This window comes from Rickettsia endosymbiont of Oedothorax gibbosus, from assembly GCF_936269705.1.
GTDB lineage: Bacteria > Pseudomonadota > Alphaproteobacteria > Rickettsiales > Rickettsiaceae > Tisiphia.
Genome location: NZ_OW370493.1, coordinates 1,036,070 through 1,266,755 on the forward strand (window position 1 = coordinate 1,036,070; position 230,686 = coordinate 1,266,755).

The following is a 230,686-nucleotide window of genomic DNA, read 5'->3' on the forward strand; positions in this document are numbered from 1 at the left end:
TTTCATTATGTCACCCACTAGCCCATTAACCATCTGAGGTAATAGACCATCAAGGTGAGGTGGTAGAGGATCTTTTTTTTCATTGGGTGATTTAAAGTTAAGGGCAACAAGCGTCATATCATCTAACAGTTCTCTTTGTTGATCACGATTTAACCCACTTTTAAGATATTTTATAGCTTCTGCCGCTGGACGATTATAACCTACCCCCCCATCAACAAGAACACGACTTACACCGTTCTCATCGTCAAGCTTCACACTTTTAAAATAGCTAGGAGCTGCTGTAGTAGCGAGGATTACATCTTTTGCTTTAACACCAGGAGCATTATGACTATCAAAAATCTTAATAGATTCTTTTGCATTTAAGTCAAAAGTCGTTATAAGAACACGACCTAGAAGATCCTCAAGCTTCATATCACCTAAATATTTGTCCAATAGTGCCTTAAGAGGTTTTTGGCTATATTTATGACTAAATATTTGCCCCATTTTTCCTACATGATACCAGTGTTGAGGGAAAATATCAGTGGTAGTATTTTCAAATAGTTCTAAAGCTTCTGCCGCTGAAAAACGCGGTTCTGTTGATCCAGGTTCTTTAGGGATTGCTAATAAGACTGCAATTAATCCACCAACACTAGTACCAGTAGAAGTTTGAAACATTTTAGATACAGGTATACCCATTTGGCTTTCCATTTCTGCAAGCATCTCCAACTGCATAATTCCCTTGACCCCACCACCTGAGAGAGCAAGCATCGTGCCTACAGAATTCGTAAAGGAAGGCAAATGATTCTCTGCCTCTTTGGTTATAAAACTTTTTTTAACCATAAAATAACTCCATATTTACATAGATTACTACATTTCGCTTAATTTATAGTAATGATTTTACAAAAAAAGATCAAGCAATAGATGCAATAAGTTGCTAATTATTAGATAAAAATTAATTATATAGTAACAATTATGTTACTATATAATTAAATAGTTATCGCAGGCAGCCTCCTAGTGTTTATTATAATAGTCTTAATAAAAAATCTATCTTTAAACGTAAAATTTGTCATATATGGACGAGTGAATTTGCCAACAAAGAAAATAAAAAAAATAGAGCCACAAAGGAAGCGGTCATATATTCGGCATCGAGTGCCATAATGGTTTCTGCATTCTTATAAATATCCTTGAGTGACCTCTCATTCCCACGGCTTCTAGAGCCTCGACATAATTACGGATTTTATTCAGAATACTTATTCATTAACTCTTTAACTCAATGATAGGTAAGCCACTAGTTTGACTAGTGAGACCATCAAGGCTTGGCCTTTAGATTTAGTATAAAATAAAAAGTTATCATATATAACTTCTTTGGCTTGACGGTCAAAGGAGAAAATATATGACAACATACGAAAGTTTAAATCATTCTAAATGGGATTGCAAATATCATATTGTGTTTATTCCAAAGTGTCGTAAAAAAGAATTGTACGGGAAGGTTAGAAAATATCTTGGGAACGTATTCCATGAGTTAGCTTTTCAACGTGGGAGCAAGATCATAGAGGGGCATATGGTACAAGATCATGTGCATATGCTCATCAAGATTCCTCCTAAATATTCTGTAGCTGAAGTAATAGGCTATATCAAGGGGAAAAGTGCTATAGCCGTTGCTAGGCAGTTTGGTGGACGAAAACGTAATTTTAATGGAGAAAAGTTGTGGGCTAGAGGTTATGCGGTCTCAACTGTAGGATTTGAAGAGAATCAGATCAAACACTACATTAAGAATCAAGAGCAACTTGATAGTTTAGGCTCTGACGAATCAGGAGAATTTTAATTAACAATGGCAGCCCTTTGGGCTGCTCATAACCGTCAAGCCCCTCGCTTTGCGAGGGCGTTCTGACTTTCGTTCTCTTTATTGTTACTATTCTTTACTCGCAATATTTATCAATTACCAATTTTTATTTAGTTGACATAGTTTCTTCTTTTTTCTCAACTAAACTAATTTGCAACATATTCGCTACCATTGGTGACTACTGCATAAGCAATCCTTGCTAACTTATTTGCTAAACCAACACATATAATATTATATGATTTATTTTCAGCAAATTTCTTCACTGCCCACTGCACGCACTAGTTTATCTTTCGATTCCTTACCACTTTTTGCTCTTATTGCTATTGTCCTTGCGGCTTGAATCAACATAGTTCTGGCATATCTATCTCCCTGTTTGGTAATCCCTCCTAAAACTATCTTACCTCCTGAGCTATGTTGCTTTGGTACCAAACCAAGCGAAGCAGCAAAATCCCTCGGGGTTGGATAACTTTCCATTGGGGCTACACTCAAACAACTAGCATTGATTGCTCCAATGCCAAAAATTGTCTGCAACCTAGTAGCTTTCTCACTTTGCTTATTATTGCTGATAATCAGCTTTTCTAAAGTTTTCTCTTTGTCACATAAATCCTCAATTTCTTTACATTCTAAAAGTAAAATTGACCGTATCCCAGAATTTATATAACCTTTACTATACGCTAACTCTACCTCCAGCCTACATGATTTGCAAAATTTATTGTCCCAAAATTTGGTTAAAACCTCCGGCTTCAGCCGGAAAAGACTTCAGTCCTTGTTCTAAAATATTTCAATTTACTAATGTTATCATATATATTATTCTCTGAATAGAGAATAATATATATGACTGATTATAGTAAGTCTAGCCACACCGTATTTTACCACCGCTTCCATATCGTTTGGATTACTAAGTATCGATACAAAGTACTCACAGGTAACCTCAGGATTAGAATTAGAGAAATTATTGCTCAGGTAGCAGAATATCTTGGTATCAAAATCATCAATGGAATATTATCTGCCGATCATGTCCATATTATGGCTGAAATTCCACCTCATATATCCATTAGTCAGTTTGTTAAAGCAGCTAAAGGACGTTCATCATATAAAATTCAGCAAGAATTTCCTGAAATTAGAAAAACTTACTGGGGACGCCACTTTTGGGCTAGGGGCTTCTTTAGCTCAACCAGTGGTAATGTCACTGATGATATAATCAATAACTACATTAACAATCATTCAGATGCACATCAGCCTAATAATGTAATGAATATCTCTTTAGAGTAAATCCGTGACTTCTAGTCGCAACTTCAACCTACCAGCTTCAGCTGGTTAGTTATTGAGTTTTACTTAATTTTGTATTATAGCCATATTCACATAAACTTGATATTGTAGAATTAGTTTTTTGCACACGATCTCTGATCGTATTACTTCTAATTTTATGCAAAAATTTTATATCTTGTTCCTCTTTACTTTTTGGCAGCACAGTTTTTAATTCTGGATCACGAGCCGCTTTGCATATTGCTAACGCATCGTTATAATCATTTTTCTGTTTCGATGTCGCATAAACTTTTACATCTTTTGTTTTCATTAGTTTGACTTGCAAACCAAGCTTAGCAATTTCCTGTGACCAATAATTAGCTCCTCCACATGCTTCCATAGCTACCAATGAACTTTTATCGAGATTGCTTAAATAGGCTATTAACTCATCTCTTGTAACTTTTTGATAACCTATTTTTTTGCCATTTTGATCGACTTGCACCAAGTGCATACTATTTTTTGCTAAATCTATTCCTATTATAGTATTTTTTATGCTATTATTTATCATGGTATGGACCTATTAATTAAATTATTATTTAATTTGGAGCAGCTGAAAACTATTTTTCAGCTGACTCCGTACCAGTAAAGCATATTTCGCTTCACTCGTCCATACCATCATTCCCGCTTCGGTGCGGAATCTATAATACCTCAGGGTATTTTTAGATCCCGCACTGAAGCAGGGATGACAACCATGATCCTATATTTTATTCAAATCTGCAAAAAAACTTGATTATCGAGTATATAGTCAATTGATGAGAAGTTGGGGACGTTGTCACTCATCGCTCGCCTATTACTTATAGGCATCGCTCCTAGCCCCAAATTCTCCTGAATTGACTATACTTGCTCCCGCCAAAATCTTTCAATACAAAATATTTTTTAAAAATTTTCATTTTTTTCTATTTTACTTCTTAGTGGTAGCCTATTTGTGTATTATAATATTCCTTAAATATAAAATATCTTACTAATTATGGTGCAATTTGTTACCTTATCAGGTCTTTCAGAATATGAAGATACGGTAAAATTAATGGAAGATAAGGTTGCCAGTTTAATCAATAAATCCTCGAAAGAGGTTGTTTATTTAGTTGAGTATAAGGATGTCTATACTGCAGGTACTAGTTTTAAGGCAAATGAATTGCTATATCCTGGAGATATACCAGTAATTTATACTAATAGGGGAGGAAAATTTACCTACCATGGTAGCGGACAAAGAGTTATATATCCTATTGTTGATTTAGCATCAGAATGGGGACAAAAAGATTTAAAGCTATATATTAAATTATTGGAGGAATGGATTATAAATAGCCTGTTATATTTTGGGATCAAAGCTTTTACTATTAATGGTATGGTAGGAATATGGGTAAAAGAAAACGGTGTACCGGCAAAGATTGCCTCAATAGGCGTTAGGGTTAGAAAATGGATTGCATATCATGGTATTGCTGTAAATATTTCAACAAATCTTGATATGTTCTCCGGAATTATTGCTTGTGGGTTAAGGGATGTGCCGGTAACCTCGTTAAAGAAACTTGGTGTTGATATAACGTTAGAGCAATTTGATGAAGTTATTAAGGATAAATTTTTTGAGATTCTAGATAGAAAATGAAAATATTAAGTGTACTATTATGAGTTCAATTTATCATATACTCGATAAGATTCCTACTATCTATCCTGAAGATATGCAGATAGAATATGAACAATTAGCTCAGCAATTAATCAAATCGGGTAAACTTAGAATAGATACAGATAATAGCTGCAATTTTGCAAGGTTCTCTGATCCAAAATTCAATATTAGTTTGATGGTAAGTAAAGAGGAAATAACAGAACCAAATTTAATTGAACAAACTAATCAGTTATTTAGGTCTTTATATAAATCTTCTATATCCGATAAAAAATTGGCATCGATTTATACAGATTTGAAAAAACAAATTCAAAAATTACAGCCAGTTAACCCATTAGTTACTGAAAGATTAACAAGGATTTTTGTTCAGTCAGCCCATCCTATAGTTATTAGGTGGTTACTGCATGATCAGGTTCAAGTATTTATTACTTACTCCCATAATATTGGCGATATGATGGATATAGTTGATTGGCAACGTTCTGGCTCCAATAGTGGTATGCAAAGTACTGACGGTAAGAATGTTGCAATCTTTGTGTCCTGTGGTGGTAATCCATTTGCTGAAAATGATAAAAATCATCCAACTTATGGTGATGGATGGGCAGCGGTTGCTAGATTACAAATTATAGCTGGACAAGAGCTTGGGCATTTTGCCGATATTAAAAGAGATGAGAGTGGTCGTCAAATAAGTCGTCATTCAGCAAATTTCTCTGGAACAAAAGCAACGCCTCATGTAAAACAGGCGAGGAAGGATGATATTACTAATTGTAATAAATTATTAGCTAATCTTCTCTCGATGGGGATGAGGCAAATGATTAATTATGAAGAGAAGGTAGAATTTTATAATAAGAACAAGGTTCATGGCATAAGGGTTTATTGGGCAAGATTACTTGCATTGATCTATAGACAGAAATTTTTATTTTCCGTTAATAGAAGAAAACTACTCTTTATTAATAGATTCGCAAAAGAACAATATATGGGGCTGATGATTAGAGCTATGATCGAAGATATGAAGTTTAATTTGGCACCAGTCGCAGATGTTTATAAGAGTAGCGACTCTGAAGTCGAAGAAACAATTGCATGTGTCGAAGCTCTAGCCAGAGTACCTCAACAGGTTATGAAATGGGGATATTTAACAACTATGGAAACAATGAAAGGATTATATAAAGTATATTACTATGAAGTTATACCCTCTTTAATTTCTAATTATGTATCAATGACTAAACAAAGCTACAAACGTGATATGTCAAAGCCGCGATCTCTAGCTAATTTTCTTCATAAAATAAACATATTTAGAGAAAAAAAGTTAATATTTAAACAAATCAGGGAGATATAATGGAATAGTTAGAGTCTGTCCTATAGTTTGTGTAAGTTGCAAAGAAAGCAGTAAGAGATTACTGTAAAAAAAGTAACTTAAGCAAGCAAGGAGGAATTATGGCTAAAAAATTAGATACAGATAAAGATACATTAAACATCAGTAATCAGCTAGTAGAAGAATTATTATCAAAAGCAGATCCATCGGAGTTATTTGGTCGAGATGGTTTATTTCAACAGCTAAAGAAGCAAATAGTTGAGAAAATATTAGCAAGTGAGTTGGATCATGAATTAGGATATTCAAAACATAGCAAGATGGCAAAAGTAGATAATAATCGTCGTAATGGTAGCTATGAGAAGACAGTAATTGATGGGGATGGTCGTAAGCTGACAGTAGAAGTACCAAGAGATCGGGAAGGAGAGTATAATCCTCAATTAATACCAAAAGGGCTGAGGAGATTTAATGGATTTGATGAGAAAGTGATATCCCTTTATGGTCGCGGTATGACAGTCAGCGAGATCCGAGGGCATTTAGAAGAAATATATCAAACTGATGTATCTGGTGACTTGATATCCACCATAACAGATGGGGTAATAGAAGAAGTAACTAGGTGGCAAAATCGTTGTTTAGATAGGGTGTATCCAATATTATACTTGGACTGTATCTATGTAAAATCTAGAGACAATCACATAGTAATAAATAAAGCAGTATATTTAGCACTTGCTGTAAATATAGAAGGGAAAAAGGAGTTACTTGGCATTTGGATAGGCAAAAATGAAGGTGCTAAATTTTGGATGCAAGTAGTTACTGAGTTAAAGAATCGAGGAATTGAACAAATTTATGTTGCTTGTGTGGGGTTTAAAGGGCTTTCCAGAAGCTATAAGCAGTGTATTCCCGAGTACTATAGTACAATTATGTATTGTACATATGGTTCGCAATTCAGTAAAGTATGTGTCATATAAAGATTTAAAAGAGGTCACATCAGATCTAAAACAAATTTATACAGCTAATAATGACGAAATGGCACGTTTAAAACTTCAGCAATTTGGTGTAAAATGGGATAAAAAATATCCGGTAATTTCTGATATTTGGCAACGTAATTGGTCTGGGATAATACCGTTTTTTGCCTTTCCTGAAGAGAACAGAAAGGTAATTTATACTACTAACACTATAGAATCTGTAAATCGTCAAATTAGAAAAATTATCAAAAATAAGGGGGTGTTTCCAGATGATAAGTCAATTCAAAAAATAATATTTTTATCCCTACAAAATGCAGCCAAAAAATGGACCATGCCTATTAAAGATTGGTCTTTAGCTTTAAATCAATTTGAAATACTTTGTGGAGATTTTAAATATGATTTATTGGAAAATAAAAAATGAACTTACACAAATTAAATGATTGACTCAGACAAAGGGGACCACCTTAATCTGTGTTGCATGAACACCATACTTACTGGTTATCTGGGCTATTGTTAGCTCTCCCTTAATTGCTTCTATGACAATTTTGGCTTTCTCCTCAGCACTATATTGCCTTACTTGTTTTTTCATCTCTAGCTCTCCTTGTTTGCTAAAGAATTCTATCTCATTTTTCTTATTTTTCTGTCCAAAATATTGGGACCATTATAGATCTCGCTGACTGTCATACCGCGACCATAAAGGGATATCACTTTCTCATCAAATCCATTAAATCTCCTCAGCCCTTTTGGTATTAATTGAGGATTATACTCTCCTTCCCGATCTCTTGGTACTTCTACTGTCAGCTTACGACCATCCCCATCAATTACTGTCTTCTCATAGCTACCATTACGACGATTATTATCTACTTTTGGCATCTTGCTATGTTTTGAATATCCTAATTCATGATCCAACTCACTTGCTAATATTTTCTCAACTATTTGCTTCTTTAGCTGTTGAAATAAACCATCTCGACCAAATAACTCCGATGGATCTGCTTTTGATAATAATTCTTCTACTAGCTGATTACTGATGTTTAATGTATCTTTATCTGTATCTAATTTTTTAGCCATAATTCCTCCTTGCTTGCTTAAGTTACTTTTTTTACAGTAATCTCTTACTGCTTTCTTTGCAACTTACACAAACTATAGGACAGACTCAGTAAATTAGTTATTGCAGGCAGATTCCTATTCCTCGTTGCGTCGGCCTGATTTTTTTCGATCATTAGGACTTAATATTGCCTTACGAAGTCTAATTGATTTAGGAGTAACTTCTACCCTTTCATCACTTTCGATATAGCTGATAGATTGCTCTAATGTCATAAGGATTGGTGGGATGAGCCGCATAGCTTCATCCTTACCAGAAGCCCTGACATTTGACAATTGCTTGGCTTTTAGAGGGTTGACCTCTAGATCATTATCCCGATTATGTTCTCCTATAATCATTCCCTGATATACTAGTTCATTAGGGTTTATAAACATTTTTCCACGATCTTCAAGATTCCATAGAGCATAGGCAACAGCTTCACCATCTCCATTAGAAATTAACACTCCATTACGCCTTCCTTCAATAGCTCCTTTATAGGGAGCGTAGCTATGGAAAACACGGTTCATAACACCGGTACCTCGGGTTTCAGTTAAGAATTGACCGTGATAGCCAATAAGACCACGTGATGGCCCTAAAAATGTTACTCTAGTTTTACCGCCGCCAGATGGACGCATATCAGTCATTTCTGCTTTACGTATGGCAAGTGACTTAACCACAACCCCAACAAAGTCATCATCAACATCAACTTGGATTTCTTCAATTGGTTCTAATCTCTTCCCCTGTTCGTCTTCTTTGAATAATACGCGTGGTCTGCTGATTGATAGCTCAAAACCTTCGCGTCTCATAGTCTCGATTAATATTCCTAATTGTAGCTCACCACGACCTGCGACTTGAAAAGCATCTTTTTCTTCAGTTTGGCTCACCTGTATTGCTACGTTACTTTCGATCTCTCGCATTAATCTATCGCCTAAAACTCTAGCGGTAAGTTTTGAACCTTCTCGTCCAGCAAGAGGAGAGTCATTTACTCCAAAGGTCATAGATAATGTTGGTGGGTCTATAGGTAAGGATGGCAGTGCTACCATTACCTCAGGAGCACATATCGTATCAGCTACAGTAGCGTCCTGAATTCCAGCAATAGCAATAATATCTCCAGCATATGCCACATCGATAGCTACCCGTTCCAATCCTCGGAATGATAGTATTTTGCTTATTCGGGCATTTTCAGTTGTCATATTATCACGATTTAGGGCTTTAACATTTTGGTTGGTCTTAATTGTCCCACTATGGATACGACCAGTAAGCACGCGACCAAAATATGGGTTATATTCTCTAGTGGTAACAAGCATAGAAAAAGGAGCTTCGCTATCAGCGATAGGAGTAGGCACATGAGATACTATCAAATCAAAAAGCGGAGCAAGGTCTTTTTGCTCATCGTCTAAGTGACGCGATGCCCAACCACTACGTCCTGAAGCATAGATAATAGGAAAATCTAATTGTTCATTATTTGCCTCTAATGCCAGAAATAATTCAAATACTTCGTCGACTACTTCACTTACCCTTCTATCAGGACGGTCAATTTTATTGATAACAACAATTGGTTTTAAACCAAGTTTCAGAGCTTTTGACAACACAAATTTTGTCTGAGGCATTGTGCCTTCAGAAGAATCAACTAGTAGTATAACCCCATCTACCATAGTAAGAATGCGTTCTACCTCGCCACCAAAATCAGCGTGACCAGGAGTATCAACTATATTGATACGGATATCTTTCCACATCAGGGAGGTGCATTTAGCTAAAATGGTTATACCACGTTCACGTTCCAGGTCATTTGAATCCATAGCACGCTCTGCTACTTCCTGATTTGCTCGGAAAGTTCCACTTTGCTTAAGCATATTATCAACTAGAGTGGTTTTACCATGATCAACGTGGGCGATAATAGCAATATTGCGAATAGCAGACATCAAAAACCTTTAATATATTTTTTTAATTGGTGATTATATAGTATAATGGATCAAAATGGAATAGAGTTCTTATAGTGTTTATATAGTAATTTTATTATATTATAGTCAATTCCGGAGAATTTGGGGCTAGGAGGCTGTCGGAAACAACTATAACACTTTTAAGTTAAATAATTTGTACTTGTAGAATTTGGAATTTTAGTTTATTAGATTACGAGCTTTTAGGTTTCCCGATAAGCTACCTATTGCAAAAATAATAAACTAAACATAAGAGAACAGATGTCAAAAAGATTATCATTATTACCAAAATCCCTCCATTTGGATTTTAGCAAACTAGAAGTTAAAAAAGAAGATGAGCCTTTGGAAAAAAAACCTAAACTAGAGGCGAAAATTAAATCTGGTAATACATTACTCTGTGTTGATTTTGATGGAACAATGGTAAAACATTCTCTAGAGCGGTTTCTTAGTGATGCCTTTGTACCTAATGCGAAGTATTTAAAGCAATTTTTAACAAATGAAACAGAAAATGAACAAAACAAAGAACTATTAAGAAAAACATCAGATTTTATACCTCATGTAGATCGATTCCTAGCAGATGAAACAAAAGGTTGGAAAAATAAGGATCAATTAGTAAAATTATTGAAAGAAGCATTAAAAGTAGAATGTCATATAGCCATTGTATCTTTTTGCTCATATCCTGATGCTATCAAATATGCTCTTGAGCAGCTCTTAGGAAAAGAGGTAATTGAAAAAATTCTGGTAGTGTCGTATCCCCTTGGAGAGGGGATGTCTCATATGGGTAAACAGAACCATATAGAAAAAGCTAAGGGCTCTTTTGGTGTTGATGATAATCAAAATGTTGTTTTAATAGACGATGATTCCAATAATGGATGGATAGCATCTAACAAGGGAATGCATGCAATATATGTTGGCAAAGATGATACCGAGTATTTAGATCAAGCTCTTAAAATAGTTGACAAGTGTAAAGTTAGTCAAGATAGTTTAGATAAATCATCAACAGATAGTGCATTAGAACTGTCGGGGGATTTAACCTCTGATTCTGACATTTTATAGCTCTATCTACTGCATGAAGATGAAAAATATTTTTTGCTAAATCTATACCTATTGTGTTATAGTCAATTGATGAGAAGTTGGGGACGTCGTCGCTCGCCTATTACTTATAGGCGTCGCTCCATCGCTCCTAGCCCCAAATTCTCCTGAATTGACTATAGTGGCGTCGTCCCTCGTCACTCCTGCTACCCAATTTTCTTGAATTGACTATAGGTTAAAATGGGAATTAGTAACAATTTTGCAAAATTTAGTATAAATCTCTAAAAAGGTCATATCGACAGTGGATACAAAGGATAATTCAGTTAATTTTGATAACGATGTGTTGGGAACAAGTCGTTTGCGTGTAGCCAAATCAATTAATTCTACTTCTATTACTAAAGAAAAAATTGCTTGTATGTTAAAAGATAAATTGGGGCTATCAAACCTTATATGCGAAGAAATAGTCAAACAAATATTTAGCAATATCCAACAAATGGCAAGCAAGCAAAGATTGACGTTAGCAGGTTTTGGCAGCTTTTGTACTAGCATAAAAAAACCTAGACCTGGTATAAATTTTCATACAAAAGAGGCGGTGATAATTCCAGAAAAACAAGTAATACGTTTTATACCTGCTAAAAAATTAAAATTATTAATTAATAAAAATGCAGGATAAAAAATATTACTCCATTAGCGAAGTAACAAAACTTCTAAATATTCACTCTCACCAGCTAAGATATCTAGAACGTATGTTGCCAAACCTAGCTATACATAAGATACGTAATAGACGATATTATACAAGCCAGGATATTGAATATTTGAAGATCCATATGGCAAACAAGAGTGTACCTCTAGAATTAGAGCAGCCTGCTGACCTATTAGATAATCAAATAAATAAGATTGATTATCTAATCAAAAATTTTTATGACTTATCATTAACTATCCAACAAATCCTCTCTAAAGTTGGTAATAACATTACTCTAAATTAACAGATGTGTAGTGAATTAACTTGAATTAGCAACGTTATAAATTCGATTAGTATTTAGCCTCAGCGTCATTGCGAGGAGCCACTTTAGTGGTAACAAAGCAATCCAAAAAAACTATTCAAATGGATTGCTTCGTCGGCTACGCCTCCTCGCAATGACAGCACGATGGGTGCTTATTCGGCACTAATTTAGGTTAATTGACTATATATTAGTGAGGAGGTTAGTTATCACTATAAATCTATATGCTGCTTTTCATAGCTTTCATGTCGCTCTTGCGATTCAATACACAAAGTTGCAACGGGTCTTGCTTCTAAACGTTTTAAACCAATTGGTTCTCCAGTTTCTTCGCAATAGCCATATTCATTTTTTTCTATCCTTACCAAAGCCTCTTCTATTTTATCAATAAGCTTACGATACCTATCTCTTGTTCGTAACTCTAGTGCCGTATCCGTTTCAATTGATGCCCGATCATTAAAATCTGGTTCATTCCAATTTTCTTCCTTGAGATGGTTTAAGGTCTCCCGCGATTCTTCCAACAAAGAACGTTTCCACTCAAGAAGTTTTTGTCTAAAATATTCTAACTGTTTAGGGTTCATATATTCTTCATCGTTAGAAGGCTTATATCCTTCCAGTAAGGTAATTCTAGACATATAGGTTTCTCAATATTAAAAGTATGGATAATATAACGTATAACTAAAAATTATGGCAAGAAGATTATAATATTTTGCTATCAGATTTTGATATTGGGTGGGCATTATTATAAATATTCTCCAAATGTTTTAGACTAACCTTAGTATAACGCTGGGTAGTTGATAAGCTTTTATGCCCAAGTAATTCCTGAATAGACCTTAATTCTGCTCCATTTTCAAGTAAGTGTGTTGCAAAACTATGCCTAAAGGAATGAGCTGATAAATGCTCCGGTAAACCATAGAAGCGACGTAATCGTATCAATTCACGATTAAACACTGGAGCTTGTAATTTTTTACCCAACTTACCTAGAAATATCGGATCTTTTTCACCGATACTATAAGGTAATTTATTTAAATATTGTTCTATAAAATCTTTAGCTATTGGCGTCCATGGTATTATCCTCTCCTTTTTACCCTTTCCTGTTATTTTTATAAACTCTAAGTCTTGTAGATGAGATTTAGTTATCGATAATGCCTCAGATATTCTAAGCCCAGCAGCATAAATAAGCACTAATAGGGCTTTATTTCTCCATTCTACCCATTCTAAATCAGTAAAATTATCAATATGTTCAATAGATAATTGAGCGTCATCCTGCGATAAAGATTTAGGTAATATTTTAGCTTTCTTAGGACTTTTGATGGAAAAAATGGCATGGCAAGTAATATTAGTGGTCTTTTCTAGATATTTATAAAAATTCTTGATCGCCGACAATCCTCTAGAATTAGAAGCTGCTAGGTAATTATCTTGCTGCCTCTTAGAAAGCCAGCTCCGTACTAGCCTTATATCAACTTGCCTTAGAGAATTAGTGGTTATGATTTCCGAGTTATAATGATTTAGGAAATTTAGGAAATTTTCTAAATCATTTTTATAAGAAATTATCGTATGTTCCGAACAGTTTCTTTGTAATTTCAGATATTTTTGCCATTTATCTATCAGCTCTAATATTTCTTGTTGTTTTTTTTGAATCATCGATTATTTACCTATACAAAAATTACTAAATATTTCCCCTAACACTTCTTCAACGCTAATCTTACCAGTAACATTACTCAAACTTCTAATAGCCATTCTAACATCTTCTGTAGCTAACACTAAGTCATTTTCACCATTAAAATTCTCATTATTGAATTTTTTTAAATATTCCAAGGCTTTTTCTATAAATGCTCGTTGACGTTGTCTAGTAATATGCGGGGTTTCAGTTAAACCAGCTATATTATGAGCAATATTTTCAATTTCCTTTAACAGACTATCCATCCCAATGTTATCTTTTATAGAAATCTTTAAATAATTTTTCTTTAATGTATTGTTACATATATCTATTTGACACTTATCATCTAGCAGATCAATTTTATTAATCAATATTATTGTATTGTCATCAATTAAATTATCCAATGAGGGTGAGTTGCTTAATTTTACCGCATCAAGCATAACTATTTTGATATCAGCCATTCTTGCTGATTCAATTGCCCGTTTGATGCCTTCTAATTCTATTAAATCATTACTATCCCTTATGCCAGCTGTATCTTGTAATATAATTGGATATCCTCCAATATCTAGATGTCCCTCAATTATGTCACGAGTTGTCCCCTCAATATTTGAAACAATGGCAACATCTCTTTGCATCAAAAAATTAAGTAAGCTAGATTTACCAACATTAGGAGCTCCTAAAATGGTTAATTTAATGCCTGTTCGAAGTAATTCCCCCCGTCTATTATCGTCAAGATGTTTTATTATAGCATATTTAAGTTCACCACTAAGAGTCATAACCCTATTTAATATTTCTTGCGGAATATCTTCATCGGGGAAATCAATATAAGCTTCTAGTAAACCAATAATAGTCAGTAAAGTTTGTCTCCACCCATTATAAAGTGTTTCAAGTTCTCCTCCAACTTGCTTAACCGCCTGCCTATGTTGCCAAACAGTTTCAGCTTCAATTAAATCGGCAATACCTTCTGCCGCAGTTAAATCAAATTTACCATTTAAAAACGCCCTACGGGTAAATTCCCCAGGCTCTGCCATTCTTAAACCTTCGATGGTTAACAATGTTTCAGTTAGCATGGCAGCAATTGCTATACTGCCATGAGTATATATTTCTACTACATCTTCTCCAGTAAAGCTAGCTGGAGCTTGGAAGTATGCTACAACTGCTTCATCAATTAATTCTTGATTCTTAGGGTTGATAAGTTTTTTACAGTACATGACTCTAGGAATAAACGTGGCATTATCATTTTTAATTAGGTGTTTTAATGCAACCAAGCTTTTAGAACCAGAAATACGAAATACTGCAACACCAGCTTTTCCTGGTTTAGAGCTTTGAGCAAAAATAGTTTCCATGATGATGCGAGCCTCTTGCTAAGTAATTTATTTTAATTATAATACACGTCAGTTCGGGATAAGATATAGATGAAATAGTAATAGATAAAAGGATTGTCAAAAAGGAGTGCCTGCAGTATTTATATTTTTAAACAAAAAAACAAACTACAGGCATGAAAAAAGATATCACAGAATTATATAGTTTTATAGATGATTTTTGTAAAATTTATTTGGAGTATGAACAGAGAAAGTTATTACCATCAAATAAGCAAAGAAATCGCTGTTGTAGCATGAGTCTAAGTGAAATGTTAACAATAATAATTATGTTTCATACATCCTATGCTAAGAATTTTAAATTTTTCTATAAAAGTTATATAGAGTGCATGCATAAGGATGATTTTCCCAAAGCCTTGAGTTATAATAGATTTGTTGAATTAATGGCACGATTATTCATACCGCTAAATATGTTGATTCATTTGTTGTTTGGTGAGGAAACAGGTATTTATTTTATTGACTCTACAACGATTAAAGCTTGTCACAATAAAAGGCGTTATAGCAATAAAGTTTTTAAAGGATTAGCCAAACATAGTAAATCCTCTATGGGGTATTTTTATGGTTTTAAATTACATGTAATAATCAATAATAAAGGGGAGTTTATGGCATTAAAAGTGACCAAAGGCAATGTAGATGATAGGGTTCCAGTACCGGAGTTAACAAAAAGATTAACTGGAATTATAGCAGCTGATAAAGGTTATATTAAGCAAAATTTGTTCTTAAATTTATATGAAAGAGGCTTAAAAATGATTCATGGAATTAAGAAGAATATGGAAAATAAATTAATGGATTTGAAAGAAAAAATCTTACTTCGAAAGCGTAACTTAATTGAAACAGTTTTTGATTATCTAAAAAATAAAATGAACCTTGAACATACTAGACATAGATCACCAATAAATGCCTTTGTCCATATATTATCTACTCTTGTTGCTTACTCATTAAAGAAAAATAAACCTTCAACAAAATTTGATTTTAATCTACATGTTCACAATATCCTTATCCCGAATTGACGTAATACATTAAATAGCTTAGTCTGGGATAAGAATTATGCTAATCTAAATAAGTTTTTGAGAGTACAGGCGTTATTGTGAAGAGAACGAGGATATCTATAAATTGTCATTCTCGTGTAGGGTCTCATCCCACAACTGTTGAAAGTTAGAAGAGGAAGCAATTTTAGACCGGGTAGTTTTAAAGTCGTATGTGGTCAACGTCATTGCACATATGCGTCAGTTTAAGAAGGTAATAATTGGAAAGCCGTCATTGCGAGAAAGCGTTAGCCGACGAAGCAATCCACTCTTTTATAGATTGCCACGCCACCTACGGTGGCTCGCAATGACGACTTTTCTACTTTATTTTCTTAAACTAACGCCTATGCGACCACTACGTGGTCTTGCAATGACGGAAAAGCTATCTAAACCCGTATCCTCTTCTAACTTTCGACAGTTGTGGAGGAATGGCAAAAAACAGAATTGCCACGCTCACATACGTTCGTTCGCTAATAGGCGGAGTAATACTAATGGGGTTAGCTATATAATGCTTAATCTTTGAAACAATAATAAAGTGTGGTAACAATATGACAATAGAAAAAGTTACAATAAATAGGGTTGCAGAGAGAGTGTCTTTATCTTTAAGTAGACTTACTTGTCAAGTGCCTAATTATAAATCAGAAATTTTATCGTTAAGTAAGGTAAAAAGTGGAGAACCACTTTTTAATAAATTTATACAAAAATTTTTAGTTTATATTCCTGTAGATTATAGGTTTAGAGATAGACAAGAATTATTTGGCGAGTTTGCTTATAGTGCTTTTCAGTTCTTTAAAGAAAAGCAACCTAGTAAAAGGAAATTGCAGATTGTCAGTACGATAATTGAAAATAATCCTGCTATTAATATTTTGTTATTGAACGAAAATAAATCATTCATAGTTGATTCGATTATTTGTTTGTTAACAACTCTCAACTTGAAAGCTAAATTTTTACTCCATCCTGTTATAGCTTGCGTAAGAAACAATGATGGTCATTTACAAGAAATATTGGATGTAAAGCAAGATAGTGACGAATCTTTAGTACATATAACTATTTTAGGAAATTTTGATCAGAGCGATATCAATTCTTTAGAAAATTCTTTAAATAAAACTTTAGATCAGGTCGATACTACTCATAATGTGTGGTCTAAATTATTGAACAGAGTAACAACGATTTCAAATGAGATTCAAAATAATCAACAATTACACAATAACTATTTAGATTATAATGAGTCTATAGATTTCTTAAATTGGCTAAAAGATGATAATTTTACTTTTTTAGGTATGATTAACTTTGATCTAATTTCCAAAGATTTTTCCTCAGAGGAGGGTGTCCAGAAAATATGGCAAGGACAAGATACTAAAAATGAAGTTATTGATATTATTGAACGCTCAGCAAGCCCATTACATAACAATAAATTAGTCATTTTAGGTAAAATTAATACCCTATCAAGGGTACATAGAAATAACTTAGTAGATTATATTTTAATCAAGAAGATCGATCGGGATAAAAAGTATCTTTCAGGTAGCATAATTTTTGGTTTATATAGTTCTGCAATATATTACCAGCTAATTACCGATATTCCTATATTGAGACAAAAGCTACAATTCGTTCTAGATAAATCTGCCTTTCCGACTGATGGATATAATACCAAAAAGCTTAAAAGTATAGTTCAATCTCTACCGAAAGAGGCTTTGATACAGATTGATGAAGGTGATCTATACTGTATGTGCTTACATGTACTTTCAGGTATGATGAGTAGAAAACTCAAATTATTTATTCAACAAGATTGGTCTGATTCTTTTATTAATATCATAATATTCTTATCAAGAGATCGTTTAACACCAGAAGTACATAGTGCCATAAATTGTTATTTATCCGATACACTTAATGGAGTAATACTATCAGATTATATGGCAGAAGTGGCAGAAAATTTTTCATATTTATTTGTTACGTTAGAGGTACAGAATAAAAATAGCCTTAATTTTGAAGTTGAAATAATAGAGCAAGAATTAGATAAACTTTCAACTCGTTGGAGTGAAGATTTTTATCATAAATTATGTAAAAATTTTGGTGAATATCAGGGAGGAGTAAATTTTAAACTTTTTGATCCAATTTTTCCTATTGATTATAAAGAGAAATTTAATGGGCAAACAACTTTAATAGATATTGAGTATCTAAAAGAGGCAAGTATTTATCACAAGCCTATATTTAATTTAATTACTATAAATAATAGTGAATTTCAGCTAAAAATTTACAGTCCTGCTCCCAAATTAGCTCTTTCCGACCTACTACCATCTATAGAAAATTTGGGATTCAAGGCTATAGATGAACAAAGCTTTGCTATAAAAGGAACAGAAGATATTAGACTTCCTGCAAAAGTCGCTTATGCTGAGGGATTTGAAGGAGACTTGGTACGCAGAACCGCAGCGTACTTAAAGGTACGTGAGGATTCGAGTACCGACTCGACGTACAAATCACCAGCAGAAGTAGAATTTTGCGGGAAGTCTATTAAAGAGAGTTGGATATATGAGTTTACTCTCGAACCATTAATAACTATTGAAGGCAATATTGATTTGCTTAAAGCCAATGTAGAAGAGGCTTTAGATAAAATATCTCTCGGACTTTTAGATAATGATTCTTTAAGCAAATTAATAGTGTTATCAGGATTTAATTGGTGGCAAGTTAAGTTAGTCAAAGCATTAACTAGATATTTACATCAAACAGGCTTTATCTATGGTAAGGGTTATGTTCAACTGACCTTAATAAAGCATTTTCTATATACTAAAATGCTAGTTGATTTGTTTGATGCTAAATTTAATCCGGCAAACTCTTCAGATGAACGTACAAAAACTATAAAAGACAGTATCCTTAGCTATCTTAATAAAATCACTAGTAGTAGTGAGGATAAGGTTTTAAGGCATATGTTTGGTACTATTGAAGCTATTGTTAGAACTAATTGCTATCAATCTAGTTCTAATTTGCAGAATGGAGACAACAAACATAATATAGTCTGTAAAAATTATTTTTCTTTTAAATTTGATTCAAAAAAAGTTCCTAATTTACCTTTGCCAGTGCCATTTGCTGAAATATTTGTTTATGCTAATGATTTTGAAGCTATTCATTTACGAGGTGGCAAAGTATCTCGTGGTGGTATTAGATGGTCTGATAGAGGAGAGGATTATAGAATAGAAGTATTAGGGCTAATGAAAGCACAAAGTACCAAAAATTCGGTCATTGTGCCTTTTGACGGCTCAAAAGGTGGGTTTTTCGTTAATTTCACTGATGATAATATGACTCGTCAAGAATATATGGCAAGAGTTATAGAATGTTATAAGAATTTTCTCCGTGGTTTACTTGATATCACTGATAATATAGTTAATGGCAAAATTATCCAACCGCAAAACACTATTATCTATGATCAGGAAGATCCATATTTAGTAGTTGCAGCAGATAAAGGTACAGCAACGTTCTCAGATCATGCGAATAGTATATCTGCTGAATATAATTTTTGGTTAGGCGATGCTTTTGCTTCCGGGGGATCAGCCGGTTATGACCATAAGAAAATGGCTATTACTTCAAAAGGAGCGTGGATTTCTGTAGCAAGTCATTTTTATGCTATGGGTATTGATGTGCAAAAAGACCCTATTACCGTTGTTGGTATTGGTGATATGTCTGGAGACGTTTTTGGTAATGGTATGCTTAGGTCTAATGCAGTAAAACTTGTTGCGGCATTTAATCATAAACATATATTTATTGATCCACAACCTGATCCGATTATTAGTTTTAATGAACGTATGAGATTGTTTGAGTTACCTACATCAAATTGGTCTGACTATAATCAACAGTTAATTTCAAAAGGTGGGGGGGTTTTTGAGCGAAGTAGTAAATCTATTTTGTTATCGGCAGAAGCTAAATTATTGCTAAAGATAGATGTTGACCAACTAACCCCAGAACAGCTGATTAGAACTATTTTACAAGCAGAAGTTGATTTAATATGGAATGGTGGTATAGGAACCTATATAAAAGCTTCGACAGAAAGTCACCTAGATATAGGCGATAAGGCAAATGATAATCTGAGAGTCAATGGTAAAGATATTAGAGCTAAAGTAATAGGGGAAGGTGGAAATATTGGCGTATCGCAACAAGGTAGAATAGAATATAGCAAGCTCGGTGGACAGATAAATACTGATTTTATTGATAATTCAGCTGGTGTTGATTGTTCAGATCATGAAGTAAATATAAAAATCGCTCTTAATCAAGCTATGGTTTCTAAAAAAATCAGTTTAGAAGAACGTAATAAACTACTGTTTACTATGACCAAACAAGTTGAAGAGTTGATATTAGTTGATAATTATAAGCAGAATCAAGCGATTAATATCATGCAATTATCTCGTATTTTGACTATCGAAATATTTAGCCAATTTATTGATACTTTAGAAGAAGAAAAATTAATTGATCGAACTGTTGAGTTCTTACCAACTAGGGAAGAGTTAAATAGAAGGGCTCTTAATAATGAAAGTATAACTCGTCCTGAGCTTTGTGTATTACTTTCTTATAGTAAACGCTCAGTCTATCATGATTTAATAACAGCAACATTCTCAAAAGATAAATATTTTGAGTCTTATCTGATTAATTACTTTCCAGCACTAATGCAAGAGAAATTTCGTGAAGAAATTTTATCTCATCCACTTAAGCATGAAATTATTCGAACCGTTGTAACAAATAAAATTATTAATCAGTTAGGTGGTCCATCACTTAATCTTATAAAACGTGACACTGGTGCTGCTCTTTGTGATATAGTTCGTTCATATACCATTATTTGTGAAATTTTTGATTTAGATAATTTATGGACTATAGTGGAATCTCTAAGTGCTATAGAGTATAAAGTTAAAATTGACATGTTTACTGAACTTGCTAAAATTATGCGTAGAGGTATCTCATGGTTTTTAAAGCATATAAAACATCCTATCAATATTAGTGATACCATTGATGAATTTTATGAACCATCTAGAATGCTTAGCAAAGTGGTGAGTAAATTTCTCTTAGGAGAAGCTAAAAATAAATTCGATGATAAAGTTAAGCAATATGCTTTGTTGGGAGTGAAAGATGAGATAGCTCAAAGGGTCGCGACTCTCGATAGCTTAGTGTCAGTTTTTGACATAATCTATATTGCAAAAAGAACCCAGGCTACAAATAATGATGTTGCTAGTTTATATTTTGCTACTGGTAGCAAATTTAGTATTGATTGGCTTCGTAAATCTTGTGATAAACAGCTAAATGATTCTTATTGGAATAGATTATCAACGCAATCATTGAAAGATGACTTGTATGATAAACAAAGACAATTATTAACTAAAATAATTAACAAATCCAAAGTAAATATTGATTTAGATTTATGGATTGATAATAATATAGATTCTGCGTCTATTTTCCTAGATTTTGTCAAAGCAATTAGATTGCAGGAAAATATTGACTTAAATATTTTAATTTTAGCAAATAAGAAGTTTGAAACCTTTTTGCGTAAACTTGAGTAGCGTGTTATGTCGTCATCCCTAAAACAAGCAAGAATAGAGTCTGGCAAAACTCTTGAAGAGATATCTGATTATTTGAAAATTAGAAAGCAATATTTAGAGGCTCTTGAAGAAGGAGACCTAAATTCAATGCCAGCGGAAGTTTATGTGAAAGGTTATCTTAAGTTATATTCAAATTATTTAGGGATAGTTTTGGATACAGGTGAGGAAGATGAGCAGGAACTCCCTAAAGATATTGACTTCAAAAATAGGGCTGGTTCAATGGCATCTGATTATAAATGGAAAAAACAGCTCATTATAATTTCTATTTTAACATTAATAATAATTCCAATAATTTTTCACTTAATATTACCATATGAATGACAATAAATACTGATTTGTTACTTAAATTAATGCAAGAAGTGGATCAAGGGATTGAAGGTCTTTTGTCGGATATTGCGGAGCAGCATCAAGAAATTAATAGACTGAAAGATGAAAATAAACATCTCAAGGATAATTATAGAAAAATACTTGAGCAAATAGCTGTATATATTGCTGAACTGGAAGAAATAAAACACAAAAATACATAACATAGATGTCTATAGTAACAATAATACTAGGTAGCAAAACTTTCCAACTAGCATGTAGTGATGGATCGGAAGAAGAATTGTGCAATCTTGCAGCCAAGTTAAATGAAAATATTACCCAGATAAAAAAGGCTAGCCCATCAGCATCATTTGAACTATTATTAGTTATGTCTGCCTTAAATTTACAGGAACAAGTACAAAATTTGACTAATAAAATTGCTAAAATCGATGGTGAAAAAATACCTTGTGAAGAAGAAAAATTTGCAGAAACGTTAAGTACTATAGCAGGATATTTAGAAGAACTTGCACGAAAGATTGGAAAGTGATATTATTATAAAATACTTGGAATATTTACTTAAAAAATACTCTTTAAAACAGAAGAGCTACTTGGTTCGTGAGCTTAACGTATTGCCCCGGGACTATAATTTTTACTATTAGGAAACATTCCTGTCTGAGTCTATTATTCAGATATATGGATTCCATTTATATATACTAGGTTCTTTGAGGATATTAGGCAACGACCAAAGTGGTTCATTTTTTTAGGCAATTTTTGTGTTATACTACATCAACAGGATTCTTACTAATAATAGAGTGCGGTCTGCTCTATTAATGTTGGTAGGCTGCTTTACTACTTTATTACTAGTAACTTATAATCCAGACGATCCTTCCTTTAATTCTGTGACAGCCAAATATCCAAGCAATTTATTAGGTTATTTTGGTTGTTATTTGGCGGATATTTTTTACCAATTTTTTGGTATAGCGTCGTTTATTTTACCCATTTGTTGTTTTTTTTGGTCTTTGAGTGTGTGGCGTTTAGAGAAAAAATGGGTTACCATCCGGATAATGGTGATGCTGCTTTCAATTATATCATTATCGATAGTCTGCACTAAGATAAAAATTGATTATTTACCGGCTGGTGCCGGCGGAACAGTCGGTACTATTATTTACCCACTAGTCAAACAATTAGATGCTAGAGCCGATTATGCTTTAATTATTGTCACGTTTATTTTATTATTTTTACTGGCAGAGATAAAATTTTCAGCTTCTTGGAATGCTATAATTAAATTACTCAAACTAGTACCTTATAAAAAAATTATATTCTTACCTACAATATCAACAAATAGCAACTCAACTAAACCATTTTTGATAAAAAGGGCTCCTTTTATTAATCAAGAAGAAGCTTCATATGCTGACAAAATGGATGTATCCTCAGGGAAAAATAATGATCCACAATCTCATTATTTAAAGAAACAATCTGCATCAAGAAAAGAAAATGACCAATTACCAGACTTACCACCTATCGAATTATTAAAACAAGCTGATAGCCAAAATATAAAAGTGGAAACTTTATCAGAATTACAACATAATGCCCAAATATTGCTGACTGTTCTTAATGATTTTGGTGTTAAAGGTCAGGTCATTAATATTAATCAAGGTCCGGTTGTCACCTTATATGAATTTGAACCAGCTGCCGGTACTAAATCTTCTAGGATTATAGGTTTATCAGACGATATTGCCAGATCATTATCTGCAATATCAACTAGAATAGCTGTAATACCGGGTAGAAACGTTTTAGGTATTGAATTACCAAATAAACAACGAGCTTTCTTTTGTCTAAGAGAATTAATTGAAACACCAGAATATCAAGATAATAGCATTATGCTACCATTGATTTTAGGTAAAGATTTAGCTGGCAAGCCTTTTGTTGCAGACTTAGCAAAAATGCCCCATTTATTAGTTGCAGGTACGACTGGTTCAGGTAAATCAGTGGCAATTAATGCGATGATAATTTCCCTACTTTACCGTTATACCCCAGAAGAATGTCGGTTAATAATGATCGATCCTAAAATGCTTGAATTATCAACCTATGATGGCATACCACATCTCCTAACCCCAGTGGTTACCGAAGCAAACAAAGCGGTAGTAGCCCTTAAATGGGCAGTAAAAGAGATGGAAAATCGTTATAGAGCAATGTCAAATATTGGGGTAAGAAATATAGCTGGTTATAATGCTAAAATTTTGGAAGCTGCGTCAAGCGGTAAAATATTAGAGCGTTCTATCCAAACAGGATTTGATTCAGAAACCGGCAAGCCTATTTATGAAACAATTGAAATGAATATGGAGAAATTACCGTTCATTGTAGTAATTGTTGATGAAATGGCTGATTTAATGCTGGTAGCTGGCAAGGATATCGAATTATCGATACAACGTCTTGCTCAAATGGCAAGAGCTGCAGGTATTCATATTATCATGGCAACTCAGAGACCTTCTGTTGATGTTATTACTGGGGTAATTAAAGCTAATTTTCCAAGTCGTATCAGTTTTAAAGTAACTTCTAAGATTGATAGTAGAACTATTCTTGGTGAACAAGGCTCTGAGCAGTTACTCGGTATGGGAGACATGCTTTATATGGGTAATTCGTCAAAGATTACCAGGGTTCATGGTCCATTTGTTGATGATAAAGAGGTAGAGAAAGTAACCGAATATTTAAGAGCAACAGGAACTCCTGAATATCTTTCAGCAGTGACTCAACAATTAGATGATGATGAAGTAAATGTCGAAAGTTCTGGAGATGATTCAACTAATGACGAAACTCTATATAAAAGAGCGGTACAAATAGTACAATTAGAACGAAAAGTATCAATTAGCTATATACAAAGATGTTTACGAATTGGTTATAATCGAGCTGCTACTCTTGTGGAGAAAATGGAACAAAATGGTGTAATATCCCCTCCTAACCACACTGGTAAAAGAGAAATATTATTGCCAGAGAATTAAAATTATTACTCCGTCATTGTGAACCGTAGGTCGACGAAGCAACTGCGAGTTATCATCTCCGCTTCCCGTTGTCATATATGGACGAGTGAATTTGTCATATATGGACGAGTGAATTTGTCAACAAAGAAAATAAAAAAATAGAGCCACAAAGGAAGCGGTCATATATTCGGCATCGGGTGCCATAATGGTTTCTGCATTCTTATAAATATCCTTGAGTGACCTCTCATTCCCACGGCTTCTAGAGCCTCGACATAATTACGGATTTATTCAGAATACTTATTCATTAACTCTTTAACTTTCGTTCTCTTTATTGTTACTATTCTTTACTCGCAATATTTATCAATTACCAATTTTTATTTAGTTGACATAGTTTCTTCTTTTTTCTCAACTAAACTAATTTGCAACATATTCGCTACCATTGGTGACTACTGCATAAGCAATCCTTGCTAACTTATTTGCTAAACCAACACATATAATATTATATGATTTATTTTCAGCAAATTTCTTCACTGCCCACTGCACGCACTAGTTTATCTTTCGATTCCTTACCACTTTTTGCTCTTATTGCTATTGTCCTTGCGGCTTGAATCAACATAGTTCTGGCATATCTATCTCCCTGTTTGGTAATCCCTCCTAAAACTATCTTATCTCCTGAGCTATGTTGCTTTGGTACCAAACCAAGCGAAGCAGCAAAATCCCTCGGGGTTGGATAACTTTCCATTGGGGCTACACTCAAACAACTAGCATTGATTGCTCCAATGCCAAAAATTGTCTGCAACCTAGTAGCTTTCTCACTTTGCTTATTATTGCTGATAATCAGCTTTTCTAAAGTTTTCTCTTTGTCACATAAATCCTCAATTTCTTTACATTCTAAAAGTAAAATTGACCGTATCCCAGAATTTATATAACCTTTACTATACGCTAACTCTACCTCCAGCCTACATGATTTGCAAAATTTATTTTTACTTAATTTTGTATTATAGCCATATTCACATAAACTTGATATTGTAGAATTAGTTTTTTGCACACGATCTCTGATCGTATTACTTCTAATTTTATGCAAAAATTTTATATCTTGTTCCTCTTTACTTTTTGGCAGCACAGTTTTTAATTCTGGATCACGAGCCGCTTTGCATATTGCTAACGCATCGTTATAATCATTTTTCTGTTTCGATGTCGCATAAACTTTTACATCTTTTGTTTTCATTAGTTTGACTTGCAAACCAAGCTTAGCAATTTCCTGTGACCAATAATTAGCTCCTCCACATGCTTCCATAGCTACCAATGAACTTTTATCGAGATTGCTTAAATAGGCTATTAACTCATCTCTTGTAACTTTTTGATAACCTATTTTTTTGCCATTTTGATCGACTTGCACCAAGTGCATACTATTTTTTGCTAAATCTATTCCTATTATAGTATTTTTTATGCTATTATTTATCATGGTATGGACCTATTAATTAAATTATTATTTAATTTGGAGCAGCTGAAAACTATTTTTCAGCTGACTCCGTACAAGTAAAGCATATTTCGCTTCACTCGTCCATACCATCATTCCCACGTAGGCGGGAATCTGGATACCTGCTTACGCAGGTATGACTCGATAATCAATTTTTTTGCAGATTTGAATAAAATATAGGACAATGGTTGTCATCCCTGCTTCAGTGCGGGATCTAAAAATGCCCTGAGGTATTATAGATTCCGCACCGAAGCGGGAATGATGGTATGGACGAGTGAAGCGAAATATGCTTTACTGGTACGGAGTCAGCTGAAAAATAGTTTTCAGCTGCTCCAAATTAAATAATAATTTAATTAATAGGTCCATACTATGATAAATAATAGCATAAAAAATACTATAATAGGAATAGATTTAGCAAAAAATAGTATGCACTTGGTGCAAGTCGATCAAAATGGCAAAAAAATAGGTTATCAAAAAGTTACAAGAGATGAGTTAATAGCCTATTTAAGCAATCTCGATAAAAGTTTAAGGTGGTCCCCTTTGTCTAGACAAAAATTTAGATAAATAGAGATATAATTCACAAAAATTAAATTGTTGTTTTTATACAATATTTTTTTCAAAATATACACATTCTGGATTTTTATAATCCAAAGCTTGATGTATCCTTTGTCTATTATAAAAGTCCATATATTCGTTAATTGCTGTCTTTGCCTCCTTTACTGTTGTTAGAATAATCCGATAAATTTTTTCCTGTTTTAATGATCGCTAAAAACGTTCAATAAAAATATTATCTAAGGCTCGTCCCTTACCATCCATACTAATCAAAATATTATGTAGCTTTAGCATACTAATAAAATTCTCCGAGGTAAATTGTACTCCTTGATCAGTATTAAATATTTTTGGCATACCATATTTTTCTATAGCGTCTTCAAGGGCTGTTACACAAAATTCACTTTCCAAACTAATGGAGATTCGCCAACTTAGAATATAACGACTATACCAGTCAATAATAGCTACTAAATATACGAATCCTTGGCTCAGTCTTATATACGTTATATCTGCACTCCAAACCTGGTTTGGCAATACTATTTCTAATCCTTTTAGTAAATAAGGATATATTTTATGCGCTTGATTCCTCTTGCTTAAATTTATTTTAGGATAAACAGCTTCAAGACCCATTATCTTGTAGTAACGTCTAACAGCTTTACGACCTACCGAAAAACCTTGGGCTTGTAAATATTTAGCCATCCGCCGCATACCATAATATGAATGCATAGTATAGGTCTCATCAATTATTGCCATAATCTTGATATCTTGTTCACTAATACCAGTAGGTTGATAGTAATAGGTTGACCTGCTAATATCCAATAACTTACACTGTTGTACAATTGTTAACTTATTATGATTAGGCTCTATCATATTACACCTAACCTTTAATTCCAAACAATGCAGATTTTTTTTTGAGCCAGTCACACTCAACGCTTAACTGACCAATTTGCTCATATAGATTCTTGATTAACCCCTGCTGATTTGGATCAGCACTCTGTGTTTTATTCTTAAAACCTTGTACTAACAACTCAAGACCTTGTTTTTTCCAGTTACTTATCTGTGTTGCATGAACACCATACTTACTGGTTATCTGGGCTATTGTTAGCTCTCCCTTAATTGCTTCTATGACAATTTTGGCTTTCTCCTCAGCACTATATTGCCTTACTTGTTTTTTCATCTCTAGCTCTCCTTGTTTGCTAAAGAATTCTATCTCATTTTTCTTATTTTTCTGTCCAAAATATTGGGACCATTATACAAAAAAAAGAGGGCTAAAAAGCCCCCTTTTTTTGTAGAATAAAAATAATGAATCAATAAACTATTTATTAGAGATCAAATCTTATACCAGCCATCAAGTTATGACTTCTAATGGTGGCTTTAGGCGTCTTGTCCTTATCCTTGCTCTTATCATCTTTGTCCTTTTTTATCTCGCCTGTTTCTCCATAATCTCTCCAGCTATAGCTAAGATCTAGGTTCATGTTATCAGCCAAATTAAAAGAAACACCAGCAGTTAGTTGATAAGCAAAGTTATTAGCCATATCATAGGATAAAGTATCTTTTTCTCCTTTTACAATCTTTCCATCATAAGTTGTAGTAGAAGTAATCTTTTGTTGCACTTGAGCCATACCAACACCAGCTCCTGCAAAGATTTTACCAATACCTGCAAACTCATACACATCAACATAACCACTAAGCAATAATGATCTTACATTTTCTTTAGATTGAGATTCTACGGATGTGTCCTTATTGTCGTTTGGATTTTTAAAAGTACGAGAACATTTAAATTCTGGATTGGTTAGGAAGTCAAGGGTCAGTTCTATTCTAACATTATCCATCGCATTATAACCAGCACCAACACCAACAATACCAGAAATAACGGGTTTAGACTTACCAATACTCTTGTCTTTATCATCCTTAAAATTTAGTTCATTCAACCTAACTACTCCACCTTCAGCTTTAAGATAAAACCCACCTGTTGCAGCAAATGATGTAGCAGAAGTCAAAAGAGCTGTACTGGTAGCAGCAATTAACAATAATTTTTTCATATATTTCTCCTTAAAATTAATAAACAAGAATCCCTTATAGGCTCTCAAATAAATACCTGTGAAACATAAATTCTTTTCAAATTTCACTTAGGTCACCTAGCTTTAGGTGTATAGCATAATATTTGTCTTCAGCCAACTTAAAAAACTATTATAACATTGGGCAATAATATTATGGTGATAGTTTGTGGTAATAAGAACACAATATAAAACCCATATAACTTTAGCCTTAATTTTCTGATATTTCTTCTTGCAGAGTATCAGCCTGATTATCCTCTAGTTTAAACTCAAGCAGATTAATTGAACCTATATGTATGCCATTATCAGAAAACTCAATATCAAATTTTACCTTTTCATAATTCGCTACTTCACTATCATCTGTCTTAACCACTTCAGATACAGAAGAATTAGCAACTTTCTCAATTATAGCCTTGATCATTTTTTTAGGTAATAGCAAATTATTAGGTATCAACTTATCGATGATATCATGATGATTAGTTAACTCAAAAGATAATTTACCTTTTGGTAAGTTACTCTCAAAAAATTGTAAGAACCCTATCAAAGCTATTTGGGAATTATCATCACAAGAGAAAACTAATCGGTCAATATTTAAATTTTTGATATAATTGATATCCTTACCTTGATCAGTAGCAATATTTATTAGAGTGGCTAAATCAAGCTGAGCTGTTTTGAAATTCAAAAAATCTTCCTTTGCAGCATATGACAAACGTAATTGTAAAGCTATATCTTCGCCATCCTGAGATTTTGCTTTATTGATTAAGAAAGTCAAGTCACTAATATTAAAAATTTCCTTATCTTCCTGAATAATTGATAATAATTTATTGTTAACTTGCAAAAGCTTCACAATAGATTTTAGATTATCTCCACTAGACAATCTATATATAGGTTTATTAAATTTAACTAGTGCGGCAATATCTTCCTTCGACTGTACACTATATTCAATTAACTTACCACCAAAATGTTCTTGTTGTTTTATTGTTTGTCCTAAAATCAAGTTAGCTTTTTTAAAACTAAAATCGAATAAAAATGTCATTTTTTCAGCAGATATTTCTTTAGAATTAATATGATCAATAAATTTTATTTTTGGCTCGACTAAACTAATCTGCAAGCGGGAAGGGAAACCAGAAACTTTGACTTGGCTATAAGATATCTTAATATTATCTGTCTCTGAATTATTTATAGTACTTACCACATTACTTTTGATAGTATAAGCAATGGCAAACCATATTATGGTGTAAGTTAAACAAATAAAAAGTAAAATTTTACGTATCACTTTATTATACTCAATTATAAATTAATATTACGGGTAGCAGATGGTAAGCGAACCCTTATACCGTCAAGATCTTCAGTAACAATAATCTGACAACCAAGTCTTGAAGTATGAGTAAGACCAAATGCTAAGTCAAGCATATCTTCTTCTGCCTCGGAAGGATTTTTTAATTTGTGATAAAATTCCTCATCTAAAATAACATGGCAAGTGGCACATGCTAGAGAGCCTTCGCATGCACCTTCAAGATCAATATCGTTTTGATGAGCAATTTCCAAAATAGACAATCCTATAGGGGCGTCCACTATTTTCTCTGTCCCATCTTTATCTACAACAAAAATTACTTTAGGCATTAGTTATCATCCATCTTCAATTTACTTTAGTTTATTTCATTAATATGCTTACCTTTAAGTAAGCCTTCCACCGTGCTATTTAATCTTTCGGCAAGAAAATGCTCTGTTATACTCTCAAAATTTTTGCTACATTCTATAATGTAATCACGATCATTTGAGTCTATTGCTTCTTTTAGAGTTTTAATTGCCATATCAATTTTTTCCATTTCATTTTTTGCAAGAAGATTTGGCATCTCCCTAATAGCATTTTCTATATTATAAAGCAAAGATTTTGTGTTAATAATTGTTTCTTGTAACAATTTCTTATTATGATCACTAGCCGCATTTTGATAAGCATTTTCTAAAATCTCGGTAATCTCACTTTCATTCAAACCATAACTTGGTTTTATTTCAATGTTATGCGATATATTACTATTTTTTTCTAGAGCTGACACTGACAAAATGCCATCTGCATCAATAGAAAATGTTACTTCTATCCTAACTCCCCCTGCTTTCATTAGTGGCAATTTTAGTTCAAATTTTGCAAGTGACCGACAATCCTCTACCATTTCTCTCTCCCCTTGTACCACATGTAGCTTCATAGAATTTTGGTTATCCACATAATTGGTAAACTCCTTAGTAACCGATATCGGTATAGGGCTATTACGCAGAATAATTTTTTCAGTAATTCCTCCATTTAGTTCAATACCAAGTGACAAAGGCACTACATCGATTAATAAGGAATTAATATTTGCAGAAGTTAGGTTCTCTGCTTGCAGAGCTGCACCCCATACTACCGCCTTATCTGGGTTAATATCTGAAAAAATAATAGTATTAAATGTTTGCCTTAAACTCTTACTAATTAACGGTATACGAGTTGAACCACCAACCAGGATAATACCTGAAATATCAGGGTTCTTTGCCTGTTCTAGCGTATCTTTAGTAATAGCTATGGTACATTCTACTAATGGTGCTATTAACCTCTCAAAATTTTCTATATCTAACTCCAACATCTTTTCTTCATATATATAGCTAACCCGATTAGCATTTATCCGTAACAAACTGGTGTCATTGCGAGGAGTAGTAGAGTGAAGCAATCCATTTTTTGTTACTTTTACGGATTGCTTCGTTGCTACTAAAGTAGCTCCTCGCAATGACGTTTGTAAATTGGGAGCAATACTAGTCGGATTATCTATAATACTACATTTATTTTGTACACTAAGTGTTTCTTTAACTTTTTTTGCTAATTTTATTAATTCGTTAGATGCTACTAATTTATATTTATCACAAAAATACTTCATCACTAAGTGATCAATATCATCACCGCCTAAAATATTATCTCCGCCAGTGGCAATAACCTGAAGTACGCCGGTTTGCATATTGAGAATTGATACATCAAAAGTTCCTCCCCCTAAATCATATACTAAATAACACCCTCTGCTTTCTTTATTTAAACCATAAGCATAGGCTGCTGCTGTTGGTTCTGCAATTAACCGTAATACCTCAAATCCAGCAATTTTTGCTGCCAGCATTACTTCTCCTCTAGCAGCACCGTTAAAATGTGCCGGTACAGTTATTACCGCTTTTTTGACTTCTGAGTTTAATCTTTCAGTAGCTTGTTGCCTTAAATAGAGAAAGATTTGGGCGGCAATTTCCGGAACAGTCATCAATTTTCCAGCAAATTGCAGCCGTAATATTTCACTATCTAGATCAATATAATCTTTCACTAAAGCAAAAAGTGCCGGGTTATTTTGTATATCGGATAGTTTCTTACCGAAGAGCCTTTTTATAGAGCGAAGATTATCGATTATATCATGATTACCCACAATAAAGCTTTCACCATGGAAGGCTATCACTGATGGGATAAGTTCTAAATCTTGATCATTTGTGATAATTTGTATCACTTGTTGATTTGACAAAGCAATTAATGAGTTTGTTGTACCGAAATCAATGCCAACGGCTATGTTCTTATCATTTTCTTTATGCTGGGAAGAGCCAGCCTCACTAATTTCTATTATTTGCATGACTTGATTTTTAGCTGAATATTATTAATTAAGTTTTTAAGATATTTAAATCTTATAGTACTATCAACGGCATCTTGCATATTTTGATTTTGGAATGCAGTAGTTAGAGATTTAGTAAGTTGTTGCTTTTCAAGAATCTTGTTATTTAGCATAGATTGTAACTTAGTTAATTCTTGAGTAGTTTCAACAAACTCTAATTCATTCCACACAACATTTAATTGTTCCTTTGAAATACCTTGCCTAACCGTTATGTCATCCAAAACTATATTGTTTAACAAGAGAAGATACTCAGCTCGTGCTAAATCGTCTTTAAGCATTGCATAAGCCTTATTTATGTCAATAGAGATAGCTAAATTTTTTTGCTTTTCACTGTTAGAATTAATTCTATCTGGGTGATATTTTAATTGCATAGAAAAATATTGACGATCCAGATTAGACAAGTCAATATCATATTTTTTTTCTATGCCTAATAACTCAAAATAATTGTTCATAATCATTATAGTCAATTGATGAGAAGTTGGTGACGTCGTCGCTCAATGCTCGCCTATTACTTATAGGGGTATAGTCAATTCAGGGGAAGTTGGTGACGTCGTCACTCGTCGCTCGCCTATTACTTATAGGCGTCGCTCCATCTTTCCTAGCACCAAATTCCCCTGAATTGACTATAGTTCCATCGCATAAGCGTTAGTTTAAGAAAACAATAATTGAGAAACCGTCATTGCGAGCTGATGTATCCCCACGAAATTAAGCACGACAAAGCTCCGTCTTTATAATAGATGCCAGGGGTTCTACCAATGGTTTTATGGCATGCAAATAATTAAATTCAATAATAAATTTCCCAAGGGTAAAATACGAATAAATCTTTTTATCTTTTACTGTGTTAGGTTGGAAAATTCTTTGCATACCTTGGCTATAGCCTACCACACCTATAACCCAATATGTTATATAACAATGGCAGATAGTAACATTAAAACTCCCCATCTATTCACATCTAAAGTTCGAATATATCTTCCAGCAAGACCAAATTTATGACTTTTTATCACTCGAAACGTCTCCTCTATTTGCATACGTTTGCTATATAACCTCACTATTTCCGCTCCCTTATATTCATCAGAACTTAAGTTAGTTACCAATATCCAAGGTTCTTTTGCAGCTTTGTTATATGAACCATTTGCTGTTTTACTGCTAGTACGATTCCTGCTAACCTTCTGCACTCGACCCTTAGGGACTTTGCAAGTTGTAACCATTCTGCAGGAATATTTATGAGCTTTGGTTAGCAGAATCGTACCACATTCCATCGTTTTTGAACCAATTGATGGCATGAAATTTTCAACTGATATCCAATCCTCATTCTTAGCTAATTTTAAATCTTTTCCTTGTCGTACCCGACACACCCAACTCCACCCTTGTTTTTCTATTTCCTTAAACCATTCAATATGAAAGCCAGCGTCCATAATCACAATAACCCTTTTTCCATCAGGTATTATACTCTTTAATTTATTTAAAAATTCTACCGTTCTGCCCTTTAATTCACCTTCTTCAAACACATCTTGATACAAAGGTAAACTCATCCCTCTTGTACAAAATTGAGCACTTAGCATTTGTACCATGCGATCATCTTTAAGATAACATAAATCAATCACAACACTGTCATCATTAGAATGCTTGATAAACTCAAATATGAAATATGATAAAGCACTATAGAGATTATCAACCTCGTTATATAAATGTTTGTTACCTATACATCTATCAACTTTTTTTATTTTATGTTTTACTTTACTATCACCACTCAAGTTCCTGCCAATTGCACTCAAAGACAAATTCTGACTATATCGCAAGCCTTCTGCAACATCAAGTAACGCATTTAAACGATTATTATGTATAAAAGGACAATGTTCTTTTATTACTTCATTTAATACTGTTTTTACATCCATAACCTACTATCTCCATCATCATTAAATAATGAAGATATTCTATCAATTCTTGCTATTTTGCAACAATTTCGTGGGGATACATCAGATTGCGAGGAGACCTTAGGTCGACGAAGCAATCCAGAAAAGTGATTAAAAATGGATTACCACGCCACCTACGGTGGCTCGCAATGACGACTTTTCTACTTTATTTTCTAAACTGACGCCTATGCACTCCATCGCTCCTAGCCCTAAATTCTCCTGAATTGACTATATTAGTGGGTTAATAATTGTCAAACCACGTATAGTTCAGGAGAAGTTGGTGACGTCATTATTTACAACGGCTTAGCAATTAAACTATAAAAAATTATATATTAGTTGTAAATGATTATTGGGTTTCTGATTAGGTATTGCAAAAAGTAGCAAATTGTGCCGATTGGCGGAGAGGAGGGGATTCGAACCCCTGACACGTTACCGTGAACACGCTTTCCAAGCGAGCGCCTTAAACCACTCGGCCACCTCTCCATAACTCTATACAAATTCAGCCACAGCTATAAAACTAATAATTTGTTACTTCAGAAAATTGTTAGCATAATATTCACAATATTCTTTAACTGGGCAAACAGGACAATTGGGTACTCGTGCTTTACAGATATACCTACCAAGTAATATCAGCCAGTGATGAGCATATTGTAACCATTTTGCATCAATAATTTCAACTAATTCAAATTCCACTTTTTGAGGGGTGTTACTACTTGCCAGCCCTAATCTTCTAGAAACTCTGAATACATGTGTATCAACTGCTATAGTTGATTTACCAAATAAGCAATTCAATACTACATTAGCAGTTTTTCTGCCAACTCCTGGTAATTTAATTAACTCGTCAAAATTATTTGGCACCTTGCTATCATACTTATCTATCAAAATACGAGAAAGTGCAACAATATTTTTTGCTTTGGTTATAAATAAACCTATTGATCGTATATAATTCTTTAATCCTTCTTCCCCGAGTTCTAATATTTTTTCCGGTGTATTATATTCTTTAAACAAAAATCTTGTTGCTTTATTAACCGAAATATCAGTTGCTTGTGCGGATAATACCACAGCTATTAATAGAGTGAAATTATTAACATATTCTAGTTCTGTTCGGGGATTAGAATTATTCTGGCTTAAAATTTCAAAGATTTTATCAACTATTTGAGCTTGCATAATATAACATTTAAGAGTAAAAAGAAGTCATAATTTTTATCAGGTTTGAGGATGTTAGAGAATAAAAATTTTGATTTTATAACAAATGAAATTGCTAATAACGATGTTGTGTTGTTTATGAAAGGCACTAGTAATTTTCCTCAATGTAATTTTTCTGCTACCGTTGTTTCTATCTTAAAAAAACTTGGCATAGAATTTCGTGATATTAATATTTTGACCAGTCTTAGCTTACGTGAGGATATCAAATCCTTCACTGACTGGCCTACCATACCACAGCTTTATATAAAAGGAGAATTTATAGGTGGCTGTGATATAGTACGTGAAATGTATGAAAATGGTGATCTTGTTACATTATTAAAAGATAAACATATAATATAATCAGCTTTTCATCAATTGACATATTTATTAGTAACAAAAAGCGTATCTGTACTCTGTTTTTATAAGCGAGTACAACGTAATGAACATTGTTCGCACACGAATGCCCCAAAGCAAATTAATTCATGATATTTTCAAAAAAACAATCCTTGAAAGACGTAGGCTGTGAAATTATTACACTTTTAAGCAAACTCATTAAAATATAGTTTGCATTGAAAACTAATTATACCAATTGCAATAATTAACGCAGTGGTGTAAAATGGGTTTTTAACTGATAAAGGTACTCAAATGGCTAGGTTAATATTACCACAAGGTTTTCATGGTCATGATTTTATAAAAATGATGAAACATGAGCCGCATGGTCGAAATCGTATACGTTTATTGGCGATGTATCACCTTCAATTAGGCAAATCTTTAAAAGCCATATCTGAAATAGTGAAGTCACACTGGAAAACTGTGCAATCATGGCTCAGAAGATTTAGGAATCATGGTTTTGAAGGATTATTTGAATCACAAAGAAGCGGCGCCCCTAGGAAGATTAACACTATACAAGAGTCTGCTCTTTTTGATAAAATCAATACGCTCAGTGAAAGTAAAACTGGTGGGTATATAACTGGAAAGGAGCTACATATCATGTTACTTGAGGAATATGGTGCTAAATGCGCTTTAAAAACAGTCTACAATACTATGCACCGCCTTGGTTTTAGCTGGATTACTTCTCGTTCAATGCATCCAAAGTCAAATCAAGAGACTCAAAATACATATAAAAAAACTTCCCAGACATGTTAACAAAATTATTACCAAAAAATATCGATAGATGTAAAGTTGATATATGGTCTCAGGATGAAACTCGAGTTGGGCAACAAGGTAGCTTAACTCGTATATGGGCTAAGCGTGGCACTAGACCCCGTAAAGTTCGGCAACAGCAATTCATTTCAACATATATTTATGGAGCTGCTTGCCATGATACAGGAGAAGCTTTTGCATTAATTTTACCATATGCAAACACACAGGCAATGAATAAATTCTTAGAAGAGCTTTCTCGCAGTATTCAAGGCAACCGACATAGGAAGTGTAATATAGTGAATTATTAAGCAGCATTTAGTACCGCAGTTTTCCATTTGCTAGACCAATCATTACTATGGATTATAGATCTTAATTGCAAAATAGGATTTAACCCCTCTCTAGACCATCTCATGTGTTGCTGCCCTTTACATCTTTGATTGATTAAACTCTCAACAGTTGATTCAGCAAGATTACTAGTAAAGATCAGCCCTTGATCCTTCCTTGTTGAGTAATCCACAATTTTATCTTTATTATTATCAACATATTGGGATAATTTTTTAATCCTATCATGATGCTGTTCTTCTTTTGTCAGTGCTAATATTTCTTTAAATCTTATCATCGCCTTCTCCACATCTCCTCTCCATAAATGCCACTTGATATGCATCAGATCTTCTTTTAGCCTTTTTGGTAACGATATATTCTCAAATTTCATACCCAAATGAAACCAATCTAAAATATAAGTTATTTTAGCACACAAAGGCTCTAGTGCCTTTGCTATATTCCAGCAATTTGCCGCCCCATCACATAGTGCGGTAATATGTGTTTTTGGGCTTAAGCCTTGTTTCAATGCTGCAATAATAGTAGAACTTATAATTTGTTTTTGACGATCATCCTTAATTGACGCTGCACAATTCTTACTTATAATATAATTCCTGGTATCTTGACTATTTGATTTTATAGATTCTGGTTTGTAAACTACAGCCACCATAGCCTCCATACTACGTTGATCCTCTGTTGTCTTTATATGTCCTCCATCTACATTTAATATTAGTTCAACAGCATCTTCAGTAATGAGCATTTCCTTCTCATCAGCATTGATATCTTCAATAGCATTGCCAACTGATTCTGTAACTTGTTTAATACGATTATGATTATTAATTTGCCGATCTTTACCAGAAAATAATTCAAATAATTTCTCTCCTTCTCTAAAACTATGTGTAGCACCTAGTGTAGCTTGTATTTTTTTTAAATCACCAGAAATTACTCCCTGCAATAACGTGCGGACGGTAGAGTGCGTTTCATATCCGCAATTATGGCATTTAAATCTCTGTATTACAATGTTATGATCAGTGAAAACATCGTGAAAAGTAGATTTATTTACACCAGTCTTATGCATTTTAATTTTACACTTAGGGCAAGTAACTTTTGTTAGTTTATGGATTAATTGAATCTTTTCCTGCAAAACTATATCCTGTACTCCTTGAATTAAAGCAATTTGATTATCCAAACCTATGGAAAAATCTAGACAATTACTTGGTTCGTTAAGCTCGCCATTAAGTACTTCTACTCTTGAAATTGTTGTAGTGGGTTGCTTATGATCATACGATTCATATATTATTCTATATCTTCTTGTTGTCATCCTATTACTCATAGTTGCTAATAATGACATTATTGTATCGCCTTTTTATAACAATGTCAACTCACTATATTACCATGCATATTCATTGCTCTAGAAACTAACTCATACCAACAATTTTGTGGCAGCTTATTACCACTTGACTGATAACCACATATCACTAAATGATCTTCTGCCCTGGTCATTGCCACATAAAGTAGTCTGATATATTCTTGTAAGTCTTTTTGTTGTTCCTGTTCCTTGAGAGCTTTAAAAAATTCTGGGCTATTAGATGATTGGAGGACAGAGAACATTTTGCCATCTTGATCCCAGATAAATTTATTGCTATTAGTTGGCACTGAACTAGTATCACACAGGATAACAATCGGTGCTTGTAGACCTTTAGAAGCATGGACGGTCATGACTTTTATCTTACTTGACGATTCTAAGTTCCTTTTAATATCAATTTTGTTATTTTCAAACCAATAAACAAAGCTTTGCAGAGAGCTATCGATATTATTAGTATAATTGCTACTTAAATATATCAATTCATTTATTACATCATTACTATCAAATCCATTAGATTCAACTAGGATTTTTCTAATATCCAAACAATCGACAATCAATGAGAAAAAATTCCCACAATTGGCAACTTTGTATATTTGTAAAAAATAACATAGTTTATTATATATATTTGTATATTCTGGTATATTTTGCAGATATTCCCATATAGAATTTTTGCCACGAGAAATTGCAAGCAACTGTAGTTCTTGTTCACCCATGCCGATTATTGGGGATTTTAATAGACCAATCAAATTCAAATCGTCTTGAGGTAGTAGCACAAATTTTGCTATGGCTATTAAGTCTAATACTGACAAACTTTTATCTAAAGTGATTCGGTCAACATCTTCTACTTGTAAACCATGTTGCTTAAGACAATTAATAACTTCAAAAACCAACTCATCTCTCTTACGTACCAAAATCATAAAATCTGATTCTTTAACTTCGGAATTAGTGGCATGTAAGATTCTTTGGCTTGCTATCTGGCTTTTTATAAAATTAGCGATTTGTTCCGCAAGTACTTGCTGAGCAGATTTGGATTTATTATGCTCTTCTGGTAAGGGCCAAAATAATTTAGTCTCTTTCCCTCTAACTAGTGGCCAGAGTTCTACTATACCTTTATCATTTTGACGAAATGGCAAAATTTTAGGATTCTCAGAGGTAAATAATTGAGGGGTAGTGTTTTTAATTTGTTGTAAAATTAGATAGACAATATCGATAATTTTTTCAGTAGACCTATATGACCATTCAAGAGTAATATTTTTGAAATTCTTATTTGCCTCAGAGAATTTTTTACATAAATTTGCATTAACAGAATTAAAAGAGCTAAGATTTGCTCCTTGGAAGCTAAAAATCGACTGCTTTTCATCACCCACAACAAAAATAGTACTCTTTTTATGCTTAGTGGTAGAATAAAACTCTGCTATAATTGCAGTGATAATGCTCCATTGTTCAGGGCTAGTATCTTGTGCTTCATCAACAAGCAAATGCTCAATCCCACCATCAAGTTTATATGACACCCAATTTTTGGTAGTATCATCTGTTAATAATAATTGTGTCAAATAAATTAAATTATCATAATCCAGTAAGCTGTTCTCAGTTTTATAGGACTCATATTTATCAAGAAAAATTTTTGCTAAATTACACAACAAATTTGAATAATTTTCCATATCTTGCATTTTAGTTTGCTGCTCTAACTGAAAAACTTTTTCTTGAATATATTCAAGTTCATTCAATAATTTTGGATAGTTTGTTGCTATAGATTTAGGCAACATATTCTTACGCTTAGTACCTTCTTTAGTAAGAAAAAATAGTTGAATTTCTTGATCCAGGTTAATAGCTATTGAGTATTTTGCAAGTAATTGCCAAGCATGGCTATAAAGTTCTGATAATTGCTCAGGAACATAAGAATTAATAGTTTGATGTTCTTTGTAATCCACTTGCTTAGCAAATAGTTTCTTAAACTTAATCTTTTGCTGGATTATTTCAGAAAAAATATCATTGATGGTTACTTCATGGAAGTTTGTCAAAAAGAAACTAATCAGCTCATTATAAGTTGGATCTAAATAGATTTGGTTTCTTATTTTGTTAACAACCCCTGAGGCTGTAATATCATCAAGAATCTGAAATTCTGGATTGATACTCGATTCTAAAGGAAATAATTTAAGCATCTTTTGACAAAAAGCATGAATAGTATAAATGTTAATCCCATCTTCAGAGTTTAATAACCTGTAATATAAAGTTTTGGTATATTGTACCTCACTTTCTGAAGGCTCCCTAGTAAGTAATAAACTTAACTCTTTCGTCAATTTAGCAGTTCCATCTACAGCAAATTTAGCAAGTTTATTTCTAATTCTATTCTGCATTTCAAGGGCAGCTGCATTAGTGAAAGTTAGGCATAAAATTTTGTTAAATTCCACCCCTTTAATCAGCAATCTGAGCACTCTATCTGTTAAAATTTTGGTTTTGCCTGTACCGGCTGAGGCAGAAACCCAAACAGAATATTGGGGATCTGATGCTTGTTGTTGTAATTCATTCATTTTATAAAAAGAGTCCTACTATTTAAAGCAAAAATATACAGCCCTTTTATTTTTCTTTTGCCCATAAATCCATATCATATTGTTTACAATACTCAAACATAGATACAGTATTAGGATAATTTATGCCAAACTCCTTTACTTGCGGTTTACCAAAAAATTTATAACTAGATAAGTCTTTTGCTTTACATGATGCTTTAGCTCCTTGACTATATAAGTAACTCACTTGAGCCACATTTTTACGATTATCCCTATATAAATAATGATATATGCTATAAGCCTTCTTGTAGGATTCTATAGCTGCTTTTATGTTATCTTGAGCAAATAAAATATTACCTTGGACTACATAACTTGCTGCTAAATCTGGATCTTCCGAATAATTTGCATTTTTAGGATTCCTACGGTCATCGGCTAAAAATATGGAGATAGCCTTATTAACATGATCTGAGGCTTGGTCTAATTTACCTAGTCCTAATTCACTACTTGCCATTTGGGTAAAAATGCGACCTAATATTTCAGGAGGTGCTTTTTGGGAAGATTTACACAAATTGTATAATTTCTCAACTTGAATATATGCTTTTGGGTATTCTTTAAGATAATTTAATAGTTCTACTTTAAGTAAATAAGGATTGACAAGAAATAGGTCATCAGGACTTAGTCCATTTTTAATGGATATTTCTATAATTTTATTAGTTTGCTCTAATGATTCAGTATATTTACCTTGTACAAATAATAATTTTGCTCTAGCACTATGTATATATCCTAAGTCACTTTTATCTGCTAAACCTTCATTAAACATTTGTTCTATAATTTTAATGTTTTTTTCTGCTTCTTGAATCTGTCCTAATGCAATATTACATATTGCTAAACTATAAAATAAAGTCCATTTAAAAGATTCATAACCTTTCACATTATCAAATATTTCTTTCGCTCTTATAAAATATTTTATTGCCATCTTATAATTAGAATAGCCCCTATGATACCCACCTATTGCTTGTACATAACTTGCATATGCACATTTTTTATCATTATTCATTAACCATAATTTAAACTTTCCTTCCTGATAAGCTTTATTAAACCAATTAACCTTTTTTTCTGCATTATAATAATCAAGAGAATTATGATATTGAAGCATTATTTGAAAATTAAGCTCCATAAGTTTATATATATTTGAATTATATTTCTCTGAATTTTTTAAAATTATTTCAAGATTTTCTTGGATAGTTTTAGCACTTCTAAAAATACGAGCTTGTATTACATTCTTTGGTACAGAATTTATTAATTTGGTAATGATATCCTCTAAATAAGCTTTATTACCCTCGCTACAATCAATCTCAGCTATTTTTTGAGCAATAACATCGTGCATTTCAAAGATCGGATTATTTTCATTAGAATCAATGTTAGATATTAAGGCAAATTTAGACAGTTGATAAATATCATCATTCAATGTACTTTGATCATCAGTAATAATTTTTAAAAGTTCTTTTGAAAAACCTTGATTATTTATTAAGGCTATTTTATTTAGTAATTTTTTAGCATTTGGCTTTAATTCCTTGATAGCTAACATAATATTTAATTTAATTTTGTCTGCTGATTGTTGAATTTTTTTTCTTATATTTTGTTATATCTAAACCTTGTATATTATTTAATAATTGTGTCCCTTGTACTATTAGAATAGGATAACCAGCAAATTCTTTGCTCAAGAATTCTGCTAATTTTGGATCATTATTTTCCAGAATATTATTAGCAAGAGTAATGGCATCACTTCTTTTAAAGGCAGTCATTTTGATTACGTTAGGTAATCTTTCACTATCTTGGGAACAAAATATAACATGTCCGTTATTTTCCCAATCAACAAATTCTTGAACTTTTTTATTTTCACTGACTTTCAGATTATCAAATATCAATAACCATTTATCTTGATTCGATAAATAGCTTATTACTTCTTGTTGTACTAACCTCATATCTTCTGATACTAGATTAGATTTAGCAGTACTATTAATAGCTTGAGCTAGCTTTAGAAACTCTTGATTAATATCTAAATTACAGTCAATAAACCATATGAGTTTATAATTATTTTGATTCTCATAACAATACATTCTAGCAAGTTGGGTTTTCCCCATACCACTAGTTCCTATAATACTTGCTTGTCGATGTTTATCTAAATTATGTTTGAGTAGTTTTATTTGTTTAGTATGATCGACAAAATAAGTAACTGGTGCAACAAAATTAGATATAGATATTTGTTGAGCTAATGAATTAAGAGGCATTATAAATATCAGTAGTAATATAAAATATTTACTCATTTCTTTTGCTAGTTATAAGTTGCTGAAAAATTAGTTGCCTCACAATGTTATTTAACTATACTCTTTGATTATTGTCAACTATTGATTCTACGGTTGCATATTATTTGGTATAGACATTCAATATTTTCTTTGGTACAGTAGGAGGCTGCTTACAATAGACCTCTTGCATAACCTAATCTAATTGGTAATTTTGTTGTCAAAACTCGTCTCCGTTCCTCACGTACATCTTAGTATGCTGCGGTACTCGACTTCGTTTTTCCTAAAAATTCCTCAATTATCTTTAGGTTATGCAAGAGGTCTAATAACTAAAAGTAATTCTATATTTGGTTAACGCCATTGCTTCGTTGGTTTACGCTTTTTTGCGATGACTTCTGTTGGTTATAGATAAATACTAAAGGTTAGCTATATTTTTATGCCAAACAGATTAACTGAGGAATATATGAACATACTAAGAACTCTTGTAAGATTAAACCATTTTTGTTTATTACTATTTATGACGAGTATATTTTATGCTGGCTTTTCATACGCTAGTTACACCATTTATATTACTTCAGACGATGGATCGCTTAGAGGAACAGAAAATGTCGTTGCGGTTATGACTAAAGAAAAGATACCCGTTACCATGTTTATGGTAGGATTACACTACGATTCTAGTAGTTGGTCAAAGGATATTGTGAGTTTAGCTAAGAAGAGTCCTTTTATTCAGATAGGGAATCACAGTTATTCTCATGCTCATAATCGCTATCAGCAATTTTATCGCGATATTCCATCGGTAATTAATGATCTTAAAAAGAATAATGATACGCTAGGTTTAAAAGGTTCCCATATTGATACTAGACTTCCTGGGAGAAATGTATTCCGTCTTCCTAACTTAACTAGAGATGATCCGTATATTTCAAAACAGGAAGATCAAGTTGAAAAGATAGATGATGATGCTATATACAAGAATGATTTTTACCTATATGGATGGGATTTAGAATGGACTCACTATAATAATGGTTGCCCTATACAATCTGTTGAGCATCTAGTAGAGGAGATAGATGCTAAATTTGCAAAAAAAGATACTGCATTACCTAATAAATTAATTTTATTAATGCATGATGAGATGTTCCAAGATTGCTTCAATGGTAAAGAAAATTTACAAAATCTAATTAATGCATTACGCAAGAAGAATTATAAATTTGATTTCATTAGAAATTATAATAACTCTCGCTAATAGCGAAAAAGCTATATAATATTATATAACTTGAATTGGCAACGTTATAAATCCGATTAATATTTAGCCTCAGAGCCACTTTATTGGCATTGAAGCAATCCAAAAAAAACTATTAAATGGATTGCTTCGTCGGCTTGTGCCTCCTTGCAATGACGTTTGGGGTGCATACTCGGCACTAATTCAGGTTAATTGACTATATCTGTGTAGGAGCGTAACAGATGTGATAAAACTCAAATTTATCCGCCATTTAACAATTCACCATATTTTAATTGATATACTCTATGCATTTTACTTGCCATTTCATGATTATGAGTTACCACAATAATAGAAGTATTCTTTTGATTGACAGTTTTGAGCAATAAGTTAAAAACCTCGTTAGCTGTATTAGGATCTAGATTACCGGTAGGTTCATCAGCTAAAATAATTTGAGGATTATTAATTAAACTACGGGCAATAGCTACTCTTTGTTGTTCGCCACCAGATAACTCACCCGGCATGTTATGTATTTTATTAGCCAGTCCTAACTCTACTAATAACTCTTCTGCTTCCCTAAAAGCTGATTTATGATTATTACCAGCAATCAATTTTGGCATTGCTACATTCTCTAAGGCAGTAAAATCTTTGAGTAAATGATGTCGTTGATAGATAAAACCTATATTATGCAATCTTATTATATGAGCATAATTCTGGGAATAATTTATTGAATTTATTTCTACCACACCACTATTCGGGGTATCAAGTAAACCAGCTATATGTAGTAAAGTTGACTTACCACTACCAGAAGAACCTATTATGGCAACTAATTCCCCTTGCATTACAGTTAAGTTAACATTACTTAATACTTCAACAATAGATTTTCCCTGCTGATATTTTTTAGAAATATTTTTTAATGTTAATACAGCTTTATTCATAACGAAGGGCATCCACAGGATTCAATTTAGCAGCTTTATATGCCGGATAAATTGTTGCACAAAAACATAAAACTATAGAAATACTTGCCACTAATGTTATATCTTCCATTTTTACCTTCGATGGTAGACTATATAAATAATAAATTGCTGCTTCAAAAATTTTAGTACCAGTTATTTTTTCCAAAATATTTTTAATAGACTGAATATTATAAGCAAAGCTTGTACCCAATATTATACCTAAAACAGTACCTGGCACACCGATAAACATGCCGTTACAAATAAAAATAAGCATAATTTGCCTAGTACTTGCACCAATAGTACGAAGTACTGCAATATCTGAGGTTTTGTCTTTAACCAACATAAACAAGCTAGAAACGATGTTAAAGGCTGCTACCATAATAATTAAGGAAAGAATAGTAAACATTGCTACTCTTTCAACAGCTAAAGCATTTAGAAACTGTAAATGCGATTTTTGCCAACTTATCACTCGTAATTTTGAGCCTAAAATATTTTGTATCTCCCAAGCAAAAACTCCCGCGTTACTCGGTTCTATTGTTATTACCTCGATTAGATTAATAACTTCACCAAAAGACAAGAAATTTTGTGCGGCAATAAGCGGCATTAAAATAGTTGCTGCATCATAATCATACGCTCCGCTAGTGAAAGTAGCCACAACCATGAACTCTTTAGATCTAGGCATACTACCAAAGGCAGTAGAAATTGAATTAGGAGAAATTAATTTTATTTTGTCTCCTGCTTGAATTCCTAGGTTATAAGCAAGTTCATTACCAATTGCCACCACATCTTTACCAGAAAAATCAGCAAAATCTCCGGTATTAACATTTTGTAAAATCTGATTTTTATATTTGAGTTCACTTAAATCTATACCTTTAATTACCGCACCACTATTTGCTCTGTTACCTAGTGCTAGAGCTTGACCCACAACGCTTGGAGAAATATGTTTTATATAATTCTTACTAAGTAACTTTTTGTTAATTTCATCATAATTTGCTATAGAACGTGATACTGGGGTTATGTTAATGTCACCATTAAGCCCAATAATGTTTTTAGTTAACTCATAATGAAAACCGTTCATAACGGACATAACTACGATCAATGCAGCAACGCCAATGGTTACACCGATCAAAGAAAAACCAGAGATAATAGAAATAAATCTCTCATTCTTCTTGGCTCTAAAATATCGAACTGCTACTTTTAGAATAAAATTATTTTTTATCATTATTATAATTCAGATTTATTAAAAATCTTATCTTCTTGCAATAGTTTATAACAGAAAATCAATGCTATAACTATAGTGATACACATAACAATTGCTAATGACGTAAAATTACCCTGATAAAAATAGCTAGCCAATTGCAAACATATTGCTGTAATAATCAATCTTCCTGAGGTAAATATAGCACTAAACCTGGCTTTAGCCTTTGGTATGCTATCTAAGGCAAGAGGTAATAATATATTACAAGGAAATATGCTACCAATTGCCACTAATTGTACTACTATTGTTATTGTTAATGGATCATTAGTTTTAAGTATAATCAAAATTATAGCAGCAATTATAAAAGATACCAGTGCTGCAATACTAAAGAAAAAACATTTTTTCTGTCCAAACTTGTTTAATAAATACCCATTGCTAAAACTAAAAGCTGAAAATATTGCTGCCAATGCTCCTTGATATAGACCAAATTGTTGAATAGGAACCCCTAAATCTCGCATATACAAGATAGGAGCAATACCAATAAACACCCAATAAGCTTGAAATAAAAAAATCAGGGTTATTAGATAATAGATAGCTTTTTTAGACTTAAAGACTACGCTATATTCTCTTAGGGATATTTTTACATTATCATTTGCCTGCCCTTTGGGAATAAATAATATGCCGATTATCAAACACAAGACTCCCAATATTAACAGTATAGCAAAATTACCTCGCCAACTAAGCAAAAAATTTACATAACTTCCTACTACCGGTGCAAAAGCCATAGCTAAGCTAATAGTACCATTGATAGTTCCCACCATTTGTTGTTGTTGTTCGACCGAATATATATCAGCGAGTACTGGATAGCAAAGCACCGCTACTCCAGATATACCAACCCCTTGCAGGAATCTACCAAATAATATCATGTAATAATCGATGGCAAACAAGCAAAGTACACTGCCAATCACAAATATTACAAGACCTATAAGAATAATTACTCTTCTACCAAACCTGTCTCCTAAATTTCCAACAATTAGGGCGGTAACACATTGGGATATAAGATTTATTCCTAGTAGGAATTCGACCTTAAAAGTAGAAATATTAAAGGCATCTTGTAAATCTGGAAAACTAGGGACAAATAAATCTACCTCAGCCCCAGCCAAAATTTCCATAATTATAATAGCAATAAACAAATTCATAAAACCACACTTTCGGATTAGAAAATGAATATATATTATATTTGAAACATGTCTAATAGTTTTCAACTTATTTTGCGGGTCTGTTTCCACAGAAATAACAAGAATTCAGCTATAACTAAGGAATGCAACGGGAGAATAACAAGAAGACGAAACGTCCAGGAATGATACCACTTTTCACAGCATCGAAAGAAAGAGCTGGTATAGAAAATATCCTATACCAGCCTGTAGAAGAAAAGAAATTATTTCTTTTCTTCTTTCTTGTCGTCTTTTTTCTTCGTGTTTGTTGTATCTTGGTCACCCGCATTTTCTTCTTGTTGCTGATCCGTAGCAGTTGAATCTTTTTTATCAGAAGGCGAACTCGCAGCAAAAGCAGAAATAGAGAAAGCCAAAGTTAGAATAATAGTTAGTAAATTTTTCATAGTAAACCTCATTTTTTGTACTGGTGATTCTAGCTTAAAATGTATAATATTCAAGTCAAATAATAGATAAAATTGTTTTCTTACATAAAAATAAATTATTAATATGATAACTATGTGTCATTTTAGTTAATCTATACTATAATTTATATGATTTTTACTGGTATAGTTAATTGATAAGAAATTGGGGGCGTTGTTGCTCAATGCTTGCCTATTACTTAACCTCAGTTTGATGTAAGAGGAAGGTTGAGATTGTTTAATTTTCCAAAAGCTACAGAAATTTTATTAGGCTTAAAAACATAGGCAAGCAGTCCAGCTAATACGTTAGTTTGAAAATTCATAACAGATCTATGGCTTGTATGGTCTATATGACAAAGGTTTTTTAGTTGATCGTTAATGGTTTCAATAATATACCTTTTATTTAAAAACCGCTTTTTAATAGGATCTATTATTCTTTCTTTCATATTACTTTTAATTTTTGTTATTAGTTCTAAAGCTTGATTAGCAAGGGATTGAGTGAGTTTTTTACTGATATACCCACGATCACCAAAAAGCCAGCCTTGTAATTTATCTACTAAATTTTCTACCACTGCTCTATCATCAACATTTCCTGGAGTTAAAGAAAAACTCATAATCTCTCCGCAACTGTTAATGACAATATGTAGCTTACAACCAAAGAACCACCCAGTGGAAGTCTTACCTCTTTTTGCTATGTCTTTGAATACTTTATGTCTATTAATTCTTAAATTAGGGCAAGCAGGAAGTTTAGTAGAGTCGATATAATATTGACCAGTTTGTTTTCCTGATAGGCTTTTTAGCAGTAATACCATGGGCATGAAGCTCATTGGCATTAACTGAACAAAACGACTATAGCTCACAAGTTTTGGAAATTCCTTTCTATAACTTTGACATAGGCAGCATAAATAAAAATCTTTAAAGGTACGGTAGTGACTCAAGTGAAACATTACTATAATAGTAATAATCTCTGAGAGTCCTATACTGCAAACTACTTTACGCTTACGGTTAGGATTTGGTAATATATATTTATTTTGCTCCGTATCAAAATGCTTGCAAAAATCATCAATTAAGCCGAAAATCTCCGTAAGAGGGATCATAATATATTCTCCAATTTTGTTGTTATTATTCGAGAACTTTATAATCCCTCCCTTCTTACTTTTCAAATATTCTTTCTCCTAACACACTAGTTTGAAAGAAGGTTTTATTTTTACCATAGCTCACCACCAACAGTTTGTTTATGTTATTACATAATGCTTAGCATTTTGTTTGGTGCTTACGTCAAACTCAGGTTAATTATATTATATATTAATTTTTCAAACTTTTGGGGTGTAAGCAAAGCAAACATAGGCTACCGCAAGAGCATCTGCTTCATCAAAATTACTGATAGCAACTGCCCCTGGTAGTAAAAGCTTAATCATTTGCAAAACCTGATTTTTTTCAGCGTGCCCATATCCCACTACTGATTTCTTAATAACATTAGGTTTAAATTCTCGAAAAGCAACATCATATCCTCCAATAAGTGACATAACCGCCCCTCTAGCATATCCCAATTTCAAAGATGATACACTATTCATATTAACAAAAGTCTCCTCCATCGCAACAATAACAGGTTGATATTGCGTTATTACCTTTTGCAAGGACGCCGTAATGAAAGCTAACCTTTTATGCATCAGCTCACTTGATTTAGTCTTTATCACCCCACTAGCTAAATATTTCAGAGGATCAGTATCAATTACTCCCCATCCCATACCAGCTAAAGATGGGTCAATTCCTAGTATAACCAAAATTACTCTCTCACTAATAGATTTTTATAAAAAATTATTTAATTCTTCAAATTATTTGAGTTGATATAGTCAATTCACGTTAATTCGGGATAAGGATTAGTAAAAATGCTTTAGCTATAACTAATACAAGATTTTGGATATGTATAAATTGCATTTCTGTGAATTCATACATTAATTGCTCTTCGTAGTGTATATATGTCTGCTATTTTTACTAATCCTTATCCCGAATTAACGTAATTCAGGAGAATTTGGGGCTAGCCTGAATATTGCATGAAAGAATAGAGACAAAACCCTTGTAATACTATATAATATCAGTGTTAAAAGAAGATTACATAGAGGGTTTTGCCATGACAAATTGTACAGGATTAATTTACCAATCGAAAGTAAAAAATCATCAAATAGAAATAAATTTCACAGGAGGTAATATTAACCTCAGTTTGATGTAAGAGGAAGGTTGAGATTGTTTAATTTTCCAAAAGCTACAGAAATTTTATTAGGCTTAAAAACATAGGCAAGCAGTCCAGCTAATACGTTAGTTTGAAAATTCATAACAGATCTGTGCCTTGTATGGTCTATATGACAAAGGTTTTTTAGTTGATCGTTAATGGTTTCAATAATATACCTTTTATTTAAAAACCGCTTTTTAATAGGATCTATTATTCTTTCTTTCATATTACTTTTAATTTTTGTTATTAGTTCTAAACCTTGATTAGCAAGGGATTGAGTGAGTTTTTTACTGATATACCCACGATCACCAAAAAGCCAGCCTTGTAATTTATCTACTAAATTTTCCACCACTGCTCTATCATCAACATTTCCTGGAGTTAAAGAAAAACTCATAATCTCTCCGCAACTGTTAATACGTCAATTCGGGATAAGGATATTGTGAACATGTAGATTAAAATCAAATTTTGTTGAAGGTTTATTTTTCTTTAATGAGTAAGCAACAAGAGTAGATAATATATGGACAAAGGCATTTATTGGTGATCTATGTCTAGTATGTTCAAGGTTCATTTTATTTTTTAGATAATCAAAAACTGTTTCAATTAAGTTACGCTTTCGAAGTAAGATTTTTTCTTTCAAATCCATTAATTTATTTTCCATATTCTTCTTAATTCCATGAATCATTTTTAAGCCTCTTTCATATAAATTTAAGAACAAATTTTGCTTAATATAACCTTTATCAGCTGCTATAATTCCAGTTAATCTTTTTGTTAACTCCGGTACTGGAACCCTATCATCTACATTGCCTTTGGTCACTTTTAATGCCATAAACTCCCCTTTATTATTGATTATTACATGTAATTTAAAACCATAAAAATACCCCATAGAGGATTTACTATGTTTGGCTAATCCTTTAAAAACTTTATTGCTATAACGCCTTTTATTGTGACAAGCTTTAATCGTTGTAGAGTCAATAAAATAAATACCTGTTTCCTCACCAAACAACAAATGAATCAACATATTTAGCGGTATGAATAATCGTGCCATTAATTCAACAAATCTATTATAACTCAAGGCTTTGGGAAAATCATCCTTATGCATGCACTCTATATAACTTTTATAGAAAAATTTAAAATTCTTAGCATAGGATGTATGAAACATAATTATTATTGTTAACATTTCACTTAGACTCATGCTACAACAGCGATTTCTTTGCTTATTTGATGGTAATAACTTTCTCTGTTCATACTCCAAATAAATTTTACAAAAATCATCTATAAAACTATATAATTCTGTGATATCTTTTTTCATGCCTGTAGTTTGTTTTTTTGTTTAAAAATATAAATACTGCAGGCACTCCTTTTTGACAATCCTTTTATCTATTACTATTTCATCTATATCTTATCCCGAACTGACGTGTTAATGACAATATGTAGCTTACAACCAAAGAACCACCCAGTGGAAGTCTTACCTCTTTTTGCTATGTCTTTGAATACTTTATGTCTATTAATTCTTAAATTATGGCAAGCAGGAAGTTTAGTAGAGTCGATATAATATTGACCAGTTTGTTTTCCTGATAGGCTTTTTAGCAGTAATACCATGGGCATGAAGCTCATTGGCATTAACTGAACAAAACGACTATAGCTCACAAGTTTTGGAAATTCCTTTCTATAACTTTGACATAAGCAGCATAAATAAAAATCTTTAAAGGTACGGTAGTGATTCAAGTGAAACATTACTATAATAGTAATAATCTCTGAGAGTCCTATACTGCAAACTACTTTACGCTTACGGTTAGGATTTGGTAATATATATTTATTTTGCTCCGTATCAAAATGCTTGCAAAAATCATCAATTAAGCAGAAAATCTCCGTAAGAGGGATCATAATATATTTTCCAATTTTGTTGTTATTATTCGAGAACTTTATAATCCCTCCCTTCTTACTTTTCAAATATTCTTTCTAACAAACTGGTTTGAAAGAAGGTTTTATTTTTACCATAGCTCACCACCAACAGTTTGTTTATGTTATTACATAATGCTTAGCATTTTGTTTGGTGCTTACGTCAAACTCAGGTTAATTAAGTATTAGAATATGTCACGAAATCAAAAACATCCAGGCTCAAAAGATTTGAGCATGCCAATTATTATTTTAGTAGAACCTCAAATGGGCGAGAATATCGGTGCCACTGCCAGAGCAATGAAAAATTTTAATGCTTCAGAGTTGAGAATTGTTATGCCTAGAGATGGTTGGCCAAACAAACAGGCACGTAGTGTAGCGGTATCGGCGATAGATATTATAGATGATGCTAAGATTTATGATGGTTTAGAAGCGAGTATCGAAGATATTGATTATTTATATGCAACAACTGTAGCATCACGTAATATCAATAAAGATTATGTTCTGTCAGAGAATTTAAGTCAAGATTGTCCGGCAGATCTTAAGGTAGGCATTATGTTTGGTCGTGAAAATTGTGGTTTGCAAAATAAAGAAATTACTTATGCTCACAAAATTATTAATATTAATACCGGAGATTTTAATTCTCTGAACATTGCCCAGTCGGTAATTATTATATGTTATGAGTTGTTTCGTAATAAACAGTCGAGAGTAAATGTTACTAATGAACAGGAGTTAGCGTCAAGAGGTGAATTAGGATATTTTTTTGAACATTTATTTACTGAATTAAATAATAAGAATTTTTTTAAAGTTCCTGAGAAGAAATTACACATGACGCAAAATATTATGAATATTTTTACTCGTATAGATAAATTATCTAGTGCAGAATTGCAAACTTTAAGGGGGTAATTGCAACTTTAAGTTCATAAAAATAGCTAATATAGTTAAGTTTATTAAAAACACTTTGCTTTTATGAAAAAATTAGCTATAATTCCACCTGTTGCCTCTTAATAGTGAAAGTGGTAAAGTATATAGTTTTTCCATAACTTTAAGGATTTAGTATATAATCTTATCATTTTAAAAGTTAATAAACTAAGAGTCAAAAGAAATAATTTTGGAGTATTGGATGCCAACAAATAATCAATTAGTCCGTTTTGGAAGAAAGTCGAAGGTTCGTAGAACAAAATCCCCGGCTTTGGATTCCAATCCATTTTTGAAAGGTGTTTGTGTAATAGTGAAAACTGTTACTCCTAAGAAGCCTAACTCTGCTCTTCGTAAGATGGCACGTGTTCGCTTAAGTAATGGGCAGTATGTCAATGCTTATATACCTGGTGAAGGGCATAATTTACAAGAACACTCAACAGTGTTGGTTAGAGGCGGAAGGGTTCCTGATCTTCCGGGTGTTAAGTACCATATAGTACGTGGTGCTTATGATACTCAGGGTGTAAAAAATCGTAAACAAGGACGCTCACGTTATGGTACGTCAGCGAAGCAGCAAGCTGTAAAAAAATAATTTGAAATAGAGAGATAAGATGTCACGTCGTCATGCCGCAGAGAGAAGGGTTGTCTTGCCTGATATGAAGTATAATAGCCCTTTGCTTGCTAGGTTCATTAATAACATTATGAGAGAAGGGAAAAAAGCTCTAGCTGAAAAGATAGTATATTCTGCTTTTAATAAGATAGAGAAAAAGCATAAAGTAGACCCTTATGAAACTTTCAATAATGCGATGAATAATGTTAAGCCATATCTTGAGGTTACGTCAGTAAGGGTAGGGGGGGCAAACTATCAAGTCCCGTCTCCTGTTGATGAGAAAAGGGGATATGCACTTGCATCACGTTGGATTATTAATGCAGCAAATAAACGTTCTGAGAAGATGATGATTGATAAGTTAGCTGAGGAACTATTTGAAGCATCAAATAGTAGAGGCGTTGCTATTAAAAAGAGAGAGGATACTCATAAAATGGCTGAAGCTAATAAAGCTTTTGCTCATTTTAGTCCTAAAAAATCGCAACCAAGGTAATAAGCTATATGTCAACTACTGAATTTTCTCTTGCTAACACCCGTAATATCGGGATTTGTGCTCATATTGATGCTGGTAAAACTACTACAACCGAGCGTATTCTTTTCTATACTGGCAAATCACATAAGATTGGTGAAGTCCATGAAGGTGGTGCTACCATGGATTGGATGGAGCAAGAGCAAGAGCGTGGTATTACCATTACTTCTGCTGCTACTACCTGTTATTGGCAAAATAAAAGAATTAACATTATTGATACACCAGGTCACGTAGATTTTACTATAGAAGTAGAAAGATCTCTGAGGGTTCTTGATGGGGCGGTAGCGGTATTTGATGGGGTGGCTGGTGTTGAGCCACAATCAGAAATAGTATGGAGACAGGCTGATAAATATGAAGTGCCTAGAATGTGTTTTGTCAATAAGATGGACAGAATGGGTGCTAATTTTTATCAGTGTGTGGAAATGATTAAAGATCGCCTTGGGGCAAAACCCTTGGTCATTCAGTTGCCAGTTGGTATTGAAGAAAATTTTAAAGGAGTTATTGACCTAATTAAGATGAAGGCAATAATCTGGAAAGATGAAGCTCTTGGTGCTGAATATGCATACGAAGATATTCCTAGTGATATGCTAGAAAAAGTCGAAGAATATCGTGCTTTGCTTGTTGAAATGGTTGCTGAAATTGATGATCATTTAATGGAAAAATATTTGTCAGCTGAAGAGTTTACGGAAGAAGAAATTAAATCAGCAATAAGGAAAGGAACAATCGATAGAGCTTTTTTCCCAGTATTATGTGGTAGTGCTTTTAAAAATAAAGGTGTACAACCCTTGTTAGATGCAGTGGTTGATTATTTACCTTCACCGGTTGATATTGGAACCGTTAGGGGAATAGAGGTTGATTCTGGAGAAGAAAAAGATTTTAAAATTTCAGCGTCTGAACCTCTTGCTGCTTTAGCATTTAAAGTAATGACTGATCCATTTGTTGGATCTCTTACGTTTGTTAGGATTTATTCTGGTAAGATTAGTTCTGGTGTTACTGTGATTAACACGGTAAAGAATCAAAAGGAACGAGTAGGTAGAATGTTGCTGATGCATGCTAATGAAAGGGAGGATGTTAAGGAAGCTTTGGCAGGAGATATTGTTGCCTTGGCTGGTCTGAAGAATACCACTACTGGTGATACTTTATGTGGCATGGATAAGCAGGTTGTTTTGGAGAGAATGGAATTTCCTGAACCGGTTATTGAACTAGCTGTAGAACCAAAATCAACTGCCGATCAAGAAAAAATGGGAATGGCATTATCTAGGTTAGCTGCTGAAGATCCATCTTTTAGAGTGTCAACTGATCAAGAAAGCGGTCAGACTGTTATTAAAGGTATGGGAGAGCTGCATTTAGAGATCATGGTTGATCGTATGAAGCGTGAGTTTAAGGTTGAGGTTAATGTTGGAGCTCCACAAGTAGCTTATCGTGAGACAATTACTAGCAAATGTGAGATTGACTATACACATAAAAAACAATCTGGTGGAGCTGGACAATTTGCCCGGGTTAAAATAATATTTGAGCCTCAAGAAGCTGGAGAAGGATTTCTTTTTGAAAGCAAAATCGTTGGTGGAGCTATACCAAAAGAATTTATTCCTGGTGTTGAAAAGGGTCTAAATAATATTAAGGATACGGGGGTAGTTGCTGGTTATCCAATGATTGATTTCAAAGCAACTTTGATAGATGGAGCATTCCACGATGTGGATTCAAGTGTATTAGCGTTTGAGATAGCTACTAAGGCTGCTTTTAGGGAAGGAATGCCAAAAGGTAATCCAAAGTTACTTGAGCCAATTATGAAAGTGGAAGTGATTACTCCAAATGAATATATGGGTGATATTATTGGCGACCTAAATAGCCGTAGAGGACAAATGCAAAGCATGGATCCAAGGGGTAATGCACAGGCGATAATTGCCAATGTACCTCTAGCTGAAATGTTTGGTTATGTTAGTACTTTGCGGTCTTTATCACAAGGTAGGTCTCAGTATAGTATGGTTTTTTCTCATTATGAGCAAGTGCCGTTACAGGTAGCTGAGACTATTAAAGGTAAAAAATAAAAATATTTTTCACATAAAGTATTAGTGGATCATATATGATGTGATATTATAATTTATAGCAATACATCGTCTATTAGCGAGGAACTACTCTAGTATGGATTGCCACGACCTACTTCCGTGGTTTCGCAATGACGCCTGGGGGATGTTGTAATCCTCAAACGTCATTGCGAGGAGACCGTAAGGTCGACGAAGCAATCCAGGAAAATAGTTAGAAATGGATTGCTTCGATCTACTTGCGTGGTTTGGCTAATAGACGTATATTTTAAAATTGCTGTGATTGTAATTTATTAAGAAATAGTTTGATTTTTTAATAAAAATGTGATAGGAGTGTAGCTCAATTGGTAGAGCATCGGTCTCCAAAACCGAAGGTTGCGGGTTCGATTCCTGTCGCTCCTGCCAATAAATGAGTTTGTATAATATGTTAAAGGAAAATAGAGTTTATAAATTTTATGAGCAAGTAAAGCAAGAAGTTCATAAAATTGTTTGGCTCGGTAAGAAGGAATTGATAACTTCAACTATTATAGTAGTGGTGGCTGTATTTATTTTTAGTATAATTTGTTTAGTATTAGACTACGGTATACATAGCATAATGCAGCTTTTACTTAATATTGGGAAGTAGAAAGAATAGGTTTAGGGAAAATTGTGGTGCAGTGGTACGTTATTCATACATTATCAGGCTCAGAAAAGCGTGTAAAGCAACTGATTCTTGATCAAATTGCCAAGCAAGGTATGTCGGAATTTTTTGAAGATATCGTGGTTCCGGTTATTGAAGTACCTGAAGTTAAGCGTGGTAAGAACGTTAAGACTGAAAAGAAATTTATGCCTGGTTATATTTTGATTAAAATGAAAATGACCGATGATACTTGGCATTTGGTAAAAAGTGTCACTAAAGTTACAGGATTTTTGGGTAGTAAAAGTATACCACAAGCTCTTAGTGAAAAAGAAGTACAAAATATTTTTAGCAAGCTTGAATCTGAAACTAAAGATGCTAGGGTTTCAAAATTATACGAAATTGGTGAAGCGATAATTGTTACTGACGGTCCATTTGAGACTTTTACAGGAGTTATAGAAGAAATTGATTATGACAAAAATAAATTGCGTGTGTCTATATCTATTTTTGGTAAAGCAACTCCTATAGAATTAAATTTTACGCAAGTTAGAAAAAATAGTTAGTTTGCTTTGTGGTGATTAATGGTCATTGCGAGCTGATGTATCCCCACGAAATTGTTGCAAAATAGCAAGAATTGATAGAATATCTTCATTATTTAATGATGATGGAGATAGTAGGTTATGGATGTAAAAACAGTATTAAATGAAGTAATAAAAGAACATTGTCCTTTTATACAAATAATCGTTTAAATGCGTTACTTGATGTTGCAGAAGGCTTGCGATATAGTCAGAATTTGTCTTTGAGTGCAATTGGCAGGAACTTGAGTGGTGATAGTAAAGTAAAACATAAAATAAAAAAAGTTGATAGATGTATAGGTAACAAACATTTATATAACGAGGTTGATAATCTCTATAGTGCTTTATCATATTTCATATTTGAGTTTATCAAGCATTCTAATGATGACAGTGTTGTGATTGATTTATGTTATCTTAAAGATGATCGCATGGTACAAATGCTAAGTGCTCAATTTTGTACAAGAGGGATGAGTTTACCTTTGTATCAAGATGTGTTTGAAGAAGGTGAATTAAAGGGCAGAACGGTAGAATTTTTAAATAAATTAAAGAGTATAATACCTGATGGAAAAAGGGTTATTGTGATTATGGACGCTGGCTTTCATATTGAATGGTTTAAGGAAATAGAAAAACAAGGGTGGAGTTGGGTGTGTCGGGTACGACAAGGAAAAGATTTAAAATTAGCTAAGAATGAGGATTGGATATCAGTTGAAAATTTCATGCCATCAATTGGTTCAAAAACGATGGAATGTGGTACGATTCTGCTAACCAAAGCTCATAAATATTCCTGCAGAATGGTTACAACTTGCAAAGTCCCTAAGGGTCGAGTGCAGAAGGTTAGCAGGAATCGTACTAGCAGTAAAACAGCAAATGGTTCATATAACAAAGCTGCAAAAGAACCTTGGATATTGGTAACTAACTTAAGTTCTGATGAATATAAGGGAGCGGAAATAGTGAGGTTATATAGCAAACGTATGCAAATAGAGGAGACGTTTCGAGTGATAAAAAGTCATAAATTTGGTCTTGCTGGAAGATATATTCGAACTTTAGATGTGAATAGATGGGGAGTTTTAATGTTACTATCTGCCATTGTTATTATAACATATTGGGTTATAGGTGTGGTAGGCTATAGCCAAGGTATGCAAAGAATTTTCCAACCTAACACAGTAAAAGATAAAAAGATTTATTCGTATTTTACCCTTGGGAAATTTATTATTGAATTTAATTATTTGCATGCCATAAAACCATTGGTAGAACCCCTGGCATCTATTATAAAGACGGAGCTTTGTCGTGCTTAATTTCGTGGGGATACATCAGATTGCGAGGAGGCGTGAAGCCGATGAAGCAATCTAGGGAAATGATTAGAAATGGATTGCTTCGACCATTACATGGTCTCGCAATGACGTATGATGTTATTGCAAGGAGCTACTAAAGTAGTTCTGAGCCATGACGTTAAGTTATTTTCTTTATGGCTTTTAAATGGCATGTGTAAGGAAAACAATATACCAATTGGTAAATAATTACCAATTAGCGTTAAATGAATAAAAATAGGATTATAATGGCAAAAAAAATAAAATCTTATATTAAGTTAACGGTGCCAGCAGGTAAAGCTAATCCAGCTCCGCCTATTGGTTCTACCCTTGGTCAAAGGAAGCTTAATATTATGGAATTTTGTAAGGCATTTAATGCTGCTACTCAAGGCTTTGAACCAGGTATGCCTATTCCAGTGCTAATTACTGCTTATGAAGATAATAGTTTTACTTTTGTAACTAAGACTTCCCCAGCATCGTATTATTTAAAACAATTTGCTAAAATTCCTAAAGGTTCTAGTGCTACTAAAAAAGAGGCATTTGTTGGTAAGGTTACCATGTCAGATTGTATGGAAATTGCCAAAATTAAGATGGTGGATCTTAATGCTGATAATTTAATAGCTGCCGCTAAAATTATTCGTGGTACTGCTGAATCTATGGGGCTTGAAGTAGTAGGAGATTAATATATGATAGTTGATAAAAAGGATGCTGTGAATAATAGAAAGTTAACTGGTGGTAAAAAAATACGGGCAGCGAGAAAGAATATAGAGCTGGCTAGCAACCGTACTTTAGCAGAAGGAATAGAAGCTTTGCAGTCGGCATCCTATACTAAATTTGACTCTACTTTGGAAGTGGTAATGAAACTAGGGGTAGATCCTAAACATTCGGATCAAATGGTGCGTGGTGTTGTGGCATTGCCAGCTGGTAGCGGTAAAGTTAGTAGAGTTGCAGTGATTTGTAAGGACGAACAGATAGAAGAAGCTAAAGCAGCTGGAGCAGATATGGCTGGTTCTACAGAGATTATCGATGATATTAAGACTGGGAAAATTAATTTTGACGTTTGTATTGCAACACCAAATATGATGTCAGCAATAGGTTCAGTGGCAAGAATTCTTGGTCCAAAGGGCTTAATGCCCAATCCAAAACTTGGCACGGTAACTACAGATATCGTAACGGCAATTAAAAATGCCAAAAGTGGTCAAGTAGAGTATAGGGTTGAAAAGGCTGGTATTATTCATGCTGGAGTTGGTAAATTATCATTTACTAAACAAGATTTAGTAAATAATGCATCAACCTTGATATCTGCTGTAGTTAAAGCAAAGCCTTCTGGTGCTAAAGGAAATTATTTAAAAGCAATATATCTATCTTCTACTATGGGTCCATCAGTAAAAATAGATTTAGCAACTATATCGTAACGACAAGGAGAGTTAAGGTGTTAAGATCAGAGAAACATGAGTTTGTCGAAGAACTTGAAGGAGTGTATCAGCGGTCAAATTCTGTGATAATTACTCATTATCATGGGCTTACTGTTAGTCAAGTGACTCTACTGCGTAGGGCTCTTAAAGCAAAAAATGTGGGGTTTAAGGTAGTTAAAAATACTTTATCAAAAATAGCAGCCAATAAGGCTGGTATTGATAATATTACACATTTGTTTGCTGGTCCTACAGCGTTAGCATATTCTGAAGACCTTGTTGAAGCTGCAAAAGTTATCGTAGAATTTGCAAAAACTAATGAATGTTTGAAAATAGTTGGTGGTTTAGTAAATAACCAAGTATTAGATGCAAGCTCTGTACGACAATTGGCAAAATTGCCTTCATTAGACGCACTCAGAGGCAAAATTATTGGGGTTATACAAGCTCCTGCAACTAAAATTGCTGGCGTTATACAAGCTCCTGCATCTGGACTTGCTAGAGTTTTGCAAGCTTATGCAAATAAAAGTTAATTTAATAAAAAAGTTTTAAAAGGAAGAAAATTATGACAGACCTAGTAAAAATCGTAGATCAATTATCAACTCTTACAGTAATTCAAGCAGCAGAGCTTTCAAAAATGCTAGAAGAAAAATGGGGTGTAACAGCCGCAGCTCCTGTAGCAGTAGCTGCAGCTCCTGCCGCATCAGAAGCAGTAGCTGAAAAGACAGCCTTTGAAGTTGTTTTGGTTAGTAGTGGTGATAAAAAAATAGAAGTAATTAAGGTCACTAGAGAGCTTACTGGTCTTGGCTTGAAAGAAGCTAAAGAATTAGTTGATGCTGCTCCAAAAACGATTAAATCTGGTGTAAATAAAGAAGAAGCTGAAAGCTTTAAAGAAAAATTAGAAGCAGCTGGAGCAAAAGTTGAATTAAAATAATTTTCATAATATCAGTTATTTTATGAGAATTGTAGGTTAATTCAATTGGATTAGGTTATACTCTTTTGATTTAAACAATTATTTCAGCAAGTTATTGGTGGGTAGTTTTTTAAACATAAGGGTATACGAACCACAGATTTTAGATATGTATACTCTAATTCTTTAAATCATTGGAGTATACATTGATAATTTAGCGTTTTTAGTACTGAATCTAGGTTTGTATTGTTGATAATGGGAATAAACTTGTTGTGTGATATTCTATTTTGCTTAAGAGTTGTGGTGCTAAATATACTTTCGTGCCTGCAAAAACTATTGCATTTTATACAAAAATATAAACAAAAAGCTATTAAACTCCCAAGGCGGATATTTTTTGCCATGGGAGAATTTGGCATTTGTTTATCCAAAATTCTAAATCAGGTGAAGATTTGCAACAGATTTATGCATTTTAGCTTCACAGAGCCTATTAATTTAAAAAATTTATTCATACTATTTAGCAAAAGTAAAAATAATTTGAGATTATGCTTGAATAATTTAAAGCTTGAATAATTAGAGAATCGGTTTCGTAAAACTATAAACTATGCATGGGCTTTTGTTCTGAATATGCATATGTCAGATTTCCTTTTTGTTTTATATGCCAATTCTCCAAATAATTCGAATGTACATTACTTCTAAATTGAGTTCTTTAAGTGGCTTTTTGTTTGGTTTCAAAACAAAAATTATTGAAAGTTACAATTTTTATCAAAAATATGACAAAAAGTTATGACAGAAACTTTGTTCACAGCAACAAGTCTATTTTTTTCAAGATTACAGCCGAGTTACCAATTACATATATTGGCAACTCGCGTTAAGATATAGAAATTAATCGGGAGATTATATGACAACGCCGTCCTTATCAATTGGTAAACGCATAAGAAAGAACTTTGGTCACATAAATTTGGTAGCATCTATACCAAATTTGATTGAGGTTCAGAAAAATTCTTATGAAAAAGGTTTTTTACAATTTGGAGTTAAAGACTTTGAGCGAGAAAACAAAGGATTACAATCAGTATTAAGTTCAATTTTCCCGATTCATGATCCCTCTAATATTGCCTATTTAGAATTTGCTAAATATGAATTTGATAACCCTAAATATGATGTTGAGGAGTGTACACAAAGAGGTCTTAGTTATGCTGCTCCCCTTAAAGTCACATTGAGATTAAGTATTTGGGATATTGACGAAGATACTGGAGCAAGAGAAATCAAAGGCATTAAAGAACAAGAAGTTTATATGGGGGATATTCCCCTGATGACCAAAAATGGTACCTTTATTATTAATGGTACAGAAAGGGTAGTAGTATCACAGATGCATAGGTCACCTGGTGTGTTCTTCTACCATGATGAGGGTAAAGTTCACTCTTCAGGCAAGTTTTTGTATTCTGCTAGGGTTATACCATATAGAGGATCATGGTTAGATTTTGAATTTGATGCTAAAGATGTTATGTACTTTAGAATAGATAGGAAAAGAAAGCTTTATGTTACTACTCTGCTTAGAGCTATTGGAATGTCTACTAATGAAATTATAAAATTCTACTATGATACGGTAACCTGTTTTACCAAGGATGGATACTGGGCAACCAAGTTTATACCAGAATCTGTAAATGCTCATAGGCTAGTTACTGATTTAGTAGATGCAGATATTGGTAATATCATACTGGCATCTGGGCAAAAGATTACTCCTCGTTTGGCTAAGAAGTTTGCTCAAGATGGAGTGAAAAATATTTTGGTAGAAGGGGAGTATTTGGTAGGTAAATATTTAGCACATGATCTTGTTAATCCAGATAATGGTGAGGTACTAGCTACCATTGGTGAAATGATCACAATAGATATGTTAAATTCTATTATGGCTCTTGGAATTTCATCTGTCGACGTACTTGCTATCAATACCCAATCAGGTCCTTACATAAGAAATACCTTATTTGCTGATAAAAACCAAAATTATGAATCAGCATTGATCGACATATTCAGGGTATTAAGACCAGGAGAACCGGCTAATATTGAAGCGGCTAAGATATTATTTAATAATTTATTTTTTGAGCCTGAAAGATATGATCTCTCGGAAGTTGGTCGTATTAAAATGAATTCAAGATTGGAACTTAACATACCAGAATCTACAGCTATTTTAACTATTGAAGATATTAAACATATTCTTAAAGTTTTAGTAGATCTAAAAGATGGCAAAGGTTCGATAGATGATATTGATCATCTTGGTAATAGAAGAGTTAGGTCAGTTGGTGAATTAATTGAGAATCAATTTCGGATTGGTCTGGTTCGTATGGAAAAATCAGTACTTGAAAGAATGTCTGTGGTTGATCTTGATGCGGTTATGCCTCATGATTTAGTAAATTCAAAAGTTTTAGTTTCTGTAGTAAAAGAATTTTTTAGTACATCACAACTTTCTCAGTTTATGGATCAAACTAATCCATTATCAGAAATAACTCATAAGAGAAGATTATCAGCTTTAGGACCTGGTGGAATTAGTAGGGAGAGAGCTGGATTTGAAGTAAGGGACGTTCACCCTACCCATTATGGACGTATTTGCCCAATAGAAACACCAGAAGGACAGAATATCGGTTTGATTAATTCCATGGCTACTTATGCTAGGGTTAATAAACATGGTTTCATTGAAACTCCTTATCGAAAAGTCGTAGATGGTTGTGTAACAGATGAAGTTGTTTACTTGTCGGCAATTGAAGAAGGAAAATATAAAATTGCTCAAGCTAATGCAGTTATCGATAAAAAAGGTTTATTACAGGAAGAGTTAATTAACTGTCGGATTGATGGTGGTAATTTTGTTATGGTTACCCCGGCAGAAATAGATTATATTGACGTTACTCCGATGCAGGTTGTTTCTGTTGCTGCATCACTTATTCCATTTTTGGAAAATGATGATGCTAATAGAGCCTTGATGGGATCAAACATGCAACGTCAGGCTGTACCACTTATTAGAAGTGATGCTCCTTTAGTTGGTACTGGTATTGAAGGAATTGTTGCCCAAGATTCTGGAGTTTCAGTTGTCGCCTTACATGATGGAATAGTAGAGCAAGTTGAATCGACTAGAATAGTAGTAAGGACTAAGGAGCAGAAAACAGATGGCTCACCTGGTGTAGACATTTATAATTTATTGAAATTTCAAAGATCTAACCATAATACTTGTATTAATCAGAAACCATTAATTAATGTTGGTGATTATGTAGCAAAAGGTGAAGTAATTGCTGATGGACCAAGCACCGATAATGGGGAGATAGCTCTTGGTAGAAATGTTCTGGTGGCTTTCTTACCGTGGAGTGGTTATAATTTTGAAGATTCAATTTTAATATCAGAACGTATTGTAAAAGATGATGTTTACACTTCAATTCATATTGAGGAATTTGAAATAATTGCTAGAGATACTAGACTTGGGCCTGAGGAAATCACTCGTGATATTCCAAATGTTAGTGATGAAAGTTTACGTCATCTTGACGAAGTAGGTATAGTATATGTTGGGGCAGAAGTAAAACCAGGCGATATTTTGGTGGGTAAGGTTACTCCTAAAAGTGAGTCACCTATGACTCCAGAAGAAAAATTACTTCGAGCTATTTTTGGAGAAAAGGCTTCGGATGTTCGGGACTCTTCTTTACGCGTTCCTTCTGGAATCACTGGGACAGTGGTAGAGGTACGAGTATTTTCTCGTAGAGGAGTAGAAAAAGATGAGCGTGCTATAGCTATTGAAAAACAACAAATTGAAAAATTATCAAAAGACAGAGATGATGAACTTCGAGTCATAGAGCATTTTGTTTTTATGCGTTTAGAGAAGATTCTAACAGGACAAATAGTTGTTAGTGGTCCTAAATCGGTAAAACCTGGTCAATTAATTAGCGAGCAAACCCTTGGATCATTATCAAAGGGACAATTTTGGCAGCTGATTGTTGAAGATGCTGATGTAATGAATGAAATTGAGCAAATTAAACGTCATTATGATGAAAAGAAAGACAGACTCAATAAGTGTTTTAGTAGCAAAGTAGAAAAACTACAAAGTGGCGATGATTTACCACAAGGGGCTCTTAAAGTTGTAAAAGTATTTATTGCGACTAAACATAAGCTGCAACCTGGAGATAAAATGGCGGGAAGACACGGAAATAAAGGTGTTATCTCTCGTATTATGCCAGAAGAAGATATGCCATTTTTAGAAGATGGCACAGTAGTTGATATAGTTCTTAACCCACTTGGTTTACCTTCACGGATGAATATAGGACAGATTTTAGAGACTCATATTGGTTGGGCGGCAGTAAATCTTGGTAAAAAAATATCTTCTATGTTGAAGCAAGTTCATAACAATAATCTTGATATAGAAGAGTTTAAATCTTTTGTATCGAAGGTATATGGCGAGAATTCAACGTCAAAAGATATAAAGAAAATGTCTAATGAAGAAATTATGGCATTTTGTCATAATATCGATAAGGGAGTATATTTTGCAACTCCAGTTTTTGATGGGGCAAAGGTTGAGAACGTAAAAGAAATGCTAGCTATGGCAGATCAAGATCCATCTGGTCAAATTAAGTTAATTGATGGTAGAACAGGAGAGTATTTTGATCGGGCAGTTACAGTTGGCTATAAATATTTCCTAAAACTGCACCATTTAGCTGATGATAAAATTCATGCTCGTTCTATAGGTCCTTATAGTTTGGTAACTCAACAACCATTAGGTGGTAAATCGCATTTTGGTGGTCAGAGATTTGGGGAGATGGAATGTTGGGGCTTGCAAGCTTATGGTGCTGCTTATACGTTACAAGAAATGTTAACTGTAAAATCGGACGATGTGGTTGGTAGAATTAAAATTTATGAATCGATTGTTCAAGGTGATAATAATTTTGAATCTGGTATCCCCGAGTCATTTAACGTAATGATCAAAGAGTTTAGATCCTTATGTTTGAATGTCAAGCTTGAAGATACTACAACAGATTAATAATATAGTGAATTAACTTGAATTTGCAACGTTATAAATCCGATGTATTTAGCTTTAGCGTCATTGCGAGGAGCCACTTTAGTGGCGACGAAGCAATCCAAAAAACGATTAAATGGATTGCTTCGGAGGCTTACGCCTCCTCGCAATGACGTTTGGCGAGCAGATTTTTTATTTATTATAAGAAAATAGCAAAAAAACCGTGAATGCTTACAAAAAATAAGCAATTCTGCAAAAATAATGAGAATGGCTATTAGTGTAGCATAAAAATCTGCTATATTTATAGATATAACCGAATTTGCAATAACTTGTTATATTGAATTAACTTGAATTGGTAACGTTATAAACCAGATTAGTATTTAGCCTTAGCGTCATTGCGAGGAACCACTTTAGTGGTGACGAAGCAATCCAAAAAAACGATTAAAATGGATTGCTTCATCGACCTAAGGTCTCCTCGCAATGACAGTGTGATGGGTGCTTATTCAGCACTGATTCAGGTTAATTGACTATATATCGAATTCAGGCTAAACTAGAGCTGATAAAATTTTTTAAGGAAAAATCTTTATGACAACAGGAATGACAAATTTTTATGGGCAATTAAGCAGTACTCAGCAATTTGATCAAATAAGAATCAATATTGCTAGTCCTGACCAAGTGCGTTCATGGTCTTTTGGTGAAGTGATGAAACCTGAGACGATAAATTATCGTACGTTCAAGCCAGAAAAAGAGGGATTATTCTGTGCTAGGATTTTTGGACCAGTAAAAGACTATGAATGTCTTTGTGGTAAATATAAGCGTATGAAATATCGTGGCATTACTTGTGAGAAATGCGGTGTTGAAGTTACTACATCTAGAGTTCGTCGAGAAAGAATGGGGCATATTGAACTAGCAGCACCAGTTGCTCATATATGGTTCTTGAAATCTTTACCATCAAGGATTAGTACCTTGCTAGATATGACAATGAAGGATTTGGAAAAAGTTCTGTATTTTGAAAGTTATGTAGTTGTTGATCCTGGGTTATCTGATCTACAGAAAGGAGAACTTTTATCAGAAGATAGTCTGCAAAAGGCACAAGATGAGTATGGAGGAGATAATTTTACGGCTTCTATTGGGGCGGAAGTAGTTCACCAAATGCTTTCAGAGCTTGATTTACCTGAATTAAAGAAGAAATTACAGGAGGATTTATCAAGTACCTCTTCAGAAATTAAAAAGAAGAAGATTGTCAAAAGACTTAAGTTAGTGGAAGATTTTTTGGAATCCGAAAATAAGCCAGAATGGATGATTATGACCGTTCTGCCAATTATTCCACCTGAGATTAGACCATTAGTTATGCTTGATGGAGGCAGATTTGCCACTTCTGATCTTAACGAACTTTATAGAAGAGTTATTAATAGAAATAATAGATTAAAAAGACTACTAGAACTAAAGGCACCGGATATTATCATTCGAAATGAAAAAAGGATGTTACAAGAATCAGTCGATGCATTATTCGATAATGGTCGTCGTGGTAAGGTAGTGAAGAATACTAATAAGCGTCCATTTAAGTCGCTTAGTGACATGTTAAAAGGTAAACAAGGTCGGCTTCGTCAGAATTTGCTGGGTAAAAGGGTGGATTATTCTGGTCGTTCCGTTATCGTTGTTGGACCAGAGCTTAAGCTGCATCAATGTGGTTTGCCAAAGACCATGGCGTTGGAATTATTCAAACCATTTATTTATTCAAAGCTTGAATTACATGGAATTGCTACCACTATAAAAGCTGCTAAAAAAATGGTTGAAGCTGAAAAACCAGAAGTATGGGATATTTTAGAAGAAGTTATACGGGAACACCCGGTATTGCTTAATAGAGCACCAACTTTGCATCGTTTAGGTATCCAGGCTTTTGAACCTTTACTGATAGAAGGGAAAGCTATTCAGCTACATCCTTTAGTTTGTGCTGCGTTCAATGCTGACTTTGATGGTGACCAGATGGCAGTGCATATCCCTCTTTCAATCGAGGCACAGCTTGAAGCCAGGGTGCTTATGATGTCAACAAACAACATATTGAGTCCGGCAAATGGTCGTCCGATTATCGTACCTGATAAGGATATAGTACTGGGTCTTTATTATTTAACTATGGCTTTTGACAATGAGCCTGGTGAAGGAATGGTATTTGCCCAAATGTCAGAGGTTGAGCATGCTTTGTATAATAAGGTAATAACTATTCACTCGAAGATAAAATTTCGTCGCGATATGCTTAATGCTGCAGGGGAAGTTGTAGCAACTATGGTCGATACTACCCTTGGTAGATTAATTATTGGAGATTTATTACCCCGTAATTATAATGTTGGGTTTAAGTTTGTCAATAAAGCCATGACTAAAAAGGATATATCGGGGGTAATTGATTTGGTGTATCGCCATTGTGGTCAAAAGTCTACGGTGATTTTTGCTGATCAGCTAATGAAACTTGGATTTAAATATGCTTGTTCCTCGGGTATTTCTTTTGGTATGGACGATATGGTTGTACCAAAATCAAAAGATACTCATATTAATGCAACATTGACTGAGGTCAAAGAGTTTGAACAACAATATTCTGATGGTCTGATTACCTATGGTGAGAAATACAATAAAGTAATTGATTCTTGGTCGAGATGTACTGATAAAGTAGCAAATGACATGATGAAAGAAATTGCTACGATGCCGGTTAATGATAAACCTAATCATCAAAAAGTAAATGCTATATATATGATGGCTACTTCAGGAGCAAGAGGATCAGCAGCACAGATTAAGCAGTTAGCCGGTATGCGTGGTTTGATGGCTAAACCATCAGGCGAGATTATTGAAACTCCTATTATTTCTAATTTCCGTGAAGGTCTTACGGTTCTTGAGTATTTTAATTCTACACATGGGGCACGTAAAGGTCTGGCGGATACAGCATTGAAAACAGCTAACTCTGGGTATTTAACTCGTAGATTAGTTGATGTTGCTCAAGATTGTATAATTACCGATGAAGATTGTCACACTACAAAAGGTATAGAAGTTAGAAGTATTATTGATGGTGGTGAAGTTATTGTATCACTGGCAGAGCAGATTTTAGGTAGAACAGTGGCAATTAACGTCTATCACCCAGTAACTAATATGCTATTACTATCAGCTGGGGAATTAATTAACGAAGCAAAATTAGAAGAAATCGAATCTTCTGGTCTAGATTCAGTGCTAGTACGATCTGTTTTAACATGTGAGATTCCTGACGGAATATGTGTAAAATGCTATGGTAGAGATCTAGCTACTGGTTCATTAGTTTCAGTAGGAGAAGCAATCGGAGTGATTGCAGCCCAGTCAATTGGTGAGCCAGGTACTCAGCTAACCATGAGAACTTTCCATATTGGAGGAGCTGCGACAAAAGGTGCTGAAGTATCATCAATAGAAGCTTCTCATGATGCAAAAGTGAAGATTCTAGGGCGTAATGTGGTTATTGATTCTGAAGGTCGTAAGATTGTAATGGGGCGTTCATGTGAGTTATTATTATTAGATAGTAACAATAATGAAAAAGCAAGGCATAAAGTACCGTATGGGGCAAGATTGATAGCTGATGATTCAGATAATGTAAAAAAGGCACAAAAATTAGTAGAGTGGGATCCATATACTATTCCGATTATTACCGAGAAATCTGGTAAAGTTGTATTCAAAGATATGGTAGAAGGGGTATCAATTCGTGATATTACTGATGAAGCAACTGGTATTTCTAGCAAAGTTATAGTTGAATCAAAACAATATTTACGTGGGGCAGAGTTACGTCCTCGTATCCAATTAGTTGATGATAATGGAGAAACCATTATGTTATCCAATGGTTTAGAGGCTAGATACTATATACCAGTAAATGCTATTTTAAGTGTTGAAGATGGGGCTAAAGTATCAGTAGGAGATATCTTATCACGTATTCCAAGGGAATCAACTAAAACCAAAGATATTACTGGTGGTCTTCCAAGGGTGGGTGAACTTGTTGAAGCTAGACGTCCAAAAGATCATGCCGTTATTGCAGAAATAGATGGTAGAGTTAAATTTGGTAAAGACTATAAGTCAAAAAGACGTATTATTATTCAGCCAAGTGAAGGTGGTATGCCAATTGAGTATATGGTACCAAAAGGCAAGCATGTTGTGGTTAATGAGGGTGATTTTGTTAAAAAAGGCGATATGTTAATTGATGGTAATCCAGTACTACAAGATATTTTAAAAGTAATGGGAGTGGAAGCTCTTACAAGTTACATGGTTGGAGAAATTCAAGCAGTATATCGTTTACAGGGTGTAAAAATTGACGATAAACATATCGAGGTAATAATCCGTCAGATGCTACAAAAAGTAGAGATAACCCATTCTGGCGATACGACATTGATGGTTGATGAGAAGATAGATCATCGCGAATTTGCTGAAATTAATGAAAAAGCTATCAAGAATGGTTTAAGACCGGCGGAAGCTCAGGTAATCCTGCAAGGTATTACTAAGGCATCGCTGCAAACTAGATCGTTTATTTCAGCGGCTTCTTTCCAAGAAACAACGAGAGTTTTAACGGAATCGGCTATAGCTGGAAGAGTTGATAAGTTACGTGGACTGAAAGAAAATGTTATAGTTGGTAGATTAGTGCCGGCAGGAACAGGTTTTTACATGAATAGGATGCGTAAACTTGCCGCTAGGTTAGATCAAGAAGAGATTAATTATCAAAAAACTTTAGAGAATTAATCTATCTTTGCTCCGTTTATAGTCAATTTGTCATATATGGACGAGTGAATTTGTCAACAAAGAAAATAAAAAAATAGAGCCACAAAGGAAGCGGTCATATATTCGGCGAGTCTGTCCTATAGTTTGTGTAAGTTGCAAAGAAAGCAGTAAGAGATTACTGTAAAAAAAGTAACTTAAGCAAGCAAGGAGGAATTATGGCTAAAAAATTAGATACAGATAAAGATACATTAAACATCAGTAATCAGCTAGTAGAAGAATTATTATCAAAAGCAGATCCATCGGAGTTATTTGGTCGAGATGGTTTATTTCAACAGCTAAAGAAGCAAATAGTTGAGAAAATATTAGCAAGTGAGTTGGATCATGAATTAGGATATTCAAAACATAGCAAGATGCCAAAAGTAGATAATAATAGTCGTAATGGTAGCTATGAGAAGACAGTAATTGATGGGGATGGTCGTAAGCTGACAGTAGAAGTACCAAGAGATCGGGAAGGAGAGTATAATCCTCAATTAATACCAAAAGGGCTGAGGAGATTTAATGGATTTGATGAGAAAGTGATAGGAAGTGTAATATAGTGAATTATTAAGCAGCATTTAGTACCGCAGTTTTCCATTTGCTAGACCAATCATTACTATGGATTATAGATCTTAATTGCAAAATAGGATTTAACCCCTCTCTAGACCATCTCATGTGTTGCTGCCCTTTACATCTTTGATTGATTAAACTCTCAACAGTTGATTCAGCAAGATTACTAGTAAAGATCAGCCCTTGATCCTTCCTTGTTGAGTAATCCACAATTTTATCTTTATTATTATCAACATATTGGGATAATTTTTTAATCCTATCATGATGCTGTTCTTCTTTTGTCAGTGCTAATATTTCTTTAAATCTTATCATCGCCTTCTCCACATCTCCTCTCCATAAATGCCACTTGATATGCATCAGATCTTCTTTTAGCCTTTTTGGTAACGATATATTCTCAAATTTCATACCCAAATGAAACCAATCTAAAATATAAGTTATTTTAGCACACAAAGGCTCTAGTGCCTTTGCTATATTCCAGCAATTTGCCGCCCCATCACATAGTGCGGTAATATGTGTTTTTGGGCTTAAGCCTTGTTTCAATGCTGCAATAATAGTAGAACTTATAATTTGTTTTTGACGATCATCCTTAATTGACGCTGCACAATTCTTACTTATAATATAATTCCTGGTATCTTGACTATTTGATTTTATAGATTCTGGTTTGTAAACTACAGCCACCATAGCCTCCATACTACGTTGATCCTCTGTTGTCTTTATATGTCCTCCATCTACATTTAATATTAGTTCAACAGCATCTTCAGTAATGAGCATTTCCTTCTCATCAGCATTGATATCTTCAATAGCATTGCCAACTGATTCTGTAACTTGTTTAATACGATTATGATTATTAATTTGCCGATCTTTACCAGAAAATAATTCAAATAATTTCTCTCCTTCTCTAAAACTATGTGTAGCACCTAGTGTAGCTTGTATTTTTTTTAAATCACCAGAAATTACTCCCTGCAATAACGTGCGGACGGTAGAGTGCGTTTCATATCCGCAATTATGGCATTTAAATCTCTGTATTACAATGTTATGATCAGTGAAAACATCGTGAAAAGTAGATTTATTTACACCAGTCTTATGCATTTTAATTTTACACTTAGGGCAAGTAACTTTTGTTAGTTTATGGATTAATTGAATCTTTTCCTGCAAAACTATATCCTGTACTCCTTGAATTAAAGCAATTTGATTATCCAAACCTATGGAAAAATCTAGACAATTACTTGGTTCGTTAAGCTCGCCATTAAGTACTTCTACTCTTGAAATTGTTGTAGTGGGTTGCTTATGATCATACGATTCATATATTATTCTATATCTTCTTGTTGTCATCCTATTACTCATAGTTGCTAATAATGACATTATTGTATCGCCATTTCATACCAATTGCAATAATTAACACGGTGTGTTTATCCAGTCTCTATACATAATTGATTTTACTAAATCTACATTATGAGCAAATTGATTCCAAGCGTAACAAGCCATAGTGACGATATCTTCATATACACCATAACATTGGTTAGACAAGAAATGATTTTTGATCCATTCCCAAACTTGTTCCATTGCATTAAGTTCCGGTGCATAGGGCGGAAGCGGTATCAAAGTGATATTGCTTGGCACAGTTAGTTTTTTGGCTGTGTGCCAACCTGCATTATCCGTTAGTAAAGCTATATGTCGGTTGCCTTGAATACTGCGAGAAAGCTCTTCTAAGAATTTATTCATTGCCTGTGTGTTTGCATATGGTAAAATTAATGCAAAAGCTTCTCCTGTATCATGGCAAGCAGCTCCATAAATATATGTTGAAATGAATTGCTGTTGCCGAACTTTACGGGGTCTAGTGCCACGCTTAGCCCATATACGAGTTAAGCTACCTTGTTGCCCAACTCGAGTTTCATCCTGAGACCATATATCAACTTTACATCTATCGATATTTTTTGGTAATAATTTTGTTAACATGTCTGGGAAGTTTTTTTATATGTATTTTGAGTCTCTTGATTTGACTTTGGATGCATTGAACGAGAAGTAATCCAGCTAAAACCAAGGCGGTGCATAGTATTGTAGACTGTTTTTAAAGCGCATTTAGCACCATATTCCTCAAGTAACATGATATGTAGCTCCTTTCCAGTTATATACCCACCAGTTTTACTTTCACTGAGCGTATTGATTTTATCAAAAAGAGCAGACTCTTGTATAGTGTTAATCTTCCTAGGGGCGCCGCTTCTTTGTGATTCAAATAATCCTTCAAAACCATGATTCCTAAATCTTCTGAGCCATGATTGCACAGTTTTCCAGTGTGACTTCACTATTTCAGATATGGCTTTTAAAGATTTGCCTAATTGAAGGTGATACATCGCCAATAAACGTATACGATTTCGACCATGCGGCTCATGTTTCATCATTTTTATAAAATCATGACCATGAAAACCTTGTGGTAATATTAACCTAGCCATTTGAGTACCTTTATCAGTTAAAAACCCATTTTACACCACTGCGTTAATTATTGCAATTGGTATTATAACAATGTCAACTCACTATATTACACTTCCAATACATAAGGTCAATACATATAGTTTTAATTCTTTTAGTAAATCGGTAAATTTGTGTAAAACTGATAGGAAGGATGCATTTAAATTAGCATATTATAGTGATAAGATGCAGCTTTCAGCGAATTATATATATCAAGTTGAATCAGAGAATTTGAAGAGATATAAGCAAAGACGAGAAGATTTAGTATTAATGCTTAGCAATGAAAAGAAAAGACTACATCATAGTATTGATGGTATTGATAAAGATAGTATAGAAAAACACATTAAATTCTTACAAAATGAAATAGCTGAGCTTGATAAGAAGTTAAACAAAACAATAGATGAGTCAGAAGAGTTAAAAGAGAAGGTAAAAATATTAGAGACTGTACCTGGTATTGGTAAATGTTTGGCTACAAAACTAATTAGTTTTGTACCTGAATTAGGGGATAAAAATTATAGTAGTAATGAATTGTCAGCAATTGTGGGGATAGCTCCGTACGCCCATGATAGTGGTAATAAGCAAGGACGAAGATTTATTAGGGGAGGCAGAAAAATACCACGGGATGCTTTATACATGGCGGTATTAACTGGCAAAAATGGTTTTCAATATTTAAAAACTTTATACAATAGGCTTGTTAATAATTTTAAACCTAAGAAAGTTGCGATAGTTGCTTGTATGCGTAAGCTACTTGAAGTTTGCCATAAACTTATTCAACAAAAACGTTGTTTTATTATTTAGATAAATATTTTTTTGAAAATTTAGATAAAAGATAATTGCTATGATTACTTATAGGCGTCGCTCCATCGCTCCTAGCACCAAATCCCCCTGAATTGACTATAGGAGGTTATCGGAGAATAAAAATTGACCGTATTTAGGGTAAATTCTCTATTCTTCAATAGGCTCCTAGTGTGTATCTAAATCATTAAGTATATGAAAGTATAATACCAATTGCAATAATTAACACGGTGTGTTTATCCAGTCTCTATACATAATTGATTTTACTAAATCTACATTATGAGCAAATTGATTCCAAGCGTAACAAGCCATAGTGACGATATCTTCATATACACCATAACATTGGTTAGACAAGAAATGATTTTTGATCCATTCCCAAACTTGTTCCATTGCATTAAGTTCCGGTGCATAGGGCGGAAGCGGTATCAAAGTGATATTGCTTGGCACAGTTAGTTTTTTGGCTGTGTGCCAACCTGCATTATCCGTTAGTAAAGCTATATGTCGGTTGCCTTGAATACTGCGAGAAAGCTCTTCTAAGAATTTATTCATTGCCTGTGTGTTTGCATATGGTAAAATTAATGCAAAAGCTTCTCCTGTATCATGGCAAGCAGCTCCATAAATATATGTTGAAATGAATTGCTGTTGCCGAACTTTACGGGGTCTAGTGCCACGCTTAGCCCATATACGAGTTAAGCTACCTTGTTGCCCAACTCGAGTTTCATCCTGAGACCATATATCAACTTTACATCTATCGATATTTTTTGGTAATAATTTTGTTAACATGTCTGGGAAGTTTTTTTATATGTATTTTGAGTCTCTTGATTTGACTTTGGATGCATTGAACGAGAAGTAATCCAGCTAAAACCAAGGCGGTGCATAGTATTGTAGACTGTTTTTAAAGCGCATTTAGCACCATATTCCTCAAGTAACATGATATGTAGCTCCTTTCCAGTTATATACCCACCAGTTTTACTTTCACTGAGCGTATTGATTTTATCAAAAAGAGCAGACTCTTGTATAGTGTTAATCTTCCTAGGGGCGCCGCTTCTTTGTGATTCAAATAATCCTTCAAAACCATGATTCCTAAATCTTCTGAGCCATGATTGCACAGTTTTCCAGTGTGACTTCACTATTTCAGATATGGCTTTTAAAGATTTGCCTAATTGAAGGTGATACATCGCCAATAAACGTATACGATTTCGACCATGCGGCTCATGTTTCATCATTTTTATAAAATCATGACCATGAAAACCTTGTGGTAATATTAACCTAGCCATTTGAGTACCTTTATCAGTTAAAAACCCATTTTACACCACTGCGTTAATTATTGCAATTGGTATAAGAAAGTTGCGATAGTTGCTTGTATGCGTAAGCTACTTGAAGTTTGCCATAAACTTATTCAACAAAAACGTTGTTTTATTATTTAGATAAATATTTTTTTGAAAATTTAGATAAAAGATAATTGGAGTCTGTCCTATAGTTTGTGTGTGCGTCAAGATAAGGTGCATTAATCTTACGGGTGAAAGTCCTGTTATGGAAGGAGTAGCTAGCTCCACCATATAGCGAGTCTTGTGCTGCTGAAGGTAACGACAGTAGTAAAGCGTAGACAGCGAAACATCCGAGCCGAAACCAAATGGTGAACGTGATAGCCCTGAAATGATATTGGTAGTGGAAGTCGATGTGCTACACAACGCAGTAGACAAGAGAAAACTAGAGGTCAAACTAGCGAAAATCCGAAAGTTTTCAACCATCGGGGTCTCAGGCGTCAGCGAGTTTGTAGAGATTAATGACACAACTTGAGAAGTCCTTATAACTCTTACTGAGTTAAGTAAGTATTCAAAGTACAAGTGCCGAAACATAAGGCTTTGGAGATGGTGTTAAGGATGGCTGAGTCAGTTGTAGTAGTGATGAAGCTTCGTAATGGGAGTGGAGCGAAGGGCTGACAGAAAGGTAAGAACGTAAGAGGGAAACAATGACCGTACACAGCATAGACGGAAATACATGGTCAACGAAACTTGAGCGTATAAAGTTGCTATCATCACAAAATCAAGACATAAAGTTTAATAATCTTGGACATATTATTGATTTAAAGATGTTAGAAGAACAATATAAGGAACTTGATAGCAAGAAAGCTGTAGGAATAGATGGTATAACCAAAGCGGTTTATGGTAAGAAGTTGGAAGCAAATTTGCTCTCGCTCCTTACTAAAATTCGCAAGGGGCAATATCAAGCTAAACCTGCACGAATTACATTGATTCCAAAAGAAGATGGAGGCAAAAGACCTTTGGTAATATCATGCTTTGAAGACAAGATAATCGAGTCGGCAGTAAGCAAGATATTAAACTCAGTGTTCGAGCCAATATTCTTAAAATGTTCTTACGGGTTTCGACCTAAATTAAACGCCCATGATGCACTTAAGGAGTTGAATAGACTTACGTATAACTTCAATAAAGGAGCTGTAGTTGAAATTGATATAACTAAGTGCTTCAATTCAATCAAACATTCTGAGTTGATGGGATTCCTAAGAAAGAGAATATCTGACAAAAGATTCCTAAGACTAGTTATGAAACTGATGGAAACACCAATTATAGAAAACGGCATTACAGTTACTAACAAGGAAGGATGCCGCCAAGGGTCTAAAACATCACCAATTTTGGCAAATGTCTTCCTACATTATGTTATTGACTGTTGGTTTGCTAAAATCAGCAAGGAAAACATAAGAGGGCAAACTGGAATGGTGAGGTATTGTGACGATATGGTGTTCGTCTTTGAGAATGAAGAAGACGCGAGGAAGTTTTATGAGGTTTTGCCCAAAAGATTAAACAAGTATGGCTTGAACATCAATGAAGCTAAATCGCAGATGATTCAGTCCGGTAGATACCATGCTGAGGACTTAGCTAAGCAAGGTAAGAAGATCAAGAGTTATAATTTTCTTGGCTTTACTTGCTATTGGGGTAAATCAAGGTTTGGTAACATATGGAGATTAAAATATACCACAAGGAAAGATCGATTTACCGAGAAGCTTAAAGGGCTAAGAGAATATCTACGAAGTCACCTTAATGAGAGGGGCAAAGAACAGATATTATTGCAAGTCATTAGAGCTACAAAGGGGTGGATCAATTATCATGGTATATCAGATAATCAAAGACGAGTAAGTTCATTTATTCACCAAACTAGGCGAGCAATATATGGGTGGTTTAATAGAATGGGTGGGAAGCGTAAGATGAATTGGCAAAGATTAGCTGAAATACTCAAAAGGGTCGACTTTCCAAATAAGTGGAAGACCATTTCAATGTTCTAAAACCAACAAAAAAAAATAGGGTACAAGCCTATCTTACCTTTCGGGAGCCGGATGCGGTAGCTCTGCATGTCCGGTTCTGAGGAGGGGCTTAACCAAGCAATTGGTTAGGTCTACTCACAAAGTTCATTTTTTATTTTCCAATAAATCATATTTAAAATCTCCACAAAGTATTTCAAATTGATTTAAAGCTAAAGACCAATCTTTAATAGGCATGGTCCATTTTTTGGCTGCATTTTGTAGGGATAAAAATATTATTTTTTGAATTGACTTATCATCTGGAAACACCCCCTTATTTTTGATGATTTTTCTAATTTGACGATTTACAGATTCTATAGTGTTAGTAGTATAAATTACCTTTCTGTTCTCTTCAGGAAAGGCAAAAAACGGTATTATCCCAGACCAATTACGTTGCCAAATATCAGAAATTACCGGATATTTTTTATCCCATTTTACACCAAATTGCTGAAGTTTTAAACGTGCCATTTCGTCATTATTAGCTGTATAAATTTGTTTTAGATCTGATGTGACCTCTTTTAAATCTTTATATGACACATACTTTACTGAATTGCGAACCATATGTACAATACATAATTGTACTATAGTACTCGGGAATACACTGCTTATAGCTTCTGGAAAGCCCTTTAAACCATCCACACAAGCAACATAAATTTGTTCAATTCCTCGATTCTTTAACTCAGTAACTACTTGCATCCAAAATTTAGCACCTTCATTTTTGCCTATCCAAATGCCAAGTAACTCCTTTTTCCCTTCTATATTTACAGCAAGTGCTAAATATACTGCTTTATTTATTACTATGTGATTGTCTCTAGATTTTACATAGATACAGTCCAAGTATAATATTGGATACACCCTATCTAAACAACGATTTTGCCACCTAGTTACTTCTTCTATTACCCCATCTGTTATGGTGGATATCAAGTCACCAGATACATCAGTTTGATATATTTCTTCTAAATGCCCTCGGATCTCGCTGACTGTCATACCGCGACCATAAAGGGATATCACTTTCTCATCAAATCCATTAAATCTCCTCAGCCCTTTTGGTATTAATTGAGGATTATACTCTCCTTCCCGATCTCTTGGTACTTCTACTGTCAGCTTACGACCATCCCCATCAATTACTGTCTTCTCATAGCTACCATTACGACGATTATTATCTACTTTTGGCATCTTGCTATGTTTTGAATATCCTAATTCATGATCCAACTCACTTGCTAATATTTTCTCAACTATTTGCTTCTTTAGCTGTTGAAATAAACCATCTCGACCAAATAACTCCGATGGATCTGCTTTTGATAATAATTCTTCTACTAGCTGATTACTGATGTTTAATGTATCTTTATCTGTATCTAATTTTTTAGCCATAATTCCTCCTTGCTTGCTTAAGTTACTTTTTTTACAGTAATCTCTTATACCAATTGCAATAATTAACGCAGTGGTGTAAAATGGGTTTTTAACTGATAAAGGTACTCAAATGGCTAGGTTAATATTACCACAAGGTTTTCATGGTCATGATTTTATAAAAATGATGAAACATGAGCCGCATGGTCGAAATCGTATACGTTTATTGGCGATGTATCACCTTCAATTAGGCAAATCTTTAAAAGCCATATCTGAAATAGTGAAGTCACACTGGAAAACTGTGCAATCATGGCTCAGAAGATTTAGGAATCATGGTTTTGAAGGATTATTTGAATCACAAAGAAGCGGCGCCCCTAGGAAGATTAACACTATACAAGAGTCTGCTCTTTTTGATAAAATCAATACGCTCAGTGAAAGTAAAACTGGTGGGTATATAACTGGAAAGGAGCTACATATCATGTTACTTGAGGAATATGGTGCTAAATGCGCTTTAAAAACAGTCTACAATACTATGCACCGCCTTGGTTTTAGCTGGATTACTTCTCGTTCAATGCATCCAAAGTCAAATCAAGAGACTCAAAATACATATAAAAAAACTTCCCAGACATGTTAACAAAATTATTACCAAAAAATATCGATAGATGTAAAGTTGATATATGGTCTCAGGATGAAACTCGAGTTGGGCAACAAGGTAGCTTAACTCGTATATGGGCTAAGCGTGGCACTAGACCCCGTAAAGTTCGGCAACAGCAATTCATTTCAACATATATTTATGGAGCTGCTTGCCATGATACAGGAGAAGCTTTTGCATTAATTTTACCATATGCAAACACACAGGCAATGAATAAATTCTTAGAAGAGCTTTCTCGCAGTATTCAAGGCAACCGACATATAGCTTTACTAACGGATAATGCAGGTTGGCACACAGCCAAAAAACTAACTGTGCCAAGCAATATCACTTTGATACCGCTTCCGCCCTATGCACCGGAACTTAATGCAATGGAACAAGTTTGGGAATGGATCAAAAATCATTTCTTGTCTAACCAATGTTATGGTGTATATGAAGATATCGTCACTATGGCTTGTTACGCTTGGAATCAATTTGCTCATAATGTAGATTTAGTAAAATCAATTATGTATAGAGACTGGATAAACACACCGTGTTAATTATTGCAATTGGTATTACTGCTTTCTTTGCAACTTACACAAACTATAGGACAGACTCGTAGAATCTAATGATGTGAACAAATTATCAGAATTATCACTAATCTCAACAAGAGAATCTGTGCTTTGATCACTTAAGTCTGTTCCGCGATTATCATAGGAGTCTCTTAATAAATTATTTGGAGATACATTTATGGTTGCTGATGCAGGTAACGTATTAACAAATGGCTGTGATATTTGCTCTATAGGTTCGGTATCTTGACTAATCGACTTGCTTTTATCGTGATCAATTAATAGCATAGAACCACCAGGAATGAGCATTCTAGGGTTTTCTTCAAAATTTTTAAGCACACTTTTAAAAGCATTTGATAAATATTCATGTGGAGGTTTAGCTAATACTACAGAAACATAGAGTATATTAACATAAAAACAACTCAATAATTTAATAAATGAGTACTCAAACGTTACTGTCAGGCAATAATTGAAATAGTATCATAGTATTATCCGTTGTCTAGACAAATTTTGTTCACAGAGCCTAATATACCTCCTGAGAATTATCTTTTTCAGGTGAGCTATTATGGAAATCATCATTATCTTGGGTCTCTTGTTGATAATCTAATATCTGTATATCATGAGTTTTGAATGCTTCCATAATACTACCAGAAGAGGTAATTTTACCGGTTTGTGGATTTACTGGTAATAATTTAATCGATTCTGGTATTTTAAACGCCAGTGAAGGGATATCAGAATATGCCTTTTCCATAAAGTCGATAAATATTGGCAAGGCAACACTTGACCCTGTGGCAGTTTTTCCAAGTGTTTTTGGTGTATCATAGCCAATATATGTTCCAACAATTATTTTGGGAGTAAAACCAATAAACCAAGTATCCATACTCTCATTGGTGGTACCGCTTTTACCAGCTATAACCTTACCAAGTTTCTTTGCAGCTATTGCGGTACCTCTTTCAACTGCTCCAGTAAGAAATGAGACAATCTGATAATCACTTGCCTCATCGGTAATCATTCGACAATCTGGTTGAGACAAGATAGGCGGTGATACGTTATCAGTAAGCTGGGAATCAGATACACTACAATTTTCACATTCTCTATTGTCTCTACGATAAATTATTTTACCGTTACGATCTTTAATGAGTTCGACAAAATGTGGGGTGACTTTTTTCCCTGAATTGGCAATTATTGCATAAGCAGTTATCATTTTTTTTAACGTGGTTTCGAGCGAACCAAGCACCATAGAATAAAATCTCTTTGGCTCATTATTAATGCCGAATCGCTTGATTATTTCAGCAACTTTGTTTAGTCCTATAGATTGTGCTACCCTGACAGTAATAAGGTTTCGCGATTTCTCAAGACCTGTACGCATAGTAATTAAACCCAAAAAATCTCCTTTATAATTTTTTGGTCGCCAAATTGGCATACCAGGACCTTGTGGAACCTCTACTTTACTATCTTCAAAAATTCTATTTGGCTGGATGGCGTTTTCTAAAGCAGCAAGATAAACGAAAGTTTTACTGAGTGACCCTGGTTGTCGTAAAGCCTGGGTAACACGATCAAATTTACTAACCGCAAAATCATACCCACCAACACTCGCAAGTACTTGCCCTGTTGTAGGATTCATCACCATAATAGCCCCATTAACAGTAGGAATTTGCCTTAAAGAGTAATTAGCATTTATTTTTTCGACTACTATAACATCCCCTTTCTGCAAAAGAGTTTTTGCAGATTTAAGGTTATTTTTCGCCCATTTCATTTCTGATAAAGCTATTTTGGACTTACTCAAGTCGCAAAGACCAATTTCCGCTTGATTATCTGAAACATTTAATACTACCGCCAATTGATATTCTAGAATGGCTGGTGGCTTTGTTAGTTTATTTAAATTATCTTGCCAGTTATTTATATCTATATTAGTGATAACTCCTCTAAAACCATGTTTTCTGTCATATTCTCTTATACCTTTTCTAAGAGCATTCTCTGCAGCTTGCTGCATATTAGCATCAAGTGAGGTAATGACTGTTAAGCCTCCGGTATAAAAATATTCTTTACTGCCAATTCTGCGAATAACTTCTTCCCGCACTTGCTCAGCATAATAACCGGCTGTAACGGTTTCGCTACGATCCCGCTTTTGTAAAGTAATTGCCGTATCTATTGCCTCTTTTGCTATTTCTTGCGTTATATAACCATCTTCCAACATTCTCATAATGACATAATCTCTACGCTCTTTTACCCTGGCATAATTTCTTTCCGGGTTAAAATTTGATGGAGCTTTTGGTAACCCAGCAATAAAAGCTGATTCAGCAAGAGTTAAATCGTCAATAGATTTATTAAAATAATTTTGAGCAGCCATGGCAACTCCGTAGGCCCCCCTACCAAAAAATGTTTGATTAAGATATAGCTCCAAAATTTGATCTTTAGTAAAGGTTTTTGAGACCATATAGGATAAAATCGCCTCTTTAATCTTACGTTCTATCGATACCTCGGAGGTTAACAAAAAATTCTTGACTACTTGCTGGGTAATAGTTGACCCTCCTTCCACCCTACGGTGGTTTACAATATTAGAAATATTTAGTATTGCTGCTCTGATTATGCTTATAATATCAACTCCTGAATGTTCAAAAAAATTCTTATCTTCAGCTGAAATAAAAGCCTCTATAAGAGAGCGTGGCACACTACTAATAGGTACAAAAACTCTACGTTCTAAAGCATATTCCTCCATTAATTTTCCATTTTGAGCATACACTCTTGTTACCGATGGTGGATGATAATCGGCAAGTTGTGAGTAGTCCGGTAAATCCTTAGAGTAATTATACAACAAATATATACAAGCACTAATAGCTATTAGCCCTAATATTAAAAATAATTTAAAAAATACGTAAAAAAGTTTGAACATCGTTATATTATCAATTTATTATAAAATTTATAGCTATAGTCAATTAACCTGAATTAGTGCCGAATAAGCACCCACCGTGCCAGCAATTCCAAATATGACATTATGGATACATAGGGAAATTTTAGCATTGCGATCCACTCAACTTTAAGACGAATAATCTATTTTTCTGTTAAAGATTTGTATGTATTTTCTTGAATTCTATAAATATTTTTATACAAACTTATCATAATTCACGTTATTGTAATCAATTTGGTAAAAACCAACGGTTAGCAATAAATAAGTCTATTGCTCTAGAAAAAGCTTTTGATAGGTCGAATCTATATTGGCGGGACTCTGTAATCTCGTTTGCCAGCTAATATCTCCCATAACATTTCCATTGATTCAAAGAAAAAAAGGTCTACTAAACTTCTTATTCGTTCCCATAACGATCCTAATCTACCAAATTGCTCCCTCATTTCTTGAAATAATTTATCAACTAATTGGTGTATTTGATGAATAGTAAATGCTAACAAAGTAAAATTGTAGAAATTATAACATAGATTCTCAGAACCATGACCGTAATTATGTTCTATATTATAACCATGATTCTTTAAGCTATTAAAGCATTCGTTCTCTATTTTCCAACGTGCTCTTGCTCCGTCTATTATTGTTTTAGCATTATCTGAGGTGATTTCTAGATCAGTAATCCATTTACCATAATACTGACTTTTGTTACTACCATCTTTCTGCGGCACTAGCTCCCATGCCGCTATATAATTTGTTCTTACCTTAGTGCTAGTAAATAATTCAACATCATTAACCCATTCAATTATCAATTTGTTCCTTCTAAGGCTCAATGTCTCTATCTTTGATTTATCTACAGATTGAACATTATCCATTAATGTCTTATGATTATTGGGTTTTACTTTAAAAATATAATTAGCTTTATGATCACGAATTGTTTCTATCACTGGAGTTGTTGCATATAACGCATCAGCATTGATTATTATCCCTAATTTATCATGATCTTTTCTAAATCTTGTCAAAAATCTCTTGAAAGCATTCGTCTCACAATCCTCTTTCTCATCACCATCTTGTACACGAATTTCCTCAGGTATTACTTGTCGTACACGTCAATTCGGGATAAGGATATTGTGAACATGTAGATTAAAATCAAATTTTGTTGAAGGTTTATTTTTCTTTAATGAGTAAGCAACAAGAGTAGATAATATATGGACAAAGGCATTTATTGGTGATCTATGTCTAGTATGTTCAAGGTTCATTTTATTTTTTAGATAATCAAAAACTGTTTCAATTAAGTTACGCTTTCGAAGTAAGATTTTTTCTTTCAAATCCATTAATTTATTTTCCATATTCTTCTTAATTCCATGAATCATTTTTAAGCCTCTTTCATATAAATTTAAGAACAAATTTTGCTTAATATAACCTTTATCAGCTGCTATAATTCCAGTTAATCTTTTTGTTAACTCCGGTACTGGAACCCTATCATCTACATTGCCTTTGGTCACTTTTAATGCCATAAACTCCCCTTTATTATTGATTATTACATGTAATTTAAAACCATAAAAATACCCCATAGAGGATTTACTATGTTTGGCTAATCCTTTAAAAACTTTATTGCTATAACGCCTTTTATTGTGACAAGCTTTAATCGTTGTAGAGTCAATAAAATAAATACCTGTTTCCTCACCAAACAACAAATGAATCAACATATTTAGCGGTATGAATAATCGTGCCATTAATTCAACAAATCTATTATAACTCAAGGCTTTGGGAAAATCATCCTTATGCATGCACTCTATATAACTTTTATAGAAAAATTTAAAATTCTTAGCATAGGATGTATGAAACATAATTATTATTGTTAACATTTCACTTAGACTCATGCTACAACAGCGATTTCTTTGCTTATTTGATGGTAATAACTTTCTCTGTTCATACTCCAAATAAATTTTACAAAAATCATCTATAAAACTATATAATACCAATTGCAATAATTAACACGGTGTGTTTATCCAGTCTCTATACATAATTGATTTTACTAAATCTACATTATGAGCAAATTGATTCCAAGCGTAACAAGCCATAGTGACGATATCTTCATATACACCATAACATTGGTTAGACAAGAAATGATTTTTGATCCATTCCCAAACTTGTTCCATTGCATTAAGTTCCGGTGCATAGGGCGGAAGCGGTATCAAAGTGATATTGCTTGGCACAGTTAGTTTTTTGGCTGTGTGCCAACCTGCATTATCCGTTAGTAAAGCTATATGTCGGTTGCCTTGAATACTGCGAGAAAGCTCTTCTAAGAATTTATTCATTGCCTGTGTGTTTGCATATGGTAAAATTAATGCAAAAGCTTCTCCTGTATCATGGCAAGCAGCTCCATAAATATATGTTGAAATGAATTGCTGTTGCCGAACTTTACGGGGTCTAGTGCCACGCTTAGCCCATATACGAGTTAAGCTACCTTGTTGCCCAACTCGAGTTTCATCCTGAGACCATATATCAACTTTACATCTATCGATATTTTTTGGTAATAATTTTGTTAACATGTCTGGGAAGTTTTTTTATATGTATTTTGAGTCTCTTGATTTGACTTTGGATGCATTGAACGAGAAGTAATCCAGCTAAAACCAAGGCGGTGCATAGTATTGTAGACTGTTTTTAAAGCGCATTTAGCACCATATTCCTCAAGTAACATGATATGTAGCTCCTTTCCAGTTATATACCCACCAGTTTTACTTTCACTGAGCGTATTGATTTTATCAAAAAGAGCAGACTCTTGTATAGTGTTAATCTTCCTAGGGGCGCCGCTTCTTTGTGATTCAAATAATCCTTCAAAACCATGATTCCTAAATCTTCTGAGCCATGATTGCACAGTTTTCCAGTGTGACTTCACTATTTCAGATATGGCTTTTAAAGATTTGCCTAATTGAAGGTGATACATCGCCAATAAACGTATACGATTTCGACCATGCGGCTCATGTTTCATCATTTTTATAAAATCATGACCATGAAAACCTTGTGGTAATATTAACCTAGCCATTTGAGTACCTTTATCAGTTAAAAACCCATTTTACACCACTGCGTTAATTATTGCAATTGGTATAATTCTGTGATATCTTTTTTCATGCCTGTAGTTTGTTTTTTTGTTTAAAAATATAAATACTGCAGGCACTCCTTTTTGACAATCCTTTTATCTATTACTATTTCATCTATATCTTATCCCGAACTGACGTGTATTGCTCTTGGTTATGAAGATTTAAATGATCACGATAATTTAAGAAAATGTCCAGCTTTGCAAACAAGTATAGACACACTGGACGATATGGCTAGTAGCTCTACTTTATGCCGTTTAGAAAATAAAGCAGATCGTGGATTTGCTCTTAAAGCTCATAAGGTGATGATTGACAAGTTTGTCGAATCTCATAAAACCGTGCCGAAACAATTAATACTTGATTTTGATGCCACTGATGATGAAATTTATGGCAATCAAGAGGGGAAGTTTTATCATGGATATTATCGTCATAATTGCTTTCTACCTTTATATGTTTTTTGTGGAAAAAAGCTGTTAGTAAGCAATCTTCGCAGCTCAAAGCTAGAACAAGCAAAGCATAGCTGGGCAATATTATCTCTATTAGTCAAGCGTTTTCGTCAATCGTGGCCTGAAGTAGAGATTATTTTTCGTGGTGATGGTGGATTTTGTCGTCATCAGATGCTGGATTGGTGTGATGAAAATAATGTAAAATATATAGTCGGAATAGCCCAAAATACTAGACTCAACAAGCTGCTTGAGCCATTGATGCAACAATCTAACGAAGCCTTCACAATTAGCAAAGAGAAGCAACGCTTTTTTAGTGAATTTAAATATAAAGCTGATAGCTGGAGTCGTCATCGTAAGATAGTTGGTAAATCAGAAGTAACTAGCCTTGGTGAGAATCCAAGATATATAGTAACTAATTTAGCAGGTAAGCCAGAAGATTTATATGATAAAAATTACTGTGCACGTGGAGATATGGAAAATCGTATAAAAGAGCAACAGTTAGAGCTATTTGCCGATCGCACTTCATGCCATAAATGGTGGGCTAATCAACTCAGACTAATTTTGTCAAGCCTTGCCTATACATTACGTCAGTTCGGGATAAGATATAGATGAAATAGTAATAGATAAAAGGATTGTCAAAAAGGAGTGCCTGCAGTATTTATATTTTTAAACAAAAAAACAAACTACAGGCATGAAAAAAGATATCACAGAATTATATAGTTTTATAGATGATTTTTGTAAAATTTATTTGGAGTATGAACAGAGAAAGTTATTACCATCAAATAAGCAAAGAAATCGCTGTTGTAGCATGAGTCTAAGTGAAATGTTAACAATAATAATTATGTTTCATACATCCTATGCTAAGAATTTTAAATTTTTCTATAAAAGTTATATAGAGTGCATGCATAAGGATGATTTTCCCAAAGCCTTGAGTTATAATAGATTTGTTGAATTAATGGCACGATTATTCATACCGCTAAATATGTTGATTCATTTGTTGTTTGGTGAGGAAACAGGTATTTATTTTATTGACTCTACAACGATTAAAGCTTGTCACAATAAAAGGCGTTATAGCAATAAAGTTTTTAAAGGATTAGCCAAACATAGTAAATCCTCTATGGGGTATTTTTATGGTTTTAAATTACATGTAATAATCAATAATAAAGGGGAGTTTATGGCATTAAAAGTGACCAAAGGCAATGTAGATGATAGGGTTCCAGTACCGGAGTTAACAAAAAGATTAACTGGAATTATAGCAGCTGATAAAGGTTATATTAAGCAAAATTTGTTCTTAAATTTATATGAAAGAGGCTTAAAAATGATTCATGGAATTAAGAAGAATATGGAAAATAAATTAATGGATTTGAAAGAAAAAATCTTACTTCGAAAGCGTAACTTAATTGAAACAGTTTTTGATTATCTAAAAAATAAAATGAACCTTGAACATACTAGACATAGATCACCAATAAATGCCTTTGTCCATATATTATCTACTCTTGTTGCTTACTCATTAAAGAAAAATAAACCTTCAACAAAATTTGATTTTAATCTACATGTTCACAATATCCTTATCCCGAATTGACGTACATTAGTAGAATATATACGTGATAAGTTTTTACAAGGTACTGAATTAGCTAAAGCCTTGGTAGGAACGGTGCGTTTAAAATTGTTCAAAATTGGAGCAGTAATTATTAGAAATACTAGGAGCATTAAATTCTTGTTGTCTTCATCTTATCCTTACCAACATATATGGGATAGTGTTATGAAAAAATTAGCTATAGAATAAGCTAATATGGTACTGTCCCCGGTACAATAAAAAATGGGGGTAAGGGGGGATTCTATCTTAAATCAGGAAGAATTGCATATCTAGACATAATTTAAGTGAAAATTAACATATCCATTACCACTTATAAGCGATATTGCCATTTTATTTTTATAAATACCACCTTCATGCAATATCCAGGCTAACCCTTTTGATGTAAACTGGGAGGAATACTTTAAACGCAGGATAAACTTAAAGTCCAGCAAACAAAAGATACACTCTAATGCATTTTCCTAACCACCATGTTTACTTATAAATTCAGGTTCAGTCGGCTCTACATAAAGGCTTACAAAGGCTTGAGCCGGATGCAGTGAAAGTTGCCAGTCCGGTTCTTAGAGGGGAGGTTTTCTGTAAAGAAAACCTCCTACTCGAGCATATCCATAAACGAGATATGATAAAGCTTTGGGAAGAATTTCTACAAAGGTTTAAGTTAGAAATATTAGTGGATAAAGAGAATGGTTATATTTACTTAAGATCGTTTTTATGGTATACTGATGCTAAGCTTCCTGAGGCAAAGCAATCAGAATTGGAGGAAGTACTAGCCAAATATTTATCAGAAGAAGAACAAGGTGTTATTATGAGAACTATTGCACAAAAATATATCGAAGAAGGTGAAGCTAGAGGTATCCATATAGGTAAAGCTGAATTGGTAAAGCTGTTGTTAAAGAATGGCAATTCTGTGGGGTCAATTGCTAAGATGTCAGGTATGTCTATTAATAAAATTAATGAATTGCTGAAAATGCAATAATTGGGCGTTCCAAATATTTTTAAAATTTAGATTGCTGTGGCTGTGGCTGTGGAATTGTGGAGAACTTCGTTAGAAGTTACCCCTAAATCTACAGCCCGCTAAGCTCTCTACCCTCAGAAACTAGCTCGTTTTAGCAACAGCACTAATGCTATAGTCAATTCAGGAGAAGTAGATAGCAGGAACGATGGAGTGACGCCTATAAGTAATAGGCGAGCATTGAGCAACAACGTCTCCAATTTCTCATCAATTGACTATAAAACTCAATAGGACAAGAAAATTAGTAACAAACAAACTTGGGGTACCGTGGCCAAAACAACAGATCAGTATATTACTTTCGCTAGAAAATATCGCCCTACTAATTTCTCTGAGCTATACGGGCAAGAAGTTTTAACAAAGATTCTAAATTATACTATTCAAAAAGATCGTATATCTCAAGGTTATCTTCTTACTGGTATTAGAGGAGTTGGTAAAACTACGGCAGCACGTATTGTTGCTAAAACTATTAATTGTACCAATCCAATAGTTAAAGGTGAGTATATTAAGCCTTGTGAGAATTGTCAGAATTGTAATAGTTTTAACAAAAATAATCATCCTGATATAATTGAAATGGATGCTGCCAGTAAGACAAGTGTTGATGATATTCGTAAAATAATAGAAAGCAGTGATTACAAGCCGCTAATTGGTAGGTATAGTATCTTTATAATTGATGAAGTTCATATGCTGTCTAAAGGGGCATTTAATGCGTTACTTAAAATTCTTGAAGAACCACCAGCCCATGTCATATTCATATTTGCTACTACCGAACCACAAAAAATTCCATTAACTGTAATTTCTAGATGTCAACGCTATGATTTAAGAAGATTAACATTTGATGATATTTTCCAATTAATTCAAGAAATTGCCAAAAAAGAACAGTTAAAAATTGAAATAGAGGCTCTTAAAATAATTGCATCTAGATCTGATGGGTCGGCTAGAGATGCAGTCTCAGTACTAGATCAAGCAACAAGTTTGGGGGAAGGGGAGGTTATTACCCCTGAAATCGTTTATCAAATACTTGGTTTAGTTGATACAGCTAGTATCATCAAATTCTTTGAGTATATTATTCAAAAAGATGCGGCTAAGTCGATTGATTTAGTAAACCAACTTTATATCTCTTCAGCAAATTTAGAAATTTTTGTAGGCTTAGTTGCTGATTTTAGTGCCTATCTTAATAAGGCAAAGATATTACCTGATTATCAAAATCCTATATATTTACCTTTTAATGATCAGGTTACAGCTATTTTAGCAAAAGTTACCCTTTCTCAATTGTCTATTATCTGGCAAATATATAGTAAAGGGATTATAGAAATGAAAACTTCCCATAATCAGTTAATAGAAGCTGAAATGTTGGTGATAAAATCCATCTACTCACAAATGTTGCCATCACTAGAGGAATTAGTGGATATACATAATGATAGGGCACAACTAGAACAGCCTGTATTACAACAATCAACTCAAAATTATCAAATTACCGATTTTCTGGAGTTTTTACATTTGCAGAATGAGATGGAAATTTATTACAGATTGTTAAACCAAGTGGAGTTAAAATCCTTTGCACTTCAGACTATGGAAATTGCTGGAAATGATCTGAATAATAAAATAAGAGAGCAAATTGCTAGCTTGTTATTTGCTTGGTCAGGTAAAAACTGGAATGTTATCATTACAAAACAACTAACAATAATTACTCTTAAAGAGCAATTGACGAATAAAGTAAAATCAAGTAAAGATTGGGAAATTTTAACAAAACACTTTCCAAATATCACGATTTCAGATATCCTGTTAAAGAATTAAAGAGATATAAGTATGGTAAATTTTAATCAGTTTTTAAAACAAGCTCAGTCAATGCAGAAAAAAATGCAGGAGATGCAAGAGCAAATGGCAAGTACTGAATATTCTGGAAATGCAGGTGGCGGGTTAGTAAATATTACCGTTAGTGGTCGAGGAGAGGTTCGTAAGGTCTCTATTGATGCCTCTTTGCTTAAAGAGACCGAGAAAGAGCTGCTGGAAGATTTAATTGTTGCAGCTTTCAGTGATGCAAAAAGCAAAGTTGATGAGGATTCACAAAATTCTATGCATAATGCTTTTGGTAATATTAGTTTACCACCTGGGTTAAAAATGCCATTTTAAACCCTTCTTTTCCTTGACAAATATTAAAGGTGAGATATTTTGTCATTAGATTATATATAGAAAAATATTTGAGGTAATTGCATAATATGTCAAAAGCTAAAACAGCGTCTAAAAATAACCCAACCTCTAGAGAGCAGGCTAAAGAGTATTTTTATAATGGACAAAAAATTAAACCAGTAAAATTTATATCCGGCAAATCTTCCTTTTTGGCAGCAGAATACGATGTCTCGGGAGATTTAGTAGTTGGTTCTGATGGTAAAGCATTACCTTGGGGTAGAGCAAAAATTTAACTTGAGATAAAATTTTGTAATAAGGTTGTTGACCTTACGTGTAAAAAGATATATAAACTACCTGTTCGTTAAAGGTTGTGGTTTGGGGATGTAGCTCAGGGGTAGAGCATCTGCTTTGCACGCAGAGGGTCGGGGGTTCGATTCCCTTCGTCTCCACCAGTTACTTATCACCCTCCCAGGGTTTTTTACTTTTATTAAAAATTTCATATGTAACTCATATGTTACTCTTCAGGCAAAAATCCTAAAATTTGACCTACAAAAAAATCTATTTTTACCCCTATTACAAGGGGAGAAAATATGACAAAATCATTAATTCCCAGGGCAATTTAAAAGTCACAACTTTAAGTTGTAAATTTTTCCAAAGCAGGAATTTGTATCGATTAAACATTTCTCTTGTTTCTGTAAGAGTTTGTATTTTGTTACCAAAACAATCACTTCCTCTTAGAAATTTACCATCAATATGCAATATTTGACGTTCTAAATTTTCAGCTAAACCACGCATTACTTTAACAATATCCCCGCCATCAACTTGCCGCAATATAACAGTCAAATTGCTATAATACCAATTGCAATAATTAACGCAGTGGTGTAAAATGGGTTTTTAACTGATAAAGGTACTCAAATGGCTAGGTTAATATTACCACAAGGTTTTCATGGTCATGATTTTATAAAAATGATGAAACATGAGCCGCATGGTCGAAATCGTATACGTTTATTGGCGATGTATCACCTTCAATTAGGCAAATCTTTAAAAGCCATATCTGAAATAGTGAAGTCACACTGGAAAACTGTGCAATCATGGCTCAGAAGATTTAGGAATCATGGTTTTGAAGGATTATTTGAATCACAAAGAAGCGGCGCCCCTAGGAAGATTAACACTATACAAGAGTCTGCTCTTTTTGATAAAATCAATACGCTCAGTGAAAGTAAAACTGGTGGGTATATAACTGGAAAGGAGCTACATATCATGTTACTTGAGGAATATGGTGCTAAATGCGCTTTAAAAACAGTCTACAATACTATGCACCGCCTTGGTTTTAGCTGGATTACTTCTCGTTCAATGCATCCAAAGTCAAATCAAGAGACTCAAAATACATATAAAAAAACTTCCCAGACATGTTAACAAAATTATTACCAAAAAATATCGATAGATGTAAAGTTGATATATGGTCTCAGGATGAAACTCGAGTTGGGCAACAAGGTAGCTTAACTCGTATATGGGCTAAGCGTGGCACTAGACCCCGTAAAGTTCGGCAACAGCAATTCATTTCAACATATATTTATGGAGCTGCTTGCCATGATACAGGAGAAGCTTTTGCATTAATTTTACCATATGCAAACACACAGGCAATGAATAAATTCTTAGAAGAGCTTTCTCGCAGTATTCAAGGCAACCGACATATAGCTTTACTAACGGATAATGCAGGTTGGCACACAGCCAAAAAACTAACTGTGCCAAGCAATATCACTTTGATACCGCTTCCGCCCTATGCACCGGAACTTAATGCAATGGAACAAGTTTGGGAATGGATCAAAAATCATTTCTTGTCTAACCAATGTTATGGTGTATATGAAGATATCGTCACTATGGCTTGTTACGCTTGGAATCAATTTGCTCATAATGTAGATTTAGTAAAATCAATTATGTATAGAGACTGGATAAACACACCGTGTTAATTATTGCAATTGGTATAAGACAAAATCTTACCTTGGTAGAAATCAAGATCAATTAATGCCTTCTTGCTCAATGTTTTAGCCCATCTATGAATAGTAGCTAAATTATTTGCTCCGCATAATAATCCGGCTAATACTATAGTCAATTCAGGAGAATTTGGGGCTAGGAGCGATGGAGCCATAGTACCCTACAATTTTTGTAAAGATGGTATTAGGATAGAAAAAAGTTTTTGTTTGGGAGGTATTAATAATGTGGATATTAGCTGCGTTATGGCTGTTGTAGATTGATAAAAAGCATTTTTGATATGATCAAAGCCATAGGTAAATAATGAAAACAATTGTCTTTCAATGGTTTTGTACCGTTTTATTCGGATGGGATTTAAGGCATTTTGTATTATTCCATTTTTGACTATTAAAGCTGAAGCAATAGCAGTTATCACTAATAATTTTTCAAATCTATCCAATTTTACAATGTGACTTTTTTCAATATCAAAACCACCGCTTTTTAGGTGCAAAAATAGTCGTTCAACACTCCAACGAAATTTATATAAAGCAAAAATATCTTGCTCTATTTCAATTGAAGACACCAGAACCATCAGCTCGCTCTTATCATTTCTATATGCGGTAAAATTAACCTTTCTATTCCATAATATACCACTACAAGCCCTATACTCTAAGGCTTTAACATCACTAAATATTCTTTCAATGGTTAAAGTTCTTAAACCTTTTGTAAGACGAATTTTATGATCCATTTTTAATGGAATAACAAACTTTAGATGGTTATTTATCAGAAAGTCTAACCATTCTTTATTCATAAATTCTCTATCAGCAAGCAAATATTTTATTCTTTCAACGCCAAAATTATTAATAAATTTCTGTAAAAATTCCTTCATAAATTCTGCAGAACACCCGCCACCATGCGACAAAGTCTTCCAGAATATTGGCACCGATATTTTACCAATTACCATTACTAAAAATAAAATATTAATATCGGATTTACCAAATTTCCAACTTGTCCTATCCATTGCTACGACATAATTTTTTGAAGCAAAAAAGCTTAATAGCAAATAGCCAACCTTCATATAATCAAAATTAAAATCTTTTAAAAAACGATAAATTCTATGAGTTTTTGACGTCGCTTTAGCATCACCTAAAATACCAAGTGCTAAACCTTTTTGATAAATTGAGCTGCCCGTCAGCAAACTAATTACCATACCAACCAAACATTTTAATCTTGATTTATTTCCGTCTATATATAAAATCAATTCTTGAAGTATTATATTATGCATTTTGTTATAAAAATACCTACCTTATACTACTTCACACCACTCTAAATCAACCATTCTTCTTCATCTTCTCAAAATTGTAGGGTACTATAGGATGTTTGTATACCGCCATCTGGATATATATTAACCTCAGTATTAACTGAGTCGGCAATATTTAACATATCCCACAGATTATATAAATGTTCTTTCATAGGAACAGAATCAATGCAGAATAACTTTGTAGTATCACCATCAGAATCTATCTGAAGAGGTGTGCAATGATTTCCCTTCAGTTGTAAAATAAGATCGTAGTGGAAAGGCTGCTTAGAGTTAGTTTTTTGTTTCACTATGTTTACAACTTTGTTCATACTTGCTTGATCCTTAATTACCACCAGTTGATAATCTATGCCCTGTTTTGCTCAAGCATTGGATTTTGCTTGAAGTGCCAGAGCAGTTCCCTCTGTATGTAATCGTTCTCCACTGGATAGTATTTCCATTTGTTCTGTAGTAGGTGTTTTTTCCTTGTTGCTTCTTAAATCATCTATAATAGCAATTTTTTTTTCCATTAATGCTATGCTTTTATCTAGACGAGTTTTTAATTCTTCGTAATCTAATATCTCTGGCATATATAATCCTTATAGTTAGTTGAATATAATTAACCTGAATAAACTCCTAAAAGCCATTGTGAGGAGTGCGCAAAGCACGACTAAGCAATCACGTTTAGCTATAGAATAGTTCTCAATTTATTTCTCTCTTGTAGCTATTAGCCTTAATTAATCGTCTTATTTCATTCCTCATAAAACAAATGATAATTAAAAATATACTATAAATAGTTATAATATAAAAGGCAGGAGCATAAAACAAGCCTGTTTCTTCAACAAGCCAACGCGAAATAACAGTAGAAGTGGCACCAAACATGGCAATACCCAAATTGTAACTAAAAGCTACCCCAGAAAATTTTTGTTCAGGAGAAAATAATACTATAATGATGCTATAGGCTGTTCCAGCTATTGCTCCACCAAGAATGCCCAAGATAGTCAGAGCACAAATTTGTTGCCATATGGACGGTAATGACATAGATAATATAGTAGGTAAAATTAGTATTAAGACCGCTATACTTACTAAAACTAGCACCTTAAATTTTCCTATAATATCAGTTAATCCACCAAATAATGGCATAGATATCATTGATATAAAGTTGGCATATGATAAATAAATAAGAGCAGTTGTATTATCAAAATGCATAACATTGCGGTAATACACATTGATATAAGTTTTTATTAAATATATGATACTACTCGCAACTGCTCCAATACAAAATGTTAAAAACATTGCTTTCCAAGCTGTCCTGACTACGTTGATAAAAGGAGCTTTTAAAGTTTTTTTCTGTTCAGCTAACATTTTAAAAATGGGAGTCTCTGATATACGAAGGCGTAAATAAAAGCCAACCAACCCCAGAACTCCACCTAATAAAAATGCGAAACGCCAGGCAAAATCAAGATGATAAAAATATTGCTCAATAATAATTCCGACAAAAGCAGCAATTAATGTACCAGCAATATTTGAACCATTCACTAAACCCGCCGTAAAACCCGGGCGTAAATTTTGATGATGCTCTAGAATAAAAATAGCTGCCCCAGCACCTTCGCCACTAATACACAAACCTTGTAAGAGACGCATTATAATCAATATTATAGGTGCACAAATTCCTATACTAGAATAAGAAGGGATTAACCCTATAGTGAATGTTGGTATAGTCATACCAAGCATAGAAATAATCAAGGATATCCGCCTACCATATTTATCTGCAATATAACCAAAAAATATACCGCCTATTGGTCTAGTAACAAACCCCACCACGAATACACAGAGACTTAACATTATTTGTATAAATTCTGAACTTTCAGAAAAAAACGTACGACCAATCATTAGTGAAAATATGGAGTATACTGTGAAATCGTAATATTCTAGTATATTTCCTAAAATTGCTGATAAAAAAACGGACTTAGGTTTACTCATCTAGATCTTATCAAATTAATTTAATTAAATCGGATTATAGACAACTTAACCAACTTATAAAGCGTAAAATAATTTTATTTTCTTGTGATGATATAATGGTTCCAATATTTTGGACAGAAAAATAAGAAAAATGAGATAGAATTCTTTAGCAAACAAGGAGAGCTAGAGATGAAAAAACAAGTAAGGCAATATAGTGCTGAGGAGAAAGCCAAAATTGTCATAGAAGCAATTAAGGGAGAGCTAACAATAGCCCAGATAACCAGTAAGTATGGTGTTCATGCAACACAGATCAGTAACTGGAAAAAACAAGGTCTTGAGTTGTTAGTACAAGGTTTTAAGAATAAAACACAGAGTGCTGATCCAAATCAGCAGGGGTTAATCAAGAATCTATATGAGCAAATTGGTCAGTTAAGCGTTGAGTGTGACTGGCTCAAAAAAAAATCTGCATTGTTTGGAATTAAAGGTTAGGTGTAATATGATAGAGCCTAATCATAATAAGTTAACAATTGTACAACAGTGTAAGTTATTGGATATTAGCAGGTCAACCTATTACTATCAACCTACTGGTATTAGTGAACAAGATATCAAGATTATGGCAATAATTGATGAGACCTATACTATGCATCCATATTATGGTATGCGGCGGATGGCTAAATATTTACAAGCCCAAGGTTTTTCGGTAGGTCGTAAAGCTGTTAGACGTTACTACAAGATAATGGGTCTTGAAGCTGTTTATCCTAAAATAAATTTAAGCAAGAGGAATCAAGCGCATAAAATATATCCTTATTTACTAAAAGGATTAGAAATAGTATTGCCAAACCAGGTTTGGAGTGCAGATATAACGTATATAAGACTGAGCCAAGGGTTCGTATATTTAGTAGCTATTATTGACTGGTATAGTCGTTATATTCTAAGTTGGCGAATCTCCATTAGTTTGGAAAGTGAATTTTGTGTAACAGCCCTTGAAGACGCTATAGAAAAATATGGTATGCCAAAAATATTTAATACTGATCAAGGAGTACAATTTACCTCGGAGAATTTTATTAGTATGCTAAAGCTACATAATATTTTGATTAGTATGGATGGTAAGGGACGAGCCTTAGATAATATTTTTATTGAACGTTTTTAGCGATCATTAAAACAGGAAAAAATTTATCGGATTATTCTAACAACAGTAAAGGAGGCAAAGACAGCAATTAACGAATATATGGACTTTTATAATAGACAAAGGATACATCAAGCTTTGGATTATAAAACTCCAGAATGTGTATATTTTGAAAAAAATATTGTATAAAAACAACAATTTAATTTTTGTGAATTATATCTCTATTTATCTAAATTTTTGTCTAGACAAAGGGGACCACCTTACAATATTACAGCTCTGATAAAGTGAGTTGTAAACGTTGCCTAATTAGAGGGCATAAAAATAACCAATATCATTGTCATCAAGTATTACAAGGGGCTATTATAAAATTTGGGTTACACGTCAGTTCGGGATAAGATATAGATGAAATAGTAATAGATAAAAGGATTGTCAAAAAGGAGTGCCTGCAGTATTTATATTTTTAAACAAAAAAACAAACTACAGGCATGAAAAAAGATATCACAGAATTATATAGTTTTATAGATGATTTTTGTAAAATTTATTTGGAGTATGAACAGAGAAAGTTATTACCATCAAATAAGCAAAGAAATCGCTGTTGTAGCATGAGTCTAAGTGAAATGTTAACAATAATAATTATGTTTCATACATCCTATGCTAAGAATTTTAAATTTTTCTATAAAAGTTATATAGAGTGCATGCATAAGGATGATTTTCCCAAAGCCTTGAGTTATAATAGATTTGTTGAATTAATGGCACGATTATTCATACCGCTAAATATGTTGATTCATTTGTTGTTTGGTGAGGAAACAGGTATTTATTTTATTGACTCTACAACGATTAAAGCTTGTCACAATAAAAGGCGTTATAGCAATAAAGTTTTTAAAGGATTAGCCAAACATAGTAAATCCTCTATGGGGTATTTTTATGGTTTTAAATTACATGTAATAATCAATAATAAAGGGGAGTTTATGGCATTAAAAGTGACCAAAGGCAATGTAGATGATAGGGTTCCAGTACCGGAGTTAACAAAAAGATTAACTGGAATTATAGCAGCTGATAAAGGTTATATTAAGCAAAATTTGTTCTTAAATTTATATGAAAGAGGCTTAAAAATGATTCATGGAATTAAGAAGAATATGGAAAATAAATTAATGGATTTGAAAGAAAAAATCTTACTTCGAAAGCGTAACTTAATTGAAACAGTTTTTGATTATCTAAAAAATAAAATGAACCTTGAACATACTAGACATAGATCACCAATAAATGCCTTTGTCCATATATTATCTACTCTTGTTGCTTACTCATTAAAGAAAAATAAACCTTCAACAAAATTTGATTTTAATCTACATGTTCACAATATCCTTATCCCGAATTGACGTAATACCATAAATACGCTGTTTGAGCATTGTTAAAATAGTATGAGTAATTTTATCAGAATCTCGCTTATCAGGAAAAATCTTAGCCAGTTCATTAGTTAGACCAAGTCTTTTATCTGCTTCTCTTAGCAATAATACACCTCCATCGCTACTAATATTACCTCCTGTGAAATTTATTTCTATTTGACGATTTTTTACTTTCGATTGGTAAATTAATCCTGTACAATTTGTCATGGCAAAACCCTCTATGTAATCTTCTTTTAACACTGATATTATATAGTATTACAAGGGTTGTAAGGTGGTCCCCTTTGTCTAGACAAAGGGGACCACCTTACTTACTGGTTATCTGGGCTATTGTTAGCTCTCCCTTAATTGCTTCTATGACAATTTTGGCTTTCTCCTCAGCACTATATTGCCTTACTTGTTTTTTCATCTCTAGCTCTCCTTGTTTGCTAAAGAATTCTATCTCATTTTTCTTATTTTTCTGTCCAAAATATTGGAACCATTATACTATGAAATATTGGATAAATAATAAAGAAGGTTTGACCCAAAATGCCAGTTAGCAATCTTGATAATAATTGGGCTGAGAGATCACTGCGTACCATTATTTTACAAAGGAAGAATTCATTATTCTTTAAAACAATCAATAGTGCTGAGATACATAGTGGTCTGTATAGTATAGTAAAGACTTGTAGTGAGAACGAGATCAATGCCTTTAAATATTTAAATTGGCTACAAGAGCAGAGTAGCAAAGCAAAGAAGAGTCCTGCGAATTATACGCCTTTTGCCTATGCAAGATATATGAATAATACGGAATTAATCGAGACAGCAGCTTAAACGACAGGAAGCCAATCATTAGAGAATTTGGCAGAACTAGGATCACCATTATGAATAAGAATGTGTAAGGTTCTATAACAAATTTGATAAGATGAATTATCAGATGGGAAAAGTTTTGCGGTAAATTTACCTTTGGATAGGCGTTTAGAGCATAGCCAAAAGCCTTGACCGTCAAAGGACAAAATTTTAATGGCAGTTCTGTTTTTATTATAGAATAAAAACAAGGAACCATTAAGAGGGTCAGAAGAAAGTTTTTGTCTACAAACAGCGATTAAGCCATCGATACCCTTGCGAAAATCGATGGCAATAGTGGTAACAAAAATAACTGACGCCGGGGTTAGTTGCAACATAAAAATGTCTGAATTATGGTTTTTGGTTCTAGTGTTTGGATAATAAGTTTGGTACCATTTGGTTTAATAATGTGACAAGTATAGTGATTTTGTTTGGGGGCAGCTACAGGATCGGTATCTATAGAATATAATAGTTGAAATGGGAGAAAATTAATATTTTGTTGTAGAGCTTGATTTGAAGTTGAGACAGGAGAAGTTTTGAGGGTAGGCTCATGGGCTTTTTTAATTGAACTGATTGTTGCTTTATTAATATTAAGATGTTTAGCTATCTCTTGGTAAGAATAATGATGGAGTAATTGGTAAACTAATTCCTTTAGATGGTTTGGTATAGGATCAAACTTATTAGTTTTAGTTTGACGCCAGGCTTTAAATTGCTGAGCTACTTGCTCAATAGTAATTGATGGTATTTGCATAGTATGGAATCCAAATGTATAAAAAATTCATACTAGCAAAAACATTAGATAAAGTTATGCAGTTTTGCTGCAGGTATACGATATATAGTAACTAATTTAGCAGGTAAGCCAGAAGATTTATATGATAAAAATTACTGTGCACGTGGAGATATGGAAAATCGTATAAAAGAGCAACAGTTAGAGCTATTTGCCGATCGCACTTCATGCCATAAATGGTGGGCTAATCAACTCAGACTAATTTTGTCAAGCCTTGCCTATACATTAGTAGAATATATACGTGATAAGTTTTTACAAGGTACTGAATTAGCTAAAGCCTTGGTAGGAACGGTGCGTTTAAAATTGTTCAAAATTGGAGCAGTAATTATTAGAAATACTAGGAGCATTAAATTCTTGTTGTCTTCATCTTATCCTTACCAACATATATGGGATAGTGTTATGAAAAAATTAGCTATAGAATAAGCTAATATGGTACTGTCCCCGGTACAATAAAAAATGGGGGTAAGGGGGGATTCTATCTTAAATCAGGAAGAATTGCATATCTAGACATAATTTAAGTGAAAATTAACATATCCATTACCACTTATAAGCGATATTGCCATTTTATTTTTATAAATACCACCTTCATGCAATATCCAGGTTAAGGATCATATTGATAATAATATGTTGTTGTTATTTACACATGATCATTTTACAGATAAAACTCAACGTTTGTAGTAGTAAACTAACGTCTGTTAGTGAACAGATTATTTATTCATCATAAAAAAATTAAAAAAAATGAAAATTAATATTAGTGCTAGCATTTTTATTGCTATAATTATCATATTATTTAATTATGGAGCTTTTGCCAGTGTTGTATACTCAAATGATTCTTTAAAGCAGAAGAGTATAAAAATTGTTACTAGTATCACCCCACTAGCAAGCATTATAGCGATGTTAGTGAAAGACCAAGCAGAAATTGTTGCTATTGCCAATAACAATGATTGCCCGCATCATTATAATTTAAGACCTAGTGATCTTAAAAAAGTTAAAAATGCAGATATTGTATTTTATATAGATGAGCAATTTGATGGCTTTGCTGGCAAATTAATGAATGGTCATAGTAAAAATGTCATTAAAATTAGTAATTTTAATGGGCTAAGAGTTATTAGCAATAATTCTTATGATAATTGGCATATTTGGCTTGATTTAGACAATGTAAAACTATTATTAGAACAATTATTTCAGGTGTTATCTCAACGATTTCCTGAGATTAGTTCAGCTATTTACCAAAATCTTGAAGAAGCCAAAAAACAAATAGAGGAGCTTACGAAAATCAAACATCAAAGATTAACGTCTTTAACAGACGTTATCTTACTTAGTGACAGTCTAGAATATTTTTTTAATAATAGCCAAAAAAATGTTGCAAGATTATATAGCTCTGATCAGAAAAGCCTGAGATATATCAGTAATCTTGAGCATTTATTAAGCATGTCCAATAGTAAATGTTTATTACTAAGTAAAGAGCAAGATGTTGCTCTTTATAAAAATTTTAAAGTAGAAGTAGTGGAGGTTGAAAGTGAGAATTGGCAAACGACTAACATCAATAGTGATTTATTTTATAATCAATATTTAAAAATGATTAATCAAGTGTCTAAATGCTTAAACAACAATTCTAATCATTCGTCATTGCGAGCTGATGTATCCCCACGAAATTAAGCACGACAAAGCTCCGTCTTTATAATAGATGCCAGGGGTTCTACCAATGGTTTTATGGCATGCAAATAATTAAATTCAATAATAAATTTCCCAAGGGTAAAATACGAATAAATCTTTTTATCTTTTACTGTGTTAGGTTGGAAAATTCTTTGCATACCTTGGCTATAGCCTACCACACCTATAACCCAATATGTTATAATAACAATGGCAGATAGTAACATTAAAACTCCCCATCTATTCAACCTGAGTTTGACGTAAGCACCAAACAAAATGCTAAGCATTATGTAATAACATAAACAAACTGTTGGTGGTGAGCTATGGTAAAAATAAAACCTTCTTTCAAACCAGTTTGTTAGAAAGAATATTTGAAAAGTAAGAAGGGAGGGATTATAAAGTTCTCGAATAATAACAACAAAATTGGAGAATATATTATGATCCCTCTTACGGAGATTTTCTGCTTAATTGATGATTTTTGCAAGCATTTTGATACACGTCAATTCGGGATAAGGATATTGTGAACATGTAGATTAAAATCAAATTTTGTTGAAGGTTTATTTTTCTTTAATGAGTAAGCAACAAGAGTAGATAATATATGGACAAAGGCATTTATTGGTGATCTATGTCTAGTATGTTCAAGGTTCATTTTATTTTTTAGATAATCAAAAACTGTTTCAATTAAGTTACGCTTTCGAAGTAAGATTTTTTCTTTCAAATCCATTAATTTATTTTCCATATTCTTCTTAATTCCATGAATCATTTTTAAGCCTCTTTCATATAAATTTAAGAACAAATTTTGCTTAATATAACCTTTATCAGCTGCTATAATTCCAGTTAATCTTTTTGTTAACTCCGGTACTGGAACCCTATCATCTACATTGCCTTTGGTCACTTTTAATGCCATAAACTCCCCTTTATTATTGATTATTACATGTAATTTAAAACCATAAAAATACCCCATAGAGGATTTACTATGTTTGGCTAATCCTTTAAAAACTTTATTGCTATAACGCCTTTTATTGTGACAAGCTTTAATCGTTGTAGAGTCAATAAAATAAATACCTGTTTCCTCACCAAACAACAAATGAATCAACATATTTAGCGGTATGAATAATCGTGCCATTAATTCAACAAATCTATTATAACTCAAGGCTTTGGGAAAATCATCCTTATGCATGCACTCTATATAACTTTTATAGAAAAATTTAAAATTCTTAGCATAGGATGTATGAAACATAATTATTATTGTTAACATTTCACTTAGACTCATGCTACAACAGCGATTTCTTTGCTTATTTGATGGTAATAACTTTCTCTGTTCATACTCCAAATAAATTTTACAAAAATCATCTATAAAACTATATAATTCTGTGATATCTTTTTTCATGCCTGTAGTTTGTTTTTTTGTTTAAAAATATAAATACTGCAGGCACTCCTTTTTGACAATCCTTTTATCTATTACTATTTCATCTATATCTTATCCCGAACTGACGTGATCTCTTGGTACTTCTACTGTCAGCTTACGACCATCCCCATCAATTACTGTCTTCTCATAGCTACCATTACGACGATTATTATCTACTTTTGGCATCTTGCTATGTTTTGAATATCCTAATTCATGATCCAACTCACTTGCTAATATTTTCTCAACTATTTGCTTCTTTAGCTGTTGAAATAAACCATCTCGACCAAATAACTCCGATGGATCTGCTTTTGATAATAATTCTTCTACTAGCTGATTACTGATGTTTAATGTATCTTTATCTGTATCTAATTTTTTAGCCATAATTCCTCCTTGCTTGCTTAAGTTACTTTTTTTACAGTAATCTCTTACTGCTTTCTTTGCAACTTACACAAACTATAGGACAGACTCTAATAAAATTTCTGTAGCTTTTGGAAAATTAAACAATCTCAACCTTCCTCTTACATCAAACTGAGGTTATAATAGTAATAATCTCTGAGAGTCCTATACTGCAAACTACTTTACGCTTACGGTTAGGATTTGGTAATATATATTTATTTTGCTCCGTATCAAAATGCTTGCAAAAATCATCAATTAAGCAGAAAATCTCCGTAAGAGGGATCATAATATATTCTCCAATTTTGTTGTTATTATTCGAGAACTTTATAATCCCCCCTTCTTACTTTTCAAATATTCTTTCTAACAAACTGGTTTGAAAGAAGGTTTTATTTTTACCATAGCTCACCACCAACAGTTTGTTTATGTTATTACATAATGCTTAGCATTTTGTTTGGTGCTTACGTCAAACTCAGGTTGATCTAGTAAAAAAATTTAGTAAAAAATCATTGACTAGGCAAATATATTAAAACATAATCACCTCGATGGTTGTGCAGTTGCGTAAAAATCTATACTAGAATTTACGAGGAAAGTCCGGACTCTACAGAGATATGGTGCTGGTTAACGTCCAGCGGGAGAGTAATCTTTTAGGGAAAGTGCCGCAGAAAATATACCGCCAAATTATAATATAGTTTGGTAAGGGTGAAATGGTGTGGTAAGAGCACACCGGTAGATTGGTAACAAGCTACGCATGGTAAACCCCACCAAGAGCAAGATCAAATAGGCACTACAGAACTTACGTGTTCCTAGGCATCTCTGGCTAGAAGTAGTGCGGGTAGATCGCTTGAGGTAAATGGTAACATTTATCCTAGATAAATAACCGCAATAAATAATAGAAATATTATCTATACAAAATCCGGCTTATAGACCATCATTTTTTATAAGACTTTTACCTAGGCTCTGTGAACAAAATTTTAATTGTTTAGATTTCGACTCTTTTTAGCTGCAAATTATAAGATTTTTTTGAAATAGAACTAACTATTCCGGCAAAAATCTTATTAATTTTCGCTTAAAAATACTCAAAATCTAAACAATTAAAATTTTGTTCACAGAGCCTAGAGGTTATTGCGAGGAGACCTTAGGTCGACGAAGCAATCCAAACGATTAAATGGATTGCTTCGGAGGCTTACGCCTTCTCGCAATGACGCTTGAGATGCATATACGTCATTGCGAGACCATGCAATGGTTGAAGCAATCCATTCCATAAGAATAGATTATCTCAAGGATTTTTAAATTATGAAAAATATTTTTTATACAGAATTTTGGCGTAAATATTATCCCGTCATTTTATGTTTCGCTTTAATGTTTTTTCATTTTTTATCAGCCTATCCTGGTGGAATGATGGTATGGACGAGTGAAGCGAAATATGCTTTACTTGTACGGAGTCAGCTGAAAAATAGTTTTCAGCTGCTCCAAATTAAATAATAATTTAATTAATAGGTCCATACCATGATAAATAATAGCATAAAAAATACTATAATAGGAATAGATTTAGCAAAAAATAGTATGCACTTGGTGCAAGTCGATCAAAATGGCAAAAAAATAGGTTATCAAAAAGTTACAAGAGATGAGTTAATAGCCTATTTAAGCAATCTCGATAAAAGTTCATTGGCAGCTATGGAAGCATGTGGAGGAGCTAATTATTGGTCACAGGAAATTGCTAAGCTTGGTTTGCAAGTCAAACTAATGAAAACAAAAGATGTAAAAGTTTATGCTACATCGAAACAGAAAAATGATTATAACGATGCGTTAGCAATATGCAAAGCGGCTCGTGATCCAGAATTAAAAACTATGCTGCCAAAAAGCAAAGAGGAACAAGATATAAAATTTTTGCATAAAATTAGAAGTAATACGATCAGAGATCGTGTGCAAAAAACTAATTCTACAATATCAAGTTTATGTGAATATGGCTATAATACAAAATTAAGTAAAAATAAATTTTGCAAATCATGTAGGCTGGAGGTAGAGTTAGCGTATAGTAAAGGTTATATAAATTCTGGGATACGGTCAATTTTACTTTTAGAATGTAAAGAAATTGAGGATTTATGTGACAAAGAGAAAACTTTAGAAAAGCTGATTATCAGCAATAATAAGCAAAGTGAGAAAGCTACTAGGTTGCAGACAATTTTTGGCATTGGAGCAATCAATGCTAGTTGTTTGAGTGTAGCCCCAATGGAAAGTTATCCAACCCCGAGGGATTTTGCTGCTTCGCTTGGTTTGGTACCAAAGCAACATAGCTCAGGAGGTAAGATAGTTTTAGGAGGGATTACCAAACAGGGAGATAGATATGCTAGAACTATGTTGATTCAAGCCGCAAGGACAATAGCAATAAGAGCAAAAAGTGGTAAGGAATCGAAAGATAAACTAGTGCAGTGGGCAGTGAAGAAATTTGCTGAAAATAAATCATATAATATTATATGTGTTGGTTTAGCAAATAAGTTAGCAAGGATTGCTTATGCAGTAGTCACCAATGGTAGCGAATATGTTGCAAATTAGTTTAGTTGAGAAAAAAGAAAAAACTATGTCAACTAAATAAAAATTGGTAATTGATAAATATTGCGAGTAAAGATTAGCAACAATAAAGAGAACGAAAGTTAAAGAGTTAATGAATAAGTATTCTGAACAAAATCCGTAAGTATGTCGAGGCTCTAGAAGCCGTGGGAATGAGAGGTTACTCAAGGATATTTATAAGAATGCAGAAACCATTATGGCACTCGATGCCGAATATATGACCGCTTCCTTTGTGGCTCTATTTTTTTATTTTCTTTGTTGACAAATTCACTCGTCCATATATGACGGTTGATAGCTTTTCTCAATATGAACAAAGTATTAGTGGAAATTATTTTTCTCATCATCCACCTTTAATGTCAATGATATGGTCGTTACTCAATCATATCTATCAAGGGCCACAGATAATGCTATTATGGCATTTAGTATTGTTGTGGGGTGGGGTATTATTGCTTTTTTATGCTGATCGACAAAATAAATATAGATATCTTTATTTTGTAATACCATTTCTTCCAAATATATTAGCTCAATCCGGTGTAATTTGGAAAGAATAGGGTTTGGCTTAGGTAGTTTTTTGGCTCTGTACAAATAAGTGTGTAAATTTTTCAAAGGTTATATAAAAATATAATAACCTCAGTTTGATGTAAGAGGAAGGTTGAGATTGTTTAATTTTCCAAAAGCTACAGAAATTTTATTAGGCTTAAAAACATAGGCAAGCAGTCCAGCTAATACGTTAGTTTGAAAATTCATAACAGATCTATGGCTTGTATGGTCTATATGACAAAGGTTTTTTAGTTGATCGTTAATGGTTTCAATAATATACCTTTTATTTAAAAACCGCTTTTTAATAGGATCTATTATTCTTTCTTTCATATTACTTTTAATTTTTGTTATTAGTTCTAAAGCTTGATTAGCAAGGGATTGAGTGAGTTTTTTACTGATATACCCACGATCACCAAAAAGCCAGCCTTGTAATTTATCTACTAAATTTTCTACCACTGCTCTATCATCAACATTTCCTGGAGTTAAAGAAAAACTCATAATCTCTCCGCAACTGTTAATGACAATATGTAGCTTACAACCAAAGAACCACCCAGTGGAAGTCTTACCTCTTTTTGCTATGTCTTTGAATACTTTATGTCTATTAATTCTTAAATTAGGGCAAGCAGGAAGTTTAGTAGAGTCGATATAATATTGACCAGTTTGTTTTCCTGATAGGCTTTTTAGCAGTAATACCATGGGCATGAAGCTCATTGGCATTAACTGAACAAAACGACTATAGCTCATACCAATTGCAATAATTAACGCAGTGGTGTAAAATGGGTTTTTAACTGATAAAGGTACTCAAATGGCTAGGTTAATATTACCACAAGGTTTTCATGGTCATGATTTTATAAAAATGATGAAACATGAGCCGCATGGTCGAAATCGTATACGTTTATTGGCGATGTATCACCTTCAATTAGGCAAATCTTTAAAAGCCATATCTGAAATAGTGAAGTCACACTGGAAAACTGTGCAATCATGGCTCAGAAGATTTAGGAATCATGGTTTTGAAGGATTATTTGAATCACAAAGAAGCGGTGCCCCTAGGAAGATTAACACTATACAAGAGTCTGCTCTTTTTGATAAAATCAATACGCTCAGTGAAAGTAAAACTGGTGGGTATATAACTGGAAAGGAGCTACATATCATGTTACTTGAGAAATATGGTGCTAAATGCGCTTTAAAAACAGTCTACAATACTATGCACCGCCTTGGTTTTAGCTGGATTACTTCTCGTTCAATGCATCCAAAGTCAAATCAAGAGACTCAAAATACATATAAAAAAACTTCCCAGACATGTTAACAAAATTATTACCAAAAAATATCGATAGATGTAAAGTTGATATATGGTCTCAGGATGAAACTCGAGTTGGGCAACAAGGTAGCTTAACTCGTATATGGGCTAAGCGTGGCACTAGACCCCGTAAAGTTCGGCAACAGCAATTCATTTCAACATATATTTATGGAGCTGCTTGCCATGATACAGGAGAAGCTTTTGCATTAATTTTACCATATGCAAACACACAGGCAATGAATAAATTCTTAGAAGAGCTTTCTCGCAGTATTCAAGGCAACCGACATATAGCTTTACTAACGGATAATGCAGGTTGGCACACAGCCAAAAAACTAACTGTGCCAAGCAATATCACTTTGATACCGCTTCCGCCCTATGCACCGGAACTTAATGCAATGGAACAAGTTTGGGAATGGATCAAAAATCATTTCTTGTCTAACCAATGTTATGGTGTATATGAAGATATCGTCACTATGGCTTGTTACGCTTGGAATCAATTTGCTCATAATGTAGATTTAGTAAAATCAATTATGTATAGAGACTGGATAAACACACCGTGTTAATTATTGCAATTGGTATCACAAGTTTTGGAAATTCCTTTCTATAACTTTGACATAGGCAGCATAAATAAAAATCTTTAAAGGTACGGTAGTGACTCAAGTGAAACATTACTATAATAGTAATAATCTCTGAGAGTCCTATACTGCAAACTACTTTACGCTTACGGTTAGGATTTGGTAATATATATTTATTTTGCTCCGTATCAAAATGCTTGCAAAAATCATCAATTAAGCAGAAAATCTCCGTAAGAGGGATCATAATATATTCTCCAATTTTGTTGTTATTATTCGAGAACTTTATAATCCCTCCCTTCTTACTTTTCAAATATTCTTTCTAACAAACTGGTTTGAAAGAAGGTTTTATTTTTACCATAGCTCACCTATAATGGTTCCAATATTTTGGACAGAAAAATAAGAAAAATGAGATAGAATTCTTTAGCAAACAAGGAGAGCTAGAGATGAAAAAACAAGTAAGGCAATATAGTGCTGAGGAGAAAGCCAAAATTGTCATAGAAGCAATTAAGGGAGAGCTAACAATAGCCCAGATAACCAGTAAGTATGGTGTTCATGCAACACAGATAAGTAACTGGAAAAAACAAGGTCTTGAGTTGTTAGTACAAGGTTTTAAGAATAAAACACAGAGTGCTGATCCAAATCAGCAGGGGTTAATCAAGAATCTATATGAGCAAATTGGTCAGTTAAGCGTTGAGTGTGACTGGCTCAAAAAAAAATCTGCATTGTTTGGAATTAAAGGTTAGGTGTAATATGATAGAGCCTAATCATAATAAGTTAACAATTGTACAACAGTGTAAGTTATTGGATATTAGCAGGTCAACCTATTACTATCAACCTACTGGTATTAGTGAACAAGATATCAAGATTATGGCAATAATTGATGAGACCTATACTATGCATCCATATTATGGTATGCGGCGGATGGCTAAATATTTACAAGCCCAAGGTTTTTCGGTAGGTCATAAAGCTGTTAGACGTTACTACAAGATAATGGGTCTTGAAGCTGTTTATCCTAAAATAAATTTAAGCAAGAGGAATCAAGTGCATAAAATATATCCTTATTTACTAAAAGGATTAGAAATAGTATTGCCAAACCAGGTTTGGAGTGCAGATATAACGTATATAAGACTGAGCCAAGGGTTCGTATATTTAGTAGCTATTATTGACTGGTATAGTCGTTATATTCTAAGTTGGCGAATCTCCATTAGTTTGGAAAGTGAATTTTGTGTAACAGCCCTTGAAGACGCTATAGAAAAATATGGTATGCCAAAAATATTTAATACTGATCAAGGAGTACAATTTACCTCGGAGAATTTTATTAGTATGCTAAAGCTACATAATATCTTGATTAGTATGGATGGTAAGGGACGAGCCTTAGATAATATTTTTATTGAACGTTTTTGGCGATCATTAAAACAGGAAAAAATTTATCGGATTATTTTAACAACAGTAAAGGAGGCAAAGACAGCAATTAACGAATATATGGACTTTTATAATAGACAAAGGATGCATCAAGCTTTGGATTATAAAACTCCAGAATGTGTATATTTTGAAAAAAATATTGTATAAAAACAACAATTTAATTTTTGTGAATTATATCTCTATTTATCTAAATTTTTGTCTAGACAAAGGGGACCACCTTACTTTGTCTATTATAAAAGTCCATATATTCGTTAATTGCTGTCTTTGCCTCCTTTACTGTTGTTAAAATAATCCGATAAATTTTTTCCTGTTTTAATGATCGCCAAAAACGTTCAATAAAAATATTATCTAAGGCTCGTCCCTTACCATCCATACTAATCAAGATATTATGTAGCTTTAGCATACTAATAAAATTCTCCGAGGTAAATTGTACTCCTTGATCAGTATTAAATATTTTTGGCATACCATATTTTTCTATAGCGTCTTCAAGGGCTGTTACACAAAATTCACTTTCCAAACTAATGGAGATTCGCCAACTTAGAATATAACGACTATACCAGTCAATAATACCAATTGCAATAATTAACACGGTGTGTTTATCCAGTCTCTATACATAATTGATTTTACTAAATCTACATTATGAGCAAATTGATTCCAAGCGTAACAAGCCATAGTGACGATATCTTCATATACACCATAACATTGGTTAGACAAGAAATGATTTTTGATCCATTCCCAAACTTGTTCCATTGCATTAAGTTCCGGTGCATAGGGCGGAAGCGGTATCAAAGTGATATTGCTTGGCACAGTTAGTTTTTTGGCTGTGTGCCAACCTGCATTATCCGTTAGTAAAGCTATATGTCGGTTGCCTTGAATACTGCGAGAAAGCTCTTCTAAGAATTTATTCATTGCCTGTGTGTTTGCATATGGTAAAATTAATGCAAAAGCTTCTCCTGTATCATGGCAAGCAGCTCCATAAATATATGTTGAAATGAATTGCTGTTGCCGAACTTTACGGGGTCTAGTGCCACGCTTAGCCCATATACGAGTTAAGCTACCTTGTTGCCCAACTCGAGTTTCATCCTGAGACCATATATCAACTTTACATCTATCGATATTTTTTGGTAATAATTTTGTTAACATGTCTGGGAAGTTTTTTTATATGTATTTTGAGTCTCTTGATTTGACTTTGGATGCATTGAACGAGAAGTAATCCAGCTAAAACCAAGGCGGTGCATAGTATTGTAGACTGTTTTTAAAGCGCATTTAGCACCATATTCCTCAAGTAACATGATATGTAGCTCCTTTCCAGTTATATACCCACCAGTTTTACTTTCACTGAGCGTATTGATTTTATCAAAAAGAGCAGACTCTTGTATAGTGTTAATCTTCCTAGGGGCGCCGCTTCTTTGTGATTCAAATAATCCTTCAAAACCATGATTCCTAAATCTTCTGAGCCATGATTGCACAGTTTTCCAGTGTGACTTCACTATTTCAGATATGGCTTTTAAAGATTTGCCTAATTGAAGGTGATACATCGCCAATAAACGTATACGATTTCGACCATGCGGCTCATGTTTCATCATTTTTATAAAATCATGACCATGAAAACCTTGTGGTAATATTAACCTAGCCATTTGAGTACCTTTATCAGTTAAAAACCCATTTTACACCACTGCGTTAATTATTGCAATTGGTATAATAGCTACTAAATATACGAACCCTTGGCTCAGTCTTATATACGTTATATCTGCACTCCAAACCTGGTTTGGCAATACTATTTCTAATCCTTTTAGTAAATAAGGATATATTTTATGCACTTGATTCCTCTTGCTTAAATTTATTTTAGGATAAACAGCTTCAAGACCCATTATCTTGTAGTAACGTCTAACAGCTTTACGACCTACCGAAAAACCTTGGGCTTGTAAATATTTAGCCATCCGCCGCATACCATAATATGGATGCATAGTATAGGTCTCATCAATTATTGCCATAATCTTGATATCTTGTTCACTAATACCAGTAGGTTGATAGTAATAGGTTGACCTGCTAATATCCAATAACTTACACTGTTGTACAATTGTTAACTCAATGATAGGTAAGCCACTAGTTTGACTAGTGAGACCATCAAGGCTTGGCCTTTAGATTTAGTATAAAATAAAAAGTTATCATATATAACTTCTTTGGCTTGACGGTCAAAGGAGAAAATATATGACAACATACGAAAGTTTAAATCATTCTAAATGGGATTGCAAATATCATATTACGTCAATTCGGGATAAGGATATTGTGAACATGTAGATTAAAATCAAATTTTGTTGAAGGTTTATTTTTCTTTAATGAGTAAGCAACAAGAGTAGATAATATATGGACAAAGGCATTTATTGGTGATCTATGTCTAGTATGTTCAAGGTTCATTTTATTTTTTAGATAATCAAAAACTGTTTCAATTAAGTTACGCTTTCGAAGTAAGATTTTTTCTTTCAAATCCATTAATTTATTTTCCATATTCTTCTTAATTCCATGAATCATTTTTAAGCCTCTTTCATATAAATTTAAGAACAAATTTTGCTTAATATAACCTTTATCAGCTGCTATAATTCCAGTTAATCTTTTTGTTAACTCCGGTACTGGAACCCTATCATCTACATTGCCTTTGGTCACTTTTAATGCCATAAACTCCCCTTTATTATTGATTATTACATGTAATTTAAAACCATAAAAATACCCCATAGAGGATTTACTATGTTTGGCTAATCCTTTAAAAACTTTATTGCTATAACGCCTTTTATTGTGACAAGCTTTAATCGTTGTAGAGTCAATAAAATAAATACCTGTTTCCTCACCAAACAACAAATGAATCAACATATTTAGCGGTATGAATAATCGTGCCATTAATTCAACAAATCTATTATAACTCAAGGCTTTGGGAAAATCATCCTTATGCATGCACTCTATATAACTTTTATAGAAAAATTTAAAATTCTTAGCATAGGATGTATGAAACATAATTATTATTGTTAACATTTCACTTAGACTCATGCTACAACAGCGATTTCTTTGCTTATTTGATGGTAATAACTTTCTCTGTTCATACTCCAAATAAATTTTACAAAAATCATCTATAAAACTATATAATTCTGTGATATCTTTTTTCATGCCTGTAGTTTGTTTTTTTGTTTAAAAATATAAATACTGCAGGCACTCCTTTTTGACAATCCTTTTATCTATTACTATTTCATCTATATCTTATCCCGAACTGACGTGCTATAGTATTTTTTGACTGTTTAGTAGTAAAAGTACGTCAAGATAAACGAATTATCAATAAGTCTGTATATGTAGCATTAGGTATTGATTTATCTGGAAGGAAGGATATTTTAGGATTGTGGAACAGTGAAAATGAAGGAGCTAAATTTTGGCTTGGTAATTTTACTGAGATGAAGAACAGAGGTATGCAAGACATGCTTATTGCTTGCAGTGATAATTTAACCGGTATGTCTGAGGCAATAGAAGCAGTTTTTCCGAAAACCGAACATCAATTATGTATTGTACATCAGATTAGAAATAGTTTAAAATATATATCATATAAAGACCGAAAAGAATTAGCGGCTGATTTAAAGCCTATATATACTGCTAGCACAGAGGAAGAAGCACATCTTGCTTTAGAATCTTTTGAAGCTAAATGGAGTAAACAGTATCCACAAATTGCTAAATCTTGGTATGTTCATTGGGAAAATTTAATGGTTTTTCTAGAATACCCTGAGGCGATAAGGAAAGTAATATACACAACTAATAGTATAGAATCTGTCAATAGCCAATTACGTAAGGTTACTAAGAATAAAAGGGTTTTTCCAAATGATAATGCCGTTTTTAAGACCTTATATTTGGCAATTGATTATATGACCAAGAAATGGGTTATGCCGATTCCGAACTGGAACGCAGCTATGGCTCACTTTTTGATAAAATTTGAAGGTAGAATTTAAGCCCTATGAAAAATTTACACACTTAATTAGAAAGGCTCAGTTTTTTTGTAATAGCTAGTTGTATTTTTTATAGCTATCATCAAAAACGACCATCTTATTTGGCAGCTATTGGACTGTTATTAGTTATTTTTTATGTTGTTGCTGTTAAATTTCAAGCACAATTTATTGCCCCAATTTTAATTTTGTTTGTATTATCAGTTTCTCTTAAAGCTAACTGGTTTATTAGGATAATAGTAACTATTATTCTTTCTTTAGTAATAATAGAGGGGAATAATTATCTTGCTAAGCATTTTTCTACGGATAGTCATGCAAACCAATTACGCCAACTATTTGACATAGCAGGAGTGATTGTTGCAATAGATAATGATGATTTACTACCAGATTATGTCAAAGAAGATAAAAATTTATATAGTTTTGAAAAGCTTAAATCCCTCTATACACCGACTTTAGTTAATGCTTTAGTTTTTGGTGATGATCGGAATTTATAATTCAACATCAGACCCTATAAAGCTACAAGAGCTGGAATCTAGTTATGTAAAAGCTGTAACCCATTATCCACTAGCCTGGATATTGCATGAAGGTGGTATTTATAAAAATAAAATGGCAATATCGCTTATAAGTGGTCATGGATATGTTAATTTTCACTTAAATTATGTCTAGATATGCAATTCTTCCTGATTTAAGATAGAATCCATAGCAATTATCTTTTATCTAAATTTTCAAAAAAATATTTATCTAAATAATAAAACAACGTTTTTGTTGAATAAGTTTATGGCAAACTTCAAGTAGCTTACGCATACAAGCAACTATCGCAACTTTCTTAGGTTTAAAATTATTAACAAGCCTATTGTATAAAGTTTTTAAATATTGAAAACCATTTTTGCCAGTTAATACCGCCATGTATAAAGCATCCCGTGGTATTTTTCTGCCTCCCCTAATAAATCTTCGTCCTTGCTTATTACCACTATCACGGGCGTACGGAGCTATCCCCACAATTGCTGACAATTCATTACTACTATAATTTTTATCCCCTAATTCAGGTACAAAACTAATTAGTTTTGTAGCCAAACATTTACCAATACCAGGTACAGTCTCTAATATTTTTACCTTCTCTTTTAACTCTTCTGACTCATCTATTGTTTTGTTTAACTTCTTATCAAGCTCAGCTATTTCATTTTGTAAGAATTTAATGTGTTTTTCTATACTATCTTTATCAATACCATCAATACTATGATGTAGTCTTTTCTTTTCATTGCTAAGCATTAATACTAAATCTTCTCGTCTTTGCTTATATCTCTTCAAATTCTCTGATTCAACTTGATATATATAATTCGCTGAAAGCTGCATCTTATCACTATAATATGCTAATTTAAATGCATCCTTCCTATCAGTTTTACACAAATTTACCGATTTACTAAAAGAATTAAAACTATATGTATTGACCTTATGTATTTGTTGCTTATTATTATACAGCTTTTGACAAATCTCAGCTTCGTATCCTCCAGTGGGTTCACATATTATTAGCTTAATCTCTTGCTCTTTTGCTAATTTAATCACCTCTTCATGACCAGCTGCATCATTGGCAAAACGATGATATTTAGGTTTATCGCTTGTATTATATACACATATATCAAGCCATTGTTTACTTACATCTAGACCTATTATTTTACTCATGATATAATCTCCTTCGTCTTATTGTGCAAGGCTGCTACTTCCAACACCTTCTGCAATTTGTTCAAAGCAAACTTTGTAAGAGGGTACTTATTCTATGCTCGATTATCTCAATCAAGTACCCCTCAAATCACCCTCTTACCATTACTTATATCATAATTTAAAGATATAAGTATCCTACAATTTTTGTAAAGATGGTATTAGGATAGAAAAAAGTTTTTGTTTGGGAGGTATTAATAATGTGGATATTAACTGCGTTATGGCTGTTGTAGATTGATAAAAAGCATTTTTGATATGATCAAAGCCATAGGTAAATAATGAAAACAATTGTCTTTCAATGGTTTTGTACCGTTTTATTCGGATGGGATTTAAGGCATTTTGTATTATTCCATTTTTGACTATTAAAGCTGAAGCAATAGCAGTTATCACTAATAATTTTTCAAATCTATCCAATTTTACAATGTGACTTTTTTCAATATCAAAACCACCGCTTTTTAGGTGCAAAAATAGTCGTTCAACACTCCAACGAAATTTATATAAAGCAAAAATATCTTGCTCTATTTCAATTGAAGACACCAGAACCATCAGCTCGCTCTTATCATTTCTATATGCGGTAAAATTAACCTTTCTATTCCATAATATACCACTACAAGCCCTATACTCTAAGGCTTTAACATCACTAAATATTCTTTCAATGGTTAAAGTTCTTAAACCTTTTGTAAGACGAATTTTATGATCCATTTTTAATGGAATAACAAACTTTAGATGGTTATTTATCAGAAAGTCTAACCATTCTTTATTCATAAATTCTCTATCAGCAAGCAAATATTTTATTCTTTCAACGCCAAAATTATTAATAAATTTCTGTAAAAATTCCTTCATAAATTCTGCAGAACACCCGCCACCATGCGACAAAGTCTTCCAGAATATTGGCACCGATATTTTACCAATTACCATTACTAAAAATAAAATATTAATATCGGATTTACCAAATTTCCAACTTGTCCTATCCATTGCTACGACATAATTTTTTGAAGCAAAAAAGCTTAATAGCAAATAGCCAACCTTCATATAATCAAAATTAAAATCTTTTAAAAAACGATAAATTCTATGAGTTTTTGACGTCGCTTTAGCATCACCTAAAATACCAAGTGCTAAACCTTTTTGATAAATTGAGCTGCCCGTCAGCAAACTAATTACCATACCAACCAAACATTTTAATCTTGATTTATTTCCGTCTATATATAAAATCAATTCTTGAAGTATTATATTATGCATTTTGTAATAACATAAACAAACTGTTGGTGGTGAGCTATGGTAAAAATAAAACCTTCTTTCAAACTAGTGTGTTAGGAGAAAGAATATTTGAAAAGTAAGAAGGGAGGGATTATAAAGTTCTCGAATAATAACAACAAAATTGGAGAATATATTATGATCCCTCTTACGGAGATTTTCTGCTTAATTGATGATTTTTGCAAGCATTTTGATACGGAGCAAAATAAATATATATTACCAAATCCTAACCGTAAGCGTAAAGTAGTTTGCAGTATAGGACTCTCAGAGATTATTACTATTATAGTAATGTTTCACTTGAGTCACTACCGTACCTTTAAAGATTTTTATTTATGCTGCCTATGTCAAAGTTATAGAAAGGAATTTCCAAAACTTGTGAGCTATAGTCGTTTTGTTCAGTTAATGCCAATGAGCTTCATGCCCATGGTGTTACTGCTAAAAAGCCTATCAGGAAAACAAACTGGTCAATATTATATCGACTCTACTAAACTTCCTGCTTGCCATAATTTAAGAATTAATAGACATAAAGTATTCAAAGACATAGCAAAAAGAGGTAAGACTTCCACTGGGTGGTTCTTTGGTTGTAAGCTACATATTGTCATTAACAGTTGCGGAGAGATTATGAGTTTTTCTTTAACTCCAGGAAATGTTGATGATAGAGCAGTGGTGGAAAATTTAGTAGATAAATTACAAGGCTGGCTTTTTGGTGATCGTGGGTATATCAGTAAAAAACTCACTCAATCCCTTGCTAATCAAGGTTTAGAACTAATAACAAAAATTAAAAGTAATATGAAAGAAAGAATAATAGATCCTATTAAAAAGCGGTTTTTAAATAAAAGGTATATTATTGAAACCATTAACGATCAACTAAAAAACCTTTGTCATATAGACCATACAAGGCACAGATCTGTTATGAATTTTCAAACTAACGTATTAGCTGGACTGCTTGCCTATGTTTTTAAGCCTAATAAAATTTCTGTAGCTTTTGGAAAATTAAACAATCTCAACCTTCCTCTTACATCAAACTGAGGTTAATATAATACTTCAAGAATTGATTTTATATATAGACGGAAATAAATCAAGATTAAAATGTTTGTTTGGTATGGTAATTAGTTTGCTGACGGGCAGCTCAATTTATCAAAAAGGTTTAGCACTTGGTATTTTAGGTGATGCTAAAGCGACGTCAAAAACTCATAGAATTTATCGTTTTTTAAAAGATTTTAATTTTGATTATATGAAGGTTGGCTATTTGCTATTAAGCTTTTTTGCTTCAAAAAATTATGTCGTAGCAATGGATAGGACAAGTTGGAAATTTGGTAAATCCGATATTAATATTTTATTTTTAGTAATGGTAATTGGTAAAATATCGGTGCCAATATTCTGGAAGACTTTGTCGCATGGTGGCGGGTGTTCTGCAGAATTTATGAAGGAATTTTTACAGAAATTTATTAATAATTTTGGCGTTGAAAGAATAAAATATTTGCTTGCTGATAGAGAATTTATGAATAAAGAATGGTTAGACTTTCTGATAAATAACCATCTAAAGTTTGTTATTCCATTAAAAATGGATCATAAAATTCGTCTTACAAAAGGTTTAAGAACTTTAACCATTGAAAGAATATTTAGTGATGTTAAAGCCTTAGAGTATAGGGCTTGTAGTGGTATATTATGGAATAGAAAGGTTAATTTTACCGCATATAGAAATGATAAGAGCGAGCTGATGGTTCTGGTGTCTTCAATTGAAATAGAGCAAGATATTTTTGCTTTATATAAATTTCGTTGGAGTGTTGAACGACTATTTTTGCACCTAAAAAGCGGTGGTTTTGATATTGAAAAAAGTCACATTGTAAAATTGGATAGATTTGAAAAATTATTAGTGATAACTGCTATTGCTTCAGCTTTAATAGTCAAAAATGGAATAATACAAAATGCCTTAAATCCCATCCGAATAAAACGGTACAAAACCATTGAAAGACAATTGTTTTCATTATTTACCTATGGCTTTGATCATATCAAAAATGCTTTTTATCAATCTACAACAGCCATAACGCAGCTAATATCCACATTATTAATACCTCCCAAACAAAAACTTTTTTCTATCCTAATACCATCTTTACAAAAATTGTAGGGTACTTATATCTTTAAATTATGATATAAGTAATGGTAAGAGGGTGATTTGAGGGGTACTTGATTGAGATAATCGAGCATAGAATAAGTACCCTCTTACAAAGTTTGCTTTGAACAAATTGCAGAAGGTGTTGGAAGTAGCAGCCTTGCACAATAAGACGAAGGAGATTATATCATGAGTAAAATAATAGGTCTAGATGTAAGTAAACAATGGCTTGATATATGTGTATATAATACAAGCGATAAACCTAAATATCATCGTTTTGCCAATGATGCAGCTGGTCATGAAGAGGTGATTAAATTAGCAAAAGAGCAAGAGATTAAGCTAATAATATGTGAACCCACTGGAGGATACGAAGCTGAGATTTGTCAAAAGCTGTATAATAATAAGCAACAAATACATAAGGTCAATACATATAGTTTTAATTCTTTTAGTAAATCGGTAAATTTGTGTAAAACTGATAGGAAGGATGCATTTAAATTAGCATATTATGGTGATAAGATGCAGCTTTCAGCGAATTATATATATCAAGTTGAATCAGAGAATTTGAAGAGATATAAGCAAAGACGAGAAGATTTAGTATTAATGCTTAGCAATGAAAAGAAAAGACTACATCATAGTATTGATGGTATTGATAAAGATAGTATAGAAAAACACATTAAATTCTTACAAAATGAAATAGCTGAGCTTGATAAGAAGTTAAACAAAACAATAGATGAGTCAGAAGAGTTAAAAGAGAAGGTAAAAATATTAGAGACTGTACCTGGTATTGGTAAATGTTTGGCTACAAAACTAATTAGTTTTGTACCTGAATTAGGGGATAAAAATTATAGTAGTAATGAATTGTCAGCAATTGTGGGGATAGCTCCGTACGCCCATGATAGTGGTAATAAGCAAGGACGAAGATTTATTAGGGGAGGCAGAAAAATACCACGGGATGCTTTATACATGGCGGTATTAACTGGCAAAAATGAGTCTGTCCTATAGTTTGTGTAAGTTGCAAAGAAAGCAGTAAGAGATTACTGTAAAAAAAGTAACTTAAGCAAGCAAGCAAGGAGGAATTATGGCTAAAAAATTAGATACAGATAAAGATACATTAAACATCAGTAATCAGCTAGTAGAAGAATTATTATCAAAAGCAGATCCATCGGAGTTATTTGGTCGAGATGGTTTATTTCAACAGCTAAAGAAGCAAATAGTTGAGAAAATATTAGCAAGTGAGTTGGATCATGAATTAGGATATTCAAAACATAGCAAGATGGCAAAAGTAGATAATAATCGTCGTAATGGTAGCTATGAGAAGACAGTAATTGATGGGGATGGTCGTAAGCTGACAGTAGAAGTACCAAGAGATCGGGAAGGAGAGTATAATCCTCAATTAATACCAAAAGGGCTGAGGAGATTTAATGGATTTGATGAGAAAGTGATACCAATTGCAATAATTAACGCAGTGGTGTAAAATGGGTTTTTAACTGATAAAGGTACTCAAATGGCTAGGTTAATATTACCACAAGGTTTTCATGGTCATGATTTTATAAAAATGATGAAACATGAGCCGCATGGTCGAAATCGTATACGTTTATTGGCGATGTATCACCTTCAATTAGGCAAATCTTTAAAAGCCATATCTGAAATAGTGAAGTCACACTGGAAAACTGTGCAATCATGGCTCAGAAGATTTAGGAATCATGGTTTTGAAGGATTATTTGAATCACAAAGAAGCGGCGCCCCTAGGAAGATTAACACTATACAAGAGTCTGCTCTTTTTGATAAAATCAATACGCTCAGTGAAAGTAAAACTGGTGGGTATATAACTGGAAAGGAGCTACATATCATGTTACTTGAGGAATATGGTGCTAAATGCGCTTTAAAAACAGTCTACAATACTATGCACCGCCTTGGTTTTAGCTGGATTACTTCTCGTTCAATGCATCCAAAGTCAAATCAAGAGACTCAAAATACATATAAAAAAACTTCCCAGACATGTTAACAAAATTATTACCAAAAAATATCGATAGATGTAAAGTTGATATATGGTCTCAGGATGAAACTCGAGTTGGGCAACAAGGTAGCTTAACTCGTATATGGGCTAAGCGTGGCACTAGACCCCGTAAAGTTCGGCAACAGCAATTCATTTCAACATATATTTATGGAGCTGCTTGCCATGATACAGGAGAAGCTTTTGCATTAATTTTAGTGCGCCACGAAGTGTAGATAAACTAGTTGTTGAAAGAACAGTCTTAGAAGTGTTGACCTAGCACACTAAGTATCGAGCCTTGGGCAGAAATTGGCAACAATTATGCTAAGCGTAGGCAGAGATATTACAGGCCGTAGTGATTGAGCCACGTTAAAAATGTTATATGAGATCGCAGACTTTGTTAAGATAAAGGAATGCAACATTATCTATATCGTAAATTAGGCAGATATAGGTTTAGGTTTCCGGGGTCGGAGAGCATGGCATGTAATAAAAGTTTATCTATGAACGTGGGATATCCTATATTCTCTTCCATTTTTTTTGAAGTATCAGCCGACAAGAGTAAAACCCAAGGGAGCTGAGAGGGGATATAGGAAGTCGGATGGATCATAGTAGTGTTGAAGCAGAGGAAAGTTTGTGGAGCGAAGGATCCTGGGTAAAATCGATCTTTTTAGGGAAATGTTATGATAACAACAGAATATCAAATAAATACAGAAACGAAACTAAAAAGAATAGCATGGTTATCCTCACAGGATAAGGGCAAGAGATTTAACAATCTCATGCATTTATTTAATGAAGAAGCACTTACCAAATGTTACCAAGAGCTTGATGTAAATAGAGCGGTGGGAACAGATGGTATGGACAAATCGAGCTATAGCTTAAACCTTACAGAAAATATCAGAGAATTGGTTAAGAAACTAAAGAACATGGTATATAAACCAGGGAATATACTAGAGGTAAAGATACCAAAGGAAGGAAGCCCGGGTAAGTATAGGACTTTAGGGATTAGCAATTTTGAAGATAAGCTTTGCCAAAAGATGATGAAGAAGGTACTTGAAAATATCTATGAGCCATTATTCCTTAAGTGTTCCTACGGTTTCAGGGCAGGGATTGGATGTCATGATGCAGTAAGGGAGCTTTCTAAACATCTTTATGAAAATGAGGTTGAGAGCATAATAGACTTAGACTTAGCGAACTTTTTTTGGTACATTGGATAGGAAGATATTGATCGAAATATTACGGGAGAAGGTTCAGGATGAGAGGCTAATTAGGTATTTAATCCGTATGTTTAAGGCGGGAGTATTATCTGATGGAGAGTTAACTATCCTAGAAGAAGGGGTAATTGCAGGAAGTATTGTAAGCCCCATACTTGCGAATATATTTGCTCACTATGTACTAGATGAATGGATTAAAAAAGTAGTAACCCAGCATTGCAGTGGTACGGTAGAATTATTTCGCTACTGTGACGATGCAGTGATATGCTGTAGATATGAAGAGGATGCAAAGAAGATTAAAGTAGTTCTTGTGAAACGACTTGAAAAGTACAAACTTAAACTTAATGAAGAAAAGACCAAATTGGTCAGATTTTCAAAGAACCAGTTGTCTCGAGGCATAAAACAGGAGTCCTTTGATTTTCTAGGATTTACCTTTTATCTGGGAAAGTCTAGGAATGGTAGAATAATACCTAAGTTAAAGAGCAGTGGAAAAAGGATAAGCACCAAGTTAAAGAAAGTTAATGATTGGTGTAAAGGCATTAGAAACAAATACAAACTACCTATCATATGGACAATCTTTTGCAGTAAGCTTAGAGGACATATCCAATATTATGGAGTGTCGCACAATTGCGATGCCGTAAATGGTTTCATATGGAAGGCGGTTAAAATAATGTTCAAATGGCTAAATAGACGCAGTCAGAAGAAATCATTTAACTGGGAACAATTTAGACTTTTTATTACACGCCATCCTTTGCCAAAGGTAAAAGTATATCATGTCATGTTTCAGTGAGCATACCGTGTAAATGATGATATCTTGAGCCCATTGCCTTAATAGGGCACGATGCGGTTCTAACGAGGGGCGTAATAGGTGACTATTACGTCTACTCCCCCCATATGCAAACACACAGGCAATGAATAAATTCTTAGAAGAGCTTTCTCGCAGTATTCAAGGCAACCGACATATAGCTTTACTAACGGATAATGCAGGTTGGCACACAGCCAAAAAACTAACTGTGCCAAGCAATATCACTTTGATACCGCTTCCGCCCTATGCACCGGAACTTAATGCAATGGAACAAGTTTGGGAATGGATCAAAAATCATTTCTTGTCTAACCAATGTTATGGTGTATATGAAGATATCGTCACTATGGCTTGTTACGCTTGGAATCAATTTGCTCATAATGTAGATTTAGTAAAATCAATTATGTATAGAGACTGGATAAACACACCGTGTTAATTATTGCAATTGGTATAAAATATAGGATCATGGTTGTCATCCCTGCGAAAGCAGGGATCTAAAAATACCCTGAGGTATTATAGATTCCCGCCTACGCGGGAATGATGGTATGGACGAGTGAAGCGAAATATGCTTTACTTGTACGGAGTCAGCTGAAAAATAGTTTTCAGCTGCTCCAAATTAAATAATAATTTAATTAATAGGTCCATACCATGATAAATAATAGCATAAAAAATACTATAATAGGAATAGATTTAGCAAAAAATAGTATGCACTTGGTGCAAGTCGATCAAAATGGCAAAAAAATAGGTTATCAAAAAGTTACAAGAGATGAGTTAATAGCCTATTTAAGCAATCTCGATAAAAGTTCATTGGTAGCTATGGAAGCATGTGGAGGAGCTAATTATTGGTCATAGGAAATTGCTAAGCTTGGTTTGCAAGTCAAACTAATGAAAACAAAAGATGTAAAAGTTTATGCTACATCGAAACAGAAAAATGATTATAACGATGCGTTAGCAATATGCAAAGCGGCTCGTGATCCAGAATTAAAAACTGTGCTTCCAAAAAGCAAAGAGGAACAAGATATAAAATTTTTGCATAAAATTAGAAGTAATACGATCAGAGATCGTGTGCAAAAAACTAATTCTACAATATCAAGTTTATGTGAATATGGCTATAATACAAAATTAAGTAAAAATAAATTTTGCAAATCATGTAGGCTGGAGGTAGAGTTAGCGTATAGTAAAGGTTATATAAATTCTGGGATACGGTCAATTTTACTTTTAGAATGTAAAGAAATTGAGGATTTATGTGACAAAGAGAAAACTTTAGAAAAGCTGATTATCAGCAATAATAAGCAAAGTGAGAAAGCTACTAGGTTGCAGACAATTTTTGGCATTGGAGCAATCAATGCTAGTTGTTTGAGTGTAGCCCCAATGGAAAGTTATCCAACCCCGAGGGATTTTGCTGCTTCGCTTGGTTTGGTACCAAAGCAACATAGCTCAGGAGATAAGATAGTTTTAGGAGGGATTACCAAACAGGGAGATAGATATGCCAGAACTATGTTGATTCAAGCTGCAAGGACAATAGCAATAAGAGCAAAAAGTGGTAAGGAATCGAAAGATAAACTAGTGCAGTGGGCAGTGAAGAAATTTGCTGAAAATAAATCATATAATATTATATGTGTTGGTTTAGCAAATAAGTTAGCAAGGATTGCTTATGCAGTAGTCACCAATGGTAGCGAATATGTTGCAAATTAGTTTAGTTGAGAAAAAAGAAGAAACTATGTCAACTAAATAAAAATTGGTAATTGATAAATATTGCGAGTAAAGAATAGTAACAATAAAGAGAACGAAAGTTAAAGAGTTAATGAATAAGTATTCTGAATAAATCCGTAATTATGTCGAGGCTCTAGAAGCCGTGGGAATGAGAGGTCACTCAAGGATATTTATAAGAATGCAGAAACCATTATGGCACTCGATGCCGAATATATGACCGCTTCCTTTGTGGCTCTATTTTTTTATTTTCTTTGTTGACAAATTCACTCGTCCATATATGACAATAGTAAACGGCGATGACAATAATAAACGGGGATGGCAATAGTGTTTGCGGGTGAGTTATATATTATATATCAAATCTCAGCCCAGCAATTATGTTATGGAGTCTGTCCTATAGTTTGTGTAAGTTGCAAAGAAAGCAGTAAGAGATTACTGTAAAAAAAGTAACTTAAGCAAGCAAGGAGGAATTATGGCTAAAAAATTAGATACAGATAAAGATACATTAACCTGAGTTTGACGTAAGCACCAAACAAAATGCTAAGCATTATGTAATAACATAAACAAACTGTTGGTGGTGAGCTATGGTAAAAATAAAACCTTCTTTCAAACTAGTGTGTTAGGAGAAAGAATATTTGAAAAGTAAGAAGGGAGGGATTATAAAGTTCTCGAATAATAACAACAAAATTGGAGAATATATTATGATCCCTCTTACGGAGATTTTCGGCTCTGTACAAATAAGTGTGTAAATTTTTCAAAGGTTATATAAAAATATAATATAACAAAAGGAGAAATTATAATGCGTCACAAACAAAATGAAGCAATGAATCAAGCAATAGATTTATTAATAAATAATGATACAGATATATCAACTTTATTTAAAGAGGATGGTTTATTAAAACAATTAACCAAAAGGCTTGTAGAGAAGGCATTGCAGTCAGAGATGAATAATCACTTAGGATATGATAAATATTGTCATACTGATAGCAATAATGTTCGTAATGGTAGTAAAGTAAAGAATCTAGTAACAAATAATGGAGTTGTAGAGATTGAGGTTCCAAGGGATAGAAGTAGTACATTTGAACCTGCATTAATTCCGAAGCGTCAAAGACGTATTGAAGGATTTGATGATAAAATAATATCGTTATACGCTAAAGGAATGAGCTTATCTGATATTAAGATTCAAATGCAAGAATTGTATGGAGCTGACGTTAGCGAAAGTTTGATAAGTCAAATTACTGATGATGTAATTGAGGATGTCAAGATATGGCAAAGCCGACCATTGGATCGAGTATATGCTATAGTATTTTTTGACTGTTTAGTAGTAAAAGTACGTCAAGATAAACGAATTATCAATAAGTCTGTATATGTAGCATTAGGTATTGATTTATCTGGAAGGAAGGATATTTTAGGATTGTGGAACAGTGAAAATGAAGGAGCTAAATTTTGGCTTGGTAATTTTACTGAGATGAAGAACAGAGGTATGCAAGACATGCTTATTGCTTGCAGTGATAATTTAACCGGTATGTCTGAGGCAATAGAAGCAGTTTTTCCGAAAACCGAACATCAATTATGTATTGTACATCAGATTAGAAATAGTTTAAAATATGTATCATATAAAGACCGAAAAGAATTAGCGGCTGATTTAAAGCCTATATATACTGCTAGCACAGAGGAAGAAGCACATCTTGCTTTAGAATCTTTTGAAGCTAAATGGAGTAAACAGTATCCACAAATTGCTAAATCTTGGTATGTTCATTGGGAAAATTTAATGGTTTTTCTAGAATACCCTGAGGCGATAAGGAAAGTAATATACACAACTAATAGTATAGAATCTGTCAATAGCCAATTACGTAAGGTTACTAAGAATAAACGGGTTTTTCCAAATGATAATGCCGTTTTTAAGACCTTATATTTGGCAATTGATTATATGACCAAGAAATGGGTTATGCCGATTCCGAACTGGAACGCAGCTATGGCTCACTTTTTGATAAAATTTGAAGGTAGAATTTAAGCCCTATGAAAAATTTACACACTTAATTAGAAAGGCTCTAAATTTTCAAAAAAATATTTATCTAAATAATAGAGTCAATCGAGTCAATCATTTAATTTGTGTGTGCGTCAAGATAAGGTGCATTAATCTTACGGGTGAAAGTCCTGTTATGGAAGGAGTAGCTAGCTCCACCATATAGCGAGTCTTGTGCTGCTGAAGGTAACGACAGTAGTAAAGCGTAGACAGCGAAACATCCGAGCCGAAACCAAATGGTGAACGTGATAGCCCTGAAATGATATTGGTAGTGGAAGTCGATGTGCTACACAACGCAGTAGACAAGAGAAAACTAGAGGTCAAACTAGCGAAAATCCGAAAGTTTTCAACCATCGGGGTCTCAGGCGTCAGCGAGTTTGTAGAGATTAATGACACAACTTGAGAAGTCCTTATAACTCTTACTGAGTTAAGTAAGTATTCAAAGTACAAGTGCCGAAACATAAGGCTTTGGAGATGGTGTTAAGGATGGCTGAGTCAGTTGTAGTAGTGATGAAGCTTCGTAATGGGAGTGGAGCGAAGGGCTGACAGAAAGGTAAGAACGTAAGAGGGAAACAATGACCGTACACAGCATAGACGGAAATACATGGTCAACGAAACTTGAGCGTATAAAGTTGCTATCATCACAAAATCAAGACATAAAGTTTAATAATCTTGGACATATTATTGATTTAAAGATGTTAGAAGAACAATATAAGGAACTTGATAGCAAGAAAGCTGTAGGAATAGATGGTATAACCAAAGCGGTTTATGGTAAGAAGTTGGAAGCAAATTTGCTCTCGCTCCTTACTAAAATTCGCAAGGGGCAATATCAAGCTAAACCTGCACGAATTACATTGATTCCAAAAGAAGATGGAGGCAAAAGACCTTTGGTAATATCATGCTTTGAAGACAAGATAATCGAGTCGGCAGTAAGCAAGATATTAAACTCAGTGTTCGAGCCAATATTCTTAAAATGTTCTTACGGGTTTCGACCTAAATTAAACGCCCATGATGCACTTAAGGAGTTGAATAGACTTACGTATAACTTCAATAAAGGAGCTGTAGTTGAAATTGATATAACTAAGTGCTTCAATTCAATCAAACATTCTGAGTTGATGGGATTCCTAAGAAAGAGAATATCTGACAAAAGATTCCTAAGACTAGTTATGAAACTGATGGAAACACCAATTATAGAAAACGGCATTACAGTTACTAACAAGGAAGGATGCCGCCAAGGGTCTAAAACATCACCAATTTTGGCAAATGTCTTCCTACATTATGTTATTGACTGTTGGTTTGCTAAAATCAGCAAGGAAAACATAAGAGGGCAAACTGGAATGGTGAGGTATTGTGACGATATGGTGTTCGTCTTTGAGAATGAAGAAGACGCGAGGAAGTTTTATGAGGTTTTGCCCAAAAGATTAAACAAGTATGGCTTGAACATCAATGAAGCTAAATCGCAGATGATTCAGTCCGGTAGATACCATGCTGAGGACTTAGCTAAGCAAGGTAAGAAGATCAAGAGTTATAATTTTCTTGGCTTTACTTGCTATTGGGGTAAATCAAGGTTTGGTAACATATGGAGATTAAAATATACCACAAGGAAAGATCGATTTACCGAGAAGCTTAAAGGGCTAAGAGAATATCTACGAAGTCACCTTAATGAGAGGGGCAAAGAACAGATATTATTGCAAGTCATTAGAGCTACAAAGGGGTGGATCAATTATCATGGTATATCAGATAATCAAAGACGAGTAAGTTCATTTATTCACCAAACTAGGCGAGCAATATATGGGTGGTTTAATAGAATGGGTGGGAAGCGTAAGATGAATTGGCAAAGATTAGCTGAAATACTCAAAAGGGTCGACTTTCCAAATAAGTGGAAGACCATTTCAATGTTCTAAAACCAACAAAAAAAAATAGGGTACAAGCCTATCTTACCTTTCGGGAGCCGGATGCGGTAGCTCTGCATGTCCGGTTCTGAGGAGGGGCTTAACCAAGCAATTGGTTAGGTCTACTCACAAAGTTCATTTTTTATTTTCCAATAAATCATATTTAAAATCTCCACAAAGTATTTCAAATTGATTTAAAGCTAAAGACCAATCTTTAATAGGCATGGTCCATTTTTTGGCTGCATTTTGTAGGGATAAAAATATTATTTTTTGAATTGACTTATCATCTGGAAACACCCCCTTATTTTTGATAATTTTTCTAATTTGACGATTTACAGATTCTATAGTGTTAGTAGTATAAATTACCTTTCTGTTCTCTTCAGGAAAGGCAAAAAACGGTATTATCCCAGACCAATTACGTTGCCAAATATCAGAAATTACCGGATATTTTTTATCCCATTTTACACCAAATTGCTGAAGTTTTAAACGTGCCATTTCGTCATTATTAGCTGTATAAATTTGTTTTAGATCTGATGTGACCTCTTTTAAATCTTTATATGACACATACTTTACTGAATTGCGAACCATATGTACAATACATAATTGTACTATAGTACTCGGGAATACACTGCTTATAGCTTCTGGAAAGCCCTTTAAACCCCACACAAGCAACATAAATTTGTTCAATTCCTCGATTCTTTAACTCAGTAACTACTTGCATCCAAAATTTAGCACCTTCATTTTTGCCTATCCAAATGCTAAGGTGGTCCCCTTTGTCTAGACAAAAATTTAGATAAATAGAGATATAATTCACAAAAATTAAATTGTTGTTTTTATACAATATTTTTTTCAAAATATACACATTCTGGATTTTTATAATCCAAAGCTTGATGTATCCTTTGTCTATTATAAAAGTCCATATATTCGTTAATTGCTGTCTTTGCCTCCTTTACTGTTGTTAAAATAATCCGATAAATTTTTTCCTGTTTTAATGATCGCCAAAAACGTTCAATAAAAATATTATCTAAGGCTCGTCCCTTACCATCCATACTAATCAAGATATTATGTAGCTTTAGCATACTAATAAAATTCTCCGAGGTAAATTGTACTCCTTGATCAGTATTAAATATTTTTGGCATACCATATTTTTCTATAGCGTCTTCAAGGGCTGTTACACAAAATTCACTTTCCAAACTAATGGAGATTCGCCAACTTAGAATATAACGACTATACCAGTCAATAATAGCTACTAAATATACGAACCCTTGGCTCAGTCTTATATACGTTATATCTGCACTCCAAACCTGGTTTGGCAATACTATTTCTAATCCTTTTAGTAAATAAGGATATATTTTATGCGCTTGATTCCTCTTGCTTAAATTTATTTTAGGATAAACAGCTTCAAGACCCATTATCTTGTAGTAACGTCTAACAGCTTTACGACCTACCGAAAAACCTTGGGCTTGTAAATATTTAGCCATCCGCCGCATACCATAATATGGATGCATAGTATAGGTCTCATCAATTATTGCCATAATCTTGATATCTTGTTCACTAATACCAGTAGGTTGATAGTAATAGGTTGACCTGCTAATATCCAATAACTTACACTGTTGTACAATTGTTAACTTATTATGATTAGGCTCTATCATATTACACCTAACCTTTAATTCCAAACAATGCAGATTTTTTTTTGAGCCAGTCACACTCAACGCTTAACTGACCAATTTGCTCATATAGATTCTTGATTAACCCCTGCTGATTTGGATCAGCACTCTGTGTTTTATTCTTAAAACCTTGTACTAACAACTCAAGACCTTGTTTTTTCCAGTTACTGATCTGTGTTGCATGAACACCATACTTACTGGTTATCTGGGCTATTGTTAGCTCTCCCTTAATTGCTTCTATGACAATTTTGGCTTTCTCCTCAGCACTATATTGCCTTACTTGTTTTTTCATCTCTAGCTCTCCTTGTTTGCTAAAGAATTCTATCTCATTTTTCTTATTTTTCTGTCCAAAATATTGGAACCATTATACAATGGTAGCGAATATGTTGCAAATTAGTTTAGTTGAGAAAAAAGAAGAAACTATGTCAACTAAATAAAAATTGGTAATTGATAAATATTGCGAGTAAAGAATAGTAACAATAAAGAGAACGAAAGTTAAAGAGTTAATGAATAAGTATTCTGAATAAAATCCGTAATTATGTCGAGGCTCTAGAAGCCGTGGGAATGAGAGGTCACTCAAGGATATTTATAAGAATGCAGAAACCATTATGGCACTCGATGCCGAATATATGACCGCTTCCTTTGTGGCTCTATTTTTTTATTTTCTTTGTTGACAAATTCACTCGTCCATATATGACAATTTACAGCTCAATATTAAGAACTTATTCGGGATATCTATATATGCAGTTACAAGAAAAAATTTATGTTTTTTTATGTGTTTTATTTGTTGTGCTAATAGTAGTTAGTAACTTAGTATATCAGAAATTTGTTTATTTACCTATTTTCTCTATTTATACCTTTGAACTATCGGTTGGGGCGATTTTTTATCCGGTCACTTTTCTAATAACTAACTTAATATCTGAGTTTTATGGTAAAGAAAAAGCACAATTTTGTGTTAGATTGGCAACTAGTATAAATATTTTGGTATTATGTATTATCAGTTTCATGGGTTATCTACAAGCTACTACCTGGTCAAAAATTGACAATAATACTTTTGACTCGGTATTTGGGGCATATAGCGTATCACTATTTGGTTCAATAACAGCTAGTTATACAGCTCAGATGATAGATATAAGGCTTTATTTACTGATTCGCAAACTTACTAACAATAAATACCTTTTTCTAAGAAATTTGAGTAGTGCCATATCGTTATTTATTGATACATCGATTGTAGTTATCTTTGTTACAGTTATTGGGGTTGTACCTTATGAACAAATGATATCTTTAATATTTAACAGCTATTTATTCAAACTGTTTTTCACCATAGCAACTACCCCAATATTTTACTATGTGGTGTACTTTATTAGGAGTTGGAATTAAAACGATACTCTCAATTTTATCGAACCTTGATGGCTAGAGTATTTATTATTAGGCGGAGTGTTAGGGAACGTGCGATGAAGTGCCACTTTCATTTTAGACAGGAAATCTCTTGATAACATTGTCATATTCTTTCTGGGCATCACCTATAGATAATTTAGAATATATCTCTAAAGATTGACGACTTTCATGTCCTGAATATGGCTGAATTAAAGCATCTTCTACCCCTTGCTTCTTTAACCAAGTGAATAAGAAATGTCTTAATTTATGTGGTGAAATTGATTCTACAATGCCAGCTTCCTTAGTGTACCCAGCTAAGATCTTTCTAATACCTCTATCTGTGTATGCCTTGTTCCATGATGATTCAAATAAATATTTTGCCCCTATTTTTTCCATTGTGTCTATATGTAATGCTAGTATTTCCTTAAAGTTATTAGGAAACGGAACTATTCTGTCTTTTTTTCCCTTACCTTCTATGACTTTTATTTGACATCTATCGACATCAACATCGCTTAGTTTTAGTTTAACCAACTCACTAACTCTAACTCCCGTATATAATAATGTTTTAATTATTACTACATGCTTCATATTACGAGATTGCCAGACTACTTTATAATATTTATCTATTTCCTTTTCTGTTGGTACATATGGTAATTTCTTGTCTTTATGGTTCACCTCAACATTTAATTCTTTCCGCAAGTGCCGAAAAAGCTCACGTAAATAATCATAATTAGGATATTCTGACCTTAAGGATTTAGCTAGTTGCTTAGCTTTTTGACGAACAGGGGTACGTTCAATGTTACTAATCATACTGTTACCATTTGTTTTGGCTGTTCTATGATTAGGCGTTGAGTTAAATCTAATGGGAATAAGCCGTATGGATTAATATGGTTATGAATTAAAGGTGTTAATCCTCTTTTATCTTCGTCAGTTAGTTTATGTTGCCAAATTGGCTCAGATAATACTTCTTGAATAATCAATGTGTTAATATATACCATACATACCTGCAATAAATGCAAGCAGACTATAGCTAATTCTTGGTCATCTTTGTTATTGGTAGATATCTCACCTAACTTACCATAAAATATGAACCCCATGATACTATTCAATCTTTCAACAACATTTAATGCTTGATTTATCTCAATACACGTCAGTTCGGGATAAGATATAGATGAAATAGTAATAGATAAAAGGATTGTCAAAAAGGAGTGCCTGCAGTATTTATATTTTTAAACAAAAAAACAAACTACAGGCATGAAAAAAGATATCACAGAATTATATAGTTTTATAGATGATTTTTGTAAAATTTATTTGGAGTATGAACAGAGAAAGTTATTACCATCAAATAAGCAAAGAAATCGCTGTTGTAGCATGAGTCTAAGTGAAATGTTAACAATAATAATTATGTTTCATACATCCTATGCTAAGAATTTTAAATTTTTCTATAAAAGTTATATAGAGTGCATGCATAAGGATGATTTTCCCAAAGCCTTGAGTTATAATAGATTTGTTGAATTAATGGCACGATTATTCATACCGCTAAATATGTTGATTCATTTGTTGTTTGGTGAGGAAACAGGTATTTATTTTATTGACTCTACAACGATTAAAGCTTGTCACAATAAAAGGCGTTATAGCAATAAAGTTTTTAAAGGATTAGCCAAACATAGTAAATCCTCTATGGGGTATTTTTATGGTTTTAAATTACATGTAATAATCAATAATAAAGGGGAGTTTATGGCATTAAAAGTGACCAAAGGCAATGTAGATGATAGGGTTCCAGTACCGGAGTTAACAAAAAGATTAACTGGAATTATAGCAGCTGATAAAGGTTATATTAAGCAAAATTTGTTCTTAAATTTATATGAAAGAGGCTTAAAAATGATTCATGGAATTAAGAAGAATATGGAAAATAAATTAATGGATTTGAAAGAAAAAATCTTACTTCGAAAGCGTAACTTAATTGAAACAGTTTTTGATTATCTAAAAAATAAAATGAACCTTGAACATACTAGACATAGATCACCAATAAATGCCTTTGTCCATATATTATCTACTCTTGTTGCTTACTCATTAAAGAAAAATAAACCTTCAACAAAATTTGATTTTAATCTACATGTTCACAATATCCTTATCCCGAATTGACGTAATACGTAGTGCTTCCGACATTAAATAACGACATAGGAATATTGTCTTTACCGCATGACCAATCTCAGTTAGAGCCTTATAAACAGGATGATCAGCATTATTATTACTAAGGATTTTAAACATTACTTCAGGTTCTACTGTCCCTGTTCTTAGTGCTGCTAGGTATCTTACTACCTCATGATAGTATTGGACAATTAACTGCCAGTTAATTGATGATTTTAAAATAGCAGTTAAATTCTGATAATTATTTTTATCCTTGGTTGCCGAGTAATATAATTTCTGTTTTTTTATGTTCTTAAGTCTAGGTAATAAATCAAAATTTAATAGGTGACTAAAAGCAAAGCCAATAGTACTTTGTCCATGGGTATCTACATAAGTTTTTTGCATATCCATTTTAGTACAATGATCAAGAACTCCTTTAATCATGCTACCTACTTCTGAAGAAGAACAAGTTTTTAGTTGGGAATAGATACAGGTGGAATTTTGATCGACATGCCAATAAATCATCACTCCACGTCCTTTGTAGCGTGTATGCCACTCAGTCATTAAATTTTGATCCCAGCTACTTACCTTAGTTGAATCACAAGCACAACCAGTTGTAGCAAAACCCCAAATCCTTGAATCTCTTGTTTCTAAAATTGCATTAACAACCTCAACTATCGCTTCCCTAACATTAGCTGTATTGATATATCTCCTTTAATATAACGTAAATCTGAATAATTTGTATCTTCATGAGCACTACTAATACCAATTGCAATAATTAACGCAGTGGTGTAAAATGGGTTTTTAACTGATAAAGGTACTCAAATGGCTAGGTTAATATTACCACAAGGTTTTCATGGTCATGATTTTATAAAAATGATGAAACATGAGCCGCATGGTCGAAATCGTATACGTTTATTGGCGATGTATCACCTTCAATTAGGCAAATCTTTAAAAGCCATATCTGAAATAGTGAAGTCACACTGGAAAACTGTGCAATCATGGCTCAGAAGATTTAGGAATCATGGTTTTGAAGGATTATTTGAATCACAAAGAAGCGGCGCCCCTAGGAAGATTAACACTATACAAGAGTCTGCTCTTTTTGATAAAATCAATACGCTCAGTGAAAGTAAAACTGGTGGGTATATAACTGGAAAGGAGCTACATATCATGTTACTTGAGGAATATGGTGCTAAATGCGCTTTAAAAACAGTCTACAATACTATGCACCGCCTTGGTTTTAGCTGGATTACTTCTCGTTCAATGCATCCAAAGTCAAATCAAGAGACTCAAAATACATATAAAAAAACTTCCCAGACATGTTAACAAAATTATTACCAAAAAATATCGATAGATGTAAAGTTGATATATGGTCTCAGGATGAAACTCGAGTTGGGCAACAAGGTAGCTTAACTCGTATATGGGCTAAGCGTGGCACTAGACCCCGTAAAGTTCGGCAACAGCAATTCATTTCAACATATATTTATGGAGCTGCTTGCCATGATACAGGAGAAGCTTTTGCATTAATTTTACCATATGCAAACACACAGGCAATGAATAAATTCTTAGAAGAGCTTTCTCGCAGTATTCAAGGCAACCGACATATAGCTTTACTAACGGATAATGCAGGTTGGCACACAGCCAAAAAACTAACTGTGCCAAGCAATATCACTTTGATACCGCTTCCGCCCTATGCACCGGAACTTAATGCAATGGAACAAGTTTGGGAATGGATCAAAAATCATTTCTTGTCTAACCAATGTTATGGTGTATATGAAGATATCGTCACTATGGCTTGTTACGCTTGGAATCAATTTGCTCATAATGTAGATTTAGTAAAATCAATTATGTATAGAGACTGGATAAACACACCGTGTTAATTATTGCAATTGGTATTACTCAGTCATTGCGAGGAGATACTTTAGTAGCATTGAAGCAATTCATGAGAATTAGTATAGATACATCAAGGCTATATGGATTGCTTTGTCGTGCGATTTCCGCACTCCTTGCAATGACGTCTTGTACTTTCCTGCAAATTTTAAATTATCCTGATAATAATTTAGTAAAATTACTTAGTGCTATAAAAAATTATGATACAATCACAATATTATTAAAAAACATCAAAGAGAATATATTTATTTTATGACCGCCAATGTACTAGTAGTTGATGATATAGAATCAAATATTAAATTACTGGAAGCTAAACTTTTAGGGGAATATTACACTGTCTTTACTGCCAATAACGCCAAAGACGCTCTAAATGTTCTTGCCATTAATAGAATTGATATTATATTGCTTGATGCCATGATGCCTGATATGGACGGATTTGAAACCTGTAGAAAAATTAAGTCTAATATTTCTACCATGCATATACCAGTCATTATGGTTACAGCCCTTTCTGATACAGAAGATCGCATCAAAGGTCTGGAAGCTGGAGCTGATGAGTTCTTAACAAAACCTATTGATGATACTGCTCTTTTTGCCAGGGTACGATCTCTTGCTAGAATGAAGGCGGTTATTGATGAACTCAAACTAAGAAATACTACTAATGCTGAATTAGGTGGCTCTGTAATAGAAATACAAGATAATTTTTCAGATAGTAAAATACTGTTAATTAATGATGATATAGTACAGGCAAGAAATATCAATAAAATGCTTCTAACTCTTACCCCCAATATCAAAATAATATCTGATATCAAGGAATTGGAGAAAGATACTGAATATCCTCTAGATTTAGTAATTATTAGCTGCCAATTAGAACAAGGAGACCCTTTGAGAATAAGCGTGATGTTACGCTCTAATATTAAATTTCATGATATAGTGCTGATATTACAAGCTGAAGAAGAAAATAGAGCAACAGTTATCAAGGGTTTAGAACTGGGTATTAATGATTATTTTATGTATCCAGTAGATAAGAATGAGCTGTTAGCTAGAATTAGAACTCAACTGAGAAGAAAACACTATCAAGATAAATTACGCAATGATTTAGAATTAAGCGTAAACTTATCTATTAAAGATGGTTTGACTGGTATATTTAACCGTCATTATTTTGATACGCATATAAAGCAAATGGTGAAAAAAGCTGATGATAGCAAAAGACCTTTATGCTTACTGATGTGTGATATTGATTATTTTAAACAAGTTAATGATAGTTATGGTCATCAAGCGGGAGACGTAGTGCTAAAAACCGTTGCTAATGTTCTGAAGAATATTTTTAGGGTCACAGACTTAATTGCTAGATATGGAGGTGAGGAATTTGCTGTCCTGTTAAACGATATAACGATTGACGAGGCTATGTATGTAGCGGAGCGGGTAAGAACAAGAGTGGAATCTATTGAGTTTAAAGTTAAAACTCAAGAAAATCCTATTAAAAAAACTATCTCAATAGGAGTAACTGAATATAAAATTGGAGAAACTATTAGTGATTTTATAGAGCGTGCCGACAAAGCTCTTTATCAAGGAAAGGAACAAGGGAGAAATAGAGTGATTAAAATAACTTAAGATTAATAATTTAGGTACACAAATGAAGAGCAATCAGGTATAATAGGTTGAGAGATGGGCATTTTGCAAATCTGCCTTTCATACAAAACTTAAGAATATGAAAAATAAAACTCTTCGTAAATGTTACCATGAATTACCATACAGACCAAGTGTAGGTATGATGATAATTGATGGTACTAATAGAGTGTTTGTTGGTAAAAGAATCGACACTAAAATATCGGCTTGGCAAATGCCCCAAGGCGGTATAGATTTGGGAGAAACACCCAGTGTTGCAGCTCTTAGGGAAATGCTAGAAGAAATAGGTTGTAATAAAGGTGATATTCTTGCAGAAAGCAAATATTGGTATAGTTATGACGTACCTAAAATTTTAATACCTAAATTATGGAATGGTAATTTCCGAGGGCAAAAACAAAAGTGGTTTTTAATTAGGTTTACAGGCACTAATGAAGATATTAATATTAACACTAGTAACCCAGAATTTGAGGAATGGCGTTGGGTTAAATTTGACGAATTATTGTCAATTATAATTCCCTTTAAACGAAAACTTTATAAAGCTGTAGTTAAAGAATTTTCTCCGATCGTTAATGATACACTATGTTCTGTAAAATAAGAAATTAGGAATTAAAATTTGGTATTATGACTAATAAAAAACAGTTGGCTTTTGGTGTAGATTCTCGTAGATGCGAGAAATATAGTTTGCGTCAAAGTAGATATTACGTTATTTCAAAAGATGTTAGTCGTATCGTAAGTGAAATTAAATCTAAAAACCAAAGAGTAAAGTTATTAGATATTGGTGTTGCTTCTGGTGTATCTCGGCGTTATATCGAAAATCAACCAAATAATGAAGTGATAGATTATTATGGAGCAGATATTGAAATAAGAGATGATCTATATAAGAAGGAATCTTATAGTTGTTTATACCAAGCTGATTTAATGCAAGGAATGTTAAATGTTCCGAGCAACATTTTTGACATTGTAATTTGTGAACAAGTTTTAGAACATTTATATGAATTAGAACTTGCTTTTAAATCGATAGAAAGAGTATTAAAGCCTGGCGGGACGTTATTTCTGGGGGTTCCAATTTGGACCAGTGTTAAGAACAAGCTCTTTTGCCGCCACTTACAGTTCCTAAAAAAATAATGTTTACACTTTTTTATTGTTAGAGCAAAAAATATATTGCAAAATAATTGTAATATGAATAAAATCGAGTAAATCAATACCGACACTGTGATTTCTAGGAACAGATAAAAATGCAATATAATTTATCATTAGAGGATTTAAATTTATGCAAGAAAAAGAAAGGTCAATCAAATCAGTTAACTTTTGCAATAATGTTAGTGTATTTCAAAAAATACATACAATTTCCCTCTAATAAAGCTAACACAGTTTCGATGCAATTATTGTTACAGGTTGCCAAACATTTAGATATTGATCCAACACAAATTATTACATTTGACTGGGATACACGTACTGGAGAAAGGTATCGTCAGGATATCAGACAGTATTTAGGATATCGTGTAGCAAATGCCAAGGATATTACATTAATAATGAATTATCTTGTAGATGACTTGATACCGCGTCATTTCTCAGATTCAGTGCTACTTGAACAAATACGTACATATTTCATCAAAGATAGAATAGAAATTGTTAATACCAAACAATTAGAAAATTACATTTCGTTAGCTAAACAAAAATTTGAACAACAATTTTTTAGAAAAATATTTGATAATTTAAGTCAAGGAAATCTTCTTTTAATAGATCGCATTCTTAGTAAAAATAGTGATGAGGATAATAACATTATAGAATTATCAGAACTTAAAAAAGATATCTCTGGAGCTAAAATTAAGAATATTCAATGTGCCATAAATAAAATCAATTTACTAGGTCAAATCAAATTATCTGACTGCATAATAGAGTCAGTAGACAGAAAATTATTATTAAAATATTATGAACGTGTGATGGTTTTTGCACCTAGCAATATTCTAGATTTTGCCCCGACTATAAAATATGCCACCATGGCAATATTCTGTAGTGTAAGACTGGAGCTATTGTTGGATGCCTTAATAGATACCATGATTAAACTAATTAAAAAGATGCGAGCCGGAGCAGAGAAGCATGTAGACCGTCATATTCTTCAGGAAGTTAAGCGTGTTGACGGAAAGTTTGATATTCTAGAAAAGTTGGCTATACTAAATGCAAAAAATCCTAAAAGCATTATTGAGGACAAAGTTTATCCGGTAGTGCCTCAGGAGAAGCTGGAAGAAGTAATTGAAGATCTACAACATCGTGGTAGTAAGTGGTATCAGGCTCAGGTGCGAGAAAAAATGCATACCACCTATGCTTATGGCAATAGAGGTAGTCTACTTGCGATAATAAGAATATTACAAATTTCTGAAGATCATATTGATTATCAACCTATCTTAAAGGCAATTCGTTTTATCAACCAATACTGGAATGAATCAGATTTAGCTTACTATATTAATATCCCACCAATCAATAGAGCTATCCCACAGAACTGGTATAGCATGATCTTTAAAATAGAAAAAGGTCAATTGCGAATAAATAAATATAATTATGAACTAGCCATATTAGAACAGATTAAAGAACTTCTTGGTTTTAAAGCTATTTGGGTTAATAAAAGTTACCGTTATAGAGATCCGAATAAGGACTTACCGAAGGACTTTATTGAGAAACGAGAATCATATTATGAGTTACGTCAGTTCGGGATAAGATATAGATGAAATAGTAATAGATAAAAGGATTGTCAAAAAGGAGTGCCTGCAGTATTTATATTTTTAAACAAAAAAACAAACTACAGGCATGAAAAAAGATATCACAGAATTATATAGTTTTATAGATGATTTTTGTAAAATTTATTTGGAGTATGAACAGAGAAAGTTATTACCATCAAATAAGCAAAGAAATCGCTGTTGTAGCATGAGTCTAAGTGAAATGTTAACAATAATAATTATGTTTCATACATCCTATGCTAAGAATTTTAAATTTTTCTATAAAAGTTATATAGAGTGCATGCATAAGGATGATTTTCCCAAAGCCTTGAGTTATAATAGATTTGTTGAATTAATGGCACGATTATTCATACCGCTAAATATGTTGATTCATTTGTTGTTTGGTGAGGAAACAGGTATTTATTTTATTGACTCTACAACGATTAAAGCTTGTCACAATAAAAGGCGTTATAGCAATAAAGTTTTTAAAGGATTAGCCAAACATAGTAAATCCTCTATGGGGTATTTTTATGGTTTTAAATTACATGTAATAATCAATAATAAAGGGGAGTTTATGGCATTAAAAGTGACCAAAGGCAATGTAGATGATAGGGTTCCAGTACCGGAGTTAACAAAAAGATTAACTGGAATTATAGCAGCTGATAAAGGTTATATTAAGCAAAATTTGTTCTTAAATTTATATGAAAGAGGCTTAAAAATGATTCATGGAATTAAGAAGAATATGGAAAATAAATTAATGGATTTGAAAGAAAAAATCTTACTTCGAAAGCGTAACTTAATTGAAACAGTTTTTGATTATCTAAAAAATAAAATGAACCTTGAACATACTAGACATAGATCACCAATAAATGCCTTTGTCCATATATTATCTACTCTTGTTGCTTACTCATTAAAGAAAAATAAACCTTCAACAAAATTTGATTTTAATCTACATGTTCACAATATCCTTATCCCGAATTGACGTATTACATATTGTACTATCCCCCACAAATTTATAACACAATCATAAATGAAGCTATTAGGTGGGTTATAGTATTAACTTAAACTTTGACATTATTATATCTTTTGTCAAGCTAATTATCAATTAAGCACAATTATAAATTCAAAAATAAAGAGTTAGGTCATATAGTCAATTGATGAGAAGTTGATGCTAGGAGCGATGGAGCGACGCCTAAAGTAATAGGCGAGCATTGAGCGACTACGTCACCAACTTCTCATCAATTGACTATAGTACATGTAGATAATTGTGGTATTAATATATAAATATAAAAAACTTCTTAATAAAAATCTGTATAAAATAAAATAATATGATGCAACATGAACATATAATTAGACTAAGCATCATGGAATTGGGCAATTTATTTTCTGAAATTTTCATATCATCCCTACATAGGCGGGGTTCTAGATTACCTTTTTCGCGGGAATGACAATTTACAGGCTTATAAATAAATATCACAAGCTTTGCTAAATAAAGTGCAGAGAATAAAGTACTTAAAGCTAGCACTCCCATAACTAATATTTGATTTTGTTCAGCAGCGGCAAGCATAATATAAAACTTACTAATAAAACCACCAAAGGGGGGAATGCCGATTAACGATAAACTGGCAATACATACCATAAAGCTAGTTTTTGGCATTTCTTTGCCAGCATTGATTAGGTCAGATATCTGGTTAGTCTTCTTTAAGCTATAAATACTTCCCATTCCATAAAATAAACAGATTTTAGTAAATGAATGTGAAGATAAATGTAGGATAGCTGCTCCTATAGATTTTGAGGTAAACATGAAGCTACTAAGTAAAGCTATCCCTAATTGGTTAATCGTAGAGTAGGCTAGAATCTTCTTAATATTATCACTAGTTAATGCCTTAAAGGAACTATAAAATATGGTGATAATAGGTAAGAAAATAATCCAATTAAATTCGGCAAAAATAGAGTGTAAATATTTAAGACCAAAAATATATATCAGAATTTTATAAATACAAAAAAGTCCAGTTTTAACAACTACCACTGCATGTAGCAAAGCACTTACAGGGTAATGTGCTACCATTGCCGCTGGTAACCATTGGTGCAAAGGATATAAGGCTGCCTTTGATGTGCCAAAAATAAACATTAATAACAAAATTATGGTTTGATTTTTGGAAAAATAATGCTCGATAAAACCTTGGGATGTAAAGTCACCATGCCCTGCTTTAGCATAAATAATTATTATAGCTGGCAAGAATAGTAATATCCCTGAGATCATCAATATTTTTAAATATTTATAGACTCCTGCCATAACTTTATCTCCACCACTATGACCAATTAATGGAGCAGTTGATAATGTTAATATTTCATAAAAAATAAACATCGTAAAGAGATTTGAAGATAATGCTACCATCCCCCCAGATAATACACTTAGATTAATGAAGAATAGAAAACGACTAGAATTATCAATATTATTAATTGCCAAATATTTAGTGGTGTAAATTAATGCACAAATCCATAAGAAGCTCAGTAAGGTTAAGAAAATGAGACTGAGGGCTTCTAAATGCAGTCCAATAGCAAAATTACTGAAGATGGTTATTGATAGATTGGCTCTTACGCCCTTCAGAAATAACCAATCAATAATTAAAATATTGACAAAAAAGAAGCTACTAATGGTAATTAATAAAGAGTTACGCGTATTATTATCACTATTACTGATAAAAGGTGTAACTAAATTTAACATAGCTACAAGTAAAGTTGATATAATCAAAAAACTAGGGGTGACAGAAGGGTACATTAATGCCCTCCTAATAGTTGTAATTGGTTTAAGAATATTGGTAGGAGAAGTTGTATTACACTAACAAAAATTAGCCCATAATATTTATATTCTCTAATGTCATTCCCGCGTAGGCGGGAATCTAGATCCCCGCGTTCGCGTGGATGACAAGGGGTGTACAGGGTTGACATCAAAGGTTCCTTGTGATGCCAACATAGTTTTTTGGCAATCTTATAATGATAAAGTAATGACATAGCAGAACTGATAACAACAATCACCAACTCGAGCCACAGATTTTCAACAATCAACAACTCAAAAATAGAAAGCTTAATGAAAAACATACTACTTATTGGCAAACCACAGCTACAAATTAGACTAAATACTACCAAGACACGCCATAACATACTGGTACTGGGTACGCTATGAGTATCAAAATAAGCAATGATTAGAAATAGAGCAATCTTATTAAGGCTATCAGCTAACAAAAATGGAGTTAGGATTAATTCACCTCTAGGAACAACTAATAACAAAAATATATAACCAATTTGTACTGCCGAAGAATATATCACAATATTTCTGACTTTTTCTTTGCTTCGGCAAGCAAAATATGTACATAAAATAATAGTTACCAAAGCGATCGGTTTGATAAAAATTGCTAAATCATTAATGATTATACTATAGTCAATGGTAAAATGAATGAACCTCAATATTATATAAAGACCCATTATACTGGAGATACTGGCAAGATATGTCAAAATGACCGGAGCAACCGAAGAATAGCTTCGAATCATCCAAAAATGCATCGGGAAAAAAGCCGTTTTTAATATAGCACCAATTAGAAAAAAACTAATAGCTAGCTTGACTATTTTGCAGTCATAATTTGTCTGAAGTAACATTGAAATATCTGACGTATTAAGGCTGCCAGTGCTACTCAATAAAAATCCAATGGCTATTAATATTAAAGTTGCCCCGACTGTACCGAGCATAAGATAATCGAAAGCACCGATAACAGCCTTGGGGTTATTACTCTGTGCCATTAGGGCATAAGCACTTAATGAAGATATTTCAATAAATACATAAAGGTTAAAAAGGTCATTAGTACTCAATATACCGAGATATCCGCTATGGGCAAATAATAAAAGTGCATAAAATAACGATTGCCTTTTTTTATCAATAAATTTAAGTACGGTAGTTGCCAGCAATTTGTTACAGAAAATTAGAAAAAATAATAATACACCATTAATGTAGGTAATTATAGGTTGATTCAGGTAGTCTAGCTTATATTCAATACCTATGGGAGCATGCCAATTACCAAAATCATATGACACGGCACCTTTATTAATTACCGATAAACCATAAATACTTAAAAATAAACTTAGTGCAATCGAAATAACTGCTATAATTCGAGTGACAAGCACATAACGAAAAGTTAGTATTGAAAATAACGCCCCAAAAAATGGCAACAATACTTGTAAAGCTGGAAAATGTTTAATTAATATCATTTATTTCAATCATTCGGAGTCGCTTCGCTAAAATTAATTTCATGCTCCGATATAGTATTAAATTGCTTAGAAATACGATAAATCAAGCTAAGCCCTAATGACAATGTAGCAAAACCAACAACAATAGCCGTGAGCATTAGCACCTGAGGTAATGGGCTTACATAAAGCTGAGAATTCTGAAGTAAACTACGCTCAATTGGCACAATACCCCCATTTACCTTACCAAGCATCAGGTAAAAAATTAGCACAGAGCTTTGCATAACACTAAGCCCTATGATTTTACGAACATAATTATCACTGATTAACATTATAAACAAACCACTAGTTAATACGAGCAGTGTTAAAAAATATAAAATTTTTGAGATATATATAGCTTCTAAAAACATTGTTCCTTAATTAATACACCCAATGTCATTGCAATGACGTCAGGTTGTTTTTCCTATGACTTTTATGCCATGCGTATAGTCAATTCAGGAGAATTTGGGGCTAGAAGCGATGGAGCGACGCCTATAAGTAATAGGCGAGCGACAAGCGACGACGTCCCAAACTTCTCATCAATTGACTATATATTAATCACCGCGTTGCAACCAATGCCCTTCAGCCGGCGATAGGTCACTTGCCACAGCTCTCCTATCATCAAATACAAAACATTCTCCTTGCCATAAATTGCTATGATTATGGGTATCTTCTAAATATTGTAAGATACCACCTTTAAGATGGTAAACATCATTAAAGCCAAGTTTCTTTAAATAGGCTGTTGATTTTTCACATCTAATTCCACCGGTACAATACATCGCTATTTTCTTGCCAACAAGTAGGTCTTTATTTTGTTCTACCCATTTTGGAAATTGCTTAAATGTCTCTGTTTTTGGGTCTATAGCACCTTTAAAAGTACCGATACATACTTCATAGTCATATATGGACGAGTGAATTTGTCAACAAAGAAAATAAAAAAATAGAGCCACAAAGGAAGCGGTCATATATTCGGCATCGAGTGCCATAATGGTTTCTGCATTCTTATAAATATCCTTGAGTGACCTCTCATTCCCACGGCTTCTAGAGCCTCGACATAATTACGGATTTTATTCAGAATACTTATTCATTAACTCTTTAACTTTCGTTCTCTTTATTGTTACTATTCTTTACTCGCAATATTTATCAATTACCAATTTTTATTTAGTTGACATAGTTTCTTCTTTTTTCTCAACTAAACTAATTTGCAACATATTCGCTACCATTGGTGACTACTGCATAAGCAATCCTTGCTAACTTATTTGCTAAACCAACACATATAATATTATATGATTTATTTTCAGCAAATTTCTTCACTGCCCACTGCACGCACTAGTTTATCTTTCGATTCCTTACCACTTTTTGCTCTTATTGCTATTGTCCTTGCGGCTTGAATCAACATAGTTCTGGCATATCTATCTCCCTGTTTGGTAATCCCTCCTAAAACTATCTTACCTCCTGAGCTATGTTGCTTTGGTACCAAACCAAGCGAAGCAGCAAAATCCCTCGGGGTTGGATAACTTTCCATTGGGGCTACACTCAAACAACTAGCATTGATTGCTCCAATGCCAAAAATTGTCTGCAACCTAGTAGCTTTCTCACTTTGCTTATTATTGCTGATAATCAGCTTTTCTAAAGTTTTCTCTTTGTCACATAAATCCTCAATTTCTTTACATTCTAAAAGTAAAATTGACCGTATCCCAGAATTTATATAACCTTTACTATACGCTAACTCTACCTCCAGCCTACATGATTTGCAAAATTTATTTTTACTTAATTTTGTATTATAGCCATATTCACATAAACTTGATATTGTAGAATTAGTTTTTTGCACACGATCTCTGATCGTATTACTTCTAATTTTATGCAAAAATTTTATATCTTGTTCCTCTTTGCTTTTTGGCAGCATAGTTTTTAATTCTGGATCACGAGCCGCTTTGCATATTGCTAACGCATCGTTATAATCATTTTTCTGTTTCGATGTAGCATAAACTTTTACATCTTTTGTTTTCATTAGTTTGACTTGCAAACCAAGCTTAGCAATTTCCTGTGACCAATAATTAGCTCCTCCACATGCTTCCATAGCTACCAATGAACTTTTATCGAGATTGCTTAAATAGGCTATTAACTCATCTCTTGTAACTTTTTGATAACCTATTTTTTTGCCATTTTGATCGACTTGCACCAAGTGCATACTATTTTTTGCTAAATCTATTCCTATTATAGTATTTTTTATGCTATTATTTATCATGGTATGGACCTATTAATTAAATTATTATTTAATTTGGAGCAGCTGAAAACTATTTTTCAGCTGACTCCGTACAAGTAAAGCATATTTCGCTTCACTCGTCCATACCATCATTCTCGCTTCCCATTGTCATTCTTAGCAATGGCGGGAATCTGGATCCCGCACCGAAGCAGGTATGACAAAAAAATGGATTGCGTCATCGGCTTCTCCTTCTAGCAATGGCATTAGTTTGTAGTCAATTTAATCACAAAATTTGGTATTACTCCCTGCTCAGTTGCGGCAATTTGCAGATGCTGTAGTTTTTTTTCAATAGTAAGATGTTGGTTGTGAAACTTTGTCGTATTACCTGTTAATACTAAAGCTGAGTCAATTCCCAGGTTATTCGCTCCTAAAATATCAGTAAAGAAAGTATCGCCTATCATCAGAATCCGGTTCAATGGGACACCAGGTAGTTGGTTTAATACGGTATGATATATTTCTAGATGTGGCTTACCGCTGTAAATTACCTTCCCACCAAATTGCTTTATTTTTTCAGCAAAATATCCAGAACAATATCTCTGTACACCCTGTTGCATAATTCCAAGGTCTGGGTTGGCACATATAGTAATTATGTTTCTTTTTACTACAGTTTTAAATAAATCATCAAACTCATCTAAATTTAAATTTTTTTCTGCATCACGATGGAGCGTTAACAAAAAGATATTAGCTTCATCTATGTTTGTAGTAATAGGTGTCTGCAATTCATTCAGCAAATCATTGTCATCTTGACCAAGATGATAAACCACAGGGGTTTTGATACCAAATCTTTTATCACTTTCTAGTATCATATTAATGGCTACTTCACCAGAGCTAAAAACCATTTCTTCCGTTGTGTTAATACCCCAAATCTTATTAATCTTGTTAAATAATGAAGCTCTGCTGCGTGGAGCATTAGTAACAAAAAAAACCTTCTTTTGCTGTTTAATTATTTTGTTAATATTGTCAACTACCCCAGGGTAAATCTTATTGCCTTCTACTACCACTCCCCAAAGATCAAATAAAAAAACATCATAATCATCCATTGTAGATGGAACGTCTCTAAAAGTTAGTTTTGTCATTATTGTGTACACTCTATATGAAATTTTTATAGCCTCGCTATTAGCGACGAAGCAGTTGTAAATTAAAAGTATGATATAATAGATATTAAAGTCAATGTAAATAATGATTTATAGTGCTTTTAATGGGGCGTACAGCAATAGCCATAATAATGACTATTGCTGTACGAGCGTGAGCAACCGTGTAGCAATTGGTTTTAAGACCGAATGGATCCTGGTACTCTAGCCCAAACCCCCGAGACCTTTTAATAGTTGATTGGGGTGCTTTTGCACGCCCACTTACAATCGTAAACATTAAATATCTCGAGGTATTATATGCTATTATATAATAATTTTATCAGTCTTGATACAGGAAAATTCAATTTTGTTGTTGCTATAGTCAATTGATGAGAGGTTGGTGACGTCGTCGCTCAATGCTCGCCTATTACTTATAGGCGTCGCTCCATCGTTCCTAGCCCCAAATTCTTCTGAATTAACTATACACGTCAATTCGGGATAAGGATATTGTGAACATGTAGATTAAAATCAAATTTTGTTGAAGGTTTATTTTTCTTTAATGAGTAAGCAACAAGAGTAGATAATATATGGACAAAGGCATTTATTGGTGATCTATGTCTAGTATGTTCAAGGTTCATTTTATTTTTTAGATAATCAAAAACTGTTTCAATTAAGTTACGCTTTCGAAGTAAGATTTTTTCTTTCAAATCCATTAATTTATTTTCCATATTCTTCTTAATTCCATGAATCATTTTTAAGCCTCTTTCATATAAATTTAAGAACAAATTTTGCTTAATATAACCTTTATCAGCTGCTATAATTCCAGTTAATCTTTTTGTTAACTCCGGTACTGGAACCCTATCATCTACATTGCCTTTGGTCACTTTTAATGCCATAAACTCCCCTTTATTATTGATTATTACATGTAATTTAAAACCATAAAAATACCCCATAGAGGATTTACTATGTTTGGCTAATCCTTTAAAAACTTTATTGCTATAACGCCTTTTATTGTGACAAGCTTTAATCGTTGTAGAGTCAATAAAATAAATACCTGTTTCCTCACCAAACAACAAATGAATCAACATATTTAGCGGTATGAATAATCGTGCCATTAATTCAACAAATCTATTATAACTCAAGGCTTTGGGAAAATCATCCTTATGCATGCACTCTATATAACTTTTATAGAAAAATTTAAAATTCTTAGCATAGGATGTATGAAACATAATTATTATTGTTAACATTTCACTTAGACTCATGCTACAACAGCGATTTCTTTGCTTATTTGATGGTAATAACTTTCTCTGTTCATACTCCAAATAAATTTTACAAAAATCATCTATAAAACTATATAATTCTGTGATATCTTTTTTCATGCCTGTAGTTTGTTTTTTTGTTTAAAAATATAAATACTGCAGGCACTCCTTTTTGACAATCCTTTTATCTATTACTATTTCATCTATATCTTATCCCGAACTGACGTAATACCATAAAAATCACAATTTGCATCAAGTTTCGTGATATTTCTGCCTCGTGTTTTTAATTGCATAATTGCCACTAAATTTGATATTCCACAAATTTCTTTAAAAATCACTTTACATGTTAAAATATATTAATATTATACAAAGCATATTAGACTTTAATAGTAAAGATTGCTTTATTATATCATAGAATAGGACTCGTGTGGGTCTAAAGACTCGATAATCAAGTTTTTTGCAGAGCTTATAAATAGTAGGTTGTTTGAAGGAAATTTGAATATATCCGAGTCACAACATCTATCTTTAAACGCAAAATTTGTCATATATGGACGAGTGAATTTGTCAACAAAGAAAATAAAAAAATAGAGCCACAAAGGAAGCGGTCATATATTCGGCATCGAGTGCCATAATGGTTTCTGCATTCTTATAAATATCCTTGAGTGACCTCTCATTCCCACGGCTTCTAGAGCCTCGACATAATTACGGATTTTATTCAGAATACTTATTCATTAACTCTTTAACTTTCGTTCTCTTTATTGTTACTATTCTTTACTCGCAATATTTATCAATTACCAATTTTTATTTAGTTGACATAATTTCTTCTTTTTTCTCAACTAAACTAATTTGCAACATATTCGCTACCATTGGTGACTACTGCATAAGCAATCCTTGCTAACTTATTTGCTAAACCAACACATATAATATTATATGATTTATTTTCAGCAAGTTTCTTCACTGCCCACTGCACTAGTTTATCTTTGATTCCTTACCACTTTTTGCTCTTATTGCTATTGTCCTTGCGGCTTGAATCAACATAGTTCTGGCATATCTATCTCCCTGTTTGGTAATCCCTCCTAAAACTATCTTATCTCCTGAGCTATGTTGCTTTGGTACCAAACCAAGCGAAGCAGCAAAATCCCTCGGGGTTGGATAACTTTCCATTGGGGCTACACTCAAACAACTAGCATTGATTGCTCCAATGCCAAAAATTGTCTGCAACCTAGTAGCTTTCTCACTTTGCTTATTATTGCTGATAATCAGCTTTTCTAAAGTTTTCTCTTTGTCACATAAATCCTCAATTTCTTTACATTCTAAAAGTAAAATTGACCGTATCCCAGAATTTATATAACCTTTACTATACGCTAACTCTACCTCCAGCCTACATGATTTGCAAAATTTATTTTTACTTAATTTTGTATTATAGCCATATTCACATAAACTTGATATTGTAGAATTAGTTTTTTGCACACGATCTCTGATCGTATTACTTCTAATTTTATGCAAAAATTTTATATCTTGTTCCTCTTTGCTTTTTGGCAGCACAGTTTTTAATTCTGGATCACGAGCCGCTTTGCATATTGCTAACGCATCGTTATAATCATTTTTCTGTTTCGATGTAGCATAAACTTTTACATCTTTTGTTTTCATTAGTTTGACTTGCAAACCAAGCTTAGCAATTTCCTGTGACCAATAATTAGCTCCTCCACATGCTTCCATAGCTACCAATGAACTTTTATCGAGATTGCTTAAATAGGCTATTAACTCATCTCTTGTAACTTTTTGATAACCTATTTTTTTGCCATTTTGATCGACTTGCACCAAGTGCATACTATTTTTTGCTAAATCTATTCCTATTATAGTATTTTTTATGCTATTATTTATCATGGTATGGACCTATTAATTAAATTATTATTTAATTTGGAGCAGCTGAAAACTATTTTTCAGCTGACTCCGTACAAGTAAAGCATATTTCGCTTCACTCGTCCATACCATCATTCCCGCGTAGGCGGGAATCTATAATACCTCAGGGTATTTTTAGATCCCTGCTTTCGCAGGGATGACAACCATGATCCTATATTTTATTCAAATCTGCAAAAAAAACTTGATTATCGAGTTTTAGACCGGGTAGTTTAAAAGTCGTATGTGGTCAACGTCATTGCGAAGAAGACAGTAGGTCGAAGCAATCCATATGACAATTTATGGATTGCCACGCTCACATACATTCGCTCGCAATGATGGAAAAGCTATCTAAACCCACTCCACCTTCTAACTTTCAACAGTTGTGAGACCTATGTCTCCTCGCTAATAGACAGCACGATTAGTGCTTATTCGGCACTAATTCAGGTTAATTGACTATAGCATTCTTTGTTACAACTAACTTCCAGATTTGCTATTAATCTGAACTTGATATTCTTTATTAAGTGCTTTAATTGCGTATATCCACAATATTACGATAACAAAAAATATAGCAGCAAAATAAGGTGTAGCTTCAACTAAGGTAAAAGTAGGAAGCAAGATAAAGAATGTTGACTGGATAATACCACCACCAGATTTACCGAACCTACCACCTATCACTTCTACTGCCGCTTGTCCTTTTGTTCTAAGATCCTTATCAATAGGAATATATGCCATATTTTTGGTAGCGTCAAATAATGAGTATTTTGTTGCTTTACTTAAAATATTTTGAATCATTCCAATCATCACTGCTACTGCTAAAGGTCCAGAAGCGAATAGACCAGTAACATACATCGCAATAGTACTATCAAAGAAGATGAAGGCAAAAAAAGCAATTCCAGTAATTAACATCATCATAGGAGTAATCATCGCGGCGGTAAACCAAGAAACCCTTCTTAAGATATTAGAGCCAACAACCATGAATAATATAGCTGTCACACCTTGCCAAGCCTGAAATTGTCCCATATACATGGTATAGTCTTCTTTGTTTGGATATAGTTGCTGAATCTTTGACTTCCATACACCTTCTACAAGATTTACTGATACACTATAAGAGATAATGAGTAAGGCAATAAGCCCTAAATATTTTGAACTAAAAATCATTTTAAAGCTTTCTATAAGAGATAGCTTAACCTTGCCTTTCTTGCTTACTTTACTCGTTGCGTCATATAAAGTAGGATCGGTTAAAACATGCTGATTCATCCATCTATACAATAACATGATAACTACAGCACTACCCATCATAATAACAAATAGTGGAGTATATTTCAGATGTTCTGCAACTATTTGAGTTTCTTTGCTTAAAAAATAGCAAAGTATTATGGCAGTAACTGGTAAAGATAAATTTGCTAGCATACCAAACATAGAATAAAAGCGTTTTGCCTCTTCAGTCTTAGTAATTTGGTTAGCAAATTGCCAAAATAATAAGCTAAGCATCATACTTCCCCAAAGTTCTGATATAGCATAGAAGACTGCAAAACTCCACTTACCAACTACCCTAATAAACCACTTAAAATTGGGATACGCATTACTTAATGTCTCAATTGTTTCAGGATTAGGATGCACCAACTCTGGATATGGGTATAATACGAAAGTAAATAATATAAAATATGCCAGAAAGAAACTGGTTACAGCGTAAAAAACATTTTCTTGTTTTAAAAAGTCACAAAGCTTTACATAAGCAACCATAAATAGTATTGCCATTGGTAAAACGACATAGGTTTTTACAAAACTTATTGATTCAGGACCAATAGCTGTTACGACAAATCCATCTTTTATCGACCTAAGGGTGGAATAGTTGAGCAAAATGCAAAACATCATAGCTGCCATAGGCAGAAATTTCTTATTTTCATGCCCTTCAATTGGCCAAACCACTCTTCTTATTTCTGAGAAATAACTATTATTTTTTACCTTATCCATACTGCTTTATTATCATTATATAATCAGTGCACTTAGTGCACTTATATAGACTTATGTACAAAAAGTCAAATAAAATGATTAATTGATAAAGTGATTATTATTTTTCCTATAGCTAATCCTAATAACCCGAATTCTGGATTAAGAAACCTAGAGAAACCTTTAAACATCAGTATTTTACTTACCTTACGCATGGTATAGTCAATTCAGGGGAAGTTGGTGACATCGTCACTCGTCGCTCGCCTATTACTTATAGGCGTAGCTCCATCGTTCCTAGCACCAAATTCCCCTGAATTGACTATATTTAAAAGTCATAGGGAAAATAGCCTGGAGTCATGGCTCAGAGCCACTTTAGTGGAGACGAAGCATCCAATAAATGTGGATTGCCACGACCACTACGTGGTCTCGCAATGACGTCTTGTACTTTTCTGTAATTTTTAAATTGCCACGGAGTTATGCGTAAGGTAAGTAAATTATCAATTTTATTATGCTTTACTACGATGCAAGCCTTGCATATCAAGGTTCTTATGAATTTTATAATCCAGAATTCGGGTTAATAGGTTTTTGATATTGTTAACAAATTAGCTATAAATATGATTAGCGTTAAAAAAGATAATAGCTATATAGAATTATTATATTGTATATTTATTCTTGCTACATTTAGCAATTGAATTTTAAAAGTTATATAAAAGTATTTTTATGGAGTGTATAAATGATAAAAAAAAATAGATTAGACTTTCTGTATAAGGCAATTACTATTGTAGGAGTGCTATTACTAAGCTCATATAGTATAGCAAATACTACGTCACCCACAATGTCAAATGCCAAACAAACTAATATTAATAGTACTACGGTTAATAGCGATAATGAATTACAAAAAATTATTGATGAGTTCGGTTCTTATGCTGCAGGAATTTCAGCAGAATTGAGGGAAGAAATAAAACAATATCGAATAGAAGTTGCTAAAATTAACAGTCATAAACGCGAATTATATAAAAAAATCTCACAAGAAGCTCAAAAATATCTTGCTAAAGAACGAGAATATAAAAAAAGAATTTCAGATTTGAAAAAAGATCAAGAAAATCCTAGCTCTACTGAAAAAAAATAATGCTTTATCAACAATTTCAGCAGAATATTGAGCAGCTAATTGGCAATAGACCTCATCAGAGGTCTATTGCCTTAGCTGTTTCTGGGGGGGCTGATTCCATAGCCCTTTTAATGTTAACACATAAATGGGTCAGCACTAATAGTATTAATGAAAATATTAGTATGGTTGTGATGTTAGTTGACCATCATTTGCGGGAACAATCTAAGCTAGAGCATGAGTATGTTCGGGATTTAAGCCGTAAATTGGGGTATGACTACCATCTACTTCACTTCGATCACCAAAATAATTTTTCTAATTTACAAGCAAGGGCAAGAGAAGGGCGTTATCAATTAATGACCGATTTATGTAAAAAATTAGATATATTGACAATTTTGACAGCCCATCATTTGGATGATTATATAGAAAATTATTGTCTGAGATTAGAAAAAAAAAGTAGCATATTTGGACTTAGTGGTAGCCCTATTAATTGGTATAATAATGTTAAAATAGTGAGACCATTGTTTAACATACCAAAACAACGGTTAGTAACGTATTTAATTGCCAATAATATAAAATGGTTTGAAGATGAATCGAATAAATCCGACAAATACCAACGAAATATTATTAGAAAAAAACTAGCTCAAGAAGGAGAATATGTAAAAAATCAAATAATTTCCCAGCAATCTACAATTAACCAATTAGTAGAAGAAAAATTGCAACCTGAATTAATCGCTTGCATTGCCGAATCAGTAAAAATTTATCAATTCGGTTTTGCTACTATAAATTTATTACAGATTACAGGATTTGCTAGCGAAATAATACTACAGTTAATTAGTTTTGTCCTTATCATTATTAGCGGTAAAAATCGTAGTAGTAGATCAGAGTCAATAAGGATAATAGTGATATTATTACAACAACAAATGAATTTTACTAAAACATTACATGGTTGTGTGATAAAAAAAATTAATAATAATTTAATAATTTGCCGGGAATTTGGCAGAAGTTTGCCGATGGACATTAAACTTAACAATATAGATATTTGGGATGGTAGATTCCGTTTTACAGGAAGCTTTGCAAATAATTCAGGCTACTTAGTAAGTAATTTAACGATCAAAGATTATAGTAAAATAAGAAAAGATTTAGATTTAACAATACTAAAAGAGACAAGTTTCAATAACCATGTTGCTATTTTATTCACTCTACCAGTAGTCAAGATACTTGAAAAAGTTATAGCCATACCCCATATATCCTACTATAATGATGAGGGGTTGAGTAAGGGGCTTGATGTTTCTTTTTCTCCAAATTTTGTATCGCGTTTTACGCATTTCTGTTAGGTGAGTTGTAGATGAATAATCAAGGTAAGAATGTTCTAATTTGGGTATCGATTTTTGTTTTAATGGTACTTGTTTTTCATGCATTTCAAAATGATGGTTTTATTGGAGGAAAGAGTAATATTTCTTTCTCAGATTTTTTAACCAAAATTGATGAAAAAGCAGTTAGTTCTGTTAAAATTCAGGGTAGAATAATCGATGGAAATCTAAGTGATGGAACAGCTTTTTCAACTTATGCTCCTGACTATCCAGATTTAATAAACCGCCTAAGTAGTAACGGTGTATATATTGAAGTAATACCTCCTGATACCAAAATGAACCTGTTGTTTAGCATATTCATTTCGTGGTTTCCAATGATTTTGTTGATAGGTGGCTGGATATTTTTCATGCGTCAAATGCAAGGCGGTGGAAAAGCTATGGGCTTTGGCAAATCTAAAGCCAAGCTAGTTTCAGATAAGGGGCCAAAAGTTACTTTTAAAGATGTTGCTGGTATTGATGAAGCTAAAGAAGAATTAACTGAAATTGTTGATTTTCTTAGAGATCCAAGCAAATTCCAGAAACTTGGTGGTAAAATCCCCAAAGGTTGTTTGTTAATAGGATCACCTGGAACAGGTAAAACTCTGTTAGCAAGAGCTATAGCAGGTGAGGCAAATGTTCCTTTCTTTAGTATTTCTGGTTCTGATTTTGTTGAAATGTTTGTTGGTGTGGGTGCAAGCCGTGTACGTGATATGTTCGAACAAGGAAAGCGTAATGCCCCTTGCATAATCTTTATTGACGAAATAGATGCTGTAGGTCGTCACAGAGGTATTGGCATGGGCGGTGGTAACGATGAACGTGAACAAACATTGAATCAGATGTTAGTTGAAATGGATGGGTTTGAAGATAATGAAGGAGTAGTGATTATTGCGGCAACTAACAGACCTGATGTACTTGACACTGCCTTACTAAGACCCGGAAGGTTTGATCGTCAAATTACTGTACCTAATCCAGATATTGATGGTAGAGAACAAATTTTACAAGTACATTTGAAGAAGATAAAATGTGCTAAGAATATAATACCTAGAACCATAGCTAGAGGAACTCCTGGATTTTCAGGGGCAGAGCTTGCTAATCTTGTTAACGAATCGGCATTAATTGCTGCTCGTAAAGGCAAGAAAGAAGTTAATATGCTGGAGTTAGAGGAAGCAAAAGATAAGGTGTTAATGGGCGTGGAAAGACGTTCTATGATTATGTCAGATGAGCAGAAAAAACTAACTGCCTATCATGAAGGTGGGCATGCATTAGTTGGGCTTTACTGCCCAGCTTCTGATCCAATTCATAAAGCAACTATTATTCCAAGAGGTAAAGCACTTGGTATGGTAATGAGATTACCTGAAAATGATCGGTTTTCTATACAGCGTGATAAAATGGAAGCTGACATAGCGGTAGCAATGGCAGGCAGAGTAGCTGAAGAGCTTATTTTTGGTAAAGACAAAGTTACTTCTGGTGCTTCTTCTGATATTAAAATGGCAACCAGAATGGCTAGAGCTATGGTAACCGATTGGGGGCTAAGTGATGCAATAGGACCTGTATATCATGGCTCGAGCAATGAAGATATGTATGCTAGTGGTAGGGGGGAAGGTCATACTTCTGTACATACCGCAGAATTAATTGATAGGGAAGTGAAAAATTTTGTTGAGAAAGGTTACGATTTAGCAAAAAATATACTAACTGAGCATATTAGTGAACTCCATCTATTAGCCAAAATATTAATTGAGCATGAAACATTGTCAGGGCAACAGATTAAAAACTTGCTTAGTGGTAGAGCTATGAATTCAGAAGAGGCAAATTTATTTCCAATGAGCAATGATGATAATGGTACTATAAAAATTAAAAAACCAAGTCGGAAAAAAGACTTGTAGAGTGGGGAATAGATATGGCAGAACTTAGATTACCACCTAATTCTAAAGTCGGTAAAGGTATAGTACATAAATATTCTGGGGAAGCGGCTAAGTTACGTAATGTTAGGATTTATAGGTATGATCCAGATTCTGAGGAAAACCCTAGAATTGATATTTACGAGTTAGATATAGACAAAACAGGCCCAATGGTTCTAGATGCCTTAATTAAAATAAAAAATGAAATAGATTCTACTTTGACTTTCAGACGCTCTTGTCGTGAGGGGATTTGTGGTAGTTGTGCAATGAATATAGATGGAACTAATACACTTGCCTGCATTAAGCCTATTGAAGAAATTTGTGGTGATATTAAGATATATCCCTTACCACATATGAAAGTAGTAAAAGATTTAGTACCTGATATGTCGCATTTTTATGCTCAATATGAATCGATAGAACCTTGGTTAAAAACTGATACTCTTCCTCCTTCCAATAGTGAAAGATTACAGTCGCTTAAGGATAGAGAAAAATTAGATGGGTTATATGAATGTATATTATGTGCATGTTGTTCCACCTCCTGCCCAAGCTATTGGTGGAATGGTGATAAATATTTAGGTCCTGCGATTTTACTACAAGCTTATCGGTGGATTGCTGATTCTAGGGATGAGTATACTGGAGAGCGTTTAGATGCTTTAGAAGATCCGTTTAAGCTATATCGTTGTCATACAATTATGAACTGTACCAAAACTTGTCCAAAAGGTTTAAATCCAGCTAAAGCTATTGCAGAAATAAAAAGCCAAATAATACAACGTCATGGAGTATAAAATAGAACTTTTTTATTGAATTATTATAGTATATGTAATAATATTAGTACATGTACTATAATAACCTGAGTTTGACGTAAGCACCAAACAAAATGCTAAGCATTATGTAATAACATAAACAAACTGTTGGTGGTGAGCTATGGTAAAAATAAAACCTTCTTTCAAACCAGTTTGTTAGAAAGAATATTTGAAAAGTAAGAAGGGAGGGATTATAAAGTTCTCGAATAATAACAACAAAATTGGAGAATATATTATGATCCCTCTTACGGAGATTTTCTGCTTAATTGATGATTTTTGCAAGCATTTTGATACGGAGCAAAATAAATATATATTACCAAATCCTAACCGTAAGCGTAAAGTAGTTTGCAGTATAGGACTCTCAGAGATTATTACTATTATAGTAATGTTTCACTTGAGTCACTACCGTACCTTTAAAGATTTTTATTTATGCTGCCTATGTCAAAGTTATAGAAAGGAATTTCCAAAACTTGTGAGCTATAGTCGTTTTGTTCAGTTAATGCCAATGAGCTTCATGCCCATGGTGTTACTGCTAAAAAGCCTATCAGGAAAACAAACTGGTCAATATTATATCGACTCTACTAAACTTCCTGCTTGCCATAATTTAAGAATTAATAGACATAAAGTATTCAAAGACATAGCAAAAAGAGGTAAGACTTCCACTGGGTGGTTCTTTGGTTGTAAGCTACATATTGTCATTAACAGTTGCGGAGAGATTATGAGTTTTTCTTTAACTCCAGGAAATGTTGATGATAGAGCAGTGGTAGAAAATTTAGTAGATAAATTACAAGGCTGGCTTTTTGGTGATCGTGGGTATATCAGTAAAAAACTCACTCAATCCCTTGCTAATCAAGCTTTAGAACTAATAACAAAAATTAAAAGTAATATGAAAGAAAGAATAATAGATCCTATTAAAAAGCGGTTTTTAAATAAAAGGTATATTATTGAAACCATTAATGATCAACTAAAAAACCTTTGTCATATAGAGCATACAAGGCATAGATCTGTTATGAATTTTCAAACTAACGTATTAGCTGGACTGCTTGCCTATGTTTTTAAGCCTAATAAAATTTCTGTAGCTTTTGGAAAATTAAACAATCTCAACCTTCCTCTTACATCAAACTGAGGTTATTATAGGCTCATGTTATGGAAGCAATTTCTTATACTAAAGCTCGTAACGAGTTTCCCAGTCTTATGAATAAAGTGTGTGATGATCACTCTCCCATAATCATAACGAGACAAAAACAACAATCTGTAGTTGTAATATCTCTTGATGATTACAATGCTTTGGAAGCAGTATATCTGCTAAAAAGCCCTAAAAATGCTAAAAGATTAAATCGTGCAATTCACTATCTTAAAGAAGACAAGAATTTTAAAAAATATCACTATAATGGACGTATTGTTTCATACTGATGCTTGGAATGATTATCGTATACTTGCAGCAAAACTGCGTAACACTATCTAATTTTTTTGCTAGTACGAATTTATTGTATAATACCAATTGCAATAATTAACGCAGTGGTATAAAATGGGTTTTTAACTGATAAAGGTACTCAAATGGCTAGGTTAATATTACCACAAGGTTTTCATGGTCATGATTTTATAAAAATGATGAAACATGAGCCGCATGGTCGAAATCGTATACGTTTATTGGCGATGTATCACCTTCAATTAGGCAAATCTTTAAAAGCCATATCTGAAATAGTGAAGTCACACTGGAAAACTGTGCAATCATGGCTCAGAAGATTTAGGAATCATGGTTTTGAAGGATTATTTGAATCACAAAGAAGCGGCGCCCCTAGGAAGATTAACACTATACAAGAGTCTGCTCTTTTTGATAAAATCAATACGCTCAGTGAAAGTAAAACTGGTGGGTATATAACTGGAAAGGAGCTACATATCATGTTACTTGAGGAATATGGTGCTAAATGCGCTTTAAAAACAGTCTACAATACTATGCACCGCCTTGGTTTTAGCTGGATTACTTCTCGTTCAATGCATCCAAAGTCAAATCAAGAGACTCAAAATACATATAAAAAAACTTCCCAGACATGTTAACAAAATTATTACCAAAAAATATCGATAGATGTAAAGTTGATATATGGTCTCAGGATGAAACTCGAGTTGGGCAACAAGGTAGCTTAACTCGTATATGGGCTAAGCGTGGCACTAGACCCCGTAAAGTTCGGCAACAGCAATTCATTTCAACATATATTTATGGAGCTGCTTGCCATGATACAGGAGAAGCTTTTGCATTAATTTTACCATATGCAAACACACAGGCAATGAATAAATTCTTAGAAGAGCTTTCTCGCAGTATTCAAGGCAACCGACATATAGCTTTACTAACGGATAATGCAGGTTGGCACACAGCCAAAAAACTAACTGTGCCAAGCAATATCACTTTGATACCGCTTCCGCCCTATGCACCGGAACTTAATGCAATGGAACAAGTTTGGGAATGGATCAAAAATCATTTCTTGTCTAACCAATGTTATGGTGTATATGAAGATATCGTCACTATGGCTTGTTACGCTTGGAATCAATTTGCTCATAATGTAGATTTAGTAAAATCAATTATGTATAGAGACTGGATAAACACACCGTGTTAATTATTGCAATTGGTATAACTAATGAACTGGCTAAGATTTTTCCTGATAAGCGAGATTCTGATAAAATTACTCATACTATTTTAACAATGCTCAAACAGCGTATTTATGGTATTGCTCTTGGTTATGAAGATTTAAATGATCACGATAATTTAAGAAAATGTCCTATAGTTTGTGTAAGTTGCAAAGAAAGCAGTAAGAGATTACTGTAAAAAAAGTAACTTAAGCAAGCAAGGAGGAATTATGGCTAAAAAATTAGATACAGATAAAGATACATTAACCTGAGTTTGACGTAAGCACCAAACAAAATGCTAAGCATTATGTAATAACATAAACAAACTGTTGGTGGTGAGCTATGGTAAAAATAAAACCTTCTTTCAAACTAGTGTGTTAGGAGAAAGAATATTTGAAAAGTAAGAAGGGAGGGATTATAAAGTTCTCGAATAATAACAACAAAATTGGAGAATATATTATGATCCCTCTTACGGAGATTTTCGGCTCTGTACAAATAAGTGTGTAAATTTTTCAAAGGTTATATAAAAATATAATATAACAAAAGGAGAAATTATAATGCGTCACAAACAAAATGAAGCAATGAATCAAGCAATAGATTTATTAATAAATAATGATACAGATATATCAACTTTATTTAAAGAGGATGGTTTATTAAAACAATTAACCAAAAGGCTTGTAGAGAAGGCATTGCAGTCAGAGATGAATAATCACTTAGGATATGATAAATATTGTCATACTGATAGCAATAATGTTCGTAATGGTAGTAAAGTAAAGAATCTAGTAACAAATAATGGAGTTGTAGAGATTGAGGTTCCAAGGGATAGAAGTAGTACATTTGAACCTGCATTAATTCCGAAGCGTCAAAGACGTATTGAAGGATTTGATGATAAAATAATATCGTTATACGCTAAAGGAATGAGCTTATCTGATATTAAGATTCAAATGCAAGAATTGTATGGAGCTGACGTTAGCGAAAGTTTGATAAGTCAAATTACTGATGATGTAATTGAGGATGTCAAGATATGGCAAAGCCGACCATTGGATCGAGTATATGCTATAGTATTTTTTGACTGTTTAGTAGTAAAAGTACGTCAAGATAAACGAATTATCAATAAGTCTGTATATGTAGCATTAGGTATTGATTTATCTGGAAGGAAGGATATTTTAGGATTGTGGAACAGTGAAAATGAAGGAGCTAAATTTTGGCTTGGTAATTTTACTGAGATGAAGAACAGAGGTATGCAAGACATGCTTATTGCTTGCAGTGATAATTTAACCGGTATGTCTGAGGCAATAGAAGCAGTTTTTCCGAAAACCGAACATCAATTATGTATTGTACATCAGATTAGAAATAGTTTAAAATATGTATCATATAAAGACCGAAAAGAATTAGCGGCTGATTTAAAGCCTATATATACTGCTAGCACAGAGGAAGAAGCACATCTTGCTTTAGAATCTTTTGAAGCTAAATGGAGTAAACAGTATCCACAAATTGCTAAATCTTGGTATGTTCATTGGGAAAATTTAATGGTTTTTCTAGAATACCCTGAGGCGATAAGGAAAGTAATATACACAACTAATAGTATAGAATCTGTCAATAGCCAATTACGTAAGGTTACTAAGAATAAAAGGGTTTTTCCAAATGATAATGCCGTTTTTAAGACCTTATATTTGGCAATTGATTATATGACCAAGAAATGGGTTATGCCGATTCCGAACTGGAACGCAGCTATGGCTCACTTTTTGATAAAATTTGAAGGTAGAATTTAAGCCCTATGAAAAATTTACACACTTAAGCAGAAAATCTCCGTAAGAGGGATCATAATATATTCTCCAATTTTGTTGTTATTATTCGAGAACTTTATAATCCCTCCCTTCTTACTTTTCAAATATTCTTTCTAACAAACTGGTTTGAAAGAAGGTTTTATTTTTACCATAGCTCACCACCAACAGTTTGTTTATGTTATTACATAATGCTTAGCATTTTGTTTGGTGCTTACGTCAAACTCAGGTTGAAATATAGCTCAAAAAGCCTTGATATATTATAGATTCCCGCCTACGCGGGAATGATGGTATGGACGAGTGAAGCGAAATATGCTTTACTTGTACGGAGTCAGCTGAAAAATAGTTTTCAGCTGCTCCAAATTAAATAATAATTTAATTAATAGGTCCATACCATGATAAATAATAGCATAAAAAATACTATAATAGGAATAGATTTAGCAAAAAATAGTATGCACTTGGTGCAAGTCGATCAAAATGGCAAAAAAATAGGTTATCAAAAAGTTACAAGAGATGAGTTAATAGCCTATTTAAGCAATCTCGATAAAAGTTCATTGGTAGCTATGGAAGCATGTGGAGGAGCTAATTATTGGTCACAGGAAATTGCTAAGCTTGGTTTGCAAGTCAAACTAATGAAAACAAAAGATGTAAAAGTTTATGCTACATCGAAACAGAAAAATGATTATAACGATGCGTTAGCAATATGCAAAGCGGCTCGTGATCCAGAATTAAAAACTGTGCTGCCAAAAAGCAAAGAGGAACAAGATATAAAATTTTTGCATAAAATTAGAAGTAATACGATCAGAGATCGTGTGCAAAAAACTAATTCTACAATATCAAGTTTATGTGAATATGGCTATAATACAAAATTAAGTAAAAATAAATTTTGCAAATCATGTAGGCTGGAGGTAGAGTTAGCGTATAGTAAAGGTTATATAAATTCTGGGATACGGTCAATTTTACTTTTAGAATGTAAAGAAATTGAGGATTTATGTGACAAAGAGAAAACTTTAGAAAAGCTGATTATCAGCAATAATAAGCAAAGTGAGAAAGCTACTAGGTTGCAGACAATTTTTGGCATTGGAGCAATCAATGCTAGTTGTTTGAGTGTAGCCCCAATGGAAAGTTATCCAACCCCGAGGGATTTTGCTGCTTCGCTTGGTTTGGTACCAAAGCAACATAGCTCAGGAGATAAGATAGTTTTAGGAGGGATTACCAAACAGGGAGATAGATATGCCAGAACTATGTTGATTCAAGCCGCAAGGACAATAGCAATAAGAGCAAAAAGTGGTAAGGAATCGAAAGATAAACTAGTGCAGTGGGCAGTGAAGAAATTTGCTGAAAATAAATCATATAATATTATATGTGTTGGTTTAGCAAATAAGTTAGCAAGGATTGCTTATGCAGTAGTCACCAATGGTAGCGAATATGTTGCAAATTAGTTTAGTTGAGAAAAAAGAAAAAACTATGTCAACTAAATAAAAATTGGTAATTGATAAATATTGCGAGTAAAGATTAGCAACAATAAAGAGAACGAAAGTTAAAGAGTTAATGAATAAGTATTCTGAACAAAATCCGTAAGTATGTCGAGGCTCTAGAAGCCGTGGGAATGAGAGGTTACTCAAGGATATTTATAAGAATGCAGAAACCATTATGGCACTCGATGCCGAATATATGACCGCTTCCTTTGTGGCTCTATTTTTTTATTTTCTTTGTTGACAAATTCACTCGTCCATATATGACAAATTTTGCGTTTAAAGATAGATGTTGTGACTCGGATATCATAGCAATTATCTTTTATCTAAATTTTCAAAAAAATATTTATCTAAATAATAAAACAACGTTTTTGTTGAATAAGTTTATGGCAAACTTCAAGTAGCTTACGCATACAAGCAACTATCGCAACTTTCTTAGGTTTAAAATTATTAACAAGCCTATTGTATAAAGTTTTTAAATATTGAAAACCATTTTTGCCAGTTAATACCGCCATGTATAAAGCATCCCGTGGTATTTTTCTGCCTCCCCTAATAAATCTTCGTCCTTGCTTATTACCACTATCACGGGCGTACGGAGCTATCCCCACAATTGCTGACAATTCATTACTACTATAATTTTTATCCCCTAATTCAGGTACAAAACTAATTAGTTTTGTAGCCAAACATTTACCAATACCAGGTACAGTCTCTAATATTTTTACCTTCTCTTTTAACTCTTCTGACTCATCTATTGTTTTGTTTAACTTCTTATCAAGCTCAGCTATTTCATTTTGTAAGAATTTAATGTGTTTTTCTATACTATCTTTATCAATACCATCAATACTATGATGTAGTCTTTTCTTTTCATTGCTAAGCATTAATACTAAATCTTCTCGTCTTTGCTTATATCTCTTCAAATTCTCTGATTCAACTTGATATATATAATTCGCTGAAAGCTGCATCTTATCACCATAATATGCTAATTTAAATGCATCCTTCCTATCAGTTTTACACAAATTTACCGATTTACTAAAAGAATTAAAACTATATGTATTGACCTTATGTATTTGTTGCTTATTATTATACAGCTTTTGACAAATCTCAGCTTCGTATCCTCCAGTGGGTTCACATATTATTAGCTTAATCTCTTGCTCTTTTGCTAATTTAATCACCTCTTCATGACCAGCTGCATCATTGGCAAAACGATGATATTTAGGTTTATCGCTTGTATTATATACACATATATCAAGCCATTGTTTACTTACATCTAGACCTATTATTTTACTCATGATATAATCTCCTTCGTCTTATTGTGCAAGGCTGCTACTTCCAACACCTTCTGCAATTTGTTCAAAGCAAACTTTGTAAGAGGGTACTTATTCTATGCTCGATTATCTCAATCAAGTACCCCTCAAATCACCCTCTTACCATTACTTATATCATAATTTAAAGATATAAGTACCCTACAATTTTTGTAAAGATGGTATTAGGATAGAAAAAAGTTTTTGTTTGGGAGGTATTAATAATGTGGATATTAGCTGCGTTATGGCTGTTGTAGATTGATAAAAAGCATTTTTGATATGATCAAAGCCATAGGTAAATAATGAAAACAATTGTCTTTCAATGGTTTTGTACCGTTTTATTCGGATGGGATTTAAGGCATTTTGTATTATTCCATTTTTGACTATTAAAGCTGAAGCAATAGCAGTTATCACTAATAATTTTTCAAATCTATCCAATTTTACAATGTGACTTTTTTCAATATCAAAACCACCGCTTTTTAGGTGCAAAAATAGTCGTTCAACACTCCAACGAAATTTATATAAAGCAAAAATATCTTGCTCTATTTCAATTGAAGACACCAGAACCATCAGCTCGCTCTTATCATTTCTATATGCGGTAAAATTAACCTTTCTATTCCATAATATACCACTACAAGCCCTATACTCTAAGGCTTTAACATCACTAAATATTCTTTCAATGGTTAAAGTTCTTAAACCTTTTGTAAGACGAATTTTATGATCCATTTTTAATGGAATAACAAACTTTAGATGGTTATTTATCAGAAAGTCTAACCATTCTTTATTCATAAATTCTCTATCAGCAAGCAAATATTTTATTCTTTCAACGCCAAAATTATTAATAAATTTCTGTAAAAATTCCTTCATAAATTCTGCAGAACACCCGCCACCATGCGACAAAGTCTTCCAGAATATTGGCACCGATATTTTACCAATTACCATTACTAAAAATAAAATATTAATATCGGATTTACCAAATTTCCAACTTGTCCTATCCATTGCTACGACATAATTTTTTGAAGCAAAAAAGCTTAATAGCAAATAGCCAACCTTCATATAATCAAAATTAAAATCTTTTAAAAAACGATAAATTCTATGAGTTTTTGACGTCGCTTTAGCATCACCTAAAATACCAAGTGCTAAACCTTTTTGATAAATTGAGCTGCCCGTCAGCAAACTAATTACCATACCAACCAAACATTTTAATCTTGATTTATTTCCGTCTATATATAAAATCAATTCTTGAAGTATTATATTATGCATTTTGTTATAAAAATACCTACCTTATACTACTTCACACCACTCTAAATCAACCATTCTTCTTCATCTTCTCAAAATTGTAGGGTACTATACTCGGATATATTCAAATTTCCTTCAAACAACCTACTATTTATAAGTTCTGCAAAAAACTTGATTATCGAGTTTACAGATGCAAGAAGAGTAGCTTGTACTATTGACTCTGCTGTAATTTTACGTTCTCTTATTATCATTTTCTGTTCTTTAGCAAGTTTTTTTAATTGAGCTGGTATTAAAAAACCTTTTATTTTTTTGACTATTTCTTGTATACTCATTTTGAGGATGCCTTATTAGTTGTTTGTGAATCCTCATTTATACAATCTTAAGTCGTATCTTCCTACATATTTTTCATCTTATTTTCCTTAAACTGACGCCTATGTGCGTGGGCGGGAATCTAAGATCCCGCAGCGAAGCAGGGATAATAACCTACGCAGGTATGACACTAAGTCGAGCAAGGATGACATTAACTAAATGAACGAGAGCTATATGGTAAGCCATAATAATCTTTATCCACATATTTACCCAAAGCAGGTTAAAGAAATTGTATTTTTAAAACATTTTATTCATAATCTTAACATAATGGTAGGTGATTATACTTATTATCATGATCACCGATATCCAGAACATTTTGAATGTAATAACGTTGTAGGATATCATCAGTGTAAATTAATTATTGGTAAGTTTTGTGCTATTGCTAAAGGAACTATTTTTATTGCAGATGATGTTAATCACCCAATGGATGGTTTTTCTACTTATCCATTTTTTATTTTCGAAGGTTGGAATAATTATACACCAACTCCTAATAAAGGAAGGAGTACAATAGTTGGTAATGATGTGTGGTTTGGTACTAATGCAGTCATTATGCCGGGAGTAACAATAGGAGACGGAGCAATTATTGGAGCATATGCAGTGGTTACTAAGGATGTACATCCTTACTCTATCGTTGCAGGTAATCCTAGTAGAATTATTAAAAAAAGATTCTCCGATGATATAATCAATGAGTTAGTACAAATAAAATGGTGGAATTGGGATTATGATAAAATTACTAGAAATATCAAGGTCATAGTAGGAGCAGATATTGAGCAACTTAAAAGTTGTAAGTAATAACATGTATTTGTCTACTAGGCTCTGTGAACAAAATTTTAATTGTTTAGATTTTGAGTATTTTTAAGCGAAAATTAATAAGATTTTTGCCGGAATAGTTAGTTCTATTTCAAAAAAATCTTATAATTTGCAGCTAAAAAGAGTCGAAATCTAGTAATTTAAATTTTGTTCACAGAGCCTAGGGATATAACGTAAATAAAACTTAAAAAATACTATGAAAAAACCAGCATATTTAATAGCTTTGCATTTGATATTTATTACAGTGAGCTTAGTCGCTTCAGCAAATGATGTCATTTACATATCATGTCCACAAGGATATATTCCTAGTATCCCTAGAGATCAAGACTTGAAACAAGGGGCAAGATTTAAGTGCGAGAAAACTCCATTATTGGCAAAAATGAAGTTAGCTTTTCCATTTCAAAAGAATCATAAAATAAAGTGTATACAAGGAAGTTTACAGATGGGTAGAAGCTATTCTCATGATGCAATAAAATTTGCTTTGGATTTTGCAAGTTTGCCAGATTCCTTAGATGGAACAGTGGTTGCCTCAGAAGATGGAATTGCCTATATCTATGATAAATGCAATAATCCTCATTACTCAAATATTACATTAGATGATTGTGGAAGTGGTTATGGCAACCACGTTAGTTGAAGAGATTAAATATCTAAAGACACCAAAAATATTAAATGTATCATCTACAGATGTAATTTGCGATAATAATGATATTAATTGGAATGATAATATTATTATGAACGAATAATTCATAAAGTTTATAATGATAAAGATAAGCTACAAGCTGCTGAAGTTAGATAGAAAAGGATAATTTATGAACCAAATAACAGATCATCACCAAACCCCTAAAGGTATAAAAAGATGGATTTTCTCTACCAATCACAAAGATATTGGCATAATGTATATTATATTTGCCATATTTGCTGGGATCATTGGAGGGTTATTTTCTGTTATTTTTAGGCTAGAATTAGCAATGCCCGGTGGGCATATATTAGGGGCAAATTACCAACTATATAATGTATTAATTACTGCTCATGCGATAATTATGGTATTTTTCATGATTATGCCAGCTTTATTTGGTGGGTTTGGTAATTACTTTGTACCAATTTTAATAGGTGCACCAGACATGGCTTTTCCAAGGCTAAATAATATAAGTTTTTGGCTGCTTGTTCCTGCTTTTATGTTATTAATGCTTTCGGCTTTTGTTGATGGTGGTGTAGGTACTGGCTGGACGCTTTACCCCCCTCTAAGTACTCTAGTCGGACATCCTGGGGCGGCAGTCGATATGGCTATTTTAAGTTTACATATTACAGGGCTTTCTTCTATTCTTGGTTCAATCAATATGATTGTTACTATCTTTAATATGAGAACCGATGGTATGGGGTTATTTGAAATGCCTCTATTTATTTGGTCAATTCTGGTTACTGCCTTCTTGCTGATACTAGCAATTCCAGTATTAGGTGGTGCAATAACCATGTTATTAACTGATCGAAACTTTGGTACTACTTTCTTTAAACCTGAAGGGGGCGGAGATCCAGTATTATTTCAGCATTTATTTTGGTTTTTTGGTCATCCAGAAGTATATATCGTAATATTGCCGGGGTTTGGGATAGTTAGTCAGGTTCTTTCTACTTTCTCTCGTAAGCCGGTATTTGGTTATTTAGGTATGGTGGTAGCTATGGTAATTATAGGGTTTGTCGGTTTTATAGTTTGGGCTCATCATATGTTTACTGTTGGTCTTTCATACAATACATTAATCTATTTTACCGCTGGTACAATGATTATCGCGGTGCCTACTGGTATTAAAATATTTAGCTGGATTGCTACAATGTGGGGAGGATCAATTACTTTTGAAACCCCTATGTTATTTTCCATAGGGTTTATCTTGTTATTTACTATTGGTGGAGTTACCGGCATAATATTATCAAATTCGGCAATCGATAGAATTTTACATGATACATACTATGTGGTAGCACATTTTCATTACACTATGTCGCTTGGGGCTTTATTTACTGCATTTGCTGGATTCTATTATTGGTTTGGTAAAATGTCAGGAAGACAATATCCTGAAATGATGGGCAAAATTCATTTTTGGATTACGTTTATCGGCGTTAATTTGACATTTTTCCCTCAGCATTTTCTTGGATTAGCTGGGATGCCAAGAAGAATACCGGATTATCCGGATGCTTTTGCCGGCTGGAATATGGTATCATCTATCGGAGCAGTTATTTCCTTTATTGCGGCTCTTTACTTTGTATTCATTGTTATTTACACTCTGAAATACGGAAAAAAATGCCTAAATAATCCTTGGGGCGATGGGGCTAATACTCTTGAGTGGACAGTCTCTTCTCCTCCACCATTCCATACTTTTGATATACCACCTAAAATTTAATAGAGGTAATAATTTGATAGGTGAATATGGAATTATTTTTATATTTTACCCTATAATTTTTATTCTGTAAGTATTAAACAGCATAAAAACGTCATTGCGAGCAGGCACGGAGTCCGAACGAAGCAATCTTGTTTTGTCTCCCTGCAAGGTGTTATACCTACTCTATTTAGTGTCATACCTACGTAAGCAGGTATCCAGATTCCCGCTGTTGCTAAGAATGACAAGGGGACGGAGGGGAATGATAATTTACTACGCGGAAATGACAACTTACAATAAATATTATCCTGGTTAGCTATAATCCTTATAAAACAATAATTAGAATTAATGATGATTTACCCTACCTTACTTATTCTTTTGTTTATCCTGTTTCTCTATTTTAAATTTAGAAAGACATTTTATATTACCTCAATAATCTATCCAATAGTTGCTGGTATATTATTAATTAACAGCCAAAATGAGGCGGTAATTAATCTGTATAATAATAGTTTTATTATTAATTTTAGTAATGAAAATAAATTAATAGCACTTGCTTTTATGGCGATAACGTTGGTGACTAACCTATATGCCATTAGCCAAAACAGGAAATTTGAGGTATTGATAGGTAGTTTATACTCAGCAGCTTCCTTGATCTGTTTATTTGCTGGGGATTTTATCTCGATGTTTGTTGCTCTAGAAATGATGATGATATGTGCCACTTTGTTAATTTTTTACGGTAATTGTAAAAATAGTATTAGGGCGGCAAGACAGTATTTCCTTACGCATCTTATAAGTGGTAGTCTTATCTTAATAGGGATTAGTTATATAATCACCAATAGTTCTAACATACAAATTATTTCTCTTAGCCAATTGATAGAGAACAGAGATGCTTCTTTTATCTTTTATGTTCTAATACTTAGTGGTTGCTTAATTAATGTAGCGAGCATACCTTTTTCCGGATGGATTGTTAATTGTTATCCATTTGCCTCAACTTCAGGGATGATATATTTAACCAGCTTTACTAGTAAAATATCGATCATTATACTTCTTAAATTATTTAGTGGTTTAGAAATACTTAAATTCTTTGGATTATTAATGATTATATATGGTGGGGTTTATGCTTGTATAGAAGATAACATCAAAAGATTAGTCTGTTATCTTACTGTTTCTCAGCTTGGATTCATGGTGATTGCCATTGGCACAAAATCTCAACAAGCAAATTTAGGAATCATAGTTTTTCTTTTTGTCCATATATTGTATAAAGCTTTATTTGGTCTATATGTTGCTATATTAATAGATAAAGGTAATGTAGAAAATTGCTCTGAGATAAAAGGGCTTTACTCATGGAGAAGCCCTTTATTGCTTGGTAGTTTAATAGTTAGTGTATTATTCATTATAGCCTTACCTCCTCTTGCTAGTTTTGTTAGCAAAATTATTGTGACCAATGTTTTGGATCAGGATATTCATTATTATGCTATTTTCCTGTTAAAAATTATAACATGTGCAGCTTTATTTTCTATGGTTAAATACAAATATCTGATTAATGACTTTTACCCTATAGTGAATATTTTGAGCAGAGTCAGCTTATTGGTCATGCTATCGTTTGTATTGGCAACTAATTTCTTTTTAGAGCAAGGCTTAAAATTAGTATGGTCATCTTATCCTGTTGAGACACTTGATATAAATTGGTTGGATATAGTAAAGCAAGTAGTAATAATAATAATAGGTATATTGCTTGGTGTGGTTTTTAGTAAAAAAATTTCTAGACGTTCAACTGCTAACATAAATTTAGATTTATTTCAGTTTGTTGAAAATAATTTTCGTCGTATTTATTACAAATATCACTTAGTGGGACACGATTTTAATGATAGACTAGGGGCGGAATACCCTATTTTGAAAAGAGTAGAAAAAAATGCTTTACGTAAGATAAAATCTTTGCATAATCAATCAACAAGTCTATTAGTAGTAATTATATCGTTAATTACTTTTATAATAATAAGCACTAAATGAGGGCAAAATGCAGCCACCTATAGCTAATAAAATTAATTACAATTTTACATTGCACGGTCAAAAATTTACAGATCAATATAACTGGCTTAGAGATATCGAATGGCCTAATGTTAGCGATAAAAAAATCATAGAATATTTACAGGCAGAAAATAAATATTCCGAGCAATTTTTTGAGCCATTACAAAAAGAAAAAGATAAAATATTTGAGGAGTTAAAGGGCAGAATTAAACTTGCTGATCAGTCAACTTATGTAAAAAAAGATAATTACTATTATTATACCAGAACTGAAGAAAATGCTGAATATCCTATATATTGCCGAAAAATTGGGTCAATGGATGCTCCGGAAGAAATTATATTAGATATCAATGTTATTGCCAAAGATAATAAATTTACTGATCTAGGTCTAGCATCAATCTCCCCCGATCATACGCTACTAGCTTATAGTGTTGATTTCACTGGTGATGAAAAATATACAATTAAAGTCTATAATTTAAAGACCAAAGAATATTTACCAGATGAAATACATAATGTGAGTCGCAATATAATTTGGCATGAATATCTGAAAGGGTTATTTTATATGCCGATTAATGAAAATTTTCGTCATGATAAATTAATGTTTCACTCTTTAGGAGATATCACTTCCAATGACAAGTTAGTATATCAGATAACAGATTCATTATATCAGCTGAACGTTAGTAAGTCATCCAGTCGACAATATATTTTCGTTGATGTATCTGGTCATAATGAAAATGAAACATATGCTATAGAAATGTCTGATCATAGCTTTCAGCCTAAGCTTATTAGACCTCTAAAAGGAGGAGTTTTTTATGATGTTGAGCATAATGGTGATAATTTTTATATTAATACCAATGAAGGGGCAAAAAACTTTCGCATAGTATTAGTAAATGTGCGTAATTTTCGAAATGATTTATGGGAAAATAATTATATACCAGAAGACCCAACTAGATATTTAGCTAGTTTTAATATTACTAACAATTATTTAATAGTTAATTATCGTGATCAAGGATTGCCAGTTATTAAAATAAAGCATCTTAAAGAGCAGAATGAAAAAATTATTCATTTCCCGGATGCTGCTTTTACTGCTTCAGCCTTATCTACTAATTTTGATGAAGATGATATTCGAGTAAATTATTCTTCGCTTGCTAGACCGAACAGCACTTATAGTTATGATTTTAACAGTGAGCAACTATCAATATTGAAAGTGCAAGAAATACCAAGTGGCTTTAATCCTGAAGAATATATGGTAGAAAGAATATTTGCTGATAATGATGGGGTTAAAGTACCAATTACCTTATTATATAAAAAATCGTTGTTTAACAAGGATGGGAAGAATCCTTTATATTTATATGGTTATGGTTCATATGGTATCAGCATACCAGTATCCTTTAGGAACACCGCTATTTCTCTTGTAGATCGTGGGTTTGTTTATGCTCTTGCTCATATTAGAGGTGGAGACGATCTTGGGCATGATTGGTATCAAGCTGCTAAATTCCTCAATAAAAAAATAACTTTTGATGACTTTATTGTTTCTGCTAAACAGTTAATTAAAGAAAAATATACTAGCCAGGGTAATATAGTAATTTGTGGGGGAAGTGCAGGAGGGATGTTAATTGGAGCGGTCATTAATGAACAACCAGAGTTGTTTAAAGCGGCTCTTGCCCATGTGCCTTTTGTTGATGTATTAAATACTATGCTCGATGAAGAACTGCCATTAACCCCTAGTGAATTTAAGGAGTGGGGTAATCCTAAAGAGCTAGATTATTTTAACTATATTAAGTCTTATTCTCCGTATGATAATATAAAAGCTCAAAACTACCCGAGTCTATTTATCACGGCTGGAATTTCCGACCCTAGAGTTGGGTATTGGGAAGCAGCTAAGTGGGCAGCAAAGATTCGAGCAACAAAAACAGATAATAACATATTATTGCTAAAAACTAATATGGATTCAGGGCATAAAGGTTCTTCTGGTCGTTTCGATTATCTAAAAGAAGCAGCCGATGAGATAATATTTATATTTAGGGCTTTTGGTATAGTCAATTGATGAGAAGTTGACTATATTTAAACAAAAAGATGTCATCCCCTAGTTGCAAGTTATCATTTCCGTCCACTATTATCATTCCCGCGTAGGCGGGAATCTAAGACCATAGTACCCTACAATTTTTTATTTATTTCCTTATGATGAGTAAAAAAGCTGACCGATAAGCGTCATTGCGAGGAACTACTTTAGTAGCGACGAAGCAATCCATGAGAATTAGTATAGTTATGGATGTAAAAACAGTATTAAATGAAGTAATAAAAGAACATTGTCCTTTTATACATAATAATCGTTTAAATGCGTTACTTGATGTTGCAGAAGGCTTGCGATATAGTCAGAATTTGTCTTTGAGTGCAATTGGCAGGAACTTGAGTGGTGATAGTAAAGTAAAACATAAAATAAAAAAAGTTGATAGATGTATAGGTAACAAACATTTATATAACGAGGTTGATAATCTCTATAGTGCTTTATCATATTTCATATTTGAGTTTATCAAGCATTCTAATGATGACAGTGTTGTGATTGATTTATGTTATCTTAAAGATGATCGCATGGCACAAATGCTAAGTGCTCAATTTTGTACAAGAGGGATGAGTTTACCTTTGTATCAAGATGTGTTTGAAGAAGGTGAATTAAAGGGCAGAACGGTAGAATTTCTAAATAAATTAAAGAGTATAATACCTGATGGAAAAAGGGTTATTGTGATTATGGACGCTGGCTTTCATATTGAATGGTTTAAGGAAATAGAAAAACAAGGGTGGAGTTGGGTGTGTCGGGTACGACAAGGAAAAGATTTAAAATTAGCTAAGAATGAGGATTGGATATCAGTTGAAAATTTCATGCCATCAATTGGTTCAAAAACGATGGAATGTGGTACGATTCTGCTAACCAAAGCTCATAAATATTCCTGCAGAATGGTTACAACTTGCAAAGTCCCTAAGGGTCGAGTGCAGAAGGTTAGCAGGAATCGTACTAGCAGTAAAACAGCAAATGGTTCATATAACAAAGCTGCAAAAGAACCTTGGATATTGGTAACTAACTTAAGTTCTGATGAATATAAGGGAGCGGAAATAGTGAGGTTATATAGCAAACGTCATAGTACCCCACAGTTATTGTTGAAGTTGAAAAGCAATCATAATGTGTTTTCGTAGTAATGAAAACAACATAGCAGGGGTATCACTTAACGAGTTATAAAAATAATCTTTTATCCAATCAAATCCATAAGTAAATAATGAGTATAATTTACGACCATGTTTTTTGATCTTTATAGGATAAATTTTGTTCTTAATGTCACCAGCAAGCACGCAAATAGCTAAGGATAAAGATACTATTGCAAATAGTTTTTCTAGCTTTTTTTGATCTGTAATGTGGGTATCTTCAATATTAAATCCAGATGATTTGAGAGACAGAAAAGATCGCTCAATGCTCCACCTTTGCTTATATGCTAGCAAAGCACATTCACCAATAAGGACATTACTAGCAATAAATAGTTGCTCTCTTTCTAATTGCAAACAAGTTATTTTAATTGCCATACCATTGTAAATTTTGCTTTCTATAGTTTTAGTGTTACCTATTTGCATATCGGCAAAACATTTATTCAACTTCATCTTGCCACCGTTGAAATGCTTGACTTTCTTGCTTTTTCTTAGCCTAATAGCAAAGTTGAACGACTATTTTTGCACCTAAAAAGCGGTGGTTTTGATATTGAAAAAAGTCACATTGTAAAATTGGATAGATTTGAAAAATTATTAGTGATAACTGCTATTGCTTCAGCTTTAATAGTCAAAAATGGAATAATACAAAATGCCTTAAATCCCATCCGAATAAAACGGTACAAAACCATTGAAAGACAATTGTTTTCATTATTTACCTATGGCTTTGATCATATCAAAAATGCTTTTTATCAATCTACAACAGCCATAACGCAGCTAATATCCACATTATTAATACCTCCCAAACAAAAACTTTTTTCTATCCTAATACCATCTTTACAAAAATTGTAGGGTACTATGGGGGATTCTATCTTAAATCAGGAAGAATTGCATATCTAGACATAATTTAAGTGAAAATTAACATATCCATGACTACTTATAAGCGATATTGCCATTTTATTTTTATAAATACCACCTTCATGCAATATCCAGGCTAGCTTTGAGCTGCGAAGATTGCTTACTAACAGCTTTTTTCCACAAAAAACATATAAAACGTCAGTTCGGGATAAGATATAGATGAAATAGTAATAGATAAAAGGATTGTCAAAAAGGAGTGCCTGCAGTATTTATATTTTTAAACAAAAAAACAAACTACAGGCATGAAAAAAGATATCATACCAATTGCAATAATTAACACGGTGTGTTTATCCAGTCTCTATACATAATTGATTTTACTAAATCTACATTATGAGCAAATTGATTCCAAGCGTAACAAGCCATAGTGACGATATCTTCATATACACCATAACATTGGTTAGACAAGAAATGATTTTTGATCCATTCCCAAACTTGTTCCATTGCATTAAGTTCCGGTGCATAGGGCGGAAGCGGTATCAAAGTGATATTGCTTGGCACAGTTAGTTTTTTGGCTGTGTGCCAACCTGCATTATCCGTTAGTAAAGCTATATGTCGGTTGCCTTGAATACTGCGAGAAAGCTCTTCTAAGAATTTATTCATTGCCTGTGTGTTTGCATATGGTAAAATTAATGCAAAAGCTTCTCCTGTATCATGGCAAGCAGCTCCATAAATATATGTTGAAATGAATTGCTGTTGCCGAACTTTACGGGGTCTAGTGCCACGCTTAGCCCATATACGAGTTAAGCTACCTTGTTGCCCAACTCGAGTTTCATCCTGAGACCATATATCAACTTTACATCTATCGATATTTTTTGGTAATAATTTTGTTAACATGTCTGGGAAGTTTTTTTATATGTATTTTGAGTCTCTTGATTTGACTTTGGATGCATTGAACGAGAAGTAATCCAGCTAAAACCAAGGCGGTGCATAGTATTGTAGACTGTTTTTAAAGCGCATTTAGCACCATATTCCTCAAGTAACATGATATGTAGCTCCTTTCCAGTTATATACCCACCAGTTTTACTTTCACTGAGCGTATTGATTTTATCAAAAAGAGCAGACTCTTGTATAGTGTTAATCTTCCTAGGGGCACCGCTTCTTTGTGATTCAAATAATCCTTCAAAACCATGATTCCTAAATCTTCTGAGCCATGATTGCACAGTTTTCCAGTGTGACTTCACTATTTCAGATATGGCTTTTAAAGATTTGCCTAATTGAAGGTGATACATCGCCAATAAACGTATACGATTTCGACCATGCGGCTCATGTTTCATCATTTTTATAAAATCATGACCATGAAAACCTTGTGGTAATATTAACCTAGCCATTTGAGTACCTTTATCAGTTAAAAACCCATTTTACACCACTGCGTTAATTATTGCAATTGGTATCACAGAATTATATAGTTTTATAGATGATTTTTGTAAAATTTATTTGGAGTATGAACAGAGAAAGTTATTACCATCAAATAAGCAAAGAAATCGCTGTTGTAGCATGAGTCTAAGTGAAATGTTAACAATAATAATTATGTTTCATACATCCTATGCTAAGAATTTTAAATTTTTCTATAAAAGTTATATAGAGTGCATGCATAAGGATGATTTTCCCAAAGCCTTGAGTTATAATAGATTTGTTGAATTAATGGCACGATTATTCATACCGCTAAATATGTTGATTCATTTGTTGTTTGGTGAGGAAACAGGTATTTATTTTATTGACTCTACAACGATTAAAGCTTGTCACAATAAAAGGCGTTATAGCAATAAAGTTTTTAAAGGATTAGCCAAACATAGTAAATCCTCTATGGGGTATTTTTATGGTTTTAAATTACATGTAATAATCAATAATAAAGGGGAGTTTATGGCATTAAAAGTGACCAAAGGCAATGTAGATGATAGGGTTCCAGTACCGGAGTTAACAAAAAGATTAACTGGAATTATAGCAGCTGATAAAGGTTATATTAAGCAAAATTTGTTCTTAAATTTATATGAAAGAGGCTTAAAAATGATTCATGGAATTAAGAAGAATATGGAAAATAAATTAATGGATTTGAAAGAAAAAATCTTACTTCGAAAGCGTAACTTAATTGAAACAGTTTTTGATTATCTAAAAAATAAAATGAACCTTGAACATACTAGACATAGATCACCAATAAATGCCTTTGTCCATATATTATCTACTCTTGTTGCTTACTCATTAAAGAAAAATAAACCTTCAACAAAATTTGATTTTAATCTACATGTTCACAATATCCTTATCCCGAATTGACGTATAAAGGTAGAAAGCAATTATGACGATAATATCCATTATAAAACTTCCCCTCTTGATTGCCATAAATTTCATCATCAGTGGCATCAAAATCAAGTATTAATTGTTTCGGCACGGTTTTATGAGATTCGACAAACTTGTCAATCATCACCTTATGAGCTTTAAGAGCAAATCCACGATCTGCTTTATTTTCTAAACGGCATAAAGTAGAGCTACTAGCCATATCGTCCAGTGTGTCTATACTTGTTTGCAAAGCTGGACATTTTCTTAAATTATCGTGATCATTTAAATCTTCATAACCAAGAGCAATACCATAAATACGCTGTTTGAGCATTGTTAAAATAGTATGAGTAATTTTATCAGAATCTCGCTTATCAGGAAAAATCTTAGCCAGTTCATTAGTTAGACCAAGTCTTTTATCTGCTTCTCTTAGCAATAATACACCTCCATCGCTACTAATATTACCTCCTGTGAAATTTATTTCTATTTGACGATTTTTTACTTTCGATTGGTAAATTAATCCTGTACAATTTGTCATGGCAAAACCCTCTATGTAATCTTCTTTTAACACTGATATTATATAGTATTACAAGGGTTTTGTCTCTATTCTTTCATGCAATATTCAGGTTAGTTACTTGTTGGTTCAGCTCGGATAATTTATTGACTAACCTATCAGCATATTTACAATTTTCGTATTTTACTTCCCAATTATTAATATCTTCCATTTTAATATCCACCATATTATTTTAATTATAAAGTATACTAAACTAAAAATTAAAATACTAGCAAATAATTTATTATTTGCTTCTTAAAATAATAAGTATTTTGTTACATTTAAGTTACAACCTCGTCTTTTATTTTCTCAAGTTGCTATAAAACTTTAATGCCATATTAAGATCGTGATATTGTTACAACTAGAAATTTGTTATTTGAACTTAAATTTATAATTATTTTTCTTATATCACTTAGTGCAGTGATAAAATATTATATACTAAATATATTAACACAAAATATTGGAAAAATATGAGCTATCAGAAGTCAATAACAAAATCAGAGCAACTATGAGTGAACTTGTTCAAAAAAATACCAGGATTATCCCTGATCAGCAAACTAGCCTTAGCAAAGAACAAAAAGAAGCTGTTGGTTTACTATCAATAGGAACATTCCTCGAATATTTTGACTTAATGTTATATGTCCATATGGCAGTATTGTTGAATGAGTTATTTTTTCCAAAAACTGATCCTCATACTGCAACTCTGCTGTCAGCTTTTGCTTTCTGTGCTACTTTTGTTTTTCGACCAATTGGTGCTTTGCTATTTGGTTGGATGGGTGATAAAGTAGGTCGCAAAGCTACACTAGTTGTCACAACTTTCATGATGGCATGTTCTTGTTTGCTGATGTTTATTTTGCCGACTTATGCCCAAATTGGGATTACCGCTTCGATATTAATCACTATTTGTTGAATAATGCAAGGTATGTCATCTTTAGTAGAAGTAATAGGAGCTCAATTATATTTAACGGAAACAACCAAGCCATCACTGCAATATCCTGTTGTTGCTATTACTTCTATATTTGCTGATTTAGGGGCAGTGTTCGCTTTAGGTATTGCAACGTTGGTTACTTCACGTGGCTTTAATTGGCGATATGCTTTTTTATTTGGTACAGTGATTGCCTTGGTGGGAGCTATAGCAAGAACGCGACTGAGAGAAACACCAGAATTTGCTGATGCAACCAGAAGGCTGCTAAATAAACTTAAAACTTTCGGTTTAGAGAAAAAGGATATTACTAATCAAGAAATGCTAAATGAAAAAGTTAACATAAAAACTATATTAGCTTATTTAGCAATTGAATCGACTGGACCAATTTGGTTTTATTTGCTATATGTATATTGTGGCAGTATACTTAAAAACACCTTCAATTATAGTGCTGAACAAATTATTGGACATAACTTGTTCGTTGCAATAGAAGAGTTACTTACCGGTATTCTATATGCTTATTTGAGTTATAAAATATGCCCACTAAAAATTTTAAAAACGAAATTAATAATTTGTGCTAGTATTATTATATTTGTGCCATATATATTGACTAGTATCCCATCGCCTTTTTATTTATTATTATTGCAGTTTTTTATATTGCTACTTAAAACAGGAACATTCCCAGCAGTACCAATATTTTATAAGCAATTTCCTGTATTTAAACGTTTTAGATGTGTTAGATGTGTTAGTATCTCATTTGCTGTGATACGGGCAACAATGTATATTATTACGTCTTTTGGGCTAATCTATTTAATAGATTCTTTTGGTAATTGGGGCATAGTAATATTATTTGTGCCTTTCCTTGTGGCATATGGATTTGGTCTGCGTCATTTTGAAATGTTGGAGAAGTTACGCAATGTTTAATAAGTAATTTCTAGCTTATTTGTGTTATATTCTCTACATATAGAATTATAGCATAATTCATACAAATGGTTCTCCAATTTTATATAGCCAAAATAAGTGCATACTGCTAGAAAACTCTGTACTGTTTCACCAACTATCTTCTTAATCTTCTCAGGAGATTTTGCACCAATAGTTTGCATGTTATGAAGTCGATCAAAGAGTTTTATTGTCCCAAAATTTGGTTAAAACCTCCGGCTTCAGCCGGAAAAGACTTCAGTCCTTGTTCTAAAATATTTCAATTTACTAATGTTATCATATATATTATTCTCTGAATAGAGAATAATATATATGACTGATTATAGTAAGTCTAGCCACACCGTATTTTACCACCGCTTCCATATCGTTTGGATTACTAAGTATCGATACAAAGTACTCACAGGTAACCTCAGGATTAGAATTAGAGAAATTATTGCTCAGGTAGCAGAATATCTTGGTATCAAAATCATCAATGGAATATTATCTGCCGATCATGTCCATATTATGGCTGAAATTCCACCTCATATATCCATTAGTCAGTTTGTTAAAGCAGCTAAAGGACGTTCATCATATAAAATTCAGCAAGAATTTCCTGAAATTAGAAAAACTTACTGGGGACGCCACTTTTGGGCTAGGGGCTTCTTTAGCTCAACCAGTGGTAATGTCACTGATGATATAATCAATAACTACATTAACAATCATTCAGATACACATCAGCCTAATAATGTAATGAATATCTCTTTAGAGTAAATCCGTGACTTCTAGTCGCAACTTCAACCTACCAGCTTCAGCTGGTTAGTTATTGAGTCTTAAAATATCTTTCTTATTTTGAGAATATAATATATTCAATGTATCTGCTGCACTAATTTTCCCATAAGATTTAACCCTAGTCAAATCTACCACTTGATTAGCAATTTGCTCACCAAAATCCCTAGCAATCATATCTTCTGTGAGAGTTGTGTCTTCAATAGTATCATGTAGTAAGCTGGTAATGATCATATCAGTTCTGTAATATTTTGGCATATTTAGTGCGGTATATTCAGCAACCATATACGCCACCTCTATCGGATGGGAGTAATATGGATCGCCGGATTGTCGCATTTGGCTACCATGATATTCTTTGGCATAATATATACCTTTTGTAATCTCATAAATATTGACTGGTATAGTTACTTGTTGGTTTAACTCATACCAATTGCAATAATTAACGCAGTGGTGTAAAATGGGTTTTTAACTGATAAAGGTACTCAAATGGCTAGGTTAATATTACCACAAGGTTTTCATGGTCATGATTTTATAAAAATGATGAAACATGAGCCGCATGGTCGAAATCGTATACGTTTATTGGCGATGTATCACCTTCAATTAGGCAAATCTTTAAAAGCCATATCTGAAATAGTGAAGTCACACTGGAAAACTGTGCAATCATGGCTCAGAAGATTTAGGAATCATGGTTTTGAAGGATTATTTGAATCACAAAGAAGCGGCGCCCCTAGGAAGATTAACACTATACAAGAGTCTGCTCTTTTTGATAAAATCAATACGCTCAGTGAAAGTAAAACTGGTGGGTATATAACTGGAAAGGAGCTACATATCATGTTACTTGAGGAATATGGTGCTAAATGCGCTTTAAAAACAGTCTACAATACTATGCACCGCCTTGGTTTTAGCTGGATTACTTCTCGTTCAATGCATCCAAAGTCAAATCAAGAGACTCAAAATACATATAAAAAAACTTCCCAGACATGTTAACAAAATTATTACCAAAAAATATCGATAGATGTAAAGTTGATATATGGTCTCAGGATGAAACTCGAGTTGGGCAACAAGGTAGCTTAACTCGTATATGGGCTAAGCGTGGCACTAGACCCCGTAAAGTTCGGCAACAGCAATTCATTTCAACATATATTTATGGAGCTGCTTGCCATGATACAGGAGAAGCTTTTGCATTAATTTTACCATATGCAAACACACAGGCAATGAATAAATTCTTAGAAGAGCTTTCTCGCAGTATTCAAGGCAACCGACATATAGCTTTACTAACGGATAATGCAGGTTGGCACACAGCCAAAAAACTAACTGTGCCAAGCAATATCACTTTGATACCGCTTCCGCCCTATGCACCGGAACTTAATGCAATGGAACAAGTTTGGGAATGGATCAAAAATCATTTCTTGTCTAACCAATGTTATGGTGTATATGAAGATATCGTCACTATGGCTTGTTACGCTTGGAATCAATTTGCTCATAATGTAGATTTAGTAAAATCAATTATGTATAGAGACTGGATAAACACACCGTGTTAATTATTGCAATTGGTATCAGATAGTTTACTTAGTAACCCTTCAGCATATTTGCAATTTTCGTATTTTGTTTCCTAATCATTAATATCTTCCATATAACTACCTATTACATTATTTTAATTATAAAGTATATTAAACTAAAAATTAAAATACTAGTAAATAATTTATTATATGCTTCTTAAAATAATAAGTATTTTGTTACATTTAAGTTACAACCCTATATAAATCAATCGAGTCTTATATATTTCCAATTATAATTTTTTCTGTTGTTCTAAAGAGATATAGTGGCTTCGTAACCTCGACCTACCAAGCTAGCCTGGATATTGCATGAAGGTGGTATTTATAAAAATAAAATGGCAATATCGCTTATAAGTGGTAATGGATATGTTAATTTTCACTTAAATTATGTCTAGATATGCAATTCTTCCTGATTTAAGATAGAATCCCCCCTTACCCCCATTTTTTATTGTACCGGGGACAGTACCATATTAGCTTATTCTATAGCTAATTTTTTCATAACACTATCCCATATATGTTGGTAAGGATAAGATGAAGACAACAAGAATTTAATGCTCCTAGTATTTCTAATAATTACTGCTCCAATTTTGAACAATTTTAAACGCACCGTTCCTACCAAGGCTTTAGCTAATTCAGTACCTTGTAAAAACTTATCACGTATATATTCTACTAATGTATAGGCAAGGCTTGACAAAATTAGTCTGAGTTGATTAGCCCACCATTTATGGCATGAAGTGCGATCGGCAAATAGCTCTAACTGTTGCTCTTTTATACGATTTTCCATATCTCCACGTGCACAGTAATTTTTATCATATAAATCTTCTGGCTTACCTGCTAAATTAGTTACTATATATCTTGGATTCTCACCAAGGCTAATTACTTCTGCTTTACCAACTATCTTACGATGACGACTCCAGCTATCAGCTTTATATTTAAATTCACTAAAAAAGCGTTGCTTCTCTTTGCTAATTGTGAAGGCTTCGTTAGATTGTTGCATCAATGGCTCAAGCAGCTTGTTGAGTCTAGTATTTTGGGCTATTCCGACTATATATTTTACATTATTTACGGCATAAAGTAGAGCTACTAGCCATATCGTCCAGTGTGTCTATACTTGTTTGCAAAGCTGGACATTTTCTTAAATTATCGTGATCATTTAAATCTTCATAACCAAGAGCAATACCATAAATACGCTGTTTGAGCATTGTTAAAATAGTATGAGTAATTTTATCAGAATCTCGCTTATCAGGAAAAATCTTAGCCAGTTCATTAGTTAGACCAAGTCTTTTATCTGCTTCTCTTAGCAATAATACACCTCCATCGCTACTAATATTACCTCCTGTGAAATTTATTTCTATTTGACGATTTTTTACTTTCGATTGGTAAATTAATCCTGTACAATTTGTCATGGCAAAACCCTCTATGTAATCTTCTTTTAACACTGATATTATATAGTATTACAAGGGTTTTGTCTCTATTCTTTCATGCAATATTCAGGTTAAGGTTTTCTTATAACGGCTCACCGGACTAGTTTCATTTTTTCTTACATAAAAATATTCATCATCTTCAGGCATTCTAATGCCAATAGGTATATAATCTGGGTTAATACATGGGGTATTAGGAATTTGACTAAAACAGTTATAGTCAATTGATGAGAAGTTGGGGACGTTGTCCATAGTACCCTACAATTTTTGTAAAGATGGTATTAGGATAGAAAAAAGTTTTTGTTTGGGAGGTATTAATAATGTGGATATTAACTGCGTTATGGCTGTTGTAGATTGATAAAAAGCATTTTTGATATGATCAAAGCCATAGGTAAATAATGAAAACAATTGTCTTTCAATGGTTTTGTACCGTTTTATTCGGATGGGATTTAAGGCATTTTGTATTATTCCATTTTTGACTATTAAAGCTGAAGCAATAGCAGTTATCACTAATAATTTTTCAAATCTATCCAATTTTACAATGTGACTTTTTTCAATATCAAAACCACCGCTTTTTAGGTGCAAAAATAGTCGTTCAACACTCCAACAAAATTTATATAAAGCAAAAATATCTTGCTCTATTTCAATTGAAGACACCAGAACCATCAGCTCGCTCTTATCATTTCTATATGCGGTAAAATTAACCTTTCTATTCCATAATATACCACTACAAGCCCTATACTCTAAGGCTTTAACATCACTAAATATTCTTTCAATGGTTAAAGTTCTTAAACCTTTTGTAAGACGAATTTTATGATCCATTTTTAATGGAATAACAAACTTTAGATGGTTATTTATCAGAAAGTCTAACCATTCTTTATTCATAAATTCTCTATCAGCAAGCAAATATTTTATTCTTTCAACGCCAAAATTATTAATAAATTTCTGTAAAAATTCCTTCATAAATTCTGCAGAACACCCGCCACCATGCGACAAAGTCTTCCAGAATATTGGCACCGATATTTTACCAATTACCATTACTAAAACTCAATAACTAACCAGCTGAAGCTGGTAGGTTGAAGTTGCGACTAGAAGTCACGGATTTACTCTAAAGAGATATTCATTACATTATTAGGCTGATGTGCATCTGAATGATTGTTAATGTAGTTATTGATTATATCATCAGTGACATTACCACTGGTTGAGCTAAAGAAGCCCCTAGCCCAAAAGTGGCGTCCCCAGTAAGTTTTTCTAATTTCAGGAAATTCTTGCTGAATTTTATATGATGAACGTCCTTTAGCTGCTTTAACAAACTGACTAATGGATATATGAGGTGGAATTTCAGCCATAATATGGACATGATCGGCAGATAATATTCCATTGATGATTTTGATACCAAGATATTCTGCTACCTGAGCAATAATTTCTCTAATTCTAATCCTGAGGTTACCTGTGAGTACTTTGTATCGATACTTAGTAATCCAAACGATATGGAAGCGGTGGTAAAATACGGTGTGGCTAGACTTACTATAATCAGTCATATATATTATTCTCTATTCAGAGAATAATATATATGATAACATTAGTAAATTGAAATATTTTAGAACAAGGACTGAAGTCTTTTCCGGCTGAAGCCGGAGGTTTTAACCAAATTTTGGGACAATAAATTTCTGTAAAAATTCCTTCATAAATTCTGCAGAACACCCGCCACCATGCGACAAAGTCTTCCAGAATATTGGCACCGATATTTTACCAATTACCATTACTAAAAATAAAATATTAATATCGGATTTACCAAATTTCCAACTTGTCCTATCCATTGCTACGACATAATTTTTTGAAGCAAAAAAGCTTAATAGCAAATAGCCAACCTTCATATAATCAAAATTAAAATCTTTTAAAAAACGATAAATTCTATGAGTTTTTGACGTCGCTTTAGCATCACCTAAAATACCAAGTGCTAAACCTTTTTGATAAATTGAGCTGCCCGTCAGCAAACTAATTACCATACCAACCAAACATTTTAATCTTGATTTATTTCCGTCTATATATAAAATCAATTCTTGAAGTATTATATTATGCATTTTGTTATAAAAATACCTACCTTATACTACTTCACACCACTCTAAATCAACCATTCTTCTTCATCTTCTCAAAATTGTAGGGTACTATATATAGGACTCTCAGAGATTATTACTATTATAGTAATGTTTCACTTGAGTCACTACCGTACCTTTAAAGATTTTTATTTATGCTGCCTATGTCAAAGTTATAGAAAGGAATTTCCAAAACTTGTGAGCTATAGTCGTTTTGTTCAGTTAATGCCAATGAGCTTCATGCCCATGGTGTTACTGCTAAAAAGCCTATCAGGAAAACAAACTGGTCAATATTATATCGACTCTACTAAACTTCCTGCTTGCCATAATTTAAGAATTAATAGACATAAAGTATTCAAAGACATAGCAAAAAGAGGTAAGACTTCCACTGGGTGGTTCTTTGGTTGTAAGCTACATATTGTCATTAACAGTTGCGGAGAGATTATGAGTTTTTCTTTAACTCCAGGAAATGTTGATGATAGAGCAGTGGTAGAAAATTTAGTAGATAAATTACAAGGCTGGCTTTTTGGTGATCGTGGGTATATCAGTAAAAAACTCACTCAATCCCTTGCTAATCAAGGTTTAGAACTAATAACAAAAATTAAAAGTAATATGAAAGAAAGAATAATAGATCCTATTAAAAAGCGGTTTTTAAATAAAAGGTATATTATTGAAACCATTAACGATCAACTAAAAAACCTTTGTCATATAGACCATACAAGCCATAGATCTGTTATGAATTTTCAAACTAACGTATTAGCTGGACTGCTTGCCTATGTTTTTAAGCCTAATAAAATTTCTGTAGCTTTTGGAAAATTAAACAATCTCAACCTTCCTCTTACATCAAACTGAGGTTATTTATTAGAACCAATTAGCTCAGCTTCTTGGAATTGAATCAGTTCATTGCCTAGTGCTTTATTAGCACCATTTAATAAAGTTAGCTCATTTACAGTTTGTAGCCTACCATGTAATAACTGAATGACAATGATATTTTGATTATCAATAATTAAACTAGGCTCTGTGAACAAAATTTTAATTGTTTAGATTTTGAGTATTTTTAAGCGAAAATTAATAAGATTTTTGCCGGAATAGTTAGTTCTATTTCAAAAAAATCTTATAATTTGCAGCTAAAAAAGTATAAAGCTTAAATAAGACATTATTCGTAAAATGATTAAATTTGATATAAATGTAACTGGTAATTATACTTAACTTAAATGCTTAATGCAATTACCTTTTAATTGAATAATGGAGACAATAAATAAGGCGTACAAAATTTTTCTTACAAGTGAATGCCTCACAAGTTATAAATTATTTGACTAGATAATTGTTTGTTGCTATAAGCTATCTTAGAGTAATGGGGCGTAGCCAAGTGGTAAGGCAACGGTTTTTGGTATCGTCATCGGTGGTTCGAATCCATCCGCCCCAGCCATTCGGCACAATTTGCTACTTTTTGCAATTTTGTGAATGGAAAAGCCAGAACGTAATGCAGCTTACAGCCCTCGAGTGTTAGGTTCGAAAATATAAAATTTAAAAATTCCCTTTTTTCAACAATTGTCGAACCTTTAAAAGTTTCATAGGCGTTTGTGCTAATACTTATAAGGTCTGCAAGCTTCTTAGAGAGCTTATCATCTACTTTGTCATAACTCTTAATTAATTCAATTAATTCATATTGTCTTTCCTTTAATTGAGCTTTCTTATGCAAAAATTCTTCTCTAGTTAAGGTGCCATCTGCTAAGAAATCCATCAATCTATTGAGTTTATTTTGAATAACGGTATGCTCTTGTTTTAATTCGCCAACTTCAAGGTTAAATTCATAAGCCTTGCCTTGATTGACATTTATTAAATAACACCAATTCCCGAATTTAATTTAACCTGAGTTTGACGTAAGCACCAAACATAATGCTTAGCATTATGTTTGGTGCTTACGTCAAACTCAGGTTATAGTAATGTTTCACTTGAGTCACTACCGTACCTTTAAAGATTTTTATTTATGCTGCCTATGTCAAAGTTATAGAAAGGAATTTCCAAAACTTGTATAATGGTTCCAATATTTTGGACAGAAAAATAAGAAAAATGAGATAGAATTCTTTAGCAAACAAGGAGAGCTAGAGATGAAAAAACAAGTAAGGCAATATAGTGCTGAGGAGAAAGCCAAAATTGTCATAGAAGCAATTAAGGGAGAGCTAACAATAGCCCAGATAACCAGTAAGTATGGTGTTCATGCAACACAGATAAGTAACTGGAAAAAACAAGGTCTTGAGTTGTTAGTACAAGGTTTTAAGAATAAAACACAGAGTGCTGATCCAAATCAGCAGGGGTTAATCAAGAATCTATATGAGCAAATTGGTCAGTTAAGCGTTGAGTGTGACTGGCTCAAAAAAAAATCTGCATTGTTTGGAATTAAAGGTTAGGTGTAATATGATAGAGCCTAATCATAATAAGTTAACAATTGTACAACAGTGTAAGTTATTGGATATTAGCAGGTCAACCTATTACTATCAACCTACTGGTATTAGTGAACAAGATATCAAGATTATGGCAATAATTGATGAGACCTATACTATGCATCCATATTATGGTATGCGGCGGATGGCTAAATATTTACAAGCCCAAGGTTTTTCGGTAGGTCGTAAAGCTGTTAGACGTTACTACAAGATAATGGGTCTTGAAGCTGTTTATCCTAAAATAAATTTAAGCAAGAGGAATCAAGTGCATAAAATATATCCTTATTTACTAAAAGGATTAGAAATAGTATTGCCAAACCAGGTTTGGAGTGCAGATATAACGTATATAAGACTGAGCCAAGGGTTCGTATATTTAGTAGCTATTATTGACTGGTATAGTCGTTATATTCTAAGTTGGCGAATCTCCATTAGTTTGGAAAGTGAATTTTGTGTAACAGCCCTTGAAGACGCTATAGAAAAATATGGTATGCCAAAAATATTTAATACTGATCAAGGAGTACAATTTACCTCGGAGAATTTTATTAGTATGCTAAAGCTACATAATATCTTGATTAGTATGGATGGTAAGGGACGAGCCTTAGATAATATTTTTATTGAACGTTTTTGGCGATCATTAAAACAGGAAAAAATTTATCGGATTATTTTAACAACAGTAAAGGAGGCAAAGACAGCAATTAACGAATATATGGACTTTTATAATAGACAAAGGATGCATCAAGCTTTGGATTATAAAACTCCAGAATGTGTATATTTTGAAAAAAATATTGTATAAAAACAACAATTTAATTTTTGTGAATTATATCTCTATTTATCTAAATTTTTGTCTAGACAAAGGGGACCACCTTACTACTAAACTTCCTGCTTGCCATAATTTAAGAATTAATAGACATAAAGTATTCAAAGACATAGCAAAAAGAGGTAAGACTTCCACTGGGTGGTTCTTTGGTTGTAAGCTACATATTGTCATTAACAGTTGCGGAGAGATTATGAGTTTTTCTTTAACTCCAGGAAATGTTGATGATAGAGCAGTGGTGGAAAATTTAGTAGATAAATTACAAGGCTGGCTTTTTGGTGATCGTGGGTATATCAGTAAAAAACTCACTCAATCCCTTGCTAATCAAGGTTTAGAACTAATAACAAAAATTAAAAGTAATATGAAAGAAAGAATAATAGATCCTATTAAAAAGCGGTTTTTAAATAAAAGGTATATTATTGAAACCATTAACGATCAACTAAAAAACCTTTGTCATATAGACCATACAAGGCACAGATCTGTTATGAATTTTCAAACTAACGTATTAGCTGGACTGCTTGCCTATGTTTTTAAGCCTAATAAAATTTCTGTAGCTTTTGGAAAATTAAACAATCTCAACCTTCCTCTTACATCAAACTGAGGTTAGTTATATTTTAAATGAGATACATTTATACTTAAAAGAGAAAAATCATGCAACAATTTAGTTTTTATCACGCTACTGAAGGATTAGTATATAAGACAAGCTGTCTTTTAGTAGAAAAATCTTACCATAGCAATTTGAGAATTGTGGTTTTAGTTCCAGATATTGAAGTACAAGAATCACTAAATAAGATGATATGGACTTATTCTAGAAAACAGTTTATTCCGCATGGTAGTAAACTTGATCCATTACCAGAGAAGCAACCAGTCTATATTACTCATCAGTTAGAGAATCCTAATCAGGCTACCATCCTAATAATTATTGCCCCATTTGATATACAAGAAACTCTTAATAACAAAAATTTTGCACATTTTCAGAGAGTAATTATAATATACGATGCTTTAGATAATTTAAGTTTAATAATTAAAACAATAAATGAACTAACTATTGCAACACCGATAATTGATTGTTATAAACAGAGTCCAATGGGAACGTGGAGTAAGATTTAATATAGCTAACCTGATTAGTATTAGTTCGTCATTGCGAGGAGCTACTTTAGTAGCGACGAAGCAATCCGTTTCTAATCACTTTTCTGGATTGCTTCGTCGCCGCAAAGCGGTTCCTAGCAATGACGAACTAATAGTAACCTGATTAGCTATATTATTTTTTTGAAAGAACAAACAAAATTACCAACATGCAAAAATTATCATTTCAACAAATTATCATGACCTTACAAAATTATTGGCAGGATTATGGCTGTGCAATTTTACAACCATATGATGCTCACGTTGGAGCTGGCACTTTTCACCCTGCCACTGTATTACGGACTCTTGGTAAAAAACCTTGGTTTGTATCTTTTGTTCAACCTTCTCGGCGTCCTCATGATAGTAGATATGCCATGCATCCTAATAGAATGCAGCATTATTATCAATTTCAGGTTATACTAAAACCATCTCCTGACGATATACAACAACTATATTTAAAAAGCCTTGAATGTCTTGGTATAGATTTGCAAAAACATGATATTAGGTTTGTTGAAGATGATTGGGAGTCTCCTAGCCTTGGAGCTGCCGGACTTGGTTGGGAAGTATGGTGTGATGGTATGGAAGTATCGCAATTTACTTATATGCAACAAATTGGTGGTATTGATTGTCGCCCAGTGGCTGGTGAGATTACCTATGGTTTAGAGCGTCTGGCACTTTATATACAAGGTATCAATGAAGTTAAAAATATTGACTGGAATGGTCAGGTTGGAGAAAAAGCTTTAACCTATGGTGAAGTAGATTTTGCTGCTGAAAAGCAATTTTCTAAGTTTAATCTAGAATTAGCTGACACAGCAATATTATCTCAGCATTTTATTGATAGTGAAAAACAATGTAATGAATTAATTGCCGCAGATTTACCGTTACCAGCCTATGATTATTGTATTAAAGCTAGCCATCTTTTTAACCTGTTAAATGCTCGGGGAGTAATTAGCGTAACAGAGAGAGCTTCTTACATACTCAGGATACGTAACTTGGCAAAAATATGCTGTCATAAATGGTTAGAATTAGAAGATAAAGAAGAATTATATGAGTGAGTTATTATTAGAGCTTTTTAGCGAAGAGATACCAGCTTTGATGCAAAAAAATGCGGCAGAAGCTTATAAAACCATATTTACGACAATTTTGCAGGAAGGTGAGATAGTTGCTGATGTTCAGGTATTTATTGGACCTAGGCGTATTGCTATATATATTACAAAATTACCGAAATTTATACCACCAAAAGAAATTATCATAAGAGGGCCAAAAGTTTCGGCAACACAACAAGCTATAGAAGGATTTTGTCGAACAAATAATATTGAGCAAAATAAATTATCTACACTATTAGTGCAAGGGCAATTATATTATATAATAGTAAAGAGTACCGCAGAAACCGATATACGAATATTATTGCAAGAGATAATTCCTAAAGCAATTAGTAAGTATATTTGGTCAAAATCTATGTATTGGGGGAATTATGATATAAGTTGGATTAGACCGCTTAGGAATATTTTATGTATATTTGATGGTGAAATACTAGCAATTAAATATGGGCATTTGACGGCAAATAATATTACTTTTGGGCATAGATTTCTTAGTCCTGAACCGATTGTTATAGACAGTTTTTCTGAATACCAGAACAAGCTGCGGGAAAGTAATGTCATTATTGATCAACAAGAACGCAAGGAGATAATAAAAAATCAGCTATCAGAAATAACCAAGCCACTTAATTTAGTAATAAAAGATGATGAGAAATTATTAGAAGAAGTAACAGGGCTAGTAGAATTGCCAGTAGTTATGGTCGGTAAAATACCTGAGATATTTTTAACGTTACCTAGTGAAGTACTAGTTAGCTCAATGCGTACCCATCAGAAATATTTTAGTACTTTTGACCAGGCTGGTAATTTCGCCCCTTATTTTCTTTTTGTTAGCAATATGCGACATGATCAAAATATTACAGTAAGTGGTAACGAGAAAGTATTGGCTGCTAGATTATCTGATGCTTTATACTTTTATCAGCAGGATTTGTCTAATAGCTTAGAGTCTAGATTATTAAAACTTGAGCAGATAACTTTCCACGCAAAGATTGGTAGTATAAGACAAAAAACGGAGAGAATCGCTAATATTTGTAATTATATAATAGACTTCCTGGATAAGTCAGAGATAGTTGATGGATTTTTAGGAGAAACGAAGCCGAGTACCGCAGCGTACATAGACGTACGTGAGGAACGAAGGCGAGTTTCGACGACAAAATCACCAACTAGATTGACTTATCCAGGAAGTCTAATGTCAGGAAGTCAGGATTTGCAAGTAGCAGCTAGACTTTGTAAAAGCGACCTAACAACTGAAATGGTAGGAGAATTCCCCGAACTGCAAGGTATTATGGGATATTATTACGCCAAATCTGAAGGGCTAAATGATCAGATTGCCTTGGCAATAAGAGACCATTATAAACCACAAGGTCCATCGGATAGTTTACCAATGGGGGATACTGCAATATTGGCTATTGCCGATAAATTGGATAGTTTAGTAGGTTTGATATTAATAGGAGAAGAACCAAGTGGCTCAAGAGATCCTTACTCACTTAGACGACAAGCATTAGGTATTATTAGGACAATTTTAGCTAATAAACTAACTATTAATATTAAGCAATTAGTTGCGTATGTAATTCAGCTATACTCTGAAGAAAACATAACGTGTATAGCCACTAACAATTCACAAACGTCATTGCGAGAAGCTACTTTAGTAGCGACGAAGCAACCCAAAAAAATGACCAGGAATGGATTGCTTCGTCAGCTTACGCCTCCTCACAATGACGCCAATTTGTTATGGGTAAATACTAATCAGGTTAGTGATAATAAAAGTAGTCAGATAGTTTTAGAGTTTTTAGAAGAGCGAGCCAAATATTATTTCAAAAATCATTATGATCTATCGTTAATTAATGCAGTGCTTGATTTTGATATTGAAGGAGATTTAATGATTAGCGAAATAAAGCTTAGTGCTTTACAAAAGTTTCTAGCTGGATCTGAGGGTGAGAATTTATTAACTATTTACAAAAGAGCAAATAATATATTAGAAGGTAATAATATAGCAGGAGATGTTAATCAGGAGGCTTTTATTTCACAATATGAGCAACAATTATTTTTATCGTTGGAAAACGTTTCTAAGCAAATAGACATATCCATTGCCGAAAAGGATTTTACTAAAGCATTGAGAGGACTACTGGAAATGTTGAAACCTATCAACGATTTTTTTGATAATTTGATGGTTAAAAATGAAGATCGTATAATTGCTAATAATCGTTTATTGTTATTAAAAATGGTTAGACAATTATTTAATAAATTAGCAAAATTTAGTGCTTTATGATGAGGAGTCGTTTTTTGGTTCAATCGTCATTGCGAGAAGCCACTTTGGTGGCGACGAAGCAATCCATATGATAAGCTTCATGGATTGCCACGCTCACGTACGTTCGCTCGCAATGACCTTTAAGTTAGGCAATTAGGGAAAGGAGATAAATGTTGACGACAAAATTACCAACTATAGTCAATTCAGGAGAATTTGGGGCTAGGAGCGATGGAGCGACGCCTATAGGTAATAGGCGAGCGACGAGTGACAACGCCCCCAACTTCTCATCAATTGACTATAAATTGAGTTATGTAGCAAGTCTATTAGATCAGGCTGCCAAATTTATTAAATCTGGTAATATAGTAGCCTTTCCCACAGAAACAGTATACGGACTTGGAGCAGATGCTAGTAATGAGCAAGCTTGTCAGAAAATTTTTAAGGTAAAAAAGCGTCCAAGCATAAACCCTCTGATTGTTCACGTGGCAACCATGAGCCAAGCTAAAACTATCGGGGAATTTAATGCAGATGCTCTTAAATTAAGTGAAGTATTTTGGCCTGGACCTTTATCGATTGTTGTGCCATTAAAAAGTGAAGCCAATATCGCTAAATCATTATTAGCTGGACTAACAACGGTTGCACTCCGTATACCATCGCATAATATTGCTTTGGAGCTAATAAGAAAATCTGGCACATCGATAGCGGCACCTAGTGCTAACCCATCAGGTTACATTAGTGCTACTACTTTAGATCATGTAAAAGAGCATTTTTCAGGTGAGAAAGATGTTTTTATTTTAGAAGATAATTCGAGTGATTATAAGTGTCAATATGGTATAGAATCAACCATAGTAGATAGTACTACTAATAACTTAACTATTTTGCGAGACGGTTTTATTACATTGGAAGCGTTAGAGAAGGTTCTTGGTAAGAAAATATGCCCCTCAATGTCATTCATGCATAGTTGTCATCCTACTTCGGTACGGGGTCTAGATTCCCGCCTACGCGGGAATGACACAAAGGATTGTGGGAATGGGAATGACATAAAGGAACCCATGGATAACATAAAGGGGTTCAGGGATGACACTAAGGTTTCAACGTCATTTATGCAAATTAAAGCCCCAGGGATGATGAATAAACATTACTCGCCAAAAGTAAAAATGAGACTGAATGCAGAGAGTTTGGAAGCTAATGAGGTAGGTCTTAATTTTGCTAATAGTAAGCTAGAGGGCAATTTTTCGCTTAATTTAAGTTTAACTGGAGACTTAATTATCGCTGCTAGCAACTTATTTGCCAGTCTTAGAATATTGGATAATTATGCAGAATTAAATGGATTAGCAATTGCCGTTGCCTCTATACCAGAAATTGGTATCGGTGTTGCAATTAATGACAGACTTAAAAGAGCGGCAATAAAATGACCTCTATATTTACTAAATTAAAACAGGTATTAGTCAATAGTTCCAATAAAATATCTTCAGGCATTGACCAAATATTTTATAAAAAAAAACTAGATGAGCAAACTTTAAGTGAATTAGAGGAGTTGTTAATATCGGCAGATATAACTGCTTCTGTGGCAATAGAACTGGTCAATAAACTAAGAGCTATCAAATTTGATAAAGAAGTAAGTAGCTTGGTAATCAAAGAGCAGCTTGCCGACATTATCGGGCAATTATTGATCAAGGCTAGTAAAAATTTTGAATTACACGATAAAAAGCTTAATGTCATATTAGTCTGTGGCGTTAATGGTTCAGGAAAAACTACCACAATAGGTAAACTGGCTAGTATTTATCGTAAACAAGGTAAGAAAGTAGCAATTGCCGCTTGTGATACATTTAGAGCCGCCGCTGTTAACCAATTATATAGCTGGGCTGATAAAAGTGGTTCAATGTTTATCACCGGCGAAGAATCAGCTGAACCTGCTAGTGTTGCTTATCTTGCTATGCAGTCTTCCATAAAAAATGATGTGGATATATTATTTATTGATACAGCTGGTAGGTTACATAACAAGAAGAATTTGATGGAAGAACTTGCCAAAATTGTTAGGGTTATTAAGAAAATTGATGATACAGCTCCCCACCATAGTATATTAGTAATTGATGCAACTACTGGACAAAATATCTATAACCAAGTCGAGCAATTTACCGCTATTGCTAATATAACAAGTCTGATAGTTACTAAATTAGATGGTACGGCAAAAGCTGGTGTAGTGGTTGGTGTAGTACAAAAATTCGCCTTACCAGTATGTTTTTTAGGGATAGGAGAGAAGGTAGACGACCTAAAACCGTTTGACCCGGCTGCGTTTGCTAGTAGTTTAGTAGGGAATTAAATTGGCATCATTGCGGGGAGATACTTTAGAACGATGAAGCAATCCAAAAATGGATCCGAAATGGATTGCCACGACCTACTTGCGTGGTCTCGCAATGACAGATAAAGTCATTGCGAGGAGGCGTAAGCCTCCGAAGCAATCCATAACAAAAAGTCAGGTGTCACCCCTGCATAAGCAGGGGTCTAGATTCTCGCCATTGCTAAGAATGACAATAGTGGAGCTATAATGAATATTATAACAAGAGAATTATCTATTCAATCCAATTATTACAAAGAAATTTTGTCAATAATTAGACTAGGTGGTGGAGTGGCAAGGGTTGTCGGGGGAGCTGTTCGTGATGCTATCCTTAATGTTGTCAATTATGATATTGATATAGCAACCAATTTATTACCGCAGCAAGTAACAGATATTTTATCAGCAGCCAACATTAAGGTTATCCCAACTGGCATAAAATACGGTACAGTTACAGCTTTATTAAATAATGAAACATTTGAGATTACTACACTTAGAAAAGACATGAAATGTGATGGTCGGCACACGGAAGTTGTTTTTACTGACGATTTTATGGAGGATGCTGCTAGAAGAGATTTTACTATTAATGCACTAAGTTATTGTCCATTTGAGCATAAAATTTATGATTATTTTGGTGGAATAGACGATTTACAACAATCAAAAGTAATATTTATCGGACAGGTATTTGCACGAATTCAGGAAGATTTTTTACGTATCTTACGTTTTTTCCGTTTTTCCTGCTATTATGCAAGACAATTAGACCTTAATGGGTTAGATGCTTGTATTAAATTGCGAGAAAATCTCAAATTATTATCAAAAGAACGGGTAAAATGGGAAATGGACAAATTGATTATCTCAGATAATAGTCCTAATATTTTGCAACAAATGTTTGATAATGGCATATTGCAAATAATATTACCAGTTAGTAAGTTTGATAAAAAACCTTTGATGGAAGCAATTAATTGCGGCTCTTTAGAGCCTTACGCTAGATATTCACTTTTATTCTACCACATAAAGAACTTATCACTAAGTGATTTATTAAATTTAAAATTTTCTCGGCAACAAGCAAGCAAAATCATTACTATATATAGGTTTATTAATCAAGAAATCAACGAATTTACATTACGAGAAATTTGGTGGGAAACTGTAGATTATCCTGCAGATTATCTACAATGTATAAATATCTTGCTATCATTAGGCAAATTAAACAGAGCTACAGCAAATAAATTTCTAGATAGATACAAATCCAAACCACGACCAATATTTCCTATCAACGGACATGACTTGCATAAAATAAATATTCATGGTAAAGACATTGGCACAGTGATAGGTAAATTAAAAAAGTCTTGGATTGCAAGTGATTTTACGCTTAATAAGCATCAATTACTTGAATTATACTCAAATGATTTGAAGAATTAGAATAATTATCATACAATAAATTCTTAAGGCACTAAATTAGGAAAATGCTATAGTCAATTCAGGAGAATTTGGGACTAGAAGCGATGGAGCGACGCATAAGCGTTTAAGAAAACAATAATTGAGAAACCGTCATTGCGAGGAGACCGTAAGGTCACGAAGCAATCCAGAAAAGTGATTAGAAATGGATTGCCACGCCACCTACGGTGGCTCGCTAATAGACGACTTTTCTACTTTATTTTCTTAAACTGACGCCTATGTGGAGCGACGCCTATAAGTAATAGGCGAGCATTGAGCAACAACGTCCCCAACTTCTCCTCAATTGACTATATTAGATGCAGAGTTAATATGACTATACTTAGTAACTTAGAAAAACCTCGTTGGTTATATCGTTTTGATAATTTTAAACGTGCTTTTGCTTTATTACGTGAGGCTATATATATAATGCGAGAACCTAAGGTAAGCCAGTTAGAACAAGAAGGAATTATTCAACGTTTCGAGTATACATGGGAATTGACATGGAAAGTACTTAAAGATTATCTGGAATATAAAGGTGTTGTACTAGAAACCATTACCCCAGCTGCTGTAATTAAAGCATCAATAGCTGCTAACTTAATCAAGAATGGTGAAATATGGATGGATGCTCTAGATTCTCGTAATAAAATGTCACATACTTATGACTTCAAAAAATTTGAGAAGATTATTATAGATATTGAAGAAAATTATTATCCTGAATTAGAGAACATGAATCTAAAAATGTTGGAACTTGCAGCAGAATATAGAAGGTAAACATGTCTAACCATGGATTAAGTGCAAAACAATTAAATACACTGCGTAGCATTTTGTTGCCCTTCTCAGAGAAAATCGATCGTGTTGGTTTATTTGGTTCACGTGCTACTGGTCTTTACCGTCCAATGGCATTCGGTTAAGAAATGATAGAATGGTGATAATAACTTGTGATAGAATAAGCCCTAGATAAGTAATTAGCAAAGGGGTGTTAAAATGCAAATGGAGAAATCTATAACTTTTTGGTCTGAAGTAAAAGATATATTCAAGCAAATAAGCGAGAAATTTGATACTGTATGGCAAAAGAGAAAACGTGTATTGAGTACACAATTATTAGTAACATTTATATTAAAGTTGGTACAAAGTAAGAATAAGCAAGGTTATGGTAGTATGTTAGTCCAGTTTTGGGAGGTATGCTCTGAAAAAGGCATTTCATTACCCCAAACAAGCTCAGTTGCTGCTTCATCACTTTGTGAAGCAAGACAAAAACTACCTGAAGATATTTTTAAGGAATTAAACCAAGCACTGCTAAACCATTGGCAAAAGAATCAAGATCTTCCTACTTGGAAAGGGCATAGGTTATTTGCTGTAGATGGTTCACGTATCAATGTGCCTAGAGAATTAATAAATGAGGGATATCCCTTATATAATAAGGAACGAGGACGTTATTATCCCCAAGGTCTCATGAGCTGCCTGTATAATCTTCAAGAAAGAATTATATATGATTTTAGTTTTGTTACTCACATGAACGAAAGATTATGTGTACTTGAACACATCAAACAATTAACGGTTCAAGATATTATAATTTTTGATAGAGGTTATTTTAGTTATTTAGTATTATATAAAGTAGTAGAACAGGGTATACACGGCATTTTTCGTTTACAAGCTGGTGATGCCAATAGTAAGGTCTTAGATTTTTGGCAAAGTAATCAAGATGATGTTATAATCGAATATAGCCCTTCAGTAACAGTAATACGCGATTTAAAGAAAAAAGGCATTAATTTAGATGTTAAACCTTTAACTTTACGGTTGATTAAACATATGATTGGTGAGGAAACATATGTTTATGCTACAACATTAATTGGTGACACTTATCCTAAAACTTGTTTTGCTGATCTATATCATGGGCGTTGGGGCATTGAAGAACTTTATAAAATATCAAAACTGTTTGTTAGTATAGAAGATTTTCATGGCAAGACAGCTCGAGGTGTTAAACAAGAATTATACGCCCATTTGTTATTAATCAATTTGGCTCGATTTTTTGAATTTGAAGCTAAGAATTTGTTACCACCTTATGAAAAAAATGAATCTGATGCTAAAAACGCATTTGATTCTAACAATATATTTAATCCTATTACGATGTTAAACATTAATTTTAAAAATTGTTTATTAATAGTGGCGAGATATTTAGAAAATGTAATACTTGAAGGTTGGGAGTTGTTAGGAGAGTGGTTACCTAAAATAACGAGTTCAATTTCTCGAATTAGACAGAAGATACGACCGAACAGACATTACCCTCGTATCTCTCATAAGCCTGCTGATAAATGGTCAACCTATCGCAATTTAAGAGGAGTAAAAGCTTAACCGAATGCCATTGAACTCCGATATTGACCTAGTAATTTATGGCTCACTTGATGAGAAAACTATGGATCGTATATTTACGCTACTTAATGACAGTAATTTACCAATCAAAATAGACTTACAAGTTTATGATTTGATCACCTGTTCTCCTCTTAACCTGAATATTGCATGAAAGAATAGAGACAAAACCCTTGTAATACTATATAATATCAGTGTTAAAAGAAGATTACATAGAGGGTTTTGCCATGACAAATTGTACAGGATTAATTTACCAATCGAAAGTAAAAAATCGTCAAATAGAAATAAATTTCACAGGAGGTAATATTAGTAGCGATGGAGGTGTATTATTGCTAAGAGAAGCAGATAAAAGACTTGGTCTAACTAATGAACTGGCTAAGATTTTTCCTGATAAGCGAGATTCTGATAAAATTACTCATACTATTTTAACAATGCTCAAACAGCGTATTTATGGTATTGCTCTTGGTTATGAAGATTTAAATGATCACGATAATTTAAGAAAATGTCCAGCTTTGCAAACAAGTATAGACACACTGGACGATATGGCTAGTAGCTCTACTTTATGCCGTTTAGAAAATAAAGCAGATCGTGGATTTGCTCTTAAAGCTCATAAGGTGATGATTGACAAGTTTGTCGAATCTCATAAAACCGTGCCGAAACAATTAATACTTGATTTTGATGCCACTGATGATGAAATTTATGGCAATCAAGAGGGGAAGTTTTATCATGGATATTATCGTCATAATTGCTTTCTACCTTTATATGTTTTTTGTGGAAAAAAGCTGTTAGTAGGACCAGTGTTAAGAACAAGCTCTTTTGCCGCCACTTACAGTTCCTAAAAAAATAATGTTTACACTTTTTTATTGTTAGAGCAAAAAATATATTGCAAAATAATTGTAATATGAATAAAATCGAGTAAATCAATACCGACACTGTGATTTCTAGGAACAGATAAAAATGCAATATAATTTATCATTAGAGGATTTAAATTTATGCAAGAAAAAGAAAGGTCAATCAAATCAGTTAACTTTTGCAATAATGTTAGTGTATTTCAAAAAATACATACAATTTCCCTCTAATAAAGCTAACACAGTTTCGATGCAATTATTGTTACAGGTTGCCAAACATTTAGATATTGATCCAACACAAATTATTACATTTGACTGGGATACACGTACTGGAGAAAGGTATCGTCAGGATATCAGACAGTATTTAGGATATCGTGTAGCAAATGCCAAGGATATTACATTAATAATGAATTATCTTGTAGATGACTTGATACCGCGTCATTTCTCAGATTCAGTGCTACTTGAACAAATACGTACATATTTCATCAAAGATAGAATAGAAATTGTTAATACCAAACAATTAGAAAATTACATTTCGTTAGCTAAACAAAAATTTGAACAACAATTTTTTAGAAAAATATTTGATAATTTAAGTCAAGGAAATCTTCTTTTAATAGATCGCATTCTTAGTAAAAATAGTGATGAGGATAATAACATTATAGAATTATCAGAACTTAAAAAAGATATCTCTGGAGCTAAAATTAAGAATATTCAATGTGCCATAAATAAAATCAATTTACTAGGTCAAATCAAATTATCTGACTGCATAATAGAGTCAGTAGACAGAAAATTATTATTAAAATATTATGAACGTGTGATGGTTTTTGCACCTAGCAATATTCTAGATTTTGCCCCGACTATAAAATATGCCACCATGGCAATATTCTGTAGTGTAAGACTGGAGCTATTGTTGGATGCCTTAATAGATACCATGATTAAACTAATTAAAAAGATGCGAGCCGGAGCAGAGAAGCATGTAGACCGTCATATTCTTCAGGAAGTTAAGCGTGTTGACGGAAAGTTTGATATTCTAGAAAAGTTGGCTATACTAAATGCAAAAAATCCTAAAAGCATTATTGAGGACAAAGTTTATCCGGTAGTGCCTCAGGAGAAGCTGGAAGAAGTAATTGAAGATCTACAACATCGTGGTAGTAAGTGGTATCAGGCTCAGGTGCGAGAAAAAATGCATACCACCTATGCTTATGGCAATAGAGGTAGTCTACTTGCGATAATAAGAATATTACAAATTTCTGAAGATCATATTGATTATCAACCTATCTTAAAGGCAATTCGTTTTATCAACCAATACTGGAATGAATCAGATTTAGCTTACTATATTAATATCCCACCAATCAATAGAGCTATCCCACAGAACTGGTATAGCATGATCTTTAAAATAGAAAAAGGTCAATTGCGAATAAATAAATATAATTATGAACTAGCCATATTAGAACAGATTAAAGAACTTCTTGGTTTTAAAGCTATTTGGGTTAATAAAAGTTACCGTTATAGAGATCCGAATAAGGACTTACCGAAGGACTTTATTGAGAAACGAGAATCATATTATGAGTTACTTGGGTTACCGCTAAAATTCGAGGAGTTCGTAGAAAAATTAAAGACTTCACTTACTAACAGCTTAGATGCATTAAATGCAAATATTCCTAATAATCAGTTTGTAAAGATCCAACAAAGTAAAGTTGGTAACAATATAAAGCTTACTCCCTTAGACTCACAGGATGAACCTGATAATATTATTAAGTTACAGCAAGAAATCAATAATAAGTGGTCAAGTATACACTTAATTGATATTTTAAAAGAGTGCGATCTAAGAATCAATTTTACTAAGGAACTTGAAACTGTTGGTAAAAGCAGCAATATCAATAGTTCTGATCTACAAAGAAGACTATTACTATGTATATTTGGCATTGGTAGCAACACCGGATTAAAAAGAATCAGCATTGCTAATGATAATGTTAATTATAGTGATTTACGTTATGTAAAAAAACGCCATATTAATGCTACAAACATTAGAAATGCTATTCGTACAATGGTTAATAACGTTTTAAAAACACGAAATCCTGATGTTTGGGGAGAGGCTACTACAACAGTGGCCTGTGACTCAACTCATCTGTTTGCTTGGGATCAAAATCTAATGAGCGAATGGCATTTTCGTTATGGTAAGAAAGGAGTAATGATTTATTGGCATGTTGACAAGAAATCATTATGTATTTACTCGCAGTTAAAGGATTGCACCTCATCAGAGGTAGGTAGCATGATAAAAGGCATTATTGACCATGATACGGACATGGACATGAATCGTGTATTTGTCGATACCCATGGACAAAGTGTAATAGGTTTTGCCGTGAGTTATTTACTAGATTTCTCCTTATGCCCGAGACTAAAGGCAATCAATAAGCAAAAATTGTATTACGTTGATTCTAGAGATAGAAATAAATATAAAAATATTTCAGAGATCCTAAAGGGAAGTATAAATTGGGAGTTATTAGAAGATAATTACGATGAGACTGTCAAACATATGGTTGCCCTAAAACTAGGAATAGTTACACCATCCGTATTAATCAAAAGATTTAGTAATAATAATTACGCTCATCCGGTATATAAGGCACTGGTAGAACTAGGCAAAGCCAATAAAACCATATTTTTGTGTAAATATTTATCCTCGGAAGAATTACGTATTGAAGTTAATGAAGGACTAAATATTGTTGAACGCCTTAATAATGTAATGGATTTTATTTTTTACGGTAAACTAGGTCACATTGCAACGAACAATATTGAAGATCAGGAATTATCGGTATTATGTTTACATCTGTTGCAGGTATGTATGGTTTATATCAATACCTTGATTATTCAACAAATATTATCACAGCCACATTGGCAGAACAGGTTTATGCCTGAAGACTATAGAGCATTAACACCGTTATTCTCAGGTCATATAAATCCTTATGGTCTTTTTCCGTTAGATTTTAATAAACGCTTGTTAATCGGGATAACTATTTAATTGCTTATTATGATATTAGAACGTACGCCAGTTAGAGAAAAAGCTAAATATTTTTGCAAACATCTGAAAAAAGAAAAGCCTGATTATAATTACTTAAGAGAATTATTCAGGCATATAAGAAAAAATCTTGATGTAGAAGTAAAGAGTGGTAAGGAAAGGAAGTTGCCGTATGTGCCTACGGAAGAGGAAATAAATAAATATTACAACACGGTATGGAAATCTAGAAATATGAAGCATATAGTAATGATTAAAACATTGCTTTATACCGGGGTGAGAGTTTCTGAGTTAGTAAATATAAAAATATCTGACATAGATTTAGATAATTGTCAGATAAAAGTTGTGCAAGGTAAGGGAAAGAAGGACAGAATAGTTCCGTTTCCTGATAGTTTTAAGGAAATATTAGCTGTTCATCTAGAAAATATGAAAAGAAATGATTCAAAATATTTATTTGAATCAAGTTTGAAGATGGCATATTCTGATCGAGGCATTAGAAAAATATTAATGAACTATACAAAAGAAGCGGGTATTGAGCATTCAATATCTCCTCATACATTAAGACATTTTCTTTTTACTTGGATGAAGAAAAAAGGCGTAGATGACGCATTAATTCAGCCATATTCAGGACATGAGAGTCGTCAATCATTGGAGATGTATTCAAAATTATCACTCGGAGATTGCCAATCTGAGTATGAAAAAAGGATTAAAGATTTTCCAATTTAATTCTAAGTGGCGGCAAAAGAGCTTGTTCTTAACACTAGTCCAGTATTAAAATAACGATCCGGCATCATACATTTTAGCACCTTATGTATGCCTAAACAAAAAAGTAATCCCATTCCTACTACCACGACGCTCCCAAGCCCTTTAGTAAAATAGCCCCATTGACTCAAGAAAAAATTATTATCCTTTGACAAATCATCACCTGTATTATTGAGCATAGTTATATCTCCATTATTTGTTATATAGTCAATTCAGGAAAATTTGAGGCTAGGAGCGACGAGTGACAACGTCCCCAACTTTTCATCAATTGACTATATATTTAAAAATTTTTCCAAAGTCTTAAGTTGCAGTCATTATTATGTTTGTTATAATTAACCAGAATAATAGCTCCATTAGAAAACATACACAGACAGAGCCAAGACCACTCTTAATTCAATCAATTCTACTATAGTTATATGCATAAACTAATACAACTGATCAAATGGGAATATTTAATTCAAAATCGTATTAATAATCTTAGTAAATATCTATTTATATTCTTTTTATTTTGTATTTTCAGTACTGCTTTAATTAATGACCAAACAGATATTAAAAAATTTGGAATTATTTTTTCAGTAATTGTTTTACCGATAGCTCTAATTGGCTTTTCTAGTCTAATATTTCAGCAAGATGTTGAGGACGGAAGTTTAGAGTTACTATTATCTAGCTTCAATGAGAGTGAAATTATTGCCGCTAAATTAATTACCATAATTTTTAGTTCCCTCACCAGTGCTTTATTAAATATGCCAATAATTTATATTATCTTCGATCTTGACATGCTAATAGTAAGCTATCTTTTGATCAATCTAACTCTATTATTAATTTTGTCCAGTAGCCTATTAGTTTTAATTGGAGCTGTTCAAAGCTATTTTAGGTCAAATACTAATCTGTTAGCAATATTAATCATGCCGCTACTAATACCCAACATCATACTTAGCGGTCTTGTTTTACAAAATTTTGATAATATCAATCTAATTTTTGTTATGATTGGTATCAATATGCTCCTTGTACCAATAATATTTTATCTCTCATCCTATCTAATTAAGAATATTTACAACATTTAATTTTAATTATACACTATACTGACCCTTGCACTAATAAAAAAATTGTTATTTTTTTACAATTCATGTAATTTCTATTCGTAGATTTTTTAACTATTTTTCGGTAATTATATATATGTGGCAAGCTTTAAGAAGACTAATAGCAGCTAACCCTATGGGAATGTTTTTGTGGACTATCATAGCCAAATGGTACGTTATGATAGCTGTTGCTTCTCTGGTAATATTATTTTGGGTAGCTAAAGGACTCGAACAAATTGGACTTATCAGCTATATAACAACTGCTACCACTGAAATTCTTGATACGTCAAAATCAATTGCTCAACACTGTACTCCAAAATTAGGTCCCAACTTTGAAAGTTTAACCAATTTTTGGAAATGTTTAGGAGATCCACCAAAATATGAGGTTAGAGAAGAAACCGGTGAGAAAGCTTTAGAAGACGGATTAAAGAAGTTATTGCCTAAAGATGGAACTGTACCAGAAATGCTCCCTTACCGCAATCCTTATGACTCTCCTGACAATTCTAACGATAGCGATGGTAAATCAACTGATGGCAAATGAGAATAATATAAGTATAGTTAATTGATGAGAAGTTGGGGACGTTGTCACTCGTCGCTCCTAGCCCCAAGTTCTCCTGAATTGGCTATATATAACCATAAAAATAATTAAGCACTAAATGCTATTCTCAATTTATTTGTTAAAAATCGTATAAATGACTCTAATAATATTAACTATAATTCTAATCAGTTTAATTTTTGCCCCTCTTGGTTGTCTAAGTTTATGGAAAAAATATATTTATTTTGGTGATGGTTTGTCGCATGCTAGTTTACTGGCTGGGAGTATTAGTCTTCTAATCCATTTGCCTGTTGTTTATTCGGGATTAATTGTCGCTATTATCTTTGCTATCTTAGTATTTACCTTAAAAAATAGATCAGGTGGCAGTAATGTGGTAATCTTGGTATCAAATTTTATGTTATCTTTGGCTTTGGTAATAAGTTATATGTATCCACTACAGATTAAGATTACTAGCCTATTATTTGGCGATATTTTATCTAGCTCCTTAAATGATATATTAATTTTATCAATCATATTTCTGTTAGTTGTTTTTTTCATTTGCTATTTCTACCGTCAGATTATTCTAATTGTGATTAATAGAGATATTGCTCAAATTAAAGGGATAAAAGTAAGAACCATTGAATTGGCATTTTTGTTACTTTTATCTTTATCAGTATTCTCGACTATTAAAATTGTTGGAGCACTACTTGTCACTAGTATTTTGCTGATTCCAACCATGACGGCTAGGATGATTTCTAGTAACCCTGCTCAAATGATTATCAATTCAGTTATCGTAGCTTTAATTGTAAATTTCCTTGGTTTAACAGCATCATTATACCTTGATGTACCAATTACCCCAATAATTACTGTAATAAATACGATGGTTTATTGTTTATTCTATATAATTTCACGAGCAACTAAAGTATAGCATAAAAATTGTAGGGTTAGTTATAGTCAATTGATGAGAAGTTGGTGGCGTCGTCGCTTGTCGCTCGCCTATTACTTATAGGCATCGCTCCTAGCCCCAAATTCTCCTGAATTGACTATATATTACCGAATATTAAATCTATCATAGGTAATTTTATTATCTATCGATTCAATCAAGCTATCAGAAAATTCTTGCACGAAATCATGCCTGACCATACCAAGCTTTCTCTTAATCCATGATTGTTTATTAGCTACATATTTAATAGTGACATCCCCGTATTTCTTTTTTATAAAACTATACATATCATCTATACCATCAATTAAACCAAAATCAACAGCAGTTTGTCCAGACCAGAATTCTCCATTAAATAAAATATCATCTTCTTGAGTTAACTTACCGACTCGACGTTCTTTAACATAATCTATAAAATGTTGATGAATCTGTTTTTGTAGATGCTTAATAATTTTAATATCTTCCTTTTGTACTGGTTGGAATGGATCAAGGATAGATTTATTCTTACCTTCTGCATAAACTCTCCTTTCTATACCAAGTTTATCGATAGCAGCAGGAAAACCAAAACTAGCCGAAATAACTCCTATACTACCAATAATTGAACTCCTAGACGCATATATTTGATCGCCAATGCAGGCAAGCCAATATCCACCAGATGCTGCTACATCTTCTACAAAACTATAAATGGGTATTTTCTTTTCCTGAGCTAACAACCTTATACGTTTACTAATCAGCTCAGATTGCACAGGTGAACCACCTGGAGAATTTATACTTAAACATAGGGCCTCAAGATTTTTGATTTGAAAAGCCTTGTCAATTAACTCATGTAGTGACTCAATAGTTATCCCCGATTTTATTGAGCTTACTTTACCGATAACTCCACTAAGGCGAAGAACCGCAACCACTGGCTTCGATGCCCCAGAACCTATTATAGGTAACAAGGAAAATAATTGTTCTAACTTACCTACTTGACGTTTAGCAATTACCTGTTCAAATTTCGTGTCAGCAATTGAATTTTTATTATGTGCTTTACGCATTGGTTACTCCTTTTTTGGTTCTTCAGAAGCATTATGATCTTCCTTTATGTTTTGTTGTACTTCTAGTTTTTTATCTTTCTGTTCTTTAGGTGCTAACTGTTTATTAATCGGTTGATTAATCGTTTGTTCACGGTAACTATTCTTGGGTTCTGGATGATTCCCAGGGATATTTGACAAAATAATATTCCGAATTTCTGTATCGTACCAATTAATAATACCAACAAAACTTACTAACATTTTTCCATCTGGGCTAATTAGAACAGCAGTTGGTATACCAACTATTGAAAGAGCTTTAAATAATTGATTCATAAAATCATGATAGATTGGTAAATATCTTATATCATAATTTTTATAATATTTTTGTATAACCTCTATGCCTTGGTAGTCTTGTGATACAGGAATTATAGCGAATGGTAGCTTTCTAAAATCTTTTTGCAATATATCTAAATCTGGCATTTCCTTAACACAAGATGCACACCATGTTGCCCAGAATACCAATAATATCGTTTTTCCTTCAAAATTATCAAGAGAATATTTTTCACCTTTATCATCGAAAAAAAATACCGTATCTGGAACGGGAGATGAATCAAGCATTTTAACGCCTGACTTGCTATAATCTAATGCAAAACTATTAGTGATGCACAATAAGTATGCTACAATCAAAAAAAACAGTTTACTATATTTTTTAATATACCTATAAACAATAGAATTATTGTCAACTAATTTATTAATTATCATGAAAAACAATATTTTTTTACCTCTAATATTATTAATCTGCTTAATTTTAACTTCTTGTGGACTAAAAAAGCCATTAGAAAATCCACCATTAGAAAAGCCCATTGTAGAAGATTGCTGCGGATGTAAATAATCCAACCGTTAATATCTTTTGAATGTTCGTCCTGGCATCACAACCTTAAACTCATAAGTTTTGATGCCACTATGAACACTAGTCAGAACATGGCTAACTTCTCCGCAATTATCTAAATCAACCATTGAGTTAGATAAATATAACTTAGTCTGTAATTGTCCAAGATCCAAATGCTCAACTCTAATGTTTACATTAGCAGTTTCACGACCAATTTTACTAGGGTATATAGTAACAAAATAGAATTCCCCTTTATTATTGGTAGTAGCCGTACCAGAGCCGGTAAAACTTGATTGACTTCCAAGATTTAGCATTTTTTTATTGATACGAGTACGAAGTGGTATATAGGGATATTTCCCATCACTTCCAACCTGCCATAAATATATTTTTGCATCTGATACTGGAACGCAATGCTGGTCTAACAATATACCCTTCACTATAATTTTTGTACCACGATAGACCGATTGTTGACCTGTGCTTCTAAGTAAGTTATTGGATGATTGAAACTCTAGCGGTTCATAATCATTTATTGTACTCTTAGTAATCTTACAGCAATTAAGCCTATTAGGATAATAGTTAGGTTCACTTGCTATAGCAATAGTAGAACACAAAAAGATTAGAAATAATAACTTTTTCATTTTTTACCACTTATGTTTAATTAGTTATCGTAGGCAGATTCCTAGCCCCCCATCCTCCTGAATTGACTATACTCTTATCCTTAGATAATTTTAGTATATACTAATTATGATATGCACTAAGTATTTTATGAAAAATATTTTTATTATTTTTATTCAGGTATTTTCTATCATAGTACCCTACAATTTTTTATTTATTTCCTTATGATGAGTAAAAAATCTGACTGCTAAGCGTCATGGCTCAGAGCTATTTTACTCGATAATCAAGTTTTTTGCAGAGCTATCTTTAAACGCAAAATTTGTCATATATGGACGAGTGAATTTGTCAACAAAGAAAATAAAAAAATAGAGCCACAAAGGAAGCGGTCATATATTCGGCATCGAGTGCCATAATGGTTTCTGCATTCTTATAAATATCCTTGAGTGACCTCTCATTCCCACGGCTTCTAGAGCCTCGACATAATTACGGATTTTATTCAGAATACTTATTCATTAACTCTTTAACTTTCGTTCTCTTTATTGTTACTATTCTTTACTCGCAATATTTATCAATTACCAATTTTTATTTAGTTGACATAGTTTCTTCTTTTTTCTCAACTAAACTAATTTGCAACATATTCGCTACCATTGGTGACTACTGCATAAGCAATCCTTGCTAACTTATTTGCTAAACCAACACATATAATATTATATGATTTATTTTCAGCAAATTTCTTCACTGCCCACTGCACGCACTAGTTTATCTTTCGATTCCTTACCACTTTTTGCTCTTATTGCTATTGTCCTTGCGGCTTGAATCAACATAGTTCTGGCATATCTATCTCCCTGTTTGGTAATCCCTCCTAAAACTATCTTACCTCCTGAGCTATGTTGCTTTGGTACCAAACCAAGCGAAGCAGCAAAATCCCTCGGGGTTGGATAACTTTCCATTGGGGCTACACTCAAACAACTAGCATTGATTGCTCCAATGCCAAAAATTGTCTGCAACCTAGTAGCTTTCTCACTTTGCTTATTATTGCTGATAATCAGCTTTTCTAAAGTTTTCTCTTTGTCACATAAATCCTCAATTTCTTTACATTCTAAAAGTAAAATTGACCGTATCCCAGAATTTATATAACCTTTACTATACGCTAACTCTACCTCCAGCCTACATGATTTGCAAAATTTATTTTTACTTAATTTTGTATTATAGCCATATTCACATAAACTTGATATTGTAGAATTAGTTTTTTGCACACGATCTCTGATCGTATTACTTCTAATTTTATGCAAAAATTTTATATCTTGTTCCTCTTTGCTTTTTGGCAGCATAGTTTTTAATTCTGGATCACGAGCCGCTTTGCATATTGCTAACGCATCGTTATAATCATTTTTCTGTTTCGATGTAGCATAAACTTTTACATCTTTTGTTTTCATTAGTTTGACTTGCAAACCAAGCTTAGCAATTTCCTGTGACCAATAATTAGCTCCTCCACATGCTTCCATAGCTACCAATGAACTTTTATCGAGATTGCTTAAATAGGCTATTAACTCATCTCTTGTAACTTTTTGATAACCTATTTTTTTGCCATTTTGATCGACTTGCACCAAGTGCATACTATTTTTTGCTAAATCTATTCCTATTATAGTATTTTTTATGCTATTATTTATCATGGTATGGACCTATTAATTAAATTATTATTTAATTTGGAGCAGCTGAAAACTATTTTTCAGCTGACTCCGTACCAGTAAAGCATATTTCGCTTCACTCGTCCATACCATCATTCCCGCGTAGGCGGGAATCTAGACCCCGCACCGAAGCAGGGGGGACACTAAGGTAAGCAGGGGTGACAACCATTGTCCTATATTTTATTCAAATCTGCAAAAAAACTTGATTATCGAGTTTTAGCGGCTCCTCGCAATCTGATGTATCCCCACGAAATTAAGCACGACAAAGCTCCGTCTTTATAATAGATGCCAGGGGTTCTACCAATGGTTTTATGGCATGCAAATAATTAAATTCAATAATAAATTTCCCAAGGGTAAAATACGAATAAATCTTTTTATCTTTTACTGTGTTAGGTTGGAAAATTCTTTGCATACCTTGGCTATAGCCTACCACACCTATAACCCAATATGTTATAATAACAATGGCAGATAGTAACATTAAAACTCCCCATCTATTCACATCTAAAGTTCGAATATATCTTCCAGCAAGACCAAATTTATGACTTTTTATCACTCGAAACGTCTCCTCTATTTGCATACGTTTGCTATATAACCTCACTATTTCCGCTCCCTTATATTCATCAGAACTTAAGTTAGTTACCAATATCCAAGGTTCTTTTGCAGCTTTGTTATATGAACCATTTGCTGTTTTACTGCTAGTACGATTCCTGCTAACCTTCTGCACTCGACCCTTAGGGACTTTGCAAGTTGTAACCATTCTGCAGGAATATTTATGAGCTTTGGTTAGCAGAATCGTACCACATTCCATCGTTTTTGAACCAATTGATGGCATGAAATTTTCAACTGATATCCAATCCTCATTCTTAGCTAATTTTAAATCTTTTCCTTGTCGTACCCGACACACCCAACTCCACCCTTGTTTTTCTATTTCCTTAAACACGTCAATTCGGGATAAGGATATTGTGAACATGTAGATTAAAATCAAATTTTGTTGAAGGTTTATTTTTCTTTAATGAGTAAGCAACAAGAGTAGATAATATATGGACAAAGGCATTTATTGGTGATCTATGTCTAGTATGTTCAAGGTTCATTTTATTTTTTAGATAATCAAAAACTGTTTCAATTAAGTTACGCTTTCGAAGTAAGATTTTTTCTTTCAAATCCATTAATTTATTTTCCATATTCTTCTTAATTCCATGAATCATTTTTAAGCCTCTTTCATATAAATTTAAGAACAAATTTTGCTTAATATAACCTTTATCAGCTGCTATAATTCCAGTTAATCTTTTTGTTAACTCCGGTACTGGAACCCTATCATCTACATTGCCTTTGGTCACTTTTAATGCCATAAACTCCCCTTTATTATTGATTATTACATGTAATTTAAAACCATAAAAATACCCCATAGAGGATTTACTATGTTTGGCTAATCCTTTAAAAACTTTATTGCTATAACGCCTTTTATTGTGACAAGCTTTAATCGTTGTAGAGTCAATAAAATAAATACCTGTTTCCTCACCAAACAACAAATGAATCAACATATTTAGCGGTATGAATAATCGTGCCATTAATTCAACAAATCTATTATAACTCAAGGCTTTGGGAAAATCATCCTTATGCATGCACTCTATATAACTTTTATAGAAAAATTTAAAATTCTTAGCATAGGATGTATGAAACATAATTATTATTGTTAACATTTCACTTAGACTCATGCTACAACAGCGATTTCTTTGCTTATTTGATGGTAATAACTTTCTCTGTTCATACTCCAAATAAATTTTACAAAAATCATCTATAAAACTATATAATTCTGTGATATCTTTTTTCATGCCTGTAGTTTGTTTTTTTGTTTAAAAATATAAATACTGCAGGCACTCCTTTTTGACAATCCTTTTATCTATTACTATTTCATCTATATCTTATCCCGAACTGACGTTAAACCATTCAATATGAAAGCCAGCGTCCATAATCACAATAACCCTTTTTCCATCAGGTATTATACTCTTTAATTTATTTAAAAATTCTACCGTTCTGCCCTTTAATTCACCTTCTTCAAACACATCTTGATACAAAGGTAAACTCATCCCTCTTGTACAAAATTGAGCACTTAGCATTTGTGCCATGCGATCATCTTTAAGATAACATAAATCAATCACAACACTGTCATCATTAGAATGCTTGATAAACTCAAATATGAAATATGATAAAGCACTATAGAGATTATCAACCTCGTTATATAAATGTTTGTTACCTATACATCTATCAACTTTTTTTATTTTATGTTTTACTTTACTATCACCACTCAAGTTCCTGCCAATTGCACTCAAAGACAAATTCTGACTATATCGCAAGCCTTCTGCAACATCAAGTAACGCATTTAAACGATTATTTGTATAAAAGGACAATGTTCTTTTATTACTTCATTTAATACTGTTTTTACATCCATAACCTACTATCTCCATCATCATTAAATAATGAAGATATTCTATCAATTCTTGCTATTTTGCAACAATTTCGTGGGGATACATCAGATTGCGAGGAGACCTTAGGTCGACGAAGCAATCCATTTCTAATCACTTTTCTGGATTGCTTCGTTGACCTTAAGGTCTCCTCGCAATGACGGTTTTTCAATTATTGTTTTCTTAAACTAACGCTTATGAGGAGCAACGAGTTACAACGTCCCCAACTTCTCATCATTTGACTATACATCCAAATGTACATATAATGTCAATATATGTGCTGCTTAATGATTCCATCATTTGACAAAGTGCTGCAAAGCTGTTAAGCTATTCTTTGAGTATAACCACGAATAAGCATGGAAAAACACTAAATTACGTAAATCCTTTAGATCAAGAGCAATTTAATTACTAATACTTCAAAAATGCTGATTATTGATAATCAAAAAATATTAAACGAATTTTGTCGGCAGTTATTGGATTGTAAGACTATAAGTGTTGATACTGAATTTTTGCGTAAGAATACTTATTTTGCTCAGCTTAGCATAATACAAATCATGACTAGTAGTCATAAAGTGATAATTGACACTTTATGTGATTTGGATCTTTCGCCTCTTAACGAAATATTTTTGAACGAGAAAATTCTTAAAATAGTTCACGCTCCTAGAGAGGATTTTGAGATATTTTATCATTTATTTAAGAAATTGCCAAGAAATGTTTTTGACATACAAATTGCTGCTGGTATTTGTGATTTTGGTAAACATTTAAGCTATTCGGATATATGCAGTAAAATTTGCTTCGTTCATATTGATAAAACTTACCAAAGATCTGATTGGTTAAAACGTCCCCTTAGTGCTAATCTGCTAGATTATGCTATTAAAGATGTTGAATATTTAGAACCGATTTACAAAATATTACAATCAATAATCCAAGATAATAATCTGCAAAATGAATATGACGAACAAATAAAATCTTTGCTTAATATTAAAAATTATATTGTTGATACACAAAAGGCTTGGCAAAAAGTCAGATTCTATAATCATTCAGAGTTTTTTATTAATAAAATGAAAATTATGGCAGCTTATCGGGAAGAACAAGCAAGTACCATAGATTTACCAAGGAGACATTTTATTAGTGATGAGGAATTAGTAAAGATTTGTCAACATTTACCGACCAGTAACAAAGATTTTGAAAATCTTAAACTAAATGGTCGCTACCTTAGTAAGCAAAAATATAGAACTCAATTAGCAGATCTGTGTCTTGCAATACAAGAATTAGGTGAATAAAGACACTTTATTTATATTAATTGTAAAATAAAATTGCTATTTTCTCAAAGGTTGACTAAAACAGGAATCTTATATATTCTGGCTTTATTGCATGGCAATGTTTAGTATAGTTTTTTTTAAAACCATTTCTGTCTTACTGAGCGTAGTAATTGGTTTCCTAGCAGGAAGATATTCTAAAGTTGAAAGAGATAGTATAGCTTCGTTGTTATTCTATTTTATATCTCCTATTGTTTTTTTTGCTATTCCTGCCAGTACTACTTTAACTTTATCATCATTAAGCGTTACTGTAGTTATTTTTTTTATTGCTACTTCCTTATCAATATTTTCCTACTATTTTTTTGGACGATATTGGTTTGATCATACACGAAACATTATAGCATTATCTGCCGGTACCGCTAATGGTGGTTATTTTATGCTACCAATAGCTGCTGCTCTCTTTGATGATTATGTTTTAAGTATCTATATGATGGCAGTTATAGGTGTAAATATTTTTGAATGCTCTGTGGGATTTTATATTTGTGCCAGAAGTTTTGCCAATAGTAGTGAAAGTATCTTGAAAGTTGTAAAGCTACCAATTTTAAATGGTTTTTTACTTGGTTGTTTATTTAGTTTCGCTGGCTTTACTTTACCTGATTTTTTAGATGATTTTATATATAATATGCGAGGGTCATTTTCTATACTTGGTATGGTTATGGTTGGTTTAGCTCTTTCAACTTTGCAAAAATTTGAAATAGACATAAAGTTTACTGTTGCCACTTTTATGGCAAAATTTCTATTTTATCCAATAGGAATTAACTTATTTATCCTTTTAGATAAATTTGTTTTAGGATGGTATGATGAGAATTATTACAATGCTTTTAGGCTTCTTGCCACTGCCCCTATGGCAGCCAATCTGATTGTTATAGCAAGTCTACAAAAATTCCATCCAGAAAAAGTTGCTACTACAGTATTTCTTTCCTTAATTTTTAGTGTAATATATATACCATTTATGGTAAGTATATTTTTAAGCGATTTGAATTACGTCAGTTCGGGATAAGATATAGATGAAATAGTAATAGATAAAAGGATTGTCAAAAAGGAGTGCCTGCAGTATTTATATTTTTAAACAAAAAAACAAACTACAGGCATGAAAAAAGATATCACAGAATTATATAGTTTTATAGATGATTTTTGTAAAATTTATTTGGAGTATGAACAGAGAAAGTTATTACCATCAAATAAGCAAAGAAATCGCTGTTGTAGCATGAGTCTAAGTGAAATGTTAACAATAATAATTATGTTTCATACATCCTATGCTAAGAATTTTAAATTTTTCTATAAAAGTTATATAGAGTGCATGCATAAGGATGATTTTCCCAAAGCCTTGAGTTATAATAGATTTGTTGAATTAATGGCACGATTATTCATACCGCTAAATATGTTGATTCATTTGTTGTTTGGTGAGGAAACAGGTATTTATTTTATTGACTCTACAACGATTAAAGCTTGTCACAATAAAAGGCGTTATAGCAATAAAGTTTTTAAAGGATTAGCCAAACATAGTAAATCCTCTATGGGGTATTTTTATGGTTTTAAATTACATGTAATAATCAATAATAAAGGGGAGTTTATGGCATTAAAAGTGACCAAAGGCAATGTAGATGATAGGGTTCCAGTACCGGAGTTAACAAAAAGATTAACTGGAATTATAGCAGCTGATAAAGGTTATATTAAGCAAAATTTGTTCTTAAATTTATATGAAAGAGGCTTAAAAATGATTCATGGAATTAAGAAGAATATGGAAAATAAATTAATGGATTTGAAAGAAAAAATCTTACTTCGAAAGCGTAACTTAATTGAAACAGTTTTTGATTATCTAAAAAATAAAATGAACCTTGAACATACTAGACATAGATCACCAATAAATGCCTTTGTCCATATATTATCTACTCTTGTTGCTTACTCATTAAAAAAAAATAAACCTTCAACAAAATTTGATTTTAATCTACATGTTCACAATATCCTTATCCCGAATTGACGTGAATTAATTATTTAAATATAAGAAAGTGATTAAAAATTGATTGCTTCGTCAATTGAGAAACCGTCATTGCGAGGAGAGCGTAGGTCAACGAAGCAATCCAAGGAAAACTGAGAAGTCAATGGATTGCCACGCCACCTACGGTGGCTCGCAATGACGTAAAAAAATTAGAAATGAAATGATACAAAAATTCATCCAAGTTGGATCGTATATTAATTGGTTTGGCTCACAATATATCCCATCTCATAAGCTGGCTTATCTTGAATTTGGCAACCCTAATAATAAAAATGTCATAGTCTGTGCCCATGGCTTGACTAGAAATGCTCATGATTTTGATAAAATTGCTATGGCATTAAGTGATAAATTTCGAGTAATTGCTATAGATTATCCAGGGCGTGGAAATAGTGATATTTTTAAAAAGAAAGAGCATTATAACTATCCAGTATATATAAAAGATACAGTACTTTTTCTAAGGAAGTTAGGTATTAAGAACTGTATTTGGCTTGGTAGTTCCATGGGCGGAATAATTGGTATGGTTCTAGCTAGTCGATATAACAAACTTATCAAAGCCATGATTATCAATGATATAGGCCCTTTTATTCCGTCATCCCCTTTAGTTAAAATTGGTCTATATGCAGGTCAAGTACCCTTATTTGTTGATTTAGCTAGTGCCAAGCAACATTTAAAGCTAATATATAGCCAATTTGGTATTAGTAGTGAGGAAGATTGGGATTATCTTACCAAATATAGTTTTATAAAAACTCAAGATGGAAAATATAAAATGAATTATGATCCTAACATAGTATATGGTATGAGTGCTAATGCGAGTAAGCAAAAAAATGTTGATATGTGGGCTATATGGAATAAAATTATTTGTAAATTATTGGTTATCCATGGAGCTAAGTCTGATATTTTACAACAATCTACTATTGAACAAATGAAAAAAAATAAAGAGCTGGAACTTTTTGTTGTTGATTATGCTGGTCATGTACCTTCGTTAATGACTAGTGATCAAATTAACTATATAAAATTCTGGTTAGATGACCTGGCTAAATGATTTTTGACAAGGATATTAATTATGACTATTTCTACTAAAGTACTTATTATAGGTTCAGGTCCTGCTGGATTAAGTGCGGCAATCTATACAGCTAGGGCAGCACTAAATCCGATATTATTACATGGTATGCAGCCAGGCGGGCAGCTAACCATTACAACAGATGTTGAAAATTATCCAGGTTTTGCTGATCCGGTGCAAGGTCCTTGGTTAATGGAGCAAATGACTCAGCAGGCAAAAAATGTTGGGGCAGAAATTATCTATGATTATGTAGAAAAGGTAGATTTATCAAAAAAACCCTTAGTGGTGACCACTGGATCTGGTATAATTTACTGGGCGGATAGTCTTATAATATGTACCGGGGCGGAAGCCAAATGGCTTAATATTCCTTCCGAAGGACAATTCAAAGGATATGGGGTCTCAGCTTGTGCCACTTGCGATGGTTTCTTTTTCAAAAATCAGCACGTATTAGTTATTGGTGGAGGTAATAGTGCTGTTGAAGAGGCGTTATATTTAACCAATCATGCATGTCAGGTGACTATTGTGCATCGTGGGGATAGTTTTAGAGCCGAGAAAATTTTACAAGACAGATTATTTAAAAATCCTAAAATATCTGTCGTTTGGAATCATAAGCTGATTGAAGTTATCGGTACTGATAATCCTAAATCAGTTACCTCAGCTAGGCTAGAAAATACCCAAACAGGTGAGGTTAGCTCAATTGACTGTACTGGTATATTCATAGCGATTGGACATATGCCAAATACTAGTTTGTTCAAAGGACAACTAGATATAGATAGTGATAATTATATTATTACTAAACCAAATTCAACGGAAACCAGTATTAAAGGTGTTTTTGCCGCTGGAGATGTACAAGATAAAATTTTTAGACAAGCAGTTACTGCTGCTGGTACTGGGTGTATGGCAGCTTTAGAAGCAGAAAAGTTTTTAAATAATTAGACCTAAAGATAAGAAAAAATTATGGCTCGCAGTAAAGCGATTGATAGAACAAATAAGTTAAACGGCTCAAATGAGCCAGGTATAGTCGTGCCTATTACTCGAACTTTACCGGAAAACGTTCAAGCTGAGCAAATGTTAATAGGAGCGATTTTAGTTAACCATGGTTACTACAATATTGTTTCAGAATTCCTAAGACCAAATCATTTTTTTGAGCCACTACATCAAAAAATCTATAATTCTATTGAAGTTATTACAGAAAAAGGCTTAATCGCTACTCCAGTAACACTTAGAAGCATGTTAGAAAAAGATGAATTATTTCAGCAATTAGGTGGTAGTGACTATTTAAATAAACTAGTCACTCTGTCAATGATGGTAATTAACCCTCTAGATTATGGAAAAATAATCTATGATTTGGCAGTAAGGCGTAATTTAATTCAGATAGGGGAAGAGGTAGTTAACAATGCTTATGATGCTTCTTTAGAATATGATTCAAGTCAACAAATAGAGCATGCAGAAGGTAAGCTTTATAATCTTGCCAGTGAAGGAGTAAATGATAAGAGCTTTGTTAAAATTGGCTTATCTCTTTCAGAGTCTCTTGCCAGTATTAACAGAGCCATGAAGAATTCTAATCATGTAATAGGTATTTCTACCGGCTTAATTGATTTGGATCATAAATTATCAGGTTTTCAGAACTCAGACTTAGTGATCATTGCTGGACGTCCATCAATGGGGAAAACAGCTTTTGCTATGAATCTTGCGATAAATACTTGTAAGGCTATACATCTGAAAAATAACGGACAAGAAAAAGAGGGGCAATCAGTAGGGTTTTTCTCTCTTGAAATGTCATCTGAGCAGCTTACTACTCGTCTTCTTTCGATGCATACTGAAATTGACTCATCGGCTCTTCAATCAGGTCATGTGACGGAAGAGAATTATAATCGATTACGCAAGGAAGTTATCACTCTTTCTGAATTACCATTTTTTATTGATGATACACCAGCTTTATCCATTGCTGCCATTCGTACTAGGGCTAGAAAAATGAAGCGTAAGCATAATCTTGGTATATTATTTATCGATTATTTGCAATTAATTAGAGGAATAAACAAGTCAGATAATAGAGTAAATGAAATTTCGGAAATTACTCAAGGATTAAAAGCGATAGCCAAAGAATTAAACATTCCAGTAATTGCTTTATCACAATTATCTAGAGCTGTTGAACTTAGAGAAGATAAAAAGCCGATGTTGTCTGACTTGCGGGAATCTGGGTCTATTGAACAAGATTCTGATATAGTAATGTTTATCTATCGAGAAGAATATTATTTGACCCGTAAAGAACCTTCGGCGGGTGATGTAAAACACGCAGAGTGGTTAAGTAAGTTAAATCAGGTATATAATGTTGCGGATATTCTAATAGCAAAACATCGTAATGGTCCTGTTGGCAATGTTCAGCTTCACTATAACAATCGATATTCAAAATTTAGTAATTTAGAAAAAAAATTACAAGGACAGCAAGTATCCAATGATCTTTGAGCATTGGTATTGTTTTTTTATTTTGAATTTGCTTTATTATTTGTGATTTTAACTATTAGTAATAACTAATTAGGTTAAATTATACGTATGATGTAAAAAATTTATCTCCAATATTCTATTCGCTAGGATAGATTGTTTGTGTTATTATTTACTTAGGCTCTGTGAACAAAATTTTAATTGTTTAGATTTCGACTCTTTTTAGCTGCAAATTATAAGATTTTTTTGAAATAGAACTAACTATTCCGGCAAAAATCTTATTAATTTTCGCTTAAAAATACTCAAAATCTAAACAATTAAAATTTTGTTCACAGAGCCTAATAAAGTTTATAATATAATAAAATTAATATGACAGTAGAATTTTTTGATAATATATCAACCAAAGAAACTAATATTGTTAAAAATAACAATAAACCACCGAGAATGAGGATAGGTACCGATAATTTTGAGACGTTATTGCTAAATAGTGATGTATTTGTTGATAAAAGCCTAATGATCAAAGAATTATTGGAAGATAGTGGAGAAGTAATCCTGATCACCAGACCAAGGCGTTGGGGTAAAAGTTTGAATATGAACATGCTCCAGAAATTTTTTGAGATAGAGGTGGATCAAAATGGTATTCCTTTACCTACAGAAGATAGAATCAATTGCATTCTCTTTACCGGTGGGGAAATCAATTTAGGTATTAAAGGAAAAAGGACTTTAGAGCCTTTAAAGATTAACGGTAATGTATATGCCATGACTCAACAAGGTCAATTTCCAGTTATTTCCATAAATTTTAAGGATGTTAAAGGTAGTAACTACCAAGAAATTGAAAATGGGATAAAAAATCAAGTAACTAATTTATTTACAAATCATCGATACTTAAAACGTTATATAACAACAGATGAAAAATTACTAGATGATGCACAAAAGGAAAAGTTAAATCGATATTTTACAGGAAAGCTTGATAAGGAAGACTTAAAAGATAGTTTACGGGTTTTAAGTGAAGTACTGTACAAACATTTTAATCAAAAAGTATACATCTTAATCGATGAATATGATACGCCGATCAATAGTTCATACATTGAATTTGGTGATAAATTAAAAGAATTTGATGATGTACTAAAAATATTCCGCGGGATGTTTGGCAGTAGTTTAAAAACTAATCCTTATTTAGAGAAAGGCGTAATAACCGGCATATTACGGGTTGCTAAAGCTAATTTATTTTCGGATTTGAATAATGTTAGTGAATATAGCTTGCTTGATGAAAAATATTCTAAGTTCTATGGTTTTACTCAAGCAGAAGTTGATGAGTTATTAACTAAAGTGCCAACAGCAACTAATCCTGAACAAATTAAAGCTTGGTATAATGGTTATAATTTTGGTGGGGAGATCATCTATAATCCATGGTCGATTATGCAATGTTTGGCTCATAAAGGCAAGCTTGACCATTATTGGCTTGATAGTGGGGGGGCGGGTCTTGTTGATAAAGCATTATTGTCAGATGGAATGCAGGAAGATTTACAGAGCTTAGCTGCCGGAAAGGCTATTATCTCACCGATTGTCAAACAAATTAGTTTTGCTGATATCAACAAACCAGTAGGATTATTTAGCTTGTTGTTATTTAGCGGTTATTTAAACCCTGTTGCTAAAAAACCAGAAGAAGATATTTACGAATTGTCGGTACCAAATAAAGAGGTACGATATATATATAATGCCAGAATGCTCCAATGGGTAACTGATCAGTTACAAATCGATCACTCTCGATATTATTCTTTTGCTACTTTGCTGCCGACAGGTAAAATAGAACAATTTAAAGAAAGATTGCAAGAATTATTACTCAATGCTACTAGTTTTTATCAAACAGGCGAGAAAAAAGCCGAGCTGTTTTATAGTGGCTTTATGCTAGGTTTGATTAATACCTTAGCTTCCGACTACATAATAGACAGCGAAAGAGAGACTGGTAGCGGTAGGGCTGATATTATGTTGATACCTAGAGCTGGGAAGCAAGATAATGCCATTATTATTGAATATAAAATATGCAAGTCTGCTGATATTTTAGAATCTGTTGCCAAAGAAAAGCTAGATCAAATAGCAAAAAAACAATATGAGGCTAAAATAAAAGAATACTCCCATGTTCAAAAAATCATCAAAATCTCTATGGCTTTTTGTGGCAAGGAAGTGGCATTATAATATCAGATTGATAAAATTTAATTGCCTTTTCCTCTAATATTGATTATAGTCAATTCAGGAGAATTTGGGGCTAGAAACGATGGAGCTATGCCTATAAGTAATAGGCGAGTGACGACGTTACCAATTTCTCATCAATTGACTATAGTATTTACAATATTTGGGCTAGGTAGCAAAGTGGTAATGCCGTGGACTGCAAATCCTCAATGCGTCGGTTCGATTCCGACCCTGGCCTCCACAAAAAATATACTAATATGATGGGGTTTATTGAGCAATTCCTAGAAATGATGATAGCTGAGCGTGGAGTAGCTAATAATTCGAAGCTTAGCTACCAATGCGATCTGTTAGATTTCCAAAAATTTTTATTACAAAACAAATTATCAGAACTAAATATTAAAGCTGAAAATATTAGAGATTGGGTAGAATATCTAGCAGAAAATGGCTTGCAAGCAAGATCGATCAATCGGAAGATATCAACTATAAAAAACTATTATGAATTTTTAATTAGTGAAAAACATACCAATTACAATCCTACTTTGATGGTAGATTTACCAAAATACCAAACTAAACTTCCTTCTACATTATCGATTGATCAAATCAAAACTTTACTTTTATATTGCGAACAAGATAAAGATACTGATTCCATACGCCTAAAAGCAATGATTCATTTATTGTATGCAAGTGGATTACGTGTTTCTGAACTTGTCAGTATCAAGCTAACTGATATTTTAGCAAATCAAATGTTGCAAGATAAAATGTCGCAAAATATTAAAAAGATATTTTCTATAACTGGTAAGGGCAATAAAGAAAGAATGGTGATCATTAATGAACAGGCTGCCCTCAGCTTGCTAGATTATTTAACTATTCGCAATAACTTTATCAGCAAAAAACATTTAAAAAGTCAAAATTACTTATTTTGCTCTTCTGCCGCTAGTGGTCATATGACTAGACAGAATTTTGCAATTCTGTTAAAACAAGCAGCTATTAAGGCTGGGTTAAATCCAGATAATATCTCCCCTCACACTTTACGTCACAGTTTTGCTAGCCATTTGCTAGAAGGTGGTGCAGATCTTAGGGTGATTCAAGAACTACTTGGACATGCTGATATTAGCACTACCCAAATATATACCCATATCCAAACAAAGCATTTAAAACTTGCCTTAGATCGCCATCCGCTAAAATCAGCTATAATTAAATGACTTATATATTTCCAAAATTTTTATAACTAGGTATAATGCTTTCCTTTGTCTAGAAGGCAGTATATAGTCAATTGATGAGGCAATGCGGGAAAAATCTTAGCCAGTTCATTAGTTAGACCAAGTCTTTTATCTGCTTCTCTTAGGTTCTGTTGACAAAATTTTATGTTAAGTTATCAGAGGAGAATAAAGAAGTTGCAATAGTAAGAAGAAATGGTAGTTTCTAGTTAGGACTAGTGTTAAGAACAAGCTCTTTTGCCGCCACTTAGAATTAAATTGGAAAATCTTTAATCCTTTTTTCATACTCAGATTGGCAATCTCCGAGTGATAATTTTGAATACATCTCCAATGATTGACGACTCTCATGTCCTGAATATGGCTGAATTAATGCGTCATCTACGCCTTTTTTCTTCATCCAAGTAAAAAGAAAATGTCTTAATGTATGAGGAGATATTGAATGCTCAATACCCGCTTCTTTTGTATAGTTCATTAATATTTTTCTAATGCCTCGATCAGAATATGCCATCTTCAAACTTGATTCAAATAAATATTTTGAATCATTTCTTTTCATATTTTCTAGATGAACAGCTAATATTTCCTTAAAACTATCAGGAAACGGAACTATTCTGTCCTTCTTTCCCTTACCTTGCACAACTTTTATCTGACAATTATCTAAATCTATGTCAGATATTTTTATATTTACTAACTCAGAAACTCTCACCCCGGTATAAAGCAATGTTTTAATCATTACTATATGCTTCATATTTCTAGATTTCCATACCGTGTTGTAATATTTATTTATTTCCTCTTCCGTAGGCACATACGGCAACTTCCTTTCCTTACCACTCTTTACTTCTACATCAAGATTTTTTCTTATATGCCTGAATAATTCTCTTAAGTAATTATAATCAGGCTTTTCTTTTTTCAGATGTTTGCAAAAATATTTAGCTTTTTCTCTAACTGGCGTACGTTCTAATATCATAATAAGCAATTAAATAGTTATCCCGATTAACAAGCGTTTATTAAAATCTAACGGAAAAAGACCATAAGGATTTATATGACCTGAGAATAACGGTGTTAATGCTCTATAGTCTTCAGGCATAAACCTGTTCTGCCAATGTGGCTGTGATAATATTTGTTGAATAATCAAGGTATTGATATAAACCATACATACCTGCAACAGATGTAAACATAATACCGATAATTCCTGATCTTCAATATTGTTCGTTGCAATGTGACCTAGTTTACCGTAAAAAATAAAATCCATTACATTATTAAGGCGTTCAACAATATTTAGTCCTTCATTAACTTCAATACGTAATTCTTCCGAGGATAAATATTTACACAAAAATATGGTTTTATTGGCTTTGCCTAGTTCTACCAGTGCCTTATATACCGGATGAGCGTAATTATTATTACTAAATCTTTTGATTAATACGGATGGTGTAACTATTCCTAGTTTTAGGGCAACCATATGTTTGACAGTCTCATCGTAATTATCTTCTAATAACTCCCAATTTATACTTCCCTTTAGGATCTCTGAAATATTTTTATATTTATTTCTATCTCTAGAATCAACGTAATACAATTTTTGCTTATTGATTGCCTTTAGTCTCGGGCATAAGGAGAAATCTAGTAAATAACTCACGGCAAAACCTATTACACTTTGTCCATGGGTATCGACAAATACACGATTCATGTCCATGTCCGTATCATGGTCAATAATGCCTTTTATCATGCTACCTACCTCTGATGAGGTGCAATCCTTTAACTGCGAGTAAATACATAATGATTTCTTGTCAACATGCCAATAAATCATTACTCCTTTCTTACCATAACGAAAATGCCATTCGCTCATTAGATTTTGATCCCAAGCAAACAGATGAGTTGAGTCACAGGCCACTGTTGTAGTAGCCTCTCCCCAAACATCAGGATTTCGTGTTTTTAAAACGTTATTAACCATTGTACGAATAGCATTTCTAATGTTTGTAGCATTAATATGGCGTTTTTTTACATAACGTAAATCACTATAATTAACATTATCATTAGCAATGCTGATTCTTTTTAATCCGGTGTTGCTACCAATGCCAAATATACATAGTAATAGTCTTCTTTGTAGATCAGAACTATTGATATTGCTGCTTTTACCAACAGTTTCAAGTTCCTTAGTAAAATTGATTCTTAGATCGCACTCTTTTAAAATATCAATTAAGTGTATACTTGACCACTTATTATTGATTTCTTGCTGTAACTTAATAATATTATCAGGTTCATCCTGTGAGTCTAAGGGAGTAAGCTTTATATTGTTACCAACTTTACTTTGTTGGATCTTTACAAACTGATTATTAGGAATATTTGCATTTAATGCATCTAAGCTGTTAGTAAGTGAAGTCTTTAATTTTTCTACGAACTCCTCGAATTTTAGCGGTAACCCAAGTAACTCATAATATGATTCTCGTTTCTCAATAAAGTCCTTCGGTAAGTCCTTATTCGGATCTCTATAACGGTAACTTTTATTAACCCAAATAGCTTTAAAACCAAGAAGTTCTTTAATCTGTTCTAATATGGCTAGTTCATAATTATATTTATTTATTCGCAATTGACCTTTTTCTATTTTAAAGATCATGCTATACCAGTTCTGTGGGATAGCTCTATTGATTGGTGGGATATTAATATAGTAAGCTAAATCTGATTCATTCCAGTATTGGTTGATAAAACGAATTGCCTTTAAGATAGGTTGATAATCAATATGATCTTCAGAAATTTGTAATATTCTTATTATCGCAAGTAGACTACCTCTATTGCCATAAGCATAGGTGGTATGCATTTTTTCTCGCACCTGAGCCTGATACCACTTACTACCACGATGTTGTAGATCTTCAATTACTTCTTCCAGCTTCTCCTGAGGCACTACCGGATAAACTTTGTCCTCAATAATGCTTTTAGGATTTTTTGCATTTAGTATAGCCAACTTTTCTAGAATATCAAACTTTCCGTCAACACGCTTAACTTCCTGAAGAATATGACGGTCTACATGCTTCTCTGCTCCGGCTCGCATCTTTTTAATTAGTTTAATCATGGTATCTATTAAGGCATCCAACAATAGCTCCAGTCTTACACTACAGAATATTGCCATGGTGGCATATTTTATAGTCGGGGCAAAATCTAGAATATTGCTAGGTGCAAAAACCATCACACGTTCATAATATTTTAATAATAATTTTCTGTCTACTGACTCTATTATGCAGTCAGATAATTTGATTTGACCTAGTAAATTGATTTTATTTATGGCACATTGAATATTCTTAATTTTAGCTCCAGAGATATCTTTTTTAAGTTCTGATAATTCTATAATGTTATTATCCTCATCACTATTTTTACTAAGAATGCGATCTATTAAAAGAAGATTTCCTTGACTTAAATTATCAAATATTTTTCTAAAAAATTGTTGTTCAAATTTTTGTTTAGCTAACGAAATGTAATTTTCTAATTGTTTGGTATTAACAATTTCTATTCTATCTTTGATGAAATATGTACGTATTTGTTCAAGTAGCACTGAATCTGAGAAATGACGCGGTATCAAGTCATCTACAAGATAATTCATTATTAATGTAATATCCTTGGCATTTGCTACACGATATCCTAAATACTGTCTGATATCCTGACGATACCTTTCTCCAGTACGTGTATCCCAGTCAAATGTAATAATTTGTGTTGGATCAATATCTAAATGTTTGGCAACCTGTAACAATAATTGCATCGAAACTGTGTTAGCTTTATTAGAGGGAAATTGTATGTATTTTTTGAAATACACTAACATTATTGCAAAAGTTAACTGATTTGATTGACCTTTCTTTTTCTTGCATAAATTTAAATCCTCTAATGATAAATTATATTGCATTTTTATCTGTTCCTAGAAATCACAGTGTCGGTATTGATTTACTCGATTTTATTCATATTACAATTATTTTGCAATATATTTTTTGCTCTAACAATAAAAAAGTGTAAACATTATTTTTTTAGGAACTGTAAGTGGCGGCAAAAGAGCTTGTTCTTAACACTGGTCCAAATGATAAGAGCGAGCTGATGGTTCTGGTGTCTTCAATTGAAATAGAGCAAGATATTTTTGCTTTATATAAATTTTGTTGGAGTGTTGAACGACTATTTTTGCACCTAAAAGCGGTGGTTTTGATATTGAAAAAAGTCACATTGTAAAATTGGATAGATTTGAAAAATTATTAGTGATAACTGCTATTGCTTCAGCTTTAATAGTCAAAAATGGAATAATACAAAATGCCTTAAATCCCATCCGAATAAAACGGTACAAAACGAGTCTGTCCTATAGTTTGTGTAAGTTGCAAAGAAAGCAGTAAGAGATTACTGTAAAAAAAGTAACTTAAGCAAGCAAGGAGGAATTATACCAATTGCAATAATTAACACGGTGTGTTTATCCAGTCTCTATACATAATTGATTTTACTAAATCTACATTATGAGCAAATTGATTCCAAGCGTAACAAGCCATAGTGACGATATCTTCATATACACCATAACATTGGTTAGACAAGAAATGATTTTTGATCCATTCCCAAACTTGTTCCATTGCATTAAGTTCCGGTGCATAGGGCGGAAGCGGTATCAAAGTGATATTGCTTGGCACAGTTAGTTTTTTGGCTGTGTGCCAACCTGCATTATCCGTTAGTAAAGCTATATGTCGGTTGCCTTGAATACTGCGAGAAAGCTCTTCTAAGAATTTATTCATTGCCTGTGTGTTTGCATATGGTAAAATTAATGCAAAAGCTTCTCCTGTATCATGGCAAGCAGCTCCATAAATATATGTTGAAATGAATTGC

235 protein-coding genes, 5 tRNA genes, 1 other RNA gene and 24 pseudogenes (2 of these 265 cut by a window edge) are annotated in these 230,686 nt (G+C 33.1%); 146 read left to right on the top strand and 119 right to left on the bottom strand.

The features are described from left to right. Positions 1-819, bottom strand: partial view of a patatin-like phospholipase family protein gene (locus NBW66_RS05730; protein WP_250311988.1) — the 5' portion only. Its footprint begins 723 nt before the window's first position; 819 of the gene's 1,542 nt are visible here — the first part of the coding sequence; the start codon lies at positions 817-819; its stop codon lies beyond the left edge, outside the window. Positions 820-1,372: 553 nt separating this feature from the next. On the opposite strand from NBW66_RS05730, the gene tnpA (NBW66_RS05735) reads away from it, so the two are divergent. After that, the gene (gene tnpA, locus NBW66_RS05735) at positions 1,373-1,804 is read left to right on the top strand and encodes an IS200/IS605 family transposase (RefSeq protein ID WP_250310729.1); all 432 of its coding nucleotides are present in this window, start codon (positions 1,373-1,375) and stop codon (positions 1,802-1,804) included. A 164-nt stretch (positions 1,805-1,968) separates the two neighbouring features. Here tnpA (NBW66_RS05735) and NBW66_RS14480 read toward each other — a convergent pair whose 3' ends face one another. Together NBW66_RS14480 and NBW66_RS05740 are read right to left on the bottom strand one after the other, a co-directional pair. Continuing rightward, positions 1,969-2,097, bottom strand: a complete 129-nt coding sequence (locus NBW66_RS14480) for a hypothetical protein (protein ID WP_284346674.1) — start codon at positions 2,095-2,097, stop codon at positions 1,969-1,971. Further along, the gene (locus NBW66_RS05740) at positions 2,069-2,353 is read right to left on the bottom strand and encodes a transposase (RefSeq protein ID WP_410525821.1); all 285 of its coding nucleotides are present in this window, start codon (positions 2,351-2,353) and stop codon (positions 2,069-2,071) included. Before NBW66_RS05740 ends, NBW66_RS14480 begins: the two co-directional genes overlap by 29 nt. A gap of 303 nt (positions 2,354-2,656) precedes the next feature. Here NBW66_RS05740 and tnpA (NBW66_RS05745) point away from each other — a divergent pair, with 303 nt between their 5' ends. After that, complete coding sequence (tnpA, locus tag NBW66_RS05745; protein WP_250310592.1) at positions 2,657-3,094, top strand: IS200/IS605 family transposase; 438 nt, start codon at positions 2,657-2,659, stop codon at positions 3,092-3,094. A 49-nt stretch (positions 3,095-3,143) separates the two neighbouring features. Here tnpA (NBW66_RS05745) and NBW66_RS05750 read toward each other — a convergent pair whose 3' ends face one another. Continuing rightward, a complete protein-coding gene (locus NBW66_RS05750) occupies positions 3,144-3,635 on the bottom strand; it encodes an IS110 family transposase (protein ID WP_250311989.1) in 492 nt (163 codons plus the stop codon). 459 nt (positions 3,636-4,094) lie between these two features. Between NBW66_RS05750 and lipB the strand changes: the two genes are divergently transcribed. The 3 genes and pseudogenes from lipB to NBW66_RS05765 all read left to right on the top strand — a co-directional run bounded on the left by lipB (position 4,095) and on the right by NBW66_RS05765 (position 7,434). After that, a complete protein-coding gene (lipB, locus tag NBW66_RS05755) occupies positions 4,095-4,727 on the top strand; it encodes a lipoyl(octanoyl) transferase LipB (RefSeq protein ID WP_250311990.1) in 633 nt (210 codons plus the stop codon). A gap of 19 nt (positions 4,728-4,746) precedes the next feature. Further along, positions 4,747-6,075: a DUF2748 family protein gene (locus NBW66_RS05760; RefSeq protein WP_250311991.1), complete on the top strand. Its 1,329-nt coding sequence runs from the start codon at positions 4,747-4,749 to the stop codon at positions 6,073-6,075. A 98-nt stretch (positions 6,076-6,173) separates the two neighbouring features. Continuing rightward, positions 6,174-7,434, top strand: a pseudogene (locus NBW66_RS05765) (IS256 family transposase). A gap of 24 nt (positions 7,435-7,458) precedes the next feature. Here the strand turns inward: NBW66_RS05765 and NBW66_RS05770 are convergent. The 3 genes from NBW66_RS05770 to typA form a co-directional block, all read right to left on the bottom strand. Then, positions 7,459-7,602, bottom strand: a complete 144-nt coding sequence (locus NBW66_RS05770; RefSeq protein WP_250311992.1) for a hypothetical protein — start codon at positions 7,600-7,602, stop codon at positions 7,459-7,461. 29 nt (positions 7,603-7,631) lie between these two features. Then, entirely contained in the window at positions 7,632-8,081 is a 450-nt protein-coding gene (locus NBW66_RS05775) for a transposase (protein ID WP_250311993.1), read from the bottom strand. A 114-nt stretch (positions 8,082-8,195) separates the two neighbouring features. Beyond that, a complete protein-coding gene (gene typA, locus NBW66_RS05780) occupies positions 8,196-10,016 on the bottom strand; it encodes a translational GTPase TypA (protein ID WP_250311994.1) in 1,821 nt (606 codons plus the stop codon). Between the two features lie 276 nt (positions 10,017-10,292). Between typA and NBW66_RS05785 the strand changes: the two genes are divergently transcribed. Next, entirely contained in the window at positions 10,293-11,087 is a 795-nt protein-coding gene (locus NBW66_RS05785) for a hypothetical protein (RefSeq protein ID WP_250311995.1), read from the top strand. Between the two features lie 48 nt (positions 11,088-11,135). On the opposite strand, the gene NBW66_RS14485 is transcribed toward NBW66_RS05785, so the two are convergent. After that, positions 11,136-11,264, bottom strand: a complete 129-nt coding sequence (locus tag NBW66_RS14485; RefSeq protein WP_284346731.1) for a hypothetical protein — start codon at positions 11,262-11,264, stop codon at positions 11,136-11,138. A 175-nt stretch (positions 11,265-11,439) separates the two neighbouring features. Here NBW66_RS14485 and NBW66_RS05790 point away from each other — a divergent pair, with 175 nt between their 5' ends. After that, complete coding sequence (locus NBW66_RS05790; protein WP_284346821.1) at positions 11,440-11,736, top strand: HU family DNA-binding protein; 297 nt, start codon at positions 11,440-11,442, stop codon at positions 11,734-11,736. Continuing rightward, positions 11,726-12,049, top strand: coding sequence for a MerR family transcriptional regulator (locus NBW66_RS05795; protein ID WP_250311996.1), 324 nt, complete (start codon positions 11,726-11,728; stop codon positions 12,047-12,049). Before NBW66_RS05790 ends, NBW66_RS05795 begins: the two co-directional genes overlap by 11 nt. A gap of 227 nt (positions 12,050-12,276) precedes the next feature. Here the strand turns inward: NBW66_RS05795 and dksA are convergent, their stop codons facing one another. From dksA to mnmE, 3 genes are all read right to left on the bottom strand, one after another. Then, positions 12,277-12,696, bottom strand: a complete 420-nt coding sequence (dksA, locus tag NBW66_RS05800) for an RNA polymerase-binding protein DksA (protein WP_094649386.1) — start codon at positions 12,694-12,696, stop codon at positions 12,277-12,279. Between the two features lie 64 nt (positions 12,697-12,760). Then, the gene (locus NBW66_RS05805; RefSeq protein ID WP_250311997.1) at positions 12,761-13,705 is read right to left on the bottom strand and encodes a tyrosine recombinase XerC; all 945 of its coding nucleotides are present in this window, start codon (positions 13,703-13,705) and stop codon (positions 12,761-12,763) included. Between the two features lie 3 nt (positions 13,706-13,708). After that, positions 13,709-15,067, bottom strand: coding sequence for a tRNA uridine-5-carboxymethylaminomethyl(34) synthesis GTPase MnmE (gene mnmE, locus NBW66_RS05810; RefSeq protein WP_250311998.1), 1,359 nt, complete (start codon positions 15,065-15,067; stop codon positions 13,709-13,711). Positions 15,068-15,219: 152 nt separating this feature from the next. On the opposite strand from mnmE, the gene NBW66_RS05815 reads away from it, so the two are divergent. The 8 genes and pseudogenes from NBW66_RS05815 (at position 15,220) to NBW66_RS05840 (ending at position 25,000) form a co-directional block, all read left to right on the top strand. After that, the gene (locus NBW66_RS05815) at positions 15,220-16,110 is read left to right on the top strand and encodes an IS982 family transposase (RefSeq protein WP_250310582.1); all 891 of its coding nucleotides are present in this window, start codon (positions 15,220-15,222) and stop codon (positions 16,108-16,110) included. Between the two features lie 563 nt (positions 16,111-16,673). Further along, positions 16,674-18,146, top strand: a pseudogene (locus NBW66_RS14955) (NAD-glutamate dehydrogenase); the annotation flags it as partial. Between the two features lie 201 nt (positions 18,147-18,347). Continuing rightward, positions 18,348-18,527, top strand: a pseudogene (locus NBW66_RS14960) (hypothetical protein); the annotation flags it as partial. A 105-nt stretch (positions 18,528-18,632) separates the two neighbouring features. Next, positions 18,633-21,659 (top strand): annotated as a pseudogene (locus NBW66_RS14965) (NAD-glutamate dehydrogenase domain-containing protein); the annotation flags it as partial. A gap of 6 nt (positions 21,660-21,665) precedes the next feature. Beyond that, positions 21,666-22,019 (top strand): helix-turn-helix domain-containing protein, encoded by a 354-nt coding sequence (locus NBW66_RS05825; protein WP_250312000.1) that lies wholly within the window; start codon positions 21,666-21,668, stop codon positions 22,017-22,019. A 14-nt stretch (positions 22,020-22,033) separates the two neighbouring features. Then, positions 22,034-22,225: a hypothetical protein gene (locus NBW66_RS05830; RefSeq protein ID WP_250312001.1), complete on the top strand. Its 192-nt coding sequence runs from the start codon at positions 22,034-22,036 to the stop codon at positions 22,223-22,225. Between the two features lie 5 nt (positions 22,226-22,230). Next, on the top strand, positions 22,231-22,548 hold the full coding sequence (locus NBW66_RS05835) for a cell division protein ZapA (protein ID WP_250312002.1): 318 nt from the start codon (positions 22,231-22,233) through the stop codon (positions 22,546-22,548). A gap of 226 nt (positions 22,549-22,774) precedes the next feature. Then, positions 22,775-25,000 (top strand): DNA translocase FtsK, encoded by a 2,226-nt coding sequence (locus NBW66_RS05840; protein ID WP_250312003.1) that lies wholly within the window; start codon positions 22,775-22,777, stop codon positions 24,998-25,000. 393 nt (positions 25,001-25,393) lie between these two features. On the opposite strand, the gene NBW66_RS14490 is transcribed toward NBW66_RS05840, so the two are convergent. Together NBW66_RS14490 and NBW66_RS05845 are read right to left on the bottom strand one after the other, a co-directional pair. Then, positions 25,394-25,522, bottom strand: a complete 129-nt coding sequence (locus NBW66_RS14490; protein WP_284346674.1) for a hypothetical protein — start codon at positions 25,520-25,522, stop codon at positions 25,394-25,396. Next, positions 25,494-26,444 (bottom strand): IS110 family RNA-guided transposase, encoded by a 951-nt coding sequence (locus NBW66_RS05845; protein WP_250310642.1) that lies wholly within the window; start codon positions 26,442-26,444, stop codon positions 25,494-25,496. The genes NBW66_RS14490 and NBW66_RS05845 overlap by 29 nt, the downstream gene beginning before the upstream one ends. Before the next feature lie 384 nt (positions 26,445-26,828). Here NBW66_RS05845 and NBW66_RS05850 point away from each other — a divergent pair, with 384 nt between their 5' ends. Continuing rightward, positions 26,829-27,023 (top strand): hypothetical protein, encoded by a 195-nt coding sequence (locus NBW66_RS05850; RefSeq protein ID WP_250312004.1) that lies wholly within the window; start codon positions 26,829-26,831, stop codon positions 27,021-27,023. 36 nt (positions 27,024-27,059) lie between these two features. On the opposite strand, the pseudogene NBW66_RS14970 reads toward NBW66_RS05850, so the two are convergent. From NBW66_RS14970 to nth, 13 genes and pseudogenes are all read right to left on the bottom strand, one after another. Further along, positions 27,060-27,209, bottom strand: a pseudogene (locus tag NBW66_RS14970) (IS3 family transposase); the annotation flags it as partial. A 15-nt stretch (positions 27,210-27,224) separates the two neighbouring features. After that, positions 27,225-27,878 carry an IS3 family transposase gene (locus tag NBW66_RS05855; RefSeq protein ID WP_250312005.1) on the bottom strand — a complete coding sequence of 218 codons (654 nt, stop codon included), beginning with the start codon at positions 27,876-27,878 and terminating at the stop codon, positions 27,225-27,227. A 7-nt stretch (positions 27,879-27,885) separates the two neighbouring features. Continuing rightward, a complete protein-coding gene (locus NBW66_RS05860; RefSeq protein ID WP_094649795.1) occupies positions 27,886-28,185 on the bottom strand; it encodes a transposase in 300 nt (99 codons plus the stop codon). A gap of 145 nt (positions 28,186-28,330) precedes the next feature. Continuing rightward, positions 28,331-29,050 carry an outer membrane protein gene (locus tag NBW66_RS05865; protein ID WP_250312006.1) on the bottom strand — a complete coding sequence of 240 codons (720 nt, stop codon included), beginning with the start codon at positions 29,048-29,050 and terminating at the stop codon, positions 28,331-28,333. A gap of 226 nt (positions 29,051-29,276) precedes the next feature. Next, positions 29,277-30,341, bottom strand: a complete 1,065-nt coding sequence (locus NBW66_RS05870; RefSeq protein WP_250312007.1) for a hypothetical protein — start codon at positions 30,339-30,341, stop codon at positions 29,277-29,279. A gap of 14 nt (positions 30,342-30,355) precedes the next feature. After that, entirely contained in the window at positions 30,356-30,688 is a 333-nt protein-coding gene (locus NBW66_RS05875; RefSeq protein WP_250312008.1) for a ferredoxin family 2Fe-2S iron-sulfur cluster binding protein, read from the bottom strand. 26 nt (positions 30,689-30,714) lie between these two features. After that, positions 30,715-31,680, bottom strand: a complete 966-nt coding sequence (locus NBW66_RS14975) for an Hsp70 family protein (RefSeq protein ID WP_250312273.1) — start codon at positions 31,678-31,680, stop codon at positions 30,715-30,717. A gap of 174 nt (positions 31,681-31,854) precedes the next feature. Further along, a pseudogene (locus NBW66_RS14980) lies at positions 31,855-32,691 on the bottom strand (Hsp70 family protein); the annotation flags it as partial. Further along, on the bottom strand, positions 32,682-33,182 hold the full coding sequence (hscB, locus tag NBW66_RS05890) for a Fe-S protein assembly co-chaperone HscB (protein ID WP_250312009.1): 501 nt from the start codon (positions 33,180-33,182) through the stop codon (positions 32,682-32,684). The pseudogene NBW66_RS14980 and the gene hscB, both read right to left, overlap by 10 nt. 253 nt (positions 33,183-33,435) lie before the next feature. Next, complete coding sequence (locus NBW66_RS05895) at positions 33,436-33,615, bottom strand: hypothetical protein (protein WP_250311069.1); 180 nt, start codon at positions 33,613-33,615, stop codon at positions 33,436-33,438. Positions 33,616-33,632: 17 nt separating this feature from the next. Next, a complete protein-coding gene (locus tag NBW66_RS05900) occupies positions 33,633-34,625 on the bottom strand; it encodes an IS4 family transposase (protein WP_250312010.1) in 993 nt (330 codons plus the stop codon). A gap of 413 nt (positions 34,626-35,038) precedes the next feature. Further along, positions 35,039-35,126, bottom strand: a tRNA-Ser gene (locus NBW66_RS05905). Between the two features lie 45 nt (positions 35,127-35,171). Further along, positions 35,172-35,810, bottom strand: coding sequence for an endonuclease III (gene nth, locus NBW66_RS05910; protein WP_250312011.1), 639 nt, complete (start codon positions 35,808-35,810; stop codon positions 35,172-35,174). A gap of 51 nt (positions 35,811-35,861) precedes the next feature. Between nth and grxD the strand changes: the two genes are divergently transcribed. The 3 genes from grxD to NBW66_RS05925 all read left to right on the top strand — a co-directional run bounded on the left by grxD (position 35,862) and on the right by NBW66_RS05925 (position 37,279). After that, complete coding sequence (grxD, locus tag NBW66_RS05915; RefSeq protein WP_250312012.1) at positions 35,862-36,188, top strand: Grx4 family monothiol glutaredoxin; 327 nt, start codon at positions 35,862-35,864, stop codon at positions 36,186-36,188. A 285-nt stretch (positions 36,189-36,473) separates the two neighbouring features. Then, entirely contained in the window at positions 36,474-36,974 is a 501-nt protein-coding gene (locus NBW66_RS05920) for a helix-turn-helix domain-containing protein (RefSeq protein ID WP_250310542.1), read from the top strand. Further along, positions 36,968-37,279 carry a transposase gene (locus NBW66_RS05925; protein WP_250312013.1) on the top strand — a complete coding sequence of 104 codons (312 nt, stop codon included), beginning with the start codon at positions 36,968-36,970 and terminating at the stop codon, positions 37,277-37,279. The genes NBW66_RS05920 and NBW66_RS05925 overlap by 7 nt, the downstream gene beginning before the upstream one ends. Here the strand turns inward: NBW66_RS05925 and NBW66_RS05930 are convergent. The 4 genes from NBW66_RS05930 to NBW66_RS05945 are packed head-to-tail and all read right to left on the bottom strand — an operon-like array spanning position 37,276 to position 43,489. After that, positions 37,276-38,640, bottom strand: a complete 1,365-nt coding sequence (locus NBW66_RS05930) for a UPF0236 family transposase-like protein (protein WP_250311117.1) — start codon at positions 38,638-38,640, stop codon at positions 37,276-37,278. The genes NBW66_RS05925 and NBW66_RS05930 overlap by 4 nt on opposite strands. A 26-nt stretch (positions 38,641-38,666) precedes the next feature. After that, the gene (locus NBW66_RS05935; protein WP_250312014.1) at positions 38,667-41,186 is read right to left on the bottom strand and encodes a UvrD-helicase domain-containing protein; all 2,520 of its coding nucleotides are present in this window, start codon (positions 41,184-41,186) and stop codon (positions 38,667-38,669) included. 46 nt (positions 41,187-41,232) lie between these two features. Next, positions 41,233-42,750: a tetratricopeptide repeat protein gene (locus tag NBW66_RS05940; protein ID WP_250312015.1), complete on the bottom strand. Its 1,518-nt coding sequence runs from the start codon at positions 42,748-42,750 to the stop codon at positions 41,233-41,235. A 10-nt stretch (positions 42,751-42,760) separates the two neighbouring features. Continuing rightward, on the bottom strand, positions 42,761-43,489 hold the full coding sequence (locus NBW66_RS05945; protein ID WP_250312016.1) for a hypothetical protein: 729 nt from the start codon (positions 43,487-43,489) through the stop codon (positions 42,761-42,763). 412 nt (positions 43,490-43,901) lie between these two features. Between NBW66_RS05945 and NBW66_RS05950 the strand changes: the two genes are divergently transcribed. Beyond that, on the top strand, positions 43,902-44,705 hold the full coding sequence (locus NBW66_RS05950) for a polysaccharide deacetylase family protein (protein WP_250312017.1): 804 nt from the start codon (positions 43,902-43,904) through the stop codon (positions 44,703-44,705). 236 nt (positions 44,706-44,941) lie between these two features. Here the strand turns inward: NBW66_RS05950 and NBW66_RS05955 are convergent, their stop codons facing one another. The 6 genes from NBW66_RS05955 to ruvC form a co-directional block, all read right to left on the bottom strand. Beyond that, a complete protein-coding gene (locus NBW66_RS05955; RefSeq protein WP_250312018.1) occupies positions 44,942-45,616 on the bottom strand; it encodes an ABC transporter ATP-binding protein in 675 nt (224 codons plus the stop codon). After that, positions 45,609-46,856, bottom strand: a complete 1,248-nt coding sequence (locus NBW66_RS05960; protein ID WP_250312019.1) for a lipoprotein-releasing ABC transporter permease subunit — start codon at positions 46,854-46,856, stop codon at positions 45,609-45,611. The genes NBW66_RS05955 and NBW66_RS05960 overlap by 8 nt, the downstream gene beginning before the upstream one ends. 2 nt (positions 46,857-46,858) lie before the next feature. Beyond that, a complete protein-coding gene (locus NBW66_RS05965) occupies positions 46,859-48,031 on the bottom strand; it encodes a multidrug effflux MFS transporter (protein ID WP_250312020.1) in 1,173 nt (390 codons plus the stop codon). Between the two features lie 239 nt (positions 48,032-48,270). Beyond that, entirely contained in the window at positions 48,271-48,450 is a 180-nt protein-coding gene (locus NBW66_RS05970) for a hypothetical protein (protein WP_250312021.1), read from the bottom strand. A gap of 221 nt (positions 48,451-48,671) precedes the next feature. Further along, on the bottom strand, positions 48,672-49,562 hold the full coding sequence (locus NBW66_RS05975; RefSeq protein WP_250312022.1) for an IS982 family transposase: 891 nt from the start codon (positions 49,560-49,562) through the stop codon (positions 48,672-48,674). A gap of 216 nt (positions 49,563-49,778) precedes the next feature. After that, entirely contained in the window at positions 49,779-50,249 is a 471-nt protein-coding gene (gene ruvC / locus NBW66_RS05980; protein WP_250312023.1) for a crossover junction endodeoxyribonuclease RuvC, read from the bottom strand. A 314-nt stretch (positions 50,250-50,563) separates the two neighbouring features. Between ruvC and NBW66_RS14505 the strand changes: the two genes are divergently transcribed. Next, positions 50,564-50,695, top strand: coding sequence for a hypothetical protein (locus NBW66_RS14505; RefSeq protein ID WP_284346734.1), 132 nt, complete (start codon positions 50,564-50,566; stop codon positions 50,693-50,695). Here NBW66_RS14505 and NBW66_RS05985 read toward each other — a convergent pair. The 3 genes and pseudogenes from NBW66_RS05985 to NBW66_RS05995 all read right to left on the bottom strand — a co-directional run. Then, positions 50,682-51,110 (bottom strand): annotated as a pseudogene (locus NBW66_RS05985) (IS982 family transposase); the annotation flags it as partial. The gene NBW66_RS14505 and the pseudogene NBW66_RS05985 sit on opposite strands and share 14 nt — an antisense overlap. 3 nt (positions 51,111-51,113) lie before the next feature. Next, positions 51,114-52,004, bottom strand: a complete 891-nt coding sequence (locus NBW66_RS05990; protein WP_250310582.1) for an IS982 family transposase — start codon at positions 52,002-52,004, stop codon at positions 51,114-51,116. Positions 52,005-52,108: 104 nt separating this feature from the next. Next, positions 52,109-52,579: pseudogene (locus NBW66_RS05995) on the bottom strand (transposase); the annotation flags it as partial. Between the two features lie 207 nt (positions 52,580-52,786). On the opposite strand from NBW66_RS05995, the gene NBW66_RS06000 reads away from it, so the two are divergent. The 15 genes from NBW66_RS06000 (at position 52,787) to NBW66_RS06070 (ending at position 71,794) form a co-directional block, all read left to right on the top strand. Continuing rightward, on the top strand, positions 52,787-53,497 hold the full coding sequence (locus tag NBW66_RS06000; RefSeq protein ID WP_250312025.1) for an RNA methyltransferase: 711 nt from the start codon (positions 52,787-52,789) through the stop codon (positions 53,495-53,497). A gap of 217 nt (positions 53,498-53,714) precedes the next feature. Beyond that, positions 53,715-54,101 (top strand): 30S ribosomal protein S12, encoded by a 387-nt coding sequence (gene rpsL / locus NBW66_RS06005; RefSeq protein ID WP_250312026.1) that lies wholly within the window; start codon positions 53,715-53,717, stop codon positions 54,099-54,101. 19 nt (positions 54,102-54,120) lie between these two features. Next, positions 54,121-54,609: a 30S ribosomal protein S7 gene (gene rpsG, locus NBW66_RS06010; protein WP_094648754.1), complete on the top strand. Its 489-nt coding sequence runs from the start codon at positions 54,121-54,123 to the stop codon at positions 54,607-54,609. Positions 54,610-54,617: 8 nt separating this feature from the next. Further along, positions 54,618-56,693: an elongation factor G gene (fusA, locus tag NBW66_RS06015; protein WP_250312027.1), complete on the top strand. Its 2,076-nt coding sequence runs from the start codon at positions 54,618-54,620 to the stop codon at positions 56,691-56,693. 323 nt (positions 56,694-57,016) lie between these two features. Further along, positions 57,017-57,092, top strand: a tRNA-Trp gene (locus tag NBW66_RS06020). A gap of 19 nt (positions 57,093-57,111) precedes the next feature. Continuing rightward, entirely contained in the window at positions 57,112-57,312 is a 201-nt protein-coding gene (secE, locus tag NBW66_RS06025) for a preprotein translocase subunit SecE (RefSeq protein ID WP_250312028.1), read from the top strand. A gap of 5 nt (positions 57,313-57,317) precedes the next feature. After that, entirely contained in the window at positions 57,318-57,866 is a 549-nt protein-coding gene (gene nusG / locus NBW66_RS06030; RefSeq protein WP_204839942.1) for a transcription termination/antitermination protein NusG, read from the top strand. A 158-nt stretch (positions 57,867-58,024) separates the two neighbouring features. Beyond that, positions 58,025-59,173, top strand: a complete 1,149-nt coding sequence (locus NBW66_RS06035; RefSeq protein ID WP_250312029.1) for an IS4 family transposase — start codon at positions 58,025-58,027, stop codon at positions 59,171-59,173. A gap of 260 nt (positions 59,174-59,433) precedes the next feature. Next, on the top strand, positions 59,434-59,868 hold the full coding sequence (gene rplK / locus NBW66_RS06040; RefSeq protein WP_094648771.1) for a 50S ribosomal protein L11: 435 nt from the start codon (positions 59,434-59,436) through the stop codon (positions 59,866-59,868). A 3-nt stretch (positions 59,869-59,871) separates the two neighbouring features. Beyond that, positions 59,872-60,600, top strand: a complete 729-nt coding sequence (gene rplA, locus NBW66_RS06045) for a 50S ribosomal protein L1 (protein WP_250312030.1) — start codon at positions 59,872-59,874, stop codon at positions 60,598-60,600. A gap of 17 nt (positions 60,601-60,617) precedes the next feature. Next, complete coding sequence (gene rplJ, locus NBW66_RS06050; RefSeq protein WP_250312031.1) at positions 60,618-61,127, top strand: 50S ribosomal protein L10; 510 nt, start codon at positions 60,618-60,620, stop codon at positions 61,125-61,127. Positions 61,128-61,159: 32 nt separating this feature from the next. Next, entirely contained in the window at positions 61,160-61,528 is a 369-nt protein-coding gene (gene rplL / locus NBW66_RS06055) for a 50S ribosomal protein L7/L12 (protein ID WP_250312032.1), read from the top strand. A gap of 874 nt (positions 61,529-62,402) precedes the next feature. Next, the gene (gene rpoB, locus NBW66_RS06060; RefSeq protein ID WP_250312033.1) at positions 62,403-66,509 is read left to right on the top strand and encodes a DNA-directed RNA polymerase subunit beta; all 4,107 of its coding nucleotides are present in this window, start codon (positions 62,403-62,405) and stop codon (positions 66,507-66,509) included. A 561-nt stretch (positions 66,510-67,070) separates the two neighbouring features. Then, positions 67,071-71,219 (top strand): DNA-directed RNA polymerase subunit beta', encoded by a 4,149-nt coding sequence (rpoC, locus tag NBW66_RS06065; RefSeq protein WP_410525822.1) that lies wholly within the window; start codon positions 67,071-67,073, stop codon positions 71,217-71,219. A gap of 194 nt (positions 71,220-71,413) precedes the next feature. After that, the gene (locus NBW66_RS06070) at positions 71,414-71,794 is read left to right on the top strand and encodes a transposase (RefSeq protein ID WP_250312034.1); all 381 of its coding nucleotides are present in this window, start codon (positions 71,414-71,416) and stop codon (positions 71,792-71,794) included. A 7-nt stretch (positions 71,795-71,801) separates the two neighbouring features. Here the strand turns inward: NBW66_RS06070 and NBW66_RS06075 are convergent, their stop codons facing one another. Genes NBW66_RS06075 through NBW66_RS06085 form a run of 3 tightly spaced genes read right to left on the bottom strand, consistent with a single transcriptional unit; the run spans position 71,802 to position 74,254 of the window. Next, positions 71,802-73,166 carry a UPF0236 family transposase-like protein gene (locus NBW66_RS06075; protein WP_250311117.1) on the bottom strand — a complete coding sequence of 455 codons (1,365 nt, stop codon included), beginning with the start codon at positions 73,164-73,166 and terminating at the stop codon, positions 71,802-71,804. Between the two features lie 33 nt (positions 73,167-73,199). Continuing rightward, a complete protein-coding gene (locus tag NBW66_RS06080; RefSeq protein WP_250310543.1) occupies positions 73,200-73,760 on the bottom strand; it encodes an IS630 family transposase in 561 nt (186 codons plus the stop codon). Beyond that, entirely contained in the window at positions 73,754-74,254 is a 501-nt protein-coding gene (locus NBW66_RS06085) for a helix-turn-helix domain-containing protein (RefSeq protein ID WP_250310542.1), read from the bottom strand. Before NBW66_RS06085 ends, NBW66_RS06080 begins: the two co-directional genes overlap by 7 nt. Before the next feature lie 70 nt (positions 74,255-74,324). Between NBW66_RS06085 and NBW66_RS06090 the strand changes: the two genes are divergently transcribed. Then, positions 74,325-75,068 carry a transposase gene (locus NBW66_RS06090; protein WP_250312035.1) on the top strand — a complete coding sequence of 248 codons (744 nt, stop codon included), beginning with the start codon at positions 74,325-74,327 and terminating at the stop codon, positions 75,066-75,068. 219 nt (positions 75,069-75,287) lie between these two features. Here NBW66_RS06090 and NBW66_RS06095 read toward each other — a convergent pair whose 3' ends face one another. After that, positions 75,288-75,848 (bottom strand): IS630 family transposase, encoded by a 561-nt coding sequence (locus NBW66_RS06095; RefSeq protein ID WP_250310543.1) that lies wholly within the window; start codon positions 75,846-75,848, stop codon positions 75,288-75,290. Next, positions 75,842-76,342 carry a helix-turn-helix domain-containing protein gene (locus tag NBW66_RS06100; protein WP_250310542.1) on the bottom strand — a complete coding sequence of 167 codons (501 nt, stop codon included), beginning with the start codon at positions 76,340-76,342 and terminating at the stop codon, positions 75,842-75,844. The genes NBW66_RS06095 and NBW66_RS06100 overlap by 7 nt, the downstream gene beginning before the upstream one ends. A 695-nt stretch (positions 76,343-77,037) precedes the next feature. Between NBW66_RS06100 and NBW66_RS06105 the strand changes: the two genes are divergently transcribed. Further along, complete coding sequence (locus NBW66_RS06105; RefSeq protein WP_250310618.1) at positions 77,038-78,366, top strand: reverse transcriptase domain-containing protein; 1,329 nt, start codon at positions 77,038-77,040, stop codon at positions 78,364-78,366. 123 nt (positions 78,367-78,489) lie between these two features. Here NBW66_RS06105 and NBW66_RS06110 read toward each other — a convergent pair whose 3' ends face one another. Then, positions 78,490-79,752, bottom strand: a complete 1,263-nt coding sequence (locus NBW66_RS06110) for an IS256 family transposase (RefSeq protein WP_250310633.1) — start codon at positions 79,750-79,752, stop codon at positions 78,490-78,492. 109 nt (positions 79,753-79,861) lie between these two features. Between NBW66_RS06110 and NBW66_RS06115 the strand changes: the two genes are divergently transcribed. Together NBW66_RS06115 and NBW66_RS06120 are read left to right on the top strand one after the other, a co-directional pair. Then, the gene (locus tag NBW66_RS06115) at positions 79,862-80,362 is read left to right on the top strand and encodes a helix-turn-helix domain-containing protein (protein WP_250310542.1); all 501 of its coding nucleotides are present in this window, start codon (positions 79,862-79,864) and stop codon (positions 80,360-80,362) included. After that, on the top strand, positions 80,356-80,916 hold the full coding sequence (locus NBW66_RS06120) for an IS630 family transposase (RefSeq protein ID WP_250310543.1): 561 nt from the start codon (positions 80,356-80,358) through the stop codon (positions 80,914-80,916). The genes NBW66_RS06115 and NBW66_RS06120 overlap by 7 nt, the downstream gene beginning before the upstream one ends. Before the next feature lie 15 nt (positions 80,917-80,931). Here the strand turns inward: NBW66_RS06120 and NBW66_RS06125 are convergent, their stop codons facing one another. The 6 genes from NBW66_RS06125 to NBW66_RS06150 all read right to left on the bottom strand — a co-directional run bounded on the left by NBW66_RS06125 (position 80,932) and on the right by NBW66_RS06150 (position 86,870). Continuing rightward, complete coding sequence (locus tag NBW66_RS06125; RefSeq protein WP_250312036.1) at positions 80,932-81,351, bottom strand: hypothetical protein; 420 nt, start codon at positions 81,349-81,351, stop codon at positions 80,932-80,934. A gap of 97 nt (positions 81,352-81,448) precedes the next feature. Then, the gene (locus NBW66_RS06130; protein ID WP_250311326.1) at positions 81,449-83,818 is read right to left on the bottom strand and encodes a penicillin-binding protein 1A; all 2,370 of its coding nucleotides are present in this window, start codon (positions 83,816-83,818) and stop codon (positions 81,449-81,451) included. A gap of 317 nt (positions 83,819-84,135) precedes the next feature. Next, on the bottom strand, positions 84,136-84,915 hold the full coding sequence (locus NBW66_RS06135) for a transposase (RefSeq protein ID WP_348539317.1): 780 nt from the start codon (positions 84,913-84,915) through the stop codon (positions 84,136-84,138). Positions 84,916-84,930: 15 nt separating this feature from the next. Next, a complete protein-coding gene (locus tag NBW66_RS06140; protein ID WP_250312038.1) occupies positions 84,931-85,812 on the bottom strand; it encodes an IS982 family transposase in 882 nt (293 codons plus the stop codon). A gap of 3 nt (positions 85,813-85,815) precedes the next feature. Further along, the gene (locus NBW66_RS06145; RefSeq protein WP_250310543.1) at positions 85,816-86,376 is read right to left on the bottom strand and encodes an IS630 family transposase; all 561 of its coding nucleotides are present in this window, start codon (positions 86,374-86,376) and stop codon (positions 85,816-85,818) included. Then, positions 86,370-86,870, bottom strand: a complete 501-nt coding sequence (locus NBW66_RS06150; protein ID WP_250310542.1) for a helix-turn-helix domain-containing protein — start codon at positions 86,868-86,870, stop codon at positions 86,370-86,372. Before NBW66_RS06150 ends, NBW66_RS06145 begins: the two co-directional genes overlap by 7 nt. Positions 86,871-87,008: 138 nt before the next feature. Here NBW66_RS06150 and NBW66_RS06155 point away from each other — a divergent pair, with 138 nt between their 5' ends. The 8 genes and pseudogenes from NBW66_RS06155 to NBW66_RS06190 all read left to right on the top strand — a co-directional run bounded on the left by NBW66_RS06155 (position 87,009) and on the right by NBW66_RS06190 (position 92,553). Continuing rightward, on the top strand, positions 87,009-87,980 hold the full coding sequence (locus tag NBW66_RS06155) for an IS1380 family transposase (protein ID WP_250312039.1): 972 nt from the start codon (positions 87,009-87,011) through the stop codon (positions 87,978-87,980). A gap of 79 nt (positions 87,981-88,059) precedes the next feature. Beyond that, on the top strand, positions 88,060-88,950 hold the full coding sequence (locus NBW66_RS06160) for an IS982 family transposase (protein WP_250310582.1): 891 nt from the start codon (positions 88,060-88,062) through the stop codon (positions 88,948-88,950). 15 nt (positions 88,951-88,965) lie between these two features. After that, positions 88,966-89,154, top strand: a pseudogene (locus NBW66_RS06165) (transposase); the annotation flags it as partial. Positions 89,155-89,500: 346 nt separating this feature from the next. Beyond that, positions 89,501-89,938 carry an RpnC/YadD family protein gene (locus tag NBW66_RS06170; RefSeq protein WP_250312041.1) on the top strand — a complete coding sequence of 146 codons (438 nt, stop codon included), beginning with the start codon at positions 89,501-89,503 and terminating at the stop codon, positions 89,936-89,938. 303 nt (positions 89,939-90,241) lie between these two features. Next, positions 90,242-91,768, top strand: a complete 1,527-nt coding sequence (gene dnaX, locus NBW66_RS06175) for a DNA polymerase III subunit gamma/tau (RefSeq protein ID WP_250312042.1) — start codon at positions 90,242-90,244, stop codon at positions 91,766-91,768. 12 nt (positions 91,769-91,780) lie between these two features. After that, positions 91,781-92,104 (top strand): YbaB/EbfC family nucleoid-associated protein, encoded by a 324-nt coding sequence (locus NBW66_RS06180; protein WP_250312043.1) that lies wholly within the window; start codon positions 91,781-91,783, stop codon positions 92,102-92,104. Between the two features lie 86 nt (positions 92,105-92,190). Then, complete coding sequence (locus NBW66_RS06185; RefSeq protein ID WP_094648942.1) at positions 92,191-92,394, top strand: hypothetical protein; 204 nt, start codon at positions 92,191-92,193, stop codon at positions 92,392-92,394. A gap of 84 nt (positions 92,395-92,478) precedes the next feature. Continuing rightward, positions 92,479-92,553: transfer RNA gene (locus NBW66_RS06190), tRNA-Ala, on the top strand. 121 nt (positions 92,554-92,674) lie between these two features. Here the strand turns inward: NBW66_RS06190 and NBW66_RS06195 are convergent. After that, the gene (locus NBW66_RS06195; protein WP_250312044.1) at positions 92,675-92,932 is read right to left on the bottom strand and encodes a hypothetical protein; all 258 of its coding nucleotides are present in this window, start codon (positions 92,930-92,932) and stop codon (positions 92,675-92,677) included. A gap of 84 nt (positions 92,933-93,016) precedes the next feature. Here NBW66_RS06195 and NBW66_RS06200 point away from each other — a divergent pair, with 84 nt between their 5' ends. Both NBW66_RS06200 and NBW66_RS06205 read left to right on the top strand, forming a co-directional pair. Further along, a complete protein-coding gene (locus NBW66_RS06200; protein ID WP_250310542.1) occupies positions 93,017-93,517 on the top strand; it encodes a helix-turn-helix domain-containing protein in 501 nt (166 codons plus the stop codon). Further along, the gene (locus tag NBW66_RS06205; protein WP_250310543.1) at positions 93,511-94,071 is read left to right on the top strand and encodes an IS630 family transposase; all 561 of its coding nucleotides are present in this window, start codon (positions 93,511-93,513) and stop codon (positions 94,069-94,071) included. Before NBW66_RS06200 ends, NBW66_RS06205 begins: the two co-directional genes overlap by 7 nt. On the opposite strand, the gene NBW66_RS06210 is transcribed toward NBW66_RS06205, so the two are convergent. From NBW66_RS06210 to NBW66_RS06225, 4 genes are all read right to left on the bottom strand, one after another. Further along, positions 94,068-94,250: a transposase family protein gene (locus NBW66_RS06210; RefSeq protein ID WP_250312045.1), complete on the bottom strand. Its 183-nt coding sequence runs from the start codon at positions 94,248-94,250 to the stop codon at positions 94,068-94,070. The genes NBW66_RS06205 and NBW66_RS06210 overlap by 4 nt on opposite strands. A 6-nt stretch (positions 94,251-94,256) precedes the next feature. Further along, the gene (locus tag NBW66_RS06215) at positions 94,257-95,357 is read right to left on the bottom strand and encodes a transposase (protein WP_250310546.1); all 1,101 of its coding nucleotides are present in this window, start codon (positions 95,355-95,357) and stop codon (positions 94,257-94,259) included. Between the two features lie 395 nt (positions 95,358-95,752). After that, entirely contained in the window at positions 95,753-95,959 is a 207-nt protein-coding gene (locus NBW66_RS06220) for a hypothetical protein (RefSeq protein ID WP_250312046.1), read from the bottom strand. Positions 95,960-96,071: 112 nt separating this feature from the next. Next, entirely contained in the window at positions 96,072-97,352 is a 1,281-nt protein-coding gene (locus NBW66_RS06225; protein WP_250312047.1) for an MFS transporter, read from the bottom strand. 168 nt (positions 97,353-97,520) lie between these two features. Here NBW66_RS06225 and NBW66_RS06230 point away from each other — a divergent pair, with 168 nt between their 5' ends. The 4 genes and pseudogenes from NBW66_RS06230 (at position 97,521) to NBW66_RS06240 (ending at position 99,833) form a co-directional block, all read left to right on the top strand. After that, positions 97,521-97,820 (top strand): transposase, encoded by a 300-nt coding sequence (locus NBW66_RS06230; protein WP_094649795.1) that lies wholly within the window; start codon positions 97,521-97,523, stop codon positions 97,818-97,820. 7 nt (positions 97,821-97,827) lie between these two features. Then, positions 97,828-98,481, top strand: coding sequence for an IS3 family transposase (locus tag NBW66_RS06235; RefSeq protein ID WP_250311446.1), 654 nt, complete (start codon positions 97,828-97,830; stop codon positions 98,479-98,481). A gap of 15 nt (positions 98,482-98,496) precedes the next feature. Continuing rightward, positions 98,497-98,646: pseudogene (locus NBW66_RS14985) on the top strand (IS3 family transposase); the annotation flags it as partial. Positions 98,647-98,942: 296 nt separating this feature from the next. Next, on the top strand, positions 98,943-99,833 hold the full coding sequence (locus tag NBW66_RS06240) for an IS982 family transposase (protein WP_250310582.1): 891 nt from the start codon (positions 98,943-98,945) through the stop codon (positions 99,831-99,833). Here the strand turns inward: NBW66_RS06240 and NBW66_RS06245 are convergent. After that, positions 99,801-100,100, bottom strand: a complete 300-nt coding sequence (locus tag NBW66_RS06245; RefSeq protein ID WP_250312048.1) for a transposase — start codon at positions 100,098-100,100, stop codon at positions 99,801-99,803. The genes NBW66_RS06240 and NBW66_RS06245 overlap by 33 nt on opposite strands. Before the next feature lie 285 nt (positions 100,101-100,385). Here NBW66_RS06245 and NBW66_RS06250 point away from each other — a divergent pair, with 285 nt between their 5' ends. Further along, positions 100,386-100,670: an IS66 family transposase gene (locus tag NBW66_RS06250; RefSeq protein WP_250311030.1), complete on the top strand. Its 285-nt coding sequence runs from the start codon at positions 100,386-100,388 to the stop codon at positions 100,668-100,670. Here NBW66_RS06250 and tnpB read toward each other — a convergent pair. Both tnpB and NBW66_RS06260 read right to left on the bottom strand, forming a co-directional pair. Further along, the gene (gene tnpB / locus NBW66_RS06255; protein WP_250310953.1) at positions 100,667-101,020 is read right to left on the bottom strand and encodes an IS66 family insertion sequence element accessory protein TnpB; all 354 of its coding nucleotides are present in this window, start codon (positions 101,018-101,020) and stop codon (positions 100,667-100,669) included. The two genes, NBW66_RS06250 and tnpB, sit on opposite strands and share 4 nt — an antisense overlap. Continuing rightward, complete coding sequence (locus NBW66_RS06260) at positions 101,008-101,433, bottom strand: hypothetical protein (RefSeq protein ID WP_250310639.1); 426 nt, start codon at positions 101,431-101,433, stop codon at positions 101,008-101,010. Before NBW66_RS06260 ends, tnpB begins: the two co-directional genes overlap by 13 nt. An 84-nt stretch (positions 101,434-101,517) precedes the next feature. On the opposite strand from NBW66_RS06260, the gene NBW66_RS06265 reads away from it, so the two are divergent. Both NBW66_RS06265 and NBW66_RS06270 read left to right on the top strand, forming a co-directional pair. Next, positions 101,518-101,892, top strand: a complete 375-nt coding sequence (locus NBW66_RS06265; RefSeq protein ID WP_250312275.1) for a transposase — start codon at positions 101,518-101,520, stop codon at positions 101,890-101,892. 315 nt (positions 101,893-102,207) lie between these two features. Beyond that, positions 102,208-103,128 (top strand): metal ABC transporter substrate-binding protein, encoded by a 921-nt coding sequence (locus tag NBW66_RS06270; RefSeq protein ID WP_250312049.1) that lies wholly within the window; start codon positions 102,208-102,210, stop codon positions 103,126-103,128. Here NBW66_RS06270 and NBW66_RS06275 read toward each other — a convergent pair. The 4 genes and pseudogenes from NBW66_RS06275 to NBW66_RS06290 form a co-directional block, all read right to left on the bottom strand. Further along, positions 103,125-103,349, bottom strand: a complete 225-nt coding sequence (locus NBW66_RS06275; protein WP_250312050.1) for a hypothetical protein — start codon at positions 103,347-103,349, stop codon at positions 103,125-103,127. The two genes, NBW66_RS06270 and NBW66_RS06275, sit on opposite strands and share 4 nt — an antisense overlap. A 272-nt stretch (positions 103,350-103,621) precedes the next feature. Further along, the gene (locus tag NBW66_RS06280; RefSeq protein ID WP_250310582.1) at positions 103,622-104,512 is read right to left on the bottom strand and encodes an IS982 family transposase; all 891 of its coding nucleotides are present in this window, start codon (positions 104,510-104,512) and stop codon (positions 103,622-103,624) included. A gap of 90 nt (positions 104,513-104,602) precedes the next feature. Continuing rightward, positions 104,603-104,911, bottom strand: a complete 309-nt coding sequence (locus tag NBW66_RS06285; protein WP_250312051.1) for a transposase — start codon at positions 104,909-104,911, stop codon at positions 104,603-104,605. 154 nt (positions 104,912-105,065) lie between these two features. Next, a pseudogene (locus NBW66_RS06290) lies at positions 105,066-105,212 on the bottom strand (IS982 family transposase); the annotation flags it as partial. A 252-nt stretch (positions 105,213-105,464) separates the two neighbouring features. Between NBW66_RS06290 and rnpB the strand changes: the two are divergent. The 4 genes from rnpB (at position 105,465) to NBW66_RS06310 (ending at position 108,045) form a co-directional block, all read left to right on the top strand. Next, positions 105,465-105,863: RNase P RNA component class A (gene rnpB / locus NBW66_RS06295), an RNA gene on the top strand. Between the two features lie 356 nt (positions 105,864-106,219). Next, positions 106,220-106,408 (top strand): hypothetical protein, encoded by a 189-nt coding sequence (locus NBW66_RS06300; RefSeq protein WP_250312052.1) that lies wholly within the window; start codon positions 106,220-106,222, stop codon positions 106,406-106,408. 24 nt (positions 106,409-106,432) lie between these two features. After that, positions 106,433-107,479 carry an IS110 family RNA-guided transposase gene (locus NBW66_RS06305; RefSeq protein ID WP_250312053.1) on the top strand — a complete coding sequence of 349 codons (1,047 nt, stop codon included), beginning with the start codon at positions 106,433-106,435 and terminating at the stop codon, positions 107,477-107,479. Between the two features lie 296 nt (positions 107,480-107,775). Further along, a complete protein-coding gene (locus NBW66_RS06310; RefSeq protein WP_250312054.1) occupies positions 107,776-108,045 on the top strand; it encodes a hypothetical protein in 270 nt (89 codons plus the stop codon). Positions 108,046-108,124: 79 nt separating this feature from the next. Here the strand turns inward: NBW66_RS06310 and NBW66_RS06315 are convergent. Continuing rightward, positions 108,125-108,778, bottom strand: a pseudogene (locus NBW66_RS06315) (IS982 family transposase); the annotation flags it as partial. A 61-nt stretch (positions 108,779-108,839) separates the two neighbouring features. Here NBW66_RS06315 and NBW66_RS06320 point away from each other — a divergent pair. After that, positions 108,840-109,340: a helix-turn-helix domain-containing protein gene (locus NBW66_RS06320; RefSeq protein WP_250310651.1), complete on the top strand. Its 501-nt coding sequence runs from the start codon at positions 108,840-108,842 to the stop codon at positions 109,338-109,340. Continuing rightward, positions 109,334-109,894, top strand: a complete 561-nt coding sequence (locus NBW66_RS06325; protein WP_250310543.1) for an IS630 family transposase — start codon at positions 109,334-109,336, stop codon at positions 109,892-109,894. Before NBW66_RS06320 ends, NBW66_RS06325 begins: the two co-directional genes overlap by 7 nt. A 16-nt stretch (positions 109,895-109,910) precedes the next feature. On the opposite strand, the pseudogene NBW66_RS06330 reads toward NBW66_RS06325, so the two are convergent. After that, a pseudogene (locus NBW66_RS06330) lies at positions 109,911-110,150 on the bottom strand (IS982 family transposase); the annotation flags it as partial. A gap of 199 nt (positions 110,151-110,349) precedes the next feature. On the opposite strand from NBW66_RS06330, the pseudogene NBW66_RS06340 reads away from it, so the two are divergent. Beyond that, positions 110,350-111,475: pseudogene (locus NBW66_RS06340) on the top strand (IS3 family transposase). 82 nt (positions 111,476-111,557) lie between these two features. On the opposite strand, the pseudogene NBW66_RS06345 reads toward NBW66_RS06340, so the two are convergent. The 5 genes and pseudogenes from NBW66_RS06345 to NBW66_RS06365 form a co-directional block, all read right to left on the bottom strand. Next, a pseudogene (locus NBW66_RS06345) lies at positions 111,558-111,932 on the bottom strand (transposase); the annotation flags it as partial. Then, positions 111,911-112,471 carry an IS630 family transposase gene (locus NBW66_RS06350; RefSeq protein WP_250310543.1) on the bottom strand — a complete coding sequence of 187 codons (561 nt, stop codon included), beginning with the start codon at positions 112,469-112,471 and terminating at the stop codon, positions 111,911-111,913. The pseudogene NBW66_RS06345 and the gene NBW66_RS06350, both read right to left, overlap by 22 nt. Next, entirely contained in the window at positions 112,465-112,965 is a 501-nt protein-coding gene (locus tag NBW66_RS06355; RefSeq protein ID WP_250310542.1) for a helix-turn-helix domain-containing protein, read from the bottom strand. The genes NBW66_RS06350 and NBW66_RS06355 overlap by 7 nt, the downstream gene beginning before the upstream one ends. Before the next feature lie 30 nt (positions 112,966-112,995). Further along, entirely contained in the window at positions 112,996-113,388 is a 393-nt protein-coding gene (locus NBW66_RS06360) for an IS3 family transposase (RefSeq protein WP_250312057.1), read from the bottom strand. A gap of 208 nt (positions 113,389-113,596) precedes the next feature. Beyond that, a complete protein-coding gene (locus tag NBW66_RS06365) occupies positions 113,597-114,487 on the bottom strand; it encodes an IS982 family transposase (RefSeq protein WP_250310582.1) in 891 nt (296 codons plus the stop codon). A 110-nt stretch (positions 114,488-114,597) separates the two neighbouring features. Here NBW66_RS06365 and NBW66_RS06370 point away from each other — a divergent pair. Beyond that, positions 114,598-115,311 (top strand): annotated as a pseudogene (locus NBW66_RS06370) (IS256 family transposase); the annotation flags it as partial. 98 nt (positions 115,312-115,409) lie between these two features. Next, positions 115,410-115,799, top strand: a complete 390-nt coding sequence (locus NBW66_RS06375) for a hypothetical protein (RefSeq protein WP_250312058.1) — start codon at positions 115,410-115,412, stop codon at positions 115,797-115,799. A gap of 247 nt (positions 115,800-116,046) precedes the next feature. Here NBW66_RS06375 and NBW66_RS06380 read toward each other — a convergent pair whose 3' ends face one another. Beyond that, a complete protein-coding gene (locus NBW66_RS06380) occupies positions 116,047-116,985 on the bottom strand; it encodes an IS110 family RNA-guided transposase (RefSeq protein WP_250312059.1) in 939 nt (312 codons plus the stop codon). Between the two features lie 174 nt (positions 116,986-117,159). Next, positions 117,160-118,260 carry a transposase gene (locus NBW66_RS06385; RefSeq protein ID WP_250310546.1) on the bottom strand — a complete coding sequence of 367 codons (1,101 nt, stop codon included), beginning with the start codon at positions 118,258-118,260 and terminating at the stop codon, positions 117,160-117,162. A gap of 153 nt (positions 118,261-118,413) precedes the next feature. Between NBW66_RS06385 and NBW66_RS06390 the strand changes: the two genes are divergently transcribed. The 13 genes and pseudogenes from NBW66_RS06390 to NBW66_RS06450 all read left to right on the top strand — a co-directional run bounded on the left by NBW66_RS06390 (position 118,414) and on the right by NBW66_RS06450 (position 130,034). Then, positions 118,414-119,304 (top strand): IS982 family transposase, encoded by an 891-nt coding sequence (locus NBW66_RS06390; RefSeq protein ID WP_250310807.1) that lies wholly within the window; start codon positions 118,414-118,416, stop codon positions 119,302-119,304. A 22-nt stretch (positions 119,305-119,326) separates the two neighbouring features. After that, positions 119,327-120,403: a transposase gene (locus NBW66_RS06395; RefSeq protein WP_250312060.1), complete on the top strand. Its 1,077-nt coding sequence runs from the start codon at positions 119,327-119,329 to the stop codon at positions 120,401-120,403. A 174-nt stretch (positions 120,404-120,577) separates the two neighbouring features. Then, positions 120,578-121,390, top strand: a complete 813-nt coding sequence (locus NBW66_RS06400) for an IS110 family transposase (protein ID WP_250312061.1) — start codon at positions 120,578-120,580, stop codon at positions 121,388-121,390. 76 nt (positions 121,391-121,466) lie between these two features. After that, entirely contained in the window at positions 121,467-121,862 is a 396-nt protein-coding gene (locus NBW66_RS06405; protein WP_250312062.1) for a transposase, read from the top strand. A 30-nt stretch (positions 121,863-121,892) separates the two neighbouring features. Beyond that, on the top strand, positions 121,893-122,393 hold the full coding sequence (locus NBW66_RS06410; protein WP_250310542.1) for a helix-turn-helix domain-containing protein: 501 nt from the start codon (positions 121,893-121,895) through the stop codon (positions 122,391-122,393). Beyond that, entirely contained in the window at positions 122,387-122,617 is a 231-nt protein-coding gene (locus tag NBW66_RS06415) for a hypothetical protein (protein WP_250310561.1), read from the top strand. Before NBW66_RS06410 ends, NBW66_RS06415 begins: the two co-directional genes overlap by 7 nt. A gap of 444 nt (positions 122,618-123,061) precedes the next feature. Further along, positions 123,062-123,595 (top strand): reverse transcriptase domain-containing protein, encoded by a 534-nt coding sequence (locus tag NBW66_RS06420; RefSeq protein WP_250310562.1) that lies wholly within the window; start codon positions 123,062-123,064, stop codon positions 123,593-123,595. Next, complete coding sequence (locus tag NBW66_RS06425) at positions 123,588-124,382, top strand: reverse transcriptase domain-containing protein (protein ID WP_250310563.1); 795 nt, start codon at positions 123,588-123,590, stop codon at positions 124,380-124,382. The genes NBW66_RS06420 and NBW66_RS06425 overlap by 8 nt, the downstream gene beginning before the upstream one ends. Before the next feature lie 115 nt (positions 124,383-124,497). After that, a pseudogene (locus NBW66_RS06430) lies at positions 124,498-124,830 on the top strand (transposase); the annotation flags it as partial. 212 nt (positions 124,831-125,042) lie between these two features. After that, entirely contained in the window at positions 125,043-125,246 is a 204-nt protein-coding gene (locus NBW66_RS06435; protein WP_250310719.1) for a hypothetical protein, read from the top strand. An 18-nt stretch (positions 125,247-125,264) separates the two neighbouring features. Then, positions 125,265-126,089: an IS110 family RNA-guided transposase gene (locus tag NBW66_RS06440; protein WP_284346677.1), complete on the top strand. Its 825-nt coding sequence runs from the start codon at positions 125,265-125,267 to the stop codon at positions 126,087-126,089. Between the two features lie 814 nt (positions 126,090-126,903). Then, a complete protein-coding gene (locus tag NBW66_RS06445) occupies positions 126,904-128,118 on the top strand; it encodes an IS256 family transposase (RefSeq protein ID WP_250310568.1) in 1,215 nt (404 codons plus the stop codon). Between the two features lie 587 nt (positions 128,119-128,705). Next, entirely contained in the window at positions 128,706-130,034 is a 1,329-nt protein-coding gene (locus tag NBW66_RS06450) for a reverse transcriptase domain-containing protein (protein WP_250310618.1), read from the top strand. Positions 130,035-130,157: 123 nt separating this feature from the next. Here the strand turns inward: NBW66_RS06450 and NBW66_RS06455 are convergent, their stop codons facing one another. The 4 genes from NBW66_RS06455 to NBW66_RS06470 are packed head-to-tail and all read right to left on the bottom strand — an operon-like array spanning position 130,158 to position 131,981. Continuing rightward, positions 130,158-130,688: an IS256 family transposase gene (locus NBW66_RS06455; protein WP_250312149.1), complete on the bottom strand. Its 531-nt coding sequence runs from the start codon at positions 130,686-130,688 to the stop codon at positions 130,158-130,160. Beyond that, on the bottom strand, positions 130,576-130,836 hold the full coding sequence (locus tag NBW66_RS15255) for a transposase (RefSeq protein WP_250312063.1): 261 nt from the start codon (positions 130,834-130,836) through the stop codon (positions 130,576-130,578). Before NBW66_RS15255 ends, NBW66_RS06455 begins: the two co-directional genes overlap by 113 nt. 19 nt (positions 130,837-130,855) lie before the next feature. Next, positions 130,856-131,674, bottom strand: a complete 819-nt coding sequence (locus NBW66_RS06465) for an IS3 family transposase (protein WP_250312064.1) — start codon at positions 131,672-131,674, stop codon at positions 130,856-130,858. 7 nt (positions 131,675-131,681) lie between these two features. Next, a complete protein-coding gene (locus NBW66_RS06470; RefSeq protein ID WP_094649795.1) occupies positions 131,682-131,981 on the bottom strand; it encodes a transposase in 300 nt (99 codons plus the stop codon). Positions 131,982-132,430: 449 nt separating this feature from the next. Between NBW66_RS06470 and NBW66_RS06475 the strand changes: the two genes are divergently transcribed. Further along, complete coding sequence (locus NBW66_RS06475) at positions 132,431-133,069, top strand: queuosine precursor transporter (protein ID WP_250312065.1); 639 nt, start codon at positions 132,431-132,433, stop codon at positions 133,067-133,069. Between the two features lie 93 nt (positions 133,070-133,162). Here the strand turns inward: NBW66_RS06475 and NBW66_RS06480 are convergent, their stop codons facing one another. Together NBW66_RS06480 and NBW66_RS06485 are read right to left on the bottom strand one after the other, a co-directional pair. Beyond that, a complete protein-coding gene (locus NBW66_RS06480; RefSeq protein ID WP_250312066.1) occupies positions 133,163-133,876 on the bottom strand; it encodes a tyrosine-type recombinase/integrase in 714 nt (237 codons plus the stop codon). Beyond that, positions 133,873-134,208, bottom strand: a pseudogene (locus tag NBW66_RS06485) (Tn3 family transposase); the annotation flags it as partial. The gene NBW66_RS06480 and the pseudogene NBW66_RS06485, both read right to left, overlap by 4 nt. 112 nt (positions 134,209-134,320) lie before the next feature. Between NBW66_RS06485 and NBW66_RS06490 the strand changes: the two are divergent. Next, on the top strand, positions 134,321-135,211 hold the full coding sequence (locus tag NBW66_RS06490) for an IS982 family transposase (protein ID WP_250310582.1): 891 nt from the start codon (positions 134,321-134,323) through the stop codon (positions 135,209-135,211). Here NBW66_RS06490 and NBW66_RS06495 read toward each other — a convergent pair. Next, positions 135,179-135,901, bottom strand: a complete 723-nt coding sequence (locus NBW66_RS06495) for a Tn3 family transposase (RefSeq protein ID WP_284346743.1) — start codon at positions 135,899-135,901, stop codon at positions 135,179-135,181. The two genes, NBW66_RS06490 and NBW66_RS06495, sit on opposite strands and share 33 nt — an antisense overlap. A 120-nt stretch (positions 135,902-136,021) precedes the next feature. Here NBW66_RS06495 and NBW66_RS06500 point away from each other — a divergent pair, with 120 nt between their 5' ends. From NBW66_RS06500 to NBW66_RS06535, 8 genes are all read left to right on the top strand, one after another. Continuing rightward, positions 136,022-136,522, top strand: a complete 501-nt coding sequence (locus NBW66_RS06500) for a helix-turn-helix domain-containing protein (protein ID WP_250310542.1) — start codon at positions 136,022-136,024, stop codon at positions 136,520-136,522. Further along, positions 136,516-137,076, top strand: a complete 561-nt coding sequence (locus NBW66_RS06505) for an IS630 family transposase (protein ID WP_250310543.1) — start codon at positions 136,516-136,518, stop codon at positions 137,074-137,076. Before NBW66_RS06500 ends, NBW66_RS06505 begins: the two co-directional genes overlap by 7 nt. Beyond that, on the top strand, positions 137,070-137,342 hold the full coding sequence (locus tag NBW66_RS06510) for a hypothetical protein (RefSeq protein WP_250312067.1): 273 nt from the start codon (positions 137,070-137,072) through the stop codon (positions 137,340-137,342). Before NBW66_RS06505 ends, NBW66_RS06510 begins: the two co-directional genes overlap by 7 nt. After that, positions 137,339-138,697 (top strand): PleD family two-component system response regulator, encoded by a 1,359-nt coding sequence (locus tag NBW66_RS06515; RefSeq protein ID WP_250312068.1) that lies wholly within the window; start codon positions 137,339-137,341, stop codon positions 138,695-138,697. The genes NBW66_RS06510 and NBW66_RS06515 overlap by 4 nt, the downstream gene beginning before the upstream one ends. A 97-nt stretch (positions 138,698-138,794) precedes the next feature. Further along, positions 138,795-139,307: an RNA pyrophosphohydrolase gene (locus NBW66_RS06520; RefSeq protein WP_250312069.1), complete on the top strand. Its 513-nt coding sequence runs from the start codon at positions 138,795-138,797 to the stop codon at positions 139,305-139,307. Positions 139,308-139,333: 26 nt separating this feature from the next. Next, on the top strand, positions 139,334-139,837 hold the full coding sequence (locus NBW66_RS06525) for a class I SAM-dependent methyltransferase (protein ID WP_250312070.1): 504 nt from the start codon (positions 139,334-139,336) through the stop codon (positions 139,835-139,837). A gap of 110 nt (positions 139,838-139,947) precedes the next feature. Next, positions 139,948-141,438 (top strand): DUF4158 domain-containing protein, encoded by a 1,491-nt coding sequence (locus tag NBW66_RS06530; protein WP_250311965.1) that lies wholly within the window; start codon positions 139,948-139,950, stop codon positions 141,436-141,438. Between the two features lie 79 nt (positions 141,439-141,517). Next, positions 141,518-142,408 carry an IS982 family transposase gene (locus tag NBW66_RS06535; protein ID WP_250310582.1) on the top strand — a complete coding sequence of 297 codons (891 nt, stop codon included), beginning with the start codon at positions 141,518-141,520 and terminating at the stop codon, positions 142,406-142,408. Between the two features lie 291 nt (positions 142,409-142,699). On the opposite strand, the gene NBW66_RS06540 is transcribed toward NBW66_RS06535, so the two are convergent. From NBW66_RS06540 to NBW66_RS06590, 13 genes and pseudogenes are all read right to left on the bottom strand, one after another. Then, on the bottom strand, positions 142,700-144,208 hold the full coding sequence (locus NBW66_RS06540; RefSeq protein ID WP_250312071.1) for a proton-conducting transporter transmembrane domain-containing protein: 1,509 nt from the start codon (positions 144,206-144,208) through the stop codon (positions 142,700-142,702). After that, a complete protein-coding gene (locus tag NBW66_RS06545; protein ID WP_250312072.1) occupies positions 144,208-145,689 on the bottom strand; it encodes a proton-conducting transporter transmembrane domain-containing protein in 1,482 nt (493 codons plus the stop codon). The genes NBW66_RS06540 and NBW66_RS06545 overlap by 1 nt, the downstream gene beginning before the upstream one ends. A 5-nt stretch (positions 145,690-145,694) precedes the next feature. Next, positions 145,695-146,054, bottom strand: a complete 360-nt coding sequence (locus NBW66_RS06550) for a Na+/H+ antiporter subunit C (RefSeq protein ID WP_094649174.1) — start codon at positions 146,052-146,054, stop codon at positions 145,695-145,697. A gap of 204 nt (positions 146,055-146,258) precedes the next feature. Continuing rightward, positions 146,259-146,603 (bottom strand): annotated as a pseudogene (locus tag NBW66_RS06560) (rhodanese-like domain-containing protein); the annotation flags it as partial. A gap of 298 nt (positions 146,604-146,901) precedes the next feature. After that, entirely contained in the window at positions 146,902-147,030 is a 129-nt protein-coding gene (locus NBW66_RS14510; protein ID WP_284346674.1) for a hypothetical protein, read from the bottom strand. Further along, positions 147,002-147,952, bottom strand: coding sequence for an IS110 family RNA-guided transposase (locus tag NBW66_RS06565; protein ID WP_250312073.1), 951 nt, complete (start codon positions 147,950-147,952; stop codon positions 147,002-147,004). The genes NBW66_RS14510 and NBW66_RS06565 overlap by 29 nt, the downstream gene beginning before the upstream one ends. 221 nt (positions 147,953-148,173) lie before the next feature. After that, positions 148,174-149,046, bottom strand: a complete 873-nt coding sequence (locus NBW66_RS06570) for a TIGR01459 family HAD-type hydrolase (RefSeq protein ID WP_250312074.1) — start codon at positions 149,044-149,046, stop codon at positions 148,174-148,176. 318 nt (positions 149,047-149,364) lie between these two features. Next, entirely contained in the window at positions 149,365-149,532 is a 168-nt protein-coding gene (locus tag NBW66_RS06575) for a palindromic element RPE2 domain-containing protein (RefSeq protein ID WP_250312075.1), read from the bottom strand. Continuing rightward, a complete protein-coding gene (locus NBW66_RS06580) occupies positions 149,529-150,419 on the bottom strand; it encodes an IS982 family transposase (protein WP_250310582.1) in 891 nt (296 codons plus the stop codon). The genes NBW66_RS06575 and NBW66_RS06580 overlap by 4 nt, the downstream gene beginning before the upstream one ends. An 83-nt stretch (positions 150,420-150,502) precedes the next feature. Beyond that, positions 150,503-150,637 (bottom strand): hypothetical protein, encoded by a 135-nt coding sequence (locus NBW66_RS14515; RefSeq protein ID WP_284346738.1) that lies wholly within the window; start codon positions 150,635-150,637, stop codon positions 150,503-150,505. A gap of 503 nt (positions 150,638-151,140) precedes the next feature. Further along, positions 151,141-151,269 (bottom strand): hypothetical protein, encoded by a 129-nt coding sequence (locus tag NBW66_RS14520; protein WP_284346678.1) that lies wholly within the window; start codon positions 151,267-151,269, stop codon positions 151,141-151,143. Next, positions 151,269-152,186: an IS110 family RNA-guided transposase gene (locus NBW66_RS06585; RefSeq protein ID WP_250311443.1), complete on the bottom strand. Its 918-nt coding sequence runs from the start codon at positions 152,184-152,186 to the stop codon at positions 151,269-151,271. Before NBW66_RS06585 ends, NBW66_RS14520 begins: the two co-directional genes overlap by 1 nt. Positions 152,187-152,675: 489 nt before the next feature. Further along, positions 152,676-154,175, bottom strand: a complete 1,500-nt coding sequence (locus NBW66_RS06590) for an Npt1/Npt2 family nucleotide transporter (RefSeq protein WP_250312076.1) — start codon at positions 154,173-154,175, stop codon at positions 152,676-152,678. 709 nt (positions 154,176-154,884) lie between these two features. Between NBW66_RS06590 and NBW66_RS14785 the strand changes: the two genes are divergently transcribed. The 12 genes and pseudogenes from NBW66_RS14785 (at position 154,885) to NBW66_RS06645 (ending at position 165,157) form a co-directional block, all read left to right on the top strand. After that, the gene (locus NBW66_RS14785) at positions 154,885-155,280 is read left to right on the top strand and encodes a hypothetical protein (protein WP_410525823.1); all 396 of its coding nucleotides are present in this window, start codon (positions 154,885-154,887) and stop codon (positions 155,278-155,280) included. Then, the gene (gene tilS / locus NBW66_RS06600) at positions 155,280-156,593 is read left to right on the top strand and encodes a tRNA lysidine(34) synthetase TilS (protein ID WP_250312077.1); all 1,314 of its coding nucleotides are present in this window, start codon (positions 155,280-155,282) and stop codon (positions 156,591-156,593) included. Before NBW66_RS14785 ends, tilS begins: the two co-directional genes overlap by 1 nt. A gap of 11 nt (positions 156,594-156,604) precedes the next feature. Continuing rightward, positions 156,605-158,491 carry an ATP-dependent zinc metalloprotease FtsH gene (gene ftsH, locus NBW66_RS06605; RefSeq protein ID WP_250312078.1) on the top strand — a complete coding sequence of 629 codons (1,887 nt, stop codon included), beginning with the start codon at positions 156,605-156,607 and terminating at the stop codon, positions 158,489-158,491. Between the two features lie 14 nt (positions 158,492-158,505). After that, positions 158,506-159,291 carry a succinate dehydrogenase iron-sulfur subunit gene (locus NBW66_RS06610; RefSeq protein ID WP_250312079.1) on the top strand — a complete coding sequence of 262 codons (786 nt, stop codon included), beginning with the start codon at positions 158,506-158,508 and terminating at the stop codon, positions 159,289-159,291. Between the two features lie 253 nt (positions 159,292-159,544). Further along, on the top strand, positions 159,545-160,435 hold the full coding sequence (locus NBW66_RS06615; protein ID WP_250312080.1) for an IS982 family transposase: 891 nt from the start codon (positions 159,545-159,547) through the stop codon (positions 160,433-160,435). Between the two features lie 20 nt (positions 160,436-160,455). Further along, positions 160,456-160,605, top strand: a pseudogene (locus NBW66_RS06620) (type II toxin-antitoxin system Phd/YefM family antitoxin); the annotation flags it as partial. 43 nt (positions 160,606-160,648) lie between these two features. Beyond that, positions 160,649-160,774, top strand: a complete 126-nt coding sequence (locus tag NBW66_RS14530; protein ID WP_284346825.1) for a hypothetical protein — start codon at positions 160,649-160,651, stop codon at positions 160,772-160,774. 92 nt (positions 160,775-160,866) lie between these two features. Further along, a complete protein-coding gene (locus NBW66_RS06625; RefSeq protein WP_250310542.1) occupies positions 160,867-161,367 on the top strand; it encodes a helix-turn-helix domain-containing protein in 501 nt (166 codons plus the stop codon). Continuing rightward, complete coding sequence (locus tag NBW66_RS06630; protein WP_250310543.1) at positions 161,361-161,921, top strand: IS630 family transposase; 561 nt, start codon at positions 161,361-161,363, stop codon at positions 161,919-161,921. The genes NBW66_RS06625 and NBW66_RS06630 overlap by 7 nt, the downstream gene beginning before the upstream one ends. Positions 161,922-161,932: 11 nt before the next feature. Beyond that, a pseudogene (locus NBW66_RS06635) lies at positions 161,933-162,130 on the top strand (transposase); the annotation flags it as partial. A gap of 358 nt (positions 162,131-162,488) precedes the next feature. Further along, the gene (locus tag NBW66_RS06640; protein WP_250310568.1) at positions 162,489-163,703 is read left to right on the top strand and encodes an IS256 family transposase; all 1,215 of its coding nucleotides are present in this window, start codon (positions 162,489-162,491) and stop codon (positions 163,701-163,703) included. A gap of 407 nt (positions 163,704-164,110) precedes the next feature. Continuing rightward, the gene (locus NBW66_RS06645; protein WP_250310795.1) at positions 164,111-165,157 is read left to right on the top strand and encodes an IS110 family RNA-guided transposase; all 1,047 of its coding nucleotides are present in this window, start codon (positions 164,111-164,113) and stop codon (positions 165,155-165,157) included. Between the two features lie 383 nt (positions 165,158-165,540). Here NBW66_RS06645 and NBW66_RS06650 read toward each other — a convergent pair whose 3' ends face one another. From NBW66_RS06650 to NBW66_RS06660, 3 genes are all read right to left on the bottom strand, one after another. Further along, entirely contained in the window at positions 165,541-166,479 is a 939-nt protein-coding gene (locus NBW66_RS06650; protein ID WP_250310767.1) for an IS110 family RNA-guided transposase, read from the bottom strand. Positions 166,480-166,653: 174 nt separating this feature from the next. Next, complete coding sequence (locus tag NBW66_RS06655) at positions 166,654-167,754, bottom strand: transposase (protein WP_250310546.1); 1,101 nt, start codon at positions 167,752-167,754, stop codon at positions 166,654-166,656. 68 nt (positions 167,755-167,822) lie between these two features. Then, positions 167,823-168,062 (bottom strand): hypothetical protein, encoded by a 240-nt coding sequence (locus NBW66_RS06660; RefSeq protein WP_250312081.1) that lies wholly within the window; start codon positions 168,060-168,062, stop codon positions 167,823-167,825. A 211-nt stretch (positions 168,063-168,273) separates the two neighbouring features. Here NBW66_RS06660 and NBW66_RS06665 point away from each other — a divergent pair, with 211 nt between their 5' ends. From NBW66_RS06665 to NBW66_RS06690, 6 genes are all read left to right on the top strand, one after another. Beyond that, positions 168,274-168,891 carry a CatB-related O-acetyltransferase gene (locus tag NBW66_RS06665; protein WP_250312082.1) on the top strand — a complete coding sequence of 206 codons (618 nt, stop codon included), beginning with the start codon at positions 168,274-168,276 and terminating at the stop codon, positions 168,889-168,891. Positions 168,892-169,105: 214 nt separating this feature from the next. Next, the gene (locus NBW66_RS06670) at positions 169,106-169,543 is read left to right on the top strand and encodes a hypothetical protein (RefSeq protein WP_250312083.1); all 438 of its coding nucleotides are present in this window, start codon (positions 169,106-169,108) and stop codon (positions 169,541-169,543) included. Between the two features lie 175 nt (positions 169,544-169,718). Then, a complete protein-coding gene (gene ctaD, locus NBW66_RS06675; RefSeq protein ID WP_250312084.1) occupies positions 169,719-171,296 on the top strand; it encodes a cytochrome c oxidase subunit I in 1,578 nt (525 codons plus the stop codon). Between the two features lie 324 nt (positions 171,297-171,620). After that, a complete protein-coding gene (locus NBW66_RS06680; RefSeq protein ID WP_250312085.1) occupies positions 171,621-173,282 on the top strand; it encodes a proton-conducting transporter transmembrane domain-containing protein in 1,662 nt (553 codons plus the stop codon). A gap of 7 nt (positions 173,283-173,289) precedes the next feature. Continuing rightward, positions 173,290-175,344, top strand: coding sequence for a S9 family peptidase (locus NBW66_RS06685; protein ID WP_250312086.1), 2,055 nt, complete (start codon positions 173,290-173,292; stop codon positions 175,342-175,344). A gap of 221 nt (positions 175,345-175,565) precedes the next feature. Beyond that, on the top strand, positions 175,566-176,489 hold the full coding sequence (locus tag NBW66_RS06690; RefSeq protein ID WP_250312087.1) for a transposase: 924 nt from the start codon (positions 175,566-175,568) through the stop codon (positions 176,487-176,489). On the opposite strand, the gene NBW66_RS06695 is transcribed toward NBW66_RS06690, so the two are convergent. Then, positions 176,448-176,945, bottom strand: a complete 498-nt coding sequence (locus NBW66_RS06695; protein WP_250312088.1) for a transposase — start codon at positions 176,943-176,945, stop codon at positions 176,448-176,450. The genes NBW66_RS06690 and NBW66_RS06695 overlap by 42 nt on opposite strands. Positions 176,946-177,014: 69 nt before the next feature. Between NBW66_RS06695 and NBW66_RS06700 the strand changes: the two genes are divergently transcribed. Further along, complete coding sequence (locus tag NBW66_RS06700; RefSeq protein WP_250310575.1) at positions 177,015-177,341, top strand: hypothetical protein; 327 nt, start codon at positions 177,015-177,017, stop codon at positions 177,339-177,341. A 339-nt stretch (positions 177,342-177,680) separates the two neighbouring features. Here NBW66_RS06700 and NBW66_RS06705 read toward each other — a convergent pair whose 3' ends face one another. Together NBW66_RS06705 and NBW66_RS06710 are read right to left on the bottom strand one after the other, a co-directional pair. Then, positions 177,681-178,241: an IS630 family transposase gene (locus NBW66_RS06705; protein WP_250310543.1), complete on the bottom strand. Its 561-nt coding sequence runs from the start codon at positions 178,239-178,241 to the stop codon at positions 177,681-177,683. Beyond that, a complete protein-coding gene (locus NBW66_RS06710) occupies positions 178,235-178,735 on the bottom strand; it encodes a helix-turn-helix domain-containing protein (protein ID WP_250310542.1) in 501 nt (166 codons plus the stop codon). The genes NBW66_RS06705 and NBW66_RS06710 overlap by 7 nt, the downstream gene beginning before the upstream one ends. 49 nt (positions 178,736-178,784) lie before the next feature. Here NBW66_RS06710 and NBW66_RS06715 point away from each other — a divergent pair, with 49 nt between their 5' ends. Then, positions 178,785-179,675, top strand: coding sequence for an IS982 family transposase (locus NBW66_RS06715; RefSeq protein ID WP_348539290.1), 891 nt, complete (start codon positions 178,785-178,787; stop codon positions 179,673-179,675). On the opposite strand, the gene NBW66_RS06720 is transcribed toward NBW66_RS06715, so the two are convergent. Continuing rightward, entirely contained in the window at positions 179,662-180,246 is a 585-nt protein-coding gene (locus NBW66_RS06720; protein ID WP_250312090.1) for a transposase, read from the bottom strand. The genes NBW66_RS06715 and NBW66_RS06720 overlap by 14 nt on opposite strands. A 442-nt stretch (positions 180,247-180,688) precedes the next feature. Here NBW66_RS06720 and NBW66_RS14790 point away from each other — a divergent pair, with 442 nt between their 5' ends. From NBW66_RS14790 to tnpA (NBW66_RS06730), 3 genes are all read left to right on the top strand, one after another. Then, positions 180,689-181,138 (top strand): MFS transporter, encoded by a 450-nt coding sequence (locus tag NBW66_RS14790; RefSeq protein WP_348539287.1) that lies wholly within the window; start codon positions 180,689-180,691, stop codon positions 181,136-181,138. Between the two features lie 12 nt (positions 181,139-181,150). Further along, entirely contained in the window at positions 181,151-182,074 is a 924-nt protein-coding gene (locus NBW66_RS06725; protein WP_348539288.1) for an MFS transporter, read from the top strand. 327 nt (positions 182,075-182,401) lie between these two features. Beyond that, positions 182,402-182,839, top strand: a complete 438-nt coding sequence (gene tnpA, locus NBW66_RS06730) for an IS200/IS605 family transposase (RefSeq protein ID WP_250312091.1) — start codon at positions 182,402-182,404, stop codon at positions 182,837-182,839. A 45-nt stretch (positions 182,840-182,884) separates the two neighbouring features. Here tnpA (NBW66_RS06730) and NBW66_RS06735 read toward each other — a convergent pair whose 3' ends face one another. After that, positions 182,885-183,313 carry an HD domain-containing protein gene (locus NBW66_RS06735; RefSeq protein ID WP_348539291.1) on the bottom strand — a complete coding sequence of 143 codons (429 nt, stop codon included), beginning with the start codon at positions 183,311-183,313 and terminating at the stop codon, positions 182,885-182,887. A 27-nt stretch (positions 183,314-183,340) separates the two neighbouring features. Here NBW66_RS06735 and NBW66_RS06740 point away from each other — a divergent pair, with 27 nt between their 5' ends. Together NBW66_RS06740 and NBW66_RS06745 are read left to right on the top strand one after the other, a co-directional pair. Continuing rightward, on the top strand, positions 183,341-183,841 hold the full coding sequence (locus tag NBW66_RS06740; RefSeq protein WP_250310542.1) for a helix-turn-helix domain-containing protein: 501 nt from the start codon (positions 183,341-183,343) through the stop codon (positions 183,839-183,841). Then, entirely contained in the window at positions 183,835-184,395 is a 561-nt protein-coding gene (locus tag NBW66_RS06745; protein WP_250310543.1) for an IS630 family transposase, read from the top strand. The genes NBW66_RS06740 and NBW66_RS06745 overlap by 7 nt, the downstream gene beginning before the upstream one ends. Before the next feature lie 490 nt (positions 184,396-184,885). Here the strand turns inward: NBW66_RS06745 and NBW66_RS06750 are convergent, their stop codons facing one another. From NBW66_RS06750 to NBW66_RS06765, 5 genes are all read right to left on the bottom strand, one after another. Continuing rightward, the gene (locus tag NBW66_RS06750; RefSeq protein ID WP_410525826.1) at positions 184,886-185,503 is read right to left on the bottom strand and encodes a transposase; all 618 of its coding nucleotides are present in this window, start codon (positions 185,501-185,503) and stop codon (positions 184,886-184,888) included. After that, the gene (locus NBW66_RS14990) at positions 185,469-185,849 is read right to left on the bottom strand and encodes a transposase (protein ID WP_410525824.1); all 381 of its coding nucleotides are present in this window, start codon (positions 185,847-185,849) and stop codon (positions 185,469-185,471) included. Before NBW66_RS14990 ends, NBW66_RS06750 begins: the two co-directional genes overlap by 35 nt. Positions 185,850-186,089: 240 nt before the next feature. Next, on the bottom strand, positions 186,090-186,869 hold the full coding sequence (locus tag NBW66_RS06755; protein WP_250312093.1) for a transposase: 780 nt from the start codon (positions 186,867-186,869) through the stop codon (positions 186,090-186,092). A 65-nt stretch (positions 186,870-186,934) separates the two neighbouring features. Continuing rightward, positions 186,935-187,372 carry an IS200/IS605 family transposase gene (tnpA, locus tag NBW66_RS06760; RefSeq protein WP_250310592.1) on the bottom strand — a complete coding sequence of 146 codons (438 nt, stop codon included), beginning with the start codon at positions 187,370-187,372 and terminating at the stop codon, positions 186,935-186,937. Positions 187,373-187,474: 102 nt separating this feature from the next. Continuing rightward, complete coding sequence (locus NBW66_RS06765; protein WP_250311257.1) at positions 187,475-187,915, bottom strand: hypothetical protein; 441 nt, start codon at positions 187,913-187,915, stop codon at positions 187,475-187,477. Positions 187,916-187,996: 81 nt separating this feature from the next. Between NBW66_RS06765 and NBW66_RS06770 the strand changes: the two are divergent. Next, positions 187,997-188,779 (top strand): annotated as a pseudogene (locus tag NBW66_RS06770) (IS982 family transposase); the annotation flags it as partial. A 2-nt stretch (positions 188,780-188,781) separates the two neighbouring features. Here the strand turns inward: NBW66_RS06770 and NBW66_RS06775 are convergent. Beyond that, positions 188,782-188,955 carry a GTA baseplate fiber-binding domain-containing protein gene (locus tag NBW66_RS06775; protein WP_250312095.1) on the bottom strand — a complete coding sequence of 58 codons (174 nt, stop codon included), beginning with the start codon at positions 188,953-188,955 and terminating at the stop codon, positions 188,782-188,784. A gap of 327 nt (positions 188,956-189,282) precedes the next feature. On the opposite strand from NBW66_RS06775, the gene NBW66_RS06780 reads away from it, so the two are divergent. Further along, a tRNA-Gln gene (locus tag NBW66_RS06780) sits at positions 189,283-189,356 on the top strand. Here NBW66_RS06780 and NBW66_RS06785 read toward each other — a convergent pair. After that, positions 189,324-189,671, bottom strand: a complete 348-nt coding sequence (locus tag NBW66_RS06785) for a hypothetical protein (RefSeq protein ID WP_250312096.1) — start codon at positions 189,669-189,671, stop codon at positions 189,324-189,326. The two genes, NBW66_RS06780 and NBW66_RS06785, sit on opposite strands and share 33 nt — an antisense overlap. 193 nt (positions 189,672-189,864) lie before the next feature. Here NBW66_RS06785 and NBW66_RS15260 point away from each other — a divergent pair. The 15 genes and pseudogenes from NBW66_RS15260 to NBW66_RS06855 form a co-directional block, all read left to right on the top strand. After that, positions 189,865-189,963: pseudogene (locus NBW66_RS15260) on the top strand (IS982 family transposase); the annotation flags it as partial. A 75-nt stretch (positions 189,964-190,038) separates the two neighbouring features. Then, on the top strand, positions 190,039-190,338 hold the full coding sequence (locus NBW66_RS06790) for a transposase (RefSeq protein ID WP_094649795.1): 300 nt from the start codon (positions 190,039-190,041) through the stop codon (positions 190,336-190,338). A gap of 7 nt (positions 190,339-190,345) precedes the next feature. Continuing rightward, a complete protein-coding gene (locus NBW66_RS06795) occupies positions 190,346-191,164 on the top strand; it encodes an IS3 family transposase (protein ID WP_250310686.1) in 819 nt (272 codons plus the stop codon). Positions 191,165-191,237: 73 nt separating this feature from the next. After that, positions 191,238-191,786: pseudogene (locus NBW66_RS06800) on the top strand (IS982 family transposase); the annotation flags it as partial. 50 nt (positions 191,787-191,836) lie between these two features. Then, positions 191,837-192,295 (top strand): DNA polymerase III subunit chi, encoded by a 459-nt coding sequence (locus NBW66_RS06805; RefSeq protein WP_250312098.1) that lies wholly within the window; start codon positions 191,837-191,839, stop codon positions 192,293-192,295. Between the two features lie 185 nt (positions 192,296-192,480). Further along, positions 192,481-193,365: a glycine--tRNA ligase subunit alpha gene (locus tag NBW66_RS06810; protein WP_250312099.1), complete on the top strand. Its 885-nt coding sequence runs from the start codon at positions 192,481-192,483 to the stop codon at positions 193,363-193,365. Continuing rightward, positions 193,358-195,673: a glycine--tRNA ligase subunit beta gene (gene glyS / locus NBW66_RS06815; RefSeq protein ID WP_284346739.1), complete on the top strand. Its 2,316-nt coding sequence runs from the start codon at positions 193,358-193,360 to the stop codon at positions 195,671-195,673. The genes NBW66_RS06810 and glyS overlap by 8 nt, the downstream gene beginning before the upstream one ends. Before the next feature lie 281 nt (positions 195,674-195,954). Then, positions 195,955-197,064: an L-threonylcarbamoyladenylate synthase gene (locus tag NBW66_RS06820; protein ID WP_410525827.1), complete on the top strand. Its 1,110-nt coding sequence runs from the start codon at positions 195,955-195,957 to the stop codon at positions 197,062-197,064. Continuing rightward, the gene (gene ftsY / locus NBW66_RS06825) at positions 197,061-197,972 is read left to right on the top strand and encodes a signal recognition particle-docking protein FtsY (protein ID WP_250312101.1); all 912 of its coding nucleotides are present in this window, start codon (positions 197,061-197,063) and stop codon (positions 197,970-197,972) included. Before NBW66_RS06820 ends, ftsY begins: the two co-directional genes overlap by 4 nt. A gap of 225 nt (positions 197,973-198,197) precedes the next feature. Beyond that, positions 198,198-199,403 carry a CCA tRNA nucleotidyltransferase gene (locus tag NBW66_RS06830; protein WP_250312102.1) on the top strand — a complete coding sequence of 402 codons (1,206 nt, stop codon included), beginning with the start codon at positions 198,198-198,200 and terminating at the stop codon, positions 199,401-199,403. A gap of 345 nt (positions 199,404-199,748) precedes the next feature. Further along, on the top strand, positions 199,749-200,189 hold the full coding sequence (locus NBW66_RS06835; protein ID WP_250312103.1) for a nucleotidyltransferase substrate binding protein: 441 nt from the start codon (positions 199,749-199,751) through the stop codon (positions 200,187-200,189). A gap of 219 nt (positions 200,190-200,408) precedes the next feature. After that, positions 200,409-201,770, top strand: a complete 1,362-nt coding sequence (locus NBW66_RS06840; RefSeq protein ID WP_250312104.1) for an IS4 family transposase — start codon at positions 200,409-200,411, stop codon at positions 201,768-201,770. A gap of 209 nt (positions 201,771-201,979) precedes the next feature. Then, the gene (locus tag NBW66_RS06845; protein WP_250312105.1) at positions 201,980-202,624 is read left to right on the top strand and encodes a transposase; all 645 of its coding nucleotides are present in this window, start codon (positions 201,980-201,982) and stop codon (positions 202,622-202,624) included. A 118-nt stretch (positions 202,625-202,742) separates the two neighbouring features. Continuing rightward, positions 202,743-205,652 (top strand): Tn3 family transposase, encoded by a 2,910-nt coding sequence (locus tag NBW66_RS06850; RefSeq protein WP_250310841.1) that lies wholly within the window; start codon positions 202,743-202,745, stop codon positions 205,650-205,652. Positions 205,653-205,661: 9 nt separating this feature from the next. Continuing rightward, complete coding sequence (locus NBW66_RS06855) at positions 205,662-206,372, top strand: tyrosine-type recombinase/integrase (protein ID WP_250310731.1); 711 nt, start codon at positions 205,662-205,664, stop codon at positions 206,370-206,372. A gap of 2 nt (positions 206,373-206,374) precedes the next feature. Here the strand turns inward: NBW66_RS06855 and NBW66_RS06860 are convergent, their stop codons facing one another. Next, on the bottom strand, positions 206,375-206,587 hold the full coding sequence (locus NBW66_RS06860) for a hypothetical protein (protein ID WP_250312106.1): 213 nt from the start codon (positions 206,585-206,587) through the stop codon (positions 206,375-206,377). A gap of 237 nt (positions 206,588-206,824) precedes the next feature. Here NBW66_RS06860 and NBW66_RS06865 point away from each other — a divergent pair, with 237 nt between their 5' ends. From NBW66_RS06865 to NBW66_RS06875, 3 genes are all read left to right on the top strand, one after another. Further along, positions 206,825-207,472 carry a heme exporter protein CcmB gene (locus tag NBW66_RS06865; RefSeq protein WP_250312107.1) on the top strand — a complete coding sequence of 216 codons (648 nt, stop codon included), beginning with the start codon at positions 206,825-206,827 and terminating at the stop codon, positions 207,470-207,472. Positions 207,473-207,584: 112 nt separating this feature from the next. Next, positions 207,585-208,028: a DUF2670 domain-containing protein gene (locus NBW66_RS06870; RefSeq protein ID WP_250312108.1), complete on the top strand. Its 444-nt coding sequence runs from the start codon at positions 207,585-207,587 to the stop codon at positions 208,026-208,028. Between the two features lie 151 nt (positions 208,029-208,179). After that, the gene (locus tag NBW66_RS06875) at positions 208,180-208,950 is read left to right on the top strand and encodes a metal ABC transporter permease (protein ID WP_250312109.1); all 771 of its coding nucleotides are present in this window, start codon (positions 208,180-208,182) and stop codon (positions 208,948-208,950) included. 122 nt (positions 208,951-209,072) lie between these two features. On the opposite strand, the gene NBW66_RS06880 is transcribed toward NBW66_RS06875, so the two are convergent. From NBW66_RS06880 to NBW66_RS06910, 8 genes are all read right to left on the bottom strand, one after another. Continuing rightward, positions 209,073-209,999 (bottom strand): S49 family peptidase, encoded by a 927-nt coding sequence (locus NBW66_RS06880; protein ID WP_250312110.1) that lies wholly within the window; start codon positions 209,997-209,999, stop codon positions 209,073-209,075. A gap of 3 nt (positions 210,000-210,002) precedes the next feature. Then, entirely contained in the window at positions 210,003-210,737 is a 735-nt protein-coding gene (locus NBW66_RS06885; RefSeq protein ID WP_250312153.1) for a TlpA disulfide reductase family protein, read from the bottom strand. A gap of 138 nt (positions 210,738-210,875) precedes the next feature. After that, on the bottom strand, positions 210,876-211,502 hold the full coding sequence (locus tag NBW66_RS06890; protein ID WP_250312111.1) for a dioxygenase family protein: 627 nt from the start codon (positions 211,500-211,502) through the stop codon (positions 210,876-210,878). Positions 211,503-212,101: 599 nt separating this feature from the next. Next, positions 212,102-212,230 (bottom strand): hypothetical protein, encoded by a 129-nt coding sequence (locus tag NBW66_RS14535; RefSeq protein WP_284346674.1) that lies wholly within the window; start codon positions 212,228-212,230, stop codon positions 212,102-212,104. Continuing rightward, positions 212,202-213,152: an IS110 family RNA-guided transposase gene (locus tag NBW66_RS06895; RefSeq protein ID WP_250312073.1), complete on the bottom strand. Its 951-nt coding sequence runs from the start codon at positions 213,150-213,152 to the stop codon at positions 212,202-212,204. The genes NBW66_RS14535 and NBW66_RS06895 overlap by 29 nt, the downstream gene beginning before the upstream one ends. Positions 213,153-213,420: 268 nt before the next feature. Further along, on the bottom strand, positions 213,421-214,107 hold the full coding sequence (locus NBW66_RS06900) for a transposase (protein ID WP_250312112.1): 687 nt from the start codon (positions 214,105-214,107) through the stop codon (positions 213,421-213,423). Between the two features lies 1 nt (position 214,108). After that, on the bottom strand, positions 214,109-214,999 hold the full coding sequence (locus NBW66_RS06905) for an IS982 family transposase (protein ID WP_250310582.1): 891 nt from the start codon (positions 214,997-214,999) through the stop codon (positions 214,109-214,111). Between the two features lie 90 nt (positions 215,000-215,089). After that, positions 215,090-215,575, bottom strand: a complete 486-nt coding sequence (locus NBW66_RS06910; protein WP_250312113.1) for a hypothetical protein — start codon at positions 215,573-215,575, stop codon at positions 215,090-215,092. A gap of 476 nt (positions 215,576-216,051) precedes the next feature. On the opposite strand from NBW66_RS06910, the gene NBW66_RS06915 reads away from it, so the two are divergent. From NBW66_RS06915 to NBW66_RS06955, 9 genes are all read left to right on the top strand, one after another. Beyond that, positions 216,052-216,912 carry a ribonuclease D gene (locus NBW66_RS06915; protein ID WP_250312114.1) on the top strand — a complete coding sequence of 287 codons (861 nt, stop codon included), beginning with the start codon at positions 216,052-216,054 and terminating at the stop codon, positions 216,910-216,912. Positions 216,913-217,003: 91 nt separating this feature from the next. After that, the gene (locus tag NBW66_RS06920; protein WP_250312115.1) at positions 217,004-217,948 is read left to right on the top strand and encodes an AEC family transporter; all 945 of its coding nucleotides are present in this window, start codon (positions 217,004-217,006) and stop codon (positions 217,946-217,948) included. Positions 217,949-218,038: 90 nt separating this feature from the next. Continuing rightward, positions 218,039-218,929 (top strand): IS982 family transposase, encoded by an 891-nt coding sequence (locus tag NBW66_RS06925; RefSeq protein ID WP_250310582.1) that lies wholly within the window; start codon positions 218,039-218,041, stop codon positions 218,927-218,929. A 178-nt stretch (positions 218,930-219,107) separates the two neighbouring features. Further along, positions 219,108-219,986: an alpha/beta fold hydrolase gene (locus NBW66_RS06930; RefSeq protein ID WP_250312116.1), complete on the top strand. Its 879-nt coding sequence runs from the start codon at positions 219,108-219,110 to the stop codon at positions 219,984-219,986. Positions 219,987-220,007: 21 nt separating this feature from the next. Then, positions 220,008-220,940 carry a thioredoxin-disulfide reductase gene (gene trxB, locus NBW66_RS06935; protein ID WP_250312117.1) on the top strand — a complete coding sequence of 311 codons (933 nt, stop codon included), beginning with the start codon at positions 220,008-220,010 and terminating at the stop codon, positions 220,938-220,940. A gap of 21 nt (positions 220,941-220,961) precedes the next feature. Further along, on the top strand, positions 220,962-222,470 hold the full coding sequence (locus NBW66_RS06940; RefSeq protein ID WP_250312118.1) for a replicative DNA helicase: 1,509 nt from the start codon (positions 220,962-220,964) through the stop codon (positions 222,468-222,470). 345 nt (positions 222,471-222,815) lie between these two features. Then, positions 222,816-224,642, top strand: a complete 1,827-nt coding sequence (locus NBW66_RS06945) for an AAA family ATPase (protein WP_250312119.1) — start codon at positions 222,816-222,818, stop codon at positions 224,640-224,642. A gap of 160 nt (positions 224,643-224,802) precedes the next feature. Then, positions 224,803-224,877, top strand: a tRNA-Cys gene (locus tag NBW66_RS06950). Between the two features lie 19 nt (positions 224,878-224,896). Further along, the gene (locus NBW66_RS06955) at positions 224,897-225,838 is read left to right on the top strand and encodes a site-specific tyrosine recombinase XerD (RefSeq protein WP_250312154.1); all 942 of its coding nucleotides are present in this window, start codon (positions 224,897-224,899) and stop codon (positions 225,836-225,838) included. 268 nt (positions 225,839-226,106) lie between these two features. Here the strand turns inward: NBW66_RS06955 and NBW66_RS06960 are convergent, their stop codons facing one another. Together NBW66_RS06960 and NBW66_RS06965 are read right to left on the bottom strand one after the other, a co-directional pair. After that, positions 226,107-226,817: a tyrosine-type recombinase/integrase gene (locus NBW66_RS06960; RefSeq protein WP_250310731.1), complete on the bottom strand. Its 711-nt coding sequence runs from the start codon at positions 226,815-226,817 to the stop codon at positions 226,107-226,109. Between the two features lie 9 nt (positions 226,818-226,826). After that, a complete protein-coding gene (locus NBW66_RS06965; RefSeq protein WP_250310841.1) occupies positions 226,827-229,736 on the bottom strand; it encodes a Tn3 family transposase in 2,910 nt (969 codons plus the stop codon). 131 nt (positions 229,737-229,867) lie between these two features. Here NBW66_RS06965 and NBW66_RS06970 point away from each other — a divergent pair, with 131 nt between their 5' ends. Next, entirely contained in the window at positions 229,868-230,050 is a 183-nt protein-coding gene (locus NBW66_RS06970) for a hypothetical protein (RefSeq protein WP_250312120.1), read from the top strand. A gap of 2 nt (positions 230,051-230,052) precedes the next feature. After that, positions 230,053-230,208 carry a hypothetical protein gene (locus NBW66_RS06975; protein WP_250312121.1) on the top strand — a complete coding sequence of 52 codons (156 nt, stop codon included), beginning with the start codon at positions 230,053-230,055 and terminating at the stop codon, positions 230,206-230,208. A 60-nt stretch (positions 230,209-230,268) separates the two neighbouring features. On the opposite strand, the gene NBW66_RS06980 is transcribed toward NBW66_RS06975, so the two are convergent. Then, a protein-coding gene (locus NBW66_RS06980) for an IS630 family transposase (RefSeq protein ID WP_250310543.1) crosses the window boundary here: on the bottom strand, positions 230,269-230,686 show its 3' portion. 143 nt of this gene lie beyond the right edge of the window; the window shows 418 of its 561 coding nt (coding positions 144-561); its start codon lies off the right edge, out of view; it ends in the stop codon at positions 230,269-230,271.

Coding starts and splice junctions, on each gene's coding strand:
- NBW66_RS06645 (WP_250310795.1), top strand. CDS start 164,111: ATGATAAATAATAGCATAAAAAATACTATAATAGGAATAGATTTAGCA.
- rplA (WP_250312030.1), top strand. CDS start 59,872: ATGATAGTTGATAAAAAGGATGCTGTGAATAATAGAAAGTTAACTGGT.
- NBW66_RS06545 (WP_250312072.1), bottom strand. CDS start 145,689: ATGATATTAATTAAACATTTTCCAGCTTTACAAGTATTGTTGCCATTT.
- NBW66_RS06480 (WP_250312066.1), bottom strand. CDS start 133,876: ATGATTAGTAACATTGAACGTACCCCTGTTCGTCAAAAAGCTAAGCAA.
- NBW66_RS06520 (WP_250312069.1), top strand. CDS start 138,795: ATGAAAAATAAAACTCTTCGTAAATGTTACCATGAATTACCATACAGA.
- NBW66_RS06685 (WP_250312086.1), top strand. CDS start 173,290: ATGCAGCCACCTATAGCTAATAAAATTAATTACAATTTTACATTGCAC.
- NBW66_RS05855 (WP_250312005.1), bottom strand. CDS start 27,878: ATGATAGAGCCTAATCATAATAAGTTAACAATTGTACAACAGTGTAAG.
- NBW66_RS06740 (WP_250310542.1), top strand. CDS start 183,341: ATGGCTAGGTTAATATTACCACAAGGTTTTCATGGTCATGATTTTATA.
- NBW66_RS06875 (WP_250312109.1), top strand. CDS start 208,180: ATGACTCTAATAATATTAACTATAATTCTAATCAGTTTAATTTTTGCC.
- NBW66_RS06580 (WP_250310582.1), bottom strand. CDS start 150,419: ATGAAAAAAGATATCACAGAATTATATAGTTTTATAGATGATTTTTGT.
- NBW66_RS06590 (WP_250312076.1), bottom strand. CDS start 154,175: ATGGATAAGGTAAAAAATAATAGTTATTTCTCAGAAATAAGAAGAGTG.
- NBW66_RS06160 (WP_250310582.1), top strand. CDS start 88,060: ATGAAAAAAGATATCACAGAATTATATAGTTTTATAGATGATTTTTGT.
- NBW66_RS06490 (WP_250310582.1), top strand. CDS start 134,321: ATGAAAAAAGATATCACAGAATTATATAGTTTTATAGATGATTTTTGT.
- rplK (WP_094648771.1), top strand. CDS start 59,434: ATGGCAAAAAAAATAAAATCTTATATTAAGTTAACGGTGCCAGCAGGT.
- NBW66_RS06640 (WP_250310568.1), top strand. CDS start 162,489: ATGCGTCACAAACAAAATGAAGCAATGAATCAAGCAATAGATTTATTA.
- tilS (WP_250312077.1), top strand. CDS start 155,280: ATGCTTTATCAACAATTTCAGCAGAATATTGAGCAGCTAATTGGCAAT.
- NBW66_RS05850 (WP_250312004.1), top strand. CDS start 26,829: ATGATAAATAATAGCATAAAAAATACTATAATAGGAATAGATTTAGCA.
- dksA (WP_094649386.1), bottom strand. CDS start 12,696: ATGTCTAGAATTACCTTACTGGAAGGATATAAGCCTTCTAACGATGAA.
- NBW66_RS06200 (WP_250310542.1), top strand. CDS start 93,017: ATGGCTAGGTTAATATTACCACAAGGTTTTCATGGTCATGATTTTATA.
- NBW66_RS06475 (WP_250312065.1), top strand. CDS start 132,431: ATGCAGTTACAAGAAAAAATTTATGTTTTTTTATGTGTTTTATTTGTT.
- NBW66_RS06785 (WP_250312096.1), bottom strand. CDS start 189,671: ATGGATTTCTTAGCAGATGGCACCTTAACTAGAGAAGAATTTTTGCAT.
- tnpA (WP_250310729.1), top strand. CDS start 1,373: ATGACAACATACGAAAGTTTAAATCATTCTAAATGGGATTGCAAATAT.
- NBW66_RS06915 (WP_250312114.1), top strand. CDS start 216,052: ATGCTGATTATTGATAATCAAAAAATATTAAACGAATTTTGTCGGCAG.
- NBW66_RS05960 (WP_250312019.1), bottom strand. CDS start 46,856: ATGATAAAAAATAATTTTATTCTAAAAGTAGCAGTTCGATATTTTAGA.
- NBW66_RS06745 (WP_250310543.1), top strand. CDS start 183,835: ATGTTAACAAAATTATTACCAAAAAATATCGATAGATGTAAAGTTGAT.
- NBW66_RS05875 (WP_250312008.1), bottom strand. CDS start 30,688: ATGCCTAAAGTAATTTTTGTTGTAGATAAAGATGGGACAGAGAAAATA.
- NBW66_RS06710 (WP_250310542.1), bottom strand. CDS start 178,735: ATGGCTAGGTTAATATTACCACAAGGTTTTCATGGTCATGATTTTATA.
- NBW66_RS06100 (WP_250310542.1), bottom strand. CDS start 76,342: ATGGCTAGGTTAATATTACCACAAGGTTTTCATGGTCATGATTTTATA.
- NBW66_RS06210 (WP_250312045.1), bottom strand. CDS start 94,250: ATGGCTCCATCGCTCCTAGCCCCAAATTCTCCTGAATTGACTATAGTA.
- rpsG (WP_094648754.1), top strand. CDS start 54,121: ATGTCACGTCGTCATGCCGCAGAGAGAAGGGTTGTCTTGCCTGATATG.
- glyS (WP_284346739.1), top strand. CDS start 193,358: ATGAGTGAGTTATTATTAGAGCTTTTTAGCGAAGAGATACCAGCTTTG.
- NBW66_RS06835 (WP_250312103.1), top strand. CDS start 199,749: ATGACTATACTTAGTAACTTAGAAAAACCTCGTTGGTTATATCGTTTT.
- NBW66_RS06505 (WP_250310543.1), top strand. CDS start 136,516: ATGTTAACAAAATTATTACCAAAAAATATCGATAGATGTAAAGTTGAT.
- NBW66_RS05900 (WP_250312010.1), bottom strand. CDS start 34,625: ATGGATGTAAAAACAGTATTAAATGAAGTAATAAAAGAACATTGTCCT.
- NBW66_RS06585 (WP_250311443.1), bottom strand. CDS start 152,186: ATGATAAATAATAGCATAAAAAATACTATAATAGGAATAGATTTAGCA.
- ftsY (WP_250312101.1), top strand. CDS start 197,061: ATGACCTCTATATTTACTAAATTAAAACAGGTATTAGTCAATAGTTCC.
- ftsH (WP_250312078.1), top strand. CDS start 156,605: ATGAATAATCAAGGTAAGAATGTTCTAATTTGGGTATCGATTTTTGTT.
- NBW66_RS06665 (WP_250312082.1), top strand. CDS start 168,274: ATGGTAAGCCATAATAATCTTTATCCACATATTTACCCAAAGCAGGTT.
- NBW66_RS06130 (WP_250311326.1), bottom strand. CDS start 83,818: ATGTTCAAACTTTTTTACGTATTTTTTAAATTATTTTTAATATTAGGG.
- fusA (WP_250312027.1), top strand. CDS start 54,618: ATGTCAACTACTGAATTTTCTCTTGCTAACACCCGTAATATCGGGATT.
- typA (WP_250311994.1), bottom strand. CDS start 10,016: ATGTCTGCTATTCGCAATATTGCTATTATCGCCCACGTTGATCATGGT.
- NBW66_RS06570 (WP_250312074.1), bottom strand. CDS start 149,046: ATGACAAAACTAACTTTTAGAGACGTTCCATCTACAATGGATGATTAT.
- NBW66_RS06535 (WP_250310582.1), top strand. CDS start 141,518: ATGAAAAAAGATATCACAGAATTATATAGTTTTATAGATGATTTTTGT.
- NBW66_RS05805 (WP_250311997.1), bottom strand. CDS start 13,705: ATGATTCAAAAAAAACAACAAGAAATATTAGAGCTGATAGATAAATGG.
- NBW66_RS06670 (WP_250312083.1), top strand. CDS start 169,106: ATGAAAAAACCAGCATATTTAATAGCTTTGCATTTGATATTTATTACA.
- NBW66_RS05760 (WP_250311991.1), top strand. CDS start 4,747: ATGAGTTCAATTTATCATATACTCGATAAGATTCCTACTATCTATCCT.
- NBW66_RS06470 (WP_094649795.1), bottom strand. CDS start 131,981: ATGAAAAAACAAGTAAGGCAATATAGTGCTGAGGAGAAAGCCAAAATT.
- NBW66_RS05970 (WP_250312021.1), bottom strand. CDS start 48,450: ATGAAAAATTTACTAACTATTATTCTAACTTTGGCTTTCTCTATTTCT.
- NBW66_RS06860 (WP_250312106.1), bottom strand. CDS start 206,587: ATGCTCAATAATACAGGTGATGATTTGTCAAAGGATAATAATTTTTTC.
- NBW66_RS05795 (WP_250311996.1), top strand. CDS start 11,726: ATGCAGGATAAAAAATATTACTCCATTAGCGAAGTAACAAAACTTCTA.
- NBW66_RS06810 (WP_250312099.1), top strand. CDS start 192,481: ATGCAAAAATTATCATTTCAACAAATTATCATGACCTTACAAAATTAT.
- NBW66_RS06905 (WP_250310582.1), bottom strand. CDS start 214,999: ATGAAAAAAGATATCACAGAATTATATAGTTTTATAGATGATTTTTGT.
- NBW66_RS06540 (WP_250312071.1), bottom strand. CDS start 144,208: ATGTACCCTTCTGTCACCCCTAGTTTTTTGATTATATCAACTTTACTT.
- NBW66_RS06940 (WP_250312118.1), top strand. CDS start 220,962: ATGGCTCGCAGTAAAGCGATTGATAGAACAAATAAGTTAAACGGCTCA.
- NBW66_RS06275 (WP_250312050.1), bottom strand. CDS start 103,349: ATGTTACTATCTGCCATTGTTATTATAACATATTGGGTTATAGGTGTG.
- NBW66_RS06115 (WP_250310542.1), top strand. CDS start 79,862: ATGGCTAGGTTAATATTACCACAAGGTTTTCATGGTCATGATTTTATA.
- NBW66_RS06885 (WP_250312153.1), bottom strand. CDS start 210,737: ATGATAATTAATAAATTAGTTGACAATAATTCTATTGTTTATAGGTAT.
- NBW66_RS14975 (WP_250312273.1), bottom strand. CDS start 31,680: ATGTTGGAGTTAGATATAGAAAATTTTGAGAGGTTAATAGCACCATTA.
- tnpB (WP_250310953.1), bottom strand. CDS start 101,020: ATGTTGCAACTAACCCCGGCGTCAGTTATTTTTGTTACCACTATTGCC.
- NBW66_RS06515 (WP_250312068.1), top strand. CDS start 137,339: ATGACCGCCAATGTACTAGTAGTTGATGATATAGAATCAAATATTAAA.
- rpsL (WP_250312026.1), top strand. CDS start 53,715: ATGCCAACAAATAATCAATTAGTCCGTTTTGGAAGAAAGTCGAAGGTT.
- rpoC (WP_410525822.1), top strand. CDS start 67,071: ATGACAACAGGAATGACAAATTTTTATGGGCAATTAAGCAGTACTCAG.
- NBW66_RS06960 (WP_250310731.1), bottom strand. CDS start 226,817: ATGATATTAGAACGTACGCCAGTTAGAGAAAAAGCTAAATATTTTTGC.
- ctaD (WP_250312084.1), top strand. CDS start 169,719: ATGAACCAAATAACAGATCATCACCAAACCCCTAAAGGTATAAAAAGA.
- NBW66_RS06090 (WP_250312035.1), top strand. CDS start 74,325: ATGTCAACTCACTATATTACACTTCCAATACATAAGGTCAATACATAT.
- rpoB (WP_250312033.1), top strand. CDS start 62,403: ATGACAACGCCGTCCTTATCAATTGGTAAACGCATAAGAAAGAACTTT.
- NBW66_RS05750 (WP_250311989.1), bottom strand. CDS start 3,635: ATGATAAATAATAGCATAAAAAATACTATAATAGGAATAGATTTAGCA.
- NBW66_RS06850 (WP_250310841.1), top strand. CDS start 202,743: ATGCAATATAATTTATCATTAGAGGATTTAAATTTATGCAAGAAAAAG.
- NBW66_RS05990 (WP_250310582.1), bottom strand. CDS start 52,004: ATGAAAAAAGATATCACAGAATTATATAGTTTTATAGATGATTTTTGT.
- NBW66_RS06235 (WP_250311446.1), top strand. CDS start 97,828: ATGATAGAGCCTAATCATAATAAGTTAACAATTGTACAACAGTGTAAG.
- tnpA (WP_250310592.1), bottom strand. CDS start 187,372: ATGACTGATTATAGTAAGTCTAGCCACACCGTATTTTACCACCGCTTC.
- NBW66_RS05930 (WP_250311117.1), bottom strand. CDS start 38,640: ATGTCATTATTAGCAACTATGAGTAATAGGATGACAACAAGAAGATAT.
- NBW66_RS06410 (WP_250310542.1), top strand. CDS start 121,893: ATGGCTAGGTTAATATTACCACAAGGTTTTCATGGTCATGATTTTATA.
- NBW66_RS06080 (WP_250310543.1), bottom strand. CDS start 73,760: ATGTTAACAAAATTATTACCAAAAAATATCGATAGATGTAAAGTTGAT.
- NBW66_RS05815 (WP_250310582.1), top strand. CDS start 15,220: ATGAAAAAAGATATCACAGAATTATATAGTTTTATAGATGATTTTTGT.
- NBW66_RS06790 (WP_094649795.1), top strand. CDS start 190,039: ATGAAAAAACAAGTAAGGCAATATAGTGCTGAGGAGAAAGCCAAAATT.
- NBW66_RS06240 (WP_250310582.1), top strand. CDS start 98,943: ATGAAAAAAGATATCACAGAATTATATAGTTTTATAGATGATTTTTGT.
- NBW66_RS06280 (WP_250310582.1), bottom strand. CDS start 104,512: ATGAAAAAAGATATCACAGAATTATATAGTTTTATAGATGATTTTTGT.
- NBW66_RS06110 (WP_250310633.1), bottom strand. CDS start 79,752: ATGGCTAAAAAATTAGATACAGATAAAGATACATTAAACATCAGTAAT.
- NBW66_RS05945 (WP_250312016.1), bottom strand. CDS start 43,489: ATGAGTAAATATTTTATATTACTACTGATATTTATAATGCCTCTTAAT.
- NBW66_RS06230 (WP_094649795.1), top strand. CDS start 97,521: ATGAAAAAACAAGTAAGGCAATATAGTGCTGAGGAGAAAGCCAAAATT.
- NBW66_RS05775 (WP_250311993.1), bottom strand. CDS start 8,081: ATGGCTAAAAAATTAGATACAGATAAAGATACATTAAACATCAGTAAT.
- tnpA (WP_250312091.1), top strand. CDS start 182,402: ATGACTGATTATAGTAAGTCTAGCCACACCGTATTTTACCACCGCTTC.
- NBW66_RS06270 (WP_250312049.1), top strand. CDS start 102,208: ATGAAAATTAATATTAGTGCTAGCATTTTTATTGCTATAATTATCATA.
- NBW66_RS06365 (WP_250310582.1), bottom strand. CDS start 114,487: ATGAAAAAAGATATCACAGAATTATATAGTTTTATAGATGATTTTTGT.
- NBW66_RS06610 (WP_250312079.1), top strand. CDS start 158,506: ATGGCAGAACTTAGATTACCACCTAATTCTAAAGTCGGTAAAGGTATA.
- NBW66_RS06895 (WP_250312073.1), bottom strand. CDS start 213,152: ATGATAAATAATAGCATAAAAAATACTATAATAGGAATAGATTTAGCA.
- NBW66_RS06300 (WP_250312052.1), top strand. CDS start 106,220: ATGAAAAATATTTTTTATACAGAATTTTGGCGTAAATATTATCCCGTC.
- NBW66_RS06865 (WP_250312107.1), top strand. CDS start 206,825: ATGCATAAACTAATACAACTGATCAAATGGGAATATTTAATTCAAAAT.
- NBW66_RS06890 (WP_250312111.1), bottom strand. CDS start 211,502: ATGAAAAAGTTATTATTTCTAATCTTTTTGTGTTCTACTATTGCTATA.
- NBW66_RS06435 (WP_250310719.1), top strand. CDS start 125,043: ATGATAAATAATAGCATAAAAAATACTATAATAGGAATAGATTTAGCA.
- NBW66_RS05785 (WP_250311995.1), top strand. CDS start 10,293: ATGTCAAAAAGATTATCATTATTACCAAAATCCCTCCATTTGGATTTT.
- hscB (WP_250312009.1), bottom strand. CDS start 33,182: ATGAACAATTATTTTGAGTTATTAGGCATAGAAAAAAAATATGATATT.
- NBW66_RS06150 (WP_250310542.1), bottom strand. CDS start 86,870: ATGGCTAGGTTAATATTACCACAAGGTTTTCATGGTCATGATTTTATA.
- trxB (WP_250312117.1), top strand. CDS start 220,008: ATGACTATTTCTACTAAAGTACTTATTATAGGTTCAGGTCCTGCTGGA.
- NBW66_RS05940 (WP_250312015.1), bottom strand. CDS start 42,750: ATGTTAGCTATCAAGGAATTAAAGCCAAATGCTAAAAAATTACTAAAT.
- NBW66_RS05845 (WP_250310642.1), bottom strand. CDS start 26,444: ATGATAAATAATAGCATAAAAAATACTATAATAGGAATAGATTTAGCA.
- NBW66_RS06565 (WP_250312073.1), bottom strand. CDS start 147,952: ATGATAAATAATAGCATAAAAAATACTATAATAGGAATAGATTTAGCA.
- NBW66_RS06305 (WP_250312053.1), top strand. CDS start 106,433: ATGATAAATAATAGCATAAAAAATACTATAATAGGAATAGATTTAGCA.
- NBW66_RS06320 (WP_250310651.1), top strand. CDS start 108,840: ATGGCTAGGTTAATATTACCACAAGGTTTTCATGGTCATGATTTTATA.
- NBW66_RS05860 (WP_094649795.1), bottom strand. CDS start 28,185: ATGAAAAAACAAGTAAGGCAATATAGTGCTGAGGAGAAAGCCAAAATT.
- NBW66_RS06855 (WP_250310731.1), top strand. CDS start 205,662: ATGATATTAGAACGTACGCCAGTTAGAGAAAAAGCTAAATATTTTTGC.
- NBW66_RS05865 (WP_250312006.1), bottom strand. CDS start 29,050: ATGAAAAAATTATTGTTAATTGCTGCTACCAGTACAGCTCTTTTGACT.
- NBW66_RS06945 (WP_250312119.1), top strand. CDS start 222,816: ATGACAGTAGAATTTTTTGATAATATATCAACCAAAGAAACTAATATT.
- NBW66_RS06225 (WP_250312047.1), bottom strand. CDS start 97,352: ATGAGTAAACCTAAGTCCGTTTTTTTATCAGCAATTTTAGGAAATATA.
- nth (WP_250312011.1), bottom strand. CDS start 35,810: ATGCAAGCTCAAATAGTTGATAAAATCTTTGAAATTTTAAGCCAGAAT.
- NBW66_RS05950 (WP_250312017.1), top strand. CDS start 43,902: ATGCCAAACAGATTAACTGAGGAATATATGAACATACTAAGAACTCTT.
- NBW66_RS06215 (WP_250310546.1), bottom strand. CDS start 95,357: ATGCATAATATAATACTTCAAGAATTGATTTTATATATAGACGGAAAT.
- NBW66_RS06525 (WP_250312070.1), top strand. CDS start 139,334: ATGACTAATAAAAAACAGTTGGCTTTTGGTGTAGATTCTCGTAGATGC.
- NBW66_RS06260 (WP_250310639.1), bottom strand. CDS start 101,433: ATGCAAATACCATCAATTACTATTGAGCAAGTAGCTCAGCAATTTAAA.
- NBW66_RS06325 (WP_250310543.1), top strand. CDS start 109,334: ATGTTAACAAAATTATTACCAAAAAATATCGATAGATGTAAAGTTGAT.
- NBW66_RS05935 (WP_250312014.1), bottom strand. CDS start 41,186: ATGAATGAATTACAACAACAAGCATCAGATCCCCAATATTCTGTTTGG.
- NBW66_RS06450 (WP_250310618.1), top strand. CDS start 128,706: ATGACCGTACACAGCATAGACGGAAATACATGGTCAACGAAACTTGAG.
- NBW66_RS06145 (WP_250310543.1), bottom strand. CDS start 86,376: ATGTTAACAAAATTATTACCAAAAAATATCGATAGATGTAAAGTTGAT.
- tnpA (WP_250310592.1), top strand. CDS start 2,657: ATGACTGATTATAGTAAGTCTAGCCACACCGTATTTTACCACCGCTTC.
- NBW66_RS06955 (WP_250312154.1), top strand. CDS start 224,897: ATGGGGTTTATTGAGCAATTCCTAGAAATGATGATAGCTGAGCGTGGA.
- NBW66_RS06930 (WP_250312116.1), top strand. CDS start 219,108: ATGATACAAAAATTCATCCAAGTTGGATCGTATATTAATTGGTTTGGC.
- NBW66_RS06840 (WP_250312104.1), top strand. CDS start 200,409: ATGGAGAAATCTATAACTTTTTGGTCTGAAGTAAAAGATATATTCAAG.
- NBW66_RS06880 (WP_250312110.1), bottom strand. CDS start 209,999: ATGCGTAAAGCACATAATAAAAATTCAATTGCTGACACGAAATTTGAA.
- NBW66_RS06310 (WP_250312054.1), top strand. CDS start 107,776: ATGACGGTTGATAGCTTTTCTCAATATGAACAAAGTATTAGTGGAAAT.
- NBW66_RS06660 (WP_250312081.1), bottom strand. CDS start 168,062: ATGAGTATACAAGAAATAGTCAAAAAAATAAAAGGTTTTTTAATACCA.
- lipB (WP_250311990.1), top strand. CDS start 4,095: ATGGTGCAATTTGTTACCTTATCAGGTCTTTCAGAATATGAAGATACG.
- NBW66_RS06185 (WP_094648942.1), top strand. CDS start 92,191: ATGTCAAAAGCTAAAACAGCGTCTAAAAATAACCCAACCTCTAGAGAG.
- NBW66_RS06180 (WP_250312043.1), top strand. CDS start 91,781: ATGGTAAATTTTAATCAGTTTTTAAAACAAGCTCAGTCAATGCAGAAA.
- NBW66_RS06625 (WP_250310542.1), top strand. CDS start 160,867: ATGGCTAGGTTAATATTACCACAAGGTTTTCATGGTCATGATTTTATA.
- NBW66_RS06095 (WP_250310543.1), bottom strand. CDS start 75,848: ATGTTAACAAAATTATTACCAAAAAATATCGATAGATGTAAAGTTGAT.
- NBW66_RS05825 (WP_250312000.1), top strand. CDS start 21,666: ATGTCGTCATCCCTAAAACAAGCAAGAATAGAGTCTGGCAAAACTCTT.
- NBW66_RS06465 (WP_250312064.1), bottom strand. CDS start 131,674: ATGATAGAGCCTAATCATAATAAGTTAACAATTGTACAACAGTGTAAG.
- NBW66_RS06765 (WP_250311257.1), bottom strand. CDS start 187,915: ATGCATAATATAATACTTCAAGAATTGATTTTATATATAGACGGAAAT.
- NBW66_RS06725 (WP_348539288.1), top strand. CDS start 181,151: ATGTCATCTTTAGTAGAAGTAATAGGAGCTCAATTATATTTAACGGAA.
- NBW66_RS06085 (WP_250310542.1), bottom strand. CDS start 74,254: ATGGCTAGGTTAATATTACCACAAGGTTTTCATGGTCATGATTTTATA.
- NBW66_RS06705 (WP_250310543.1), bottom strand. CDS start 178,241: ATGTTAACAAAATTATTACCAAAAAATATCGATAGATGTAAAGTTGAT.
- NBW66_RS06680 (WP_250312085.1), top strand. CDS start 171,621: ATGATGATTTACCCTACCTTACTTATTCTTTTGTTTATCCTGTTTCTC.
- NBW66_RS06870 (WP_250312108.1), top strand. CDS start 207,585: ATGTGGCAAGCTTTAAGAAGACTAATAGCAGCTAACCCTATGGGAATG.
- NBW66_RS06630 (WP_250310543.1), top strand. CDS start 161,361: ATGTTAACAAAATTATTACCAAAAAATATCGATAGATGTAAAGTTGAT.
- NBW66_RS06075 (WP_250311117.1), bottom strand. CDS start 73,166: ATGTCATTATTAGCAACTATGAGTAATAGGATGACAACAAGAAGATAT.
- NBW66_RS06120 (WP_250310543.1), top strand. CDS start 80,356: ATGTTAACAAAATTATTACCAAAAAATATCGATAGATGTAAAGTTGAT.
- NBW66_RS06445 (WP_250310568.1), top strand. CDS start 126,904: ATGCGTCACAAACAAAATGAAGCAATGAATCAAGCAATAGATTTATTA.
- NBW66_RS06390 (WP_250310807.1), top strand. CDS start 118,414: ATGATCCCTCTTACGGAGATTTTCTGCTTAATTGATGATTTTTGCAAG.
- secE (WP_250312028.1), top strand. CDS start 57,112: ATGTTAAAGGAAAATAGAGTTTATAAATTTTATGAGCAAGTAAAGCAA.
- grxD (WP_250312012.1), top strand. CDS start 35,862: ATGTTAGAGAATAAAAATTTTGATTTTATAACAAATGAAATTGCTAAT.
- rplL (WP_250312032.1), top strand. CDS start 61,160: ATGACAGACCTAGTAAAAATCGTAGATCAATTATCAACTCTTACAGTA.
- NBW66_RS06650 (WP_250310767.1), bottom strand. CDS start 166,479: ATGAGTAAAATAATAGGTCTAGATGTAAGTAAACAATGGCTTGATATA.
- NBW66_RS06925 (WP_250310582.1), top strand. CDS start 218,039: ATGAAAAAAGATATCACAGAATTATATAGTTTTATAGATGATTTTTGT.
- NBW66_RS05925 (WP_250312013.1), top strand. CDS start 36,968: ATGTTAACAAAATTATTACCAAAAAATATCGATAGATGTAAAGTTGAT.
- NBW66_RS06105 (WP_250310618.1), top strand. CDS start 77,038: ATGACCGTACACAGCATAGACGGAAATACATGGTCAACGAAACTTGAG.
- NBW66_RS06350 (WP_250310543.1), bottom strand. CDS start 112,471: ATGTTAACAAAATTATTACCAAAAAATATCGATAGATGTAAAGTTGAT.
- NBW66_RS06805 (WP_250312098.1), top strand. CDS start 191,837: ATGCAACAATTTAGTTTTTATCACGCTACTGAAGGATTAGTATATAAG.
- NBW66_RS06285 (WP_250312051.1), bottom strand. CDS start 104,911: ATGGCTAAAAAATTAGATACAGATAAAGATACATTAAACATCAGTAAT.
- NBW66_RS05770 (WP_250311992.1), bottom strand. CDS start 7,602: ATGAAAAAACAAGTAAGGCAATATAGTGCTGAGGAGAAAGCCAAAATT.
- NBW66_RS05975 (WP_250312022.1), bottom strand. CDS start 49,562: ATGATCCCTCTTACGGAGATTTTCGGCTTAATTGATGATTTTTGCAAG.
- NBW66_RS05965 (WP_250312020.1), bottom strand. CDS start 48,031: ATGAATTTGTTTATTGCTATTATAATTATGGAAATTTTGGCTGGGGCT.
- NBW66_RS06420 (WP_250310562.1), top strand. CDS start 123,062: ATGATAACAACAGAATATCAAATAAATACAGAAACGAAACTAAAAAGA.
- NBW66_RS06355 (WP_250310542.1), bottom strand. CDS start 112,965: ATGGCTAGGTTAATATTACCACAAGGTTTTCATGGTCATGATTTTATA.
- NBW66_RS14785 (WP_410525823.1), top strand. CDS start 154,885: ATGATAAAAAAAAATAGATTAGACTTTCTGTATAAGGCAATTACTATT.
- NBW66_RS05955 (WP_250312018.1), bottom strand. CDS start 45,616: ATGAATAAAGCTGTATTAACATTAAAAAATATTTCTAAAAAATATCAG.
- NBW66_RS06400 (WP_250312061.1), top strand. CDS start 120,578: ATGAGTAAAATAATAGGTCTAGATGTAAGTAAACAATGGCTTGATATA.
- NBW66_RS06655 (WP_250310546.1), bottom strand. CDS start 167,754: ATGCATAATATAATACTTCAAGAATTGATTTTATATATAGACGGAAAT.
- NBW66_RS06615 (WP_250312080.1), top strand. CDS start 159,545: ATGATCCCTCTTACGGAGATTTTCTGCTTAATTGATGATTTTTGCAAG.
- NBW66_RS06530 (WP_250311965.1), top strand. CDS start 139,948: ATGCAATATAATTTATCATTAGAGGATTTAAATTTATGCAAGAAAAAG.
- NBW66_RS06385 (WP_250310546.1), bottom strand. CDS start 118,260: ATGCATAATATAATACTTCAAGAATTGATTTTATATATAGACGGAAAT.
- NBW66_RS06500 (WP_250310542.1), top strand. CDS start 136,022: ATGGCTAGGTTAATATTACCACAAGGTTTTCATGGTCATGATTTTATA.
- NBW66_RS06205 (WP_250310543.1), top strand. CDS start 93,511: ATGTTAACAAAATTATTACCAAAAAATATCGATAGATGTAAAGTTGAT.
- NBW66_RS05835 (WP_250312002.1), top strand. CDS start 22,231: ATGTCTATAGTAACAATAATACTAGGTAGCAAAACTTTCCAACTAGCA.
- NBW66_RS06220 (WP_250312046.1), bottom strand. CDS start 95,959: ATGCCAGAGATATTAGATTACGAAGAATTAAAAACTCGTCTAGATAAA.
- mnmE (WP_250311998.1), bottom strand. CDS start 15,067: ATGGAAACTATTTTTGCTCAAAGCTCTAAACCAGGAAAAGCTGGTGTT.
- NBW66_RS06070 (WP_250312034.1), top strand. CDS start 71,414: ATGGCTAAAAAATTAGATACAGATAAAGATACATTAAACATCAGTAAT.
- NBW66_RS06795 (WP_250310686.1), top strand. CDS start 190,346: ATGATAGAGCCTAATCATAATAAGTTAACAATTGTACAACAGTGTAAG.
- NBW66_RS06920 (WP_250312115.1), top strand. CDS start 217,004: ATGGCAATGTTTAGTATAGTTTTTTTTAAAACCATTTCTGTCTTACTG.
- NBW66_RS06965 (WP_250310841.1), bottom strand. CDS start 229,736: ATGCAATATAATTTATCATTAGAGGATTTAAATTTATGCAAGAAAAAG.
- NBW66_RS05920 (WP_250310542.1), top strand. CDS start 36,474: ATGGCTAGGTTAATATTACCACAAGGTTTTCATGGTCATGATTTTATA.
- NBW66_RS06250 (WP_250311030.1), top strand. CDS start 100,386: ATGCCAGTTAGCAATCTTGATAATAATTGGGCTGAGAGATCACTGCGT.
- NBW66_RS06690 (WP_250312087.1), top strand. CDS start 175,566: ATGGATGTAAAAACAGTATTAAATGAAGTAATAAAAGAACATTGTCCT.
- NBW66_RS06000 (WP_250312025.1), top strand. CDS start 52,787: ATGTCACGAAATCAAAAACATCCAGGCTCAAAAGATTTGAGCATGCCA.
- NBW66_RS06405 (WP_250312062.1), top strand. CDS start 121,467: ATGGCTAAAAAATTAGATACAGATAAAGATACATTAAACATCAGTAAT.
- NBW66_RS06755 (WP_250312093.1), bottom strand. CDS start 186,869: ATGGTAATTGGTAAAATATCGGTGCCAATATTCTGGAAGACTTTGTCG.
- NBW66_RS06695 (WP_250312088.1), bottom strand. CDS start 176,945: ATGAAGTTGAATAAATGTTTTGCCGATATGCAAATAGGTAACACTAAA.
- NBW66_RS06415 (WP_250310561.1), top strand. CDS start 122,387: ATGTTAACAAAATTATTACCAAAAAATATCGATAGATGTAAAGTTGAT.
- NBW66_RS06380 (WP_250312059.1), bottom strand. CDS start 116,985: ATGAGTAAAATAATAGGTCTAGATGTAAGTAAACAATGGCTTGATATA.
- NBW66_RS06830 (WP_250312102.1), top strand. CDS start 198,198: ATGAATATTATAACAAGAGAATTATCTATTCAATCCAATTATTACAAA.